Source organism: Bradyrhizobium sp. 956_D2_N1_4, assembly GCF_052076025.1.
In the GTDB taxonomy this organism is placed as follows: domain Bacteria; phylum Pseudomonadota; class Alphaproteobacteria; order Rhizobiales; family Xanthobacteraceae; genus Bradyrhizobium; species Bradyrhizobium barranii.
Genome location: NZ_CP197237.1, coordinates 6,182,427 through 6,411,215, shown reverse-complemented (window position 1 = coordinate 6,411,215; position 228,789 = coordinate 6,182,427). Strand labels below are relative to the sequence as shown.

Annotated in this window: 203 protein-coding genes, 1 tRNA gene and 9 pseudogenes (1 of these 213 cut by a window edge); 123 read left to right on the top strand and 90 right to left on the bottom strand. The window is 61.3% G+C overall.

The window, feature by feature from the left end; genetic code table 11:
* Both msrB and msrA read right to left on the bottom strand, forming a co-directional pair.
* On the bottom strand, positions 1-47 hold the beginning of the coding sequence (gene msrB / locus AB7535_RS30335) for a peptide-methionine (R)-S-oxide reductase MsrB (RefSeq protein WP_231143471.1). Its footprint begins 373 nt before the window's first position; the window shows 47 of its 420 coding nt (coding positions 1-47); the start codon lies at positions 45-47; its stop codon lies beyond the left edge, outside the window.
* A 45-nt stretch (positions 48-92) separates the two neighbouring features.
* Positions 93-797, bottom strand: coding sequence for a peptide-methionine (S)-S-oxide reductase MsrA (msrA, locus tag AB7535_RS30330; protein ID WP_071909805.1), 705 nt, complete (start codon positions 795-797; stop codon positions 93-95).
* A 244-nt stretch (positions 798-1,041) separates the two neighbouring features.
* Here msrA and AB7535_RS30325 point away from each other — a divergent pair, with 244 nt between their 5' ends.
* Entirely contained in the window at positions 1,042-2,727 is a 1,686-nt protein-coding gene (locus AB7535_RS30325; protein ID WP_231143470.1) for a caspase family protein, read from the top strand.
* A gap of 240 nt (positions 2,728-2,967) precedes the next feature.
* On the opposite strand, the gene AB7535_RS30320 is transcribed toward AB7535_RS30325, so the two are convergent.
* From AB7535_RS30320 to napE, 6 genes are all read right to left on the bottom strand, one after another.
* The gene (locus AB7535_RS30320) at positions 2,968-4,083 is read right to left on the bottom strand and encodes an ATP-dependent DNA helicase (RefSeq protein ID WP_135216357.1); all 1,116 of its coding nucleotides are present in this window, start codon (positions 4,081-4,083) and stop codon (positions 2,968-2,970) included.
* Positions 4,084-4,172: 89 nt separating this feature from the next.
* Complete coding sequence (locus tag AB7535_RS30315; protein WP_085398940.1) at positions 4,173-4,826, bottom strand: NapC/NirT family cytochrome c; 654 nt, start codon at positions 4,824-4,826, stop codon at positions 4,173-4,175.
* Entirely contained in the window at positions 4,823-5,293 is a 471-nt protein-coding gene (locus tag AB7535_RS30310) for a nitrate reductase cytochrome c-type subunit (protein WP_354113087.1), read from the bottom strand. Before AB7535_RS30310 ends, AB7535_RS30315 begins: the two co-directional genes overlap by 4 nt.
* Positions 5,290-7,803 (bottom strand): nitrate reductase catalytic subunit NapA, encoded by a 2,514-nt coding sequence (napA, locus tag AB7535_RS30305; protein WP_354113088.1) that lies wholly within the window; start codon positions 7,801-7,803, stop codon positions 5,290-5,292. Before napA ends, AB7535_RS30310 begins: the two co-directional genes overlap by 4 nt.
* A gap of 17 nt (positions 7,804-7,820) precedes the next feature.
* Positions 7,821-8,135, bottom strand: a complete 315-nt coding sequence (locus AB7535_RS30300) for a chaperone NapD (RefSeq protein WP_135216359.1) — start codon at positions 8,133-8,135, stop codon at positions 7,821-7,823.
* A gap of 26 nt (positions 8,136-8,161) precedes the next feature.
* On the bottom strand, positions 8,162-8,347 hold the full coding sequence (gene napE / locus AB7535_RS30295; protein WP_027532529.1) for a periplasmic nitrate reductase, NapE protein: 186 nt from the start codon (positions 8,345-8,347) through the stop codon (positions 8,162-8,164).
* 329 nt (positions 8,348-8,676) lie between these two features.
* Here napE and AB7535_RS30290 point away from each other — a divergent pair, with 329 nt between their 5' ends.
* From AB7535_RS30290 to AB7535_RS30275, 4 genes are all read left to right on the top strand, one after another.
* On the top strand, positions 8,677-9,540 hold the full coding sequence (locus tag AB7535_RS30290; RefSeq protein ID WP_063981184.1) for a transglutaminase family protein: 864 nt from the start codon (positions 8,677-8,679) through the stop codon (positions 9,538-9,540).
* A gap of 126 nt (positions 9,541-9,666) precedes the next feature.
* On the top strand, positions 9,667-10,905 hold the full coding sequence (locus AB7535_RS30285) for an acyltransferase family protein (protein ID WP_231143468.1): 1,239 nt from the start codon (positions 9,667-9,669) through the stop codon (positions 10,903-10,905).
* Between the two features lie 56 nt (positions 10,906-10,961).
* Complete coding sequence (locus AB7535_RS30280; protein ID WP_231143467.1) at positions 10,962-12,167, top strand: LLM class flavin-dependent oxidoreductase; 1,206 nt, start codon at positions 10,962-10,964, stop codon at positions 12,165-12,167.
* Between the two features lie 271 nt (positions 12,168-12,438).
* Complete coding sequence (locus tag AB7535_RS30275; protein WP_354113089.1) at positions 12,439-13,227, top strand: helix-turn-helix transcriptional regulator; 789 nt, start codon at positions 12,439-12,441, stop codon at positions 13,225-13,227.
* An 88-nt stretch (positions 13,228-13,315) separates the two neighbouring features.
* On the opposite strand, the gene AB7535_RS30270 is transcribed toward AB7535_RS30275, so the two are convergent.
* Together AB7535_RS30270 and AB7535_RS30265 are read right to left on the bottom strand one after the other, a co-directional pair.
* Entirely contained in the window at positions 13,316-14,476 is a 1,161-nt protein-coding gene (locus AB7535_RS30270; protein ID WP_439037442.1) for an IS30 family transposase, read from the bottom strand.
* A 91-nt stretch (positions 14,477-14,567) separates the two neighbouring features.
* Positions 14,568-14,789 (bottom strand): hypothetical protein, encoded by a 222-nt coding sequence (locus AB7535_RS30265; protein ID WP_166080608.1) that lies wholly within the window; start codon positions 14,787-14,789, stop codon positions 14,568-14,570.
* On the opposite strand from AB7535_RS30265, the gene AB7535_RS30260 reads away from it, so the two are divergent.
* From AB7535_RS30260 to AB7535_RS30205, 12 genes are all read left to right on the top strand, one after another.
* On the top strand, positions 14,788-15,528 hold the full coding sequence (locus AB7535_RS30260) for a dienelactone hydrolase family protein (protein WP_231143465.1): 741 nt from the start codon (positions 14,788-14,790) through the stop codon (positions 15,526-15,528). The two genes, AB7535_RS30265 and AB7535_RS30260, sit on opposite strands and share 2 nt — an antisense overlap.
* A 346-nt stretch (positions 15,529-15,874) precedes the next feature.
* Entirely contained in the window at positions 15,875-16,756 is an 882-nt protein-coding gene (locus AB7535_RS30255; protein ID WP_231143464.1) for a L,D-transpeptidase, read from the top strand.
* 336 nt (positions 16,757-17,092) lie between these two features.
* Positions 17,093-18,331 carry a hypothetical protein gene (locus tag AB7535_RS30250; RefSeq protein ID WP_208072945.1) on the top strand — a complete coding sequence of 413 codons (1,239 nt, stop codon included), beginning with the start codon at positions 17,093-17,095 and terminating at the stop codon, positions 18,329-18,331.
* A 220-nt stretch (positions 18,332-18,551) separates the two neighbouring features.
* Positions 18,552-19,718, top strand: coding sequence for a cytochrome P450 (locus AB7535_RS30245; RefSeq protein ID WP_231143462.1), 1,167 nt, complete (start codon positions 18,552-18,554; stop codon positions 19,716-19,718).
* An 81-nt stretch (positions 19,719-19,799) separates the two neighbouring features.
* A complete protein-coding gene (locus AB7535_RS30240) occupies positions 19,800-20,258 on the top strand; it encodes a hypothetical protein (protein WP_231143461.1) in 459 nt (152 codons plus the stop codon).
* A 375-nt stretch (positions 20,259-20,633) separates the two neighbouring features.
* On the top strand, positions 20,634-21,584 hold the full coding sequence (locus AB7535_RS30235; protein WP_231143460.1) for a sulfonate ABC transporter substrate-binding protein: 951 nt from the start codon (positions 20,634-20,636) through the stop codon (positions 21,582-21,584).
* Positions 21,585-21,622: 38 nt separating this feature from the next.
* The gene (locus tag AB7535_RS30230) at positions 21,623-22,585 is read left to right on the top strand and encodes a sulfonate ABC transporter substrate-binding protein (RefSeq protein WP_439037441.1); all 963 of its coding nucleotides are present in this window, start codon (positions 21,623-21,625) and stop codon (positions 22,583-22,585) included.
* Between the two features lie 8 nt (positions 22,586-22,593).
* Positions 22,594-23,760: an FMNH2-dependent alkanesulfonate monooxygenase gene (gene ssuD, locus AB7535_RS30225; protein WP_166080805.1), complete on the top strand. Its 1,167-nt coding sequence runs from the start codon at positions 22,594-22,596 to the stop codon at positions 23,758-23,760.
* Complete coding sequence (locus AB7535_RS30220) at positions 23,757-24,563, top strand: ABC transporter permease subunit (RefSeq protein WP_166080826.1); 807 nt, start codon at positions 23,757-23,759, stop codon at positions 24,561-24,563. Before ssuD ends, AB7535_RS30220 begins: the two co-directional genes overlap by 4 nt.
* Positions 24,564-24,570: 7 nt before the next feature.
* Positions 24,571-25,407 carry an ATP-binding cassette domain-containing protein gene (locus AB7535_RS30215; RefSeq protein WP_231143457.1) on the top strand — a complete coding sequence of 279 codons (837 nt, stop codon included), beginning with the start codon at positions 24,571-24,573 and terminating at the stop codon, positions 25,405-25,407.
* A gap of 32 nt (positions 25,408-25,439) precedes the next feature.
* Positions 25,440-26,021 (top strand): flavin reductase family protein, encoded by a 582-nt coding sequence (locus AB7535_RS30210; protein WP_231143456.1) that lies wholly within the window; start codon positions 25,440-25,442, stop codon positions 26,019-26,021.
* Between the two features lie 97 nt (positions 26,022-26,118).
* On the top strand, positions 26,119-26,274 hold the full coding sequence (locus AB7535_RS30205) for a hypothetical protein (protein WP_231143455.1): 156 nt from the start codon (positions 26,119-26,121) through the stop codon (positions 26,272-26,274).
* Between the two features lie 115 nt (positions 26,275-26,389).
* Here AB7535_RS30205 and AB7535_RS30200 read toward each other — a convergent pair whose 3' ends face one another.
* From AB7535_RS30200 to AB7535_RS30160, 9 genes are all read right to left on the bottom strand, one after another.
* Positions 26,390-27,538 (bottom strand): M20 family metallopeptidase, encoded by a 1,149-nt coding sequence (locus tag AB7535_RS30200; RefSeq protein WP_231143454.1) that lies wholly within the window; start codon positions 27,536-27,538, stop codon positions 26,390-26,392.
* Positions 27,539-27,845: 307 nt separating this feature from the next.
* Positions 27,846-29,231 (bottom strand): sigma-54-dependent transcriptional regulator FlbD, encoded by a 1,386-nt coding sequence (gene flbD / locus AB7535_RS30195; protein ID WP_028153246.1) that lies wholly within the window; start codon positions 29,229-29,231, stop codon positions 27,846-27,848.
* 51 nt (positions 29,232-29,282) lie between these two features.
* Positions 29,283-29,633, bottom strand: a complete 351-nt coding sequence (gene fliN, locus AB7535_RS30190) for a flagellar motor switch protein FliN (RefSeq protein WP_018318401.1) — start codon at positions 29,631-29,633, stop codon at positions 29,283-29,285.
* Positions 29,634-29,636: 3 nt separating this feature from the next.
* A complete protein-coding gene (locus AB7535_RS30185) occupies positions 29,637-30,260 on the bottom strand; it encodes a FliH/SctL family protein (protein WP_063981200.1) in 624 nt (207 codons plus the stop codon).
* Positions 30,260-31,351, bottom strand: coding sequence for a flagellar motor switch protein FliG (fliG, locus tag AB7535_RS30180; protein WP_028153248.1), 1,092 nt, complete (start codon positions 31,349-31,351; stop codon positions 30,260-30,262). The genes AB7535_RS30185 and fliG overlap by 1 nt, the downstream gene beginning before the upstream one ends.
* A gap of 17 nt (positions 31,352-31,368) precedes the next feature.
* Entirely contained in the window at positions 31,369-32,979 is a 1,611-nt protein-coding gene (fliF, locus tag AB7535_RS30175; RefSeq protein WP_439037440.1) for a flagellar basal-body MS-ring/collar protein FliF, read from the bottom strand.
* A 188-nt stretch (positions 32,980-33,167) separates the two neighbouring features.
* Entirely contained in the window at positions 33,168-33,443 is a 276-nt protein-coding gene (gene sciP, locus AB7535_RS30170; protein WP_002714638.1) for a CtrA inhibitor SciP, read from the bottom strand.
* 390 nt (positions 33,444-33,833) lie between these two features.
* The gene (locus AB7535_RS30165; RefSeq protein WP_085399144.1) at positions 33,834-34,541 is read right to left on the bottom strand and encodes a flagellar hook assembly protein FlgD; all 708 of its coding nucleotides are present in this window, start codon (positions 34,539-34,541) and stop codon (positions 33,834-33,836) included.
* 13 nt (positions 34,542-34,554) lie between these two features.
* Positions 34,555-36,123 (bottom strand): flagellar hook-length control protein FliK, encoded by a 1,569-nt coding sequence (locus tag AB7535_RS30160; protein ID WP_231143452.1) that lies wholly within the window; start codon positions 36,121-36,123, stop codon positions 34,555-34,557.
* A gap of 357 nt (positions 36,124-36,480) precedes the next feature.
* On the opposite strand from AB7535_RS30160, the gene mnmA reads away from it, so the two are divergent.
* The 4 genes from mnmA (at position 36,481) to AB7535_RS30140 (ending at position 39,205) form a co-directional block, all read left to right on the top strand.
* A complete protein-coding gene (gene mnmA / locus AB7535_RS30155) occupies positions 36,481-37,662 on the top strand; it encodes a tRNA 2-thiouridine(34) synthase MnmA (RefSeq protein WP_085399142.1) in 1,182 nt (393 codons plus the stop codon).
* A gap of 21 nt (positions 37,663-37,683) precedes the next feature.
* Complete coding sequence (locus tag AB7535_RS30150; RefSeq protein ID WP_063981205.1) at positions 37,684-38,322, top strand: class I SAM-dependent methyltransferase; 639 nt, start codon at positions 37,684-37,686, stop codon at positions 38,320-38,322.
* A 180-nt stretch (positions 38,323-38,502) separates the two neighbouring features.
* Positions 38,503-38,865, top strand: a complete 363-nt coding sequence (locus AB7535_RS30145; RefSeq protein ID WP_231143451.1) for a hypothetical protein — start codon at positions 38,503-38,505, stop codon at positions 38,863-38,865.
* Between the two features lie 263 nt (positions 38,866-39,128).
* Positions 39,129-39,205: transfer RNA gene (locus tag AB7535_RS30140), tRNA-Met, on the top strand.
* Between the two features lie 317 nt (positions 39,206-39,522).
* Here AB7535_RS30140 and AB7535_RS30135 read toward each other — a convergent pair.
* The 3 genes from AB7535_RS30135 to AB7535_RS30125 all read right to left on the bottom strand — a co-directional run bounded on the left by AB7535_RS30135 (position 39,523) and on the right by AB7535_RS30125 (position 41,671).
* Positions 39,523-40,101 carry a hypothetical protein gene (locus tag AB7535_RS30135; protein ID WP_231143450.1) on the bottom strand — a complete coding sequence of 193 codons (579 nt, stop codon included), beginning with the start codon at positions 40,099-40,101 and terminating at the stop codon, positions 39,523-39,525.
* A gap of 36 nt (positions 40,102-40,137) precedes the next feature.
* Entirely contained in the window at positions 40,138-40,488 is a 351-nt protein-coding gene (locus tag AB7535_RS30130) for a hypothetical protein (protein ID WP_231143449.1), read from the bottom strand.
* Positions 40,489-40,657: 169 nt separating this feature from the next.
* The gene (locus AB7535_RS30125; RefSeq protein WP_081369135.1) at positions 40,658-41,671 is read right to left on the bottom strand and encodes a helix-turn-helix transcriptional regulator; all 1,014 of its coding nucleotides are present in this window, start codon (positions 41,669-41,671) and stop codon (positions 40,658-40,660) included.
* A 1,108-nt stretch (positions 41,672-42,779) separates the two neighbouring features.
* Here AB7535_RS30125 and AB7535_RS30120 point away from each other — a divergent pair.
* Entirely contained in the window at positions 42,780-43,574 is a 795-nt protein-coding gene (locus tag AB7535_RS30120; RefSeq protein WP_014493350.1) for a class I SAM-dependent methyltransferase, read from the top strand.
* A gap of 251 nt (positions 43,575-43,825) precedes the next feature.
* A complete protein-coding gene (locus AB7535_RS30115; protein WP_231143448.1) occupies positions 43,826-44,644 on the top strand; it encodes a BA14K family protein in 819 nt (272 codons plus the stop codon).
* 770 nt (positions 44,645-45,414) lie between these two features.
* Here AB7535_RS30115 and AB7535_RS30110 read toward each other — a convergent pair.
* A complete protein-coding gene (locus AB7535_RS30110; RefSeq protein ID WP_231143447.1) occupies positions 45,415-46,392 on the bottom strand; it encodes an AraC family transcriptional regulator in 978 nt (325 codons plus the stop codon).
* An 845-nt stretch (positions 46,393-47,237) separates the two neighbouring features.
* Between AB7535_RS30110 and AB7535_RS30105 the strand changes: the two genes are divergently transcribed.
* Positions 47,238-48,461 carry an OpgC family protein gene (locus AB7535_RS30105; protein WP_231143446.1) on the top strand — a complete coding sequence of 408 codons (1,224 nt, stop codon included), beginning with the start codon at positions 47,238-47,240 and terminating at the stop codon, positions 48,459-48,461.
* Between the two features lie 695 nt (positions 48,462-49,156).
* Here the strand turns inward: AB7535_RS30105 and AB7535_RS30100 are convergent.
* Positions 49,157-49,489 (bottom strand): annotated as a pseudogene (locus AB7535_RS30100) (ATP-dependent DNA ligase); the annotation flags it as partial.
* Between the two features lie 521 nt (positions 49,490-50,010).
* Here AB7535_RS30100 and AB7535_RS30095 point away from each other — a divergent pair.
* Positions 50,011-50,340: pseudogene (locus tag AB7535_RS30095) on the top strand (transglutaminase-like domain-containing protein); the annotation flags it as partial.
* A gap of 195 nt (positions 50,341-50,535) precedes the next feature.
* On the opposite strand, the pseudogene AB7535_RS30090 reads toward AB7535_RS30095, so the two are convergent.
* The 6 genes and pseudogenes from AB7535_RS30090 to AB7535_RS30065 all read right to left on the bottom strand — a co-directional run.
* A pseudogene (locus tag AB7535_RS30090) lies at positions 50,536-50,929 on the bottom strand (transposase); the annotation flags it as partial.
* A gap of 57 nt (positions 50,930-50,986) precedes the next feature.
* The gene (locus AB7535_RS30085) at positions 50,987-53,971 is read right to left on the bottom strand and encodes a WD40/YVTN/BNR-like repeat-containing protein (RefSeq protein ID WP_354113092.1); all 2,985 of its coding nucleotides are present in this window, start codon (positions 53,969-53,971) and stop codon (positions 50,987-50,989) included.
* 1,161 nt (positions 53,972-55,132) lie between these two features.
* On the bottom strand, positions 55,133-55,591 hold the full coding sequence (locus tag AB7535_RS30080) for a hypothetical protein (RefSeq protein ID WP_354113093.1): 459 nt from the start codon (positions 55,589-55,591) through the stop codon (positions 55,133-55,135).
* A 529-nt stretch (positions 55,592-56,120) separates the two neighbouring features.
* Positions 56,121-56,660 (bottom strand): hypothetical protein, encoded by a 540-nt coding sequence (locus AB7535_RS30075; RefSeq protein ID WP_231143443.1) that lies wholly within the window; start codon positions 56,658-56,660, stop codon positions 56,121-56,123.
* Between the two features lie 514 nt (positions 56,661-57,174).
* On the bottom strand, positions 57,175-57,984 hold the full coding sequence (locus tag AB7535_RS30070) for an AraC family transcriptional regulator (RefSeq protein WP_231143442.1): 810 nt from the start codon (positions 57,982-57,984) through the stop codon (positions 57,175-57,177).
* Between the two features lie 301 nt (positions 57,985-58,285).
* Complete coding sequence (locus tag AB7535_RS30065) at positions 58,286-61,096, bottom strand: ATP-binding protein (protein WP_231143441.1); 2,811 nt, start codon at positions 61,094-61,096, stop codon at positions 58,286-58,288.
* Between the two features lie 707 nt (positions 61,097-61,803).
* On the opposite strand from AB7535_RS30065, the gene AB7535_RS30060 reads away from it, so the two are divergent.
* The 5 genes from AB7535_RS30060 to AB7535_RS30040 all read left to right on the top strand — a co-directional run bounded on the left by AB7535_RS30060 (position 61,804) and on the right by AB7535_RS30040 (position 67,138).
* A complete protein-coding gene (locus AB7535_RS30060) occupies positions 61,804-62,838 on the top strand; it encodes a DUF4331 family protein (protein ID WP_231143440.1) in 1,035 nt (344 codons plus the stop codon).
* 283 nt (positions 62,839-63,121) lie between these two features.
* Entirely contained in the window at positions 63,122-64,252 is a 1,131-nt protein-coding gene (locus AB7535_RS30055; protein WP_354113096.1) for an alpha/beta hydrolase, read from the top strand.
* A 166-nt stretch (positions 64,253-64,418) separates the two neighbouring features.
* A complete protein-coding gene (locus AB7535_RS30050) occupies positions 64,419-65,282 on the top strand; it encodes a type 1 glutamine amidotransferase domain-containing protein (protein ID WP_354113097.1) in 864 nt (287 codons plus the stop codon).
* 146 nt (positions 65,283-65,428) lie between these two features.
* Positions 65,429-66,322, top strand: coding sequence for an alpha/beta fold hydrolase (locus AB7535_RS30045; RefSeq protein ID WP_354113098.1), 894 nt, complete (start codon positions 65,429-65,431; stop codon positions 66,320-66,322).
* A gap of 159 nt (positions 66,323-66,481) precedes the next feature.
* On the top strand, positions 66,482-67,138 hold the full coding sequence (locus tag AB7535_RS30040; RefSeq protein ID WP_341850538.1) for an SDR family NAD(P)-dependent oxidoreductase: 657 nt from the start codon (positions 66,482-66,484) through the stop codon (positions 67,136-67,138).
* 611 nt (positions 67,139-67,749) lie between these two features.
* Here the strand turns inward: AB7535_RS30040 and AB7535_RS30035 are convergent.
* Entirely contained in the window at positions 67,750-69,840 is a 2,091-nt protein-coding gene (locus AB7535_RS30035) for a hypothetical protein (RefSeq protein ID WP_231143436.1), read from the bottom strand.
* A 667-nt stretch (positions 69,841-70,507) separates the two neighbouring features.
* Between AB7535_RS30035 and AB7535_RS30030 the strand changes: the two genes are divergently transcribed.
* From AB7535_RS30030 to AB7535_RS30020, 3 genes are all read left to right on the top strand, one after another.
* The gene (locus AB7535_RS30030; RefSeq protein ID WP_354113100.1) at positions 70,508-71,122 is read left to right on the top strand and encodes a tetratricopeptide repeat protein; all 615 of its coding nucleotides are present in this window, start codon (positions 70,508-70,510) and stop codon (positions 71,120-71,122) included.
* Positions 71,123-71,487: 365 nt separating this feature from the next.
* Positions 71,488-71,721: a hypothetical protein gene (locus tag AB7535_RS30025; protein WP_439037438.1), complete on the top strand. Its 234-nt coding sequence runs from the start codon at positions 71,488-71,490 to the stop codon at positions 71,719-71,721.
* A 171-nt stretch (positions 71,722-71,892) separates the two neighbouring features.
* Positions 71,893-72,534, top strand: a complete 642-nt coding sequence (locus tag AB7535_RS30020; protein WP_231143433.1) for a hypothetical protein — start codon at positions 71,893-71,895, stop codon at positions 72,532-72,534.
* A gap of 315 nt (positions 72,535-72,849) precedes the next feature.
* On the opposite strand, the gene AB7535_RS30015 is transcribed toward AB7535_RS30020, so the two are convergent.
* Both AB7535_RS30015 and AB7535_RS30010 read right to left on the bottom strand, forming a co-directional pair.
* Complete coding sequence (locus AB7535_RS30015) at positions 72,850-74,742, bottom strand: ATP-binding protein (protein WP_439037437.1); 1,893 nt, start codon at positions 74,740-74,742, stop codon at positions 72,850-72,852.
* A gap of 5 nt (positions 74,743-74,747) precedes the next feature.
* Positions 74,748-76,175, bottom strand: coding sequence for an AAA family ATPase (locus tag AB7535_RS30010; protein ID WP_439037436.1), 1,428 nt, complete (start codon positions 76,173-76,175; stop codon positions 74,748-74,750).
* 496 nt (positions 76,176-76,671) lie between these two features.
* Here AB7535_RS30010 and AB7535_RS30005 point away from each other — a divergent pair, with 496 nt between their 5' ends.
* Positions 76,672-78,237 (top strand): winged helix-turn-helix domain-containing protein, encoded by a 1,566-nt coding sequence (locus tag AB7535_RS30005; protein WP_231143431.1) that lies wholly within the window; start codon positions 76,672-76,674, stop codon positions 78,235-78,237.
* A 650-nt stretch (positions 78,238-78,887) separates the two neighbouring features.
* On the opposite strand, the gene AB7535_RS30000 is transcribed toward AB7535_RS30005, so the two are convergent.
* The 4 genes from AB7535_RS30000 to AB7535_RS29985 form a co-directional block, all read right to left on the bottom strand.
* The gene (locus tag AB7535_RS30000) at positions 78,888-79,337 is read right to left on the bottom strand and encodes a universal stress protein (RefSeq protein ID WP_231143430.1); all 450 of its coding nucleotides are present in this window, start codon (positions 79,335-79,337) and stop codon (positions 78,888-78,890) included.
* A 62-nt stretch (positions 79,338-79,399) separates the two neighbouring features.
* Complete coding sequence (locus tag AB7535_RS29995) at positions 79,400-79,663, bottom strand: hypothetical protein (protein WP_231143429.1); 264 nt, start codon at positions 79,661-79,663, stop codon at positions 79,400-79,402.
* A gap of 30 nt (positions 79,664-79,693) precedes the next feature.
* Positions 79,694-80,140 (bottom strand): hypothetical protein, encoded by a 447-nt coding sequence (locus AB7535_RS29990; protein ID WP_354080151.1) that lies wholly within the window; start codon positions 80,138-80,140, stop codon positions 79,694-79,696.
* Between the two features lie 261 nt (positions 80,141-80,401).
* On the bottom strand, positions 80,402-80,566 hold the full coding sequence (locus tag AB7535_RS29985; RefSeq protein WP_231143427.1) for a hypothetical protein: 165 nt from the start codon (positions 80,564-80,566) through the stop codon (positions 80,402-80,404).
* Positions 80,567-81,981: 1,415 nt separating this feature from the next.
* On the opposite strand from AB7535_RS29985, the gene AB7535_RS29980 reads away from it, so the two are divergent.
* Together AB7535_RS29980 and AB7535_RS29975 are read left to right on the top strand one after the other, a co-directional pair.
* Positions 81,982-82,545, top strand: a complete 564-nt coding sequence (locus tag AB7535_RS29980) for a hemerythrin domain-containing protein (RefSeq protein WP_038958702.1) — start codon at positions 81,982-81,984, stop codon at positions 82,543-82,545.
* 102 nt (positions 82,546-82,647) lie between these two features.
* Positions 82,648-82,854, top strand: coding sequence for a hypothetical protein (locus AB7535_RS29975; RefSeq protein WP_085400494.1), 207 nt, complete (start codon positions 82,648-82,650; stop codon positions 82,852-82,854).
* Between the two features lie 232 nt (positions 82,855-83,086).
* Here the strand turns inward: AB7535_RS29975 and AB7535_RS29970 are convergent, their stop codons facing one another.
* The gene (locus AB7535_RS29970; RefSeq protein WP_231143426.1) at positions 83,087-83,365 is read right to left on the bottom strand and encodes a hypothetical protein; all 279 of its coding nucleotides are present in this window, start codon (positions 83,363-83,365) and stop codon (positions 83,087-83,089) included.
* A 599-nt stretch (positions 83,366-83,964) separates the two neighbouring features.
* Here AB7535_RS29970 and AB7535_RS29965 point away from each other — a divergent pair.
* Positions 83,965-84,687 (top strand): hypothetical protein, encoded by a 723-nt coding sequence (locus AB7535_RS29965; protein WP_354113103.1) that lies wholly within the window; start codon positions 83,965-83,967, stop codon positions 84,685-84,687.
* 38 nt (positions 84,688-84,725) lie between these two features.
* Here the strand turns inward: AB7535_RS29965 and AB7535_RS29960 are convergent, their stop codons facing one another.
* A complete protein-coding gene (locus AB7535_RS29960) occupies positions 84,726-85,082 on the bottom strand; it encodes a c-type cytochrome (RefSeq protein WP_038944690.1) in 357 nt (118 codons plus the stop codon).
* Positions 85,083-85,232: 150 nt separating this feature from the next.
* A complete protein-coding gene (locus tag AB7535_RS29955) occupies positions 85,233-85,685 on the bottom strand; it encodes a pyridoxamine 5'-phosphate oxidase family protein (RefSeq protein WP_231143424.1) in 453 nt (150 codons plus the stop codon).
* A 155-nt stretch (positions 85,686-85,840) separates the two neighbouring features.
* On the opposite strand from AB7535_RS29955, the gene AB7535_RS29950 reads away from it, so the two are divergent.
* The 3 genes and pseudogenes from AB7535_RS29950 to AB7535_RS29940 all read left to right on the top strand — a co-directional run bounded on the left by AB7535_RS29950 (position 85,841) and on the right by AB7535_RS29940 (position 89,040).
* Entirely contained in the window at positions 85,841-86,119 is a 279-nt protein-coding gene (locus tag AB7535_RS29950; protein ID WP_354113104.1) for a hypothetical protein, read from the top strand.
* Positions 86,120-86,145: 26 nt separating this feature from the next.
* Positions 86,146-86,495 (top strand): annotated as a pseudogene (locus AB7535_RS29945) (c-type cytochrome).
* A gap of 256 nt (positions 86,496-86,751) precedes the next feature.
* Entirely contained in the window at positions 86,752-89,040 is a 2,289-nt protein-coding gene (locus AB7535_RS29940) for a heavy metal translocating P-type ATPase (protein WP_354113105.1), read from the top strand.
* Positions 89,041-89,058: 18 nt separating this feature from the next.
* Here AB7535_RS29940 and AB7535_RS29935 read toward each other — a convergent pair whose 3' ends face one another.
* The 5 genes and pseudogenes from AB7535_RS29935 to AB7535_RS29915 all read right to left on the bottom strand — a co-directional run bounded on the left by AB7535_RS29935 (position 89,059) and on the right by AB7535_RS29915 (position 91,773).
* On the bottom strand, positions 89,059-89,370 hold the full coding sequence (locus tag AB7535_RS29935; protein WP_231143422.1) for a DUF3240 family protein: 312 nt from the start codon (positions 89,368-89,370) through the stop codon (positions 89,059-89,061).
* Positions 89,367-89,888, bottom strand: a pseudogene (locus AB7535_RS29930) (efflux RND transporter permease subunit); the annotation flags it as partial. The pseudogene AB7535_RS29930 and the gene AB7535_RS29935, both read right to left, overlap by 4 nt.
* A 190-nt stretch (positions 89,889-90,078) precedes the next feature.
* Positions 90,079-90,390 (bottom strand): c-type cytochrome, encoded by a 312-nt coding sequence (locus AB7535_RS29925; RefSeq protein WP_166101135.1) that lies wholly within the window; start codon positions 90,388-90,390, stop codon positions 90,079-90,081.
* Positions 90,391-90,589: 199 nt separating this feature from the next.
* Positions 90,590-90,940 (bottom strand): c-type cytochrome, encoded by a 351-nt coding sequence (locus AB7535_RS29920; RefSeq protein ID WP_224580863.1) that lies wholly within the window; start codon positions 90,938-90,940, stop codon positions 90,590-90,592.
* A complete protein-coding gene (locus AB7535_RS29915) occupies positions 90,940-91,773 on the bottom strand; it encodes a universal stress protein (RefSeq protein ID WP_231143421.1) in 834 nt (277 codons plus the stop codon). The genes AB7535_RS29920 and AB7535_RS29915 overlap by 1 nt, the downstream gene beginning before the upstream one ends.
* A gap of 123 nt (positions 91,774-91,896) precedes the next feature.
* Between AB7535_RS29915 and phbB the strand changes: the two genes are divergently transcribed.
* On the top strand, positions 91,897-92,622 hold the full coding sequence (gene phbB, locus AB7535_RS29910) for an acetoacetyl-CoA reductase (RefSeq protein ID WP_231143420.1): 726 nt from the start codon (positions 91,897-91,899) through the stop codon (positions 92,620-92,622).
* A 426-nt stretch (positions 92,623-93,048) separates the two neighbouring features.
* Entirely contained in the window at positions 93,049-94,794 is a 1,746-nt protein-coding gene (locus tag AB7535_RS29905; RefSeq protein ID WP_354113107.1) for a PHA/PHB synthase family protein, read from the top strand.
* Between the two features lie 9 nt (positions 94,795-94,803).
* Here the strand turns inward: AB7535_RS29905 and AB7535_RS29900 are convergent, their stop codons facing one another.
* The 3 genes and pseudogenes from AB7535_RS29900 to AB7535_RS29890 all read right to left on the bottom strand — a co-directional run bounded on the left by AB7535_RS29900 (position 94,804) and on the right by AB7535_RS29890 (position 97,216).
* Positions 94,804-95,787, bottom strand: a complete 984-nt coding sequence (locus AB7535_RS29900; RefSeq protein WP_063982739.1) for a zinc-dependent alcohol dehydrogenase family protein — start codon at positions 95,785-95,787, stop codon at positions 94,804-94,806.
* A 190-nt stretch (positions 95,788-95,977) separates the two neighbouring features.
* Positions 95,978-96,385: pseudogene (locus tag AB7535_RS29895) on the bottom strand (helix-turn-helix domain-containing protein); the annotation flags it as partial.
* A gap of 312 nt (positions 96,386-96,697) precedes the next feature.
* Positions 96,698-97,216 carry an Hsp20/alpha crystallin family protein gene (locus AB7535_RS29890; RefSeq protein WP_231143418.1) on the bottom strand — a complete coding sequence of 173 codons (519 nt, stop codon included), beginning with the start codon at positions 97,214-97,216 and terminating at the stop codon, positions 96,698-96,700.
* A 693-nt stretch (positions 97,217-97,909) separates the two neighbouring features.
* Between AB7535_RS29890 and AB7535_RS29885 the strand changes: the two genes are divergently transcribed.
* From AB7535_RS29885 to AB7535_RS29875, 3 genes are all read left to right on the top strand, one after another.
* Positions 97,910-98,179: a DUF2312 domain-containing protein gene (locus AB7535_RS29885; protein WP_063982741.1), complete on the top strand. Its 270-nt coding sequence runs from the start codon at positions 97,910-97,912 to the stop codon at positions 98,177-98,179.
* Positions 98,180-98,209: 30 nt separating this feature from the next.
* Complete coding sequence (locus tag AB7535_RS29880; protein WP_063982742.1) at positions 98,210-98,404, top strand: hypothetical protein; 195 nt, start codon at positions 98,210-98,212, stop codon at positions 98,402-98,404.
* A 543-nt stretch (positions 98,405-98,947) separates the two neighbouring features.
* On the top strand, positions 98,948-99,775 hold the full coding sequence (locus AB7535_RS29875) for a universal stress protein (protein ID WP_063982743.1): 828 nt from the start codon (positions 98,948-98,950) through the stop codon (positions 99,773-99,775).
* Between the two features lie 1,971 nt (positions 99,776-101,746).
* Here the strand turns inward: AB7535_RS29875 and AB7535_RS29870 are convergent.
* From AB7535_RS29870 to AB7535_RS29855, 4 genes are all read right to left on the bottom strand, one after another.
* Positions 101,747-102,565 (bottom strand): enoyl-CoA hydratase/isomerase family protein, encoded by an 819-nt coding sequence (locus AB7535_RS29870; protein ID WP_094184011.1) that lies wholly within the window; start codon positions 102,563-102,565, stop codon positions 101,747-101,749.
* A gap of 28 nt (positions 102,566-102,593) precedes the next feature.
* Positions 102,594-103,571 (bottom strand): ABC transporter substrate-binding protein, encoded by a 978-nt coding sequence (locus AB7535_RS29865; RefSeq protein ID WP_439037435.1) that lies wholly within the window; start codon positions 103,569-103,571, stop codon positions 102,594-102,596.
* 99 nt (positions 103,572-103,670) lie between these two features.
* Positions 103,671-104,330, bottom strand: coding sequence for an isochorismatase family cysteine hydrolase (locus AB7535_RS29860; protein ID WP_085400520.1), 660 nt, complete (start codon positions 104,328-104,330; stop codon positions 103,671-103,673).
* A gap of 30 nt (positions 104,331-104,360) precedes the next feature.
* Positions 104,361-104,888, bottom strand: coding sequence for a hypothetical protein (locus AB7535_RS29855; protein ID WP_085400522.1), 528 nt, complete (start codon positions 104,886-104,888; stop codon positions 104,361-104,363).
* A 524-nt stretch (positions 104,889-105,412) separates the two neighbouring features.
* Between AB7535_RS29855 and AB7535_RS29850 the strand changes: the two genes are divergently transcribed.
* A complete protein-coding gene (locus tag AB7535_RS29850) occupies positions 105,413-108,253 on the top strand; it encodes an ATP-binding protein (RefSeq protein WP_231143416.1) in 2,841 nt (946 codons plus the stop codon).
* A 970-nt stretch (positions 108,254-109,223) separates the two neighbouring features.
* Here the strand turns inward: AB7535_RS29850 and AB7535_RS29845 are convergent.
* Positions 109,224-110,153 carry a LysR family transcriptional regulator gene (locus AB7535_RS29845; RefSeq protein WP_439037434.1) on the bottom strand — a complete coding sequence of 310 codons (930 nt, stop codon included), beginning with the start codon at positions 110,151-110,153 and terminating at the stop codon, positions 109,224-109,226.
* A gap of 178 nt (positions 110,154-110,331) precedes the next feature.
* Here AB7535_RS29845 and AB7535_RS29840 point away from each other — a divergent pair, with 178 nt between their 5' ends.
* The 11 genes from AB7535_RS29840 (at position 110,332) to AB7535_RS29790 (ending at position 120,128) form a co-directional block, all read left to right on the top strand.
* Positions 110,332-111,213 carry an HpcH/HpaI aldolase/citrate lyase family protein gene (locus AB7535_RS29840; protein WP_231143414.1) on the top strand — a complete coding sequence of 294 codons (882 nt, stop codon included), beginning with the start codon at positions 110,332-110,334 and terminating at the stop codon, positions 111,211-111,213.
* Positions 111,206-112,429: a CaiB/BaiF CoA transferase family protein gene (locus AB7535_RS29835; RefSeq protein ID WP_354113109.1), complete on the top strand. Its 1,224-nt coding sequence runs from the start codon at positions 111,206-111,208 to the stop codon at positions 112,427-112,429. Before AB7535_RS29840 ends, AB7535_RS29835 begins: the two co-directional genes overlap by 8 nt.
* Positions 112,426-113,367, top strand: coding sequence for an allantoinase PuuE (locus AB7535_RS29830; protein WP_231143412.1), 942 nt, complete (start codon positions 112,426-112,428; stop codon positions 113,365-113,367). The genes AB7535_RS29835 and AB7535_RS29830 overlap by 4 nt, the downstream gene beginning before the upstream one ends.
* Positions 113,364-114,083, top strand: a complete 720-nt coding sequence (locus AB7535_RS29825; RefSeq protein WP_231143411.1) for a cysteine hydrolase family protein — start codon at positions 113,364-113,366, stop codon at positions 114,081-114,083. The genes AB7535_RS29830 and AB7535_RS29825 overlap by 4 nt, the downstream gene beginning before the upstream one ends.
* Positions 114,080-115,324 carry an ABC transporter substrate-binding protein gene (locus tag AB7535_RS29820; protein ID WP_231143410.1) on the top strand — a complete coding sequence of 415 codons (1,245 nt, stop codon included), beginning with the start codon at positions 114,080-114,082 and terminating at the stop codon, positions 115,322-115,324. The genes AB7535_RS29825 and AB7535_RS29820 overlap by 4 nt, the downstream gene beginning before the upstream one ends.
* Positions 115,325-115,376: 52 nt before the next feature.
* Positions 115,377-116,264, top strand: a complete 888-nt coding sequence (locus AB7535_RS29815) for a branched-chain amino acid ABC transporter permease (protein WP_231143409.1) — start codon at positions 115,377-115,379, stop codon at positions 116,262-116,264.
* A complete protein-coding gene (locus AB7535_RS29810) occupies positions 116,261-117,142 on the top strand; it encodes a branched-chain amino acid ABC transporter permease (RefSeq protein WP_231143408.1) in 882 nt (293 codons plus the stop codon). The genes AB7535_RS29815 and AB7535_RS29810 overlap by 4 nt, the downstream gene beginning before the upstream one ends.
* The gene (locus AB7535_RS29805) at positions 117,139-117,885 is read left to right on the top strand and encodes an ABC transporter ATP-binding protein (RefSeq protein ID WP_439037433.1); all 747 of its coding nucleotides are present in this window, start codon (positions 117,139-117,141) and stop codon (positions 117,883-117,885) included. Before AB7535_RS29810 ends, AB7535_RS29805 begins: the two co-directional genes overlap by 4 nt.
* Positions 117,885-118,595, top strand: a complete 711-nt coding sequence (locus AB7535_RS29800; protein WP_085400557.1) for an ABC transporter ATP-binding protein — start codon at positions 117,885-117,887, stop codon at positions 118,593-118,595. Before AB7535_RS29805 ends, AB7535_RS29800 begins: the two co-directional genes overlap by 1 nt.
* 42 nt (positions 118,596-118,637) lie before the next feature.
* Complete coding sequence (locus tag AB7535_RS29795; RefSeq protein ID WP_071909857.1) at positions 118,638-119,396, top strand: SDR family NAD(P)-dependent oxidoreductase; 759 nt, start codon at positions 118,638-118,640, stop codon at positions 119,394-119,396.
* 168 nt (positions 119,397-119,564) lie between these two features.
* Positions 119,565-120,128, top strand: coding sequence for an HpcH/HpaI aldolase/citrate lyase family protein (locus AB7535_RS29790; protein ID WP_354113110.1), 564 nt, complete (start codon positions 119,565-119,567; stop codon positions 120,126-120,128).
* 588 nt (positions 120,129-120,716) lie between these two features.
* On the opposite strand, the gene AB7535_RS29785 is transcribed toward AB7535_RS29790, so the two are convergent.
* Positions 120,717-120,992 (bottom strand): hypothetical protein, encoded by a 276-nt coding sequence (locus AB7535_RS29785; RefSeq protein ID WP_231143404.1) that lies wholly within the window; start codon positions 120,990-120,992, stop codon positions 120,717-120,719.
* 693 nt (positions 120,993-121,685) lie between these two features.
* Between AB7535_RS29785 and AB7535_RS29780 the strand changes: the two genes are divergently transcribed.
* The 3 genes from AB7535_RS29780 (at position 121,686) to AB7535_RS29770 (ending at position 125,912) form a co-directional block, all read left to right on the top strand.
* A complete protein-coding gene (locus AB7535_RS29780; protein WP_439037432.1) occupies positions 121,686-123,473 on the top strand; it encodes a PHA/PHB synthase family protein in 1,788 nt (595 codons plus the stop codon).
* Positions 123,474-123,821: 348 nt separating this feature from the next.
* Complete coding sequence (locus tag AB7535_RS29775) at positions 123,822-124,283, top strand: hypothetical protein (RefSeq protein WP_231143403.1); 462 nt, start codon at positions 123,822-123,824, stop codon at positions 124,281-124,283.
* Between the two features lie 1,017 nt (positions 124,284-125,300).
* Positions 125,301-125,912 (top strand): TIGR00730 family Rossman fold protein, encoded by a 612-nt coding sequence (locus tag AB7535_RS29770; RefSeq protein WP_085400567.1) that lies wholly within the window; start codon positions 125,301-125,303, stop codon positions 125,910-125,912.
* A 534-nt stretch (positions 125,913-126,446) separates the two neighbouring features.
* Here AB7535_RS29770 and AB7535_RS29765 read toward each other — a convergent pair.
* Complete coding sequence (locus AB7535_RS29765; protein WP_341850537.1) at positions 126,447-126,863, bottom strand: winged helix-turn-helix transcriptional regulator; 417 nt, start codon at positions 126,861-126,863, stop codon at positions 126,447-126,449.
* A gap of 42 nt (positions 126,864-126,905) precedes the next feature.
* On the opposite strand from AB7535_RS29765, the gene AB7535_RS29760 reads away from it, so the two are divergent.
* From AB7535_RS29760 to AB7535_RS29750, 3 genes are all read left to right on the top strand, one after another.
* Positions 126,906-128,084, top strand: a complete 1,179-nt coding sequence (locus tag AB7535_RS29760) for an alkene reductase (protein WP_231143402.1) — start codon at positions 126,906-126,908, stop codon at positions 128,082-128,084.
* Between the two features lie 105 nt (positions 128,085-128,189).
* Positions 128,190-128,762 (top strand): OsmC family protein, encoded by a 573-nt coding sequence (locus AB7535_RS29755; RefSeq protein WP_085400573.1) that lies wholly within the window; start codon positions 128,190-128,192, stop codon positions 128,760-128,762.
* A 145-nt stretch (positions 128,763-128,907) separates the two neighbouring features.
* Positions 128,908-129,909 (top strand): adenylate/guanylate cyclase domain-containing protein, encoded by a 1,002-nt coding sequence (locus tag AB7535_RS29750; RefSeq protein ID WP_085400574.1) that lies wholly within the window; start codon positions 128,908-128,910, stop codon positions 129,907-129,909.
* Positions 129,910-130,122: 213 nt separating this feature from the next.
* On the opposite strand, the gene AB7535_RS29745 is transcribed toward AB7535_RS29750, so the two are convergent.
* Both AB7535_RS29745 and AB7535_RS29740 read right to left on the bottom strand, forming a co-directional pair.
* Complete coding sequence (locus AB7535_RS29745; protein ID WP_354113111.1) at positions 130,123-131,289, bottom strand: MFS transporter; 1,167 nt, start codon at positions 131,287-131,289, stop codon at positions 130,123-130,125.
* Between the two features lie 52 nt (positions 131,290-131,341).
* The gene (locus AB7535_RS29740) at positions 131,342-132,367 is read right to left on the bottom strand and encodes an RES family NAD+ phosphorylase (RefSeq protein WP_085400578.1); all 1,026 of its coding nucleotides are present in this window, start codon (positions 132,365-132,367) and stop codon (positions 131,342-131,344) included.
* 50 nt (positions 132,368-132,417) lie between these two features.
* Here AB7535_RS29740 and AB7535_RS29735 point away from each other — a divergent pair, with 50 nt between their 5' ends.
* Positions 132,418-132,879 carry a hypothetical protein gene (locus tag AB7535_RS29735; protein WP_201266161.1) on the top strand — a complete coding sequence of 154 codons (462 nt, stop codon included), beginning with the start codon at positions 132,418-132,420 and terminating at the stop codon, positions 132,877-132,879.
* Positions 132,880-133,101: 222 nt separating this feature from the next.
* On the opposite strand, the gene AB7535_RS29730 is transcribed toward AB7535_RS29735, so the two are convergent.
* A complete protein-coding gene (locus AB7535_RS29730; RefSeq protein WP_231143400.1) occupies positions 133,102-134,898 on the bottom strand; it encodes a flavin-containing monooxygenase in 1,797 nt (598 codons plus the stop codon).
* Between the two features lie 373 nt (positions 134,899-135,271).
* On the opposite strand from AB7535_RS29730, the gene AB7535_RS29725 reads away from it, so the two are divergent.
* Positions 135,272-135,649, top strand: a complete 378-nt coding sequence (locus AB7535_RS29725) for a hypothetical protein (RefSeq protein WP_231143399.1) — start codon at positions 135,272-135,274, stop codon at positions 135,647-135,649.
* A 549-nt stretch (positions 135,650-136,198) separates the two neighbouring features.
* On the opposite strand, the gene AB7535_RS29720 is transcribed toward AB7535_RS29725, so the two are convergent.
* Entirely contained in the window at positions 136,199-136,486 is a 288-nt protein-coding gene (locus tag AB7535_RS29720; protein ID WP_166106103.1) for a PilZ domain-containing protein, read from the bottom strand.
* 191 nt (positions 136,487-136,677) lie between these two features.
* Between AB7535_RS29720 and AB7535_RS29715 the strand changes: the two genes are divergently transcribed.
* Positions 136,678-136,893: a hypothetical protein gene (locus AB7535_RS29715; protein ID WP_085400585.1), complete on the top strand. Its 216-nt coding sequence runs from the start codon at positions 136,678-136,680 to the stop codon at positions 136,891-136,893.
* 701 nt (positions 136,894-137,594) lie between these two features.
* On the opposite strand, the gene AB7535_RS29710 is transcribed toward AB7535_RS29715, so the two are convergent.
* On the bottom strand, positions 137,595-138,017 hold the full coding sequence (locus tag AB7535_RS29710) for a hypothetical protein (RefSeq protein WP_231143398.1): 423 nt from the start codon (positions 138,015-138,017) through the stop codon (positions 137,595-137,597).
* A 779-nt stretch (positions 138,018-138,796) separates the two neighbouring features.
* On the opposite strand from AB7535_RS29710, the gene AB7535_RS29705 reads away from it, so the two are divergent.
* The 15 genes from AB7535_RS29705 (at position 138,797) to AB7535_RS29635 (ending at position 153,165) form a co-directional block, all read left to right on the top strand.
* Entirely contained in the window at positions 138,797-141,367 is a 2,571-nt protein-coding gene (locus tag AB7535_RS29705; RefSeq protein WP_231143397.1) for an ATP-binding protein, read from the top strand.
* A 422-nt stretch (positions 141,368-141,789) separates the two neighbouring features.
* Positions 141,790-143,136: an ABC transporter substrate-binding protein gene (locus tag AB7535_RS29700; protein ID WP_063981213.1), complete on the top strand. Its 1,347-nt coding sequence runs from the start codon at positions 141,790-141,792 to the stop codon at positions 143,134-143,136.
* 103 nt (positions 143,137-143,239) lie between these two features.
* Complete coding sequence (locus AB7535_RS29695; protein WP_014492573.1) at positions 143,240-144,199, top strand: carbohydrate ABC transporter permease; 960 nt, start codon at positions 143,240-143,242, stop codon at positions 144,197-144,199.
* A complete protein-coding gene (locus AB7535_RS29690; protein ID WP_028150087.1) occupies positions 144,196-145,149 on the top strand; it encodes a carbohydrate ABC transporter permease in 954 nt (317 codons plus the stop codon). The genes AB7535_RS29695 and AB7535_RS29690 overlap by 4 nt, the downstream gene beginning before the upstream one ends.
* Entirely contained in the window at positions 145,146-145,358 is a 213-nt protein-coding gene (locus AB7535_RS29685) for a hypothetical protein (protein WP_166102948.1), read from the top strand. Before AB7535_RS29690 ends, AB7535_RS29685 begins: the two co-directional genes overlap by 4 nt.
* A 6-nt stretch (positions 145,359-145,364) precedes the next feature.
* Positions 145,365-146,462, top strand: coding sequence for an ABC transporter ATP-binding protein (locus AB7535_RS29680; RefSeq protein WP_166102945.1), 1,098 nt, complete (start codon positions 145,365-145,367; stop codon positions 146,460-146,462).
* Positions 146,455-147,462 (top strand): ABC transporter ATP-binding protein, encoded by a 1,008-nt coding sequence (locus tag AB7535_RS29675; RefSeq protein ID WP_166102941.1) that lies wholly within the window; start codon positions 146,455-146,457, stop codon positions 147,460-147,462. The genes AB7535_RS29680 and AB7535_RS29675 overlap by 8 nt, the downstream gene beginning before the upstream one ends.
* A complete protein-coding gene (gene dhaL, locus AB7535_RS29670) occupies positions 147,459-148,073 on the top strand; it encodes a dihydroxyacetone kinase subunit DhaL (protein ID WP_063981217.1) in 615 nt (204 codons plus the stop codon). Before AB7535_RS29675 ends, dhaL begins: the two co-directional genes overlap by 4 nt.
* A complete protein-coding gene (gene dhaM, locus AB7535_RS29665; protein ID WP_028150082.1) occupies positions 148,070-148,471 on the top strand; it encodes a dihydroxyacetone kinase phosphoryl donor subunit DhaM in 402 nt (133 codons plus the stop codon). Before dhaL ends, dhaM begins: the two co-directional genes overlap by 4 nt.
* Entirely contained in the window at positions 148,464-148,778 is a 315-nt protein-coding gene (locus AB7535_RS29660; RefSeq protein ID WP_028150081.1) for an HPr family phosphocarrier protein, read from the top strand. The genes dhaM and AB7535_RS29660 overlap by 8 nt, the downstream gene beginning before the upstream one ends.
* Positions 148,779-148,783: 5 nt before the next feature.
* The gene (ptsP, locus tag AB7535_RS29655; protein ID WP_166102936.1) at positions 148,784-150,382 is read left to right on the top strand and encodes a phosphoenolpyruvate--protein phosphotransferase; all 1,599 of its coding nucleotides are present in this window, start codon (positions 148,784-148,786) and stop codon (positions 150,380-150,382) included.
* Positions 150,379-150,804 (top strand): hypothetical protein, encoded by a 426-nt coding sequence (locus AB7535_RS29650; RefSeq protein WP_166102933.1) that lies wholly within the window; start codon positions 150,379-150,381, stop codon positions 150,802-150,804. The genes ptsP and AB7535_RS29650 overlap by 4 nt, the downstream gene beginning before the upstream one ends.
* 39 nt (positions 150,805-150,843) lie before the next feature.
* Positions 150,844-151,833: a dihydroxyacetone kinase subunit DhaK gene (gene dhaK, locus AB7535_RS29645; protein ID WP_028150078.1), complete on the top strand. Its 990-nt coding sequence runs from the start codon at positions 150,844-150,846 to the stop codon at positions 151,831-151,833.
* 253 nt (positions 151,834-152,086) lie between these two features.
* Complete coding sequence (locus AB7535_RS29640) at positions 152,087-152,617, top strand: DUF1269 domain-containing protein (protein ID WP_028150077.1); 531 nt, start codon at positions 152,087-152,089, stop codon at positions 152,615-152,617.
* A 359-nt stretch (positions 152,618-152,976) separates the two neighbouring features.
* Positions 152,977-153,165, top strand: coding sequence for a hypothetical protein (locus AB7535_RS29635; RefSeq protein ID WP_223153873.1), 189 nt, complete (start codon positions 152,977-152,979; stop codon positions 153,163-153,165).
* A 514-nt stretch (positions 153,166-153,679) separates the two neighbouring features.
* On the opposite strand, the gene AB7535_RS29630 is transcribed toward AB7535_RS29635, so the two are convergent.
* On the bottom strand, positions 153,680-153,871 hold the full coding sequence (locus AB7535_RS29630; protein WP_028150075.1) for a hypothetical protein: 192 nt from the start codon (positions 153,869-153,871) through the stop codon (positions 153,680-153,682).
* Between the two features lie 824 nt (positions 153,872-154,695).
* On the opposite strand from AB7535_RS29630, the gene AB7535_RS29625 reads away from it, so the two are divergent.
* Both AB7535_RS29625 and AB7535_RS29620 read left to right on the top strand, forming a co-directional pair.
* Positions 154,696-154,947 carry a hypothetical protein gene (locus tag AB7535_RS29625; RefSeq protein WP_166344232.1) on the top strand — a complete coding sequence of 84 codons (252 nt, stop codon included), beginning with the start codon at positions 154,696-154,698 and terminating at the stop codon, positions 154,945-154,947.
* Position 154,948: 1 nt separating this feature from the next.
* Positions 154,949-155,161, top strand: coding sequence for a hypothetical protein (locus tag AB7535_RS29620; protein WP_135215646.1), 213 nt, complete (start codon positions 154,949-154,951; stop codon positions 155,159-155,161).
* A gap of 2,017 nt (positions 155,162-157,178) precedes the next feature.
* Here AB7535_RS29620 and AB7535_RS29615 read toward each other — a convergent pair.
* Entirely contained in the window at positions 157,179-158,810 is a 1,632-nt protein-coding gene (locus tag AB7535_RS29615) for a winged helix-turn-helix domain-containing tetratricopeptide repeat protein (protein WP_354113112.1), read from the bottom strand.
* A 255-nt stretch (positions 158,811-159,065) separates the two neighbouring features.
* Between AB7535_RS29615 and AB7535_RS29610 the strand changes: the two genes are divergently transcribed.
* The 3 genes from AB7535_RS29610 (at position 159,066) to AB7535_RS29600 (ending at position 161,310) form a co-directional block, all read left to right on the top strand.
* Positions 159,066-159,842, top strand: coding sequence for a hypothetical protein (locus AB7535_RS29610; RefSeq protein WP_231143395.1), 777 nt, complete (start codon positions 159,066-159,068; stop codon positions 159,840-159,842).
* A 23-nt stretch (positions 159,843-159,865) separates the two neighbouring features.
* A complete protein-coding gene (locus tag AB7535_RS29605; RefSeq protein WP_231143394.1) occupies positions 159,866-160,705 on the top strand; it encodes a DUF1194 domain-containing protein in 840 nt (279 codons plus the stop codon).
* Between the two features lie 428 nt (positions 160,706-161,133).
* Complete coding sequence (locus AB7535_RS29600; protein WP_167768162.1) at positions 161,134-161,310, top strand: hypothetical protein; 177 nt, start codon at positions 161,134-161,136, stop codon at positions 161,308-161,310.
* Positions 161,311-161,400: 90 nt separating this feature from the next.
* On the opposite strand, the gene AB7535_RS29595 is transcribed toward AB7535_RS29600, so the two are convergent.
* The 9 genes and pseudogenes from AB7535_RS29595 to AB7535_RS29555 all read right to left on the bottom strand — a co-directional run bounded on the left by AB7535_RS29595 (position 161,401) and on the right by AB7535_RS29555 (position 171,554).
* Positions 161,401-162,114: a class II aldolase/adducin family protein gene (locus AB7535_RS29595; protein ID WP_231143393.1), complete on the bottom strand. Its 714-nt coding sequence runs from the start codon at positions 162,112-162,114 to the stop codon at positions 161,401-161,403.
* Entirely contained in the window at positions 162,111-163,526 is a 1,416-nt protein-coding gene (locus AB7535_RS29590) for an FGGY-family carbohydrate kinase (RefSeq protein WP_231143392.1), read from the bottom strand. Before AB7535_RS29590 ends, AB7535_RS29595 begins: the two co-directional genes overlap by 4 nt.
* Positions 163,527-163,532: 6 nt before the next feature.
* Positions 163,533-164,540, bottom strand: coding sequence for an ABC transporter permease (locus AB7535_RS29585; protein ID WP_341850536.1), 1,008 nt, complete (start codon positions 164,538-164,540; stop codon positions 163,533-163,535).
* Positions 164,537-165,541: an ABC transporter permease gene (locus tag AB7535_RS29580; protein WP_028150069.1), complete on the bottom strand. Its 1,005-nt coding sequence runs from the start codon at positions 165,539-165,541 to the stop codon at positions 164,537-164,539. The genes AB7535_RS29585 and AB7535_RS29580 overlap by 4 nt, the downstream gene beginning before the upstream one ends.
* Positions 165,534-167,018 (bottom strand): sugar ABC transporter ATP-binding protein, encoded by a 1,485-nt coding sequence (locus AB7535_RS29575; protein WP_231143390.1) that lies wholly within the window; start codon positions 167,016-167,018, stop codon positions 165,534-165,536. The genes AB7535_RS29580 and AB7535_RS29575 overlap by 8 nt, the downstream gene beginning before the upstream one ends.
* A 112-nt stretch (positions 167,019-167,130) precedes the next feature.
* On the bottom strand, positions 167,131-168,132 hold the full coding sequence (locus AB7535_RS29570; protein ID WP_028150067.1) for an autoinducer 2 ABC transporter substrate-binding protein: 1,002 nt from the start codon (positions 168,130-168,132) through the stop codon (positions 167,131-167,133).
* Positions 168,133-168,418: 286 nt separating this feature from the next.
* Positions 168,419-169,018, bottom strand: a pseudogene (locus tag AB7535_RS29565) (transposase); the annotation flags it as partial.
* Positions 169,019-169,155: 137 nt separating this feature from the next.
* Complete coding sequence (locus AB7535_RS29560; RefSeq protein WP_063981230.1) at positions 169,156-169,578, bottom strand: SseB family protein; 423 nt, start codon at positions 169,576-169,578, stop codon at positions 169,156-169,158.
* Positions 169,579-169,676: 98 nt separating this feature from the next.
* Complete coding sequence (locus AB7535_RS29555) at positions 169,677-171,554, bottom strand: sigma-54-dependent Fis family transcriptional regulator (RefSeq protein WP_231143389.1); 1,878 nt, start codon at positions 171,552-171,554, stop codon at positions 169,677-169,679.
* A gap of 336 nt (positions 171,555-171,890) precedes the next feature.
* Here AB7535_RS29555 and AB7535_RS29550 point away from each other — a divergent pair, with 336 nt between their 5' ends.
* The 10 genes from AB7535_RS29550 to AB7535_RS29505 all read left to right on the top strand — a co-directional run bounded on the left by AB7535_RS29550 (position 171,891) and on the right by AB7535_RS29505 (position 181,807).
* A complete protein-coding gene (locus AB7535_RS29550; protein ID WP_135215639.1) occupies positions 171,891-172,934 on the top strand; it encodes an NAD(P)-dependent alcohol dehydrogenase in 1,044 nt (347 codons plus the stop codon).
* A 57-nt stretch (positions 172,935-172,991) separates the two neighbouring features.
* Positions 172,992-173,363: a hypothetical protein gene (locus AB7535_RS29545; protein ID WP_231143388.1), complete on the top strand. Its 372-nt coding sequence runs from the start codon at positions 172,992-172,994 to the stop codon at positions 173,361-173,363.
* The gene (locus tag AB7535_RS29540) at positions 173,360-173,629 is read left to right on the top strand and encodes a hypothetical protein (RefSeq protein ID WP_354102287.1); all 270 of its coding nucleotides are present in this window, start codon (positions 173,360-173,362) and stop codon (positions 173,627-173,629) included. Before AB7535_RS29545 ends, AB7535_RS29540 begins: the two co-directional genes overlap by 4 nt.
* 150 nt (positions 173,630-173,779) lie before the next feature.
* Positions 173,780-175,450 carry an aromatic/alkene/methane monooxygenase hydroxylase/oxygenase subunit alpha gene (locus AB7535_RS29535; protein ID WP_028156528.1) on the top strand — a complete coding sequence of 557 codons (1,671 nt, stop codon included), beginning with the start codon at positions 173,780-173,782 and terminating at the stop codon, positions 175,448-175,450.
* A gap of 104 nt (positions 175,451-175,554) precedes the next feature.
* The gene (locus AB7535_RS29530) at positions 175,555-176,595 is read left to right on the top strand and encodes a 2Fe-2S iron-sulfur cluster-binding protein (protein ID WP_231143387.1); all 1,041 of its coding nucleotides are present in this window, start codon (positions 175,555-175,557) and stop codon (positions 176,593-176,595) included.
* Positions 176,596-176,644: 49 nt separating this feature from the next.
* Complete coding sequence (locus AB7535_RS29525) at positions 176,645-177,748, top strand: aromatic/alkene monooxygenase hydroxylase subunit beta (protein ID WP_231143386.1); 1,104 nt, start codon at positions 176,645-176,647, stop codon at positions 177,746-177,748.
* A 46-nt stretch (positions 177,749-177,794) separates the two neighbouring features.
* Positions 177,795-178,151, top strand: a complete 357-nt coding sequence (locus AB7535_RS29520) for an MmoB/DmpM family protein (RefSeq protein ID WP_439037431.1) — start codon at positions 177,795-177,797, stop codon at positions 178,149-178,151.
* Between the two features lie 111 nt (positions 178,152-178,262).
* Positions 178,263-179,306, top strand: a complete 1,044-nt coding sequence (locus tag AB7535_RS29515; protein WP_028150058.1) for an amidohydrolase family protein — start codon at positions 178,263-178,265, stop codon at positions 179,304-179,306.
* 5 nt (positions 179,307-179,311) lie between these two features.
* Entirely contained in the window at positions 179,312-180,100 is a 789-nt protein-coding gene (locus AB7535_RS29510; protein WP_231143384.1) for a metal-sulfur cluster assembly factor, read from the top strand.
* 78 nt (positions 180,101-180,178) lie between these two features.
* Positions 180,179-181,807 (top strand): molecular chaperone GroEL, encoded by a 1,629-nt coding sequence (locus AB7535_RS29505; protein ID WP_231143383.1) that lies wholly within the window; start codon positions 180,179-180,181, stop codon positions 181,805-181,807.
* A 94-nt stretch (positions 181,808-181,901) separates the two neighbouring features.
* Here the strand turns inward: AB7535_RS29505 and AB7535_RS29500 are convergent, their stop codons facing one another.
* Positions 181,902-183,827, bottom strand: a complete 1,926-nt coding sequence (locus AB7535_RS29500; RefSeq protein ID WP_439037746.1) for a sigma-54-dependent Fis family transcriptional regulator — start codon at positions 183,825-183,827, stop codon at positions 181,902-181,904.
* A gap of 443 nt (positions 183,828-184,270) precedes the next feature.
* Here AB7535_RS29500 and AB7535_RS29495 point away from each other — a divergent pair.
* Positions 184,271-184,405, top strand: a pseudogene (locus tag AB7535_RS29495) (hypothetical protein); the annotation flags it as partial.
* 115 nt (positions 184,406-184,520) lie between these two features.
* Here AB7535_RS29495 and AB7535_RS29490 read toward each other — a convergent pair.
* The 7 genes from AB7535_RS29490 to soxC form a co-directional block, all read right to left on the bottom strand.
* Positions 184,521-185,504 carry an HlyD family secretion protein gene (locus AB7535_RS29490; RefSeq protein WP_231143381.1) on the bottom strand — a complete coding sequence of 328 codons (984 nt, stop codon included), beginning with the start codon at positions 185,502-185,504 and terminating at the stop codon, positions 184,521-184,523.
* Positions 185,491-187,821 (bottom strand): ABC transporter permease, encoded by a 2,331-nt coding sequence (locus tag AB7535_RS29485; RefSeq protein WP_231143380.1) that lies wholly within the window; start codon positions 187,819-187,821, stop codon positions 185,491-185,493. Before AB7535_RS29485 ends, AB7535_RS29490 begins: the two co-directional genes overlap by 14 nt.
* Positions 187,818-188,879, bottom strand: coding sequence for an HlyD family secretion protein (locus AB7535_RS29480; protein WP_166102850.1), 1,062 nt, complete (start codon positions 188,877-188,879; stop codon positions 187,818-187,820). Before AB7535_RS29480 ends, AB7535_RS29485 begins: the two co-directional genes overlap by 4 nt.
* A 171-nt stretch (positions 188,880-189,050) precedes the next feature.
* Complete coding sequence (locus AB7535_RS29475) at positions 189,051-189,368, bottom strand: hypothetical protein (protein ID WP_231143379.1); 318 nt, start codon at positions 189,366-189,368, stop codon at positions 189,051-189,053.
* A gap of 32 nt (positions 189,369-189,400) precedes the next feature.
* Positions 189,401-189,868, bottom strand: a complete 468-nt coding sequence (locus AB7535_RS29470; protein ID WP_231143378.1) for a DUF302 domain-containing protein — start codon at positions 189,866-189,868, stop codon at positions 189,401-189,403.
* 9 nt (positions 189,869-189,877) lie between these two features.
* Positions 189,878-190,426 carry a c-type cytochrome gene (locus tag AB7535_RS29465; RefSeq protein WP_166102840.1) on the bottom strand — a complete coding sequence of 183 codons (549 nt, stop codon included), beginning with the start codon at positions 190,424-190,426 and terminating at the stop codon, positions 189,878-189,880.
* Complete coding sequence (gene soxC / locus AB7535_RS29460; RefSeq protein WP_231143377.1) at positions 190,413-191,684, bottom strand: sulfite dehydrogenase; 1,272 nt, start codon at positions 191,682-191,684, stop codon at positions 190,413-190,415. Before soxC ends, AB7535_RS29465 begins: the two co-directional genes overlap by 14 nt.
* 221 nt (positions 191,685-191,905) lie before the next feature.
* Here soxC and AB7535_RS29455 point away from each other — a divergent pair, with 221 nt between their 5' ends.
* Positions 191,906-192,883, top strand: coding sequence for an AraC family transcriptional regulator (locus AB7535_RS29455; protein WP_231143376.1), 978 nt, complete (start codon positions 191,906-191,908; stop codon positions 192,881-192,883).
* Here the strand turns inward: AB7535_RS29455 and AB7535_RS29450 are convergent.
* The gene (locus AB7535_RS29450; RefSeq protein WP_231143375.1) at positions 192,846-194,633 is read right to left on the bottom strand and encodes a peptide ABC transporter substrate-binding protein; all 1,788 of its coding nucleotides are present in this window, start codon (positions 194,631-194,633) and stop codon (positions 192,846-192,848) included. The two genes, AB7535_RS29455 and AB7535_RS29450, sit on opposite strands and share 38 nt — an antisense overlap.
* Before the next feature lie 255 nt (positions 194,634-194,888).
* On the opposite strand from AB7535_RS29450, the gene AB7535_RS29445 reads away from it, so the two are divergent.
* Entirely contained in the window at positions 194,889-195,443 is a 555-nt protein-coding gene (locus AB7535_RS29445) for a hypothetical protein (protein WP_231143374.1), read from the top strand.
* A gap of 23 nt (positions 195,444-195,466) precedes the next feature.
* On the opposite strand, the gene AB7535_RS29440 is transcribed toward AB7535_RS29445, so the two are convergent.
* Positions 195,467-196,045, bottom strand: a complete 579-nt coding sequence (locus AB7535_RS29440) for a TetR family transcriptional regulator (RefSeq protein ID WP_231143373.1) — start codon at positions 196,043-196,045, stop codon at positions 195,467-195,469.
* 142 nt (positions 196,046-196,187) lie between these two features.
* Here AB7535_RS29440 and AB7535_RS29435 point away from each other — a divergent pair, with 142 nt between their 5' ends.
* Positions 196,188-197,633, top strand: a complete 1,446-nt coding sequence (locus AB7535_RS29435) for an MATE family efflux transporter (protein ID WP_231143372.1) — start codon at positions 196,188-196,190, stop codon at positions 197,631-197,633.
* Here the strand turns inward: AB7535_RS29435 and AB7535_RS29430 are convergent.
* The gene (locus AB7535_RS29430) at positions 197,607-197,972 is read right to left on the bottom strand and encodes a hypothetical protein (RefSeq protein WP_231143371.1); all 366 of its coding nucleotides are present in this window, start codon (positions 197,970-197,972) and stop codon (positions 197,607-197,609) included. The two genes, AB7535_RS29435 and AB7535_RS29430, sit on opposite strands and share 27 nt — an antisense overlap.
* Positions 197,973-198,043: 71 nt before the next feature.
* Between AB7535_RS29430 and AB7535_RS29425 the strand changes: the two genes are divergently transcribed.
* The 10 genes from AB7535_RS29425 to AB7535_RS29380 all read left to right on the top strand — a co-directional run bounded on the left by AB7535_RS29425 (position 198,044) and on the right by AB7535_RS29380 (position 209,556).
* A complete protein-coding gene (locus AB7535_RS29425) occupies positions 198,044-198,838 on the top strand; it encodes a MetQ/NlpA family ABC transporter substrate-binding protein (protein WP_028153283.1) in 795 nt (264 codons plus the stop codon).
* Positions 198,839-198,962: 124 nt separating this feature from the next.
* On the top strand, positions 198,963-199,997 hold the full coding sequence (locus AB7535_RS29420; RefSeq protein WP_231143370.1) for a putative FMN-dependent luciferase-like monooxygenase: 1,035 nt from the start codon (positions 198,963-198,965) through the stop codon (positions 199,995-199,997).
* A 37-nt stretch (positions 199,998-200,034) separates the two neighbouring features.
* The gene (locus tag AB7535_RS29415) at positions 200,035-200,658 is read left to right on the top strand and encodes a CMD domain protein (RefSeq protein ID WP_231143369.1); all 624 of its coding nucleotides are present in this window, start codon (positions 200,035-200,037) and stop codon (positions 200,656-200,658) included.
* Positions 200,659-200,670: 12 nt separating this feature from the next.
* A complete protein-coding gene (locus AB7535_RS29410) occupies positions 200,671-201,255 on the top strand; it encodes an alkylhydroperoxidase domain protein (protein ID WP_231143368.1) in 585 nt (194 codons plus the stop codon).
* Between the two features lie 55 nt (positions 201,256-201,310).
* A complete protein-coding gene (locus tag AB7535_RS29405; RefSeq protein WP_231143367.1) occupies positions 201,311-202,468 on the top strand; it encodes an ABC transporter substrate-binding protein in 1,158 nt (385 codons plus the stop codon).
* Positions 202,469-202,524: 56 nt separating this feature from the next.
* Positions 202,525-204,348 (top strand): ABC transporter permease, encoded by a 1,824-nt coding sequence (locus AB7535_RS29400; RefSeq protein ID WP_231143366.1) that lies wholly within the window; start codon positions 202,525-202,527, stop codon positions 204,346-204,348.
* Positions 204,348-205,196: an ABC transporter ATP-binding protein gene (locus tag AB7535_RS29395; protein ID WP_354114652.1), complete on the top strand. Its 849-nt coding sequence runs from the start codon at positions 204,348-204,350 to the stop codon at positions 205,194-205,196. Before AB7535_RS29400 ends, AB7535_RS29395 begins: the two co-directional genes overlap by 1 nt.
* A complete protein-coding gene (locus AB7535_RS29390; protein WP_166344171.1) occupies positions 205,193-205,933 on the top strand; it encodes an ABC transporter ATP-binding protein in 741 nt (246 codons plus the stop codon). The genes AB7535_RS29395 and AB7535_RS29390 overlap by 4 nt, the downstream gene beginning before the upstream one ends.
* Before the next feature lie 253 nt (positions 205,934-206,186).
* Positions 206,187-207,260, top strand: a complete 1,074-nt coding sequence (locus AB7535_RS29385; protein WP_231143364.1) for a HoxN/HupN/NixA family nickel/cobalt transporter — start codon at positions 206,187-206,189, stop codon at positions 207,258-207,260.
* Positions 207,241-209,556: a TonB-dependent receptor gene (locus AB7535_RS29380; RefSeq protein ID WP_354114651.1), complete on the top strand. Its 2,316-nt coding sequence runs from the start codon at positions 207,241-207,243 to the stop codon at positions 209,554-209,556. The genes AB7535_RS29385 and AB7535_RS29380 overlap by 20 nt, the downstream gene beginning before the upstream one ends.
* 6 nt (positions 209,557-209,562) lie before the next feature.
* Here AB7535_RS29380 and AB7535_RS29375 read toward each other — a convergent pair whose 3' ends face one another.
* The 3 genes from AB7535_RS29375 to AB7535_RS29365 form a co-directional block, all read right to left on the bottom strand.
* Complete coding sequence (locus AB7535_RS29375) at positions 209,563-211,074, bottom strand: ATP-binding protein (RefSeq protein ID WP_135215615.1); 1,512 nt, start codon at positions 211,072-211,074, stop codon at positions 209,563-209,565.
* 104 nt (positions 211,075-211,178) lie between these two features.
* Positions 211,179-211,997 (bottom strand): YkgJ family cysteine cluster protein, encoded by an 819-nt coding sequence (locus tag AB7535_RS29370; protein WP_231143363.1) that lies wholly within the window; start codon positions 211,995-211,997, stop codon positions 211,179-211,181.
* A gap of 231 nt (positions 211,998-212,228) precedes the next feature.
* The gene (locus AB7535_RS29365; RefSeq protein ID WP_063981258.1) at positions 212,229-213,293 is read right to left on the bottom strand and encodes a ketopantoate reductase family protein; all 1,065 of its coding nucleotides are present in this window, start codon (positions 213,291-213,293) and stop codon (positions 212,229-212,231) included.
* 1,048 nt (positions 213,294-214,341) lie between these two features.
* Between AB7535_RS29365 and AB7535_RS29360 the strand changes: the two genes are divergently transcribed.
* Together AB7535_RS29360 and AB7535_RS29355 are read left to right on the top strand one after the other, a co-directional pair.
* Positions 214,342-214,563 (top strand): LuxR C-terminal-related transcriptional regulator, encoded by a 222-nt coding sequence (locus AB7535_RS29360; RefSeq protein ID WP_354120503.1) that lies wholly within the window; start codon positions 214,342-214,344, stop codon positions 214,561-214,563.
* Between the two features lie 196 nt (positions 214,564-214,759).
* Positions 214,760-214,951, top strand: coding sequence for a hypothetical protein (locus AB7535_RS29355; RefSeq protein WP_439037430.1), 192 nt, complete (start codon positions 214,760-214,762; stop codon positions 214,949-214,951).
* A gap of 1,355 nt (positions 214,952-216,306) precedes the next feature.
* Here AB7535_RS29355 and AB7535_RS29350 read toward each other — a convergent pair.
* Positions 216,307-216,567: a hypothetical protein gene (locus AB7535_RS29350; protein WP_439037429.1), complete on the bottom strand. Its 261-nt coding sequence runs from the start codon at positions 216,565-216,567 to the stop codon at positions 216,307-216,309.
* Positions 216,568-216,783: 216 nt separating this feature from the next.
* On the opposite strand from AB7535_RS29350, the gene AB7535_RS29345 reads away from it, so the two are divergent.
* The 5 genes and pseudogenes from AB7535_RS29345 (at position 216,784) to AB7535_RS29325 (ending at position 220,868) form a co-directional block, all read left to right on the top strand.
* On the top strand, positions 216,784-217,566 hold the full coding sequence (locus AB7535_RS29345) for a hypothetical protein (RefSeq protein WP_439037428.1): 783 nt from the start codon (positions 216,784-216,786) through the stop codon (positions 217,564-217,566).
* A 142-nt stretch (positions 217,567-217,708) separates the two neighbouring features.
* Positions 217,709-218,293, top strand: coding sequence for a hypothetical protein (locus tag AB7535_RS29340; protein ID WP_439037427.1), 585 nt, complete (start codon positions 217,709-217,711; stop codon positions 218,291-218,293).
* A gap of 7 nt (positions 218,294-218,300) precedes the next feature.
* Positions 218,301-218,459, top strand: a pseudogene (locus AB7535_RS29335) (SOS response-associated peptidase); the annotation flags it as partial.
* Between the two features lie 211 nt (positions 218,460-218,670).
* A complete protein-coding gene (locus AB7535_RS29330; RefSeq protein ID WP_439037426.1) occupies positions 218,671-219,030 on the top strand; it encodes a hypothetical protein in 360 nt (119 codons plus the stop codon).
* Positions 219,031-219,083: 53 nt separating this feature from the next.
* Positions 219,084-220,868: a DUF4209 domain-containing protein gene (locus tag AB7535_RS29325; protein WP_439037425.1), complete on the top strand. Its 1,785-nt coding sequence runs from the start codon at positions 219,084-219,086 to the stop codon at positions 220,866-220,868.
* Positions 220,869-221,014: 146 nt separating this feature from the next.
* On the opposite strand, the gene AB7535_RS29320 is transcribed toward AB7535_RS29325, so the two are convergent.
* The 3 genes from AB7535_RS29320 to AB7535_RS29310 all read right to left on the bottom strand — a co-directional run bounded on the left by AB7535_RS29320 (position 221,015) and on the right by AB7535_RS29310 (position 222,710).
* Positions 221,015-221,239 (bottom strand): hypothetical protein, encoded by a 225-nt coding sequence (locus AB7535_RS29320; protein ID WP_439037424.1) that lies wholly within the window; start codon positions 221,237-221,239, stop codon positions 221,015-221,017.
* A 606-nt stretch (positions 221,240-221,845) separates the two neighbouring features.
* On the bottom strand, positions 221,846-222,127 hold the full coding sequence (locus AB7535_RS29315) for a helix-turn-helix transcriptional regulator (RefSeq protein ID WP_439037423.1): 282 nt from the start codon (positions 222,125-222,127) through the stop codon (positions 221,846-221,848).
* Positions 222,128-222,230: 103 nt separating this feature from the next.
* Positions 222,231-222,710, bottom strand: a complete 480-nt coding sequence (locus tag AB7535_RS29310) for a hypothetical protein (protein ID WP_439037422.1) — start codon at positions 222,708-222,710, stop codon at positions 222,231-222,233.
* Between the two features lie 74 nt (positions 222,711-222,784).
* Between AB7535_RS29310 and AB7535_RS29305 the strand changes: the two genes are divergently transcribed.
* The 5 genes from AB7535_RS29305 to AB7535_RS29285 all read left to right on the top strand — a co-directional run bounded on the left by AB7535_RS29305 (position 222,785) and on the right by AB7535_RS29285 (position 227,502).
* The gene (locus tag AB7535_RS29305; protein WP_439037421.1) at positions 222,785-223,000 is read left to right on the top strand and encodes a helix-turn-helix domain-containing protein; all 216 of its coding nucleotides are present in this window, start codon (positions 222,785-222,787) and stop codon (positions 222,998-223,000) included.
* 198 nt (positions 223,001-223,198) lie between these two features.
* Complete coding sequence (locus tag AB7535_RS29300; RefSeq protein WP_439037420.1) at positions 223,199-225,958, top strand: hypothetical protein; 2,760 nt, start codon at positions 223,199-223,201, stop codon at positions 225,956-225,958.
* Positions 225,955-226,446 (top strand): hypothetical protein, encoded by a 492-nt coding sequence (locus tag AB7535_RS29295; protein WP_439037419.1) that lies wholly within the window; start codon positions 225,955-225,957, stop codon positions 226,444-226,446. Before AB7535_RS29300 ends, AB7535_RS29295 begins: the two co-directional genes overlap by 4 nt.
* Entirely contained in the window at positions 226,439-226,948 is a 510-nt protein-coding gene (locus AB7535_RS29290) for a hypothetical protein (RefSeq protein WP_439037418.1), read from the top strand. Before AB7535_RS29295 ends, AB7535_RS29290 begins: the two co-directional genes overlap by 8 nt.
* Before the next feature lie 233 nt (positions 226,949-227,181).
* Entirely contained in the window at positions 227,182-227,502 is a 321-nt protein-coding gene (locus AB7535_RS29285; RefSeq protein WP_439037417.1) for a hypothetical protein, read from the top strand.
* A gap of 1 nt (position 227,503) precedes the next feature.
* Here the strand turns inward: AB7535_RS29285 and AB7535_RS29280 are convergent, their stop codons facing one another.
* Complete coding sequence (locus AB7535_RS29280; RefSeq protein WP_439037416.1) at positions 227,504-228,184, bottom strand: recombinase family protein; 681 nt, start codon at positions 228,182-228,184, stop codon at positions 227,504-227,506.
* A gap of 391 nt (positions 228,185-228,575) precedes the next feature.
* On the opposite strand from AB7535_RS29280, the gene AB7535_RS29275 reads away from it, so the two are divergent.
* Positions 228,576-228,749, top strand: coding sequence for a hypothetical protein (locus AB7535_RS29275; protein WP_439037415.1), 174 nt, complete (start codon positions 228,576-228,578; stop codon positions 228,747-228,749).
* The last annotated feature ends 40 nt before the right edge of the window (positions 228,750-228,789 follow it).

Below are 228,789 nucleotides of genomic sequence, written 5' to 3'. Positions count from 1 at the left end.
CTCTTGAGGACCTTGTCGTCGGTGGTTTTCGTCTTGGTGTCGGGCATGGGTCTCCCGTTTGTTTGGTGAACTTGTTTTCGGTGATCTTGCGATCAGTTGGTGGCCTTGCTGGCGCTCACCAGCGTCGGCTTTTCAATGTAGTTATCCGCGAACAGCTTTTTCAGGTTCTCGACCTTCGGAATGTCGTTGTAGGCGATGTAGGGCTGGTTCGGGTGCAGCGTCAGATAGTCCTGGTGATAGGCCTCCGCCGGGTAGAACGCTTCCAGCGCGCCGACCTTGGTCACGATCGGCTTGCTGAAGACCTTGGCGCCGTTGAGCTGGGCGATATAGGCCTCCGCCACCTTCTTCTGTTCGTCGGAGGTGGTGAAGATCGCCGAGCGATATTGCGTGCCGGAGTCGGGGCCCTGGCGGTTGAGTTGGGTCGGGTCGTGCGCCACCGAGAAGTAGATCTGGAGGATCTTGCCGTAGGAGATCTTCTTCGGGTCGAACTTGATCTCGACCGACTCGGCATGGCCGGTCCGGCCGCTCGAGACCGTCTGGTAGTCGGCCGTCGCCTTGGTGCCGCCGGCATAGCCGGAGACTGCGTTGACGACGCCGGCGGTGTGCTGGAAGACGCCCTGGACGCCCCAGAAGCAGCCGCCCGCGATGACGGCGGTCTGGATCCCGGTTGCGGGCGACGCATCCACGGTGGGCGCGGGGATCACGACGGCATCCTCCGCGGCCCTGGACGGCACGGCGAAGGCCAGCGTCAGTGCGGTGGTGGCGGCGAGCAGCGAGGCGAGGGCGGTGCGGCGCATGGCGATCCTCTTCGGAAGGTCTGACAGTGTAGGGCGGGCGGGGACGGGCGAACAGCCTGTTTGGCCGCGTTTTCGGACATCTGAGATACGGGCGCAGACGGCGATTGTTACGGGGAAACGGACACGAGTCTGTGAAAAATAGCCTCAGACGGCGCGGCTTGGCGAGGCCGGGAACTCCGGGCTAGATGAACGCGCGCGATCGCGCTCGACTCAATCATGTGGTGGCTGGAGCTGACCTGACAACATGCTGCGCGTCATTCCCCTGACCCTCGCCATCCTGATCTCAAATGCCGCGATCGCCGCGGCCGAGCCGCAAGCCGGCGATGACCTCGCCACCTGTCGCGACCGCCAGGCGGAGGCCCAGGCCCGCGCGACGGCCTGCGACAATCTGTTGAAGGCCGATAAGCTCGGCGGCAAGGACAAGTCGCTCGCGCTCGTCGTGCGTGGCAATGCGCTGATCAACAAGCGCGACTATGACCGCGCCATCGAGGCGCTGTCGTCCGCCCTCGATCTCGATCCGGACAATGTCGGCGCCATCAACCTGCGCGGGCTCTCCCATGAGCGCAAGGGCGAGGACGATCTCGCCATGGCCGACTATAATCTCGCCATCCAGAAGCGCGCGAATTTCGGCTATGCCTACAACAATCGCGGCACCATTCATCTGCGCCGGGGCGCGCTGCAAAGCGCGCTCGACGACTTCAACCTGTCGATCAAATACACGCCCGCGTTCCTGCTCGGCTGGACCAATCGTGCCCGCATGCGCACGCTGAACAAGGATTTCGACGGCGCGATTGCCGACTTCGCGGCAGCCGAGAAGATCGACCCGGCCGCGCCGCAGATCGCCGGCAATCGCTGCATCACCTACGGCATGATGGGCAAGTACGACCAGGCTTTCGCCGACTGCGACGGCCTGATCCAGAAGCAGCCCAGAAATACCTTCGCGATCAACAATCGCGCCGAGGTCAACGTGATGAAGGGCGACCTCGACGCCGCGCTGAAGGACTACAACACGGTCATCCAGCTCAATCCGAACAGTGTGCGCGCCCATTCCGGCCGCGGCCAGATCTACGAGCGCAGGAAAGATCTCGCCCAGGCCCGCGCCGACTACCGCGCGGCGGCCTATTCGCTGACGAGGTTCGACGAGCCCGATGTCGCGCGCGCTCGCGCCATCGCGCAGGAGCGCCTGGCCGCACTGACGCCGCAGGCGCCGGCCGGGTCCACCGGGCGCCGCGTGGCGCTCGTGATCGGCAACGGCGCCTACAAGAACGTCCACGCCTTGCCCAATCCGCCGCGCGACGCGAAAATGATTGCAAACGTGCTGCGCGATGTCGGCTTCCAGACCGTGATCTCCGTCAACGACCTCTCCCGCGACAAGTTCTTCGAGGCGCTGCAGACGTTTGCCAGCGAAGCGGAGAATGCGGATTGGGCAGTGGTCTATTACGCCGGCCACGGTTTCGAGATCGGCGGCGTCAACTATCTCGTCCCTGTGGACGCCAAGCTTGCCGCCGACAGGGACGCCGAGACCCAGGCGGTCGCGCTGGAGCAGGTGATCGCAGCGGTGGGCGCTGCGAGAAAAGTGCGTCTGGTGATGCTGGATGCCTGCCGCGACAATCCCTTTGCGCCGGCCATGCAGCGCACGCTGTCGCTCAAGCTGGTGGACAAGGGCTTCTCCAACATCGAGCCCGGCGCCGGCTTCATGGTGGTCTACGCCGCCAAGCACGGCGAGACCGCGCTGGACGGCGATGGCGGCGCCGACAGCCCCTTCGCCACCGCGCTCGCCCGCGAGATCAAGGTGCCGAAGGTCGAGATCCGGAAACTGTTCGACATCGTCCGCGACGACGTCTGGTCCGCCACCAAGCACGAGCAGCAGCCGTTTTCATACGGCTCGCCGCCGGGACGCGAGGATTTTTATTTCGTGGCGGGGAAGTGAGGGGTTGCAGAGACCGTAGCCCGGATGGAGCGCAGCGAAATCCGGGAATCGCGAGCGCGGACCCGACCCCCGGGATTACGCTTCGCTCCATCCGGGCTACAACAGTGCCGTAGGGTGGGCAAAGCGACTTGTCCGCCGTAGCTCGAAGAGCGAAGGCGGAAGCGTGCCCACCATTTTTATTGAATGTGTGGAGAGATGGTGGGCACGGCGCGTTGCGCCTTTCCCCACCCTACGGCAGCGTCAAACGACGATACTCAACCGCTTCGCCGCACGCGTAATCCCCGTGTACAGCCACCGCGCCCGGCTATCCTGGAACGCAAAGCTCTCGTCGAACAGCACGACGTCGTCCCATTGCGAGCCCTGCGATTTGTGCACGGTCAGCACATAGCCGTAGTCGAACTCGTCATACGGCTTGCGCTGCTCCCAGGCGATCGCCTCGACGCCACCCTCGAAGCAATCGGCGCGCACCGAGACTTTTGTCACCTTGTGACCGAAGTCTTCATCCGGCGACAGTCGCATGCTGAGGATGCGCGACTTCGAGCGCGAGGTGTTGCGCGACTTCACGCGCCACAGGCCGCCGTTGAACAGGCCCTTCTTGCGGTTGTTGCGCAGGCACACCAGCTTGTCGCCGGCGACCGGGAAGACATCCTCGATGTTCTGGCGCTGGCGCACCCGCATGTTGTAGGCGCGGCGGGTGTTGTTGCGGCCGACCAGCACCTGGTCGGCGCCCATGACGCGGTCGGGGTCGAGCTCCTTGCGCGACACCACCTCGCTCTCGCCGTAACGGCCAATGTCGAGCTCGCGGCCCTCGCGCACATCCATCGACATCCGCACGATCGGATCGTCCTGGGCCTGGCGATGCACCTCGGTCAGCATCGCGTCGGGCTCGGTGTTGGTGAAGAAGCCGCCACCCTGGATCGGCGGCAGCTGCGCGGGATCGCCGAGCACCAGCAGCGGGCAATCGAACGACATCAGGTCACGGCCCAATTCGGCGTCGACCATCGAGCATTCGTCGATCACGATCAGCTTGGCCTTGGAGGCCGGCGCGTCGTCCCACAGCTCGAAGCTCGGCTGCTCCTCGCCGGATTCGCGGGCGCGGTAGATCAGCGAGTGGATGGTGGAGGCCTCGTCGCAACCCTTGTTGCGCATGACCAGCGCCGCCTTGCCGGTGAAGGCGGCGAACTTTACCTCGCCGTCGACGCCTTCGGCGATGTGCCGCGCCAGCGTGGTCTTGCCGGTGCCGGCAAAGCCAAACAGGCGGAACACCGGCGGCGTGCCGTTGCGGCCGGGTTTTGCCTTGAGCCAGTCGCCAACGGCTTTGAGCGCGGCATCCTGATGCGGGGTGAAAGTGGCCATGTCTGTCTTGAGGAAGGGCAGAATCGAGGCGATTCGCCATCCCTCGAAACTAACCATTCGGCCCAAGGGTTCAAGCGGCCCAGCCGCCCCTATTGCCAGCCGGGAACGCCGCGCATGTCGGGCAGGTGGTGGGCGATGCCCTTGTGGCAGTCGATGCAGGTCTTTTCCTTGGTGAACAGGAAGCGCTGGTGCGCCACCGAGGCCCGCGGCGACTGTTTGGTGATGTCCATGGAATCGGCGCTGTGGCAGTTGCGGCATTCCAGGGAATCGTTGGCCTTGAAACGCGCCCATTCATGCGCGGCCAGCTCGAGCCGGTGGTCGAGGAATTTCTCGCGGGTGTCGATGGTGCCAAAAATTTTGCCCCAGACCTCCTTGGAGGCCTGCATCTTGCGCGCGATCTTGTCGGTCCAGTTGTGCGGCACGTGGCAGTCCGGGCAGGTCGCGCGCACGCCGGAGCGGTTGGTGAAGTGGATGGTCGACTTCAGCTCGGCGAAGACGTTTTCGCGCATCTCGTGACAGCCGGTGCAGAACTTCTCGGTGTTGGTCAGTTCCAGCGCGGTGTTGAAGCCGCCCCAGAAGATCACGCCGGCCGCAAAGCCCGCGAGCACCAGCACGCCGAGCCCGAACACCGAGCTCGGCCGGATCAGCACCTGCCAGAGTTCGCGCGCGAAGTCCCAGCAGCGCAGCATAAAGCTACGCTTGGCTTCCACCTTTCCCTTGGGCTCGTCGGCAGCCGTCGTCATCGGCGGCCACCGGGGCTGGCGCGCGACAGCAGCGTGTCGATGTCGATGAAATCGTTGCTCACCGGCGGCGTCGCGGTGTTCTGCGGCACGTGGCATTCCGTGCAGAAGAAGCGCCGCGGCGAGATCGAGGCCAGGAACTGGCCGTCGCGGTCCATGAAATGCGTGATCGAAACCATCGGCGCCTGCGATTCCGCGATGCGTGCCCGCGCATGGCAGGACAGGCATTTGTTGCCGTTGAGGTCGATCTGGTAGCCGTCGATGGTGTGCGGGATCACCGGCGGCTGCTCCGGGTAGTTGCGCACCTCTCTCTCGGACGTATTGCGGTTCGGCAGCATCGGCGGCGCCGCGCCCTCGTCATTGAGCGGGGCCGGTCCGCGCAGGCCTGACGTCACCGTCTGTGCGGTGAGAGGGCTCGCGCCCGCGGCGATCGCGACCGCGAGCAGGGCTATGCCAAATCGTTTCATCATGACAGGTTCACCCGCTCGATGCGCACGGCGCATTTCTTGTAATCGGTCTGCAGCGAGATCGGATCGGTGGCGTCCAGCGTCACCTTGTTGATCATCTTGGATTCGTCGAACCACGGCACGAACACGAGGCCACGCGGCGGCCGGTCGCGTCCGCGGGTCTCGACGCGGGCGCGGATGAAGCCGCGACGGGATTCCACCTTCACCTCGTCGCCGCGCCGGAGTTTTGCTTCCGACGCATCGTCGGGATGCATGAAGCAGACGGCCTCGGGGAACGCCTTGTAGAGCTCGGGCACGCGGCGCGTCATGGTGCCGGAATGCCAGTGCTCCAGCACGCGGCCGGTCGAGAGCCAGAACGGATATTCGCTGTCGGGTGATTCCGCCGGCGGCTCGTAGGGCAGGGCGAAGATGCGCGCTCTGCCGTCGGGATAGCCGTAGAACTGCACGTCGGTGCCCTGCTTGACGTAGGGATCGCTGCCCTCGCGGAAACGCCATTTGGTTTCCTGGCCGTTGACGACGGGCCAGCGCAGCCCGCGCTCGCGGTGATAGGCCTCGAACGGCGCGAGGTCGTGACCGTGGCCGCGGCCGAACGAGGCGTACTCTTCAAAGAGCCCCTTCTGCACGTAGAAGCCGAACGCCTTGGATTCCGTGTTGGCGTAGCCTTCCTCGATCTCCGAGGTCGGAAACTTGTCGACCTGGCCATTCTTGTAGAGCACGTCGAACAGCGTCTTGCCGCGAACGTCCGGCTTCTTGGCGATCAGCTCCTCCGGCCAGACTTCCTCGATCTTGAAGCGCTTGGAGAACTCCATGAGCTGCCAGAGATCGGACTTGGCCTCGCCGGGCGCGTTGACGAGCTGGTGCCAGAACTGCGTGCGCCGCTCGGCATTGCCGTAGGCGCCTTCCTTCTCCACCCACATCGCGGTCGGCAGGATCAGATCGGCGGCCAGCGCCGTCACCGACGGATAGGCGTCCGAGACCACGATGAAATTGTCGGGGTTGCGGAAGCCCGGATAGGTCTCCTCGTTGGCGTTGGGACCGGCCTGGAGGTTGTTGTTGACCTGCACCCAATAGGCGTTGATCAGGCCGTCCTTCAGCATCCGGCTTTGCAGCACGGCGTGGGCGCCGTTCTTGTCGGGAATGGTGCCTTCCGGCAGCAGCCACAGATGCTCGGCCTTGTCGCGATGCTCCTTGTTGGTGACGACCATGTCGGCCGGCAGGCGGTGCGAGAAGGTGCCGACCTCGCGCGCGGTGCCGCAGGCCGAGGGCTGGCCGGTCAGCGAGAACGGGCTGTTGCCGGGCGAGGAGATCTTTCCGGTCAAGAGATGGATGTTGTAGACGAGGTTGTTGCACCAGACGCCGCGGGTGTGCTGATTGAAGCCCATGGTCCAGAACGAGACCACTTTTGTCTTCGGATCGGCATAGAGTTCGGCGAGCGCTTCGAGCCGGTTCATCGGCACGCCGGACATCTCGGCCGCCTTCTCCAGCGTGTAGTCCGAGACGAATTTTACGAATTCGTCATAGCTCATGTCGGTGGAGTCGTTGGCCTTGGCCGCACCGGTTGCTTTTTTCTGGAGCGGATGCTCGGGCCGCAATCCATAGCCAATGTCGGTCTGCCCGCGCCGGAAGATCGTATGCGCAGCGACGAAATCCTTGTTGACCCGGCCTGTCTTGATGATGTGGTTGGCGATGGCGTTGAGGATGTAGAGATCGGTCTGCGGCTTGAACACCATGCCGATGTCGGCGAGGTCGAACGAGCGGTGCTCGAAGGTGGACAGCACGGCGACGCGGACATGCGGCGCGGACAGCCGGCGGTCGGCGAGGCGCGTCCACAAAATGGGGTGCATCTCCGCCATGTTGGAGCCCCACAGCACGAAGGCGTCGGTGGCCTCGATGTCGTCATAGCAGCCGGCCGGCTCGTCGATGCCGAAGGTGCGCATCATGCCGGCGACGGCGGAGGCCATGCAGTGGCGCGCATTGGGGTCGATGTTGTTGGTGCGGAAGCCGGCCTTGTAGAGCTTCGAGGCGGCGTAACCTTCCCAGATCGTCCACTGGCCGGAGCCGAACATGGCGAGACCGTTGGGCCCGCGCTTCTTCAGCGTTTCCTTCCACTTCACCTCCATGATGTCGAAGGCTTCGGTCCAGCTGATTGGCGTGAACTCGCCGTTCTTGTCGTACTTGCCGCCGGTCTTGCGCAGCATCGGCTGCGTCAGCCGGTCGTGGCCGTACATGATCTTGGAGAGGAAGTAGCCCTTGACGCAGTTGAGGCCGCGATTGACCTCGGCCTTGATGTCGCCGTGGGTGGCGACGACGCGGTTGTCCTTGGTTGCGACCATCACGGAGCAGCCGGTGCCGCAGAAGCGGCAGGCGGCCTTGTCCCATTTCAATTCGCTGTTGTCGCGCTCGGCGACGAGATTGGCGGCGAGAGCAGGTACCGGCATGCCCGCTGCGACGGCCGCGATCGCGGCGGCCTCGAGCTTCAGCATCTGGCGGCGGTCGAGCTTTGGCGATGTCATGATGGCTCTCCCGGCCGTTAGGCGGTTTCGATGGCGTGGAAGACGAGCGCCGCGGAATAGACGTTCGGCAGCGACTGGATGGTGTTGAGCAGGGTGCCGAGGCTGCCGGCATCCGGCGCTTCGGTCACGACGACGAGCTTGCCGCGCGCGTCGCGGCCGTGGATCTCGCAGCCGGGCATCGCGGCGATCTCGGCTTCCAGTTCATCCAGGCGCTCGGGGCGGGCCTGCACGATGATGCTGGCGATCTCGCAGCCTGGCGGCGCGACGACGCGGTCGGCGGTGAGCACCCGGCCGGTGATCAATGCGCGGCGGTTGAGTGTGGATTGAGCCATGATGCCTGTCTTTCGCTGTTCGGGGGTCAATGCGGGGAGGGCGGTGGGCCGGGAGGGCCGGCGAACATCTGGTAGATCCAGACGCCGAGCCCGTATGAGCCGACCGTTCCGACCGCGAGGACGGGCATCACGACCGCGGTCAGGAACAGGAAAGCGAAAATCTCCATGCGCTTACGGCGCACGCGCGAAGTCGTGTCGTCAGGGGCCGACATATTCGGTCTCTCTGAAATGGTGCTGGAATCGGGACGGCATCCGGGCCGTTGCCTTGCTGCACTTTAGATGCAGCAGGGCCGCTGCCGCGTTGATCTGGATCAACCCGTCGACTTGACCGGATGTCGCGGCGCGGCCAACGGACCGAGCCGCGGCGCTCCGTGCGCGCGAGAGAAGCAAGCGGCAACGATCGTTACCCAAAAGCGAAGATGCTTTGCGGCTCGGGGGTCAGGCCGCATACATCTTCTCTTGCCTCGGAAATGCCCGCGACCTACTACCAGTGGTAGCGGGCGCCGCAACATCCATCGCTGCTACGTGGCGGGAGCTACATATGAGGCGAATCCGAATCATTCATAAGACCGAATATTTTTACAATCAGCCGGTCACCTTCGGCACTCATCGAGCCATGATGCGGCCTCGCGAGGGACATGACGTCCACATCGTGAGAGGGTCGATCGATATCGAGCCGAACGCCGAAGTTCGCTGGTTGCGCGACAATTACGACAATGCCATCGCAGTCGTGACCTTTTTGGAATTATCCGACACGCTCAGGATCGCAAGCGAGGTCGACGTCGACCTTTACCACGACGACCCCATTGAATGGCGGATTGCGCCATTCGCCAGTTCATTTCCCTTCCAATATCCCCCGGAGGAGCAGCTTGAGCTGACGGTGTATCGTCTCCCGAGCTATCTCTACGACGCCACCGCCCTGCTCGAATGGTTGCGCGATCTCTACAAACCCGGTCAGTTGATCGGCACGCTGGACCTTCTGAACAATTTGAATACTCACATCTACCGATCGTTCAAATACGTTTCCCGCGAGGCTCTCGGGGTTCAATCACCCAACGAAACGCTGCGGCTCGGCAGCGGGACCTGTCGCGACTATGCGGTGTTCATGATGGAAGCTGCCCGCTACTGGGGATTTGGTGCGCGCTTTGTCACCGGCTACATCCAGATGGCCGAGGGACAACACGGCGCCACGCACGCCTGGACCGAGATCTATATCCCCGGAGCCGGGTGGCGCGGCTATGATCCCACCAACAACAAGATCGTCGGCAGTGAACACATACCCGTCGCCGTGACGCGCGAACAGGAAAGGGCCTCTCCGCTTTCCGGGACGTGGGATGGTCCGGCGGATGCATTCAGCCGGATGAACGTCTCGGTGCAAGTCATATCAATACCAGCATCGCCATGATCGTAGTCCACGGTCGATCACGGCAAGCGCGGGTTGGCGGCCAGTCGGTGTGTCCTTGATCCCTCGCCCGTCTTGATCGGGCAGATTGCCGGAAACAAGCCTTTCACCAGCAAGCCGAGTCCGTCCATGTCCCGATCGACCGCCATCGCCCCCGCATCGGAACGGTTGCACGCGCTCGACGCGGTCAGGGGTTTTGCCCTGCTGCTCGGCATCGTCCTGCACGCAACCCTGTCGTTCGTGCCGGCCCCGACCAGGATCTGGATCATACAGGATACGCATCAAAGCCTGGCCCTGGGCCTGCTGTTCTTCGTCATCCACGTCTTCCGGATGACGACCTTCTTCCTGATGGCGGGTTTCTTCGCTCGCATGAGCTTTCATCGCCGGGGAATCTGGGGCTTCGTCACGGACAGGTTGCAGAGGATCGGACTGCCGCTAGTGGTCGGCTGGCCGATCGTGTTTACGCCGATGGCCCTGGTGGTCATATGGGCCGCGGGCTTTCCGAACGGCGGCCCGATCCCCGGCGCACCTCGCTGGCCGCCGGTGCTGCCGAATTTCCCGCTGACCCATCTCTGGTTTCTCTATGTGCTGCTGGAGCTATATGTCGCCATGCTCCTGCTGCGCGGCGCAATTGTCTGGCTCGATGTATCAGGCACGCTGCGAACGGTTGTCGACCGCCTCTTTGCGCAGATTATGCGAAATCCGCTGGCGCCCCTGGTTCTGGCGATCCCGATCGGCATCGCTTTCTGCCTCGATCAAAGATGGATCAATGTGATGGGCGTGAGGACGCCGGATCAATCGCTCGTCACGAACCTCCAGGCGTGGGTCGGCTTCGGCACTGCCTTCGGCTTCGGCTGGTTGCTGCATCGGCAGACCGATCTACTGCGGATTTTGGAGCGACGCTGGCTGTGGAATCTCTTGCCGGCGCTCGGCCTCATTCTGATCAGTTTCGTGCTTGTCGGGGTGATGATGTCCGTGCCGGGTGCGCCGAAACTGCCGGTTAGTTTCGCCACGCTCAGGCTTGTCTCCGCCATCCTGTATGCACCGGCGATATGGATCTCGACCTTCGCGGTCCTCGGCCTCGCACTTCGCTTCATGTCCGGCTTCAGCCCGACCCGGCGCTACCTCGCCGATGCGTCTTACTGGCTCTATCTGATCCACATGCCGATCGTGATGGCGTTACAGGTCGTGCTGTCGCAGCTCGACTGGCCCGGGCCGATCAAGTTCGCCATCATTCTCGTCGTCGCGATTCTCCCGATGTTGGCGAGCTATCATCTGCTGGTGCGCTTCACCTTCATCGGCGCGGTGCTGAATGGCCGCCGCGCCGAAAAGCGCGTTCTCCCGCGCGGCGGAATTGCGACCGCGTAGACAGCGCCTCCCCGCTCATTAAGATGAGCGCAACAAGAATAAGCGGGAGAGGCGTCATGAAGTTCGGCATCTTCTATGAGCTGCAGCTGCCACGGCCCTGGGTGGCCGGCGACGAGCTGAAGCTCTACCAGAACGCGCTCTCGCAGATGGAACTTGCCGATAGGCTCGGTTACGACCACGCCTGGGTCGTCGAGCATCACTTCCTCGAAGAGTACTCGCACTCACCCTCGCCGGAATCGTTCCTCGCCGCCGCCAGCCAGCGCACGAAAAACATCCGGCTCGGCCACGGCATCCTCCAGCTCACCACCAATCATCCGGCGCGCGTCGCCGAGCGCGTCGCGGTGCTCGACCTGCTCTCCAACGGCCGCTGCGAATTCGGCATGGGGGAGAGCGCTTCCATCACCGAGCTCACGCCATTCGGCCGCGACATGGAGACCAAGAAGGAGGTCTTTGAGGAAGCCGTCCAGGCGATCTTCCCGATGTTCAAGGACGCAGGGTCCGAGCATCACGGCAAGTATTTCGACATTCCCTTGCGCAATGTCGTGCCGAAGCCGGTGCAGAAGCCGCATCCGCCTTTGTGGATGGCGTGCTCGCAACTGCCGACCATTGAACGTGCCGGCCGTCACGGCTTTGGCGCGCTGGGCTTCCAGTTCGTCAGCGCGGATGCCGCGCATGCCTGGGTGCACGCCTATTACAACGCGATGACCAAGCGATTGCACAAATTGGCCGACTACGAGATCAACCCGAACATGGCGCTGGTGTCGTTCTTCATGTGCGCCAAGACCGACGAGGAGGCGCGTGCGCGCGCCGACGGCGCCACCTTCTTCCAGTTCGCGCTGCGCTTCTACGGCACCTCGCAGAACCGCCAGCGTCCCGCGCCCTACACCGTGAACATGTGGGACGAGTACAACAAGTGGAAGCGCGACAATCCCGAGGCGCAGGAGGCGGCGCTGCGCGGCGGCCTGATCGGCTCGCCCGAGACGATCCGCAGGAAGCTGAAGCGCTTCCAGTCGTCGCATATCGACCAGGTCATCCTGCTCAACCAGGCCGGCAAGAACAGCCACGAGCACATCTGCGAATCGCTCGAGCTGTTCGGCCGCGAGGTGATGCCGGAGTTCCAGAACGATCCGGCCCAGGCGGCGTGGAAGCAGGGCGTCATGCGTGGTGAGATCAAGCTGGAGGAGATCGACACCGAGGCGTTTACGGATCGCTACGGCAAGCTCGCGATCAACGTCGCGCCGGCCAAGGCCGCGGCGGGGTAGGGGCGCTGCATCCGGCATGGGCCCCGGCTCAGCAGCGCCATAGCGCGTCGAAGACGCGCGTAAACGCGCTTATGTCACGCTGCGCTGCGTCCGGGGCACGAGACCATCCTCTGCATCGACCAGCAACACTCTCGTGTCCCGGACGCGCTGCAGCGCGTAGCGTTGCTGCGCAGAGCCGGGACCCAGAAGCGGCAAAAGCCGCGGTCTCCGACTTCCTGCCAAATCCTCTTGCTGATATCTTCCGCCAAAAGAACTTTTGCGGAGGAAACCAATGCGGCCCCACGGCATGGCCTCAACTCCAGCGGCGAACGACATCGCGCCGGCGGTGCTCGCCATCGGCCGGCCTGATTTCCCGAATGTCCTGATCGACACGTTGCGCCGGCAGGCCGGCGTCGGCCATTGCATGGTGTTTGCCCTGACGCGCACCGGCGCGGCGAGCTGTCTGCTCGACGCCGGCAACATCCCGATCGGCAGCGATCTCGGCGCGGCCTATGCCGGTCAGTTCCACAAATCCGATCCCAATCGTGATGCGCTGTTCGAAGGCGAGGGCACCGCGCCGATCATGCTGCCGTCGTTCGCGCCGCGCATGTATGGCGCGCGCTACCGGAAAATCTTCTTCAATGACTCTGATATCGTCGACAAATATGCGACAGCGATCTGGGTCGGCGACACCTGCTTCTATGTCAATTTCTACCGCATCACGGCGCAGGGCCGCTTTGGCGACGCCGAACGTGCGCGGCTTCAGACCATTGCGCCTGCGATCGGCGCCAGCGTTGCGCGTCATTTCCAGCAGGCGGCCACCGCGACGCTCGACCAGAATCTCGCCGCGTTGTTCGCAACGCGCGCGCCCCTCTCCGCGCTGACGCCGCGCGAACAGGACGTCTGCCGCCGCATCTTGCTCGGCTTCAGCTCCGAGGCGATCTCGCAAGCGCTCGGCATCAGCCTGCATTCGACCCTGACCTACCGCAAGCGCGCCTATGAGCGGCTCGGCATCTCCTCGCAGAACGAATTATTTTCGATCGTGCTGGGCTTGCTCTCGGGGCCGGGCCACCTGAACTAAAGGGGACTCTAGATCCGCGATATCTGCTTCCGAGAGCAAAGCCGACACGCAGCCGGCCCTCCGGGATCGTCGCCTTTTGACGGCGAGTTCAACCGACCGCTGCAACACATTCTGCGAACTTCTCAGCCGGCGTCTGATAGAGCAAGGTCTTTCTCGGCCTTTCATTGAGCTGCCTTGCGATGGCACTGAGCTTGGCCTGGCTGTGCAAGGACAGATCGGTGCCGCGCGGAAGATATTGGCGCAGTAATCTGTTGGTGTTTTCGCTTGACCCGCGCTGCCAGGGAGATCGAGGATCACAAAAGTAGACCTCGACTTCGGTGGCCAATGTCAGCCGTTGATGGTCTGCGAGCTCCTTGCCTCTGTCCCAGGTCAGCGACCGGTAAAGTTCGCTGGGCAATCGCTGCGATTGCTTGATCAGTGCCGAGACAACGCTTTCGGTATCCTTGTTCGCAACCTTGACCAGCATCACGTAGCGCGAATGGCGCTCGACAAGCGTTGCGACATAACTATTCCCCGAACCGCCGATCAGATCGCCCTCCCAATGGCCGGGCACCGCACGATCTTCAACTGACGGCGGCCGCTCGCTGATGGAGACGGCATTCTTGATCTGGCCGAGCCCGTTTCGTTTCATGCTGGCGTGCCTCGATCGGCGGACCGTGCGCCTCGCCCTCAGGTGCTCAAGAAGCTCCTTTTTCAGCACGCCGCGCGCCTGAATGAACAGGCTGCGATAGATCGTCTCGTGTGACACCTGCTTTTGAGGTTCCCCCGGATAGGTGCGCTTGAGCCAGCCGGCAATTTGCTCCGGTGACCATTGCCGCTGAAGCAAGGTCGATACTGTCCGCCTCAAGAACGGACGGCAAGCCAGCTTGCAAAGCTTGGGGCGCCGCGCCCGATCCCACGCGGCCTGATCGGACCCCGCAGCCCGATAGCGCTCTGGCCCGCCATTGCGCTGGACTTCACGGCTGATGGTTGATGGAGATCGTCCCAAGTGGCGCGCGATCGACCGCAACGAGCAGCGCATGCTGAGCCATCGAGAGATCTCCTCTCGTTCGGCCAGGCTGAGCGCCTGTTTGGCACGGTGCCTATCTAGAGGACGAATTCCGCCGGTCGGCGAGATCACTGAGAAGACCGACGAGGACTTCCGGTCAAATCGGCGTCCGATCGAGCTCATCGGCTCGCCGGCCTGCCAGCGATCCCAGATTTCGGATCGCTGGGCTGCCGAGTAATAAATGCGACTTCGCCGTTTCATGTCCACACTCCATCTGTGCTAAAAGATTAGAGTGTCGCGCTGACCAATTGAGCCCACCACCCAAGGCCGACATCCGCGGCGCGAATCCTCTTCAAGGATACTTACGCTTTCCCAAGTCGGATATGGTGTTGACCAGAATCAAGGGGGCAAAGGTGCAATTTCCAATGAGGCAAATCATACTCTCAATAGTCGCTGTTTTGTCGTTCTCATCTGCGCGTGCTGAGATGGTCAAGATACCTTGGCATACTTCAGCGCAGTCCTTGCCTTGGATTCCCGGCAACGAATACATCGACGGCAGGTCGAAAAACTTCATGGACGGCACCGTCGAGGAAAAGGGTAAGGTAAAGGCCGAGGGCGAACTGTCGGCGGACATTATGCGGCCGCAGGGCGCCAAGGGACCAATCCCCTTCGTGATCATGCTGCACGGCTGCGACGGGTTCGGCCGGGTCGAGAGGAAATGGGGGCGTGACTACGGCGGCAGATTGGTCGGAGCAGGCTATGGTGTTCTCCTGCTCGACAGCTTCGGCAGCCGGGGATTGGGACCCGACGGCGTCTGTTCGGATCCCAGCCAGTTGACTTGGGCGCGGCGCCGGGCTGACGATGCGTATGCGGCGCTGGACTGGCTCATCGGACAGAAGATCGCCGATCCCAAGCGGGTCTACGTCCTTGGCCGCAGCAACGGTGCGACCACGACCTTGATCATCATGAACCGGGCGATCGGCGACCTGCACGAGCACATGTTCGCGGGCGGCTTCGCGATGCAGCCGTCCTGTTATTTGATGAAGAACGTCGAGTTCTACGCCCCGGTCCATCTCTTCCTAGCAGAGAAGGACGAGGCGACCAGCCCCATCCTCTGCGGCCAGATGGCCGAGAGCAAGCGGTCGATTCCTGTGAAGACGGTGCTGTGGAAGGGGGCGAACCACAGCTTCGAAGATCACGAGCCAATCCACGTTTTCCATGGCTACCGTGTCGGATACAATGCCGCGGCTGCGGAAGGCACCATCAAGGCAATCATTAGTGCGTTGAACGAGGCCAAGAAAGCGGAAAACTGACCGCGCGGAGTCGCACAGCCTGTAGGTATGCGACGACGGCCGAATGGCGGCGGATAGATGCGGGAAGTCCGCCTGAACGACTTCCGCTCGTGGCCCGAAGCCGTCGTCAATGAAGGCGCGGAGCGCGTTCGCTCCGCCCGGCGATTCAGACCCCGACTCGTTCCGCGATGAGAAGCGCGTCGTCCGCATCGCAACCTCAATATCAAGCGGTACGCCCAATTTTCACGTCGCCGAACAAGAGTTGGGCGTTAACCATCGCCAACGGTTCCAGTCTGAGCGACATCGCTTCGAAGTTTCTTAAATCTTGCCGGGTACCTCTTCCAGGCATGGTGACCTGGGGAAAGACATGAGCAAGCGGGCCAAACGTAAGAAGGCAGAGGCCCTCGCAATACCCATGGCCGCGAGAGTCGCGATTGGCGCCGTGGCCGTCGCCGTGGTGGGGTATAGCTTGCTGTCTAGCCCGGCGGACGTGCAACCGATACGAAAACCGTCCGCACAACAGGCCCAGGCGTCGTCAACTCCGGTTTACGTGTCGACTCCAGTTCGTGCATCAGCGCCAGCTCCGGCTGCGATTCCGGTCCCGGTTGCGATTCCGGCCCCGGCGCCTCTGGTCGAACCACCCAAAGCCGACGCTGGCGTTCCCGGAGCACTTGTCCGGCAGGTGGTTGACTACGCCAGCCGTCAGGCGCCGGGCACCGTGATCATCGATACCGGAAACACATTCCTCTATTTCGTTCTGAACGACAGGCAAGCGATGCGCTACGGCATCGGTGTTGGCCGCGAAGGTTTCACATGGTCCGGTGAACAGACTGTGGCCCGCAAGGCAGAATGGCCGGATTGGCATCCGCCTGTGGAGATGGTCTCGCGTCAGCCTTATCTGCCGCGGTTCATGGCGGGCGGTCCGGGCAATCCGCTCGGCGCCCGGGCGATGTATCTCGGCGAGACCGAATATCGCATTCACGGCACCAACAATCCCGATACGATCGGGAAGAAGGTTTCGTCCGGCTGTATCCGGCTGACCAATGACGACGTCGCGGACCTTTACGAGCGGGTGAAGATCGGAGCGAAAGTGATCGTGCTTCCGGCAACCGCAGCCCGCAGGCCCTCCCAGGGAGCGCCGGCCGACGCCGCTTTCCGGCTGCCGGACCCGGCATCGCCGTCGAAGCGGCCCCTGGCGGCTAACGCGCAGATGTTGTCATCCGGACCGAAGATCGCCGAAGCTCGGTAAGTCAGTCCTCTGTCCCCGGTCTGCAACTGAGGACAAGGAGGCAATTCAAGTCGTCGCGTTTAAGTCAGTTGCGGGCACTTAACGAACGTTCGCTCATGCGCTTGCCGATGTCCGCCGTCGGGGAATCGCGAATCGACTAAAGCGAGCGGTTTATCGCTTCGATGACTTGGGATAGCATCGTATCATCCCCGCCCTATCGAGGGGTGACGGGTAAGGCCGGCATTTGAATTGGTAGACTTAGGTTTCAAATCCTCGCTTACGGCCCTCGGAATGTGAGGCATTTCGCAGACAGATCTACGCGCGCATTGTCAACTCCTGAGAGGAGCGAGTCCCGACATGAGACGTCGCGAGTTTGTCACGCAACTAGCCGGTGCGGTGGCGGCTTTGCCAATCGCGGCGCTTGTCCTTGCCCTTGCGAATTCCAAAAGCCTTGCACAGGCAGCCAAGAACGAGCCGAGTACTGAGGCCCTTCGGCTTGAACTCGACAAGGAAAAATGGCGCGACGAACGTGAGATGCGGGTGCGCGAGCTTGCTCTAAAGGAGCGGGAGCTTTCGCTTCGGGAAGGCGAGCAAGTCAGCTCTAAATGGTTCAATCCTCTCTTTGTCGCGATTTGCGCCGCCGCTCTGGCTGCATTGGGAAACCTCTTGGTCACCTTTTTCAACGGGAGGACCCAGCTAAAGCTTGAGACAAGCAAGGCGGAGTCCACGCGCATTCTTGAAATGATCAAGACCGGCGACACGGAAGCCGCGGCCAAGAACTTGGAATTCTTGCTCGGAGCAGGCTTGGTCGTTGAGAAGGACCAGGCAATCTCTCTTCGAGAATATCTTGATCGTCGGCAGCCGGGCAAAGGTCCGTCGCTACCATCGCCGGGACGATTTGCCTTTGAGTCTACAACTGATCTGACGGCCGACATTCAAACCGAGCTACAGGGAAAACTCGAGGCATACATTGCTTACCTCGACAAGATTGGTTCGCCGCCCGACTTGGTTCAGGCGAAGATCAAGATTGGTGCGGTGCCCGGGCACTATGCCCAGTACCAAAACAACACGCTCGAAATTGACTCCAGGATCGCCCGCGATGTTTTTGTGGCCTTGCGAGAATATAGCCATCACGCTCTAACGTCCAAAACCAACAATCCATGGACGGGAAACTTCGCCGGGATCGAGTCGGGTCTTGCCGACTACTTTCCAGCAAGCTTCTTGAACAACCCACGGGTAGGCGAAATTTCCGCTGAGATCATCCGCCCGGGTCAGCCATATCTCCGTTGCCTCGACAACAGGCTGAAGTTCAAGACGACAAAGGCTTTGAAAGATGATCCCTGGACTACCGGCGAGATTTGGGGCGGTGCATTCTGGGAAATGCGCAATCGACTAACTGGGGATGTGATCGATCCGATTCTTATGAAGGCATGGTGGTCTTTGTTGGACCACCCGTCCAAGACCAGCGCGCCAAAGGCGTTTGCAGCCGAGGTGCTTGCCGCCGCAAAGCTGAATCAGCACGACAAGACGATCCAAACGATTCTGCGAAATCGTGGATTTTCGCTTGATAAGGCCGCGTCCGTCCCTGGCCCTTAGACGCGATCGGTAGATGCTTTGCGTGGGCTTCGCGGATGGCGGCTCGATCCCCGGCCGTGAGAAGCTGTAGGCGCAGGCCATACAGACCGTCCTTACGGCGGCCCGATTCTTTCCCGATGCTTGGCTGAATCTTTGCCGGCTTGTCCCAATCGCTGGGGACAGACAGACGCCTCCGAAAACGGTAACTTGAGGGATCGAGGAAATTACAAGGGAGCAACGCTTGAGCACCGCGCCGCGCATCGACATCGACCCTGCTTCGTTCTGGGCCGATCCCTATCCGATGCTCGCGAAGATGCGGAAGGAAGCGCCGATCGCCTTCGTGCCGCAACTCGGCTCGACGCTGCTGGCGAGCCGGGACGACATCTCGATCTCCGAGAAGCAGATCGACGTGTTCTCCTCGCACCAGCCGGCCGGCCTGATGAACCGGCTGATGGGCCACAACATGATGCGCAAGGACGGCGAGGCGCATCAGGTCGAGCGTCGCGCGATGTTTCCGACGGTGTCGCCGAGGACAGTGAAGGCGCACTGGACCGCGCTGTTCCAGGCCCATGCCGACCGCATCATCGGTGCGATCGAGCCGGGGCGGATCGATTTCATGCGCGACTTCGCGCTGCCGTTTTCCGGCGAATGCCTGAAGTCGATCACCGGCCTCACCAATATCGGCTTCCAGGACATGGATTCGTGGTCGCAAGGCATGATCGAGGGTATCGCCAACTACACCGGCGATCCCGCGGTCGAGGCGCGCTGTCACGCAGCGACGTCAGGCATCGATGCTGCGATCGACGATATCCTGCCGGTGATCACGAAGAATCCGGATCAGAGCATCCTCGGCGTGCTCCTTGCCTCGGGCATGCCGATGGAGAGCGTGCGCGCAAATGTAAAACTCGCGATCTCAGGCGGCCAGAACGAGCCGCGCAAGGCGATCGCCGGCACGGTGTGGGCGCTGCTGAGCCATCCCGAGCAACTCGATCTCGTGCGCAAGGGCGAGGTGACCTGGCTCGAAGCCTTCGAGGAATACGCCCGCTGGATCTCGCCGATCGGCATGTCGCCGCGGCGCATCGCAAAACCGTGGAGCATCCGCGACGTCTCGTTCGAGCTGGATGAGCGCGTGTTCCTGATGTTCGGCTCCGCCAATCGCGACGAGAAGCATTTTGAGCGCGCCGACCAGTTCGACGTGCGGCGTGACACCACCAAGAGCGTCGCTTTCGGCGCCGGCCCGCATTTCTGCGCCGGCGCCTGGGCCTCGCGAGCGATGATCGCGGACGTCGCGCTGCCGACGGTGTTCGCGAGGGCGAGCCGTCTCGAACTTGCCGACGATGAGCCAGTGCGGATCGGAGGCTGGGCGTTCCGCGGCCTGCTGAACCTGCCGGTGAGGTGGGTGCACTGACCAGACGACGGTCGCCGTGACGGCGAACTTGTGTCGTCGGACGATTGAACCGCATCGTTCTCCGGCGACACACATGACGTCATGTTCATTGGCGTCATGTCCATCCAGTTCTGGCCCAAGCCGTGGCTTGAATCGTCTCTGGCTGCCGCGTCGGCACTGATCGCGTTGCTGGTCGTCGTACCGGCGCGCGCCGCCGGACCGTCCTCCATTTCCGGCTGCTGGACGCAGACCTCGCTTGTGCCTTACGCCCAAACGCCGCCCGGCAAGGAGTGGGGTTCGCGGACCTGGTGCTTCAGGCCAGATGGGACGATGACCAGTGTCCACATCGCATGCGGCCGCGGCGGTTGCGACGGTTGGGATCGGGACGGACGTTATCGCTGGCGACGGCCGATCGTGTGGATCTCCGACGTCGATACGTCAGACGACGGCAAGCATCAGACAAAGGTGTGGCGTCGATGTCGCGTCAGTTTCCGCGCCAGGGATCGCATGGTGCTCGAGAATTGCTATTTCTCGTCCGATCCCTGGGTGCGCGAGCACTGACCGCGCCTTGTCGGAGGCCCCGATCCACACACTGCCATGATGCCATCATGCTCCTGTTTTGCCCGACGTGTCAAACGAACTTCGGATAATACGTAAGTCAATGATCGGACTATTGTCGGGTACTGTGCATGGGGTTGTTTTCGACATTTTATGTTCCGGCCCTGGGAGCGTCGACGAGATTCCCGTGGTTCTCACATTCGCGTGCGGAAAAATCCCTCTGCATGAGCGCGGCCGCTTGAAAGATTAATCATGCGCTTCGCCACACGCGCAGTGCTCGCATCGCTATTTTCCTTGGCGTCTCGACACCTCCACTGACCCGCACCATCATTCCTGCAATGCAAGGGAATGACGGCCGCAGGCGGCCGGGAGTGTGGAATGCAGCGTCGTGATTTTCTCAAGCTCTCCGTTGGAACTGCGGCCGCCGCTGCATTTGCCTCCCGCGCGAACGCGCAGGGCGCGGTGAAGGAAATTCGTATCGGCTACCAGAAGACAGGCGTGCTGGTTATCACGCGCCAGCAGGCTTCCTTGGAAAAGCATTTCAATCCGCAAGGCATCGACGTGAAATGGGTCGAGTTCTCCTCGGGCCCGCCGATGATGGAGGCGATGAACGTCGGTAGTGTGGACTTCGGTTCGGTCGGCGATTCCCCGCCAGTGTTCGCCCAGGCCGCGGGTGCCGCGATCGTCTATGCCGCCGGCCAGCCCATCACCAACGGCCAGGGCATCCTGGTGCCGAAGGATTCACCGATCCGATCGATCGCCGATCTGAAGGGCAAGCGTATCGGTTTCACCAAGGGGTCCAGCGCCCACAATGTCGTGGTGCAGACGCTGGAGAAGGCCGGTCTCACCTATGCCGACATCACGCCGGTCTATCTGACGCCGCCGGACGCGGGCCCTGCGTTTGCCAATGGCAGCATCGAGGCCTGGGCGATCTGGGATCCTTATTTTGCGATCGGCGAGACCAAGCAGAACGGCCGCATCCTGATCAATGCACGCGAAGTCACCAAGACCAACTCCTTTTACATCGCCAACCGCGAGTTCGCGAAGACCCACGGCTCCATCCTGCAGCAGATCGTCGACGTCACGACCGCGACCGGCAAATGGGCCGAACAGCACCGCGGTGAGGTCGCCAAATGGCTCGCCGCCGTCACCGGCGTCCCGCTCGACATCCAGGCCGTCGCGGCCGAGCGCGCGAACTTCGTGGTCGGCCCCGTCACCGACGACATCGTCGTGACCCAACAGGGCGTCGCCGACCGCTTCTACAAGCTCGGCCTGATCCCGAAGCCGGTCGTCATTCGCGACATCGTCTGGCGCAGCGCGGCGACCTGATCGTGCCGACCAATCTCCCCATATCAAAAGGTCTGAACATGAGGCGCATCGTTCAACGTCTGATGGCGGCCATCGTGCTGTCGATCGGCATCGTCGCCGCCGCGGTCGGCACGTCCTATGGCCAAGACAGCCAAGCCAAGGTCGTCCGCATCGGTTACCAGAAATACGGCAAGCTGGTGCTGCTCAAGAGCAAGGGCACGCTGGAGCCGAAGCTCGCCGCCGACGGGTACAAGGTGGTGTGGACCGAATTCCCGTCCGGCCCGCCGCTGCTCGAAGCGCTCAATGTCGGCGCGATCGATTTCGGCAACACCGGTGAAGCCCCGCCGATCTTCGCGCAGGCCGCCGGCGCGCCGATCCAGTACGTCGCCTACGAGCCGCCGGCGCCGAAGGGCGAGGCGATCCTGGTGCCGAAGGACAGCCCGCTGAAATCGGTCGCCGATCTCAAGGGCAAGAAGGTCGCGCTCAACAAGGGCTCCAACGTCCACTATCTCCTGGTCAAGGCGCTGGAGAAGGCGGGTGTCAGATATTCCGAGATCGAGCCGGTGTTCCTCGCGCCGGCCGATGCGCGCGCTGCCTTCGAGCGCGGCGCGGTCGATGCCTGGGTGATCTGGGATCCGTTCCAGGCCGCGGCCGAAGCCGCCACCGGTGCGCGCACGCTCGCCGACGGCACCGGCATCGTCGCCAACTACCAGTTCTATTTCGCCTCGAAGAAATTCCTCGAAGCCAACCCGAAGATCGTCGATGCCGTGCTGGCCGAGCTGAGCTCGGTCGACGATTGGGCCAAGGGCGACATCCACGCGGTTGCCGAGCAGCTGGCGCCGGCGATCGGCCTGTCGGTCCCCGTGGTCGAGGTGGCGCTGAAGCGGCAGGCCTACGGCATCAAGCCGATCACCGATGCCGTCATCGCCGATCAGCAGCAGGTTGCGGATGCGTTCTTCGCGCTCAACCTGATCCCCAAATCCATCAAGATTTCCGACGTGGCCCGGAAACCAGGATCGTGAGCAAGCACATGAGTAAGCAGTCCAACGCCAACATCCTCTGGTTCCTGCCGACCCACGGCGACGGCCGCTATCTCGGCACCGGCATCGGCGGCCGTGAGGTCAATTTCAACTATCTGCGCCAGATCGCGCAGGCCGCCGACCAGCTCGGTTATTACGGCGTGCTGTTGCCGACCGGGCGATCTTGCGAGGATTCCTGGATCGTCGCCTCCTCGGTTGCGCCGTTCACCGAGCGGCTGCGCTACCTCGTGGCTGTCCGCCCCGGCCTGCAATCGCCGAGCGTGGCGGCGCGCATGACGGCGACGCTCGACCGCGTCACCAATGGCCGGCTTCTCGTCAACGTCGTCACCGGCGGCGATCCCGTCGAGAACAAGGGCGACGGCATTTTCCTCGGCCATGACGAGCGCTACGAGGTCACCCGCGAGTTCCTCAGCGTCTATAGCGACCTGCTCGCCGGCAGGACCGTCAATGTCGAGGGCAAGCACATCCATGTCGAGGGTGGCAAGCTGCTGTTTCCGCCGGTGCAGTCGCCGCGGCCGCCGCTCTATTTCGGCGGTTCGTCCGATGCCGGCATCGACGTCGCCGTCGACGCGGTCGACAAATATCTCACCTGGGGTGAGCCGCCGGCTCTGGTTGCCGAGAAGATCGCGAAGGTGAGGGAGGTCGCAGCTGCGCGCGGCCGCAAGCTCTCCTTCGGCATTCGTCTTCATGTGATCGTCCGCGAGACCAATGACGAGGCCTGGCGCGCCGCGAACGAGCTGATCAGGCATGTCAGCGACGACACCATCGCGCTGGCGCAGAAGAACTTTGCCCGCATGGACTCCGTCGGTCAGCAGCGCATGGCGCAGCTCCATGGCGGCAAGCGCGACAAGCTCGAGATCGCCCCGAACCTGTGGGCCGGTGTCGGTCTCGTGCGCGGTGGCGCCGGCACGGCGCTGGTCGGCGACGCCCAGACGGTAGCGGCGCGCATCAGGGAGTATCAGGACATCGGCATCGATACCTTCATCATGTCGGGTTACCCGCATCTGGAGGAGGCGTATCGCTTCGCCGAGCTGGTGTTCCCGCTGCTCTCGCTGGAGCAGCCGAGCAACGTGACCAAGCTGCACTTCAACGGCGGTCCTTTTGGCGAAACGGTCGGCAGCGATTTCCGTCCGCAGCAGCGGGTGTCCGAGTCATGAGCCTGATCGACAGCGTTTCACTCCCGCGCAGCTTTCGCCTGCCGCGAGTCGACGGCCTGATCCAGTGGATCGTGCCGCTCGCCATCGTCGCGATCTGGCAAGTCGCCTGCGTCACCGGCTTCGTGCCGACCCGCGTGCTGCCCGCTCCGAGCGACGTCGCGCTGGCCGGATGGAAGCTGCTGCTCTCCGGCGAGCTCCTGCGCAACATCTGGGTGTCGTTCTGGCGTGCCTCGATCGGCTTCCTGATCGGTGGCGGCATCGGTTTCGCCTTCGGTCTCGCCAACGGCCTGTCGCAGCTCTCGGCCAAGCTCACCGACACCACGTTGCAGATGGTGCGCAACGTGCCGCATCTGGCGCTGATCCCGCTGGTCATTCTGTGGTTCGGCATCGACGAGAGCGCAAAACTGTTCCTGGTGGCGCTCGGCGTGTTCTTCCCGATCTACCTCAACACGCTGCACGGCATCCGCACCGTGGATCCGCAGCTGATCGAGATGGGCCGCATCTACGGCATGACCGACAGTGAGCTGTTCCGCCGCGTGATCTTCCCCGGCGCGTTGCCCTCGATCTTCGTCGGCATCCGCTTTGCGCTCGGCATCATGTGGCTCACCCTGATCGTCGCCGAGACCATCGCGGCCTCCTCGGGCCTCGGTTACATGGCGATGCAGGCGCGCGAGTTCATGCTGATCGACGTCGTCGTGCTCTCGATCCTGATTTACGCTCTGCTCGGCAAGCTCGCTGACAGCGCCTCCCGTGTGCTGGAGCGCCTGACGCTCTCCTGGCACCCCGCCTTCCAGAAATGCTGAGAGTGACATGCAGACAGCTCTTCGTACGGCCCTTCCCGAAACCGAGCTCGCCAGCCGCGCCAATTTCGTGCCGCAGGCACGCGTCGTGCGCGAGGAGCGCCCGGCGCAGACGACAGGCCTGCCGCTCAGCATCCGCGGCTTGCGCAAATCCTACGGCGACAACGAGGTGCTTCGCGGCATCGACCTGCACATTCCCGCCGGCCAGTTCGTCGCCATCGTCGGCAAGAGCGGTTGCGGCAAGAGCACGCTCTTGCGGCTGATCGCCGGCCTGGAAAAGATCGACGCCGGCAGCATCAGCTTCGGCCAGGATGTCCAGCCCGAGGACATCCGCGTGATGTTCCAGGAGCCACGGCTGCTGCCCTGGGCACGGGTGCTCTCCAATGTCGAGGTCGGTCTCGGCCGTAATCGCTCATCCGGTGATGCGCATGCGCGCGCCGAGAAGGCGTTGACCGAGGTTGGGCTGACCGACAAGCGTGATCAGTGGCCGTCGGTGCTGTCGGGCGGCCAGAAGCAGCGCGTTGCGCTCGCCCGTGCGCTGGTCTCCCATCCGCGTGTGCTCGCCTTCGACGAGCCGCTCGGCGCGCTGGACGCGCTGACCCGCATCTCGATGCAGCGGCTGCTGGAGCGGGTCTGGCGCGACCAGGGCTTTACCGCGATCCTGGTGACCCACGACGTCGCCGAGGCCGTCGCGCTGGCCGACCGGGTGCTGGTGATCGACGAGGGCCGGATTGCCCACGATGTTACGGTTAACGCCGCCCGGCCGCGCGAACGCGGCTCCGCCGAGCTCGCAAGCCTCGAAGGCTCGATCCTGAGCCATCTTTTGTCGGCGGACGATCGTACCTAAATACAGGGGAACCCCGCTTCGGGGACCATGCCATGAATGTAGTGCCTCGCGATCTCATGACTGAAACTGCCGTCTCGTCCGCCGATTTCCGCGGCGCCATGCGCCACCTCACCGGCGGCGTCAGCGTCATCACCGCCGGGCGGGGCAAGGACATTACCGGCATGACGGTGACCTCGGTGACCTCGCTGTCGGTCGATCCGCCGACGCTGCTGGTCAGCATCAACCGCGATGCCTCGTCCTTCCCGCTGATCCGCCGCTACGGCGCCTTCGGCGTCAACATCCTCGCGGCCGACCAGCTCGACGTCGCCGAGCGTTTTGCCGGCAAGGGCGGGCTGAAGGGGGCCGATCGCTTTGCGGGTAGCCAGTGGGTGACGGCGGTCTCGGGCGTCCCGCTGCTGGTTGGTGCATTGTCCGCGGTCGATTGCGAGGTCGAGGAGATCGTCGAGCGGCATTCGCACGGCATCGTCATCGGCCGCGTCAGCAGCGTCAGGAATTCGACCCGCAATGCTGCATTGGCCTATTGGCACGGCCAGTATGTGGCGGTCGACCAGGACGAAGACGCGGCGAGGCTCGCCGAGGTCAGCGTACCCGCCCGCGGCCTGCGCGGCGTTTGATCGCCGCGCTTGGGCGGCCCGCAGGCTGGCCTTTTCCCCGTCGTCGCTCTAGAAGCGCTTTGGGCCGTCTCGTCCGGGACGGCAATGGAGCTGAACGATGAAGCGCGTCGCGACCTGGGCCTTCTACGCCATCGGCGCGCTCGCGATCGGCTACCTCGCGCTCTATGCCTATGCGACGTTCAGCGGCCAGCCGATCGTGCCGGGCGACCCCATCCACATCTTCCGCAAGCCGGACGCGCCGAGTTATTCGTAGGACTTGGTAGGTCTCGTAGGGTGGGCAAAGCGAAGCGTGCCCACCACTGCTATCGAACGAGACGAATGGTGGGCACGGCGCAAACGCGCCTTTGCCCACCCTACGGCACCTGCGTTCACCCCCGCAAAATCGCCAGCGCCAGCGCCTGGGCGCGCGGCACGATGCTGTCGAGTTCGAGATATTCCTCCGGCGTGTGCGCGAGCCCGCCGACCGGCCCGAGGCCGCAGATGGTCGGTGTGCCGACTGCCGCGGTGAAGCCGGAATCGGCGCAGCCGCCGGAAAACTCGCCCTGGAGCGTGGTAAGGCCGACCTGCTTCGCGGCCGCTTGATAGCCTTCGAACAGCGTCTTCGACTCCGCGCTCTGCACCACGGGCACGAACTCGCCCTTCACCGTGAGCGTCGCGCTGGTACCCGGAACGTAGGACGTCGCGATGATGGTCTCGATCGCCGCCATGATCCTCGCACGATCCGCCGGATCGACGTAGCGCAGGTCGATCTGGCCCTCGGCTGAGGGCGCCGTGGTGTTCACGGACTGCCCGCCCGAGACGAGACCGACATTCAGCGTGATGCCCTTGTCGAGATCGGTCAGCGCGTGGATCTGGACGATCTTGTGCGCGAGCTCGCCGATCGCACTGATGCCCGCGGCGAAATTGGCGCCGGAATGCGCGGCTTTGCCGGTGATGGCAAAGTGCATGAAGATGCCGCCCTTGCGGCCGGTGACGATGTTGCCGGTCGGCCGTCCCGGCTCGGAATTGAACACGGCGCGTGAGGCGCGTCCCTCGCGCTCGATCACCGGGCGCGAAGAGGGCGAGCCGATCTCCTCGTCCGAGGTGATCAGCACCTTGATCGGATGCGGGCTGCCGCCGAACTTGTGGAAGGCGGTCGCCACGAAGATGTTCATCACGACGCCGGACTTCATGTCGGCAACGCCGGGTCCATAGGCGCGCTTGCCCTCAATCGTGAACGGACGCCGTCCGGCCTCGCCCTTGCCGAACACGGTGTCGCGATGGCCCATCAACAGCACCGGCTTCTCGTTGCTGCCGGGTTTGGCGACATCGGCATGGATCGCATCGCCGAAGGTGGCGTTGCTCTCGCGCCGGAACGGAATGCCGTGCTCGGCAAAATGCCGCTCGAACCGCGCACCGACCGCATCGACGCCTTCCTTATCATAGGATCCGGAATCGATGTTCACGACATCGCGCAGCAGATCGATCATCGCCTGCCGCTGCGACGCCAGCCAGTCCGTGATTTGAGCTTCCGACATGTGGTTCCTCGCGTTGTTCCCACGCGGGGTTATAGGGCGTTGCACGGCCGCGACCTAGTCGCCGGATGCGGTGCGGCCATGTTCACCGGTGTCGTCCCCGCGAACGCGGGGACCCATACCGCGGAATCTATCGATGTGGTCGGTAGGAGTACCGAACGACGGGTCTTCGCCAAACTCCTCTCTGGGGTTATGGGTCCCGGCGTTCGCCGGGACGACACTGAGAGTGTGGCGACTACGCGCCTCACCAACAAAAACAAAATGCCCGGGAGTTGGCCCGGGCATTTGCAGTCACAACCAGCGTGGAGACCTACGCCCCCACCATCGGCATCCGCGGATATTCGCCCGGCGTTCCCGCCGGTGTGATCGGAATTCCGCCGTCGGAATATTCGTTGAGCTTGTTGCGCAGCGTGCGGATCGAGATGCCCAGGATATTCGCGGCATGGGTCCGGTTGCCGAGGCAGTGCTTCAGCGTCTCCAGGATCAGGTCGCGTTCGACGTCGGCGACGGTGCGCCCCACCAGCGCCCGCGTCACCTGCTCGGCGGCCATGGTTGCATGCGCCACGGCCGGGGCGGTCTTGGCGAGGTCGAGGCGGTCGCCGTCGGGTGTGAGGATCGCGTCGGGGCCGATCTCGTCGCCCTGCGCCATCAGCACCGAGCGGTGCATGGTGTTTTCGAGCTCGCGGACGTTGCCCTGCCAGCGGTTGGTGGAGAGCACGCGGCGCGCGTCCGCGGAGATCGGGCGCACCGGCACGCCGTTGGCTTCGGCATATTTCTTCACGAAGTGCTGGGCGAGCTCGAGGATGTCAAGGGGACGCTCGCGCAGCGGCGGGATCTTCAGATTGACGACGTTGAGGCGAAACAGCAGATCCTCGCGGAACGTGCCCTCGCGCACGGCTTCCGCCAGGTTGCGATTCGAGGTCGCGATGATGCGGATGTCCACCGGTACCGGCTTGGTGCCGCCGACGCGGTCGATCACGCGCTCCTGGATGGCGCGCAGCAGCTTCGATTGCAGGCGGACGTCCATCTCCGAGATTTCGTCGAGCAGCAGCGTGCCGCCGGTCGCTTCCTCGAACTTGCCGATGCGGCGCGCGATCGCGCCGGTGAAGGCGCCCTTCTCGTGGCCGAACAGTTCGGATTCCAGCAGATGCTCGGGGATCGCGGCGCAGTTGATCGAGATGAACGGCCGCTTGGCGCGGGCCGAGCGGGTGTGGACGTAGCGGGCCAGCACTTCCTTGCCGGTGCCGGATTCGCCGGTGACCATCACCGAGGCGTCGGAGCCCGCGATCTGCTGGGCGAGCTTGATCACCTTGGCCATCGCCTCGTCGCGATAGACCAGCTCGCGGGAATCGTTGGCGACGGCGGCCAGCACCGCGGCGATCAGCTCCGGATCCGGCGGCAGCGGGATGTATTCCTTGGCGCCGGCGTGGATCGCCGCGACCGCGGCGCGGGCGTCGTTGGTGATGCCGCAGGCGACGATCGGCGCGTGGATGTGCTCGGCCTCGAGCCGCATCACGAGGTCGCGGATGTCGAGGGCGACGTCGACCAGCAGGAGGTCGGCGCCCTTGCCGCCGCGCAGCACGCGCATCGCCTGCTCGTGATCCTCGGCATGGGTCACGGTGGCGCCGTTCTCCATCGCGATCTTGGTGGCGGTGGTGAGCTGGCCCTTCAATGTGCCAACGATGAGAAGCCGCATGTCAGTCTCCTGTCCGTCTGGTCGCGCTGCCGCGCGTCATTCCTTGCGCTACTAGCTGCGTTCGGTCTTGATGATTTCGGTCATGGTCACGCCGAGCTTGTCCTCGACCAGGACGACTTCGCCGCGGGCGACCAGCTTGTTGTTGACGTAGATGTCGATGGCCTCGCCGACGCGGCGGTCGAGCTCGAGCACGGTGCCGGGCCCGAGCTTCAACAGCTCGCTGACGTCCATCTTGGAGCGGCCGAGCACGGCCGAGACCTGCACCGGCACGTCGAACACGGCTTCGAGGTCGGCGGCGGCGCGCGCAGCATATTCGTCCTCGTTGTAGCCGACGTCCGTACCGGTCGGCGGCATCGGGCCGTTGAGATCGGGCAGCGGGACCTGTCCGTCGGTGTCGCTCATGGCTTAGCTCCCCCTGCGGGACGCGATATAGCGTCCGACCATTTCGTCGATCTTGGCCACGATGGCGCCGCGCTCCAGCACGACGCCGCCGTCGGCCCATTCGATCCGGCAGTCGCCGGTGGCGATATCGGGCTCGGCCAGGATCACCAGCCGGCCCTCGAAGCCGCTCTGCTTGGCGAGCCGCTCCATCTTCTCGCGCGCGCTGTCGTAGAGTGCGTCGTTGATGCGCACGACGAGATGCGGCGTCGCGACCAGGTGCGAGAAGCAGTCCTTGACCAGCGCCATGATCTCGCCGAGCGGTTCGGCGGCGACCAGATCGGCGCACAGCTTGCGCGCCACCGCCACCGCCACGTCGACCGCCTCGGTCTCCATCTTGGTCTCGATGTTACCGATGCCGGCGGCGACGCCGCGGACACCGATGTTGATCTCTTCCATGGCGAGCGCGACGCGGCGGTCGCTCTCGGCCTTGGCTTCGCGCTGGCCGGCGGCAAAGCCGTCCTGATAGGCGCGCGCCTCGGCTTCCGCGATCTTCTGGGCGATCTCGGCGGCGGTTGCAGCCTTCTCCCGCGGCGACCGCTCGGGCGCCGCGAAGTCGGTGTCAAACAGGAATTTTGCGGGGGCGCCCATCAGTACACCAGCTCGTCGTCGGCGCGGTTCTTGGTCAGCATGATCTCACCCTTGGCGGCGAGGTCTTTTGCGAGGTTGACCAGCAGCGCCTGGGCCTCGTCGACGTCGCGCAGGCGGACCGGGCCCATCGCCGCCATGTCGTCCTGGAGCATCTTGGCCGCGCGCGAGGACATGTTGCCGAAGAAGAAGTTGCGGACGTCCTCGTTGGCGCTCTTGAGCGCGACGCCGAGCTTGTCCTTGTCGACATTGCGCATCAGGGTCTGGGCCGAGCCGGAATCCAGCTTCACGAGGTCGTCGAAGGTGAACATCAGCGCCTTGATGCGCTCTGCCGATTCGCGGTTGTCCTCCTCCAGCGAGGTGATGAAGCGGGTTTCGGTCTGGCGGTCGAAATTGTTGAAGATTTCCGCCATCACCTCGTGGGCGTCGCGGCGGCGGGTCTGTGACAGGTTGGACATGAATTCGGTGCGCAGCGTCTTTTCCACGCTCTCGATCACCTCCTTCTGCACCGCTTCCATCTTCAGCATGCGGTTGACGACGTCGAGCGCGAGCTCCTCGGGGAAGATGCCGAGCACGCGCGCGGCGTGTTCCGGCTTCAGCTTCGACAGCACGACTGCGATGGTCTGCGGATATTCGTTCTTGAGGTAGTTGGCGAGGACCTCTTCCTGCACGTTGGAAAGCTTTTCCCACATGTTGCGGCCGGCGGGGCCGCGGATCTCGTCCATGATGCCGTTGACACGCTCCGGCGGCAGGTATTGCTGCAGCAGCCGCTCGGTGGCGTCGAAATTGCCCATCAGCGCGCCGGAAGCCGACATGCGCGAGACGAACTCGAGCAGCATGTCCTCGACCGTGTCGACCTCGACGGTGCCGAGCGTCGACATTTCCAGCGAGAGCTGGCGCACCTCGTCGTCGTCGAGCATCGACCAGATCTTGCCGCCATATTGCTCGCCCAACGCCAGCATCAGGATCGCGGCGCGCTTGGGTCCCGTCACCGCTTCGGTCTTGCCGCCCGCGCGGCTGCCCTGGCGGGCACCGAGCGTCGAGATCACGCTGGTGATGTCGTTGGAGTTGGCGTTTTGCAGGTTGCCGGCCATGTCAGTTCACTTCTCGATTATTTCGCGGGTTCGGTCAGCCATTGGCGGATGATGGCGACGGTTTCGTTGGGGTTGCGCTCGGCGAGCTCGCCGACGCGATGAACGGACTGGGCATGGACCTGGCCCTGAATGGTGGCGACGTCGATCGCGCTCGCGGCGCCGCCCGGCAGCAGCGCCTGCCCGGCAGGCGCGGCCTCCTCCGAAGCGGCGGGGCCGGCGAGGGCGCCGGAGATCGCGGCGGCGACCTCCTCGGAGGCGAGGATGCGCTTGACCAGCGGCCGGATCACCAGGAACAGCACGACCAGGCCGAGCAGCATCATCACGCCGAGCTCGACGAAGTACATGACGTCGTCCTTGGTGAACTGGAGCATGCCGAGGAAACCGGAGGGCTCGGCGATCGGGGCGGTTGAGGGGGCGTCGGCAAAGCGCAGGTTGACGACCTCGACCTGGTCGCCGCGCTTCTGGTCGAAGCCGATCGCCGAGCGCACCAGGGTGGCGATGCGGTCGAGCTGTTCCTTGGTGCGGTCCGTGTAGGCGAGCTCGCCCTTGTCGTTCTTGGAATAGATGCCGTCGACCAGCACCGCGACCGAGATGCGGTTGACCCGGCCGGCCTCGGTCACCTCGGTCTTGGTGGTGCGGGAGATCTCGTAATTGTTGGTCTCTTCGGTCTTCTTGCTCTGGTCCTTCGCCGTCGGACCGCTGTTCTGCTGGTTGCCGGGCAGCTCGTTGTTGACGGTGACCTGGCCGTTGTTGTCGGCGGTGAGGCTGCTCTCTTCCCGGGTCTGGCTCGAGCGCAGCACGCGGCCCTCGGGATCGAACTTGTCCGAGGTCTGGGTGATCTTGTTGAAGTCGAAATCGGCGGAGAGCTGGACGCGAGCGCGGCCGGAGCCGACCACGGAGGAGACGATGTCCTCGACCTGCTTGCGGATCCGCTTCTCGAAGGCGGTGCGGCGCTCGTCGCCGACCGCCTGCTCCGGATCGGTCGCGGCGCCGTCGGCGAGCAAAGAGCCGGCCTCGTCGACGATCGAGACGCGCTGCGGCTTCAGCCCGTTGACGGCGGAGGCGACGAGGTGACGGATGGCACGGATCTGCTGGGCCTCGAGCGAGCCGCGGACCCGCACGACGATCGAGGCCGACGGCTCCGGCGCCTCGCGCGAGAACAGCGGGCGCTCGGGCAGCACGAGGTGGACGCGAGCGGCCTGGATGCGGTCGATGGCGCGTATGGTACGGGCGAGCTCGCCTTCGAGCGCGCGGAGATGGTTGATGTTCTGGACGAAAGAGGTGGTGCCGAGCGCATCCGACTTGTCGAACACTTCGTAGCCGACGCCGCCGCCCTTGGGCAGGCCGCCCTCGGCGAGCTTCATCCGCAGGCGCGTGACCTTGTCCTTGGGCACCATGATGATGCTGCCTTCATTGCGCGGCTCGAACTGGATGCCCTGTCGCTCCAAATCCTTGATAATGCCGGAAGAATCCTCGACCGAGAGGTCGGTGAACAGCGTCGTCATCTGCGGCGTGGTCACGCGCATGATGACGAACGCGAAAAAGCCGATGAGCGCGGCGGTGACCGCGATCATCGCCCCGAACCGGGCGGCGCCGATACCCTTCAAAAAGTCCGCAAGACCTTGCAAGCAACCGCCCCGAAGCTTCGACCCGCAACCGAGCGGTCGACTGGGCAATTATTGCCTAGGTGATGGTTTCGATATGGTTAACGAAGGTTAAGAGCTGGGACAAAAGTCGCGCCAAAAGGAAACATGAAAAAAATCGGCCTCGCGGTGCGAGGCCGATTTTCGTCAAAAGCTGCAGATTTCCGGATCGCTTACTGGCGATATTGCTGGATGCGGGTGGTGCGAAGACCCGCCAGACCGTGCTGGTCGATGGAAAACTGCCAGGAGAGGAATTCGTCGACCGTCAGGGTATAACGGCTGCAGGCCTCCTCGAGGGAGAGAAGTCCGCCACGCACAGCGGCGACGACTTCGGCCTTGCGGCGGATGACCCAGCGTTTGGTGCCGGGTGCGGGCAGATCTGCGATCGTCAGCGGACTGCCGTCCGGCCCGATGACGTATTTTACCCTCGGGCGATGGGGTTCTGTCATGGCGTACTCACAAACTCTCAACCACTGAACTCACGCCGTAACCCTACGCGTGCGGGCTTAAAAATCCGCTAAGCCTAAGGCTTCAATACAATTCTCGTTGAAAATGGCTGGAACACAGCCGGCCCGGAGGGCTGGACACCATGATCCGAGCCGGCCGAGCGGGGTCTTCGTAAATACTTTACTAACGAATGGAGCCGGCGAAGCCCCAACTGTCGTCCCGGGGCGCGCGTAGCGCGAGCCCGGGACCCATAACCCCAGCGAGTAGTTTGACGACGACTCGGGGTTACGGTCTCACGCGAAAACGACGTTCTGCGGTGATGGATCCCCACGCCCGTGCGCAATTGCGCACTAGGCGGGGATCACATCTCGTGTGTGGCGAGGCGCGCACTTTTAGTTGCTGCTGGTGGCGATGATGCTCTTCACCTGGCTCAGGGTGTAGCTGGCACCGTCGATGGTGAGCAGCGGCGGCGACTGGGTCAGGTCGACGGACGACACCACGCCCTGCACCTGCGCGGCGATGCCGACGTTGTTGTTCGCGACATCCTTACCCGTCGCCGTGATCGTGTACTTGCCGTCCGGCCATTGCGTGCCGTCATTGCCCATTCCGCTCCAGGTGAAGGGAATGTCGGTGCCGGCGGCGGCGGTATATTTGCCGGTGAACACGGTCTGGCCGGTGGAATTGGCAACCGTGATGTCGACGGTCGAGTCGGTCGGCACGTTGAGATGCCAGGTCGCCGACGAGTTCGTCATGGTCGCGGTCGAGCCGTCGACCAGCGCGGTCTTGCCGACGAAGCCCAGCGCCTGAGTCGCCTGCGTGGTCTGTTGCAGGGTGACGAGCTGGGACAGTGAATCGTTGGTCTTGAGCTGCTGCTCGACGCCGGCGAACTGCACGAGCTGCTGGGTGAACTGGTTGGTGTCGAGCGGATCGAGCGGGTTCTGGTTCTGCAGCTGCGTCGTCAGCAGCGTCAGGAAGGTCTGGAAGTTGCCGGCGAGCGTCGCGCCCGTGTTCGAGCTCAGCGAGTTCGACGAGGACGACTTCGGGACGTCGGTGGTCCCGGAGACGGGCGTCGGGGCGGTGGCGGCATTCGTGGTGGTCATGTTCGAATACTCCTCACACTCTGATGTCGACGCCGCTGCTCGATCCGAGCATGCGGCCGTAGCCGCGCCCGACGGGCGCCGCAGCAACGGTGTCGTCTTCGCTGATGATCAGCCGGCGGGCATTGCCGCCATTGTCGTTGTTCTGGCCGGAATTCTGGCCCGATGAATTCTGGTCGCGCAGGCTGAAGGACAGCCCGTTGCTGCCGGTCTTGAGGCCGGCATCGTCGAGCGCGCGCTGCAATTGCGGCGCGTCCTGCCGCAGCATCTGCAGCGTCTCCGGCTTCTCGACGGTGAGATGCGAGGTGACCTGGCCGTTGCGGTCGACATTGATGCGGACGTCGATGCGGCCGAGGTCGATCGGATCGAGGCTGATGTCGAAACGCGTCTTGCCGGCGCGCGCGGCCGCGGCGATCTCGACCGGCACGCCGCTGATCGGCACGGGCGTGGAATTCGCCGCGGTCGCGGTGAGCGTCGCGGTCGATGCGGTCGCGGCCGACGTCGTATTGGTCAGCGGCGCCTGGATGGCGGAGGCGGCCTGCGCGCCGGTATCGGTCGTGGGCACTGCGGCCTGCGTGTCGGCATGCGCGTGCGTGGTTGCCGTCGCCGGCGTTGCGTCGGAGCGGTCGGAGGCGCCGGTCTTCGGGTCGGTCGGGTTCGCCTCGGCCTGCGGCTTGGCGGCTTGCGCATGCGCGGTCGTCGCCGCGGTTTGCGTGGCGTTCGCCTTGCCCGCGTCCTGGCCGATATTGGAGACGTCGCTCTCGCGTTGCGCGGTCGCGACGGCCTTGAACGAAGGCTTCGGCGTGCCCTGGTCCACGGCGGCGACCAGGCCGCCATTGGTCTTGGCATCGGTCGCGGTGCCGTCGGTCGTGCCGGTGGCGGCATCGCCCAGTGTTGTCGTCGTGTCGGCATCGACCTTGGCACCCGCGGTCTTGGCGCCCTTGTCGCTCGCCGTGGCGGTGTCGGTCTTGCCGCCTGCGATCTGCGCCGCGGTCGAGGCGCCGGCGGCGATGCCGGCGGCCGCAATGGTCAGCGGCGAGGCGGCGGCATCGCTGGCCTGGCTCGCGGCCGCGTTCGGATCGACCGGCACCACGGGCGGGGCAACCACGATGGCGTTCGGATCGGGCATAGCGACCTGCGCCGCGTCGGGCTGCACGGCGGCATCGGCGGTGGCGGCAACGGTGCCGTCGGTCTTGTCGCCCTTGGTGCCGTCGGCTTTATCCGACGATTTGGCGTCGGAGGTCTCGGACTTGTCCTTGGTCTTGGTTGGCTTGGCCGGATCGGCCGTCGCGTCGTTCGTGGTGGGGGCCGATGTGTCGGTGTCGTCGTTCGCCTTGCTCTGCGAGGGCTGGTCGGTCGCGGCGGTATCGCGCGGGCTCTTGTCTGGGGCGGACGACGACTCGGTCCGGCGCGGCGCGGTGTCCTGCGGCGGCGCGTTGTTGCTGATCGCCTGGGTGTTGCTGTCGACCAGCGAGCCGAAGGAGTCGTTGCTGGACGTGTCCTTGGAGCTCTGCGACCGGGCAGGCTTTTGCTGCGCGCTCTGGACTTGCACGCTGGCTGCTACGTCTGACGCCCGACCGACCACGGAAAACCTCTTGGAAACATCTTCGGCATAGAGGTAGCAAGGAGCGGGCCAGCTTCCTGAAGATCTATTTTATCTAGCAAAATCAATTAATTGGGTGATTTTCGCCGCCGCCGCGAGGAACGCAAGAGCCCCGCCATTTCTGCCTCCCCGGCAAGAATTGCCCTAAGCGGCCGCCCGCGTGATTGCTTCACCGGAATGCGGCCTATATTAAAGAGCTGCTCTCAGCCGCTTTCGACCGGGCAGTCGTGCCCCCGGGGGAACCAAAGTTCCCGGGGAGCGTCGATGTCCCGCCGGAAGCCGAAGAATGTCCAAGTCATCGCGGATCGCGAACGCCGCCGTCACAACGCTTTAAGGCCCATGCTGAACAGTCTGGATCTCGAAGGCCGTCCTGAGGACACCAGGGTCGTCGTTGCCATGTCGGGCGGCGTCGATTCCTCGACGACGGCTGCGCTGCTCAAGGCCGAAGGCTATGACGTCGTCGGCATCACGCTGCAGCTCTACGATCATGGCGCGGCGACCCACCGCAAGGGCGCCTGCTGCGCCGGCCAGGACATCCACGACGCCCGCGACGTCGCCGCCAAGCTCGGCATTCCCCATTACGTGCTCGACTACGAGGATCGCTTTCGCGAGTCCGTCATCGACAATTTCGCCGACTCTTACGCGCTCGGCGAGACGCCGGTGCCGTGCATCGAGTGCAACCGCTCGGTCAAGTTCCGCGATCTGCTGAAGACCGCGCGCGAACTCGGCGCGCAGGCGCTGGCCACCGGCCATTACGTCGCCTCGCGCCGCCGCGACGACGGCTCGCGCGCGCTGGTCTGCGCCGCCGACAGCGACCGCGACCAGAGCTACTTCCTGTTCGCGACCACGCAGGAGCAGCTCGACTTCCTGCGCTTCCCGCTCGGCGACATGACCAAGCCCGAGACGCGCGAGCTCGCGCGCCGCTTCGGTCTCGCGGTCGCCGACAAGCACGACAGCCAGGACATCTGCTTCGTGCCGACCGGCCGCTACACCGACATCATCACTCGCCTGCGTCCGAACGCGATGGACCCCGGTGACATCGTCGATCTCGAGGGACGCGTGCTCGGCCGGCACAACGGCATCGCCAATTTCACCGTCGGCCAGCGCCGCGGCCTCGGCATCGCCGCTCACGCGCCGCTGTTCGTGGTGCGGCTGGATGCCCCGGGCCGCCGCGTCGTCGTCGGCCCGCGCGATGCGCTGAAGATGCACCGCATCGTGCTGCGCGACGTCAACTGGATCGGCGACGGCGACATCGACCGCGCCATCGGCGCTGGCCTCGAGATGTTCGTGCGCGTCCGCTCGACCCGCAGCCCGCAGCCGGCCTGGCTGCGCGGCGGCAACGGCCATTACGAAGTCGAGCTCGTCGCCGGCGAGGAGGGCGTCTCGCCCGGCCAGGCCTGCGTGTTCTACGACGCGCCCTCGGGGCAGGCGCGCGTGCTCGGTGGCGGCTTCATCCAGAGCGCCGCCGCGAAAGTCGCAACGAGCACTGCGAGGCCGCTGGTGGAAGCGGTACGCGGCTAGAAAATTTCCGGGGCAGGGGGCATGGCAGCAGACATCTCGCGGGCCGGGGTCGAGAAGGCCTATGGCCGCTGGGCGCCGGTCTACGATCTCGTGTTCGGCAAGGTCTTTGACGCCGGACGGCAGTCGACCATCGCGGAGGCCGACCGCATCGGCGGCCGCATCCTCGACGTCGGCGTCGGCACAGGGCTTTCGCTCTCCGATTATTCGCGCACGACAAAAATCTGCGGCGTCGACATCTCCGAGCCGATGCTGCGCAAGGCGCAGGCGCGCGTGCGCGCGCTGCGGCTTAGCAATGTCGAGGTGCTCTCGGTGATGGACGCCAAGAATCTCGCCTTCCCAGAAAACTTCTTCGACGCGGTGGTGGCGCAATATGTCATCACCGCCGTGCCCGATCCCGAAGGCACGCTCGACGAGTTCGTGCGCGTGCTCAAGCCCGGCGGCGAGCTGATCCTAGTCAACCACATCGGCGCCGAGAGTGGCCCGCGCAAGCTGTTCGAGCTCGCCTTCGCCCCCATCGCCCGCCGCCTCGGCTGGCGCCCGGAATTCCCGTGGGACCGCCTCGTCAACTGGGCCGCCAGGCACCGCGGCGTCACGCTCGCCGAGCGCCGTCCGATGCCGCCGATGGGGCACTTTTCGCTGATCCGCTACGTCAAATCGTAACGCGTTTTGCCGCGATCGCGCCGTTGGCGGGCACTGTTGCCGAATCGAGACCTCATCCTGAGGAGCCCGCGCTAGCGGGCGTCTCGAAGGATGCGCCGCGACGAAACCCGCGGCGTTCCAGCGCTTCAATTCGCCGTGCGTCGGCCGGAACCTCCGCATGGCCGGAGACGTTTCCCTCCCATGCGCACGACATCAAACATCATCTTGGCCAGCCTCCTGATCGCCGCCTCAGGCAGCGCGATCGCGCAGGCCCCGCCGCGACTTGCAACGCCGCCGCAAGCGACCGCGCCGCCATCGGCCCAGCACGCCGCCAATTGCATGCCGCAGGACCGCCCGAACCGCGCCACCGCGCCCGACGGCACCACCACCGGCCAGTCCCGGGAACCGCTCGGCGACAAACTGGCCAAGTCCGACGGCGTGCTCTGCCCGCCCTCGGGCGTCGACCCCGACATGCACGCCCCGGCCCCCTCTACGGACGGTGCCATGCCGGTCCTCCCACCCCCCGGCAGCCCCGGCGGCGACCCGACGGTGCGGCCGAAATAGGCTGATTCTTCCCTCTCCAATCTCGTCATGCCCGGGCTCGTCCCGGGCATCCACGTTCTTGGGCCGGCGGGCGTGGTGGCCAGGACAAACCCAACTATGACGGATTCAGCGATAAATGGGCCAGTATTCACAAGCCGGCTTGCCCCGCCGTAGCCTCGGCGAAGGCGGGAAAAGGCGGTCCACTTTGCTTGACAGCCCGCCGCCCCCTTCCTTATATGCCGCGCGTTCGCGAGATCGGCCTTATTCGGCCCTCGCGACCCTGTGGCGGGGTAGCTCAGCTGGTTAGAGCACGGGAATCATAATCCTGGGGTCGGGGGTTCGAGTCCCTCTCCCGCTACCACGATTCCATCGTAGTATCCGGCAGTTAGGCTGCGCGAGAAAACTCGCGAACGGTCTCGTAGCAAATCGGTAGCACGCATCCCCGACCCGACGGCAATCGAATCCTTGCTGAAAAGTGGTGTCTGCAACTACGACGGGCTGGACGGGCTCTCTTTCGTTCGCCTAGCGCATGAAGGATTCGCCTAATCTTTGTCGTGAGATCGAGCAGGGAACAGAAGCGCCGTGCGATGCTTTGTGGTTGTCCGGCTGCCGATTCCCAGGTTCGAGCCGTGGTGCGCCCACCAAGCTTTTCAATAGCTTAGGGGTTTGTCACGGTCGTCATTCCGACAGACGGGTCATGGCTATTCCGACAAACCGGCTGTCTTTGTACTTTTCTTCACGCCGTTTCTTCGTGCCGGAAATTAGCTGTTTCCGTGTGCGCTTTGCATAGGTCGGCAACTGCCGCGATGAGCGATGGCGGCCCGCGGCCCTGAGCTCAGCGTCCGTCAGATCGCTGTCGGCGCCCTCGGTGAACCCGCCGTGGCGGAATGATGTAAAGGACAGTTCTTCCCGAAGATCGGCAGCGTGAACGATCTTTTTCACGACCCCGCGCAGGTAGCGAAGATCCTGCTTGGCTGTGATCCATGGCAGCGGGGTAGGTGACCTCCGGTGCGAATGGTCGCGTCGAAAGACCAGGCCGGACACGGTCGTCTGCTTGATTTCATTCAGCTCGGCCATCAGCTCCGGGAACAAGGTCGAGCCGGTCTCATCGAAAAGCGGCCACCAGGCTTCCTCGTCATTCTTTGGATGGACGATGCGCACGCTGTTCGGACGCTGTTTCGGTCGATAGTGGCTGATCTCGAGAGCACCAAAGACGTGCTCTTCTCTCCGGAGCCACTTGCGCCTGCCGTCTGCCACGTCGTGCTGATGCGGAGCGCGATAAAAGAGCCTGTGTCAATCGGTCAGGTTGAGCGTCTTATCGGCGCAGACGTTGATGCCGGAGGCATCCGTCGACTGGCCGTCGTCGAACCTCCCGCGCAGATCGAAGCGGCAATCGCTGGCCTGTGGCAGTTTAGCCGACGCTTGCTTGCCGGATTTCAGCGGGCCGAGTACTTCCTTCCAGTCTGGCGACCCGGACTTGGCCGCCTCCAGCTGGACTAGATCCGCTTTGCGCGAGTTCGTCACGGTGACCGTGACCGTGACCGCGCCCGCCTGTTTCGCCTTGGGCTTCGGCGCGGCCTGCGCAGCGGTAAGGCCGAACAGAGTTGCTCCCACGAGCGCTGCAGCAAGTGTCCGAGTGTTCATCGGATTGTCTCCGTTTGGCCCCCAGCAGCGACGGTCTCATTCTTCAACGCGATGCGGTCCCGGTTATGGCCAGTTCGCGTATTCCATAGATCAAGGTGAAGGAACTCTTTCAGCCCTGTAGCCCGGTGCGCGCTGCCTGCCGTCCCGCGAGGTCGAACTGTCCGCGTTTTCAGCGGCCTTCGCCCGCGCATTGTGAGGAGGCGCAGGATGACTTCTGCCGCACCATCGATGCGGCGCGCACGCCTGATGGCGTCTCGCCGAAGTGTCGGCGGAACGAGCGATTGAAATGAGAAACATCACCAAAGCCGACTGCAAACGCGATATCGATGATGGCCAAATGCAGATGGTGCGGGTCAGTCAACATCGCGAAGGCACGCTCAAGCCGACACGCTGCAAGGTGCTCGGTGAACGACTTTCCGGTCTCTTCGAGCAACTTTTGCACGTATCGCCGCGACATACCGAGCGCTCCAGCAACATTGTTCAGATCGACATTGGGATCGCCGAAGCGTTGCGCGACCTCCGCCAGGATCGCCTGCAGCTTGGCGGCCTTCACACCACGCTCCGTAACGAGGTTTGCAGCTTCGACGGTCGGCCCGAGCGTCGCGGCCACAAGATCGAGGAGATGTGTGCCGACGGTGGAGGCGAGTTTTGATGACGGAGGTTCTTTGAAGGATGCGAGCGATTGCAGGTAGAGGTGGAGCAGGCGAAGCGCCGGTCCAGGACGCACCGGCCGACCTGATAGATCTTCCGGCTGTGCAACCAGCGACCTAAGGGCGGCAGCCGGCACGGTCACGAATTTGACGCTGGCGCCACGCGACCCAAATACTCGCAGCAGCCTTCCCCGGTCAACCAAACAAGCGGCGCCGGCATCATAGACATGTTCTTGGCCAGCATTTGCAAATTGGACCGGGCCAGCTTCGACGATGTTAAGTCCGAATTGGTCACGGCTATCCTTGAGGTGGCGTTTGTGACGGATAAACTCCACCGGCGTGGTGACAATGCTACAAACGCCAACCGGGCCGAGCGGCAAGTAGGTGACATTGATACGCGGGCGGCCGCCGCTGTGATCTATCACGTCCAAGGCGAGGTTCAGCCGCGTAAACTCTTCACGGAACGTGGAGAACCTTGTTCGCTCCGGCAGCATCTCAGTCGACCATCGCACAAGGGGAGATGACGTTGGCATGCCGGCCTCCCGTTTCAGTGCCCAACCACGCAAGAACGACTGAGCGCCCGAACGAAATCTGTAAATTCCTCGAATGACGCCAAGACTGAGACAATATCGGACCGCAGCTTCGCTGCAGGTGTGAGGTGGATTACAAATGGAGGTAGGGACCTCAAGAAAATGATGAGGAATTTCCCGTCAGGCTTTCGATGCCGACACGGTTCGCATCGAGGTTGCTATGATGCGCGAAATGCCGCAAGGGCACGAAGAATTTGCGTGAGCAACGTTCAGGATGCGCATGTGTGATCCACAGCCGATACGACTGGCGTCACTCCTCAAAAGGTGAAGAAAACGTCGTGCCTAAAGGCCGCCAACCGAGACGGCTTGCTTCTTTAGCAAGCCCACATCATCCGCGAGCTGCGGGCGGCCGGAAAAGCCAGTCTACGTTCCATTGCAGAGGAGCGGAACGAAGCCGGCAACTCGGTTGCGCGCGCGGAAGGCTCAGTTTGCTCGGTTCAGCGGTTGCGAGTGTCTTGACCATCGCAAGATCGAATGGGGTTGGGATAGAAGCAGCGATGCGGGCCCGAATGGGATCGCCCAAAAATGTCACTGCAATCGTGATCATCACTACAGATACTAGGACTACGAGCACATCAGTCATGATGCGCCTCGAAAAGTGCTTCGTCATGATTTGAACCCCTCACAACCAATGACGCGCGCGTGCGCAGCTATAATCAATTTCGCATGTAGCAGCGATCCAGACCCAATTTAGCGGATGCGTCAAAACTGATGTCCTCGCAGGACGCGATAGCTTCCACGTCGTGCATCGCACGGACACGACAGGATGGTCGAGGGTCCTATGGAGGGCGACGAAAAGCGCGGGGACCGTGCGGCCGAACCTATCGAGATTATCTGGCGCGAGAAAATCCGTGGTTGCAGTTGCAGAGGACATGCATCTGTTTCGGACGCGCGCTCATCATCGCGCTAGGCGGTCTACCTTGAACTGAGACATTGTGCCGCAACCGATTTGTAAACTGTGGTTGAGGTTCGTCTTGCGTGCCAATGTTCTCATCACGCCGGGCTCAAGCGACTGAGCTGATTATTCCATCGAGATCGAGGAGTAAATTTCATGGCGCAAATTCTTGCTCATAACCTCAAACCCGCCGCGACTTGGGGTTCCGGCGGCGCGTCCTACGATACCGTGAGCCAAAGTATAGCAGACGCCATTGATCACGTCGTGAATCGAATCTGGCCGCAACCGGGAGAGCGCATCCTTGACGTTGCGACAGGCACGGGCTGGACTGCGCGGCGGTTATCTAATCGAGGCGCAAAGGTGACTGGTATCGATATTGGTGAAGGCGTTATCGAGGCGGCGAAACTGATTGCACCGGAGATCGACTTCAAGGTCGGCGATGCCGAAGCGCTGGAATTTCCGGATCAAAGCTTTGACTGTGTGACTTCGACGTTCGGTGTCATGTTTGTCTCGCGCCCCGAGGCTGCAGCTGCCGAGTTGGCACGTGTCACGCGCAAGGGCGGGCGACTGGGGTTGGTCACTTGGCTGCCTGGCAGCGCGGTTGAAGAAATATTCCAGACAATGCGGCCATACATGCCGCCACCGCCTGACAATCCTCCTCCTTCGCCATTCGCGTGGGGCCGGGAAGGCCGCGTTCGGGAATTGCTTGGCGATACATTCGATCTGGCCTTTGAACCTGGCACCACGGTACTCCGCATGCCGAGCGGCCAAACGGTATGGGACATATTTGTGACTGGCTATGGTCCAACAAAAACGTTGGCTGCGTCGCTCGACCCTGAAAGGCGCACGGCACTTCAGCGAGACTTCATCGCGATGCATGAGAAGCACCGCTCGCCGGTCGGGTTAGCCATGCCGCGCGACTATCTCTGTACGATTGGAACTCGAAAATAACGCACCCGGCACTGCGTGCCCATCAGCCATCCTGGGAAACGCATCCGCAGTGGACCAAGCGTCCCATCATCGACCTCGACGCGAGCGCGTCAACGCGGGGGCCTCCGTTGTGTCCGGCACGTTGTCCACCGCAATCGGTAGCGGCTTGCCTCTCCCGCTCGGGGCGGCGCATCGCCGCGCAACCGGAGCTATCACGGAGGAGTAACACCAAACTTGAGGCGCACAACGGGTGGGGTTAGGCTTCCGGCGAAGTGAAGAAGCAATGGCCTGATAACCCGGCGGTGGTTTACATGCGCCATACGATTAAGACCGCACCAAACGTCGTCATCCTCGAGGCGTCACACGCGCGGCGGGGATTTGCAATTTCCTGGATCGCCCGAACCCTCGTCGCGGCGGCACTCATCGGGTTCTGTCTCAACGCCGACGTCGTCGCCTATGTGGCACGATACGCCACTCAGCAGGATTTATCTAAGCTCATCACGATCGTCCCGCCGGTCATGGCGCAACAGACGCCATTCTCGAAGGGCGACGAGGCGGCGCAGCTCAAGCAGGCGGTCGACAGCGCGACAGCGGAACTGCGGCAGTCTCTGCAGCAAGAGCACGCCAGGGCTGAGGCGCTCGAAAAAGAACTTGTGAAGGCATGGCGGTACGTCGGGAAACTGCTGTCGATGCCCAACGGCGAGGCGCACCGGTTCAGCCAAGCGGTCGACAGCGCGACGGCGGTACTGTGGCAGTCTCTGCAGCAGGAGCACGACAGGGCCGAAGCGCTTGCAACCGAACTGGCGGACGCGCGGCGCTCCATGGAACAGAAACCTGCCGTTGTGGAAGAGAGGCCCGGTGTCTCCTTGCCTGCCTGGGCAAACAGCTACGCCGCCTTCGTGAACCCCGCCCAGACCGCAGGTCAACCGGACGTGGCCACGGAGAACAGCAAATCGGCAATTAAACCAGGCGAATCAGCTCGCGTTGAACACAAACCGCGCGGGGGCTACGGCTGCCAGCACTTTCAGACCTACGATCCGGCTTCCGGGACTTACATCGGCTATGACGGACGGCGGCGTTCCTGCCCATAAGTGCGGGGCGGTGTTTCGGCAACAAGTCTAGCTGACCTGCCGCTATGGCAGCGAGATGCAGCCGCCCTCACTCGTCTGCTGCGGCTTCCCGACGACGTCACCGAACGTGTCGTCTTGTCGATCCATGCGAAGGCCTGATCCTGACCACCGATGAAGAACGCGATGTCTGGATGCGCGCGCCGTGGGATGAGGCCAAGGCGTTGCAGCGGCCATTGCCGGACAACACGCTTAAGATCGTGATGCGGGGTGAGGATAAGGAAAATCGCGCTGCCGCATAAGCCCCAGCATTCGCTAAGAAAAAAGGCGAATTAACCTTTCCTTAACCATAACCGTTCAGCCTCCTCTCGGGGCAGCTCGATGGAGTAACGGGCTATGTCCGACCGAGCAGCAAAGCCTGATGGGAATTTGCTTTCTGCGTTCGCGTTGATGATTGGTGGCACATTAGGTATCAGCCTGCCGATAACGCTGGTGATCATTTGGATTTGTGCCTAGCGGCCTTGCGATATTGCGCCGCCGCCTTGTTGTCGCTCGTGGCGTGTACGAGCGCAGCTTTCACTGTTGACCTAATCGGCCAAGCCAGCATCATCGACGGCGACACTCTTGAAATCCACGGAGCGCGCATCCGGCTCTGGGGCATTGACGCGCCCGAGAGCAGCCAGCTTTGCCGGGGCGAGGACAGCCTGCAGTATCGTGCGGCGCAAAAGCTGCGAACGAATTGGCGGCCTTCATTGGTGACCGTCACGCGCACGCGCCAATCTGGGGCAGATGGATCAGCTGGGATCCCTTCGGGCGCAACGAACGCCACGCGGCGAATCGCCGAAGCGAGCTCGGAACAAGCGATTGAAATGCGAAACATCCGAGAAGCCGACCTCTAGGGCGATATCGGAAATTAGCCGCGCGCTGGCGCTGGGCTCGGTCAGCAGTTTGAGCGCTCGTTGGAGGCGTAACTCATTCACGTGCCCGGTGAACGATGATCCTGATGATGCCATCAGGCGCTGCAGATAGCGAGGTGAGATGCCTTGGCAACGAGCTACCATCTCGACGCTGAGCCCTGGTTCTTGAAAGTGTGTCTCGATGTAATCGAGGGCGGCGCCGTGGCGCGCAGTCACGACAGCGCTCGCACTGCTCTCGCCCAAGGGAGCGCACTCGCCGATTGCGAGCGCCAGGAGATCGTGGATGTGAGCCACGACCGCATCTCGCAGCTTCGGGGTGGCCAGAACACTCTCAGTAAATGCCGACTTGAGATAAGCCATGAGAAGTCGGAGCGCTTCACTTCGGTGAGAAATCGGCCGCATGGCGCGGCTTTCGACGTTCGTCACGCGCTGTGCAAGCGCGTCGCGCGGTACGGCAAGGCCGAATAGCAATCCGTCGACATAGGTGACGGTGACCGGCTCGGAATGCAGAATTGCGATGGCGTCGCTGGCGTGAAGCTCGATTTCTTGACAGCGCTGCGATAGTTGACTTTTGCCGGGAGAACAGAGGATGACTCCGATCGAGTCATCACCATCAGCGATGCTCGCCTGCAAGCGCTTGAAACGCATAGGGGAGCCTTTGAGCGCGAGCCTGCGCAAACCTCGGATCGCTTGCAGCGTTGCGTAGGCCTGAAACGGTGTGTTCGATAGCGGCTCAATATCAGCGTGGACTATGCCTCGCCCAAAGTCCTCGCGCCATAGCGGGATTCGCATCCGCTCCGGAAACTCCCGCGTCGAGAATCGATGTGATACGAATTCGGCTGCGTCCATAGACATGGGGACCTCCAGCCTTGTTGGACATCGGGATCAAATGCGACAAACTCACCGGTATCTGCATTTTGCAGTTCGCGCACCGAACTTGTTTGATCTGTGCGCAAGAGTCCAAGAAGCTACGCCATTGGCCTGCTAGTCTCGCTCAGCTAAGTTCAATGCTGATGTGAACTCGTTCACTTAGCGGCCGGAAATTAGGTTTATAGTGATTGCGAAGGCCGTGGCGTCAAAAAATCTCCTTTATGAGGAGGCGGTCGTGATGGCTCTATTTCTGATTGCCGTTATCGGATCTAGTTTAGATATCCTTGGCGGGGTGAACCCGTAAGCTCCGCTTCTATGATTCTCGCGATTGATCGAACTCAACGATCCGCGGACAGACTGTCCTGCAGCACTAGACGTTCTCTGATACCGATTTTGTGTCGCGCCTCGTCGGCCACATCGTCGTCATCCGAGTTCGTCGGACACAAACTACTCCGGCGCCGTTGATATTTACCGCCGGTTGAAATGGTCGAAATCTATCGTCAATGGTGATGATCAAGCGAGGGTTCGATCATGTCCACCCTAGTCGAGATGTTTTACCGTGAGTATTGCCGTGCCCGCCTCGCCGAAATGCGGAAGCAGCTTCTGATACCGGTTGCCAGCGACGACATATTGCAAACGTTTTGGGAGGACGGCGAAGCTTCCGGCCCAGGCAATCAAAGCGCCGGTTGGCGAACGAAAGAGCCTCCAACCATCAGGTAGCTCAGGCTCGTAACCGCATCGTTTGGTCGGATACCCCGCTCGGCACCCCCAGCCCGGAGCAGCGGAGCCTCTCATCGACCGATGTGCGAGCACGCCGGCAGGTCAAACAGATGCACGATCGAACTCACACCTCGAAGCGATTGATCGGCGAAACTCCGCCGGAGTTCAGGGGGGCTGGCCGCGACCTGCGCATCGATGTCTGTCGAGGGATCGCGCTATGGTGGATCTTTCTTGATCATGTTCCCAACAACATCGGAAGCTGGCTGACACCGCGCAACTACGGCTTCTGCGATGCCGCCGAAATATTCATGTTCATTTCGGGCGTGACCTGCGCGCTGGCCTACGGCAGGGCACGTCAGCGCGAGGGCTGGAGCGGCATGATTGGTCGTTCGCTGCGGCGGGGATGGGACATCTATGCCGCGTTTCTGCTGCTCACGCTCGCTTGCACCGTCCTCGTCTACCTCGCGGGCAGCGATCGGCTTGCCGACGAGAGCAATACGCGGATTCTGCTCGATCATCCGGGCGCGACGCTTGCGCATGCCGCAATCCTGCAATATCGCCCTGTCAACACCGACGTCTTGCCGACTTTCGTCATCTTTCACGTGTTGTTCGCGCCGCTGTTGTGGCTGCTGCTGCGTGCACCAAACGTTACGCTTGGTGTTTCGCTGTTGCTTTATGCGCTCGTGCACATCTTCGGCTGGAGCGTTCCAGCCTGGCCCAGCGGCGCCTGGTTCTTCAACCCGTTGGCTTGGCAGCTTTTGATCGTGCTGGGCGCCTGGTGCGTCATCGGAGGGGAGAGGGTCTGGCCCTGGGTGACGTCGCGCACGACGCTTACTCTTGCTGTTGTCTATCTGGCTTTTGGCCTGGTCCTGACGCTGAGTTGCAGCGGCAAACCGCTGGTCCCGCAAAATTTGACGAACCTGCTCTTCCCGCTAGATAAATCGAATCTCAGTCCGTTCCGGCTGCTGCATTTCTTGGCTATTGCAACTGTGGTGCTATGGTTCATTCCTCGGGATTGGCGAGGGCTAGCGACACCAGTCATGCGCTGCGCTAGGTGCTGTGGCGAGAATTCGCTGCCAATCTACTGTCTCGGCGTCCTCCTGGCGCTGGCCAGCCACCTGACGCTGCTTGACATTTCGGACCGGCCTGCGATGCAGATCGTGCTCAGTCTTGCTGGAATCCTGGCGATGATCGTCGTCGCGATGCTGCTGAACCGGATCAGCGTCAGACGCGGTCATTACCCCGGGTGGACGCAATCGACCGAGAAGATCGGGTCCGTATTCTCTAGCTGGCAGGTTGCGGATGGAGCGCGCAGGGAAGCTCTTGGCCCTTAGCTGACGTAACCGCCCGGCTACCATGACCGCCTGAAGGCGATCCGCGCACTCTACGCAGCGTGGACGCACGAGGAGGCGACCGTCTGGCAGATGTAGAGATCTACTGGATCACCCGATAGGCGCGCGCGGTCCTCTTCCTGAACGGCGCCGGCTTGCCGTGGTTCAGCGCCCGCAGCATTCCGACGCGTGCCTATTTCCTCCCTGATGGCATTCATCTGACGGCCGCGGGATATGCGCTGGTCGAGGCGGTTCGTAAGCGGCTTGAGATCGCCTAGCTGGCGCTTCCCATAGGTACTGTCCGTATTTAGGCGTCAGCATTCCAAGCTGAAACGTGGAGTGTCCTACTTCGCGCCCACAATGCACTCAGTCGACACGATGATCGCCGCAGACCGCTGAGTCAGATACGGCTTCGGGATGTTCAATTGTTTAGCCGCAACATCGCATTGTTCTTGCGTGTCGAACTTGAAGGTTGTGACCGTAGAGTGAACTCCGTTGGTCGGGGGGACTCCCACCAAAGCCGTGATGAAAACCAAGGTCCACATGCGGGGCTCCTCCTATAAAATAAATTGGCGGCCTATTTCACGTCATTCAATCAATTAGGACATCGGGTGGTTAAATACGGACAGCACGCGAAAACCTGGTGACTGCCCAATCCGACATTCGTATCAAAACTCCCTAGACTTAGCCGGGTGGGTTCAATTCTTCACGTTGATCCATTCCTTCGTGCGGCCCGCGATGTAGCGGCGATCGCGACGTTTCGAGACCAATCCCTCAAGGCCCATGCCACAGGCTGCCTTGAATAGGTCCGGCCCAATTCGCCCGCCCTCAAACGGTGCGACAAAGATGCCATCCGGACGGCCACGTAACAAGCGGGTTAGGTTGGTCTTGCGCATCGTCAACGGCAGCTGGCGCAGATCCTCGCCGCCGAGCGCCAGAATGTCGAATGCATAGAGCTGAACCTCGTCGTCGTGCCGGCGGGAGTGCAGGGCGTTGAAGTCTGAGACGCCGTCCACGCCAAGCACCACGGCCCAGACCGGCTTCCGGCCGTGGAGTTCCCGGTATCTGGCACAATCGACCGGAGCCCTGCCTGTAAGCTCACCCTTGGGCGGGCCGCAGCGGAACTGCCAGAAGGGCGCCCTGATCAGCAGATCTAACCCTTTTTGAACGGCAGAACTTTGCCGGACTTTACTGGCGATGAAGGAGGTTCTGGCTCAGGCGCTTCGGGGTCGAGGCCGTAGAGGTCTTCCGCGGTGACTTCAATTTTCCTCCATCGCTTGCCGCTTTCGTTGTAGGCGAGAGCCGAGCCTGTCCCCAAACTTTCGGATCGGCTGCTCTGATGCTCCAATCAGACGGTTGTCAGGGAAGCAGATGACCTCGCCGTGAGTGGCCTTCAACACGCCCTTCGGTTCGAGAATAGGCCCTGCAAACTGAATGTGTCGGATATCGTAATAAGGACCGGTTCGGTGGCTCGTTTCATCGATACCGAACATGTAGTCGAAACGCCAACGTTCGATCTGAACGACGTGCTTGACCTTCTCAACGCGCGGGCATGAACATCCCAGCCCGCTATTGTGCAGGCTATCTCGGCGATATTGGCGTCCCGCGAAATCCAGCGCCGATGGATTTTAGCGCTTGGTTTGAAGCGTACATTGGCGGGAAGTGGTATACGTTCGACGCGAGGCACAACCATCCCCGCATCGGCCGCATCGTCATCGCTCGCGGAAGAGATGCTGCTGACGTCGCTATCTCAACTGCGTTTGGCCCGACGAAGGTGGTACGCTTCAACGTAATGACTGAAGAAGTGTTGGTCGACGATGCGGTTTCGCTTCTGCCGAATGGCGATGCATCGCAGCAGATTGCCAAACGGCAATGTGCTTGAGCAATTCGAGGCCACGCCTGAGTTTGGGAACGACAAGCTAGGTAAAGCCGATCCTTTCCCGTCGCTTCACTTGAGGTTTTCTGAAACCACTTGAGTGGTGTTCACCCTGGGTGGCAACCGGGGAGCTTTATGTAGGCGCTGATTTGGTCACGCAGAGGCTGGCCTCAGGCCTGCATCGCCTCCAGCAATCCGCCTCGCTGCAACAAACAGATCAAGCTTGCGGCGCAGCGCTACGAACTCGCGGCAGACCTCACGAATGGCGTTGCCATTGTCCTTGCAGAAATCTGCGATGGTCTTGAAGTCCGGCGCCAACTGCCCAGTCAACCAGATCATCTCGATATTACGCTGGCATTCTCGCTCCAGGCGTCGGCTCGACGGCACGCGATTGAGGCAGCCGTAGATGCAGAGCTTGAGCATAACACCGGGGCGATAGCTAGGTCGGCCGGTGTCGAGCGGCTGGACACCGAAAAACCCGAGCTTGTCGAGATCGATACCGTCAACAAACACGTCGACCGCTCGCACCGGGGTTATCCTCGGTCACATAGTCGTCGAGCGATGCCGGAAACAGTGTGCTCTGGCCGCGATCCAATCCTTCAACAAAGCGCTCGTCGGGCGAGTTGGATGTGTTTCAAAGGAGGAACTATTGTCACTCAGCATCCCGATGACGGACGACGAAACTCGCTCCGTCGATCGTTCGCTTCGTATTGGCGTCACGTACGATCAGCGTGTGAGGCCCAAGTTCTCGGGGGGCTTTGATAATAGTCTTCAGAAAACCGCTGCGGTCGCCCTCGGTCTTTCCTATAGCACTTCCATCCAAAACGATTTCCAGCACTGCGCCGCTGGGCATTCGTTCGCCTGTCAGCGTCAGCGGATCTTCCGGTTCGACGTTGTCCATTCCCTTGCCCGTCGCCGAAAGCGAAATGTACGGCTTCGATAAGGTCGGAGAGCGATTTTGCTGCAGAACAAAGCGCGCGTCAGCGGTTCTCACGTCCTGTCGCGTCGCGGATTTATCAGAGAGCGGAATTCTCCCGCTCGTGTAAAGCGCTCCAAATAGCCCACCGCGTTCGTCCAGCGCAAGTCCGGTCAGCAACCTGCCGGAGGGCAGTGCAAAGGTCTTGTTAGTTTCTATCCCGATGATTCCGATACGCTGGTTCGTGTACCGTATGGCGAGTTTTACAGGAGCGCCGACAAACGCAAGCGAGGTTTGCGGCGTAACTGACAATTCACGAAGCGCTCCGGCTTCTACGCGGGCGCCCATGATCTCTCCTTCGAACACAACAATACCGCGTTTGAATCGATCGGGTGAGGGATCACCTTTAAAGATATATTTAATGCGGCAGGATTGGATGACGCAAAGCGGGCGTACGCTCGTAACGACCTGACTGCCGGTCAGCTTCCAAAGGCCACGGCCCAGGGTTGAGACAAAGGCATCCGTCGGGGACATCCAGTCGATGGAGGTGATGGCCGTAGCGCGCTCCGAATTCGGTACCTTGATCCAAGTAGCGCCCCTGTCCCTGGAGACAAAGAGGCCGTTCTGTTGAGTGCCAATGGCAACGCTGTTGGGATCATCGCCGGAGAATGAAACGTGCGAGGCGAACGGGAAGTGCCCAACGTCGAACGGGAAGGCTGGGAAAATCCCGACGTTGAACGGGCTGGCCCCCGCGCCAGACCGGAATCGACCCGCATCGGTTACAAGAGACGTGAGCCCCGGAATTTCGCTCCAGTTGTCGCCGCCATCGTGCGATTCCATTATCTTTCCATTGATGACATCGGGCGCAATCAGATGCTGGCTGTCTTTAGGGTCAACTCCAAAAACATGATGCCAGTCCCAATCGGGGGGAGAGATGCCAATGCCTCCAAACCCATTCATTGCCGGGAAATACACGCTTGCCATCGTGCTTGGGGGGGACATCGTCAACCTCACGAGATGTACGATCTCGAAATTTCGGGTTGCGTCGAATCCGGTCCTGATCGCTTGGTACTGCACCGGCAGTTGACGGTGCGCAACGCGAATCGCGCTGAGCTTCGGAATGTCCCGGCGGTCTGCCGGTACGACGGCATATTGGGTCCAACTCGAGCCCAGATCGTGAGTCGCAGCAAACCCCTTTAAGAATTTGCCTGGTGTGTCGTCGACCCCCTGGTTATGGAACGACTTGAAAATAGAGGTCGGATGTCCAACGACCGGGCCGGGAGGATCGGGCCATTGATGCAGTCCGGAAAACGCCGCTCCATATGTTTGGGAAAACACCCTTCCGCCTACTTTATTTGTGCAAGGACCACACGCAGTCACGGTGACCACGCTGTCGGCCGGCGACCGGAAGTGCTTTTGCATCTCGATGTTGAGGCCCTCGGGACCAGCATTAGGGGGCGGCCAAGTCAAGCCTCCATCCCCGGAGGCCCAAATGCCGTTGTCCTGGACCGCTATGTAGAGATCGTACTTTGCCAGGTTATCGATCCATTGACCTTTCACTTCAGTAATTTGCAACGCGTTGTAGCCGTTCGGGCCCGAGCCTGTGAGCGTCCAGTTGACGCCACCGTCCAATGTGCGATGCACGCCTCCATCGGTAGCCAGTAGAAGCGGCGCGCCCGTGTCCGGCCCCTGCGTGCGAAATGCCATATCGCGCGTATCCCAGTGATCGGCGGTCGACTGGATCACCGGGCCGCTATAGTCGAAACGAGATGTTCCCGGAATCTGCGGAGCTACAAGCTTCGCAACGGTGCAGCGGTTCCCCAACCACAAAGTCAGGCCTGTGGGCGTCGCCAAAGGTTTGACGAATCCAATTCCGCCGCAAAAGTCTTGCGGGCCACGTGAAAACGTCGGGACGATCTTCGACCAGCTCACTCCGCCATCCTCACTGACGAAAAAGTCTGGATCGCCATAGGCGTAGAAGGTATTGGCGTCGAGGGGCGAGGCGGCAAGCGCGTGCAAGTCGAAGACAGGGACCGGAAAACTGACAGGGACCGGAAAATTTGTGGCGGCCCAAGTTGCGCCACCATCGTCCGAGCGAACGACCTTGGTGGAGAATCTTGAATCATTTGAGCCAGCAATCACAAGATTACCGGATTGGGCCGACACAGAGATTGCCGCAAAGTTGATGGGGCCCCTGACAATCCAGCTTGCGCCTTGGTCGCTGCTCTTGGCCACACCGTAGCTCGTCGCAACAAAAATATCGCCAGTGTCCGGTGCAATGGAAATTTCCCTTGCATCAAAGCGGAGATCCCTAGGACCGCCGAGAGAGGGGCTGGGGATGTGCGACCAAGTAACGCCGCCATCGGAACTTCGCCAGATGCCGCCTCCTTCGTTCCCTACGCTGAACCGATCCGTCGCTGTTGCCAGAAGAATGTCTGATGTCACATACGCGACGGCCGATGTGTAATAGGCGCCAAGCGTATCCACATGGCTCCAATGCGTTCCGCCGTCCGTAGTCTTGAAGAGGCCACCCGATTCCGAAGCCACAAACATAATGCGGTTGTCGGAGGGGTTGACCGCGATCGTGTCGGCTCGTCCACCGTAGGGTACGTTGGGCTGAAATTCATCGAGTGTCCAATCGATTGGTGATGGCTGAGACTGCGCGGGAAGCGCGAATCCTACAACTGCAACGAAAAGTGCCGAGTACATCTGGCATTTCATTTTTCCCTCCATTTGCCCGAAGGATTAAGGACGATAACGCCCCCGCAACAGCCCGATAAATCCGGGCGCAGGGGGCACTTTCCCTGGAGAGGAACATTCGCTCCACCCCAGCGTGCAAGATGGAAGTGAAAGCAACCCTCAACCAATATAAATGGACGTGAACTATCTCACACAACCGCAAATTTTAGCGCAGTAGCAATGACCACTGTCGCTCCCACTGCAAGGCGGGCTCGCCGACATCGAGATCTCGAAGTTCTGGAGCGGATACCTAATTACCATCGGGAGATTTCGGTTCGCCCTACCGCTCTGCGCCCGCCGCGATCGCGCCCCGCGAGAATCGCGGCGCACTGTGCGATTACCTCGCGAAACAAAACTTCAAACCACGTTCCCGCCGCTATGCGAAGCTGTGCTGACGTTAAAGTCAGCAAGGGGTCAAAGCGGGCCGCTTTTGTCGCAAAGCGGTCGTTGAGCCATCGAGCGCCGCTACACGGCGTTGGACACCTTCTCATGACGGTGGTGCTCGAGAGGCTCCTTGAAGACAGGCTTTGCTAAAAACGAAATGCGTTTTGCTTGAATCGCTTTTTGGATTCGATCGCGGTATCTCTGATTCACGCTGCCGACCTGATGATGAGCGATGAGATATTCCGTTTGCGTTGCTGAGTACGAGTGATAGGACAGCTTCGCTGATCAACCGTGGGCCATTTTCTGCGGTGACACGGCGAAGCGCTACAGCACTCGCCGCTGGTCATATCTGCTCGCCATTTCTGACTTCCATATGTGCACTGGGACACCAATTATGAGTGTCGCTCGTTCACTGGCCGACTTCTTCCGTAACATCTGATCTGCGAATCTCTGTTCTTGGTCGCGCAGCAACTCGGATGCTCTCCAAACGAAGCTCAATGCTTTCGCGTGAGAAGCCAAATCCATCAGCGATCGAATCCACCAAAGCTCTGGACCCGCTTGCGCCGCCGGCGGCGGAAGACCGCCCGTGCGTGCGCAAGGGGCGCCGAACTCCTTCGGGGGTCGCAATGACCGTCCTTCTGCCAGGCGGCTTTTAGCCCTGACCCGGGCCACGTCCCAGGCGCCGCGGCAGAATGTACTCGACGTCAATGCTAATGCCGTCCCCGCTCAGGGGGGTCGCCGTGTAGACCGCTGAGACGGCTAAGTCGAAGAAGCTTCCGATGGTGAGGTAGCCGATCGTGAGCCCTGACTCTCGGCTTGGGGGGCGCCGAGCAGCAATTCCGCGATACGGCAGCAATCGTCCATCGTCGCCCCCAGCGGTGGAAGCGTGATGAGCTCGCCAGTGTTCTGAGAAACCTTGGCTGGATCGGCGAATTTGGGCTCGCGCCCGATAACGGCGCCCGCGTTGATCAAAGGTACGAAGAATTTCGCGACCTGCGCCGGCAGACCGGTGATATTTTGAATGTTGACCTCGGTCGCGTACACGCCCGGCCGGGCGCCTGCGGTACAGCAGCAGTTCGTCTCGGTCTGCTTGCCGCACACGACCTTCACGCTGTGCACGAGGAACTCGGCTTGCGGTGGCACGGAAGCGGTAGCAAGCAAGTCGCGGAACGGATGCGGGAGCCGGTCATTCCCTGAGCCTGTTGGATTCTTGGCCATTTCGATCTCCACGATGGTTTGCGGAAGACGACCTCCACGTGCACCTTACGCCAGACTCGACCCAATCTTTTGAGAGATGGCTCACACACGTGGAAGAAGCCGCGACAGGCCCGCAGCTCCTCGCGAGCAGTGCAACGGATCGTCAGGCGACGATCACTCGATTGTCCTTTGAAGGGCGACAAGAGACGCTAAGACAAGCAACAGGACTCCGGCGAAGGTGATGCCAAGGAAAACATTGTGCATGACGCCGCATCTCCCATTCACCGCTCTCCCAGCCACCTCGTTGACGACGGGGACCGGATCACCAAATGGCCCCTCAGCCGTCGGTCATTCGTTGCGCTTCAGTTCGACGACGAACCCCTCCGGCAGATCGTCAGGATCGGTGCGCTCGCAGGCTGGACAAGGCAGCCTCGTGCTGGTGCAGTATCTCCTTCGAAGAGAACTCGCTCCCCAGGTGTCTCACCAGTCGTGTTCGCCATTTTCCAGGTGCGATCGCGGTCAGCCACAACGATGAAGTTGGGGAATAGCATCATCGCCGTGTCTCGAGCTGGGACTTCGAAGCAGTGGTAGTCAAGGGTTCGAGGCTTGCCATCAGTTTTGCCTGCGCTTGCCCCAACCCTTCCTTCAAGCTGTCCAACAAAGACAATTCAGCGACTGCAGGTGGAGTCGTGGCTTTGTCGTTCCTCGAGGGTTCGATATTCGTCTTTGACGCTGCATGATGAACAGCAACATTCTTCGAATGTTCTCGGTTTGCGAGATTCGGCTTTATCGGTCCGTTACCAACTGGCGTCGAAGTAGCCGTCCTGGGAGGAGGGACGACAGCTGCAACAGGTGCTTGTGGCCACCGTTCAGCAAACTCCAGTACGCTCGGCGGCGAGAGAATCGTCGGCAAACTCGTGTCGATAATGACCCGCTCGAGCAACCGTTCGGCCGAGGCTATCCTTATGGCTGGCCTGTCGGTCGAGCCACCGGTAGGTTGCGCCACTTGCTGCGGCAAACACCACCCCAATCCGATCAGCAATAGGACAAGGGCGCTGCCGACAAACCCGAAATATTTGATCAACGGCATGGGTCGCCTCCCATTCGAGACGACCTTGAAACCGGAATTCTTAGTAGATCGCTAAAGATAGATTAAAAGCGGAAACATGGTTATCAGCGATGTTGCGATGCAGAGAAGCGAGGCCATTTGACCGAGGATAGAGCCGAGCCTTTAGCCCGTTGAGAGGATTAGCTCTCTCGCAGAGGTCGACGCCACCTCCGCTCACTTGCAAATTAATGGCTTCGATATCGTACAAATGCGAACGTTGCGCTGCTTGCGTGTGCGGCTCCTTGAGCGAGCCTAGTCACCCGCAGGCCGACGTCTTCCATAACATTGGATATCCCGCCCGTTCGGTATCAGCAGTCGAGCGTACTGCCTCGTGGTCATGCAATAGCCCAGGCCGCGTGGCCTCGAAGTTGGATCAAGCGTTTAGGCGGACCGTCTCGACAACATCTCCTTTCGGCGTGTGGGTCCGGCCCCTTGATCAAACAAGTTATGAAGGCAAGTCTGATTCGAATACACTTCCCGGAGCAGGTAGTCGATCTCATGATCGCACGAAATGAACGCGGCGCCATCGAAGTGGCGTTAGACCGGAGAGACGTTTGAAGACCACCGTAAAGTGCGCCTGAGAACTGAATCCAACCGTCAAGGCCAGCTCAACAATAGGCATATCTGTTGTCGCCAACATGGTCTGCGCCCTCGCGATGCGGCGGCGTAGCAGATATTCATGGGGGCGAATGCCAGTGGCTGCGCGAAACTGCGCAGCGAAATGCATGGAGCTTAGGCCGGCGGAGCCAGCGAGATCCGCGAGCGCCACCGGTGTGTCGAGGTGCGTCTCAATGAATTCGACTACGCGTTTCAACCGCCATTTGGAAAGTGCGATGGTCCTTCGAGTTCTTGAAGGTGAGGCCTCGCCGTAAAGGCCGAGAAGGTGCGTAATAATCGCTAGGCTCAAAAAATCAGCAAACAGACGGCCGTTCGGAAGATCGTCAATCGATGTTAGTGTCGTTCCGAGTTTCTGCAGTAGTACGTCCCGAGCATGCAGAGGATCTCGGAGAGCAACTCCATCCCGCGGCCATTTGCCGTGAGACCACTCGAAGCACTCCATTAGAAGCATGTTCGGAATGTGAAGGTGGAGGGTATCATAAGGTTGGGAGTAGACGGCACGCGCCGGGAGTCCTGGCGGCGTAATCTGGATCATGCCGGGAACTATCTCTTGGCGCGGGAACAGTTTTGGTCCGAGCTGTAGCGAGAGCTGTGAAGGCTGAAGAGCAATTGCAAGGATGTGATACTCGCCGGAAACTTCAAATGAATGTTCATTTCGACTCGTCCCTTGCCAACGTGAGATGACCAATCTCGGGTTTCGTAGATTCATGTCCTCCAAAATGTCGGGCAGCCGCCACCTCGTCTCCTGGTGTATGATGGCGAGACTGGGCCGGAGCCTCTCTAGCGAAATCAGGATCCGGGATTGCCTCTGCGTGGTGTTCCACGTAGCCGGCGACACAGCCCGTTCGTTGCTGGATAATCGAAGGGTCTTGTCGTTTGTCAAAGCTGCTATCCAAGTGCTCTGGTTGATCTTGAAGTGATAGCAGGAGTTCGGGTGGTGTCGCCTCAGTCGAATGACTGACCAGATGACTGGCCTCGCTCCGCTCCGATCAGGCGGTGGATCGAGGAGAGCGGTTCAACGCCGCTTGTAGACCTGACCGCGTCGTGACGCCGAGTTTCGGAAAGATCCGGTACAGGTGAGAGCCGACGGTCCGATGAGATAAATAGAGCCGTGTGCCGATTTCCTTGTTCGAAAGTCCTCCGGCCGCGAGTTCCGCAATTTGCAGTTCCTGGGGCGTCAGCTCGTCGAGCATGAGGTTTTCCCGGGGGCGACTGGTTTCGCCTGCGGCGCGCAACTCCCGTCTTGCCCGATCGCTCCAGGGCGACGCTCCCAGCGCATCGAGGATGTCGCGCGCTGTTCGCAGAGGTGCTCGCGCCTCCATGACGCGCCGCTGACGCCGCAACCATTCGCCATAGGCAAGCAACAATCGCCCGCGCGAAAACGGCCAGTTCTGCCCGATGGCGCCGAGGCCCTCCTGAAAGAACGTCTCCGCGCGGGCCGGTGAGGCAAGCAGGGCCTTGCCATGGGCGAGCATCATCCGGACCCACGGCACGGCTATGGGCGCCGCACGTCGCTCAACCACATCGATGACGGCGGCGGCCGCGGCTTCTTGGCCGCATGACACGGCAGCCTCGACGTAGTCAACGAGCCAGTAAAACTGCAAGCTAGTGTTGAACGCGGGATCCGCGGGCATGTGCACGCGCTGTAGGTGTTCGAAAGCCTCAGCGGGCCGGCCGGCCCCGAGCGCGGCGATACCGCGTACATTCTGCAACATTGCCAGCCAAAAACTGGCGCCCGGCAACCGCACTAGCCGCTCCGCGTTTTTCGCGAGAGCCTCCGCGGCATCGAGATTGCCCCGCATCGCAGCGAGTCGCGCTTGCACTATCGTCGCCGCCACGACCCAGGCCGTTCGACCCGTTTCCTCCCCCAACCGTATCGACTCCGCAGAACTTTTTAATGCGCCCATCCAGTCGCCCGTCTCGGTCTCTGCGAAGCTTCGCGCGAAAAGCACCCGTGCCAGCGCTCCGAGCCGTCCCTGCTCACGCAACGCAGTACTCGCCTCGGTCAGCCAACTGACGCCGAAGTCGAACGCGCCGATCGTATTGGCCGCAAGACCCAGAGTCCACGCCGCCACCGGGTTCGCAACACCTGCAGGGGCGTACGCCGAAAGCTGCTGATACACATGATGCCCGTGCTTTAGCGGTTCGGCATAGCCGGCGATAGCAATCATGCGCGGATCGGTCGGTGGAGATCCCAGTTCATTCGCGGCCGCGAGGATACTCGTGCGCACTGTATCGTTCGCATTGCCCCACCAGCAGCGCTCACTAGCACGCCACAGCAGATTGAGCGCCAAGCCGTTGGCGCCGTCCGTCCGCGCATCCTCGGCAAAGCGGACCAGCGCGAGAGTCCGCCCAGGGTCGTTGACCAGCAGAGGCTGGCCAATCTCTCGGAGCCAGGCAAACCGCGCCCGCAGGCGCGGCTGCGTCTGATCCAGGTCCGCCTCGTGTATCAAGCGCTCCACCGTTTCCGGCTGCCCGAGGTCGGCGGCAAACCCGGCCGCGCGCAGCAGCCGTTCGGTTCTTGCCACGCGTGTGCTGCTCAGTCGCGCCGCATTCTCCAGCGCGAGTATTGCCATCGCCAAGGCGCCGCGACGTTGCGATCGCGCGGCAGCTTCGTCGAGCTGCTCCGCCAGAGTATTGTCGGGTCCGACGGTCGACGCCATCCGATGCCAAATTGCACGATCTGATTGGTCCTTGATGACGCGGGCCAGTGCGGCATGGACATCGTGGCGCATCTTTGGGTCCGCTGACTGATGCACCGCTGAACGAATGAGAGGGTGACGAAATCGCGCTTCAATGTTGTCGATCTCAATCAGCATCGCTGATACCGCCGGCGCGAGGGCGTCAAGCCCGACGCTGTCGTTAAGCAGCACTTCGCCCGCGTCAAATACCTCGCGCAGCGATCTGCTGTCGTTCTCTGCGATCACGAGCAGCAGAGTGCGGGTGGCTATCGGAAGACCCGAGACCCTGCTCAGGAAGGCGCGCTCCAGGCGGTCGGTAAGCGGCAGCCACGTCGTCTCGCCGATCATCGACCTGCGCTCGCCGCGCGGTAACTCAACGAGCGCGAGCGGATTGCCTGCCGCCTCGTCCAGAAAACGACGACGCAGATCTAGCGAGAGATCGGGCGCTTGGGCGTCGAGCAGGCGTTCGGCCGCGGTCATGCTGAGCCTTGACAGTCGATGACGCGACTCGTCCGAATATGGAAAAGATCGGTTCGAGCCTTCCCGAATCGCCATTAGAAGAACGATTGGATCAGAGCTCAGTCGGCGGGAGATGAACGCGAGTACGTCATGGCTGGGCTGGTCGAGCCACTGGACGTCGTCCGCGAGCAGCAGGATGGGTTTGCGCGCAGCACTCGCGGTCAGAAGATTGAGCGTCGCCAGACCGATGAGGAATAAATCTGGCGTGGTCATAACATCGCTCAGGCCGAATGCGGCCTGCAAAGCCGAGCGCTGGCGCGCCGGCAGCGATCTCGTCTGCTTCAGCATCGGTCCAACAGCCTGGTGAAGCGCCGCAAAGGGCAAATGGGCCTCGGACGTTACCCCGCAGAGGCGGAGTACGCGCATTCCATGCGACTGAGCGCGGTCCTGCGCAACTTCAAGCAATGCAGATTTTCCGATACCTGGTTCGCCGCTGACGGCCATTGCGGCTCCGCCGTCACGGACCCGCTCGATCAGCGCGTCAATAAGTGCAATATCGTCCTCGCGCCCATAGAGAACGGGTGACGCGGTACGCCCCCGATTTCCGTCAGCTTGTTGCCGTCGCTTCGACCGCGGCGCCTTTATCGGGCGTCCTGTCATCGGCGTTCCCCTGGACTTAGAAATTGTGAAGCAGCACCACCAGGCGCAGATCTGCACCCTGCTAGCGCATCCCGCCATGCGAGGTCGCCAGTTTTCCGCCAGGGGCTTCTGTGGCGGGATGGGAACCTGGTAGTTTCGCAACCCGGTTGCGCCGGCGCAACGGTGAGGTTCGCCGCCTCGTCCACCCAGACTGCGTCGACGGTTGGGATACCGACGTCTGCGGGTAACAGGGCTACTGTGAAGTGAGCTGTGTCCATTGCCGATCGAAGCATCGGACCGGCGTCCCGTTTGGCGCACCAAGATGAGTGGATGGCGCTTGCCGAGCGAGGTGAGGATCTGCTGCCAGGTGACGAGCAAAGCGGCGACGCGTATCGTGCTCGATGAGCCGAATGTCCTAGAGACTTCCCGCAGCATCGTATCGCCATTGGGATCTCCACCCCCTCAGGCGGCCGGCCGAGCGCATCGCCGGTAAGTCGCCTTCGATCGTCTAGGCTGGTTCTTCAGCACCAAAATTGGCATGCAGGAGAATATCCGGGACGACCGGATCTTCTACTCAAATGGAACGTTCCTGGCGAGATCGTGCGAATTTCATAATCCGGCACTTTGATTTGAAATCCTCCAGACGAAGACCGGTAGAGATTCAAGCCGACACAATACCGGCCAAGGCGGTCCGCGCTGAAGCGCACGCTACGATGAAGGAGGAGATCATGTCCCACCACCTTGATTCGCCGCTTGCGCGACAGGACATCCGGCTCGACATTACTGATCTGTACCTATTTCGGGGCGAGATCGGCACTGTCTTCGTGATTAACGTCTGCCACTCGATCGCCGGCCCGGTACCGGAACCGGGCTATCATCCGGAGGGCATGTACGAGTTTAAGGTCGACAGCGACGGCGATGCTGTCGAGGATATGACCTATCGCATAACATTCGACGCGCGCGACGAGCGCGGCAATCAAGCGTATGTCCTTCGCTGCCTCAGGGGGGCAAACGCCGCCGATCCTGATGCGGCTGGTACGGTCGTCGCGCGCGGAACGACGGGCGAGATGGTCACGACCTCAGAGGGGTTGCGCATCTGGGCCGGCCATGCCGGCGATCCCTTCTGGATTGAACCCGAGGTGCTTCACGCCGTGGGACATGCGTTTCAGGACGGCACCCCGGTCAATCTTGCCGGATGGGATCCGAGCCAAGCCAGGAATCTTTTCGCCGGCCATACCGTTTATTCCATCGTGCTGGAGGTGCCAGACACTGTGCTGCTCGTCGACGCGCCCGGCCGCCGCCGCATCGGCGTCTGGGCCGTGGCCACGCTTGCCACCGACGCGGGCGGATGGCGTCCGATCAATCGGGTGGGCCTGCCAATGATCCACCCGCTCTTCACCCAATACAACGAGTTGCTTGGCAACCGGCTCAATGCCGGTTGTCCGGCCGACGACTTTGCGACCTATGGCAAAATTGTTGCTAAAGCGATCGCCGCTACGGTGACCGCCACCGGCACTGCCGAGAGCCCGAACGCCTATGCCGAAATGGTTGTCCAACGCCTTTTCCCGAACATTCTTCCGTATGTTATCGGAACGTCAGCAGTGTTCGGATTCGCTGATTGGAATGGGCGGTCGCTCATAGACAACGCGCCCGACGTCATGTTTTCGATCGCTGCGAATACGCCCATCCGGCTCGGTATCGGCAAAGAATCGGTCACATCCAAACCGTCGTCAACCTTCCCATATGTTCCAAAGGTTAGTTGACTTCCCCCCACGCGATCATTGGTCTCGAACCGTCCGTCATCGGATCAGTCATTTGACAGAAGCGAGCCCGCCGCTTTCTGAGCTACTTCCAGCGCGTCCGCCCCACAGAGAAAGCGACCATAAAGAATTTAGTGGCCCGCAGCTCTCAGCCCACGAGCAACGTCCAGCGCGCAACCGGAGATGTAATTGGCCCTGATAAATCGAAATGCGATCGCTAAAAAAATCGCGCGCGTATTCGAAATATCACCTCCGGACGGACAGCTAAGGTTCTCGCGCAAGACCAATGATGGTCGCTAAGAAAGGGTTTTCGATGGCTCGACTCAAGTATCTGCTGCTTGGGACATGTATGCTGCCTGTCCTGGCGATGACGACCGCGTTCGCCCAGGATGAGGGCAACGCAAAAGCTCCCTTCAAGCCCAAGGCGTGCTCGGAGCATTTGACACCGGCAACATCAGATATCGCTGACGACCTTGAACTAGAGCCGGCCGTCCGAAAATTCCTCGTCAAGCTTAACAAGAATTCCTCTCCATTCTGGGAGCTGCCGCAGCCCAAGCCGCAGGACATTCTGACGGCGTTACAGAACGAGACCAAGGTCGATATGTCTGGCGTTAACACCACGGAACAGTTGCTCACGGTCGATGGCCGTGACGTCAAGCTGTTCCTTATGAAACCCGACCACTTGGAAGGACATCCCGGCGTCATCCTGTTTCTGCACGGCGGCGTCTGGATCGTCGGGGACTTCGAGAACCATAAACGTCTCCTGCGCGATATCGTCGTCGAGTCCGGACAGCCGGCAGTTTTCCTGCAATATACCACCCTGCCGGAGGCCAGGTACCCCGTTCAAATGAATCAGGCTTACGCCGCTCTTGAATGGACGGCCAAACATGCCGAAGAACTCGGTGCTGATCCAAGCCGCATTGCGGTCGCTGGCAATTCGGTCGGTGGCGATATGACCGCGGCGCTCACGCTCATGGCCAAGGATCGGAAGGGACCAAAGATCAGTTATCAGGCGCTACTGTGGCCGGCCACGGACGCCGGAGTCGATACCTGTTCCTATGAGAGGTTTGCCAACAATCGCTTTTTGACCCGCGCCTTCATGAAGTATGGCTGGGATCTCTATGCTCCCACCAAGGCCGAACGGGACAATCCCTATGTTTCACCATTGCGCGCTAGTCTAGACCAACTCAACGGACTTCCGCCGGCCCTGGTGGTTACGGACGAGAACGATGTTCTGCGTGACGAAGGCGAGGCCTACGCGCATCGTCTTCAGGACGCCGGTGTGCCCACGGTCTCTGCGCGCTACGACGGAACAATCCACGACTTTGGGCTGCTGAATGCGCTTGCCGACCTCCCGACTACTAAAGCGATGATACTGCAGGTCGCAAACGGCATCCGCGATCACATCGGGCATTGAGATAATGCAGGGAAGCGAGGCGGATGGCTCCGCTTCGCGCTCCTGATCCACGTCGTCGGGAGATGGCGTAGCGCCGCGTGGTCGATGTCGCGCCGTGCCTTGTAACGCGAGCACTCGATCTCAAGCCACGGGTGGCCAACAGCTTCTCATCGAAAGGACTCTCGTAGTGAGCTCCATTCTACTCCCGATCCCCAGCCGCGATTTCGATCCCACGGAAGTCGCGGTGAGCTGGAAAATACTGACCCAGCACGGCCATCGGGTCGTTTTCGTGACGCCCGACGGCAGGCCGGGCTCCTGCGACCCGATCATGCTCTCTGGTATCGGACTAGACCCCTGGAGCGGCATCCCGGTGCTCCGCAATATCCGTATCCTGGGCCTCCTGCTGAGCGCCAATGCTGATGCCCGGAATGCGTATACCGAGATGTTGCGCGATCCGGCCTTCGACGGCCCGATACGCTGGGACCGGGTTGCGTCCAAGGACTTCGACGCTCTGCTGCTCGGCGGTGGACACCGGGCGCGCGGCATGCGCGAATATCTCGAAAGTGCTGTTCTTCAGCGGATCATCGCCGAGTTCTTCGCCGATGAAAAGCCGGTGGCGGCGATCTGTCATGGCGTGCTGCTGGCCGCACGCAGCAAGCGGGTCGATGGCCGGTCCGTGCTGTATGGAAGAAAGACCACGGCGCTGCCTTGGGCACTGGAACGCAAGGGCAGTGCTCTCGCTCATGTCGGACGTTTCTGGGACCCCGACTATTATCGCACGTACACTGAGGCGGCGGGGCAACCCAAAGGATACATGTCCGTGCAGCAGGAGGTTACCCGCGCACTCGCGAGTTCTGCGGATTTCATCGACGTTCCCGAGAGTGATCCCGACTTCAAGCGAAAGACAAGCGGCACATCGCGCGACACGTTGACGAACGATCGCCCTGCCTGGGTGGTGCGGGATGAAAATTATGTCTCGGCACGCTGGCCCGGCGACACCCATAGCTTTGCCCGCACATTCGCCGAGGTACTCCAGGCGAGGACAGCGTGACCGATCACGATGCGCGGACCGCGGACCTGCCGACCGGCAGCAATTACCCGTTCAAGCAGCGCATTCCCCCGCCGCGGTACTTGGCGAACGATCACAATGATGCACTGCGGTCGACTCGACTTCAGACTTAGCGAACGAGAACGATCATGGTTAGTCAAAATGAGTTCGACTATACGCTCCGCTGGTGGCCTGATCAGAAGCCGGAGTTTCTGTCGTTAACCCCCACCGGTCCAAAGGTCCGCTATTTGCGGGCCGGCCAGGGCCCGGCGTTGGTGCTGCTGCATTCGATCCGTACACAGCTCGACTTATTTCAACGGGTGATCCCAAAACTCACCGATTACTTTACCGTATACGCGTTCGACTATCCGGGATTTGGCTGGTCGGAAATCGTTCCGAGCGCCGATTATCGAGAACCGGCGATGCGAGAGCATATCGTCAATTTCATCGAACGGCTCGACCTGCGCGACGTCACTCTGGCTGGCGAGTCGTTGGGCGCCACACTGGCATTGACGACGGCAGCGGTGCTTGGTGATCGCGTGAAACAGGTCGTCGCCTTCAATGCCTACGACTATTTGCCGGGCGTGGAGCGGGCGAACCTCCTCGCGTCGGTCATTATTAAAAACGTTCGCGCGCCCCTCATCGGGCCGATTTTCGCCGCTATGGAGAGCCGGGCCAGTCTGGCTGGTATCCTGAAAGGCGGCTTTCGTGACCCGCGCAGCCTGCCGCCGGACTTCATCGACGAGTTAGTGAAGGGTGGCAGACGGCCGGGCTATTCCACCGTTGCACGTGGCGTTTATAAAGGCCTTCCGAGCTACGTCGCGGCGAGATCGTATTACGGTCGAATCGACGTCCCGGTGACGCTTGTCTATGGCGATCATGATTGGTCACGCCCGGCCGAGCGCGAAGCGAACCGGGCTTGGATCAAGCGTGCGAAGATGATTGTCCTAAAGGACACCGGACATATTGCTTCGCTGGAGTGTCCGGAAGAATTCGTCCGAATTCTCATTGAGACCCTATCAACAACCCGCTCCGCCGCTTGAGGTGTAGTTGGCAATGCGCGCTCAGCGAAGTGCGACGCAACCTTTTGGTGAGCAGGCGTTTCGATTCGCCGGCCGCGTTGAAACGTTGCACCTCGAGCGCTTCCTTGCGTCGACCGAAGATGAACACGTGGGGTTGTCCCATTATCGAGGAGGTAGATCATGAAGACGTTTCTTAGCATTGGCACTGGTCCGAGTATGGGCTTGGCGACAGCCGAGCGGTTTGCCAGCGAAGGATTCCGGGTCATCTTGAGCGCTCGGAACGAGACCAAGACAAAGGAGCTTGCGGGGCAACTCGAGGCGAAGGGTCATAAGGTCGGCGTGCGCACGGTCGATGCGGCTGAACCGTCGAGCGTCGCAGCGCTCGTATCGCAGGTTGAAAGCGAGTTCACCGGAATAGATGTTCTGCACTTCAATGCGGCCTCGCTGCGAAAGGCCACGTTGGCAGATCAGCCGCGCGATACGTTCAACTATGATCTCGCCGTCAATGTCGGTGGCGCGATGGTCGCTGCGCAAGCTGCGGCGCCTAACATGATCGCACGCGGCTCAGGTTCCATCTTGTTCACAGGCGGTGGCTTCGCCCTTCAGCCGCACCCGGATTATCTCTCTCTGAGCATCGGGAAGGCCGGTATTCGCGCGCTGGCGCAAGGCATCTTCAAGCCGCTCCAGGAAAACGGCGTCCATGTCGCGACCGTTACCGTCGCAGGCCTCGTCATGAACAGCAAAGACGCCAATGCCGTTGCCGAAGAGTTCTGGCAACTGCACAGCCAGCCTCCCGGTTCGTGGCAGGTGGAGACGGTATATACGCCCGCCGGCTGAGAACCAGGAAACGGTTGATCGCGGCCCCCCCAGCGCGCCGCAAAAGCGATCGGCATTGCAGTGTCTCCAGAGTTGCTGGTGCGCGCCGACGAGGTGATCGAGTAGCAGGCCGATTGCCGCGCGTATAAATCCGCTTCTGGCTGATTCCGTTGAAAGAGGCGGCAGTAATCCGATGTATTGGCGCGAGCGCCGATGCGGCCAACGGCTTTACCGGCTTCTATGCCGGCTCTAGGCTAGGCATCGGGATCAGCTTGGCCATCATCCCTCGCGTCGCAACAGCCGGAGCGCAATGAAGTCGGAGGCGAGATTAGTAGCACGAGCTTCTGGGAGTGTAAGTCGAGTGCTGACCGCAACCAAGCAGGTAACCGATAGCGCCATTGATATGTCAGATCGATGGTATGGCGCTTGGGCAAGCGAGAGGGACGGCGGCGCAAAATAGAGCTCGCCGGCGAGCATTTTTTGACGCTCCGTTTTCATCGCTCGCTCCTGTGGAATCCCGCGTCGCGGGGTAAGAACGTCGGCGTGAAACGTTTGATCCCCGTGCCGCGCCTTTGCATTCACAGCCGGTGACGAACTGCTCGCGCGCTTCGCTGGCGGGCGCTGCTGCCCGCTCAGGCAGGAGACGCCGTTCCGTCCGTCGCCGTGGGCCCGGCACGCTCGTCATCCGAACACGGTTGCTTCGGCACCGGCAACAGCCAGTCTACGACTGAGGACGTTTGAGCAGCAAAAGCCCAAATTGGAATGAGCATGCCCGATGCCAACAGCCAGGCGCCGGGATCGGAAAGCAGCGAGGTCGCTTCGGCCTCCAGGCCAAGAGCGAGCGAAACAGCCAGCCAGCCGAGCAGCCAGAGGATGATCATCTGGCCGCTGAACGGGTCGGCTCGCTCGCCAACATCCTCCGCCGACTTTCGAGCCAGCACGGCCTCCTGATCCGCATGCACCCAGGCGCTCCAGCGCCAACGCAGGAGGCCGGCCGTGATCCATGCCCCCAGGACGACCGAACCTGCGAGCGTGATGAACTGCTCGACCCCGGAACCCCAGTCCCAGAACCATGAGGGAAGGCTGAAGGGTACGGGCAGTCGCGTGCCGTATCGTCTCCAGAGGACGAAAAAGATGACTGCCCAGGGCACCAGGTTGAGCCGTAGTGTCCACCGCAGAATGCGGACCCGTCGCGCGGCGCACTGATCGCGCCAGGTTTCCTGCGTTGAAGGCGCGAGCTTGTCCTGCCATCGGCTCCCGGCCGTCTCGGCGCACACGCGCGCCACCCGGAGCACAAATCCGTCCAGGTTTTCCCAGTAGGTCGTATGGTCGGACAGGGCCGCGCCGCGATTCCAGACCTGCACCGATGTCAAATTGGCGTTTGCCTTTTCGATCCTGGTCGGTCCGTTCGGCACCGGATCCTTCGACGCGTAGATATCGAGCCACCGGGACAATCCCCTGGGGTAACGCACCGGACTCGTCACCGCAGCCTGTGTGATGGGCGACAGGATCGTTCGCATCGCATAGACCAAGCTCGCCAGGAGAACACCGAGGAGGCCGACCTGAGCAACCGGCAGGTTCATGACGGCCTGGTACGCTTTCCTGAAATAGATGCTGACGAATGTCAGAAGCACGGTGACGAGGATCATGGCCGTCCATTTGGCGGTCTTCTTGACCCCGTCCCGCACGCCGTCGAGCAGCCTCAGGATATAACCGAGCGCCAGGCCCAGGACGCCAGCCCCCGCCATGACCAAAGAGGCCTGGACCAACTGTCCGATGCTGATGGCGTGCGAGTGAGAGCCCGCGAAGAGCATAACGAGCAATGCGATCACGCCCAGTGTCGTCATGGCAGCCACGGACGCCGCGTTGATACCTGAGTCTTTCTCTAGGCCTCCGGCCGCGAGGACCTTCAGACTGACGAGCTGGTTGACCCCCGACCCGAACGTCACCAGCGCATCGGGGAGCGGGGAGCTCTTGGACGGCCCCATGCTTTCGGCCGTTTCGTCACGGTCGACGATGCCGCCGAGCGCATCGAGGGTGACGGCCGCGCCCTGCGAGTGCGCAACGATCACGGTGCGTTCGCAGCGGTCCTTCAGTCGCGCGAGACCGTCCAGAATCGGGGCGCGTATGAGCGCGGCGCGCAGCGGGCTCTCGACGAAGGCAAGGCTGTCTCCGATCGTGCCCAGGAGCAGGGTTTGGGCTGACAGCATCAGGGACCGCAGTTGCGGAACCAGGCCTAGGATCAGCGTCAAGGCCGGCAGGACCATCAGGATCGGCATCAATGCCATGGCAATGAGCAGTCGTAGAACGGCGTCTGCGAACGCCAATGAAAATGCAATCCTGGACGCCTTCGGATTGCTCTGCCAGAATCGTTGCGCAATGTGCAGCGCGATGGCCCACGGCACCGCGCGAAGACTCCATGACACGAGCTCCGAATAAGTCGGCAAAGGAAAGCTCTCCGCCCACCAGCCTTCGGCGATGAGCCATTTTTCGCCGTCAACCCTGTCCTTGCAGCGAAACTCGACGACCGCCTCGGCGGGCTTGTCGCCGGACCGGTCGCCGCGATCCGCCCGGGTCACGAACGACGTGGTGCGGCCTGGATCTTCCGCCGTTGCCCGCCTGATGACCTTGAGCAGCGCGTCGCCCCAGCGAACCAGCGTATCGCGCGCCGGCTGGGTGCCGATCCCGTGGACGAAGAGAATGCCGAGCTGGAATTCCTTCATGGCTGCCGGGCACTAATAGAGGATGCTCGCTGTATCGAGCAGGATACCTGTCAGTTGAGGCAAGGCAAGCGATTCCGCAATCGAGAGTTAGGCGTCGAGTCATTTCTCAAGAGCACCCGGTGACATTTAACTCAGGTCACCGCCGCACCCGGCACTTCTGATTTTCAGAAATAGCGGTTGACCCGTCGGGCAAATCGCAAACCGATGAGTGTGCAATCCTTTCGGACATGATGAAAAATTCCGTCAAAACGTTCATAGAGTTCGGGTTTCATCCGATTGAGTTCAATTGCATCGAACTCGCCAGAAGACCTGATTGGTCGGGCTTGTTGATCGACGGAACCACCAGGCAAGTGGAAGATGCTCGCGCACTTTGGCCATCTCGCATCGAGACAACGCCCGAGACGCGCTCCTTGATACGTCTGAGCGATAACGGAAACGGGACTGAATCTAGCTACGTCCGCTTGTCGAGCGATAGGAGGCCACGGTCTCTTGGGCGGACACCGTCAGCTTTTAACCCGCTGCGGACATTGACCGGCTCATAAGACAACATTGCTGTCGCACCAAATCTCGTTTTTCTAAATACCATTCCAGAAATGTTTGAGATAAGCCGGAGTTAACATGTTCGGCTGGAGTGGGAGCTCGAAGGCGTAGCTTGCAGGAGGCTTATATGGCCAACTTGATGATCAGGATTGCGATGCTGGCAACGTGTTCGATTGCGCTGATCAATGCGTTCTCGGTCACTTCGGCTGTTGCGGCCCCGGGCACTGAGCCAGGTGGCAGTGATGCAGACTATAGCGGGATGGGGCAACGCTCCGCTTATCCGCCTTCGTCATACCCGAAGCGGTCGGGCGCCAAGGCCACTCACGCGCCCAAGGCCAAAAAGGCCAAGCAGTCCCTGTTCGACGCCCCCGCCTTTGCTCATGGGTATCGCGCAGCTTATTCGGCGATCTACGACCGCACTGACTATGCCTCTGCGATTGAGCAATTGAAAACGCTCGGCCACGACGACAATCCAAACGTCGCCAACCTCATCGGCTACTCCTACCGCAAGCTCGGTGACTACGAGCAGTCGCAGGTCTGGTACGAGCGCGCGCTCAAGGCCGATCCGAACCACGTGCTGACGTGGCAGTATTATGGACTGTGGCAGCTCGAGCGGGGCAACCGCGAGCAAGCGCTCTATCATCTCGGCCGGATTGCATCCATTTGCGGGACTGGCTGCGAGGAGTACCGGTCGTTGGCCGCCGCGCTAGAGAAGCCGCCCGGCACTAGCCTGGTTTATTAGGACAGCAGCGGTCAGAGCTCGGCGCTAACGCGACAGGTGAGGCCATGTCTGTTCATGGCCCAGGGCCGACATGCAGCAACCTCCCGCATCTGAGAGCCAAGCAGACGCGAGACTTCCAAGGGTTCCTTCACCTTGATCCAGGGATACATCCGAATAGGCAATAGCCGAACATCGTTTCGCGCTGAAGAGTAAGGCCGCTGCCGCTGGGCGCTAACCGGAGATGTCCGATGGTGCGGCAGGTTGGCGCTTTGCGCTTATGAAGAGAACTCTCCGCGTCCGGGCGGTCGCTATTGGCGCGCTGGAAGAGCTACCGTTTATCTGCCCGGTTCAATTGGAAATCCGAATTTTTGATATGGGTGATAGCTATGTCGAGTGCGATTGAGTTGATTGTAGACGGCTACGCGAGACTTCAAGACCGCGAATCGCTCGGGGATCTGAGGATGCACCGCCGTCGCCTGGCGGTCGACCTGGAAGCCAGGACGGGCTTCGACTGCCGGTCATCGATCGATCAACTCGAGCAGGATATCACAGCCATTGAGGCGGGGCTGGAGGCGCTTTCGGGGATAGGTAGAATGAGCGGCGTCGGGCGGAGCAGGTGACCGTCGAGGGGCTCCGGGCAGCCCCGCTTGTAGATCGCCCTTCGTCCCCAAAACTTGCCCCAGTTACCTTGTTTGCGGCCGCGCTCCTTCAAGCGACCGAGTGCTATTGATCGGGGGGGGATCCCCGTGACACACTGCGTGCTTTCTGATTGTTGCTTTGCAGAGGTGGAAATGACGTTGCCGCTGGTTGGAGTAGTTGTTGCGTTCGCGCTTGTTGTTAGCCCTGCATTGGCAGCCCCACCATCTTCCTGCGCCAGCAAGTTCGTTGGTACCTGGCAGCACGGTACGAGCAACATCGGTACTCTCAAGCCTGACGGCCAGGCGCTCTGTACCGGCAATCCTTTCTGCGTCCAAGGCACCTGGACATGCAGTGGGAACAGTCTGACTTATACAAACAGTGCTGGCACCTATATCTATACGCTACAGTCAGACGGCGTAATGACGTATGGGTCGATAGTTGTTGCTCGGATCGGAGGCAAAGGCGGCGCTGCTGTAGCGGCGCCAAGCAAGCCGACTGCGACGACCGCCCCGGTTAAGCTGACCAACAAGGGCACGCCGATGCAAACCGAGTATCAGCCGCGCGGATCGCAACCACTTCGAGCAGGCAAGAAGATTGCCGCTGACCCCGCACCCCCCGGCTTGGATTTAGGCCAACAAGGCGCCTGGGATACAAATGAGGCAGCGAGGGATTACGCGAAAAAGCTGCCGAAGTGGAATCCCGCTAAGTATCCGCTCAAAATGTATACCGATCGCAATCGCGAGAATATGGAGAAAGCTGCGCGCGAGCAGCAAGGTACCGAAGAAGAAAAGTAGTAGCAGCGATCGGAACATACTTCTCCACGCCGCTTGGACAGCGGCCGATTCAAGTGCGAGTGACTAGGGCGTGTACTCATAACGGCCTAGACGTCAGCTTCTGAGGCCAAGCGGAAATCTTATTGTCAGTCAGAGCATTACCGCTGGTGACCCGAAGCGGTCATTCTGACGGCATGAAGCGCATGCGGGCAATGGGATCCGATGCCTACGCTCTGCGCGCCGCCGACGACACCTGAATGAGATCGTAGACCAGAGGCGTCCAGCCTTGGAATGTGGGCAAGTAGCAGCTCTCCCGCGACGCGCAAGGCGGGACTGTCATGCCAGCTGGTTGAGCAGCGCCCTGGCGTCCCTCAGGACTGGCGTGTCGAAGCCTTCGGTGAACGAGCCATACGACGGCGCGAGGACGTCGTGAGCTTCCATGCACTTGCCTTGGTTGCGCCACAGGCGGGCGAGGCTGGTCGCAGCGCGCAGCCCAAACGTCTTCGCACTCTGGCGCTTGGCCACCGCGAGCGCTCGATGATAATTCTGCTCCGCAGCTGCTTGGTTGCCTCGCGCGTTCACCATGTCGCCTCGCAGTCGATACAGCTCGGCTTCACTGGATCGTTCCTCGGTCGTCTCGATCAGCTGCGCAGCCTCGACGAGGCAGTTCCGCCCCTCCTGCAGATTCCCGACCTTGGCGTGAGCCTCGGCGAGAAAACAAAGCGCGCGCGGCGTGTGCACGACAGCTCCGGCACCACGAAGCACCGAGAGCCCTTTCGCGAGCAACGGGATGCCGTCCTGCGCTTGTCCAAGTGCTGTCAACGAGCGACCACGCTGGAGAAGTCCGAGACCCAACCAGAGCGGAAAGCCATGCTCGTTCGAGAGGGACAGCAGTTCCTCCGCATGCCGCAATGCGTCAAGCGGCAAGCCAGCGGCCGCCTCCACTGCACACACCTTGCTCAACACAAAGGCCACGGTGAAGGGATGGTCGAGCGAACGGGCCTCCATTAACGCCTCGTCGACGCGCGCGCGTCCCTGATCGATGTGGCCCAGAAGCGCCAATGTCACCGCCAAGTGAGCCTGGCTCGCCGCGTGCGGATCGGCCACCGCTATGGCGGCACAAGTCGCGCGAGCGGCGGGATCTCTCAAGCCGTCACACAGCTCAAGAAGGCCGCGTGCTGTCACAAACTCCCCGCGATAGTAACAACTGGCGCCGTGGATATAGCGACCCAGCAGCAGAGTGGCTCGATCGTTTCTTGTGTCGCCCAATTTCTCCATCTGCTCGGCAAGGGATACCGCCAGCTTGTGCTCGGCCCGAACCGAATGGAAGCCCCATTGGAAATAGAGCAGCGGAGCGAGACGATCCGGTCGATCGAACCGCTCCGCGAGTGCTCGCGCCCTGTCGAGGGTATCGGCCACCGCCGGCGCCGAATACCCCCTAGCCGCCATCAGAGCCCGCCCGAGAGCAATCTGCAGGTCGAGTTCGTGCTGCACGGGCCGCGACTCCTCGGGCATGTTCGCCAGCAGTTCGAGACCCCTCTGCAACTGCGCTACCGCTTCCGTCATCGCCGACCGCGCGACCGCCTGCTGGCCGGCCTTGAGTCGATAGCCGACCGCCTTGTCGTTGAAGGCGGCCTCGGCACAATGGTAGGCCATGAGTTGCGGCTGAGCGGCCGCGATTTCAGGGAACTGGCTCTCTAGCGTCGTCGCAACGCGGGCATGGATATGCTGACGTCGACCGCGCAGCATGGTGCTATAGGCTGCGTCCTGCACCAGCGCGTGCTTGAAGGTGTACTCTGCATCAGGCGGGATCCCCCGCTGGAAAACCAGTTCGGCGCGAACGAGCTGCGTCAAGGCCCCGTCTACCTGCTGCTGCGGCATCGCTGCGACCGCGCTGATCAGTTCATGCGAGAACGACCGCCCGAGAGCGGCGCCGATCTGCGCCAGCTCCCGGACTGGCGCCAAGCGATCGAGACGAGCCAGGAGCGAGGCGTGGAGCGAGGTAGGGATGGCAAGTCGAGGCACGGGCTCCCTCGCATCGAAGCGGTCACCAGCGTCGGCCAGAATGCCACTGTCGATCACCGCCTTGGTCAATTCCTCGATGAACAGCGGTACGCCATCGGTCCGATCGATGATCTGTTCGGCGATCTCTTGGGGCAGCGCCTTGCCGCCGGTCACCTGCATGATCATCTCGGCGCGCTGTGGACGCGACAGACGACTGAGGCTCATCGATGTCACGTGCGAGCGCCCGGTCCAGGGCGGGCCAACTCGGGCCGGAAAGTGATGATCAGCAAGACCCGGAGGGTGGCCACCCGGTCGACGACGAGGTCCAATAAGTCGAGCGAGGTGGGGTCGATCCAATGCACATCCTCGAACACCATCAGCACGGGCCGGCGAGTTGCCAGTCCCTCGAGCTGGGCTAGGAGGACCTGGAGCGTCTTCTCCTTGCGCTTCTGCGGCGTGAGGCTGAGAGGTGGATAGCTATCGCCTGTTGGCACGGACAGCAGGTCCGCGATCAGAGGAACGGCCTCGCTAAGGTCCGCGTTTGCCTCCGTGAGCAACGCCTCGAGCTTGTCCAAACGTTGCTGGTCCGTATCGTCACGCCGGAATCCTGCTGCGCGCTCGAGCTGTGATATGGTCGGGAAAAGTGCACTGTCCTGGTGATGTGGCGAGCAGAAACGGCGCAAGCGAATATGTGGATCATCGCTCAGCCGCTCCACCGCGGTCTCGGCAAGGCGCGATTTGCCGATGCCGGGCTCACCCGATATCAGCACGACCGAGCCATCACCACGTTTTGCCTGCTGCCAGCGGCGCATGATCAGCTCGATCTCCTCATCACGACCGAGTAGTGGGGTTCTGGCTACGCGCAAGGCCTCGAAGCGGCTATCGACCGCGCTCGCACCGATGACTCGCCAGACCGGCACCGGATCGCGGAAGCCTTTGATGGACACGCTCCCGAGAGCGAAATATTCGAAGAGGCCGCCGATGAGGCGGCGGGTGCTGCCGTCGATCACCACTGTATCCGGCTCGGCCAGCGCCTGAAGCCGCGAGGCCAGATTGGCGGTTTCACCGACCACCTCGCACTGCTGCGATGGGCCGTCCCCGATGAGATCACCGACGATCACCAAACCAGTGGCAATCCCAATTCGTGCTCGCAATCTTACCCCTTGACCGGCATCGAGGCCCGTCACGGCCGCGACCAATGCCAGTCCGGCGCCTACAGCGCGCTCGGCATCGTCTTCATCCGCCCGCGGATAGCCGAAATATGCGAGCACGCCGTCGCCCATATATCTTGCAACGAATCCGCCAAATTTCTCGATCTGCTGGGCACAGCAGCGGTGGTACGCACCAATGATTTCCCGCAAATCCTCCGGGTCGAGCCTTGTCGAGAGCGCCGTCGAGCCAACTAGATCAGCGAACATCACCGTGAGTTGACGTCTCTCGGCCGAGGTCCAGGGAGTACGCACGGGTCTTCGTCCGGTCTCAGAGATCTCCGCAATCGCGCGCAACATCTTTTTGCGATGGCCGAGCGAGACACCAAGTTTTTCGAGGTCATTGTCAGTCAGTTCGCGCAGAACGCTTGGATCAATGTCGTTCTCGGCAAAGCGCTGCGCGTATTGCCCTAGGCCAAGTGTATCGAGCCACTCCGCAATCTGCTGCATTGGCTCCACCGACTGTCTGATTGACGGCCAGCCAAATTTTGGACTACGGCAGAAAAGTCTATCCCGATCGTTTCAGTATAGCATACTTCTAGCTTGCGGGGTTCGGCCGCGGCTTACCTTCGATTGTTGCCAAATGGTGCAACAGTACTGGTGCCAACTACCAAGCCGCGCATGGCATGATGAGAACAACTCGACAAATAACTGCAACGATATCCGCTATCGCTGGGCAGGGACACATGTCTCCTAGTGGCCCATCAGCGAAGTGGCGACACCCCTCACTGAGGTCAGCTTAGTGGGGCGTAGCGGACGAGATTTGCTCACGCTGAGTTCTTCGCCTTTTAACCCATACCGGAAGTCGGGCTCCACTGCATCAGATGAGATACCACGGCTCAAAACCCGCCCAACCATTGGCTTACATTTTTTATACCAGCGGCTTATTCTTTGGGTGTGCGAAGATGCCTTTCTGCGATGGGAGGCTACGTGAGGGGCTGGCAACTTGCGCTATCGCTTCGAGGAGTTCGCATTTGACACCGACCGGCGCGAACTGCATCGCGGGGCAGAGGTCGTTTCCATTACACCACAGGTGTTCGATCTACTCGAATACCTAATCCGAAACAGGGAGCGCGTCGTCAGCAAGGACGATCTCATCTATGCCGTTTGGAATGGGCGCAGCGTTTCGGATGCAGCACTGTCTACCCGGCTGAATGCCGCTCGTAGCGCAGTCGGCGACACGGGCGAGAAGCAGCGCTTAATCAAAACATTGCCGAGGAAAGGCTTCCGCTTCGTCGGTGCGGTGCGTGAAGAGGATGGACCTTCTAGCGCCGCCGTCGCCTCGGAAAGTCATGTGGAGTTGTCAAAGCCCGCACTGGCGCTGCCCGACAAGCCCTCGATTGCGGTATTGCCGTTCCAGAACATGAGCGGCGACCCCGAGCAGGAGTATTTCGCGGACGGGATGGTTGAGGAAATCATCACGGCGCTCTCGCGGTTCAAGTGGTTGTTCGTGATCGCTCGCAATTCGAGCTTTACGTTCGAAGGTAAGGCCGTCGATGTAAAGCGGGTCGGACGCGAGCTTGGGGTGCGCTACGTCCTTGAGGGGTCAGTGCGCAAGGCAGCGGGGAAGGTTCGCATCGCAGGCCAGTTGATTGATGCGGTGACGGGCGCGCACATTTGGGCGGACAGGTTCGAGCGTGACCTGACGGATGTTTTTGCACTTCAGGACGAAGTGACGGTCGCCGTTGTCTCAGCTATTCAGCCAAAGTTGCTTCAAACGGAAATTGAGATAGCGACGCGGCGGCGACCGGAGAACCTCACCGCATATGATTGTTATCTCCGAGCCCTGCAACAGTATTACCTTCCGACCCGCGAAGGGGTGGCTGAGGCGATAAGGCTGGCTCATCGCGCGCTGGAGTTGGACCCTGGGTTTGGCCTCGCCGCCGCTCTGGAAGGTGCCGGCCACGGGCACAACGTCCTTCTCGGCTATGCCATCGATCCTCAACGCGACCGCAACGAAGCAGTTCGGCTTCTTCGCTTGGCATTGAGCCTCGACGATAACGATCCAGAAACGTTAGCATGGGCTTGCCTAATCTCGGCGTACCACGTCGGCGACTGTGAAAGCGCGATCGAAATGGCTGACCGGGCGGTCGCGCTCAACTCCAATTCATATTGGGCATGGAACTGCAGAGGCAATGTCTATAGAATTGCGGGGCTGCCGGAGGAAGCGATCCGGAGCTTTGAACACGCCCTTCGCGTGAGCCCGGTAGACCCGCGCCTACACCGAGCGCTTTCTGGGATGGGCGTCGCCTTTATCGAGCTTTGTCGCTTTGACGAAGCAATCGCCGCAGGGAAGAAAGCCCAACGTCAGAGCCCCTCCTATTCGCCAGCTTACCGCTGTCTCGCATCCGCCTTCGCCCATCTCGGACGCGACGTTGAGGCCCGTGAGGCGGCGGCGCGTCTGCTTGAGATCGATCCTGCATTTACAATATCTTCGTGGATCGCTCGGGGCGGACAATCAAACGCGAAGCTGATGACTGAGGGCCTTCGGAAAGCGGGGTTGCCCGAATGAACCCGGTGTGCCGCCTCGTTCCCTGTGGCGGACACGCGGCCCTGTGAACCTCGGCGGCAGCTTGTGGCCCTTAGCGGACTTGATTGACGCTATGGCGGACTTCCGCTTTGCCGGAGATGGCCGACATTATCGCCAAAGTAGAGACTGCTTCCGTCAGTCCCTCTCCGTCGGCCGGGGAGGCGAGGATCGTGGGTGCACTGTCGCATCCACTGTTCAGCAGGCGAGCTGCCGGACACCCTTACGACTGTGCACGAACGAAAAGTGGACGTTTCTGGTGCGGTTTCTGGTGCGGCCGTCGCGGTGCGGGCAACGAAGATCAAGCAAGATACTGATATTCTTGGTGGGCCCGGCAGAAGTCCCACCCTTCAACAAAATCAATCATTTAATTTTGTCTCGGCGCCACAACGGACCGCAGATGGGCCAAAGGTTTTTAACGGATTGTCTAGCCAATCCCGGCGATTGTTTATCGGCAACAGGCCGTCGCGCCCGTAGCTCAATGGAGGTTGGCGTACCTATCAACCTACAAAGGTGTGACGTAAAGGTGGGGTCGCCCGTGCGCTGGCGCTGCCCGCTCGGTGTCCTGTAGCCCGGCGCTCCCGGCGCGCTGTGCAGGCTTCTTGCGACCTCGACGCTGACCGGCCTCACTGAACTCAACGCACGATTAGGGTGGGCACTTTGCTGTACGCGAGGACTTCATTGGCTTGGCTGCCGAGTACCAAGCGCCCTAAACCGCGACGCCCATGTGAGGCCATCACGATGAGATCGCAACCCTGCTTCTCAGCCGTTGCGATGATCCCCTCGGCGGGAGCGCTTTCTGGTACGTGAACGAGTTCGAAGTTGACGCCAACCGCCTTTGCTTGCTCGTCGGCTTCGTTCAGGATTCTTTGGGCCCACGCCGCTGCCGAGCCTTGGTAGCTTTCAATCGGATTGGCCTTGGTGAGCCTCGCTTCGTGCGCGATCTCCAAGGCCGACCACATAGGGGTCACGGTCACAACAACTACGGGGACTTTGAGTTCTTTCGCCAATTTGAGGCCATGCGCCACAGCGCGGTTCGCCAACTCCGATCCGTCCGTCGCAATCAGGATTTTCTTGTAGATCATTGGGGTCCTCCCGTTGTTTCCTTATTGAGTTCAACCTAACGACGAACCAATCCCGGGGCCCTTTATTTCGGGACGCACTCCACGTTGAAGGCAATAATGATCTGCGCTGGGTCGGCCTTACCAAGGCTCTTCAAGTCTTCCAAACCACTTCTCAGCTTGGTTCCTGCCTCCTTCAAGCTGCCCTCGAGTTTTGATTTGGCCGCGTTGCAGCGCTCTTCATTTGAGAATTCCTGGAACACCACGGTTGGGAGCAGCCTCCATTCCGCTCTGTCGTTTGTAGCGGCTGGACTAACTGAGTAGGAGAAGACGTACATCAGGACCCACATCGGTAACCTCGCTAACACCGCTGTGCAGCATCATTTCGTCGCAATGGTTATCAAGGCCACGTTGGCGGAAACCTCTACACCGAGCTTGGCGCCCCGAAGCTCAAGCACCACGCCCTTGTCATTGCGTAATTTCACGGCAGAGACGCCTGCCGCAACGGCAGCACCACCGCCAATGTCAGTGTAGGTCCCGGCGAGATCAGCCGGACTATTGAGGTTGAGAGCCGTGCCACGCAGGACACTCGTCGAGGCAGCAAGGGTCGCGCCGACGCTTCCACCTGCAACGATGAAGGCATAGCGCTTGCCATGGAATGTGAGGACGCCTTCACCGCTTCCAACTGCAGCGACTAGACCTGCCTTGCCGAAGACTACTCGAAGCGTACCGGTATCTGCTTGCGAAGGTGAGGCGGTGGCGCTCCAAAGAAACAGCATGAGCACAGCGCAGAGGATCGAAGACCGACGACATTTGATCATAAACATCAGCTTTCCCCCTAAAACCATTGTTAGAAATTGCACCGTGTTCCCCGCCTGATTAGCAAGTCATGATCTAGATCAAGCGGCGCTGGCGATGGTTACCTCCCGACACCCCTCACCCTCATCAGGGTCCTGTGGAGGGCGCCCCAAGCGCGGGGACCGCGCGACTGCGCCCCTTGAGGATATTTGCAATCGCGCAATCTAGGCTAATTTATATGCCGATCGGTACACAAAGGGCTGCATGAGCGCCTTGGCGGTCGGCCCGCCTCACTCCGGCAAATCCTTGCAGAGCTTGATCACGATCATGACTGTCGAGCCGACTGCAACCACCACCGCGCAGACAAACGGCAACTCTTGGAGCAGGCCGACAGGGGCCGCTCGAACACGGAGCGATCTTTTCAATTGCGCGAAGCGCAAGCCTGCCACACCCATCGGACATCTCCGTTTGGCCCCCAGCAGCAGCGGTCTGATACTCAGCGCGAAATGAGGCCCGGCTATTGCCGCTTCGAGTGTTCCCTGTACCAAGGTGAACAAACCGTTGCGAAGCCGTGGGCGGTTCACTTTTGAACTTAGGTGACCCACACTCGCGCATTTCGCGCATGCGACCCGAACGATGTCGAGCAGACAGAATTGTTATACGGTGAACTCGCTATGACCATCCGCCCTGATCCAGACGCCGTCGCCGCGATGCAATACTTGATGTGGGCGCTTGAGTTCATAGAGAAAACCGCTGATCGCGACGCCGCGCACCACGTCCGACTTGCCTTGGAAGCGCTGCGCAAGCGCCTTCCTAGGTCAACTGATACTGGAGAGTACGCGCCCTAGCCGATGTGCCGGATCACGTCCGTCTTCGCTGCTTGATCGCCCACAACCGGTGGGCTTCGTCCTCGTAGGGATCGTCAACTGTCGGTGGCGCGATCAGCTTCGCCCGTCGCCCTCAGGACGAGGGCAATGTCGGCATCCCCAATCAAGCGAGCCGGATGGAACGGAGGGGCGAGCGGTGGATTTTTTAGCCGCCGCCGAAGCCAGGCTCGCAGTTCAAGCCTGTCGAGCCGCGGCGCGGCTGCCAGGAACGCCTCGAAAAAACGCTGGCGCCGCGCTGCGTCTAGCCGCGCCCAGCCTTGCATCGTCGCCTCGGTCAGATCAGTGCACCGCATCTCGCGTGAACCTCCAAAGCGAAATTCAGCATACGAAACCCGAAAAACGGAAACTGCAAATATACCGAAGTGGTGCGGTCGCGCGGTCCCGGCACCTGCCCCTGGCCCCCGAGGGACCCGAGAAACCGATGGGCAAAAAGAAAGGCCGCCTGCGTTGCCACAAGCGGCCCAAGTCTAGGGAGGAAACGCCCCAAGGAGGGCAGCGATAGCGAGAGCGTTACCGCATAACTTAGCTAAGACGATCGCGATCGGCGGCTCAATTGAACGTAGGGAAGCGTCGAGCACCTAAAGGGGGCACGGACCTATACGAAGGTTTATGGCAAGCCGACCATTTCCGCACTAGGCGTAGGCCGTCACTGCCTGTGCATTACGTCGAGCATCGAGTACGGCGTCGCCCTCGACCTCGATGCGTGGTGGTGACCGTCATTGGATATGCGCGGAGACGAAAGGTCTTTCCCTTCGCTCAAGCCGAAGCTCCCCTTCGCGCGAGCTCACGGTGTAGACGTCGAGACCTCGTGTGCCGTCAGGCGCATTCGGTCTTGCCGCGGTCCGCGGCTACCTCGACCCTCGAGAAAGCAGTATGTCGTCCCAGACGACGCGACGGCCGGTCGTCCGTGTTTGATCTAGCGCAAGAAACTGGGATCGCTTTCAAGATAGCTTCCATCATTCAATGGTCCATTGGAGGTCGCAATGATCATTGAGCGTCTATCCCGGGAACACCGCAACATTGAGATGCTGCTCGCCGTGCTTGAGCGCGAGCTTGAGATTTTCGATCGCGGGGGCCACCCCGACTATGAGGTCATTCGCGCGATCATCAGCTACTTCGAGCTCTATCCGGAGCTGTATCATCATCCCCAAGAAGAATTGGTCTTTGCCAAGCTAAAGCTTCGAGATCCAGCTGCGGCGGCAAGGGTTGGCGATCTAACGCTTGAGCACCAAAAAGGGACCCAGCGTTTGCGCCGCGTCGCTCAGGCGATCGACAGTGTTCTGGCGGATCGGGAGATTCTTCGGCAAAATGTGGACAACATCGTGCGCGATTTCGTAGAGAGCGAGCGGCGTCACATCATGATCGAAGACCGCGATTTCTTCCCCGCCGCCCTTAGGGTTCTAAAGCCTTCAGATTGGACTGAGATCGCTTCGGCCTCAACGAATCATGAGGATCCGCTGTTTAGCGAGGCTGCTGAAGAAACCTTCGACGCGCTACGAGCGCGCATCTTGCGGATGGAGCAAGAGTCCGAAGCTGAACGGCACTAGAAGTGCAGTCAAGGGCCGCATGATTTCTGATCAAAATGCTTCAAGGCAAACGCCAAAAGGAATTGACGCCCAGTGGGGTTGGCTAGTTGATGGAGCGTCCAAATGGCAGATTGTGTGATTGTTCGAGCCTACGGAAGGCAATTAGATCAATTGCGTGCAGAAGCGTTCCGCATTGCACGAGGACGACAAATCGACTGGTGGATAGACCGTGGCGACAAAGGGACGCATTTTTGCTTCGAGAGTGCTGAAGCAAAACAAGCGTTCACCTCAATGTGCGACAACTTCGCCGTCCCGTACGTCGAAGCCTAATCATTTAATCTAATCGTGGCTGTCGCTCTTGTTCGTTCTCGCCTGTACCGCACTGGCGATCCGGCTGGTTGCGGCCACGGTTTGCGCGGAACCCTCCGACTCGATCCCACTTTGTTGTTCGCTGGGATGGGCGGCGCGGGCGAGCAGATGGAATTGCGAAGCGCGAACAGGTCTGTTGGATCGTCCGGCACCGTGGTGAGTGAAGACCGCGAGTCAAGTCCGGGCCGTGTCTTCAGGTGCCGGGATCTCTCCGATCGCACTCCGGGCATCGGCCATCTGTGGCGGCGCCGAGTTGACGGCCGAATTCTTCCCTGAGGACGTCCGATGCCCAGAACTCGCCATCGCTCTTGATGATTCTTTTCGCCCGCTCAAAGGCATGGCTCTCGGCGGCATCGTCGCCGACGCGGATGATAACCCGATCGTGGAAAGGACAGACAATCGTGGCACGGGTGGTTTCGAGCGCGTAGCGCACAACCGCGGTCAGATCGTCGGCATTAATTTTGCTGGACATCGTGGCTCTCCTGTCGACGTCGCGGAGCGAAATGCAAATCAACCCCGGGCTTCTGAAGAGGAGGTCGGCATGCTTACAAACCCCAATTCCTCGGGTCCGCATTGATCCAGCTCAACAACGGATGTCGCATGCTCCAATCGCCGTAAGGGGGCTCTATGATCATCCGCAATTTCGCCGAGGCGCAACTCAAAGGTCGCCTCCACGTCAGCTGCCGGAAGAACGAGCAAATCGTTGATCTAGATCATTTCGCCATACTGCCAAGATCGCATGCTGCGCATCGGACACGAGGGAGGTTCTATATGGCACCGGTCTCAACACCGCATGATGAAGAATGCCCTCGCCGTGGTTCCAGGTTAGTACACCTCGAGTGGCACGAACGCGTCAATGCTCAGGAGGCGCAAGAGCTCTGGCGCTGCTGGATCTGCAAGAGCGAATTTGTCACCCCCGTCGCTTCTGATGGAACAGAGTCGTCAGTCGCTGGGATCACCGAACCATTCTTTACGAACCTGCTCGTCTGATCAGTTCCGCTTGAGCGGATCGACAAGGAAATCGTTCGATGTCCTTGGTTAATGCATCGCCTCATCATCTCGAGCGCTGGCATGAAGTTTCGGACGCTGATGGTCGCCGCGATTGTTGCCATGCTCCCGCAATTTAATGCGGGAGCACAGGTGAACTTGTCGGCTGGCAGCACGTCGTCCCAACTGTCCGACCTTATGATCGCGATACAATTCCAACACATCAAATTATGGTTGGCCGGAAAGCTAGGCAACTGGGACTTGGCGAATTATGAGCTTCGACAAATCCAGGCAAGCTTGCGGAAGGCAACGCCGCCTCCCTCCGAAGGCCTGCGCTCGTCCCAAACTACCGAACAGCTGCAAGCTCTGGATCGCGCGATTCAACAGAAGGATGGTGCAGCTTTCGCCAAGGCTTACTCGGATCTCACGAACGGATGCAATGCCTGCCACCGCGCCAGCGGATACAGTTCGATCACCATCCAGGTGCCGGTTACCTCGCCGTTCAGCGATCAGCTGTTCGCGGATCAGATCGCGCAGGGTCGCGCGCTCGCTCGCGGGACCTGCGGCCTCTGTCACATTGTCTCGGATGCTTCAAGGGAAACACCAGCCTTTCGCGTCCCCGCGCCAAGCTTCAGCGAAATTGCCAGCCGGCCATCTTTTTCAGCCAACTATCTCCGAGAGCTATTGACGTCAAACCACCGTCGCGTAGGCCCGAACCAGGCAATGCTTAAGCCAAAGCTCGTCGAATACCAGATCGATGCGATCGTTGCGTTCTTCGAGACCGTGCAAGCCGACCAGGCTCGCTAAGATCTGAGCTTAGGGTCATGGTCGCGCCGATCAACGTTCTAGTCTTGAGTCTTTAGGCTAAGGATGTAATTCGCGAGAGCGTCGGCCTGATCGGGCGCGATGACGAGGTTCGGCATGTTCTGGTGGCTGGTCTTCAGGAACACTTTCAGCGAAAGTGCCGTCGTTCCATACCTGTTTGCGATTGACGCGAAGCCCGGTGCCTGATCCGACATTCCCGGCATGTGCGGTTCGATTGCATGACACGGCTTGCACCATGCTTCCGCGAGGCGACGTCCTTCAAACGCGCTGTCTGCAGCAAGTTTAGATCCGTCCGCCTTGTGCACGCGGACGAGAAACAACGCTAATAGCGCGATCAGGATCACGAGGCTGATGTTGACTCGCATGCTGCGGAACATGTTCCGTCTCAACTCGCGGTTGGGGCACTCACAGCAACCGCGCGAGCGCCAGCGGGCATCTCATCGCCAAAACCGCCTGCCGATCAGCTGTTCTCGCGAAAGAAAGCAGAATGACCGAGCGCACCCGCCCTTAGCGCAGGATGCGGCTCTTTAGCACGCGATCAGGTCGGTATGTCCAAATCCCTTTGAGTAGTCGAGCAGGGAGACAATCGTGGGTGTCAGGCGGAAGACGCAGACCTCCGAAGTGTTCGGCATGGGGAGATCAAGGCTCTTCTGGTTCGGATACCGCGAGATCAGGAGGCGCAAGGCTTTTTCGAATTCGGCGGGATTCGTTACGAGCTTCGCGCGTGCCGCCATCGATAGGCCCACGATGTCCATCACTTGCGTGGGATCGTCATCCACCGTTAGCGAGACCCGATCGTCCTTCGCCAGGTTAGCTGCCTTCTGGCTGTCCGCTCCGCAAAGGAAATAGATGACGAGCCCATCATTGGCGTAGCCGACAGTGGTCACCTGGGGCCAGCCGTCAGATCGTAGGGTAGCGATCCTCGTCGTCCGGTGCTGATCCAGAAGCCGAAGGATTTTCCGCCTGACCGTTTCGTCCATTGGTCGCCTCCGATTTAGACAAGTTTAGCCTCGAACTAGCGTGTACGTTTTGAGGCAGGTCAAGTATCGAGGAAGCCGACCGCCAAGCGTAGGCGCAGTGGGCCTGCCATACGCCTGAGCGCAATTGCGCCAATCGCTCTCGGAGGGAGCGCTGTTTGGCAGTTATGCTTGTCGCTATAGCGGGCCCCATCGCCAACCGACCTCATGCTTTGAGCTGCATCAAGCTGGCTTTGAACGGCGGTGACATCGTGTGGACTGGGAGGGCTGCTTCGATGCGCCGATTTGCCTTGAAAGCCCTATTCACGGCTCTCGCTTTCAGAAGAGCCGAGAAGGAGCGAGTCGATTGGGATCGAAATATCTTGATCTTCTCGACGGTGGTGACCGTCGGGCTGGTTGCGCTCTATGTCTACGGCAAGGCTACCTCGCGTTGGTGAACTGTTTCGCGGGAACGACTGCGATGATGCGATGCTTGCTGATACTTTCGACAATAGGTCTCGGGTCGAGCACCTGCGCCCATGCGCGCGATGAGGAGCAGCAACATGGCAAAGAGCTGCTGCAACAATTGTGCGCCCGCTGTCACTCAGTTGGTAGGACCGGCGCGAGTCCCAACAGGCAAGCGCCGCCCTTTCGCAGCTTCAGCGAAACCAAACTCTATGACAGCGACTTCCTGCAACGACTACAGGATGGCTATAGCGCATTCATCCCTCCATGCCGACATTCCGCTTCAACAGGGACGATGCAGAGGCTGTCCTAAACTACATGAAGTCAATTCAGGAACCAACTAAGCCGAAACAATCTCCGCCGCGATGAGGTCTGAGCATCTCCAGGAGACCAAAATATTCGTTCAAGGACAATAGACAGCATCTTTGGGTGAAACCGGAGACCCAGTGGTCGTCCTCTTGAGAGCATCTGCCAGACCCCTCGGAAAGATTTTGACCTAGCTCATCGGCGCCTTGCGAATGGCTGCGTTCGTTGGAGGCGAGTGCTCGAGACTTGTCATTGATTCTGGTCAAACAACGGAGCTTGTTTCGGAAGAGAATGATGCAGGTAGTTTTGGAATGAGACCATGTCGTTTGAGCGGGTTCTACGATGGACTCTGGTTGCAATCGCAATCGCGGGATTAACCGCGGGTATCCTTGCGCGAGCTGCCGGCCGTCCTGATCTGGCCGATTTCGCATGGGCAATCGGCACGGCACCCGTGATAGGTGGACTGGCGGTCTCGATCGTCAGGGACTTGCTGGGCGGCCGGCTGGGAGTGGACGCGATTGCGCTCCTGTCGATGAGCACGGCATTGGCGCTCGGCCAGCCGCTTGCCGGCGCCGTGGTGGCGCTGATGTATTCCGGTGGCAACGTGCTGGAGGATATCGCGATCGCGCGGGCTGAGCACGACCTGCGGTCACTGGTCGATCGTGCGCCGCGCCGGGCACATCGCAAGACTGGCGAGCGGATCGAAGAGGTTCCGATCGAGGCGGTCTTGGTCAGCGAAGAACTCCTGGTACGGGCCGGCGAGATCGTGCCAGTCGACGGCATCGTCCGTTCGGCCATGGCGACCATCGACGAGTCCGCGGTTACGGGCGAGCCGATCCCGGTCGAGAAGACACGCGGCAGCGCCGTTCTTTCCGGTTCGCTGAATGCGGGTGAGACCTTCGAGTTGACCGTTACCGCACCGGCTGGCGAGAGTACCTACGCTGGTATTGTGCGCATGGTGACGGCGGCGCAAACGGCGAAGGCCCCCTTTGTGCGGTTGGCCGATCGCTATGCGCTGATCTTTCTTCCCGTGACGCTCGTCATCGCCTTTCTGGCGTGGCGGATCTCCGGTGATTTGACCCGCAGCCTCGCTGTGCTGGTGGCGGCAACGCCTTGCCCCCTGATTCTGGCCGCACCTGTCGCCTTCATCGCCGGCGTGGCGCAAGCGGCCCGTCGCGGCATCTTGGTCAAGGGCGGAGGGGCACTGGAGGCGCTGGCTCGCGCGCGCACCGTGCTCTTCGACAAAACCGGCACCCTCACGGTTGGAGGTGCGCGGCTGCTTTCAGTTGAAGTCGCTCCGGGGGAAAATCCGGACGAGGTCCTCACGCTTGGGGCATCGCTTGAGCAGGCCTCGCATCACGTCCTCGCCAAGACCGTCGTCTCTGCGGCCATCGATCGCGGTCTCGAGCTCAAAGCGCCCGAACAGGTCAAAGAAACCATGGGCACCGGTTTGTCCGGCCTGATCGACGGCCGCCAGGTAACTGCGGGCTCGCGAGAGCTGCTTCGCTCACATGGCGAGCTGTCGCCGTGGGAGCTGCGGGCAATCCGCCGCGCATCGTGGCGCTCGGCGCTGATCGTCTTTGTTGCCGTGGACGGCCGTCCAATCGGTGCGCTGCTGCTGGCCGACGAGCTACGGGCTGATACGCCGCGAGCGATCCGGCTGCTGCGCGATGCTGGCATCGTGCGAATGGTGATGGTCACAGGCGATCGTGCCGCAGCGGCGCAGGCAATCGGAGCAGCGCTCGACCTCGATGCCGTGCTGGCCGACCGCGTTCCTTCGGACAAGGTCGAGGCGGTGCGCACTGAACAGCGGCTGCATCCGACCATCATGGTCGGTGATGGCATCAATGACGCCCCGGCACTGGCCGTGGCCGATATCGGGGTCGCGCTCGGCGCACGCGGCGCGAGCGCCTCGTCCGAGGCTGCGGATGTGGTCATCCTTACCGATCGGCTTGATCGCGTCGGCGAAGCGATCATAATTGCGCAGCGGGCACGGCGTATCGCTCTCCAAAGCGTCATTATTGGCATGGGATTGTCGATAGCTGCCATGGTGGCCGCTACCGTTGGCTGGCTGGATCCCGTGCCGGCGGCGATCGTGCAGGAGGTGATCGATGTTGCCGTCATCCTGAACGCGCTGCGGGCGCTCACTCCAGCCCATGGGAGCGCCGGTCGCCGGATATCCGCAGAGCAGGGCCTGGCACTGCATCACGACCATCAGGCGCTGTTCGGGGATCTCGACCGACTGCGCAAGATCGTCGATGCGATCGACGATGTGCCGCCAGACGCCGCTGCGGCCTTGATCGAAGAGGCTGATCGCCTCGTTCAGGGCAGCGTAGTGAAGCACGAACGCGAGGACGAGGGCAGCGTCTATCCGAAGATTGCGGAGGTGCTGCGCGAACGCCACGGCCTCTCTGCCATGAGCCGCGCGCATCGTGAGATCCTGCACCTTGCGCGGCTGCTCGCACGGATCGCGGCCGACCTGCCGTCAGAAAAGATCGACCGCTATCTTATTCGAGATGCCCAGCGTGTGATCGAGGCGATCGAAACGCTGGTGCGCATGCATACGGCCCAAGAGGACGATATTTACGAAGCCGTGGCGGCGGACTGAGCAGCTTGGCGATGTCGGTTAGTCGATCGTGCCGAATTCCGCCACGGGCGGAATCCAATAGACGAGGTTGGTGCCGGTGAACGAAGCCCGAACCCGGTCGAGCAGGCGCGCGGCATCGTTCCGTGGTAGGACAATCCATACGATGACCTGATTGGCGTGCCCTTTGACGCGCTCGGCCATGCTTTGGAGCCGCACGGCGGTGCCGTGTCCGGCAGCATCGGAGGCCGTGAAACCCCTCACCAGATCGGTCTGTTCGCTGAGATAGTCGAAGAGCTCGTCGCGAAGCTGGCGCGGCAGGATCAGCGTGAGGCAGACGGACACGCTCGTCATTTGGCCCCCTTCGCAGCGTCGCCGTAGCGGCGATACAGGATCGGCAGCAGAATCAGCGTCAGCATTGTCGACGAGACCAGGCCCCCGATCACGACGATGGCCAGCGGTCGCTGCACTTCAGATCCCGGACCGGAGGCGAACAACAGCGGGATCAATCCGAGCGCCGTGATGCTGGCCGTCATTAGAACGGGCCGCAGTCTTCGCATGGCGCCTTCGACGACGATGCGACCCTCGCTCAGGCCGTGAGCGCGTAGCTGGTTGAAATAGGAAACCAGCACGACGCCGTTCAGTACGGCTATGCCGAGCAGCGCGATGAACCCGACCGACGCCGGAACGGACAGATATTCCCCGCTTGAGACCAGCGCGAACACGCCGCCGATCAGCGCGAAGGGGATGTTGACCAGCACCAGCAGGGCATGGCGCACCGAGCCAAATGTGGTGAACAGCAGCACGAAGATCAGGCCGATGACGACCGGCACCACGACAGAGAGCCGCGCGGCGGCGCGCTGCTGGAAACAGGTCCGGCCGCAGCGCCGTAGACCGGCGGGAAATCACAACGACGTTCTCCCGGCCGGTGTCGTCGAAGAACGGCACCTGAGCGCGCTCGCGCCGCTCGGCACGCTTTCGACTCTATCCGTGCATCGGAAGTTCCGCATTGACCCATCTCAACCCCGGCTTCGAACCTTGGCGGCGGCGGTGGGCCGTGCCCTACTTGAGTGTGCGGACGTAGTCCGCGAGATCCGCGATTTCCGTCCGGTTCAGCGATAGCGTCGGCATGTTCGGATGCGGTGCGAGTAGAAGGAAAGCGAGCTTGTTTTGGTCGAAATCGGGCATCTTCGCGAAGGTGGAGAACGGCGGCGCCTGGTCGGAGGCTTTCTTCTGGCCGCTTTCGACGAGATGGCACGCGGCGCACCAACGCTTTGCGATGTCCTTGCCGTGATCCGCGTCCGCCGCTGCGGCCGGTGTCACGATCGCAAGCGCGCAAATCGTGGCGGACGACAATCTGAATGCTTTCGACATGCGAGGGTCCCCAAGGATCGAGCGTTATTGTCGGCGGACAATCTGACCGGTGACGTCTTCCACGTGAAGCAGCAGAAAGATAAGTGGTCCCCCGTCGTCGTGGACCGGCGTGTTGATCGATCGCTCGCCGCGCGTTACGGCAAGGCAGCCCGGGGCGATGTCCGACCAAGGCTTCTCTCGATCGCGCACGTCTGTTAGCTCATTGCTCCAACGTCTTCAGGAACGCCATGAAATCGCCGACCTGGTCGGAATCGAATTGAAATTCCGGCATCGCCGGATGCCCAGTGACGATGCCCTCGGCCAAGGCCTCCTGCAGCATCTCGATCGGATATCGCTCGTGTAACGTCCTGAACGGTGGAGCAATCTTGAGGGGGCTTGGGCTGACCTTGTCGGTCGAGTGGCACTTCGCACAATACAGCAGCGCAAGACGTCGGCCTTGCTCGACGCTCGAAGCTGCGGTTGGGTTAGGGGAGAAAAACAAACCCGCAACGAGTATGGCGCCTGCCACGGCACGTCCAGTTCCGAGATGCGTCCTCACGTAGTGCTCCATCAGTGCGACATCATGACCGGAACTGTCATACTGCGGAACATTTCCTGCGTGACCCCGCCGAATACCGTTTCCTGAAGTCGAGAGTGGCCGTAACCGCCCATGATCAGCAGGTCGAGGCTTTCATCCGCAGCGATCGACAGGATGCTCGCTTGCAGATCGCTACGGTCGGCCTGAAGCGAAACGGCCTTCGCCGGCAAGCCCTTCCGCGCGAGATGTGTCAGGAGGCGTTCGGGCGATGCATCAGGCGGTACCTCGGATGCATTGAGGGTGATGGTCGTCAGAGCGGCTGCGTCGATGATAAATGGCATCGCGTCCCGCAAGGCGCGGGCGGCAAGGCGGCTGCCGTCCCAGCAGATGCCGACGCGTGCCGCCTTGAACGCACCCCGGAAAGTATAGGGAATGAACAGCAAGGGCCCACCCGCCTGCACGAGCAGTTCCTTCGGAAGCCGGTCGTCAAACGTGTCGCCCTCGGGGTCGCCTTGTGACACGATCGTCAGATCATAGAGGCGCGCCGCTGCACCAGCTTTCGCAACCGCGTCGGCGAGAGTTCCGTTCAGTGCGTACCTTCCATAGTTGATCCGGGCGTTCTTCGCCTCGACCTCGAAGACGCGCAGCGCTGCCTCGGCTCGCTCCAGCGCACGTTCATACTCGAATTGCAGGGACGATGCGATGGCTGCGCCGCCTTCCGCAAGAAACGGCACGTTCGTCGAAGCATATCCTGTTGCAATTGCATCCAGATGTGCCGAAGCACTCATTGCAAGAGAAACAGAAGCGTCGATGGCAGGCCGCGGTGAGCGCTCCGTAGGAATATGCACCAGTAAGTCCTTGAACATGCGTGCCTCCCGTTCCGATCGGGCTGAAGAGCAGCACAGGTCGACATCGAGAGCCTTGACGCACGTCAAAGCGGTAGCCGGCGCCCCGGGTATCGTTTTGACCATAGGGCGGGAGTTCTAGATATGGCGCGGGTGGCATTGGTAACTGGCGGTACCAGAGGCATTGGCGCCGCCATATCTCAAGCGCTTCAGGCCGAGGGTTGCCTCGTAGCGGCGACCTACGCCGGAAATGCCGAGGCCGCCAAAGCCTTCGCGAGCCGAACAGGCATCTCAGCCCATCAATGGGATATCGGTGATTTCGACGCTTGCGCTACCGGAGTGAAGGCCGTTGAGGCGTCAGTCGGGCCAATCGACATTCTTGTCAACAATGCCGGCATCGTTCGTGACGCCACGTTTCATAAGATGACCCAGCCGCAATGGGATGCCGTGATCCGCACCAATCTCGACGGTGTGTTCAACATGTGTCGACAGGTGATCGACGGCATGCGCGCAAGACGGTATGGCCGAATCATCAATGTCTCGTCGATCAACGGACAGAAAGGCCAGTTCGGCCAGACAAACTACTCCGCGGCCAAAGCCGGCGAGCTTGGATTCACCAAGGCGCTGGCGCTGGAAACGGCGCGTCTCGGAATCACGGTAAACGCCGTCTGCCCCGGCTATATCCATACCGAGATGCTGGATGCCGTGCCGCAGGATATTCTGGAGAAGAGCATCCTGCCGCAGATTCCGGTCGGCCGTCTCGGCCGACCGGAAGAGATTGCGCGCGCTGTCCTGTTTTTGGCAGCAGAAGAGGCGGGATTCATCACCGGGTCGACGCTGTCGATCAATGGCGGCCAGTACATGATTTGAGCGTGGACAGGTCACTGACCGTCAACGCTTCCAACTCACCCGAGCCGTTCACCTCCGGGTCTAACGGACTTGAAACCGCCAGGCCCTCGGCAATCTCCGCCGAGACAAAATAAGCGACCGCGATAGCAATTATCGTCGCCAACATTGCCGCCGACGGTGCGATGAAGCCGAACAGGCCACCCCCAAAGCCTTAGTCCCGCTAGGCTGCTCGATCATCGAAGGGCTCGCCGGCCTGTTGATCACTTGGCCAGGAAGGTAAGAGGCAGCTCGATCTCGGGGTTGATGCAGCTCAATTCGGTCTCGGACAACGTGGTTAGGTTGCGGGGGCCAAAGGAGTTCACCATGTCGCCTCCAGCATCCGTCAGCCGCATTCCCATAGCTTCGAATTGTGACCAGGTCCCCGTCGAGCCTCCGGTTACTGAGGCAATGGTGCCAGCGCAGCCGTCCGGGTCCGATGCAGCCGTCGATGCCATCGACCGATCCTTCCACGCGGCGCTGGCGCGCTTTACGGGCGGCATCTCGCCGGCAGCGCTGGCCCTGGCTTTTGCCGACTGGCAACTGCACCTCCTGGCCTCACCCGGTAAGCAGGCCAGTCTTGCCGGCCGGGCGATCCAGAATGCGTCTGATCTTGTCGATGCTATGGTGCCGAGGCATGCGATATTCCAGCCTTGGTCAGTGATCAGGCCGCCGGAGAACGACCGTCGTTTCACGGGCTCAGATTGGGAGCTGCCGTCCTTCAATCTCCTGGCCCAGGCTTTCCTGCTGACCCAACAATGGTGGCATTCGACGACGATCGGTATTCACGGACTGGCCCATTCGAACGCGGCAATCGCCGACTTCGCGCTTCGCCAATGCCTGGATACGGTGGCTCCGACGAACTTCGCCATTAGCAATCCCGAGGTTCTGCGCAAGATCATGGAGACCGGCGGAGGCAATTTCGTCTACGGCCTGCACAATTTTGCCGAGGATTGGCAGGCTCTGCTCGCCGGTGCAAGGCTGAGGAGCGATCAGACTTACGTCGCGGGTAAGGATGTTGCGATCACACCCGGCAAAGTCGTCTATCGCAACGAGCTGATCGAGCTAATCCAATATTCTCCGACGACGCCGACCGTGCGGCCCGAACCCGTTCTGATCGTGCCTGCCTGGATCATGAAGTACTACATTCTCGATCTGTCGCCGCGCAATTCTCTCGTCCGCTATCTGGTCGAAAGCGGTTTCACCGTCTTCATGATCTCATGGAAGAACCCAACGCCTGAGTATCGAAATTTCAGCCTCGAAGACTACCGCGAGTTCGGCGTGGATGCTGCCATCGCCGCCATCAACTCGCTTCGGCCTGGACAGGCCATTCACGCCGCGGGGTATTGCCTCGGCGGCACGCTGTTGTCGATTGCGGCAGCCAGACTGGCTCGCGAGCGACCCGACTGCCTGCGAACAGCGACACTGCTCGCGGCGCAGACCGATTTCACGGAAGCTGGCGAGCTCACCTTGTTCATCAATGAAAGCCAGGTATCGTTCCTCGAGGATATGATGTGGCGGCAGGGGCTGCTCGGAACGGCACAGATGGCCGGGGCCTTTCAGATGTTGCGGACCAACGACCTGCTCTGGTCGCGCGTCGTGCGGGATTATCTGGTCGGAGAGCGCGCCGCACCGAGCGAGCTGATGTCGTGGAATGCCGACGCCACGCGCATGCCTTATCAAATGCATTCCGACTATCTGCGGCGGCTGTTCCTCAACAATGATCTCGCCGAGGGGCGCTACCAGGTCAACGGCAGGCCGGTCGCTCTCTCGGATCTCCATATGCCGATGTTTGTCGTCGGTATGTTGCGCGACCATGTCGCGCCCTGGAAATCGACCTACAAGATCAATTTCCTTGCCGATGCAGACATCACCTACGTCCTGACGAGTGGCGGCCACAATGCCGGCATCGTCGCGCCACCAAGCGAGGAAGGGCATAGCTACCAGGTGCTCGCCAGGAAGGCCCATGATCCCTATCTCGGCCCGGACGAATGGATCAAGCGCGCGCCGTCTCACGAGGGATCATGGTGGACCGAGTGGACGCGATTTCTCGCCGCGCATTCCGGTCAGCCCGTTCCGGCCTCCTTGCCGGCGGGCGCGGCAGAAAAAAGCGCGCCTTTGGATGACGCGCCGGGCTCTTACGTGCTTGAGCAGTAGACGCGGCGGTCAGGGGCGCAAAACGGCTGCGCCAACGAGCTTGCCTTCCCTCAGACAGGCGAGCGCTTCATTGGCCTGCGAGAGCGGAAATACCGTCGTGTAGGTCTGAATGTTGGTCCTCGCCGCGGCGGCGAGAAAATCGATGCCGTCCTTTCGGGTCAGGTTAGCAACTGATACGATCTGCCGTTCACCCCAGAGAATATGGTAGGGGAACGTCGGAACGTCGGACATGTGAATGCCGGCGCACACAACGCGCCCGCCCTTGCGCACCGAGCGCAAGGCAAGTGGCACTAATGCCCCGACCGGTGCGTAGATGATGGCGGCATCGAGCTCGGTCGGCGGAATGTCCTCCGAGGCGCCGGCCCAGTCTGTGCCGAGGGAAAGCGCAAGTCGCTGTGCGTCCTGGTCGTCGCCACGGGTGAAGGCGTAGACGGTCCGCCCCTGTGCACGCGCCACCTGCGCCACGATATGGCCGGCAGCGCCGAAGCCATAGATGCCGAGCGTCTTGCCATCGCCTGCCATTGCCAAGGATCGCCAGCCGATTAGTCCGGCGCAGAGCAGAGGCGAAAGGGCTGCGTCATCGCCGCGCTCGCCAAGCGGAAAGCAAAATCTGGCATCGGCAACGAGATGACTAGCAAAGCCGCCGTCGCGGGTGTAGCCGGTGAATTTGGGACGATCGCAGAGATTTTCCTTGTCCGCGCGGCAATAGAAACATTGGCCGCAGGTGTGGCCGAGCCAGGGAACACCTACACGCATGCCCAGCTTCAGCTCGTCTACGCCCGCGCCTATCGCATCGATTCGGCCGACGACTTCATGCCCCGGGATGATTGGATAGGGAATTCCGGGAAGCTCGCCATCCACTACGTGCAGGTCGGTCCTGCATACGCCGCAGGCACTGACCTTGACGCGGACCTCGCGGGGGGCGGGGATCGGGTCGGGTCGTTGCTGGAACGTCAACGGCGCGCCGCGGGCGGAGAGAACCATCGCGTACATGTCGCATTTCCGTTACGGCTTGTAATGCATCGTGCAGTCGTACCTGGCGGATTTAGTGCCAGTGTGCGCCGTCCGCTAAGGGGGCGCAACAGGCGGCTTCCGCAGGCTCTAGACGCGATCGCAACCGGTGGCGTGAGAAGCGGCAACAGGCCGCTCAGCGGATAATAGACCGCGCCCGTAACTTGAGCGATCAGGCATCGATAGTGTGCAAGCGCTGGCGGTTGCGCAGCACGATCTGGCAGGCACGGGAAAAGCCGAGAATGCTCTGGACGTGAAGCTGCGACAGCGCACGCGACACGGTCTCGAGCGTGAGGCCGAGATAGTCGCCGATGTCGCGGCGGCACATCGGCAGGGCCATCATGCCGGCGACGGCGAGGCGCCGATCCATCTCCAGCAGGGAGATGGCGACGCGCTCCATCGCAGTCTTGCGCCCGAGCAGCAGCATGTGATTATCAGCATGGCGCAGCTCGGAGGCGGTCATCGTCCAGAGCTTGCGAGCAACCTGGATGCCGGTGCCGGCGGCCTTCTCGATGCTCGCGCACTTCACCAGGCGCACCGTGGTGTCGATGATGGCCTCGACGGCAAGCCGATCCGTTGCGCTGAAGGCTTTGAGGCGTCAACTCTGCACTCCGTCGCGGGAGGCTTGGTCGAAAGACTTACGCGCTGGCTCGGTGTGGGCCAGGACGTCCGTGAAATACGCAATCTCGACCACCCCTGCTCGGGCTCGTCAATCGAGTGAACTGGCTTTTCATCGGAGCTCTCGTCGTATCGTAGAAGCGCAGCAGGCGGCTCTTTCAGACCGACAGCGCAGCCCGCCGCGGATCTCATCACGGCATCGGAAGAACGGGAATGACAAACCCCGGAGACCGCATGGTCCGGCTCTCCGGTTTGTTACGAAGACTGTACAGGACTAGGCAGCCTTGCCGGGCGCCGTGGCCTTATCCGATACTGGGTTCGCGCTCGGTGGAGCTCCTGTCTTGATATCGATGGTCTTGGTGGTCTTCACGGCCTTGGCGGGCTTGTTGATAGCGAGATGCAGCACGCCCTTGTCGAAATGAGCTTCGACGGCTCCGTCTTCCGGCTCGAAAGGCAGAGACATCGATCGATAGAAGGAGCCGTAGCTGCGCTCCTCGACATGCCAGTTCTTTTCGACTTTCGTGCTCTCCGCCTTTTTCTCGCCGGAGATGACTAGCTGGTTGCCGTCCAGGCTGACCTTGATATCTTTCTCGTCCACGCCGGGAAGTTCGGCGGTCACTTCGAAGGCATCCTTCGTTTCAGCCACATTGATTGCCGGCTCGCCTGCCCCAATACTGGGAGAGGACGAACCCTGATTGAAAGCGCGAAGCGCGTCTTCCACTTCGCGTCGCATGGCCCTGAACGGGTCGAACGCAGGTTCCTGGCTGGTGGTCCACAATCTCGGAAGGCTCATCTGCTCTCTCCCACAGGTTGAAGAAATATCGGAAATTGTGCTCCGCCCGCTCGCGCCGGCCTTGATGTAGCGCAAAAATGGCTGAGTTATTTGGAGGCGGAAAGGCCGGTCATGATGAGGAAGCCCGCAAGCAAAGGGTGCGCGTCGGCGAGGTTGACCTAATGAGGCGGGAGCGTACCCAGTGAGCTTGCATCGCTTCACAAGCTCGATGTCTTGGTCTTTGCAGCTACAGCGAGCATGCTGATGGCGACGGACAGGAGCTCTTCGAGACCGCAGTACGGTTGAACTTCGAACGTATGGTCTCCAAGCGTTGATACAACGTACCGATCGGAGCGGACTGAAGCCCGGTGGAAGGTGAAGACGGTCCAGCGAGGGATATTTCCCGTGGTCGGCTTCGTCAAAGATCCCTGAGATATCGCGCGGGTCGGTCGCAAACGGGACCGTCTATCTTGAAAACGAGGCGATGAGGCAGAGGTCTTGCGAATTGTTGGCAACGGCCTGACCTAGATCCGGTCCGAGGCTCGGTAGATCACCGAACCGGGCGGAGTTCGCAGGCTACCGCGAGGAGGGGCACGCGATAGGGTTCCCGAGCTGATCAATACCCTGACTAGCTGCTTTCGAACCGACCCAGGTTAAGAGATTGGTTATCTCTTTGCTCTCATTTTCACGGCCTCATTCAGGCAAGGAGGCACCATGTCAGACATCACCATTCCCGGCGGAAAAATTCGTTCCTTCGTCGAGCGGATCGAGAACCTGGACACCGAGCTGCAGGAGTTGAACGAGCAGAAGAAGGAAGTCTTTTCGGAAGCCAAAGGCGAGGGCTTCGACGTCAAGATCCTCAAGGAGATCATCAAGCTGCGCAAGCAGGACCAGGACGAGCGCGACGAGCGCGAGTCACTGCTCGATCTCTACATGCGCGCCATGGACACCGCCCCGGCAGACAAAGCCGCGAAGGCGGCGTGAGACCCTGCAAGAATTCAGGGACCGCATCGCATGGAATTCTTCCGTGCGATGCGCGCAAACCTGTGCCGTCCAATCATGGGATTGGAGCGAGAGTTCAAGTTTTTCAATCGGTTCAAGGGCGGCGTGTGCATGACGTGTGCACCGGGAGAAACAACTTCGGCGCCGATCGTCTGGAAGGTGTTGCCAAGCTTTCTGCGATTCATCGGGCCGCGCCTGCTGGTCTGATGCGTTCAACGACGCATCGATGACTGCGATGATGTTCGTGCAGTTGCGTGACCTGACCGAGCGCAGCATACGCATCGCGCGCCAACGCACCAGCCCGGTTTTCAATCCCACCGGAGCATGAGGAGGCCCCGCAAGGCGATCGCAGTGGAGCGGGGCGGCATGTCCGGTCATGGCGCCAATTCCGGACTCATGCGCGGCAACAAACAATCCCTTTGGAAAGCTAGGACGGCAGTCCCGGCGGCCGCGCCTTCAGTATTCGATCCCGGGTTACAGCAGATCGCATCGGAATGCTTGTATGGAGTGAGAGGCATGAAATTCGGGCTGCAGACTCTCGATAGATACTGGTAGCTCCAGTGCGGTCAGCGCCTCGCGCTACCCAGTGAAGTTCTGCTTTTGTGTAGGCGGGCGCTCAAAAATCGCACCGATTGCTGGCATAGACTTCGCCGCAGGCGACCATATACACGAAGTCGGGCAAGGGTTGACCTGCGTCAAATAGGCGACATTGGGATCAGCTAGAATACGGCTATTCTCGGAGAAGCGCTAATGGCTATCAAGGATATGCTTTTGCCGCTCATTGGGAACCCAAGCCCAAGATTAATTGCAGCGATCGCGAAATGCGTTAATGTGGCGGCGAGTTTCGACGCCGAGATCACTGCGCTGGTTGTCGAAGAGGATGTCTCTGTTCGGCCGCAAGTCATGATCTCGGCCGATTTCCCCGATGAGGTCAGAAGCACTACGGATGCGCAAGGCTTATTGAAAGCGTTCGATACCGCCGTCGCCGAGGTCGGGGTACGCAACGTACAGAGGGTTGCGCATTTGAGAGCGGGGGATGCCCCGAAACACCTTGCGCTATGCGCACGCCCGAAGGATTTGTCGATTGTTCCGGTCAAGCCGGACGATGACCAAGCGGAAAGGGTCATCGAGGGATTGATTTTTCAATCAGGTCGACCGATTTTGTTGTGCCCGGAAGAACTCGCCGCCGAGCTGCCTGTCAACTTCGACCGGATTATCGTTGCCTGGGACCATAGCGCGCCGGCTGCAAGAGTCGTTGGCGATGCCCTGTCGATGCTGCGCCGTGCTCGCGATGTGCAGATCATCACAGCGACCGATGGCAACACCCTGGCGGAGCAGCAGTCGGGTGCGGCAGTGGTCCGCCATCTGGCCGAACATGGCATTAGCGCAAGCTTCGAAACGGTGCGGATTGATGGCAGTTCCGTCGGAAAGATACTCGAGGCGGAGGTCAAAGTTAGAGGCGCGGATCTCTTGGTCATGGGGGCCTACGGTCATTATCGGTTGAGCGAATGGGTCTGGGGCGGCGCGACCAAGACTATCATCGGGCGGCCACCTTGCTGGGTGATCATGTCGCATTGAAACGCTCGTCTCGGGCCGAGCAAGGGCGAAGCTCGATGTGGGACACGGCTGTGAATGGGCAGCCCGGACCATCCGGGACCGCGACTTCGGGTCTCAAGCGTCGTGTTCTGCAATAACGGCTGTCCGTCAACTTCTGCGACGCCTCGTTCGCAACCGAGATTGCGTGGCGCTGCAATTTGTCGCGAAGGGCCACAAGCGGACTCATGCGGCGCAGCAGGATCGATAGGGGACGCGCGTTTCATCGCGCGCGCCCCGCACAGAACCGTACTGGCGCGGATGCAGGATCGCGAGATCAGCGGGCCGGCAGCATCAAATGCTCGTATTGCGTGCCAGGCCACATCACATAGGGCCTCGTTGGGTCGGCCTTCGCGTCGCGTGGATAACCTCCGGCCGTTTCCGGCGCCGTGAACGACGGAAGAGGATACCCGGAAAACGAGGCCCGTCTCTCGGATGGATCGTCCACGCAGCAAGGAACGAACCTGACGGACGGGACAACCTCGGACGGTTACGGTATCAAGGTCGACGAGTGATATCTGAAGCTCAAGCCGGATCCTCTCGGGCGAAAGCACGACGAGCGCGAACCAGGATGGTTCGGCAATCGTTTCAAATGGGCTGAAGGCCTACGTAAAGTCCAGCCGGAGGCGATTTTGCATTCCAGCGTCCTCAAACCGTTCGCGGCGGAAGCTGGCGTGCGGCACTACTATGAGATCGCGCCATACCCGCCCAGGAACCTCAGCGCCCACCTCAAGCTGATGGCCCACTACACCGCGCCGCCGCCATCCGGAGGAGCCGCATTAGCGGCGGCATGGTCCTCGCTCATTCGACGGCAGAGGAACTCGTTCTTATCTGCAATGGACTCATCTTCCGCTGCAATACGCACAGGCGGAGGGTTAGCATTGATCCTTCAGGGGCGGGTTCTACCGTTGGATTGATCGGGCAGTGCGCTGAGTGGGAAGGCCAGTGCCAAAATCGAATCCGGCCAGTGCCAAATTCCAGCGTGGAGCACAACGCTCCTGCTCGGCTTCGAGTTCTTCGAGTGCCCGGTTCGCATAAGGTCAAGCACGCGAAGGTCCACCGCGGAAATGCGCATAGAATGCGCCGTAAGGATTTGAAAAGACTTCCAGAAAATGGATCGCATTGTGTTTTACCTGCATGATGCTAGTAAAATGCCGTCATTAAGTGCCCGCGTGCAGCGGGGCCGGGTTCCCACAGCTGCGTAGAACCCACCGCAATTTCGTCGAGCCTTCTCGTCTATCAGCGATCCTCATTTTTGCTAGTGCAGCAAAAAGCCCACCGAGTCGGTGGGCTTTCGCTCTTCTGCAGCGGCTCACTCCGAATGGACATTCGAAACTGAGCGCAATGGACACAATGGTATGCGGGGTGGACAACTTTCGCCGACCCCACACGTCGACCCCACACAAAGGAGGACCCAGTTGTGGAGCCGCACGTGTTGCACTTTGTGCAGAGGCCGTTTCGCAACAGCAAGAAACCGGCGGCCAACAGTGACCGAGCTGATGCTCGAACCGTTGCGCTGAAAGGTACTTGAGCGGAGGAAATGCACCTTTGTCGAAGTGCCTTCTGGTAAATCATTGAAATTACGCAAAATGTGAACGCCCTCCGAGCGCACCATAAACCCAAGGTAGCGATATGCCGTCGTAATGGGCTTCACACTTGGTAGGGTAGCCCGCTCGGAAAGTTCTTTGCTACCAATGCCCTCGAGACGCATTCCGCTGATGTATCGGGCCCTGGTCGCGAGAAAAGTACTGGAGGCGCTAAGCGATATGTTCGCTTATCGAGCGACAGGCGACCGCCGTCTCTAGTCGGGCACCGTCAGACCCAGTGCGGAACTATATCACCAGCCCGTTGAACGATAGTATCTCTTCGTGCGGTGCATTCACTGCTCGCCGACGCAGGCGCAACAATCTCGGTATGTGGAGCGTTCGGGGCTTGGCCATGCTCTGGCTGTGTCCCTCAGGATGATTCCGCCACCGCGTGTCCAAGTCGAAGCTCGGTATCGGATCGAGTTTGAAGTCCGCGCTTGATCAGCGATGCCCCGCGTACCCGTGTACTCGGGTGGGCCGCAGATTCGAAGAAGGCCGCCAGCGCATGCTGAAACACGGCGTCGGGCGGGAGCGTGACTTCGTTCATGAGAGCCTTGGCACCAGCGAGAGCGTGCTTTTCGAATGAGGCCAGCCGACGCGCAAAACCATCGACGAACGCCTCAATCTCCTCGTCGGGTAAAGCGCGGTTGACGTAGCCGTATTGCTCGGCGCGGTCCGCAGAAAAATCGTCCGCCCCGAGAATGACTTCCAGGCCGCGGCCTCGCCCCATTAGCCCGGCGAGCCGGGCCATCGGATTGCCGCCGGGTACAGCGCCCATGCCGACTTCAAATTGCCCGAGAATCGCGCGCTCCCGACTGGCGAAGCGCATGTCACACGCGAGCACGAACTCACTTCCGGCTCCGCGTGCGCGTCCGCGGATTTCAGCGATGGAGGCGACTGGTGCCCGCGACAATCGCACGAGCACGTCGATCCACGGATGCATCCCCGTCGGTCCCGGCGGCATCGCGGCAACCTTCGCCTTGTCCGCAAGCACATCCCAATGGGCCAGGAAGAAATCCGGGTCGGCGCTTCGGAACACGACGACCTTGACGTCGGCGTCGATTTCCAGTGCGGACAGGAGATCCTGAAGCTCGCCGATCGTGTCCGGATCGATCAGGTTTATGGGCGGATTGGCGAACGTTGCGGTCCACAGGCCTGAGGACGGCTTTTCGATCATGATCTGGGCCATTGAAAACTCCATCTGGTTCGAGGAAAAATTACGAGATTGCCTCGTCTGCGCAGGCGAGCAGGCTTGGCGGAACGTCGATCCCCGCTGCCGCGGCGGTTCTGAGATTGATGACCAATTCGAACGTTGCAGGTCGGACGACGGGAAGCTCGGACGGGGATATTCCGTTGAGAATGAAACCCGCGTAGAGGCCGATTTGCCGGTATCCCTCGGGTGGACAGATCCCGTAACTCATCAAGCCGCCCTCGGCGGCGTAGTCCCGAAATTGACAAATCGCCGGGATATTCTGTTGCGCTTCGTGTGCAACAATGGACCGCCGACGCGTATCAAAGAAGGGGGCCGCGCAAACCAGCAGTGCGTCCACGCCGGCAATCCTCAGCCGCTCGAATGCTTCTGTCAGCTCGAGGTCGCTGCTGGCACAGGCAATCACGACGGAACAGCCGAGCCCCCGTGCCGCCAGCTCGATCTCGCGCGTCTGCGTTTGCGATTCTTGGAAATCGTCATCCACGAGAACGCCGATAACTTTCGCGCGGGGCGCCATCTCGTGCAGCAGCCCGAGGCGCTTTGCCTCCAGTTCCGTGGCGAGAAGGCTGATCCCGGTCATATTTCCGCCCGGCCGGTTCAGGCTGTTGACGAGGCCAGTCCTCACCGGATCGCCGCCCACAGAAAAAACAATCGGGATGCTGTCAGATGCAGCCTTCGCCGCTAGCGCGGATGGCTCGCCTCCGGCTGCAATCAGTACCGACGGACTCCTGTCGACGATGTCAGCGGCAAGCGCTGGAAGCCTTTCATAGTCGCCACCAGCCCAGCGATATTCGATGCTGACGTCATGACCAGCAATATAGCCAGCCTCCGCCAGCCCTTGGCGAAACGCGGTCAAGATGCGCGTCGAATCGCCGCGCGATCGACTGCTCAGGAAGCCGATGAGAGGCCTGCTCCGCTTTTCTCTCCGAAACGACGGCCACACCGCTGCCCCGACGAAGCCCTTCATAAAATCGCGGCGCTTCATGATCGAACCTCTCTGTTTAGTTTAGCTGCGAAATGGCGGTAAATCTTCAGGGGCGCTGATGATGAGAGACCAGCGCCCGACGGGCGCCGGTCGGGTCCGTCAATCGGCCAGTTCGGCGGCCGATGCTACAAAGGTGCTGGCTGAGATGCTCGCCACGACCTCCGTGGTCGTCACGATCGCGCTGGCATAGTTCGGCATATTGATCGTAAGCGCGGCATGCATCATCTCGTCTGAGTAGTCGGCGATGGCGTCCTTGACGACCGTGACGTCATATCCAAGCTCAGCAGCAAAGCGGACGGTCGCCTCGATGCAGGTGTGGGCGATGAGTCCGATGACGATGAGCCGCTGGATGCCGTGGCGCTTCAGCTGGAGATCGAGATCGGTGTTGGCGAAGCCGCTCGAGCACCAATGTTCGCTGGCGACAATCTCGCCCGGCTCCGGGACGAATTCGGCACGGAATTCGCCGCGCCAGGTGCCGAACTCGAAGCTCTTGGCCTGCCACGCCCTCCGCTGCACGGGCGCGACATACTTCCAGGATTCATAGTCGCCGGCGCGGTAACGGTGATGCATCGCGTAGAACACCCGGAGCTCTGCGGCACGCGCGGCATGCAGCACCTGCTGCATGTGTGGAACGCAATTGTTCGCCTCGGCCACGGCCTTGATCCGTGGCCAGATCTTGCCGCCCTCCGAGATGAAGTCGTTGTAGGGATCGACAACCAGGAGGGCGGTGTCGTTCTTGTCGTATGAAAGCTGCGTCATGTGACTCTCCCTTGCGACGGTGCCGCTGTGTCAGTTGTTCCGAAGCGCGGCGCGCTCGATGCTGGCCGCGAACTCCGGCGTTTCGCTCTGATTGTGCGCGATCGAGGCGGGCTGGCGTTGGGCGCGGAACAGGTCAAACGGGATGCCCTGCTTGCCGATGAACGCCATGAATTCGTCGGTGGCGTACGAGCGGACGCGGTTGGTGAATTCGCACTTGCCGGGCTCGATCTCCTTGACGCTCAGCTCCCAGGTCACGTGAATGGTCGTTCGCCCGGTCGGCGTGAACACGTCGGAGGTGGAATCGAGGACCAGATGGTCCTTTTCGCCGAGGGTCTCGACGTAATGCTGCACCATCAGGCTGCCGCCGATGGTCTCGACGTTGATCGACATCCGCTTGCCGTCCGGAGCCGTCGTGAAGCCCGCGGCGATGTGCGCCGGCGAGCAGCCCTGGTAGTCGCGCTCGGACAGATTGAAGCACCATGTTGGAATGTCGATCTGGTCGATCGGTGCGTTGATGATGGCGGTGAAGCTCGAATCGACGATCTGGTTGCTGGTCATGTCTCAGTCTCCTCGTTGCGTTGTGCGCAGTTGACGTGTGCCAGACTTCACGGCCCTGTATATTTGCGTGACGCTGTCACAGATCGATCGGCCGCTCGTCCTGCACATACTTTGGTGCGGTCGATCGAGATTTGCTCGTTATCGATTGTTATGGATCGTTAGCCCTCGCGGAGCCGCGGGAGACCGCCGAAAAGTGAGCCGGTCACGGCTTCACCCGCGGCCGGAGGGCCACGTGTTAGGGCGCTGCGAGATTTTGTTATGAGGGAAGGTCTTGATCGAATGTGCAGCCGGGCTTTACCACCCTAACGGCGCTGATCCGGTTGTTGGTCAATTCACAAGTCGTTGGCTTTCAAGACAAAAGTGACGCGAGTTGGTCGACACGGGAGCGGACCGTCGTGCCGGTTATGGCGCCGCAGCACTACTTTTTATCCCCGGGATCGGATATCACGATCCAAAAGACGTCGGTCGTCGTCGCATTTTCGTAATCGCACGATCGCCGCCCACAACAAGAGCAGCATCCATCAATGCCGACAGCGCAGACCACGGAGATCATTTCGTTCGGTCCTTTCCGCCTCAATCTGACCGAGCGCGTGTTGACCAGAAACAGTGAGCAAGTCGAACTCGGGGGACGGGCCTACGATCTCCTGGTGGCGCTGCTCTCGCGCCCCAACGAGCTGATCAGCAAAGCCGAGCTGCTGCGCCAGGTATGGCCGGGTCTGGTGGTCGAAGAGGGCGCTTTGCGCTTTCACATCACCAACCTGCGCAAGGCGCTCGGCGAAGGCAGCGAAGGCAACCGCTACATCGTGACATCGTCCGGGCGCGGCTATACTTTTGTCGCGCAGGTAGCCCGCTTATCCGATCAAGCGCCGCGCGCGAGCGATATGTCTTCCTTTCAGCAGGCCAATCTGCCGGTACGTCTACCGATGATCGATCGGGAGGTCGAGATCGAGGAGCTGCCGGCGCGGCTGATGGCGACGCGCTTCGTGACCATCGTCGGTGCTGGCGGCGTCGGCAAGACGACGCTTGCGATCGCGGCTGGGCACCGTCTGATGAAGAGTTTTGATGGTGCGCTGCTCTTTGTCGATCTCAGCATGGTCAGCGATCCAACTTTGGTGGGGACGGTCGTGGCATCGCTGCTCGGCCTGTCGGTGCAATCCAGCGACGCGACGCCCAGCATCGTCGCTTACCTGCGAGACAAGCGGATCTTGCTGATCCTCGACACTTGCGAACACCTGGTCGATCCTGTCGCCGCGTTCGCATCGTCTGTGTTTTTGTCCGCACCCAACGTCCACATTCTGGCGACGAGCCGCGAAGCGTTGCAGACGGACGGAGAGAACGTCTTCCGGTTGGACACGCTGGCCTGTCCGCCCGACGGCACGGAACTGACGGCCGAAATCGTCCGGACATTTCCGGCGATCCAGCTCTTCGTCGAGCGAGCCCGTGCGAGCGGCGCGCAGCTGGATTTCGGTGACGATGAGGCGCCGGTTGTCGCCAGCATGTGCCGCAGGCTGGACGGTGTGGCGCTGGCCATCGAGCTCGCGGCCCGCCGCGTCGAAAGTTACGGGGTGCATGGAACTGCCGAGTTGCTCGACCAGCGGCTGGCGCTGTCCTGGCTTGGGCCGCGGAGCGCTCCGCCCCGGCAAAGAACGCTGCATGCAACGCTGGACTGGAGCTTCGGCCTTCTCTCCGATCTGGAGCGGATCGTTCTCCGCCGGCTGGCCGTCTTCGTCGGACACTTCACGCTCGACGCGGTCACCGCGGTGTGCGGGCGCGACGTCAACCAGAGGGATATCCTCGGCGCGATCGACAGCCTCATCGCAAAGTCGATGATCGCGACCCGGCCGGTCGGAACCGTGATGAGCTATCGGCTGCTCGATACCACGCGCGCTTATGCCCGTGACATTCAGATCGCCGACGATGAAGGCCGCGACCTTGCTGTCCGGCATGCAACCTATTCCCGGAATTGGCTGGAGCAGCGTGGCCGCGACTGGGCCTCCTTATCCACTGGAGTGGAACGGACCTCGCATTTTGGCAACATGAACAACGTACGCGCCGCGCTCGACTGGTGTTTCGGCGAGGACGGAGATGCCAAGCTCGGCATTCAGCTCGCCGCGGCAGCCGTCGATGTCTTCCTGGCAATGTCGTTGCTGGCGGAGTGTCACCGTTGGTCCCAGCGCGCCTTGATCGCGCTCGACGCTGGTGCTGTCGGAAGCTCTGATGAGATGCGTCTCCAGGCGGGCCTGGGTGTCTCTTCGTCGCAGATGTACGGCGAAAGCGACGCCGTCAATGACGCACTGAACAGGAGCCTCGCCATTGCGGAGGCCAGGGGCGATACGGCCTACGAGGCTGGATTGCTCAACATGCAATACATCTTCCACGGTCGCAGCGCGCATTTCAGGATATTGCTCGATTACGCCCGGCGTTGCCACGCCCTTGCCGAAAGATCCGGAGACCTCGCCATCAGAGCACTCGCTCACTCCGAACTCGGCATGGCGCTGCAATTTTCGGGCGATCTCGCCGGCTCGCGCCGCGAGCTCGAATCTCTGATAGGAATCCTGTCGCACGCCCAACAAGGCTCGGTTCTGTTGGGCTACGATCCTCATTATCGGTCGATAATGGCGCTGGCCCGGACACTCTGGCTGCACGGTTATCCGGATCAGGCAGCGGACCGCGCAAGGGAGGCTGTCAAGGCCTCGGAAGCCACGGGACATTCCGCAGCGCTGGCTCTGGTGCTTGCCGGTGCTGGCACGGTTTTTCTCTGGCGCGGCGACCTCGATGCCGCCCAGCACTACGTGGATCGCTCCTATTCGCTTGCCGAAGCAAATGCTATGGGCCCCCTGATGGCGATCGGACGATGCCGCAAGGCCGAGTTGACGATCCGCCGAGGGGATTTGCAACGAGGCGTCGATGATCTGCGGACGTGTCTGAAGCCCATCCACGCCGCGCGTCATGAGCTGCTCACGACCGAATTCAATATGGAGCTCGCGCTTGGCCTGCTTTCACTTGGGCGGGCTGGTGAGGGCATCACGCTCGTCAACGCGACAATCGAGCGGGTCAATGCGAGTGGTGAGTTCTTTCAAATGCCGGAGCTAATGCGCTTGAAAGGCAGACTGCTTGGCGCCATTCCGACATCGCGCCACGAAGACGTCCAAGCCTGCCTTCAGCAATCGCTCGATCTGGCCCGTGAACAGCACGCCGGTTCCTGGGAATTGAGGACTGCCACCGATCTGGCTGCGCTGATGGCTAGTACGGGAGATCGGATAGGGGCGAGAGCGTTACTCCAGCGATCATACGGCCGCTTCACGGAAGGCTTTGAAACGGCCGACCTGAAAGTCGCGGCAGATTTACTCAGCACCTGGGTCTGATGTCTGAAGTTGGCCCTTAGCGGACTTGATTGACGCTGTGGCTGACTTCCGCTTTACCGGAGATGGCCGACATTGTCGCCAATAGCAGAGACTGCTTCCGTCAGTCCCTCTCCGTCGGCCGGGGAGGCGAGGATCGTGGATGCACTGTCGCATCCAACTGTTCGGCAGGCGAGCTTGCCGGACACCCTCACGACTGTGCACGAACGAAAAGTGGACGTATCTGGTGCGGTTTCTGGTGCGGTCGTCGCGGCGCGGGAAACGAAGACCAAGCAAGGCACTGATATTCTTGGTGGGCCCGGCAGGACTCGAACCTGCAACCAGACCGTTATGAGCGGCAGGTCAGCTTCGTGATTCTCCCGCGTTTTGTTAGAGTCCAATTGCTTTCGATACGTTTGGTTGACGTCGTTTCCGGTGCGAAACTGGTGCGGTGCCTCTGGACGTCGATTGCTAGACGTCTCTGTGTATTGAGACCTCGCTCACCGATCGACGCGCGGATCCCTGCTTCGTCGTGATCGACCCGGACTCGCAAACCCGATGACCGGCAACTATTAGCGCAGATCCGTCGAAGAGTTCCTGGCCATCACTTTGCGTGACCGACCACGCTCCTATCTCGCTCGGGTGTGGACCGGGTGGGCACGGTGGAGTCTTCCAACGTGTTCAAGCCACCCTCGCGAGCGTACTCGCCAGCCCCGGAATAAGGGAAGGATCGTCGGTCAAAAGCGACCTTGAAGCCGAAAGAGGTCTAGACGATCCCTGTCGGGTTTCAAAGGAGTGACGGGTCGCAAGAAAACGGCAGGAGATGGTATCGTAACCATGGGGCAGTGCAAATTCGAGCTTTCATCCAGACTAGCTCAGCGAAGCTGGGCCGGAGAACAAAGCGATGTTTCGAAGGCGAAAGGGCAGATCGCACGCGCATGTTGGCGTAGATTGCGACGGGCTGTCGAATGCGCATTTGCAACGCGAGAAGCCCTCAAGCCAACCTAGCTCCAAGCCACTGACCGCCAGTCACCAATTCCCGGGCAGCCTCTTCCACTACTGCCACCACGGTGGCCGCTGCTGGAGATAAGGCTGCTCCCACCGCCTGGCACAACACAATGGTACGATGGCAGCCCCCCTCCGCGAAGGGCATCGCCCGAATACGGCCCTGGTCGGCATCCATGCGAATGCAGCCGCCTGGCAGCAGCGAGACGCCAAGCCCGGCTTGTACGCATTGCGTGATCAGGGCGATGGCGTCGACTTCGTGTTTGACGTTGAGCGGCAGGGAGCGGGCGCGAAAATGTCCTTCTGCCGTATGGCGAAGGCCATTGCCGACCGACGGAAGGATAAACTCGTGCACCGAAGCATCCAGGAAGGAGATATGGGTCTGACGGGCACTCAGGTCGGCTGAGGTCGGTCCGACAAAAAGAAGCTCCTCTTTCAGAAGTTGCTGGCAGTGCAGGCCCGATGCTGAGCGCGGTTCTGCCATTACGGCGAAATCCAACTTTCCCGCTCGGATATCGTTAACCAGCAAATGGGTGTGCTCTTGCTTCAGCTCCAGGCGAACATCGGGATAACGCGCCGTAGTGAGCTGCAACAGTGGCAACGCGAGCACCGTCATCAAGCTGTGCGGTAGTCCGACGGTCACTACACCCGACGGTCGTTCGATCGATTTGCGTACATCGTGCCGAGCCCGGTCGAGTTGTTTAAAGACAATCTGACAGTGCTCGTAGAGCCTGGCCCCTGCTTCCGTCATAGCAACACCCTTGGCCGAGCGTTGCAAAAGCACTGCATCTAGTTCTTGTTCGAGCGACTGGATGCTCTTGGTCAAGGCAGGCTGGGCTACGTGAAGACTCGCAGCCGCTTTGCTGATGCTTTTGGCCTCGACGACGTCGACAAAATATCGAAGCTTGCGAAGATCCATGGCTGCACGTTTTAGTTGTTTATGGCCATTCCTTGCAGGAATGCCCCTCCAACAACATTATATTTGCCGAACAAGCAATCTAAGGATGGAATGAAGCGGCTTTCCGGAAAAGCCAACGCGAAAACGGGGGCTCGCTGGACGGCGAGGTATAACCCGCTCTCATAGGTAGGTCGTGGCGATGTCTGCTACCCGTTCCCCGTCGATGCGAAGCAAACTCTTCGTACCGGGTTCCCGTCCCGAGTTGTTCGACAAAGCGTGGCAATCGGCCGCCGATGCAATCTCGTTTGATCTCGAAGATGCCGTGGCGGAAGACCGCAAGATCGAAGCGCGCGACTACGTCGCGAGGGCGCTTGAACGTCGCACAACGTCGGGAAAGGTTGTGATTGTCCGCATCAATCCCTGGGGCGAGCCTTTCTTTGCCGACGATCTTGAGGCGGTCGTGCGACCCGGCCTCGACATCGTCAATCTTCCGAAGGTCGAAAGTGCCGAAACGATCCTGGAGACGGCGCGCCTCCTCGATCGGCTCGAGCGCGAAAACGGTATCGGCCGCCGCGTTGGCATTCTCGCCAATATCGAAACCGCCCGAGGCCTTCGTGTGGCGGCCGAGATCTCGTTGTCCCATGAGCGGGTCATCGGCTTGCAGCTCGGCTTCGGCGATCTGTTCGAACCACTTGGAGTCGAGCGTAGTCCGCTTGCGCTGGCACCGGTGCGGCTGGCTGTCCGGCTTGCCGCTGCCGAAGCCGGTATCGACGCCTTTGACGGAGCATTCGTCGGCGTGGCGGATGGCGAAGCGTTCCGGATGGATGCTGAAGCTGGCCGCGCGTTAGGTCTTGCGGGAAAGAGCTGCATCCATCCTAGTCAGATCGACATCGTCAACGCGGTATTCTTTCCACGCGCTGCGGAAATCGAAAATGCGCGGCGCATCGTCGCCAAAGCCGAAGAGATGCTCGCGCGCGGGGTCGGGGCGTTCATGGTCGATGGCGTCATGGCCGATGGACCATTTATCGACCGGGCCCACGCAGTGCTGAGAATCGTCGAAGGGGCGGCCCACCATGCCTGAAACGATGAAAACCGAACGCGCCATGCCTGCAGCCGCAGGCCCTCTGAAGGGTTTGCGCGTCATTGATTGCGCGACGCTGTTCGCGGGGCCGATCATCTCGACGCTCATGGGCGATTTCGGGGCCGACGTCATCAAGATCGAGCACCCGAGCGGCGATCCGTTACGGAACATGGGCGCCAAAAAAGAAGGGCACGGCCTCTGGTGGAAGACCACTGGGCGCAACAAGCGTTGCATCGCGCTCGATTTGAAGACCGCCGCGGACGCCGAGATCTTCAAGGCGATGATCGTCGACGCGGATATTCTCGTGGAGAATTTCCGAACCGGAACGCTGGAAGGTTGGGGGCTTGGCTGGGACGTGCTCTCAAAGATCAATCCCCGGCTTGTGATGGTGCGGGTGACCGGCTTCGGCCAGACCGGGCCGTATAGCCGACGCGCTGGCTTTGGCACGCTGGCGGAGGCGATGTCCGGCTTCGCCCATATAACCGGCCAGCCCGATGGGCCGCCGACGTTACCGCCATTTGGGCTCGCCGACGGCATTGCGGCCTATTACGGCTGCTTTGCGGCGATGTTCGCGATTTACGAACGTGACATCGGCGGCAGCGGCAAGGGCCAGTACATCGATCTTGCGATTTACGAACCGATCTTCGCCTTGCTGGGACCGCAGCCGATTATCTTCGACCAGCTCGGTGTGATCCAGAACCGCACTGGAAATCGTTCGGTCAACAATGCGCCGCGCAATGCCTATCGTACGCGTGAGGGGCGCTGGGTGGCGCTTTCGGCGGCGACACCCAGTATCGTCAAGCGTGTGCTCGACCTGACGGGGGGCCCGGGTACGGCGGATGATCCGCGCTTCCAGACCAACCTCGACCGCATCAAGCATGTCGAGGAGATAGATCGGATCGTCGGTGGCTGGATCGCCAAACATGATCTGCCCCAAGTCCTCGAGACCTTTGAGCGTGTCGAGGCCGCGATTGCGCCAATCTATGATGTTGAGCAAATCTTCGGCGATCAGCAATATATTGCGCGAAACTCGGTGGTCTCGGTACCGGACGAGGATCTCGGCCCGGTGCGGATGCAGAACGTCTTCCCGGTGATGTCGCGCACGCCCGGCGCTATCCGTCGCACCGGCGCACGGATCGACCAGGATCGCGACGAGATCATTGATGAGTTGCGGGCCGCAGGCCGGCTCCCTGCACAGGGAGGGGACAGAGCATGACAGGCGTCTGGCGGCCAAGTTCCGAACATCCGCGTGATTTCGTAGGTTACGGCCGAAAACGCCCCGATCCGCGCTGGCCTGGCAACGCCCGGATCGCCGTGAATTTTGCGATCAACTATGAAGAAGGGTCGGAATACAGCGTTCCCGACGGCAGCGGTCGTACCGAGCTTGGCCTTGCCGAGGCCCCGGGCGGGCGGGTGCCGGCCGGACAGCGCGACCTCGCATTCGAGACCATGTACGAATATGGCAGCCGGGTCGGAATCTGGCGGCTGTTCGATCTATTCCAGGAACGGCAGTTGCCCGCAACGGTGTTTGGCTGTGCTGTCGCGCTGGAACGCAATCCGCAGGTAGCGGAGGCCATCGCTGCTTCGAATTTCGATGTCTGTTGTCATGGCTGGCGCTGGGAAGAGCATTTCCGCCTGAGCGAAGAGGAAGAGCGAGAGCGCATCGCGCGCGCGGTTGCTTCTATCGAGCGCACGACCGGCAAGCGGCCGCTCGGCTGGTATTGCCGTTTCGGGCCGAGCGAGAATACGCGCCGCCTTATCGTCGAGGAGGGCGGCTTCCGCTACGATTCGGACGCCTACAATGACGAGCTGCCTTATTGGGTCGAGGTCGAGCGCAAGAACCATCTTGTCGTGCCCTACACGATGGATGCCAATGACGGAAAGTTCGCGGCTCCCTCCGGCTTTTCGGCGCCCGACGATTTTGAGGGCTATCTGAAGTCGACTTTCGACCAGCTTTACAGGGAAGGCGCCGAGAAGCCCGGGCTGATGTCAATCGGCCTTCATCCGCGCATCACGGGACGGCCGGCAAGGGCGCGGGCTCTGGCGAACGTCCTCGACCACATCCTCAAGCATGACCGCGTTTGGGTCTGCAGGCGCCTTGATGTCGCCGAGCATTGGCACGCCCACCACGCACCCTCCGAGGATGACCGATGAACAACACAACCGGCACGCAGATCTGGGATAGCTATTTGGGTGAGGCCGACCGCGCCGTATTGGCGAGAGGGCGGTTTGCACAGCGGATGGGTTTCGGCGTGAGGCCCGCAATCGTAGTCATCGATGCGCAACGCTACATGGTCGGCGAGCGCGGCATTCGCGACGAGCGCTATCCCTCGTCCTGCGGTGAAATAGGATGGGCGGCGGTCGATCGGATCGCGACCATCCTGGATGCCGGACGAGCGGCGGGCGTTCCGGTGTTCCTGACCCGCTTTGCCCTCGACGCCAGCGGCAATGATATTGGTGTCTATGGTCGCAAGCGCGCCTTCATGAAGGAGCGCGATGACTGGTGCATCGACGGAACGATGGGCGCTGAATTGCTACCCGAGGTCGGACCCAAGCCAGGAGATATCGTCTTCGTGAAGAAGAAGCCGAGTGGTTTCCACGGGACGCCACTGCTCGGTTATCTGGTCGAACGCAATATCGACACCGTGATCGTGCTCGGCGGTGCAACCAGCAATTGCGTGCGCGCTACCGTCTTCGACGCCGCTTCCTACAATTACCGCGCGATCGTTCCGGCCGACGCGGTGTTCGACCGGTTGCCGATCTCGCACGCGATTAGCCTCTTCGACATGGATCGGCAATTCGCCGACGTGACGGATGCGGCCACCGTCATCGCCAGACTGCAGAAATACAGCAAGGGGGATAGACAATGAAACGTCTCGTATTGGCGGCTCTCGTGTTCGCCGCATCGACCTTCTCCGCGGACGCGCAAGAAACATGGCGCATCGGGGCACTCTACCCGCTGACAGGCGGCCTGGCGCTGCTCGGTAATGAGAACCTTAATGGCGCGCGTATTGCCGTTGACATGATCAACGAGAAAGGCGGCATCGCCGGCAAGAAAGTAGAACTCGTCCAGGGCGACGCCTCGACCCCGGACAAGGCTCAGTCGGAGGCCGAGCGCCTGTCCTCACTTGAGAATTTGCAGATCATCACCGGTACGTATTCGAGCGGGCTGTCTTACGCAGCAAGCCAGGTGGTGGAGCGCCGCGGCGGGATATATTGGGAGACCGGCGGCATCGCCGACGGTTTGACCAAGCGCGGTTTCAGCGGCTATTTCCGCCTCGTGTTCACGGCGAGCTCGAACGGTCAGCTTGCCGCCAGTCTCGCCGCGAGCGCCATTGCACCACGCCTTGGCAAGAAGCCTGCCGATCTCAACATGCTCATCGTTCACGAGGATTCGGATTACGGTACCTCAGTCGCGACCGCGGCCGAGACCAAGGCCAAGGAACTCGGCTTCAAGGTCGCGGGGCGTCTGCCGTACAAGGCCGCGACCACCGATCTCGCCCCGCTCGTGCTGCGCATGAAGGCGAGCAACGCTGACATCGTCATCGCCTCGTCCTATGCCAATGACGCGCTGCTAATCCAACGCCAGATGAAGCAACTCGGCATCAATGTCGGGGCTTTCATCGGTACCGGTGGCATTTACGGTCTGGCGAGCTTCGGTGAAGGATTGGGGAGCGCCGTCAATGGAATCTTCGACACTGAGGGGTCGGCGGGGATCAATCCGGCGTCGCTCTCAGATGAGGCGCGAACGCTGCTCGCCGAGTTTCAGAAACGCTTCCAGGCCAGTCAGGGCAAGGCGCCATCCTATGTCGGCACCCAGGGCTTTGTCGGTACCTACATTTTGCTCGACAAGGTGCTGCGTACGGCGGGCGTGACGGATCCCGCCAAGCTGAAGGAGGCCGCGTTGGCGCTCGACATTCCCGCCGGCGGCACCTCGCTCGGCTGGGGCGTCAAGTTCGTCCGGCCGGGTAGCGAGATGCAGGGGCAGAACGAGCGTTCCTTCCCGGTCGCGCAGCAATGGCAGGATGGAAAGCTCGTCGTGGTGGCGCCGGATAACCTCAAGACCGGCGATCCGGTGCTGGTGCCGCTCCGGACCTGGGACAAGCGCTGATCTGGCCGCGGTGGCTGGCAATGCCAGTCATCGTCCATAGCCTGGATACGAGATGCTGGACATCCTTCCTCAATTGCTTGTCTCGGGCCTGCTCATCGGCGGTGTCTACGGATTGCTATCGATCGGCCTGACATTGATCTTTGGTGTCCTGCGAATCGTCAATTTCGCGCAAGGCGAGTTCATCATGCTCGCCATGTTCGGCGCCTTCTGGCTTAACACGCTTTGGGGGATCGACCCCTATGCATCTATCCTTATCGTCACACCGGTTCTGTTCGGGTTTGGCTTGCTCGCCGAACGCGCGGTGATCAAGCCGATCCTGCACGCGCCACATGCGATGCAGATATTCGCGACCTTTGGCCTATCGGTAGTGCTTCAGAACGTTGCCCTTACCTTCTGGGGCCCTGACTACCGTTCGGTTCAGACGACCTATTCGTCGCAATCCCTAATCGTCGGGAATGTTGCCATCTCCGTGAGCTCACTTTACGCCTTCATCGTCGCCTTTCTGATGGCGGGAGCGTTGATCGCGTTTTTGCAATTCTCGCGCGACGGCAAGGCACTGCGCGCCATGGTGCAAAACCGGTATGCTGCTTCGCTGATGGGGGTGAACACGGACCGGCTGAACCGGCTGGCGTTCGGCGCCGGCGTTGCCTGTGCGGCGGTGGCAGGCTGCATCCTGACGCCGATGTTCTATACGTTTCCGACCGCAGGGGTCGACCTGATCATCACTGCCTTTGTCGTTGTCGTTCTCGGCGGGCTCGGCAGCGTCGCCGGCGCTATGGTTGGAGGGCTGATCATTGGCGTCACCCAGACGCTGACAGGCTTCTACGTCTCGGTCGAACTCAAGGATGTCATCGCGCTTGTGCTGTTCATTCTGATTCTGTTGATCCGTCCTCAGGGACTATTCGGCCGCGCTGGCATGGAAGAGGTCGGCACCAAATGAGCGCGTTCTTCAATGACTACTACCTCAACATCGCCGTGATGACCTGTCTCTGGGCGGCCCTGTCCGGCGCCTGGAATTTGATGGCGGGTTATGGCGGACTGGTTTCGCTCGGACAGTCGGCGTTTTTCGGTATCGGCGCCTACATCACTGCGATTGCCTTCACCAGATACGGTGTTTCGCCCTGGCTGGGCCTGATCGCTGGTATCTTTATTACGACCGGGCTTGCCGTCGCGATCAGCTGGCCTTGCTTTCGGCTGCGGGGAGCATTCTTCTCGCTCGCAACGCTGGTCTTCCCGATCGCGATGGAAATCGTCGCCAATAACTGGAGCGATCTCACGCGCGGTCCAAGCGGCATCGCGATCCCGTTCCAACCGGGTATCTCTACATTCATCTTCAGCTCGCGGTGGGCTTATCTCGTCGCGGCCTTCGCGCTGATGATGACAGTCTACGCGATCACCCGCTGGATGCATCGCGGCAGGCTCGGCCTCTATCTGATCGCTGTTCGTGACGACGAGGCAACGGCGGCCAGCATGGGTATCGAGACGGTCAAGGTAAAGTTAATCGTCACCATGATCAGTGCTGCACTCACAGCCGTTGGCGGCTTCTTCTATGCCCAGTACATCCTGTTCCTCGATCCGCCGAGCGTGTTCTCGATCAACATTTCAGTGCAGATCGCGCTTTTGAGCATCATTGGTGGGCTTGGCACACCGCTTGGCCCGATCGTGGGTTCGCTGGTGATGACTCCGCTCGATGGGGTGTTGAGCCAGTTCTTTGGCGGCGGGCCCCGGCTATTGATCTATGGCGCCGTGCTTCTCGGGACTGTTCTGTTGGCGCCCAGGGGTATCGTCGGCACACTCAAGGCATGGTGCCCCACATGATGGACACGGCCAGCCGATCTATTGGTAAGGAACTGTTGCGCGCGAGCGGGCTTGTACGCCGCTTTGGCGGACTCGTCGCCGTGAACGAGGTGTCGCTGAATGTGACCGACCGCGAGATCGTTGGGCTCATCGGTCCAAATGGCGCTGGCAAGACATCGCTGTTCAATATCCTGAGCGGTCAACTTGGGCCCGATTCCGGCAACGTCAGTTTCGCCGGCCAGGACATTACCGGTGCTTCTGCAAGTGTCTGCGCTCGCGCGGGCATTGGCCGTACGTTCCAGATCGTCAAGCCCCTCGTCAGCCTGACGGTGCATGAGAATGTCACCGTCGGCGCGCTGCTGAACTATCCGCTGGCGACGGCACGCGAAAAGGCCGCGGAGATCATCGGCCGCGTCGGCATGCGTTCGTTGCTCGACCGGCAGGCGGACAGTCTGACCTTGGAGTCCCGCAAGCGGCTAGAACTCGCGCGCGCTCTCTCGATCGAACCAAGGATGTTACTGCTTGATGAGATACTCGCCGGGCTCAATGCTTCGGAAATCAACGAGAGCATTCATTTGATCCGCAGCTTTGCGCATCAGGACGGCCTCGCCGTCATCATGATCGAGCACAATCTGCATGCCGTAATGTCGCTTGCCGACAAGGTCGTAGTGCTCGACTACGGACGCAAAATCGCCGAGGGCAAGCCGGAGGTAGTGGTGCGAGACCCCGCTGTAGTGGCGGCTTATCTCGGAAGCGACGACTGATGGCGCTCGATGTAACCGATCTCAGTGCCGGCTATGGCGACGTTACCGTATTACGCGGCGTCACATGTTCGGTATCAACCAACAGCGTTGCTGCATTGCTCGGCGCCAATGGTGCGGGGAAGACCACCACGCTGAACGCGATCTCCGGCCTGCAAGCGAATGTCTCCAGCGGTACGGTCCGGCTCGAAGGCATCGATATTACGCGTATGCCGGCCCATGAGCGCGTCGAGGCGGGCATCGCGCATGTTCCGCAGGGTCGCCAACTCTTCGCCTTCATGAGCGTGCGCGAGAATCTTGAACTCGGAAGCTACGCACCGCGGGCGAGGGGACACGAGAAGGACGCGCTTGACCGGGTCCTTTCCATTTTTCCCCGGTTAAAGGAGCGGCTTGGCCAGCAGGCTGGGTCGCTGTCTGGCGGTGAGCAGCAGATGTGCGCAATCGCGCGCGGCCTGATGTCGAGGCCTCGCTACCTGCTGCTCGACGAGCCCTCGCTCGGCCTGGCTCCCATTGTGGTCAAGCAGGTTATGGCCGTCATCGGCCAGATTGTGGCACAAGGCATCGGCATTCTACTCGTCGAGCAGAATGTCGCCCTGGCCCTCAAGCAGGCGCAGTACGCTTACGTGCTGGAGCACGCCAGGATCGCGATCGAGGGCCCTGCCGCCGCTCTCCAAAACGATGATCGGGTCAGAAAGGCCTATCTCGGACTTTGAGCTCGCTGGCGAGTATCAAGTCACGGCAAAAAAGGGAAAACCATGGATCTTAAGCTCGCCGGCAAGGTCGCGCTCGTCACCGGTGCCAGCGTCGGCCTCGGCCGCGCGATCGCGCAGATGCTTGCTGAAGAGGGATGTCGTCTCGCAATCGTGGCCCGGCGAGAAGACCGCCTAAGAAATGTGGCGGACGAGATTGCGGCTTCTGGACGCGAGCGGCCGTTGATGATCGTCGCAGATGTCACACAGCACGACGCAGCCGCGCGTATCAGAGATGAGGTGCTTGCCGCTTTCGGCCGCCTCGACATCCTCGTCAACAATGCTGGCGGTTCGCGGCCATTCGACGGCCTAGGCACGCGTCAGCAATGGGATGAGGCTATGGCGCTTAATTTTCATGCCGGTCGGGAACTCGCCCATGCCTTCGTGCCCATGATGCAGGCTCAGAAATTCGGTCGGATCATTAATCTGACCGGAGGCGATGAGCCGTTGGCGTTGAATGGTGGCATTCCGCCCAATGGAGCCACCCATATCTGGGCAAAGTCGCTTTCCCGTGTTGTCGGCAAGGATGGGATCACGGTCAATTCGATCCCGCCCGGCCGGCTACACTCCGAGCAGATCGATCAGAAATTATTGCCGACCGAGGAATCTCAGCGCAAATGGGTCGCGGAGAATTGTCCTGCTGGCTATATCGGCGAGCCGGAAGATCTCGCAGTGCTTGTCGCCTTTCTTGCTTCGCCACTTGCCCGTTACATCACGGGCCAGGTAATCCACGTTGACGGAGGCGCGCGACGCTTCTCGCACTAGGTCAGGTTCGTGAATATTTGTCAGATCGAAGGCATGAACTCATTGCCACCGCCGTGACCGGCGTCGTCAAGAATATGTAGCCTAGTGGTCGTCCATCGCTTGTGCAGTTGCCAGGCCGTGGACAATGGTCCGCTGATGTCGAAACGACCGTGGATCAGGGCGCCGGGAATGCCGTTCAGCGACAGGGCGGCGCAGATGCATGCCCTGGATGCGGCGATCACCCATTGGGAACGAGAGCTTAAAATAGCAACGAACAGCACCGATATCCTGCCGGTCTGCGAAACGGCCCGCGGCGTGCTCGAGGTGTGTTCGATCGCCGCGAGCAGCCCCCGAATCCGGTGCGCCTTGCTGGGAGCGGAAGACCTCTCCAATGATCTGTGCGCCGAACGAGGCATTGACGCGGTCGAGCTGGACTACGCACGCCGGCGGTTCATCCTGGAAGCTCGCGCGGCCGGCATTGAACCGATCGATGCCCCTTATACGTTCAGCGACGTTGAAGGTGCGGTCCGCGGGGCTGCGTTCTCACGTCGTCTCGGCTACCGCAGCAAATCCCTAGTGCGCCCCGCGCACGCGGTTGCGCTGAACGCGGTCTTTACTCCAAGCGCGGACGAGCTGGCGCGTGTGTCTGCAATTGTCGAGGGCTTCGATGCCGCGCGGAAGCGCGGCATCGACCGCGCCCAGATCGACGGGCTCTGGATTGAAGTGCCAACATATCGCAACGGCGCCGACTGATCGAGCGAGCAGAACGATTGGGATAAGGAGCCGGATGGGTCTCGCGCAGCCGACCAAGGCCATAGCGGAACCATCGTCTTGCAACTCGAACGGTGCTCGCCCGTTGCAGCCCGTCAGCAAAAGGCCGCAGCGGCTTGCGACGCTGCGGCCCCGCCGGGTCAAAAAAATACGTGAAATATGGTCCAGCCCCGGCGTCGACAAAGCTACGCCCGAGGTTTTTGCGCCGCAAATAGAATCGGTGCGTCGCTTACCGAACGAGATTAGCTGTTACCGCTGGACAACTAAAACCTCAGGAACCTTGACCTAGAGGTCGGTCGAGGCTTGCGGGTTAATTTAGGTCAACTATCTGGTGCGACAGGCTGCCGCGCCGACAAAGTCCTCCCTTATCGATTTCTCCAGTATGCTTGGCTTGCGCTCGGCGGGGCGTGCTTCACGAGGGATGGAGCGGCCCCGGCGCTTGCCAGCCCCTGCCGGGGTCGCTTCCCTAGTGAGAGTCCACGCTCATCCGAGCTGTGACACCGGCCGCAAGCGGCGCAACGGTATGTGCGCCAAGCCAAGAGAGCGACCTTCCGAGTGCGCAAAGCGACTTCAGTTGCGCAGCCGAACGCGGGACCGCTTGACGATGGACGATACGACCCGATCGTAGGTTTCTAGTGCTGCCTCGGTCGCCAACTTGACCATTTCGCGATAGGCGATTTCGTTCATTTGAGTGAAACTGTCCCGGATCGCTTCAGCCAACTCTTCATCGGTGACCGATGATCGATTTTGATCTGCTTTTTCCGTCAGGCGGCTATACAAATTGAGACGGTAGACCTCGGCCGAAATGTGCCAGGCCCAATCTTCGGGATTTAGCTGTTCTGTCATCACCGCAATGCAGGATCCGGAGGGTGGTAAGTCGTTGCAGCGGGGATCAGATAGCTGATGAAGATCGGTCTAAACACCAACCCATGGTTGGACCCATATGCTGCTCTGGTTGCACCGCTGTTGTTTGGGGCTTCGTAGACGATGTCCGCTATTGGTAACCTATTCCACACGCAAGCATCATCGCTTTAGTTGTTCCCTGGACTCCGCTGTGTGTCACCCTGGCGACCCAGCGTTCGGCGATCTGCTCAACCGATCCTCTCCGGTGTCGGCGAAGCGGCAGCGTATCCCTCCGATCGCCATACGCCTTCGCATGGGCCAGGTGCGATCGAGACCAATTATCGGCACGGTCCATTTGGGGCGGCCTCAGTGCTGACGAGGCAAAGGCGCGTCATAGACGTTGGACAACCTCTTACATTGGAACCGCAATCACAACCGCCCCAGCGGCGATCGGATATTTTGGCGGCCCTCGCGCCTAGACGCCCGGGTGACCTTTTGCAGAGCACAATATACTCGAATTTGTGCGGATCGCCGGACGAATCCAGGCATCTACATGTGATGCTCAACGTTGATCGCAGCACAAGGAAACTTGGCTTACGACCTCACGTTAATCCAGCCACCCGTGGGATCGACCGCCTCTTCGCTGGCCTTCGATCCCAGCGGTGCTACTCTTTCGAAAAACGGAGGGAGGAAGACATGGGAGATCGATCGACGCAACCTACGTGGGATCCTCTTGTTCTCGCCGGCCAACTGCACTCGGTCGCGAAGCAGAGCCAGTTGTTGATGCAGCGGTTCGCCACATCCCAAGCCGACGCCACGAAGGTCGGCATGGGAGACACCTCGACGCTCGGGTTTGATTTCGTCGATCTCATGACAAGAATGATGTCGGACCCGACGCCGGTGGCGAAGGCCCAGATCGACCTCTTCAACGAAAGCATGGCGGTTTGGAAATCGGCGGCAGAAAGCATGTGGCTGACGCGGCCTTGCGAGTCCGACAAACCCAAGGACAAACGTTTCAAGCATCCCGACTGGACCGAGAACGCAGTCTTTAACTACGTGAAGGAAAGCTATCTGGTCGCCGCCAAGGCAATCCTTTCGACCGTCCGAGACGTCAAGGGTATGGACGACGCCACTGCTCGAAAGGTCGACTTCTACACGCGTCAGTTCGTCGACGCTATTTCTCCTTCGAACTTCGTCGCCACCAATCCGGAGGTGCTCAAAGCCACGCTGGAGACCGGAGGACAAAACCTGCTCCGCGGGCTGGACAACCTGCTTTCCGATCTCGGTCGTGGCGAGGGTCGCCTCTCCATCACGATGACCGACATGAAGGCTTTCCGGCTCGGCGAGAATATCGCAACGACTCCCGGGAAGATCGTTTTCCAGAACAACCTGATGCAGCTTATCCAGTACGCTCCTTCGACAAGCGACGTACGCAAGCGGCCTCTCCTCATTATCCCGCCGTGGATCAACAAGTTCTACGTCCTCGATCTTCAGCCGAAGAATTCGCTTATCAAGTGGGCGGTCGACCAAGGCCATACCGTCTTCGTCATCTCCTGGGTCAATCCAGACGAGAAGCTCGCTGAGAAGGGCTTCGAAGACTACATGCTCGAGGGGCCAGTCGCAGCCCTGGATGCAATAAAAAGGGCGACCGGCGAAGAGCAGGTCAATGCCATCGGATACTGTCTTGGGGGCACTCTGCTCGCCTCAACGGCCGCCTACCTGGCCGCGAACGAAGACGACAGGATCGCAAGCGCAACCTACTTCGTGACGCTGGTGGATTTCGCGGAAGTCGGTGATATGGCCGTCTTCATAGATCAGGAGCAGCTCGCAACGCTCGAAAGGCGCATGCGCGAGCGCGGATATCTCGACGCTCAGGATATGGCGACATCATTCAATATGTTGCGGGCCAACGACCTGATCTGGTCCTTCGTCGTGAACAACTACTTGCTCGGCAAGGAGCTGCTCCCGTTCGACCTACTGTTTTGGAACTCAGACTCCACACGGATGCCCGCTGCCATGCATTCATTCTACCTCCGGGCAATGTATCTGGAAAATCGTCTATCCAAGCCCGGCGGCATCACGCTCGCTGGCACCCCGATCGGCCTGTCGCGGATCAAGATCCCGTCGTTCATCCTGTCCACGCGCGAGGACCATATCGCCCCATGGACGTCGACCTATGCGGCGACGCGTCTGTATTCCGGTCCCGTCAAATTCGTTCTGTCCGCCTCCGGACACATGGCGGGAGTCATAAGCGCACCGGGCAGCAAGTATGGCCATTGGACGAACGATAACTTGCCGCCTACCCCCGATCAGTGGTTCGCAGATGCAACCAGTCATCGGGACTCCTGGTGGCCCGTTTGGGACGAGTGGGTGAGCCGCCTGGATCATCAGCGCGTTCCCGCGCGCGAACCGGGCGGCGGCAACTTGCCGGTAATCGAGGACGCTCCTGGCTCCTACGTACGCGTGAGAGCGGTAGCATCCTAGCTGATCCGCACACGCGCAACCGCTCCGACGAAAATCGGTCGGCGGCGACGGCGACAATTAGACTTCTTCACCGGCTCGGATATGTCTCAGTCGCAACGGCAGTGCTTACGAAGGCCCCTGTGCTGTTCTTGGCACTGGCTCGGATCAACCACCTCGGCGGTGGCGGGAGGCATGTGGATCTTTCCGTGATGCGAGCCCCCCGGGCAACTGTCTAGCTGCGCCGGGCAGTCATCGCGGAACGAAATCGGGGCCAAGTCCCTTTCTGTTAACCGCGCCAGCCCCAGAGCCATAATCTCGGCTGATTCCGGCCCGACCTTGCCAGGGCTGAAGGGTGGGGACCCGTCGAAAGTGATCAGATTGTTTGCCTTGGGAGTGGCTGGCCTGGTGGCGCTGGGTGCTGTTGCGGCGCTTGGTCGAAGCGCTGCTCCAGTCGCCTCCGCTACAGTCGCGCCCGAGATTGTGTGCTACCCGGTTGTATCCGGTACCAAGGGTGACCGACTGCTCGCGGCCCAAAAGGAAGATGTGGCGCTTGCCGTTTCTGCCGCGGCCACGATAGATCCGAAACCGACACCCGAGGTCGTCGTAGCGACGCCTGCTCCTCAAGCGAAGGCCAAGCCGAAAGAGCCAGCCTTCATTCCGCGTCATTGGCACGATAACGCCGCTTCCGGCTACCAAATCCGCAAGCGCAGCACTGCCGAGTCAAAAGACGCTCAATCCAGAGCGATCGAGAGGCCAAAACAGAGCTGCAGCCAGGACGGGCTAAGTCCGCTGCTTCGAAAGCTCAATCTGCAACCGAACTGCGAGCTCTGATCTCCGCAACGGCCGGAGACAGCCTGCGCGGCCGATTGTCGAAGTTCCAGACGCGCGCGTTCGGATCGGACAATGCAGAAGCGGAGCGTACCCTTTCGGGCATCAGCATGGGCGGCGGCTATTCGAACGATACGCGAGCAGCGAGAGCGCCACGATCAACCTCTTGCCAAGGCTGCGGAGCCAGAAGAGCTTAGGCCTGCAATCGAGCAGAGCGGCGATCGCGACCGAAAAGGCCGAGACCTCTAGGAGGTCTCGGCTAAGTAAGGGAGGAAACGACCATTCGCCCGGTATATGACCAAGCCCGTAGTCCGCGACGGAACTCTAAAATCTAGATGTGCCGTGATCGCGCGACGTGCCGCTTTCGCGTGTCAATGATATTTGACGAGCTCGAGCTCGTGAGATTTGCAGCCGTGTTGCACCTGACATGCGTTCTGCAACTCGGGCATAGGCATCACCGTGCAACGATCAGCCGTGCGGTCGTGGCGATGCGAGCAACGAAGACGAAGTAAGTCACTGATAATCTTGGTGGGTCCGGCAGGACTCGAACCTGCAACAAGACCGTTATGAGCGGTGAGCCAACCTGACCTCGCATAGGGCAGGGCTGTTCTACAGCAACTGTGCCAAAGGGCACTTTTGGGCGCGAATGCACCTAAACTCGTTGTCCTCCGCTGTAGCCCGTTGAAATCACAGCAAACGCGAACGCCCTCCGAGCGCACCATAAACCCAAAGCGGAGATACGTCGTCGCTATGGGCTTCATACTAGGCGAGCATCCGCCTCGGGAATTCTGCCAGGAGATCGCGCGAAGTTATTTGCTATCACGACGCTCGAGACGGACTCCCTTTATACGTCTGAGCGATAGAGGAGATGGGACTGAAGGCTAAGCTACATGCCCGCTTATCGCGCGATAGGAGACCGCCATCCCTTGGTCGGCCATCGTCAGCTCTTGGACCCAAAGCGGACTCTGGCGAGCAAGAACGAGCTTGACGCAAGGCCCGTCCATCGGGTCTATCCCCATCATGAGCAAGTTCAACGCAGTCTGCGTTTATTGCGGTTCCTCGCCCGGTCACGATGTTGCCTACGTTGAGGCAGGCGAACGATTGGGACGCGCTCTTGCTACATCGGGATTAACGCTGATCTACGGCGGCGGTACCCATGGTGTGATGGGCGCGGTAGCTCGCGGCACACTGAATAACGGCGGTAAGGTCGGCGCGATCATTCCGAGATTTCTTACAAACTGGGAAACGACGACTGATGCGCTCAAGATGTTCGAAGACTTGACGATCACAGACACCATGCACGAGCGCAAGCAGAGAATGTTCGAGCGTTCTGATGCCTTCGTGGCACTTCCGGGTGGTATCGGCACCGTCGAAGAAATCGTGGAAATCATGACTTGGGCCCAGCTTGGGCAACACCGTAAGCCGATAGTTTTGGTGAACATCAAAGGCTTTTGGGCGCCTATGATGGCGATGCTGGACCACATACGCAGCGCAGGTTTCCTTCATAGAGACCACCTGCTTCAACCCATTATCGTTGATCGTGCCGACGACGTAATTCCTGCGATTGTCGCCGCCGCTGCTAATGATCGCGCGTCCGAACACGGTGTTTCGTCGATCATCGACAAGATGTAGATTTCTGCGTCCTCAGGCATAATGAGGCCGGGTGCCGTTGGCTTCTGATGTTGGCCCATCAGCGAAGTCGCGACACGTCTCGCTGTGGTCAGCTTGGTGGGGCGCCCCGGACGAGATTTGCCTACGTTGAGTTCTTCGCTTTTTGACCCAGAGCGGACCTCGCCCTGTTCTGGTAGGAGCATAGCTCGCACGAGCAACCGGGTTGCACTGGGCCATGCCGATCCGGGCGGCTTCACGCATGCGTTTCAGGGCTGGGCGGGCGTAGCGCCGAGCGAATGGCGGGCCAACTGATTGGCATCGGCCCAACCTGGTTATCGACGTGACCGGCACGTCAAGCTAATCGGCGTCGCTCGCCTCGCGGCACAATGCACGGCCCGCAACAGCGGCCAAAACAGGATTCCGAAGAACCAGCAATAATGAAGAGGCCGCCTTAGTTGGCGGGCTCTTTATTTCAGTCAAGCGCTGCCGCGCGGGGCTTCGTCTCACGTATTAAGGAATGCGCCTGAACTCTCGGACAGCGATACCCATCAAGCGTCAGGCCGTACGATCTCGAACGACAGCATCGCATGGCACAAGCCGATCGACCTCATCGAGCTCCTTGGCATGATGGGCGCCCCATGAGCGAAGGGAATCCAGCACCGGCCGCAGGCTTTCGCCGAGTGGGGTGAGCAGGTATTCGATCCCTTGGCGATGCCCGGCGCTGGACTGCCGGCTCACCATTCCATGTACTTCGAGCGCCCGCAGTTGCTCTAACAACACCTTCTGCGAGATGCCGACAATGCGCATCTCGAGCTCGCAGGTGCGTTGCGGACCATCCAGCAGCACATCGAGGATCACCGCCTTCCAGCGTCCCGAAAAGACGCCTAGCGCGCGCTCCACCGGTAAGCCCGGTAGTCTCTTGATGATCTTCATCCGCCACTGACCAAAGGGTGTGTAGATGGAAATGACCACCGAAGAATAACCTTCGGCAGAAACCTGCTCGAAGGATGATCTATGACCGACTTGTTCGAATCTCAACTGCTCGGCGGCACTGTTCCGCTGAGGAACCGCATCGTCATGCCGCCCATGACCCGCACGCGAACGTCCGAGGGCGACCTCCCGACCGACGGTGACCTCCCGAATGCGCTGATGGCGACCTATTACGGCCAGCGGGCCAGTGCCGGCCTGATCATTACCGAGGCCGCCGATGTGGATCAGTCTGGCCATGGTTACGCGAGGACACCCGGCATCCACTCGGAAGCTCAAATGCAGGGCTGGCGTCTGGTGACCGATGAGGTTCACCGTCATTGCGGCACGATCTTCCTGCAGTTGTGGCACGTCGGCAGGATGGCGCATTCCTCGATTCTGCCGAACGGTCAGGCTCCGGTGGGCGCAACCGAGCAGCGGGCCGACGGCTCTTCGGTGTTTGCTCACCGGTCGGACGGCCGATTGGGTTATATGCCTACGGAAACACCGAGGCCTCTCAGCACGGAGGAGGTGTTGGCCATGGTGGGCACCTTCGCCAAAGCCGCCGCCAATGCGCGGAAGGTCGGATTCGATGGTGTCGAACTGCATGCGGCCAACGGCTATCTGTTCGAGCAGTTCATGAGCTCGGTGCTCAATACGCGCACCGACCGCTACGGCGGGCGCAGAATGGAAGATCGTACGCGCCTCCTGTTGGAAGTCGTCGATGCGGTGGTGGCTGAATTCGGTCCGGGGCGCGTTGGCGTTCGCCTGTCTCCGTTCGGTAAGTACGGCTCCATGCCGACTGACCCTCTTGTCGAGGAAACGTTTCTGTACCTTGCCGAGCAACTGGGGCGCCGCGGCGTGGCATACATCCATCTGCTCTACGAGCTGATGCCCGACGCAAACATGGAGATGGCGGAGTTCAAGCCTCGGTACCTCGACCACGCTCTGCTTGCCAAGGCTAGGGCGGCATTTCGTGGCACCTTCATCTGGTGCGGTGGCTTCAATGACCGCGAGCGCGCCCAGGCTTCGCTCGACACCGGATTAGTCGACCTGATCGCCTTCGGCAGGCCGTATATCGCAAACCCGGACCTGGTCGAGCGCCTCAAACACGGCTGGCAGTTGGCCGTAGCGGACCGATCGACTTATTACACCCGACGCGGCGAGGTGGGGTACACGGACTTCCCTGCATATCGATCGGTAGCGCTGCACGCGGTAGCAGACTGACCGGGACGGCGGGTCGAGCAGCAGGTCAGCGCATCCACAGGCGCTCGCGACGCTGCAAAAGTCCAAATGCGAAGTCTAACCTAATCCCAAGCAAAGGAGTCCCATGTGAGTGCACCAACGAAGCCTGCCGACCCCACCATCGTCAACGGCATCAATCTCGACGATCTCTTTGCGCTGATCGACGACGTCAAGCGCGAACCGGCCAAAGGCAAGACGAACTGGCATGTCATCACGACCTGGCAGGGCCAGACGCGGAGCCGCGCAGAAGTTGAGAGTTATGAGGTCGGCGGAGAGCAGGTGTCACGCCGGTTCTCGATCGACATCGACGAGCCCCGCGAACTCGGCGGATCGAACAATTTCGCCAATCCGCAGGAGCATCTGATCGCGGCGCTCAACGCCTGCATGACCGTCGGATACGTGGCGCAGTGCGCGGTGCGTGGAATCACCCTCGAAAGCTTGTCGATCGAGACCGATGGCGACATCGATCTTCGTGGCTTCCTCGGGATCGATCCTGCCGTGCCGCCCGGCTACGAGACCCTCAGCTATACCGTCCGGATCAAAGGCCGTGGTACAGAAGAGCAATTCGCTGAGGTTCATGAGGCGGTGATGGCGACCTCGCCCAATTTCTACAATTTATCCCGGGCTGTGGCTCTCGAACCTGTCTTGATCGTCGAGTGATTGCACGATGGCGCACATCCCGGACGAAGTCCGTCAACATTGACGCCCCGACCTAGGCAACGTTGATGTACGGCATTGAGCCTCATGAACGATTTGATCGGGGGAGTTTTCAACTCACTCGGAAACGAGCTAGTAGGCTGCACAGATGTTCTATTCGGCGCGCCCACACTCCCTCGGTCCAGCCATTGTGCTGGCAGCTTGCATCTTCCTCATGGACACGCTGTCGTCTCTTCAATTTGCTGTGGCCTCTCTGTACGTAGCTGTCATTTTGATCAGCGCATACGATCTTCAATGCCGTGGCATCATTTTGACCGGGATTTGGTGCGCGGCGTTGACCGCGCTTAGCTATGTGCTTACACACGGATTCACGGTAGCTGGCACAGCGCCGTTGAGATCTTTAATAAGCTACGTATCGATCACGATCACGGTAGTCTTGGTGATCAGGAATCGTTCGGCAAACGAGCGCCTTGCGGAAGTCAAACGAGAGCGCACAAACCTAGCGCGTTTCTTCTCCCCAAAAATTGTTGAACAGCTTGTTCAGATCGACGTGCCCCTTTCTGTCGCGCGGCGCCAGAAAGCAGCGGTGCTATTCGCCGACATCGTGGGATTTGCAGCACATGCATCTGGCAAGGCGCCTGACGAAGTCATTAAGCTGCTGCGCGATTTGCTAGGCTTGCTCAGCGAGGCCGTCTTTATATGCGAGGGCTCGATAGATAAGTTCCTCGGGGACGGTCTCATGGCCGTGTTCGGCCCGCCGATTGCCAGCAAGCAAGATGCAACAAACGCGGCGCTCTGTGCATTGCAGATCCATGAGCGTCTTGGCCGTTGGAATGAACAACATGCTGAAAACCCCGATATGGCCATTCGCGTTGCCGTCGGTATCCATTGCGGCGAGGTTGTACAGGGCGATGTTGGCACCGACAATCGGCTTGAATTCACGGTGGTCGGCGACGCTGTGAACATCGCGAGCCGTGTCGAAGCTTACTGCCGGGTTCTTGATGCGACGGTGCTCGTCACTGGCGATTTTATACGATGTCTTCTTGCGGAGGGTAGCTTCGACCTCGCCAAAGCTTTCACGAGTGAAGGCAAGCATCGGCTTCGAGGCTACAAAGAGCCCATTCAACTCTACAGTTTAAAAGCAGGGTGAGCCTTCGTACGTCCGAGCATGGATTGGACGGATCCGAGATCAATCAAATCCGGTGTGTGATAGTGGGGTGGATGGTTGCTTGAGGACAAGGGCGCCTGTTTGAATACGATCAAGCGCGGCGTTTTCGGACAGCCAGGGTCAGAGGTCGACCGTTTCGAGCGCAGCGTGTCTACTAAAGGCCAGAAGACGCCGCTCCAGCCGATATCCAACGTCTCAACCTCGGGGTGGGGAGGCGCGGCCGCTAGCCAGCACCGACAGCAGTGCGGCCACGCCGAACGCCGCCGCCACCCAGCCGAGCCAATCCACTCCGCCATGGGCGATGACCAGCGCGCCAATGGCCGCGCCTGTAGCGCTGCCTAGATAAATGGCCGACGAGTTCAGCGACAGACTGACCGCGGCCAGAGCTGGGCTTAGCGCGACCAGCCGCGCCTGCTGTGCCGTCATCAGGCCCCAGCTGGCCAAGCCCCAGAGCGGAATGGCTGGTAAGATAACGAGCATGGCTCGCGCAGGCTCGAGCGCCGCGCCCAGCGAGAGGACAGGATAAGCAGTAAGGCCACCGCCCACGATCACTGCATTGTCCGCACCCCAGTGGTCCGCCGCGGTGCCACCGAGCCGGGTACCGGCCGCGCTGGCGACTCCGAAGCCGAATAACACCAGAGCCAGGCCCTGAGGTCTGATCCCGGCGACATCTGCGAGGAAGACGCCCAGATACGTATAAAGCGTGAAGGTTGCAGAGACCGTCAGCACGCTGGTCGCCAGGATCGCCATCATGTCGGGGCGCTTGGCTAGTGCCCAACGCCCTCCGAGACCCGCAGTGGAAACGGGCGGCTGACTCGGCATTCCCACGAGGGTCCCGAGCAGCGAGAGTGTCGCCAGCCCTGCGACGCTGAGAAAGGTCGCGCGCCAGCCGAAGCTTTCTCCGACCAGCACTCCGAGCGGCACGCCGGCGATGATTGCCAAGGTCAGCCCGTTGGTGACCATTGACAAAGCCCGACCCCGCCGCTCCGGTCCACCCAGTGCGGCTGCATATCCGCCGGCGGCCGGCATGAAGCTGGCGGCAGACAGGGCCAGCAGCAACCGAGCTATCAGCAGTTCGGCGTAGCTCGGTGCCAATGCGGCGAGCAGATTCGCAATGCTGAACCCTGCTATGGCGATGGCGAGCAAGCGCCGCCGTTCCAGTCCGGCGGTCAGCATGGCTATCGTGGGGGCGCCTATGGCGTAAGCGAGGGAGAAGGCGGTGACCAGGTGGCCGGTGGCGGGCAGGGTGACATCCAGGTCTCGCGCCAAGCGTGGCAACAGTCCGGCAATCATGAAGCCTTCGGTTCCGATCGCGAAAGCGCCGAGTGTCAACCAGAGCAGTGAGTTTAGCGATCCAGGCACACCGAGCCCTCGTACATTGGAACACGTGTGTTCTACGATTGCCTCGATCCGCCTAAATATCGATGCTACCGTGCTTTTCCTGACGCCGTCGTTTCACCGCGAATTTGTCCGTGGCGAATTCCGCGCTCCTTACGCGATGCACCCGCACGCTTTCGGGCATGATGCGTAGACTATAGTCGCGCCAATTAGCATCGCGAGGGGCAGCCGGCGCAGCTTTCGCGGTTGTAACGGCGGGGCATGTCGGCTCTTGCTCGTTGTTATCAACGTCCCCCTGAGTTGACGGAACTTTCTCAAGCACCTCGTAGTCGTCCACCCAGCCATCCTCTGCCCAACGGCCCGTGCTCGCGCTGATCTCTGCCCCCTCTGGCACGTTCATGGGCTCAACACGGGCCGCCCCGTAAAAAAGGACGATATTAAAAGCGTCTCCGACCGCCTGTACTGATGGAAAGATGATGCCATCAATAGGCGCCGAGGCCTCTGTCGCAAGAAAATGGGCCATGGCTTCCGTTGCGAGATACTCAGACCCATCGTCATCGGGTATTGCCGGCCGCGTGAGACGTGACCTTAGCAACTTCAGAAAAACGGCGCCCTCCATCCTCCCAGCCAGCCCGCAATCAGCAAGGCCTTCAGTGATGCGGACGTCACCGAGGGCGGTCACGTCGAGCAGTCGAAGCGTTCTGATGATCTCGAATTGAGCCACCGCGATCCGACTACCAACAGGTGGCCGCACCTCGGCTACAGCCACTTTCTGATTGTTTGCACCGTAGAAAGCCAAGATACCGCGCGCATTCATGCGACCGGCCGCCGCTGAGGGCACTGGCGGTGAGCCGAGGTGGATGTCTGGCCTGGTGAGGGCTGCTTTTAGCTTGTCGTCAGATTGAAAGACCCGGGCGCGATAAAGGGTAGGGAAATCCGTTCGAGGACCAGCATCCAAGATGAGCGGGTGGCCTTCGCGCGCTTCCAGTTCGCCTATGCAATCGAAGAACGATGCGAGATTTTCCGCTGCTTTCGGGCTGAATAAGCGCGCCTCAGCTTTGAGTAAATTCGCCAGGCTGCGCCATCCCGTACCTAGAGTCATTCGTGTTCTCCTGAGAAGTACCGCGCCTTGGCCGAGCAAAGACGGCTGACGTGATCACGCCCACCGCTTTAGAACCGTCGTGCCACGGGTCGAAGTTGCATCTGCCGTTGGTCATGACGGATAGATGCGCGATGCGCGCTCTTAAAACAGTACCAAGATCGTTGATTCTGGCTGTACCACCGCGCGATGGCACGGCGCTCGCGAGTGGGGCAGATTGCTGGGCCGAAGCGGCAATATGCGTCTTTTATTCGCTCGCGTTCGGCGCCGAGGGCGGTCGATCGCGGACCGAGAATGGATGGATCGCCGTGCCCTTTTGCGATCGCATCCACCAGTCGTTCGATTTCTCGATTCAACTGTCTAAGCTGTTGTTCGAGACGCTGCCTTTTTCCATTCGATGTGATTGCGAGGCGCTTTCGCTCTTCGAGATAAGTACGCACGTACTCCGCAATAACTTTCGGCGCGCTCAATTCAGCCCGCAAACCACTGAGAACTGCGCTCTCAACCGTGTCTAAATAGAAGGTCCAATTCCACTGGCGAGGGGAATTCTCTCAGAACCGGTGACCTCCCTGTCACCAGCTTCGATGACACCCGGAGAGTGCGAAGGCACTTGGCCTAACCATTCCCGAGCCCTTTCTGCTGCGCGCTGACAAGGCGGCCATTGCGCCGGCGAGTGCGGAGACCCGGAAATGGCATGGGGCTCGCAATCCGCGAGCCCCGCTGTGCACTCGGCAATTTCAGGCCTTGTGATGGACAGTCTGCAGGCCGTAGACCGGCGTCGGGATGCTCTCGTAGCGCGCCTTCAACTGCAGGGAAAGGAATTGCGAGTAATGTCGCGACTGATGCAGATTGCCGCCGTGGAACCATAGGCCTTCCTGCTGCGTCGGCTTCCACATGTTGCGCTGCTCACCTTCCCATGGGCCGGGGTCCTTTGTCGTATTCGAGCCGAGGCCCCAGACCTTGCCGACTTTGTCGGCCATTTCCGGACTCACGAGATCGGCGACAAAGCCGTTCATCGAGCTGTAGCCGGTGGCATAGACGATCACGTCCGCCGGCAATTCCTTGCCGTTGTCGAGCCTGACGCCGTTGGGCGTGATTTCCTCGACCTGTCCAGCGAACAGTTTGATTTTGCCGTCAATGATAAGCTGTGAGGCGCCGACGTCGATGTAATAGCCCGAGCCGCGGCGCAGATATTTCATGAATAGCCCGGAATCGTCGTCACCGAAGTCGAGCCTGAAGCCGGCCTTCTCCAGCCCGGCATAGAAAGCGGCGTCGTCCTGACGGATCTTGTCGTAGACCGGCTTTTGAAACTGATTCAATATCCGGTAGGGCAGTGAAGCGAAGATCAGATCGGCCTTTGCCGTCGTCATTCCGCCGCGGACGGCGCGTTCGGAATAAAGATCGCCGATACTCTCCATCAGCGAATCCGAGCGCACAATGTGGGTCGTCGAGCGCTGCACCATCGTTACGTCGATGCCGGCCTCGTACAGCGCAGCGCAGATGTCATGGGCCGAATTGTTCGAGCCGATCACCACCACCTTCTTGCCTTTGTAGCCGCCTGAGCCGGGATGGCGTGAGGAATGGTGTTGCTCGCCCTTGAACGTTTCGATGCCTTTGATTTTCGGCATGTTCGGCTTGGCCGACATGCCGGTCGCGAACACAAGCTGCCTGGGCCGCAGAGTAATCTCCTTGCCATCGCGTTCGACGATGACGGTCCATTCCTTCTTGGTGTCGTCCCAACTGGCGCGTTTGGCCGTGGTGTTCGTCCAGTAGTTCAGCTCCATGACCTTGGTGTACATTTCCAGCCAATCGCCGATTTTGTCCTTGGGCGAGAACACAGGCCAGTTCTTGGGGAAATCGATGTAGGGCAAGTGATCGTACCAGACGGGGTCGTGCAGGCAGAGCGACTTGTAGCGGTTGCGCCAGGAATCGCCGGCGCGTGCGTTCTTTTCGACGATGATCGTCGGCACACCGAGTTGGCGCAGCCGGGCCCCGAGCGCAATGCCTCCCTGCCCGCCGCCGATGACAAGCACGTAGGGCTGGCTCTTGAAGCCAAGTTGCTCTACTTCCTCGTCACGCAGTTCCTTCCAGGTCTTGGCGCCGGGATTGACGCCATGCCTGGCGCCGAGCGGTCGGCTGAAGCCAGCCTTTTCCTCATGGGCCTTCAGTTCGGCCATGGTCGTCAAGAGCGTCCAGATCTGACCGTTCTGCAGGCGGATGAGTCCATATCCGCGCGCGACCTCGGTCTCGAACGTGATCCAAGATTCGGTCACGCCGCCGGCCTCGGTTGGCGTTTCACCCTCGGCGATTTTCCAGCTGCGCGGCTTCACATGCGCGAGGCAATGCGCGAGCATGTCGCGGACCTGATCGCGGCCTTCCATGGTCTTGATGTTCCAGGTGAAGGTAACGAGGTCGCGCCAGTAGCATTCCGGAGCGAACATCCCTACGGCGGCGTCGAGATCGCCCGCCGCAAGCGCGGCTTCAAACTTGTCGAGGAAAACCTGGACGCGCGCGCTAAGCGTGGTGTCGAGCATCACTTCCTCCCGGATGTCGTTTGCAATTGTTCCGCGCAGGCTCGCACGACCTTACTCCAACCATCGCGGGAATCCAGACTCGCGCGGCAGGGTTCCCGGTCGGCTTCAGCGCCTCTCAGCGCTCGCCTGCAACAACGCCGCTTCGCCCACCGACGATGGGGTAGACTAAGAGCTCTATTTGCTGCGGTGCATGCGTCCGGAATTTGGCCCGCAGGCTCCTGTAACGGAGGGGCAGAGCATGTCCACTACCCCGGACAGCTCACGATCGCCATGATTCGGCGGACTGCAACCCGATGCCAGTCCCCCACTGAAATCAACGAAACTACTGCTCACCGATTCGCGCTAAGCTGCGGTATGATCCGGGAGATCAACGATGCGATTGTCTAGCCTTGCCACTTTGGCGCTTGTCGCGGGAGCTTCCAGCCCAACTTATGTTTCTATCGTCCTGGCGGCTTCGGAATGTTCCAGATCAATGGAATTGGCGGATTGGGGCGAGAACTCGACCGGCGACATCAGCGTCGCGTCTGGGGACAGTTGCATCTTCCCGATCACGTTGCGCGGCGCGGCGAGTAGCTCGGAAATCTCGCAAAAGCCAGCACACGGCAAACTGAAGAAGCTCAACGTTGCGACTTACGAGTACAGGACGAAGGCGAGATACAAAGGAAGTGACACCTTTGCCATCAAAGCAACCGGCGAGGGGCCGAAGGCTTCTGGCACGTCGGTCATCACAGTGCACGCGACGATCAAGTAGGTGGGTCGAGCATTGGCGTGACGCCGAGTTGATGCGCGTCGCGTGAGGGCGGGGAGCAATAAGCGTGCCCCAACCCGTCCGAGACGCTCCCAGAACAGCACCCGGTGGCGGATCGTGATCAGGGCCTGGTTGAGAACGTAAGCCAACAGCATCGGCGGAAGTGATTTGAAGGCAGGATCCGGAGTGGCCTCAATGCGATTGCGGTCTCGCGCGGGGATGCTCCATCCGCAACTCCGCGAGCTGCTTAAGCGGGTTGGGCCCAGACGCAAACTTGGTTTTGTCGGTATTGCAGCTAAGCTGCTCTCCGCTATGCCCAGAAAGACCCAGCCTCGGAGAGTTGGTTTTCGTTTAGCCAGAGGAGTGCCTGACGAAGACTCAATGGGACCAGTCGCTCCCTACCAAGAGGCGGTGGGGCTCCATCTGTTAGATAGAGCATAAAGCCGTCTTTGCTTCGGAAAAGTGCTTCTTTCGCCTCACAACATTCAAGGGACTCTACGTCAAGAGTAGGCAAGCTGCGCTGGACGATCAGCTCCATGTTTTGCATGGCGCTCACGACGCAGACTTCCTCTTATCGTGGATGAAATGCACGCCAGCGGCTGGTCCATCCAACCAGACCGACTGACAGCGACGAAATGCGAGGCCCGTTGACGATAGAACTAGGAAGAACTTTCGCGAGGTTAGGACGTCAGTCGAGCCCTCAACCTCTAGCTTTGCCCCCGTTACTGAAATGTCTTTGAGAACGCAGACTCGGCTCCAAGTGCCATCCACAGCCATCAAGTTGACGGCGTGCTGATGGGCAAATTGAACACGGTCCGATTTTCTTCGACCAAAGGCCATGCGCGGCAAAAAAATAGAAGTATGAAATATCTGACGTAGAGCGTGTGCCCCAATGATTAACAAGAGTTAGCAATTCGCGCTTTGCAGCTCGACTAATCGCTAGCGAAAATTGGCGAACTTCAGTGAGACAGTGCGTGCCGCCAAAAACGGTCGGAGCCATCGCATCCTCTGGCGGAGCCAGGAGGCGAACGATGCGATCAGTCATTGCCATTGTTGTAACGGTGGGGGCGTCCTCGCCTGTGTTCGCCCTGACGCAGGGGGAGATTGAGGCCAAGCTACCTGCCGCGGGCTATTCGCAGATTCAGGAGGTCCCGAGCGGCAAGATCAAGACCTACCGAGCAATCAAGGAGGGTACGGAGCGGTCGCTCATCGTCGACAGCACCGGCCACATCAAGGAGCTTCGGTAGCGCTCTCGCTGGGTGGCCAGTGTTCGGTCAGGGACGCTGCCGAATACTCGCGCCAGGCGGCCCGCCTACCATTTGTATCGGTTCACCTGCCGCACGGTCCAGCGGCGGGTGTGGCCTAGCGAGGCCTACCGTTCCGGGAACTGCGTCGTTGCTGGCCGTACGAGTATCGAGGCGCTCTGACGTGATTGCCGATCCAATGGCGATGGCCAGAGCGATAGCAGATAGGAGTAAAGCTGCTCGATTCGGGTCCATCATTAGACCTCCGCGAAACGGCTCCATAGTGCCGGGATAACGCCGATCTGGTGATTTGGTTCTTAGGTTCGCCCACAAAGGTGTCCGAACAACACTCGCGCAATTACGTGTTGGTCGGATAGCGAGGCACAACGATAACGATTGATCAAAAGTCGGAAGCGGTTTTGTGGGTCGACCGCGCAACAGTGTTGCACCGATTTGGAGTTCAGCGATGAGAGACGTACCGCATCCAACAATCACGACCCGTCGCTCGCTGCGTCTTTCGACCGCTGCCCTCGTCGTTACGACGGCTGACGCGCCCGCAGACGGTCATCTTCGGAGAGCGGGGAATATTCGAGGGAGTACATCGCCGTTACGAGGCCATCGCGCGCCTTCTCGCCCCACTGACCAACCGTAGGGCTGAGGAGGTCGATCCGTCTTAGACCGAACCGATCTAAGATTCCGCCGACTTAAGCCGATCGTTTGCGATGGTTCTTGCGGTGTTTGCCTTGGGGGCGCCCGTGCGATCGCTCCAGTACTTTCGGCGGAGAAGCCGCCGCTGGCGGAGCTATTGGCGAGGCTTGCTCGACCTCTACCGGCTCGGCTGGGTCGGGGGGCCGTGTGGCCGGCGTTGCACCCAAGGCAGCCTCCTCGAGTTTGGCAAGGAAGTCGCGTCCTTGGTTCGTGATAGTCCAAGCGCCGCGTTCGCGAGAGATGAGTCCTTGGCTGAACGCATCAAGATCCGGCGCAAGTTCAGCGAGACGCTTCATACGCAACGTCCATTCAGGGCCGCTCGTATAGAAAACCGCGAGATGCAGCTTGATAAGCTCAAGGTTTCCCCGGCCGTCTGGCTGCCCTGCCAAAATCTTCAAAATGGAAAGCTGAAAACTCACGCGCGCCACTCGAACGCAACGACTCAATCCTTGCAATCTATCGGTTCTGGCCAACGGCTCATAGATCGGCCGTCAAGCTTCTCGCGGAGATGCTTGCTCGGTAAGCCTAACCGCCAAGGTTAATCGTGCCTGGAGGGTCAAAGGCAGACTTCGACAAGATAAAGGCGCTTGTAACGGAACCGATCCAGGCGGCTCCTTCCGTTACCGAAACACATCCGCCGATTCGTTAAACCATAACTCCATCACCGCCAGCTTTTCCAGGATGGTTGGGCCATGAAATACCGGCGCTTGCCGGTATCGCTGGTGCGGTCCAGATCGGATCTGTGATCGCCTGGCATTTCATGAGCGATCATGAGCAAGGCGATGCTTTAAGCAAAGTAGGTTTGGTCTTACCGACGCAATACTCCGACGCCGCGGCGCGATCGCGCCCGACGCATTCGAACCGTCGTTCCACAGGTCGAAGTTACATCCGAGTTGCCGTTGGTCTTGGCAGATAGATGCGCGGTGCCCGCTCAAAAAAAAGTACCAAGATTGTCGATTTTGGCTGTACCACCGCGCGATGTCATGGCGCTCGCGAGTAGGGCGGGATTGCAGGGGCGAACATGCAACATGTGTCATTTGAATGCGGGTGCGGATGAAGCTCGCGCCGCCGCGCATGTTCAACAAGCGGTCACTCGTGGTTCTCACGATCGTGATTGGAATGACGAACGCCTATAAGCGTATCCCCATTGGGATTGAAATGCACAGCAAGCTCCGGGACGATTTGAATACGGCAGAGAATGACCATCTTGTCGCGCCTGTTGGCGCTTGTCGCAGTCGCGTTATTGCCCGCTATCTCGATTCAGGCGTACAACGAAGTTAACCTTCGACGCGCGCGCCAGGTGGACGTACAGAATCAGGCGCTCGGTCTCGCTAAGCTCGCCGCCGAACAGCAGCAACAGATCGTTCAGGGCATTCGGCAGGTCCTGATTGCGCTGTCCGAACTCCCTGCGATAAAGGCGAAAGATAGCAAGGGGTGCAATGCGGCTATGGCAGGGATGAGGTCCCGGTTTCCGGCTTTCCTCACTTTCGTCGCTACCGATCTGAGTGGCCAGCCCTTCTGCGATACAAACACAGATCGCAAGCCGGTGAATGTCTCCGGGCGTCCCTACTTTGCGGATGCGTTGAAGACGGGCGCGTTTACGGTGGGACAATTCTCGATCGGTCTGTCCGTCGATCGGAAACTCATTCAGTTTGCGCTGCCTTTCTACGGAGATGATGGTCAGCCAGGGGGCGTCATCATTGCGCCTCTCGGCCTGGACTGGTTAGCGGACTACATCGCGCGCGCGGGTGTTCCGGCGGGAGACGCGCTGGCCATCACCGATCGCAACGGCACCTACCTTGCCCGCTATCCGGACAATGACCGATTTGTCGGTAAGAAATTGGTTCGCGCTGGTGATGAGAGACAGTATGGCGACGGTCTCGCAGCCGACCTGGTTGATGTCGACGGCGTCGAGAGGATCGTGGGTTTCTCGGCTCTCGGGCCCGATTCTGGGGGACTTCGCGTCAGCTTCGGCCTCGACAAGGCGAACGCCTTTGCCGAGATCCAGAGCCGGACCCGACACGACATCTTCCTCATCGCCCTCAGCGCCATGATGGTGCTGGGCCTGACGCTACTCGGCGCCCGGCAATTCATCCATCGGCCGCTCGGGCTATTAGTTGACGCCGCGAACCGATGGCGCCTCGGCGACTATGCTCGCCGCGTGAACATCCGCGGCAGTTCTGAAATCGCAGGCGTAGCCGGCGCCTTCAACACCATGGCCGATGCGCTGGATCGCCGCGAGCAGGAATTGTCCGATGCAAAAGAGAAGGCCGAGGACGCCGCGGCCCGGCTTACGATGCTCTTCGAAAGCACGACCGACAGCGTTGTGATCGTCGACCACGATTGGCGGATCAGCTTCTTCAACCAGAGGGCCTGGTCTCAGATCGCTCAGGGGCGTGATCTGATTGGAATGCACCTGCAGGCATCGCTTCTGGATGCCCGCGATACGGGAATCGTCGAGCAGCTTCGGGAAGTCATGTCGGACCGCCGTCCGGTTTCGTTCGAAGCGCACTGTCCTCGTCGTGCCGCATGGTATGCGATCAACGCGTTTCCTTCTGGCGAAGGGATCGCGATCTTCTTTCGAGACGTCACCGAGCAAAAGCATGCCGTGGAGGCGCGCCAGCGCATCGAGGAGCAGCTTCATCAGAGCCAGAAGATGGAGTCCGTCGGACAGCTCACGGGCGGTATTGCCCATGACTTCAACAACCTGCTTGCCGTCGTTTCGGGAAACCTTGATCTCATCGAGCGCGCGGCAAATGACGGCAAGATCCGGCGCTTCGCCGCGACTGCGCGGCGTGCCGCCGACCGGGGGGCGAAGCTCACCGCACAGCTCCTCGCTTTCTCTCGACGGCAAAAGCTCAACCCTAAACTGATCAATGCCAACGAGCTGATCTCCAACTTCCAGGGGCTCGTCCGTCAGGCGGTCGGCGCAGAATGCGAGGTCAGGCTGAAGATCGACGAGCGATTGTGGCTCTGTCAGGTGGATCCATCCCTGCTGGAGACTGCCCTTCTCAATCTAGCGCTGAACGGCCGCGATGCGATGCCGGGCGGCGGAGTGCTCGAGATCGAGGCGCGGAACGTCGTTCTGGATGGGGAAGCCGTCGCTGGATGTCCGGCCGGATCATATGTGAGGCTGTCCGTCTCGGATACGGGGCAGGGGATGTCTCCCGAGGTGCGAGACCGGATTTTCGAGCCCTTCTTCACTACCAAGGAAGTTGGCAAGGGCACTGGCCTCGGTCTCAGCATGGTGTATGGCTTTGTCCGGCAATCCGGTGGCTATATTTCAGTCGAAAGTGCCCCTAACGCCGGCACCACGATCTCACTGTACCTGCCGAGAGCCAATCAGGAGGCTCGCGACGAGGTGGAAACTGAACAGACCCGGGCTATGCCGGGAGGCTCCGAGCGAATTCTTTTGGTCGAGGACAATGAAGATCTGTTGGAAGTCGTGTCTGCAATGCTGACGAGCTTTGGCTATCGGATTCGCCTTGCTCACAACGGTACCGAAGCCATCCGAATTCTCGACAGCGATCAGGGGTTCGATCTTCTGTTCAGCGATGTCGTCATGCCGAATGGTCCCAATGGCGTCGAGCTTGCTCGCGAAGCAAAGCGGCGGAACAGCAGGATCAAGATATTACTTACGTCGGGCTACGTGGGAGACGTGCTCGCGCGTCACGGGGCGACAGACGAGTTCCCGATTATTCACAAGCCCTTTGGCGTGGCCGAACTCGCTCAACGTCTGCATTCTCTTCTTCAGAAAGAAGATAGTTAGGCAGGCACGAAGCCAGACGGCATCGCCGTCCATAGCGACAATGCGTATTCGTCTCTAGAGCCAGCCATCTCGCGGTTCTTGCAGATCAGGTCGAGGCAGCCGTGCGCGAACGCAAAGTCCCTGATGTAACTTAAGGTGGCGCAGATCGCATAGCCAGTACCGGTTGAGCGCATGGTCGCTGCCTCAATTTCGCGAGGGGCACCATGACCGAGCGACTTAAGAGCGTGCTTGCAATGTTTAGTATATAGTGTTTCACTAAACAAATCGAGCTTGGCTGAATCCCTAAGAATCCAGGCAGGCGCGAGGAAACGTCCGTTTAGTCGTTCAGCCCGTGAAGGACTGTATCGCTCTGCTCGAAGCATTCGAGCGGGTTGGAGAGTCGCGCCATGTCGATGGCCGGCCCCACTGGGAGGGAAAGCGTTATGAAACAGACAGTAAAGGCGCTCCTTACTACGTTCGGAGTTCTCGCATCCGCGCTCGGTGTCGGAGTGGGGACTACTCCTGCGCATGCGCAGGCCAAGACCATCACGCTGTGCTGGGCCGCGTGGGATCCTGCCAACGCCCTGGTCGAACTGTCGAAGGATTTCACCGCCAAGACCGGCGTCGGCATGAAGTTCGAGTTCGTGCCGTGGACCAACTATGCCGACCGCTTCCTGAACGAGCTCAATTCGCACGGCTCGCTGTGCGATCTCATCATCGGGGATTCGCAATGGATCGGGGGCGCCGCCGAGAACGGTCAGTACGTCAAGCTCAACGATTTCTTCACAAAGGAAGGAATCAGCATGGACGACTACATGCCGGCGACAGTGGTCGGCTATTCCGAGTGGCCGAAGAACAGCCCGAACTATTGGGCGCTGCCCGCCATGGGTGACGCGGTGGGCTGGACCTATCGCAAAGACTGGTTTGCGCGGCCTGAGATCCAGGCGGATTTCAAGGCCAAGTACGGCCGCGATCTCGCCGTGCCGAAGACGCTCGATGAACTGCGCGACATCGCAAAATTCTTCCAGGGCCGCGAGATCGACGGCAAGAAGGTCTATGGCGCTTCGATCTATACCGAGCGGGGCTCGGAAGGCATCACCATGGGCGTGTCGAACTACCTCTATGATTACGGCTTCCAGTATCAGGATCCGAAGAAGCCGTATTCAATGGACGGGTTCGTCAACTCGCCCGGCGCCGTGAAGGGGCTCGAGGCCTACAAGGAGCTCTACAAGTGCTGTACGCCGCCCGGCGCATCCAACTCCTACATGTCCGAAGGGCTTGATGCGTTCAAGTCGGGGCAAGTCGCGCTGCAGATGAACTTCTTCGCCTTCTTCCCGGGCCTCTACAAAGATCCGAACGTCGGTGGGGACAAGATCGGCTTCTTCAGCAATCCCGCCGGCCCCGCGACCCGGGCGACGCAGCTCGGCGGGCAGGGCATCTCGGTCGTTTCTTATTCCAAGAACCAGGCCGAGGCGCTGCAATATATCAAATGGTTCTCCGGTGGAGATGTGCAGAAGAAGTGGTGGGCGCTGGGCGGCTATTCCTGCGCCAAGTCAGTGTTGAACGATCCGGGCTTCCCGAACAGCGCGCCGTTTGCCGGCGAGTTTTTGAAGTCGATGGGAATGGTCGTCGACTTCTGGGCCGAGCCTTCCTATGCCCAACTCCTGCAAGCCGAACAGAAGCGCGTGCATGACTACGTGGTGGCGGACAAGGGCACCGCGCAGGAAGCGCTCGATGGCCTGGTCAAGGACTGGAAGGCGATCTTCAAGGAAGAAGGCAAGAAGTTCTAGGGCAAACGCCTGGAGCGCACGCCGAGCGCGCTCCAGGCTCTCTTCGGTAGAACCCGCAGGCGTCGCATAGTCGACAATCGCGACGCCAGGATTGACCAGGGCCATGAACGATTTGAGCACTTCGTCGCAGATCACCTACCGGGCCGTCCCGATCCGACCAGGCGTGATACGTCGTATCCGCGGCCTTTCGGACCAGGCGCTCGCATGGCTCTTCATCACGCCGACGATCGTGCTGCTGCTGGCGATCAATATCTTCCCGCTGGTATGGACGATCTACCTGTCATTTACCAACTACCGCGCCAATCGGCCGAACGCGCCGACGCTATGGCTGGGGACCGATTGGTACCAGTCGATCCTGACCGATCCGGATATCTGGGCGGCAATGCAGGTCACGGCGCATTTCGTGGTTTGGACCGTGCTGATCGAGACTGTGCTCGGATTCGGCCTTGCGTTCCTGATCGACAAGAAATTCCGTGGCCATGGCCTGTGGACCACGATCATTCTGTTGCCGATGATGCTCTCACCAGCGGTTGTCGGCAATTTCTGGACCTTCCTCTATCAGCCGCAGATCGGGCTGTTCAACTACGTGGTCGCCTTCTTCACGGGGCGCGGCGCTTCGTCGTTCCAGATGCTGGGAGACGTGACCCTCAGCCCGTGGGCCATCGTCATCGTCGACGCCTGGATGTGGACGCCTTACGTGATGCTGATTTGCCTGGCGGGGCTGCGGTCGATCCCGGATTACATTTATGAGGCAGCGGAGGTCGACCGCGCGTCGAATTGGCGGCAGTTCTGGTCGATCACGCTGCCGATGGCTCTGCCGTTCATCATGCTCGCGGTGCTCTTTCGCGGGATCGAGAATTTCAAGATGTTCGACATGGTCAACCTCCTGACCGGAGGAGGGCCGGGCTCGACCACGGAAGTCGCTTCGATCACACTGAAGCGCGCGGCCTTTGAGAGTTGGCGAACCGGCTATTCCTCGGCCTTCGCGATCATTCTGTTCGTGACAGTGTTTGGCCTTGCCAACATCTACGTCAAGGCGCTGAACCGGGTGAAAAGCAGATGAGCGCCTCAAATGCAGCCCACTCAGTTGTCGAACCGTCGACTGGCACTCGCCGCTTTGCCGGCCTGCTCGTCATACTCTATGCCATCATAACGATGGTTCCGCTGATATGGATCGTGCTCACCTCGTTCAAGTCGCCTGACGATGCGATCTCCTATCCGCCGAAGGTCCTCTTCAAGCCCTCCCTTGAAGGCTATTGCAATGTCTTCACAACACGCTCGCGTCAGACTCAGGAGTTTATCCAGACGCTGGGGCCGCCGCAGGGGCTTTGTGACAACATCGCGCGCAGCCGCAACATGGTTGTCGCCGGGCCGTCGAACTACGTGCCGCGCTTCATCAACTCGCTGATCATCGCCTTTGGCTCGACGGTGCTTGCCGTCGCGCTCGGTACGCTCTCGGCTTATGGTTTTTCGCGCTTCCGCGTGCCTCTCAAGGACGACCTCCTGTTCTTCATTCTGTCGACCAGAATGATGCCGCCAATCGCGGTCGCGATCCCGATCTACCTGATGTACCGGACCGTCGGGCTATCGGATACCCGTCTCGGGATGATCCTGCTCTACACGTCGGTGAACGTCTCGCTCGCCGTCTGGCTACTCAAGGGCTTCATCGACGAAATCCCGCGTGAATACGAAGAAGCGGCAATGATCGATGGCTATACGCGCTTTCAGGCGTTCGTGAAGGTGGTTCTACCGCAGGCGACGACGGGGATCGCGGCGACGGCGATTTTCTGCCTTATTTTTGCGTGGAACGAATACGCCTTTGCTGTGCTTCTGACCTCTGGCAACGCTCAGACCGCGCCCCCATTCATTCCGATCATCATTGGCGAAGGCGGCCAGGATTGGCCGGCCGTAGCCGCCGGCACGACGATCTTTCTTGTGCCGATCGTCGTGTTCACGGTGCTGCTTCGCAAGCATCTTCTGCGCGGGATTACCTTTGGGGCCGTTCGCAAATGAACCTTGATGTGAACACGTCAACGCCGAACGTTAGCCTGACGAGCAGAATGTTGCGGCGCGGTCCGCTGGAGGCCATCGCGACGGCGATCATTGCCGCAGGCGTGGTCATGCTGATGCAGCCGTTTTTTCTAACGCTTTATTCCTGGTCTTTCGCGGTCACTCTCTTTGGGACGGTGATGTTCATGATCGTCTCGAAGGTCCGGGAGTAGCGCTCGATGGCACAGATCAGGGTCGAAGCGCTCAACAAATCCTTTGGAGAGTTTCACGCAGTCAAGGGCGCGAGCTTTACGGTGGATGACGGACAGTTCCTTTGTCTGCTTGGGCCGTCCGGCTGCGGCAAAACGACAACGCTACGGATGATTGCAGGACTGGAATTGCCGACATCCGGCACGATCAGGCTCGACGGTGAGGACGTGACGATGAACCGTGCCTCCGCGCGAGATATCGCCTTCGTCTTCCAGCTGTTTGCGCTCTATCCGCACATGAATGTCCGGCGCAATATCGGCTTTCCGCTTAAATGCGAGGGCATCGGAGCCGCGGAGTGCGACCGGCGCGTGGTGGAGGCCGCTCGGATCCTGCGTATCTCCCACCTCGTTGATCGGTCGGTTTCGACCCTCACCGGCGGCGACCGTCAGCGCGTCGCGCTTGGGCGGGCGATCGTCCGCAAGCCGAAGTGCTTCCTGATGGACGAGCCGCTCGGAGCGCTCGATACCGAGATGCGCGAGGCGATGATCCAGGAATTGCGCGCGCTGCATGACCGGCTTGGCGCGACCACCGTTTACGTCACGCATGATCAACTGGAGGCCATGGCAATGGCGGACCTGATTGCGGTGATGAACAACGGCGTGGTCGAGCAGATTGCGAGTCCGCGCGACATTTATGACCGGCCTGTTTCGCTCTTCGTCGCGGACTTCATCGGTTCTCCAGCGATGAATTTCCTGCCGTTTCGCGGCAGCCTGCAAGCCGGGGCGCAGGCGATCCGGCTCGGGGATCGCGACGTTGCGATACCCACCGCACGCGAGGCTCTGGTGGAGAGCGACCTTGTCCTGGGCGTCAGACCCGAGCATGTGCGTTTTTCCGATAGCGGCATGGTGCGGGGCGAGATCTATGGGTCGGAATATCTCGGCACGACGCAGATCGTGACGGTGACGACGCCTTACGGCGCTCTCAAGGCCCGCTCGCCCGCCAGCATGCCCTTTCGGATTGGGATGAATGTCGGGCTCGATTTTCGGCCCGATACGTTGTCGCTCTTCGACCAGGGGTCGGGACGGGCAATACGCACCGCATTGCACGAGGGAGGCAAGCATGGCTGAAGTCGAGATCGGGGCGGTCTCCAAGGCGTTTGGCAAGACGCAAGCCGTCGTCGATCTGTCCCTCACCATTGGAGATGGCGAATTCGTTGCGTTGCTGGGGCCGACCGGCGCCGGCAAGACAACCACGCTGCGTCTCGTTGCCGGATTAGAGGCGCCCGACAGCGGCTCGGTCCGCATCGACGGACGCGATGTGACCAGTGATGCGCCGGCGGATCGTGACGTCGCCTTCGTATTCCAGCAATATTCGTTGTACCCGCATCTGACCGTGTTCGAGAACATGGCCTTTGCGCTACGCGCGCCGACTCGGCGCCTGTCGGATGCCGAAATTCGCGCAAAGGTCGAACAGGTTGCGCGTCTTCTCCATATCGAGGCCAAGCTACACAGCAAGGCGACCCAGCTATCGGGCGGGCAGATGCAGCGCGTTGCAATTGGCCGCGCTCTGGTGCGCTCGCCCTCGATCTACCTGATGGACGAGCCGCTTTCTTCGCTCGATGCCAAGCTGCGCGGTGAAATGCGCCTGGAGCTTAAGCGGATCCAGATCGATCTCGGCGCGACGATCCTCTACGTCACCCACGATCAAACCGAGGCTATGACCATGGCATCGCGCATCGGCGTGATGGAGGCCGGGCGGCTGATGCAGATCGGCACGCCGCGCGAGATTTACGAGAACCCGGTCAACGCCTATGTCGCTGCCCGGCTCGGCCAGCCGATGATCAACCTGCTGCCGGCAACTCTATTTGCCGGCGTTCCGCCCGGCGTTAAGACGATTGGCGCTCGTACCGAGCACCTGGCGATCGCACGCAGCGGCGGGGACGTGTCGGCCACCGTCACGCGGGTCGAACATCTCGGCGACCAGAGCCATGTCCATCTCGATCTCGGCGGCCAACCTGTCGTGACGTTGGCGGACCCTGAGGCGAGGTTAGACGTTGGCGACGTCGTGTCGCTACGCCTTAACAGGCCGCTGTTCTTCGATGCGGCCGGCGGGAGGGTCGCGGCATGAGTCTCGATCGAACCTCTAGGGAGAATCTGGTGCGGGCGCTTGCGGAATCGGTGATCCAGCACGCCGACGAACTGACCAGCCTCGACCAGGCGATCGGTGACGGCGATCATGGGCTGAACATGAAACGCGGCTTCGAGGCCGTGCTCGCGACGTTGCCCGGCCTTGCGGACAAGTCTCTGCCAGAAATGCTGAAGTCGATCGGAATGACGCTGGTCATGAAGGTCGGCGGGGCTTCTGGGCCGCTGGTTGGCACCTTCTTCATGGAGTTGGGCAAGGCGCTTCCAGAGCAGCCAACACGCGCGGAGTTTGTCGCGGCTACGGATATGGCAATCAATGCCGTAAAGGCGCGCGGACGCTCGGAGGCAGGACAGAAAACCTTGCTGGATGTCCTGGTGCCCGTGCAAGCGGTATTGGCTGCAGGCGGCGACGCGCGGGCGATTGCGTTAGAAGCGGTGCAGGCGGCAGATCGCACGACGCCGATGCTCGCTATTCGCGGCAGGGCTTCTTTTCTCGGCGAACGCTCCATTGGTCACATGGACCCCGGTTCGCGCTCAACGTCCCTGTTGATCGGGGCTGCAGTCAAAGTATTGGAATTCGAGGCAAGGTCATGAACAATCCAAATGGCGGCAATGTCGGAATCGTTATCGTTTCACATTCGCCCAAGATAGCGGAAGGCGCGGCAGATATGGTGCGCCAGATGGTGGGCAATGCGGTGCCGCTCGCCTGGACCGGCGGCGATGTCGATGGAGGGCTCGGCACGAATGTTGCTGGAATCCTGGAGGCGATCGAGGCGGCGTGGTCCGCAGCAGGTGTGGCTGTGCTCGTTGATCTCGGTGGAGCGGAGACAAATTCCGAGATGGCGGTGGAAATGTTGGCTGAAGATCGAAGGGCGCGCGTCGTCGTCTGCAATGCTCCGGTGGTCGAAGGAGCGGTGATTGCAGCGACGGAATCCTCGGGTGGCTCATCGCTCGCAGCCGTCAAGCGTAGCGCGGAGGAATTCTATGCATGATGCCCACGCCAGCCGGGCAGGTGAGACGTCGGTGCCGCTGACCGCCTCGGCGGTTCTCGTCAACAAGGTCGGACTTCATGCGCGGCCGTCGGTCAAGCTCACGCAGTGTGCGAAGAGGTTTGCCGCAAAGATCGAACTCGCCCTCTCTGGAGACGGGCCTTGGACGGATGCCAAGAGTCCGGTGAAGGTGATGCGTGTGAAGGCCCCACAAGGGGCGACGCTGCATTTCCGGGTCGCCGGACCGGACGGAGAGGTGGCGCTTGCTGCCATGCTTGCACTTGTGCATGACGGTTTTGGTGAGGCTTAACGGCAGTGGCAGAGATCCAGCTTATCGGCCGTGCCGCATCGCCTGGCCTCGCGTTCGGGCCGGTCGCCGTGCTGACTGCGGCCGTGGCCGGGCGAATGGCGAGCGAGGATCCGGAGCAGGAGGCTGCAGCGCTGCGGGCGGCGATTGGGGGGGCGAGGGCGCAACTCGCCGAGCAGATCAAGACGATTCAGAGTGAGGCGGCAGACATTCTGGAGTTCCAGGCCGCCATGTTGGAAGACGATGCACTAACAGATACGGCATATGAACTTATCGCGATCGGGATCGCTGCCGACCATGCCTGGCGCCGGGCGCTCGACCTAGAGATCGCCGGCTATCGCGCGGCTGAAGATGAATATTTCCGTGCCCGGGCCGTTGATATCGTTGACATCCGCGATCGCGTGCTTGCGCATCTGGGCGGTGTGGACGTTGTCGCCGGAATCGCGGGCGGTTCGATTGTTGCGGCTGAAGATATCACGCCTTCGACCTTTCTTGCGACTGACTGGTCGCAAGGCGGCGCGATCGCGCTGGCCAGTGGCTCACCTTCCTCGCATGTCGCGATGTTGGCGCGTGCGCGCGGGGCGCCGATGGTCGTTGGATTAGGTCCGTTGTCGTGGCATGGACAGCCACCAGTCTTGGCGCTGGTAGACGGCGACGCCGGAAGGGTCATCTTCGATCCGGAGCCGGAGACCATCCGTCTCTTTGAGCTGCGTATGGCGGCTGCGAAGGCCGAACTGGCTGTCGTCGAGGCGACCAGCCTTGCGCCTGCCTTCGTCGCCAATGGTCGGCGGATAGCGGTTCTGCTCAATGTCGCCGGGCCTGAAGACCTTGCAAACCTTGATTCCGCAATTTGCGACGGCATCGGCCTTGTACGCACGGAATTCCTGTTCGAGGCGGCCCACGGTCTGCCGGACGAGGAAACGCAATACAGGGTCTATCGAGACATTCTCGTCTGGGCCCAAGATAAGCCGGTGACGATCCGGACCTTGGATGCAGGCGGAGACAAGCAGGTTCCCGGTTTGACGGTCGAAGGTGAGAGCAATCCGTTTCTCGGCCTCCGCGGTATCCGCCTCTCGCTCGCGCGGCCGGAGGTGTTTCGCATGCAGCTCCGCGCGCTCTGCCGTGCGGCTGTCCATGGCACGCTGAAAGTGATGTTGCCCATGGTTGCGGTCCCGTCGGAATTGGACCGCGCGAACGAAATACTTGACGCGGAGTTCACTGCCCTCCAAGCGAAAGGAGTTGCCTGTGCTCGCCCGCCGCTCGGCATTATGGTCGAGGTTCCAGCGGCGGCGCTCTGTGCAGCGGATTTTGGCGCTGCATTCTATTCCATCGGTTCGAACGATCTCACCCAGTACACCATGGCGGCGGCGCGCGACATCGGCGCAGTCGCTGACCTCAATGATACCAGCAATCCGGCTGTGCTGGCACTGATAGCCGCGACCGTCGAGGCCGGGCTAAAGCGTGGCGTCGAGGTTTCGCTCTGTGGCGACGCCGCGGCCAACACTCACCTCACGGCGGCGCTGCTCGCGACCGGATTGACAACTCTCTCTGTGTCGCCGATTGCCGTCGCACGGCTCAAGGCCGCAATCGCAAAGGTGAGTTCATGAAGGACGATGTCGGCAAGGACACGCCCGGTGACAAGAATGTCGCAGAATACAAAATAATCCTGCGAAAGGTACTCGACAATCGGCCCTCGGGGACGCGCCTGAAGCTTGCGGCGGCGCTGGGCAAGAATCGTTCATTCGTGAGTCAAATCACGAATCCGGCTTATCTGGTGCCGATCCCGGCGAAGCATGTCGCGGTCATCTTCGACGTCTGCCATCTGTCCAGCGCCGAGCGTGCGGCATTTCTCGATGCGTATGGCCGCGCGCACCCCGGAAGACTGCGCGCACCCCACCGCGAAGCGCGCACGCGTGTCATTGCGGTGACCGTTCCTGAACTTGGTGACGACAAGAAGAATCGTGCGCTCGAGCAGCTCATCGTGGATTTAGCCGCGCAGCTCGCGCGCTTTGCGGAAAGCGTCGGTTAGCCATTGAATCGAACTTTAGACCGGACTGGGAGAACGCTCATGAAAAAGCTGATCAACAGCGCCGATACTGTACTCGAAGAAAGTCTTGACGGCCTCGCCGCAGCGCACGCCGATATCCTGCTTCTCGGCGCCGAGCGCAAATTTGTGCGCCGTCGCACGTTGAAACCAGGCAAGGTCGCGCTGATTTCGGGAGGCGGCTCGGGACATGAGCCGCTGCATGCGGGCTTTGTCGGCCTGGGCATGCTCGACGCGGCTTGTCCTGGCCAGGTCTTCACCTCGCCGACGCCAGATCAGATGATCGAGGCTGCGGAGGCCGTCGACACCGGCGCAGGTGTGCTGTTCATCGTCAAAAACTACGAAGGCGATGTGATGAATTTCACCATGGCAGCCGAGATGGCCGGCCGAGAAGTCGCAAGCGTGGTGACGAACGACGACGTGGCGGTCGAAAAGTCGACCTACACGACCGGTCGTCGCGGTGTCGCTGGAACGTTGATCGTGGAAAAAATGGTCGGCGCCGCTGCCGAGACCGGAATGCCGCTTGCCGCGCTCAAGGCGCTCGGCGATGAAGTCAACCGGCGTACGCGCTCGATGGGGGTAGCTCTATTGCCATGCACTGTGCCGGCCGCCGGACGGCCAAATTTCACGTTGGCCGACGATGAAATGGAAATGGGCGTCGGCATTCATGGCGAGCCTGGCCGGCGCAGGGTACCGTTGGCTTCCGCCGATGCGATCGCCGCCGAGGTGCTCGACGCGATCCTGAAGGATCTTGCGCCGAGCAAGGGCAGTGAAGTGCTGCTTCTCATTAACGGATTTGGTGCGACGCCTCTGATCGAACTCTATCTGATGGTCAATGCCGCAAAGCGGACTCTGGATCGCGCGGGGATCACGGTGACGCGCTTCCTGACCGGTTCCTACGTCACATCTCTCGACATGGCCGGTGTCTCGATCACCGTATCGGTGCTCGATCGCAAAGCCACGACATTATGGGATGCCCCGGTGCAGACCGCAGCTCTGCGTTGGGGCGTCTGATTTCCGCGCGCGGCTCATGTTTTGCTGATATCGCAAATCTGCGTCGTGTGGGGAGAGGCGTTAGCGGTCTCCTGACTCGCACCCTGACGCCTCATCTTGTCGGTTCTCGCGAGCCGGTCCGCCCGTGCCGGGTGCGCCTCCCGTTGTGCCCGGAGCGCCGTCATCCGCTATCCGTAGCGGCTTGCCTGTCCCGCGCGACCGGGCGCATCCTCTCTCTCATGGGCAGCAATCGTTCGAGTAGAGGAGCACAACGATGAGTGACCTTGTCGTAATTGCATTTCCAACCGAGGCGAAGGCGGAGGAAGTTCGTCAAAAATTGCTGGCCATGCAGAAGGAGTATTTGATCGAACTCGGCGATGCCGTGATCGCGGTGAAAGACAGCAACGGAAACATCAAACTAAATCAACTGATCAATACCACGGCTGCTGGTGCGGCTACTGGCGCCTTCTGGGGCACGCTGATTGGCCTGATCTTTTTGATGCCGCTTGCTGGTGCTGCCCTTGGCGTCGCGTCCGGCACACTCAGCGGATATTTAACGGATGTCGGCATCAACGACAAATGGATGAAAGAGACCGCTGCCGCCGTTCAACCCGGAACCGCAGCGCTCTTCGTACTGGTGCGCAAAGTCACGGCAGACAAGGTTCTTGAGAGGCTAAAAGGCGAAGGCGGCACGGTGCTAAAGACTTCTCTCGACCACACTAAGGAAGCCGCCTTGCAAGCGGCGCTGGCGGAGGTCAAAGCGGCGGTACCGGCGGCTTCGCCTCCTGATTTGCCGGGCGCTTGAAACGATGGCGACCGCCTGCCGACGACCGCTCAAGGCATTACCGCAGCCCTCTCTGGCCCAGTGACGCCGCGCCGGGTGCGGTCATTGGTGCAGTTCCGGGTCCTTTGTGAGGGCCAGAGGCAAGTGCCGGGACCGCGCGACCGCGCCGTATGAATATATTTGCAATTCATCATACCGCGTTAAATTTAGTGCGATCCGTTCACGTGCCTGAGCCCGAGGCACAGCGTTGACCTAGATCAAACCATTGATGGCGGTGACGTTCTTCTGAACGGAGAGGGCCGCCGGGTGAGTGTCCGGCTGGGCTTGTTCTTTAATTCCCAGGATTTTGATCTATTTCGCCAAATGCGTGAGGGATGCAGATGTCGGACAATCCCATCGACGTGATCGAAGCCGCCATTCGCTCCGCCTTCACCAGTTACCCAAAGGAAGACGACCCGGATTGGAGAAGTCCGCACTGGATCAAGTCTGAAGAGTGCACGCACTTGGCACAGGGCATACTGCTGGAATTGCACGCAAACGGATTTGAAATCGTGAAGAGGCAGACCTGATAGATCGGCGGCGGGCCCGCGCAATTGGTCATTTGAGGTGACCAGATCTCGCGACGTGACACAGGCTCGACCCAGGCGGCCAAGGCGCGCCGCTCGACCGGCACCTTGCGGGCGTTACCATTCTTGCCCGTGCGCTTCCCAACTGCGGCAGATGTCGCAGTTGATTTCTTTCGCTCGAACCTTCGTTGCGGCATCGCCTCTGCGCCAGTGCCGCCGGCCGCACCGCCTCGACCGCCTCGATCACGCCAGAGGCGCGTGGGAAAGGGAGGGAGAGCTTAAATGGAGCGGGCTGATGGCAAGAGCGGTCAGACGCGAACCAACGATGCCCCTATTTGCTTTCCGGGGTCCCTCGGAGACCAGGGCCAAACGGGGGTGATCGATTGTCGCACTTGCGCCACATCGCGCGCCGCCTTTGTGTACGGGACCGCATAAAATTAAACCAGGAATGCGCGATGGCAAAAATCCTCGTTGGCGTTGTTGCGATGCACCGAACAACGTACGCTCGGCGAGCGGCTCAGGCTGTATGTCGAAGAGAACTTCCATAATGCTTGAAGAAGTTATCGAGCTTCACTGGTTCGCCGGTATCTCGCCAGAACAGTCTTTTACCGAGGCTGGCCGCCACTGCGAGGCGGTGGTGGCCGCCGATTAAAGTATGGTCATCGGATGCTGTTGCGATGATCTCGCCGTCTTCGTCCACGATTTTCATGTGCTGCCTCCAATCCAGCGTGCGGCCAGGCCGCCGCGATGGTGCGCAATCTATCTAACCTTATGCGGGCTCTGGGCGTTCCAACCCATGAAGATCACGGCTTCCGTATTCGACATGCGCCACATCGCCGCCCTTTGTGTACCAACTGGCAAGGCCCGATTGCGGAGGGCGCGCGCCAGCACTCGACGGTCCCGGACCTGGAAGCCGCCCGGCGATGACAAATGGGCAAATTGTTTGTTGTGGATCAATTCCAAGGTGCCCAGACAGTCGTACGCTGCGCCGAAAACGAGGGAGGTTCCACATGGCATCAATCTTCTCGACGCCCCATCCAGAAAAATGCCCTCAATGTGGTTCTGGGTTGGTCCATCTAGAGTGGCGCGAGCGCGTCAATGCCCAAGAAATCCATGACCTTTGGCGCTGCTTTAACTGCAAAAGCGAGTTTGTCACCGCCGCCACTCCTGATGAGAGAGAACCCTCGGTCGTCGAGATAACCAAGCCCTTCTTTACGAGCCTAATAGTCTAATCGACTGGCGTGGCTCGCGCTTTACTTGACGCCTTGACCGCCGACGCGCGCCGTTCGGCGGAGATCGTGCGGCGTGAAGCGCTTGAGACCCAATAAATCACAGAGCCGGGGCGTCTTGCTCTTGTCCTTGTTCCGGCACCAAACGCCACTCTTTGCGACGATTGGGCAAATAGGTCCTTGCCGTTACCTACTGTGAGCTTCGTCAGGCAGGATGCGAACGAGCAAGCGCATCCGGTCCTCCACTGGCCCAGGAAACAGGCTAAGGTCGCAGCCCCCATCAAGGGTCAAAAGGACAAGCTCGATGACCGCAATCAAGTTCTTGGCGACTGGATTGATCGCGATCACCGTCCTTACAACGACCGCCGTGGCTCGCGAGAAATTCGCAGCCGGGCCAACGCGCATCACGGTGTACGGCAAGCCCTGTCATATATTCAATACCGGCCCCGGCGGCTGCTGGATTGTCTGGGAGGGCATTCCAATATGGTTCGGTCCGTCGGTCCGGGGCGTGCCCGGCCGCATTTGCGACAATGGCGACAATCCGAGGATATGTTGAGATGCGGACGATAGGAGGTGCGCAGCGGTATCCGAGGCAATCGCTGCGCGGTTCGGCCCTCGGCGGCGTCGGTCAGCGCGGTGGCGGCGAGAAGTACGCGCGGGTGCTTGTGCTCGCGTTTCGGCACCGTCTCGCTGAAGTGCCGGATCGCATCGCGCAACGTGATGAGCTCGGTGCCGCTGGGCAGCACGATCTGAGCGTCAAAGCGGCGTAAGCAACCATCGGATTCAGCCATGCTGACGCCAGTCCGACGGTATCCGTTCGCCGCAATCAAAGCGCGCGTATTTCTCGCGAGTCCACGCCTCATGAACGCGCGAGGCCCGGAAATTGGCCTCTGTGCTTTTGGGCAGGATATTCGCTCCATGCCACCTCGAACGCCGCGCGGGAGCCGCCTCGAACGACGGCGCCGAGCCTTTGCAGTGCTCGCCGGGCTTCGAGCCGGGATAGAAGCCGCACTGCCATTGCCAAACCTCGGACGAGTCTGGGGTTTCCGACGGCTTTCGTGATGTCGTCAAAGTGGATGTGCCAGCAATCGCTGCGGTGCGGATCGCGCCGGCGGGTGAGGACGGGCATAGGCGCATTTGAGCGGGGCCGGCAAGGTGCGGCGACCCAGATTGGCCGCGCCCGCTACTGGTCGAGCGGCCCCTTCCAATCTGTAAAGTCGTATACGGCCCACCATCGATGCAGTGTCTGCCCGCACGCTTTGCAATCGAACCGCCCGCTTGCCACGACCGGCCGCCTTATTTGGATAGCGCTGTGAAGCGTCCCGCAAAACAAGCAACTAAAAAAGACGCGCATTGGTCATCGATCCCCGGTCGAAGTGCACCCCGTGCGTTGGGCCAACTGGGTCGCCACAGTAAAAAGGGCAGTTTGTATCTTGGCAGTTCAGGCCGAATATTTGTGAGTTCGCGCCAACGAGGGTCCTCGGTCGCGATGCGGCGCGGTGGGCCCAGGGTGCAGTGAGTGCACATAATTCACAAAGGACAAAAGGCCCGGCTGGGCCGGGCCCCATTGCACGCCACTCGCGTCGGTGACTTGTGAGTTCAGAGGCCAAAGGACCAACCGATTGCGAGACGCTGGCTCACTGGCGAATCAGTACCGTAATTTGTCGACACAATTGAGGCCAACGACGGTCGTCCCCGAGCATCTCAAGCTCGGCACTATGCGGCAGTCACGGCCATGGCAGCGATCCTCACGGCCTATCCCTTCGGCGGCTGCAATTCCCCAGCAAACCACCTAGCGACCTCGGGCGACGTGATCGGATCGGCTTCCTCGCAATGCAAGCATGTCGGCCGGAGTGGGCCCTTGCCATCCGGTCGCGCTATCAGGACCAGCGGCTTGCCGCAACGCGCACAATTTAAGGTTTTGGATATCCCGTCCATCGCCTCATTATGGCGCGTGGAACCGGAGAGTCCAGATATTGATGGCGATCTCCGCGACTGACACGCACACAAATTCGCGAATGCCTCATCAGGCTACCGCATCGTCCAGCCACAGTTCGAGCAGCGCGCGATCTGCGTCGCATCCCCTCGGCCGCCAAGAGCACCTGGGCGCGCGCAGGCGCGGCATGCACCTGCGGCAGGCCGGTGCCGGCGAGCGGCGGCACGGTTTTCGGCAACGAATACTTTCCTGACCTCTCGGCGAGCAGGAAGTCGATCCGTGTCCGAACCGCAAACGAGGAAATTGAACTTTGTCTGATACTACAATTTAGCGAGTTTACCTTTAGCTAGAGTGTACGCGAATGGCGGAGCCTAAGCCGACCTCGCCGAAAGAAAGCTGCCACAAAATGAAGACTGCTTCGGACTCATACTCCTGCAGGAGGTGATTTTGGCAACTACACTTGGGGATGTCCTCTACAGGTTTTTCTGGGCGGTAGCGCAAGCATGGATGACGCTTATTGCGGCTGGCTTCGCCTGGGATCGAATCAACATCTATCTAGCAATGGTTGGCCTGGGCCTAGCGGCGGCGTCTTGGCTGATCGGGTACGCGCTTCGATACGTTCTCACGGGCGGAGATGATGTCATGTCGAAATTGAAGAGAGACAGTTGAATAAAGGCCACTTCGGTTGGTAGCTTCTGGACGTCGCCTGTTGGCGGCCCTTAGAACGAGCTGACACCGGCCTCAAACGGCAAAGCGACGCGGATCACTCCATCCGGAACGGCCTCGAAGCCGCTTCTGCGCCGAAAAAGGCCGACTTGGAATGATCACATCAGGTTCACGCGCCTGAAGCTTTACTGGGCCATTGCCGAGGTGTTGCTCTTGCGAAGTCTGTCGAGGTCCTCATCAACCGCCAGAGCCATCGGCGTATTCCGCGGCGTCATCCGGTACGTCTGCAAAGAGGGTGCGGCCGCGACCAAAGCTGGCCACGCCGCCTCCGCGTCGGCGGCATGGCCGGTACGAATAAGCGACGATAGCCAGACCGCCTTGCAGACACCTATCGCAGGTGTTCGATCCATACATTCGCGGGCGAAACGCAGCGCATCCTCGTAATCCTGCACGGAATAGCGCAGCCTTGCCCCGTAGAGCGCGTAGTGTGCTGGGCGTACCGGGTTCCAGGAGATCGCCTTCTCGAAGGCTTCAATCGCTGCCTGGGTTCGGCCGGCATAATGCAATGCACCGGCAAGGACGACCCAGTTGTCCGGATCGCCAGGGCCGAGCTCGATCGCCCGCTCGGCCGCGCTCACCGCTGACTCAGGGTCCTGACCTGCGTCGGTTACTAAGGACAGCACTCGCCACGAACTGGCACGCAGCGGGTCCAGCGCAATCGCGCGCCTGACGTCAGCGATCGCCTGCGGCAAGTCCTGACGACCGAGCCCAGGATCGTGATGGCCAAAAATCAGCATCTTCTTCACCAGTCCGAGTCCCGTCCACGCGGGCGCGTAGTTCGGATCAAGGCGGACCGCCAGTTCGAGTTCCTGCCGCGCTTGGCGGAGGCTCTCGGAACTTGGTGCCATGGTCAGCGCAAGCGTGCGCAGCACGCGCGCATGCACATCAAGCGAGGCCGGCGCGCGGCTCCGTAACGCCGCCCGGTCCGACTCGCGCACGGTTGCACCAAGCGAGGCGCTGATCCGAGAGATCAACGTTTCAGTAACGTCGGGCAGGTCCTGCGCAGTGGGCTCGAACCGGCCGCTCCAGACGATGCGGTTGTTGCCGGAATCGATCAATTGCACGTGGAGCTGCAGCCGGTCGCCGCGTCTCTCCGCGCTGCCATCCACAAGGTAGCGAGCGCGGGTCATCGCAGCGATCCGCGCCGGCGACAGGTTCTTGCCGCTAAGTTCGGCTGTGGCGAGGGTTGAGACGATGTGCAGGTCGGGGTTGCGCGCAAGTTCGGAGGCAATCATGTAGGCTAATCCGTTGCCGTCCGGACTGCCTTCCTGAGAGGTGTTAAGTACGCGCAGGGGTAGAACTGCAACATCGGCCACCATCCTGTTGTGTACCTTGGGGGGCCCGGAGCCGGCGCCGGGCAGTAGAAGTTGCCAGACCGCCACGATCGCGACTGCCACCATCGCAAGGGCGGCGCCCAGGCGATAGAATCTTCGCACATCTCGCGGCGCCGTGTCGGCCGCGTCAACGATCAGAAGGTAACCACGTCGTGGCATCGTTCGCACGACTTGCTGCCGGCTGTCACCGAGCGCGCGCCGGATCTCGACCACGCATTGCACGAGCGAGTCGTCGGTGACCGAAACGCCCGGCCACACTCGCGCACCGAGATCGAGTTTTGTAACCAGCTCTCCGGGACGGCGCCCCAATTCAAGCAACACTGCCAGAGCCTGAGGCCGCAGCTCAACGGCCTGGCCGTGCCGGTCAAATAACTGCGCCTGATCCAAATTGAGCGTGTATCCGTTCAGCCGCAGGCAGGTCATGCGCACACCTCCCGCCATTGATCTTAGCGGACCGGGAAGTGCGTCTCAAGGCAGCGGCAGAGCCCGATTTCGTCCTTTATCGTGCCTTTTCGTACGGTTTTCCCGCAGATCTGCACTACGTTGACAACCGGAGAGCCGCTGCCCTGAGCCCGCGGTAACCGAATAACGCGACACCGAGAAAGCTGCACCGCGCTCACAGGGCGCAGAGTGTGTCCAGTGCCAGACGGTGGTCTCTTTCTTCTCGCGAGATTGCAAATGCGGAAGAGATTTTCGATAGCCATCACAGCGGGAAGGGCGCATTGCGGCGGAGTCGGCCGTCATTCGCGCGCGCGCCGGGGCAGCCGTTACTTCATTGTGTCGATACTGTGCGCGGCCTGCATCGTTCAGTTCGCAACCAATCCAGCGCGGGCTCAATGCACGGCTCGCGATGTCTTGCAAAACCAGCTGAAGCTCAAGACGCGCCCCGCCGAAGTGTCCCAGCAACTCATTCAGTCCGGCCGCGATGTGGCGACATGGAAGACCATTACCATTGGTACCTTCGCTGATCCGCTTGGACTGCGCAATAAGCTGGACGGCATGGGCTGCGGTATCGGGGGGCAGGCCGCTGAAATACTTGCTCGACCGACATTCATCCTTGGCTCTCGCAAGACAGACGTGGAGCTTGTCCTCGTATCGCCAGCCCAGCTTGGATTCACGTCCGATACTGTGACCTTGGCTGATGTTTACGCGCGTGCTCGACAGCTCGGCTTCGAACTCGCGGCAGCCGAAGTCGGCCCGCAATTGCGCATCCAATATCTTGACCAGCCTATCGGTGAATTTCTCATCATCGGAATGGAGCCAATCAAGACGTGGAGTGGCGAGCCGATTGTTCTGAATGTAGCAAATGGCGGCGCCGGATTGATCCTCATCGGCCAGGACGGCAGAGCCGCCTCCGAAATACACGTGACATCTCGGTTCGTCTTCGCGCGCTCGCATCAATCCGCACCCGGCACTGGACCGATCGATCAGGCAGCGGCGTTTCTGCCACCATGATGAGGAACCAGCGCGGGGCTACCATGCTTCATCGTGTCTCCATCGCAGCGGCATTGATCGCTGGAGTGATCGCCGGAGGTGAAGTCGCCAACACGGCCGCCCTCAATTCGGGGTACCGAGTGGTTGCCGGCAGCGAGCATCCATCGGTCGATGTCGAACTCGTTCTTGCTGTCGATGTCTCCTATTCAATGGATCCTGGCGAGCTTTTGCTTCAGCGCGAGGGTTACGCGGAGGCCATCGTTTCCAACGAATTTCTCCAGGCGCTCAAGGCCGGGCCGAACCGAAGGTTGGCCCTGGTCTATGTCGAATGGTCTGGACCGAACGATCAGAAAATCATCGTGCCGTGGAGATTGATCGACAGCCGCGAATCTGCAGCTGCGGTGGCGGCGGAAATCGCGAAAGCGCCGGTTCGCACGGGCTCACGCACCTCGATCTCCGGCGCGATAAATTTCGCCTTGCCGCTGTTCGATGTGGATCCGTATCGTGGACTGCGGCGTGTGATCGACGTTTCCGGCGATGGCGTGAACAACGACGGAAGCCCAGTTACCATCGCACGTGATGCGGCGCTGGCAAGGGGCATTACCATCAACGGACTGCCGATCATGCTCGAAGGAAGGCTTCCGTCGCAAATGGACATCGACGACCTCGATCTCTATTACGAGGATTGTGTGATTGGCGGGTCAGGCTCGTTTATGGTGACGATCAGAAGCCGTGACGGGTTCAAGGAGGCGATCCGAATAAAGCTCGTGCTCGAGGTTGCCGGCGGCGTGCCCAGGGACCGGATCGTTTCGGTGACCGAAAGGGAGCCGCGAGTATCCTGCCTCATTGGTGAGGCAATATGGGCGAAGCGAAGCCGGTGGTGAGCGCTTCGGTACCTTTTGGAAGGCGCACAGTTCGATCCGCGTTGAACGAGCGTAGTACGTCTGCTCACGGCCCTCAGCCGACACAATTGGCGTTATGGCTGACTTCCGCTTTACCGGAGATGTCCGACTTCATCATCAAATGCGGAAACCGCTTCCGTCGACCGGAAAGGCAAGGATCGTGGATGCTGTCGCCTCCCACTCATCAGCAGGCGAGCTTGCCTGACACCCTCGCGGGCTGTGCACGAACGAAAAGAGCACGTATCCGGTGTGGTCGTCGCGCTGGGGGTAGCGAAGCTCGCTCCGTGCTGTTGTATCGGCGCGGCAGCTTCGGGCCTGGTGACCCGGAACGGACCTCGTCAAGCGAACGCGGCCGTTGCAGACGATCTGCACAGCGCGTACCGTCGCCGATGCCGATACAAGGAGCCCCAATGACTGATCGAGACAAGATTCTGATTGCCCTTGGCGAAAAGCCTCTGAAGGTTTTCGAAATCATGAAGCGCGTGAACATAAAGCATGAGGACGATTGCCAATCGCTCTTGTTGAAGATGCGTGACGACGGCGCCGTGAAGTTCGATATTCACAAGGGATATTGGCACGCTGTCTGACAATTTTCGATTGATCACCAGCGGCTGGTAGAGTTGCTTGCAAGTTTCCTTAGCGAAGAGAAGACTAGCCGCGTTCAACGACACTCTGAGTCAATGTGGCGCCAGTTTCGACTGAGGCATGGCGCGTGGAACATCACCGACGTCGTCAAGATCGGGCGCCTGGCCGTAGCCCATGCGTTTCATCTGTTCGTGGACCTGTGCCATTTCGGTCTCGCTGAGGCGCGGAGGTTCGCCGATCGCCAGCGCGTGGACATACATCTTCGCCAGGGTCTCCACCTCCACGGCAAGCCAAAGCGCCTTTTCAAATGTCTGCGCCGTTACGATCAAGCCATGATGGCCGAGCAAGCAGGCATTTCGTCCTTCGAGCGCATCGACGGCATAATCCGACAGCGCTTGTGTGCCGAAGCAGGCATAAGGCGAACAACGGATATCGTTGCCACCGGCTACTGCGACCATGTAGTGGAAGCAGGGAATGCCACGCTCGTGCACGGCGAGAATGGTGCTGAAGGTGGAATGCGTATGAAGCACGACGTTTATGTCGGCCCGCGCTCGCAGAATATCGCGATGAAAACGCCATTCTGAAGAAGGGCGATGGTTGCCCTGGTAATTCGCGGCAAAATCCATCGCGACGACGTCTTCTGGCCGCATGCGCTCGTAGGGCAAGCTTGTCGGTGTGATTAGCATGCCGTTTGGAATCCGGTGCGAAAGATTGCCGGAAGTCCCTTGGTTGAGACCGTTTCGGTTCATCTCCTTGCAGGTATCGACGATGCCCTGGCGGAGATCGGCATGATTGCGGTCTGTCATGATGGGTGCTCCGAAAAAGAAATCCAGGATTGATAGGCGGCGGAAAGGGTGCGTTTGCACTCATCCTCGCCGAGCGGCGTGACAGCTTCAAGCACCACGCTCGAAACCGGAATCGTACGCGAAAATCTCCGCCACAGCAGCGCCGCGCCGAGCGCCGTTCCATCCCGAGATTGGCTCACCGAGACGCTCTGCGATGGCCGCAACGCGGCCAGAGCGCGCGCGAAGGGCAGGTTGGCGGCGAAGCCACCGTCGATGACGATGTGTTTCGAGCTGCCAAGCGCATCTAGACAGCGGTTTGCGCTGAATGCGGCGTAGAGGACTGCCAACCCCTGCCATTCGGCTGGCGTCTCGGGCCGCGGTCCGATAATGCGTCCGCGGTGAGCTGCACCGGGGAACAGTCCATCATCCCCAACGAAGGAGGGGAGTGCCAGGGTTCCAAGGGCCAGTAGACTCGGCAATGCGGTGAGGACGGCTGCATCAGAAGCGTCGTGGTCTCTGCTGATCAAGTCGTATTCGCGGCCTGTCGCGATCAGCGTAGAGGGTACGTTCTCACCGTCGACATCGATATTGAGCACCATGCCGCGTGTGGCGTCGAGCTCGTCTAGCGCGAGGCCGCGCTGAAAGCCGATCATCCAGGTGCCTGTTGATAGGATCGAGGTATCGGCCATGCCGGCGGCCTTGTAGCGGAACAGGTTGGCGTTGGAATCATGCACGCCGCAGAGGATTTCGGTCGAGCGCGCCAGGCCGGTACGCTTGGCTACGGCCTCCGAAACCCTCCCTAGCACCGCACCGGCGGATGCCCGCTCCGGCAGAAGACGGTCCCAGCCGCGCTTGCGCATCAGGGAGGAAGGCTGATGGTGGAAAAGGTCCCAGATATGGCTCTGAGCCGCGAGCTGTGAAATTTCACTTGCAGCACACCCGCCGAGCCGCAAGGCGAAATACTGCGCAGTCGTAAGATAGGTTTTCGCGCGGGCGAATTCGGCGGGATATGCGCTTTCCTGCCAGAGCAATTGCTTGCCGAGCCGCATCGCGCCGCTGATACCGCAAAACACTTCATCATAGGCAGGCGCAATCCGGGCGTAGGCCTGGTCGATCTCAGGCGGCGAGACCGCATCATAGTCCATCATCGGCAGCACTGGCTCGTCACCTTCGACAAGAACGGCGCCACACCCATGCGCGGTCGCGATCACCGCGCCGATGGTGTGGCGTTGCGTCACCACGGCCAAAGTGTCGAGGAACCACTCTTCCAGCCCGGCAAGATCATAGGCGAGGTATGGTCCTGCCGTGGTCGGCACATTCGGGATCGAAAGTGTTTCGAGCGGCCAGCCGTCCTCACTCGCGACCAGCAGTTTCAGATTCGTCTTGCCAATGTCGAGAACCGCGATCCGGGGAGAGGCTTCCGATCTTGTCATCGTTGTCTACCGGGGCGCTTTGCCGCCCAGATGAGGAACCGCAGCAACGGCAATCAGGATGCCACCCCAGATCGCCAGAGTGAGGAACTGGCTGAGATTGAGAAGGTTGAACGCCGAGGAGATCACCTGAAGGATTATCAGCGCAAGCAGCAATCCGCCGACTTTGCCAAAGCCGCCAAATGGATCGACGCCACCGAGCACTGCTGCAAGAATGGTGACGAGCAGATAGCTCTCGCCATATGCCGCGTTGGCTGAATTGAAACGTGCCAGCATGACGACCGCTGCGACACTGGCGAGCAGGCTCGAGAGGACATATAGCTTGAGCAGGACGGCGCGGGTATCGACGCCGGAGTAGCGGGTTGCCTTCTCGTTCGAGCCGATCATGTAAACCCTTGCCCCGAAGGGCGTTGCGTTTAGCATGAGCGCGACCGGCAACGCACAGAGCGCCAGCACGATCAGGGCAAAAGGCACCCCGAGAACCGTTCCATTGCCGATGAAAACAATGGGCTCCGGAAATCCGGAGATGACATTGCCGCGCGTCAGGCCGATCGCGAGTCCCTTGCAGAGTGTCATGGTGCCGAGGGTTGCGAGGATCGGCGAAACGCCGAGATAGGCGATGACAAATCCGTTGACAAGGCCGACCAGTGCCGCGACGGCAAACCCTGCCGCAATCGCCAGCACCTGTACGCCGGCCCAGGCAATGCCCTGAGTGCCCGGAATGTAGTGCGTCAGCAGGAAGGCAATGGTCAGTCCGGAGAGATTAGCGGTGGCGATGATGGAAAGGTTGAGGCCGCCAGATAGCAAGGCCAGCATCATCGCAAGCGAAAGGATGCCGAGCTCCGGCATCTGGAAGGCCATCGATTGCAGCGTGTTGACGGAGAAAAACCGGTCGCCGATGGTAATGGCGAACACCAACCAGAGCGCGACCAACAACAGCATCAGGGTTGCGATCGTCCCGCTGCCGGCAAAACGGATCAGGCGTCCGCGAAGGGCGAGGGTGGACTCATTTCTCATGGCCGCGCGCTCCGGGTCCGCCGTTCTCGCTGCGACCAGGCTGTTGCCGAGACCGAGATCAGAATGACCAACCCGACAAAAAATGGCGACCAGTAGGACGAAACGCCCAGCAAAATGATTCCATTCTGCAGGATGGCGAGCAGTGCCAACCCCAGAAACGTGCCGAGAACGGTGCCGACGCCGCCCATCAGGCTGGCGCCGCCGAGCACGACGGCCGCAACCACATCGAGCTCCTTGCCCACCAGCACCGTCGGAGCGACGGACTGTGCAAGCTGCGCCTGGACCAGTGAGGCGATGCCGGCCATGACCCCCATGTAGCAATAGACCAGCATGTTGAGGCCGAAGACATGGAAGCCGAGTCGCTGCGCGGCATCGGTATTGCCCCCCATGGCGTAGATTTGACGACCGATATTGCTACGATTGAGCAGGAGCCAGGTGAAGAGAAATGAGAACCCGAGCGCGAGGATCTGCAGGTTGACGCCGTAGGACGTATCCTTGCCCCAATCGAACTCGAACCAGAATATCCCGGTCGCGAACCAGTCGGGTAACGAATAGATATATTTACCGCCCGTGAAGAAAATCAGCAGCCCATAGAAAATGTTCAACGTTGCGACGGACACGATGATTGATGGTATCCGAAGCTTCTGGATGAAGATCGCGTTGAGGGCGCCGAGCGCACCGCCAATGCCGATCGCGATCGCAAAAACGCAGATCCAGTTCGCGCCGTATGCGTTCGCCACCGTAAGCGTGACATATTGCGCCACCGATGCCGTCGCCGTGAAGGAGATGTCGATTCCGCCGGCGATCAGCACCACGAGCAGCCCGAGGGCGAGGATGCCTACGAATGCGTAGGAGGTCAGCAGGTCGAACAGATTCTGCATGGTCAGGAACTGGCCGTTCGCCGCGCCCAGGCTGGCGCAGAGCACGAGGATCACGATCAACAGCCAGAACTCATGGCTGCGCCGAAACCTGCCAAATGAAGCAAACCGCGATTCAGGCATTGACTGCCTGCCGAAGCGCATCTTCGGAGGTGTCTGCGGCCATCACGTCAGTAGTCAAACGCCCTTCGCGCATCACCAGCACGCGATGGCTGTGATAAAGCACCTCGGGGATTTCGTCTGATATCATCAGCACTGCGACGCCCTCGCGGGCCAGCCGCCGGATGATCTCATAAATCCCATCCTTAGCGCGGATGTCGACACCGACCGTTGGGCTATCAAGGATAAGCACTCGTGGGTTGGTCGCCATCCATTTGGCGAGCACGATCCGCTGCTGATTGCCGCCGGAGAGCGTCTTGACCGGGTTGTTGGGATCAGAGACCTTGATTCCGAGTTCGGCGACCCATCGCGCAACATGGCTTTGCCGCGCGCGTGCGCCAATCAGGCCGAACGCGCCGGCGAGACGTTCCAACACAGTCAGCGTGACGTTCGACGTGATCGACTGGTCAAGGATGAGGCCAAGCGTAAGCCTGTCCTCAGATACGTAGGCGATGCCTCGACGGATCGCGTCTGCATTCGTGTTCAACGCGATGCGGTGGCCGTCAAGCGCCATGGTGCCTCGATCGGGTGGGTTCATGCCGAACAGCGACAGTGCGAGCTCGGTTCGGCCCGATCCAAGCAATCCGGTAAGGCCCACGACTTCTCCGGCGCGCAATTGCAAGCTCACATCGTCGTAGTCACCATCGCGGCCAAGGCCCTGGACTTCGAGAACAACCGCACCCACGGCAAGGTCGGGCACCTGTTTCTGATACTCGAAAGCCTTCCCGGTCATCAGGTGACTGAGTTTGCTGCCGTCGATGGTCGCTGCGGCAAAGGTGCCTACCTTGGCGCCGTCCCGCAACACCGTCACGCGTTCGGCAATCTCAAGCACCTCGTCGAGGCGATGGCTCACGAATACGACGCAGATACCGCTTCTTTTCAGGTCGCTGACGAGCTTAATCAAGGTGTTGACCTCGTGGCGGGTCAGCGACGCCGTCGGCTCATCCATGATGAGAAGTTTGGCATCCGCCGCCAGGGCCCGGCAGATCGCGACCAGCTGGCGTCCGGCAATGCTGAGTTCGGAGACTTTTGTTTCTGGATCGACCTCAACGCCGACCTTCGCCATTGTGGCCATGGCGATGGCCCGCATAGAGGACCAGTTCACCGTGTGGACGCCGCCAAGATGGTGCGCCATGGCGATGTTCTCGACGACGGTGAGGTTGGAGAATAGCGATAGATCCTGATAGATGACCTGAATGCCGCAATGGGTGGAGTAGACCGGGCTTAGTTTTGGGTACTCCTTGCCGGAAATGACGATCCGGCCTCCTGGTTCCGGCGCCTCGACGCCGGAAATGATCTTGATCAGCGTCGACTTGCCGGATCCGTTTTCGCCGACAAGGCAATGCACCTCTCCGACCTCCAGCGTCAGATCGACGTCGCGAAGCGCATGCACGCCGCCGAAACGCTTTGATATGCCGGACATCTCCAGGAAAGTCGTCAAGGCTTCGTCCTGTAATGGGACCGCTTGTCAAGCGATCGCCTCGACGCGGATCGCATTCCCGGCCGGAAAGCCGGGAATGCAGCGCGACGAGGCGGCTGGGACTGGTGTAGTTCTAGAGTCCTCCGGCGATCAGTCCGTCGATGGTTTCTTTGTTGATCCGCATGATCTTGTCGACCTTGATCTGCTTGCCGGCCACATCGACCGCAGCCTTGCCGAGGCCGGGAACATCGACGCCATCCGTGATTGGCTTGCCATCAAGCACGAGCTTGGCAACTGCAACCATGGCGTAACCTGCATCGGTGGGATTCCACAGGAAACCTTCGCGGATGGTATCATCCGCGATGAGCGATTTCGCCTGGCTCGGCAGCACCGTGCCGACCACGGCGATCTTCTTGCCAAGGCGTTGCTGACGCACCGCATTGCCGGCCCCGATCGGCCCATTCGAGCCGAAGCCGAGAATGCCGCGCAGGTTCGGATAGGCCTTGATCACGTCAAGCGTCGTGCGCTGGCTGGTATCGATCTCGTCGGCGCCGGGGAAGCGGTCGGCGACGAGCTTCATTTTCGGGAAATTCTTCTGCTGATAGGCAATCGCGGCGTCGGCCCATTTGTTGTGAAGCGGCGTCGTCAACGTCCCGACATAAACCACGTAATCGCCTTCGCCGCCCATGTCCTTGGCGAGACGCTCCATCTGCACTTCACCGAAGCGAACGGAATCGATCAATTCGACATTCCAGTCACGGCCTTCTTGTTCGGGGCCCTCATGGGTGATGACTTTGATGCCGGCCGCCTGGGCGCGCTTGAGCACCGGCTCGCACACTTTGACGTCCAGCGGCACCAAGCCGATCACGTTGACCTTTTTGGCGATCAGGTCATCGAGCAGCTTTACCTGTTGTGCCGGATCGACGTTCGCCGGTCCAACCATGGTGGCATTGATGCTGAAGTCCTTGGCGCCCTTCTGGATTCCCTTTTCAAGAGCGTTGAACCACGGAATGCCGGCGATCTTCACGACCGTGACCATTTCCTTTTGAGCCTGCGCAAAAGCAAACCCCGGAAAACCGGTACCGGCGATCGCCGCCGCACCACCAAGCATTTTGATTGTCTGGCGTCTGTCCATTGTTCCCTCCCAGGAAGCTATTTTTAGCCTCTGCTCCTTTACCCGGCACTCGCCTGGCGGAGCAGTTGGCCTTATTCTTGATTGGCGGCGAAAATTTCGCCTCCAGCCTCAGGACTTGCCTGGGGATTAGAGACCAACGCTACGAGAGGTGTCAAGCAAGCGACATGTCAGCCAGCCCCGCCTGTGGCGATGTCCGGGCATGGCCGATTTTGTCGCAAAAGTCGGCTGTAACCGACGGATGTCTTTCGGCCATTCGGTAAGGCCGACCGGCTTTGATCCGCCGACCCTAACGCGCGAGGCGCCTCAGATTTTGAGCGATTGCAGCAAGAACAAACTCGTCCTGGCGCCCCGTGGGCCACGAAGCCGAAGCCGACCAAGCCTCAGGATGCGCTTCAAATGCGCAAACCGCATCTCGATCTTCTTGCGCTGACGTCGCGACGTCTCGAATCCCTCGGTGCCAGCGAACGACCGGGCGACGTCCCGGGCGTGCTCATGTATGTTGCGCGGGATCTTGCGCGATGGTTCTTTTGGACAGCACTGCGGTTTAAGCGGGCATGCGTCGCAGTCGAGCTTGCTCGCACGCTACAAAAGCGTTTTGCCCCCGTGCACGGTGCCGCTCGTCCCGAGCCGCTTTCCGGCCGGGGCAGTGGTAGACGTCGCTGGTCGGATCGTATCGAAAGTCGCTGCGCGAGAAGGTACCGTCATCTCGCTTCGACTTGTCGAACACGGGGATATGTGGTGCGATGCCCTTCGCCTCGACCAGCCAGTTCAGCATCGGAGCAGCCCCGTAAGCGGTATCCCCGGCAAGCAGCTCCGGCTTGAGACCAAAGCGCTCCTCTGTTCATTCGATCATTGTCCTCGCCGCTCCGACCTCGGCCTGGCGAATTCCCATCCGTCCGGCTCGCCACGAGCCTTTGCGGGCACACTTCAGGAAATCAGGCAGATGGTCTAGTGAACTGATGTCGCTGCGCCGTTTTCGAAATAATTCCGCTTGGCCGACAGCATCTGGCAGGAAGTCTGCGCCTATCGCGCGGACTTAATCGGCATGTCAAAGATCTCGCCACTCATGAGGAGAGCGATCTCGGCGGCGGGAAGCGGCTTCTGACATTCGGACAACGGATTGAGCCAGAAATTAGAGTCAGGCAACATTTCGAACAGATTGCGCGCAGCGGCGCCAAGGCACACCTCAGGCTGCTTTATATAGTCGTAGATGCGTTTCTTTGAGGTGAAGGTGGGGTGCCATCTCATGTTCTGGAAGTCGACCGTTGCAACGTTGATCTCCTCTTGAAATTTGAGCGAGCGACGGCGTCCAGGTTTCATCGGCGCTTCCGGCGTCAGAATGTAGATCTCCGTCTCGAGCAACGCGCGATAGAATGCGGGAACGACGCTGGTGTCTCTTGCGGCAGCCTGCATCAGGGCTTCGAGACTGTTTTCCGGTTCAAACATGGCGACACTCCCAATTGAACCCGACGAGGGGCTGGACTTCAGCGCCTCCAGTTAGAGCCGGATCGCGCGGTCGCCGCAGAGCCTTCGCCACGATTGTGCTAATCCTTGTTGCCGCGCAGGGCACGATAGATCGTATTTCGCGACACGCCCAGGCGGCGCGCGGTCTTGCTGATGTTGTTGCCCGTTTCCGCATACGCGGTCAGCACATGCGAGCGCTGAATCTCATGCAGATTGGCCTTGAGCCCACCACCCACCGCCTTGCCGGTCAAACGCTCGCCGCCTGAATGTGCAAGTACGGACTCGACCGATGTCTCGTCGATCAGATCTCCCGGCTCGGCCAGCGACAATCGGGAAAGCACGTTGCGCAGTTCGCGGATGTTTCCATCCCAATCGAGTTCGGCCAAACGATCGATCGCCCCTGCGGTCAAATCCATCAAGGGATCGATCTTGTGGATCAAATAGCGCGCGATCTCGGCGAAATCGGAACGCTCGCGCAAAGGCGGTAACGTCACCTCCAGCGTGTTGAGGCGAAACAGCAAATCGGATCGGAACCGGCCCTTCGCAATCGAGTCGTCGAGATTGGCATTGGTGGCAGACACCAGGAGAACGTCGACCTGACGTTTGGTGCCACCGACCGGCCGGACAGTCCAATCGTCCAGAAAGCGCAGCAGCACGGCCTGCAACGTCACCGGCATGTCGCCGATCTCGTCGAGGAAGAGCGTTCCGCCGTCCGCTTCCTTGAACAGTCCCGCCGCGCCGCCCTTTTTTGCTCCCGTGAAAGCGCCTTCGGCATAGCCGAACAGCTCCGCCTCGATCAGACTGTCAGGGAGCGCTGCGCAATTCACCGGGACGAAAGCGCCGGCCCGTCCACTGGCGGTATGAGCATGGCGGGCGAGTTGCTCCTTGCCGGTGCCGGTTTCGCCACGGATCAGGATCGGCATCTTGCGGACCGCCGCGACTCCCACCCGTTGGACAATGGAAGCGATCGCCGAATCGGCGGAGACGAACTGGGTGGGGACGTCCTTGGGCGTCGACGGCCGAGGCCGCGAGATGGCTTGCATCATCGAGAACTGGCGCGCGTTCTCGATTGTTGCGACGAACTGGCTACCGACCTCGTCCTCGAGGCGCTGGCGTTCCTTGCGCCGGCCTTCATCGACAAAGGCGTTGAATTTCGTACGAAAGACGTCGGCGAAGCGACGACCCGGCAAGGCTGGCAGGCCATGCAGCAGGACGCTTGCGGCCCTGTTGGCTGCAAGGATCCTGCCCTCGTTGTCGACGGCCAGCAGGCCCGCGCTCAACGTATGCAGATATTCGCCGCGGCTATGGAAAGCGATCAGGATGTTTCCGCGGTGATGTTCGCGGAACAGACCGTTCTCGATCTGGGTTGCCGCCATCGCGACGAGCGCCTGGGTATGCGCCTGCCTCGACATGCAATCCGATGACGCATCCAGTATTCCGGCCAGTTCGCCATCGGGCGCGAAGATTGGCGCCGCGATGCAAGTAAGATTGTGGTAGCGCGAGAAAAAGTGCTCACCCCCGTGAACGACGATGGCCCGCTTGAGATACGCGGCGGTGCCGAGGCCGTTGGTGCCGCAAATGGCTTCAGTCCAGATAGTGCCGGGCCGAATGCTCGCTGCGTTCGAGGCATCACTGAAGCTCGAGTCCGAGATGATGTCGAGCAGCAGGCCGTTGGCATTTGCAAAGGCGATCATGAAATTGGAGCCGGCAATCTGCTGATGCAGCGTGTGCATCTCCGCGAGCGCCAGGCCGCGAATCAGTGAGCAGCGCTGCTGCTCCTGGCGCAAAACGGCGGTGCTCACGAACTCGGGCGAAGGAGGGCGCAATGTATCGAGACCAAGCGAAATGCAGCGCATCCAGCTGTCGTAGATATCGGCCGATAGCAGCTCTGCCGGCGGCGCGCCGCGCTGATCGAGCGTCATCCAAGCATTGTCCATGCGTCGGCTGGCGGTCAGCATCATAGCTCCTCCGGGAGTCGCTGCTTGGCGATTTCCTCTTGGTCGTAGCCCGGTTCGGGTCGTTCTCGCGTGTGGCGCGGTTCTCACGATCATAGATCAAACAATCAAAAATCCAAATTTCTGCTCACCCGCTGTTGCTGCCGTCGAACTGTTCCGTCTCGGAACAGTCGCGCGCAAAGTCTGCTCCGAGGCGGATCGGCGCGAGCACTCCCGAGATCGCAAGAACAATAGAAAGATCAGGCCGTTGTGCGCTTGGCACAGCCCTTGCTCAACTGTTCAGCGGGATGGCGATCGCATCAGATCGACAGAATAATAATTTTGCCGGGGAGGCGTTTAATGAAAGCGGCGGTGCTTCATGAGTTCGACGAGAAGCTGACGGCGAAGGAGTTCGTCAAGTTCGATGACGTAACTGACCCGAAGATCTCGCGCCCGATGGACGTGATCGTGCGCATCGGTGGTGCCGGCGTCTGTCGCACCGATCTGCACATCGTTGAGGGCATCTGGCGCAGCAAGGTCGACGTCAAGCTTCCATACATCATGGGCCACGAGAACGCCGGCTGGGTCGAAGCGATCGGCCCGGGTGTCGAAGGGATCAAGGTTGGCGACAGCGTAATTTGTCATCCGCTGGTGACCAGCGGGCATTGTCTCGCGTGCCGGCGCGGCGACGACATGCATGCGCTGGACAGCTCGTTTCCCGGCATCAATGCCAATGGCGGCTATGCGCAGTATCTGCTGACGGGGCAGCGCTCCCTGATCAAGCTGCCGAAGTCGCTGGCACCGAAGGATGTTGCTCCCTACACCGATGCCGGGCTGACGGCTTATCGCGCCGCGAAGAAGGCATCCCGTCATCTGCTACCCGGCGAACATGTCGTGGTGATCGGCGCCGGTGGGCTGGGCCATATCGGCGTCCAGGTTCTCGCAGCGCTCTGCGCGGCAGAAATCATCGTGGTCGATCGGGCCGAACAGTCTCTCGAACTCGCCAAGAAGTGCGGTGCACATCATGTCGTGAAGGCAGACGGCAACGAAGTCGAGGCGGTGCTGGCGCTGACCGACGGGCGCGGCGCGGAGGCCGTGATCGATTTTGTTGGCGAGGGTGACGCTATCGCCAAGGGCCTGTCGATGACAGCGAACGCCGGCTACTACTACATCGTCGGGTATGGTGGGAAGATCGATATCCCGACCATCGACATGATCACATCGGAAAAGACCATCGTCGGCAACCTGGTCGGCACATACGCCGAGCTGGTGGAGCTGATGGCGCTCGCGGATCGCGGCCTCGTCGAACTCCACACCAAGGAATACAGGCTGAGCCAGGCCAATGACGCGCTTCACGATCTGCATCATGGACGCATTCATGGCCGCGCGGTCCTGATCCCTTAGGGCATGTGCTGCGACATGCAAAGCCTCGGTCCAGATCATCGAACGAGAGTGGTGCGAGTGACAAAGGACAGCCGATGCCGGCCACCGATCACCGCCGAGGAAGCCGCTGAATTGCAGCGCGCCCGCGATCGGATGATTGCCCGGGACAGGCTGATCGACGAGATGGTCGATAACAACGAGATGCAAATCAAGAATGAGTACGCGCGCGGCGGAGCCGAAATCGAACTCGCGTGCGCGGTGCGTAGCGCGGCGCGCGCCGACGCCGGAAGCAACGCGCATGCTGAACTGGAGCGAGCGGTCGTGCGCCTGGAGATGCTCCGGGAGGAGCATCGACGCCTGGTGGCCGAGCGTGAATGGCTCGACACGTCCCTGCTGGAGATCGACAACGGTCCTTCGTCCGGCGACCACCAACGTTCGGGGCACGCATGATGAGCAGGAACAACGCAACCATGATTGCATCAAAGCAACAGGCACAAATGCCGTCTCCGCAACCGGACATGAGCGAGGAAGCCGGGTCGAAAGACGCCTTCTTCATTCAGCTGGCCGAGATCGCGGAGGCCATGATCGCCGCGCACGGCAGGGATTTCGCTACTGGTGCGCTGGTCCTCTCGGCGAAATTCGTTGCCGAAGGAAAACCTCTCATCAAACGAGCCAACGGAGGTGACGAGACCGTCAGCGCCGAGAAACCGGGCTGACGTGAAACGACGAGTCAGCAGATCAATCAATCCATTTAACGGACTTAAAGTGTGTTTTGCGGCGGAGAATTTCAACAAGGCGATCCAGGGGTTTGACCCGGAACCGAAGCGAGAATGCCGAAGATAACGCAACGTTCAAAGGAGCTGGAAATGTCTGCAAGTCTGACACTGAACAAGATCACCGCGCAGAAGGGGATCAGCATCGCTGAAGCGGCCAACCGCGTCGCGGACCTTGGTTGGACGCCAAGCTACGTGCAGGAGGCGATGACTTTCCCAACCGACTACAAGATCTCGAAGACACCGCGCGATCCGATGAAGCAGGTCCTGCGGTCATATTTCCCGATGCAGGAAGAGAAAGACAACCGCGTCTATGGCGCGCTGGATGCGGCGTTGCGCGGCGACATGTTCCGCAATGTCGAGCCGCGATGGGTCGAATGGATGAAGCTGTTCCTGGCGATCATCCCGTTCCCGGAGATCTCGGCGGCGCGTTCGATGGCGATGGTCGGGCGGTTGGCGCCCGGCGAGGAATTGCGCACCGGCTTCACCATGCAGATGGTCGACGAGTTCCGGCACTCGACGATCCAGATGAACCTCAAGAAGTGGTACATGGAGAATTACATCGATCCAGCCGGGTTCGATATCACGGAAGCCGCGTTCGGCAAATGCTATGCGACCACGATCGGCCGCCAGTTCGCCGAGGGCTTCCTGACCGGTGACGCGATCACCGCGGCCAACGTCTATCTGACGGTCGTCGCGGAAACCGCCTTCACCAATACCCTGTTCGTGGCGATGCCGTCGGAAGCGGCGCGCAACGGCGACTATGCATTGCCAACCGTGTTCCTGTCGGTCCAGTCGGACGAATCCCGTCATATCGGCAACGGTCACTCGATGCTGATGGCGATGATCAACGATCCGTCGAACCACCAGCTGCTGGAGCGCGATCTGAAATACGCCTTCTGGCAGAATCACGCGATTGTCGATGCCGCGATCGGGACGTTCATCGAGTACGGCACGACCAACCGCGACAAGAACAAGGAGTCCTACGCCGAGCTCTGGCATCGCTGGATCTACGAAGACTATTACCGGACCTACATGCTGCCGCTCGAGAAGTACGGCATCAAGATCCATCACGATGACGTCGCCGCCGCCTGGGATCGGATCGTCAAGAAGAACTACGTCCACAAGACCGCGCAGTTCTTCACGGTCGGATGGTCGGTAAACTTCTGGCGTATCGAGGCCCAGACCGAGCGGGACTTCGAGTGGTTCGAGCACAAATATCCGGGCTGGTATGCCGAATTCGGCGACTTCTGGAAATGGCACGCCAAGCTCAGCGTGCCCGGCGAGACCAACATCCTCTTCAACAGCGAGGTGGGCTATTCATACCCGCATCGTTGCTGGAGCTGCATGGTCCCTTGCCTGATCCGCGAGGACTTCGTCTGCGACGAGGTCGACGGCAAGATCTACACTTACTGCTCCGAAGGTTGCCGTTGGACCCACAAGGTGGCGTTCGCCGCGGAATACGAGGGCCGCGCGACGCCGGCAATGGGCCGCTTCAGCGGTCGCCGTGAATGGGAGGACTGCTATCACGGCTGGGACGTCGCCGACGCGATCAAGGATCTCGGTTTTGTCCGGCCCGACGGCAAGACCATGATCGCGCAACCCCATCTGCGCTTCGACTCCAAGGACATGTGGACGCTCGATCACGTGCGCGGACACACGCTTGGCAGCCCGTTGCGTGGCTTCAGAGCGCTTTCGCCGATCGAGCGCGAGGTGGCGACGGCCGAATACCGTAAGGGCTTCAAGATCAATCCCTGCCACTAAAGAGATGATGAGGGGAGGGGCCGCTTTCGGCGGCCCCTCTTGCCGGGACCGGCAACGGTTTGCCGATCGTTCTGTACAACTGCTGCGACGATAGGGCCGCGATAATGACGGACGTGCGGGTTCACAAGGTTCGTTTCGAGCCAGTGGGTATCGAGATGGAAGTGGAAGAGGGTGAGACCGTCCTCGATGCCGCGTTTCGTCAGGGCATCTCGCTGATGCATGGCTGCAAGGAAGGTCAGTGCGGCAGCTGCAAATCAAAGCTGGTTGAGGGGGACATTGAGCTTCTGAAATACTCGACCTTCGCTCTGCCGGATTACGAGAGCGAGACCGGCCACATCCTGCTGTGCCGGACGCATGTCTACAGCGACATCGGCGTTGAATTACTCAACTATGACGAAGACCTGCTTAGCCGTTCGATCGCGGTGAAGGCATTTTCCGGCCGCGTGGCAGCGATTAGCGCGCTGACGTCAGACATCAGATTGCTGGAGATCGAGATCGAGAGGCCGATGAAGTTCTGGGCAGGCCAGTACGTCGATCTGACGCTTCAGGATGGCACCATCACCCGCGCCTTTTCGATGGCGAACCCGCCCGGAGAAGGCATCAATCTCCGCTTCATCATCAAGAAATATCCGAACGGGGCGTTTTCGTCCCAGCTCGATGGGAAATTGGCCGTCGGCGACGCCGTGATCGCCAAGGGGCCGTATGGCACCTGCTTCCGGCGCGAAGAACGTCCGGGGCCGATGCTGCTGATCGGCGGCGGCTCGGGCATGTCGCCGCTGTGGTCGATCCTGGCCGATCACATCGGGAGCGGCGAGCAGAGACCGGTCCGGTTTTTCTACGGAGCGCGTACCCGCGCCGACTTGTTCTACCTCGATGAGCTCGCGGCCATCGCGGCGCGGCTGAACGATTTCAAATTCGTGCCGGCACTGTCGCATGCGGAGACGGGTGACGGCTGGGACGGCGAGACCGGACTGATCCACGAGGTCGTGCTGCGCCATCTGCGCGAGGAGAAGCTGAGCGGCGCCATCGACGCCTACGCGTGCGGGCCGACGCCGATGATCGACGCCGTATTGCCCGTGCTGCAAATGAACGGCGTCGAGCCGGACCACATCTATTTCGACAAGTTTACGCCGGCGGTGCGATGACGGCGTTCAAGGTTCGTCGCAGAACAGAATGGCAGAAAGGGAGTAAACAATGAGCGCGCAAACGAGCAGAGCAGCAGCGACCAAGCCTGCGGCAATCGTCAAATCCGGAGCCGCGGGGGCAGCGGTTTTCCCGGGCTCCGACAGCCGCAAGTACAACTACTTCGAACCGAAGGGGCGCAAGGCGACCCATTACGAAGACATGACGGTCGATGTTCAACCCGATCCGGAGCGCTATCTGCTGCAGGACTGGATCATCTCGTTCCCTGACGGAACGCCGACCTATTCCAAGGACTGGACGGCGGCAAAGAGCTCGAACTGGCACAAATTTCGCGCTGTCGACCAGGAGTGGGAGCGTACCCATTACCAGCGCCAGTCGACGATCTGCGGCATGGTGCAGAACACCATCGAGAATGGCCGGAAATCGGGCGCGCCGACCCGCTTCGATCCCGCCTGGGTGAAGATATTGCAGAACCATCTCGGAGCCTACAAGCATGCCGAGTTCGGTCTCGGCACCTCGACGATGCAGGCGCAGCGTTATGGCTACACGCAGATGGTCAACAATGCGATCTTGACCAACTCGTCCTACAAGCTTCGCTTCGCGCAGGACATCACTCTTTATCTGAGCGAAATCGGCCTCGACCTTCCAGGCTTCGACATTGCCGCCGGCAAGAAGCACTGGCTGGAAGATCCGATCTGGCAAGGCGTGCGCAAGTCAGTTGAATCAGTGATGGGTTCAAACGACTATCTCGAGCAATATTTTGCGACCAATGCGGTGTTCGAGCCGTTGGTCGGCGAACTCTTCCGCTCAGGCTTCCTGATGCAGGCGGCGTCTGCGCAGAACGACTTCATCACTCCGGCTGTCGTCTCCGCTGCGGAGGCCGACTATGAGCGCAATCTCGCCAACACCGTCGAGCTGTTCCACATCCTCGGCACTGATCCGACCTTCGGGGCGCAGAACCTTGCGTTGTTCAACAAATGGTTGGCCAATCATGCCGATCTCGCGCTCGATGCCGCCAATCATTTGCAGCCCATCTGGTCGCAGCCTCGGGTCAAGGTCGCGGCTTTCGCCGATGCCATGGCACACGCGAAGAATCGTATCAGGGGTATCGCCTCCGAGCTTGGCCTGACGGTTCCGGCCGGACTGGCGTCGTAATCGGCATCGCTTCACGCCCTCACACTCAATCCTTCTGGAGACCGACATGCTGCACGAGAATGACAACATCTTCAAATCGATGAAAGACATCACGTTCGAGGACACGGTGTCGCATCAATGCGGAGTGACAATGAACGATAGCGTCGAGGCGCGCGCTATCGCCGAAGTCATGAGCCGTCATGAACACATCAAGGTGACCCACATGCCGGCGATGATCCGTATCGATGGCGACGGCAAGATGGAATTCAAGATGGATGAGATTTCCGAAGAGTTGGGCCGCGTCATGACCCCGCATCTCTTCGAGATTTCAACCTCGACGCATTACGGCCGAATGGTCATGACGGATGATAACACCGTCATGCTGTTCGGCGACATGAACGAGATGATGAAATACATCGTTTAACGATCGCGAACGAACCAGCCTGGCCGGCACCAGAGCCGGCCGGGCTCATTTCGACGACATCAATCGCGCCTCACAACAATACGCAATATCCAGCGGAGCGGGAGTAACGCCATGTACAGGACGGCCAAGGGTGAAGAGATTTTTGTCATCGATGGGCATACGCATTTCTGGGATGGTAGTCCGGCCAACCAGAAGAACATCCACGGCAAGCAGTTCATCGACTGCTTCTACGCCTATCACGCGAATCTGAGCCCGCCGTCGGAGAAATGGGAGAAAGAGAAGTTCGAGAAGTACGACGCCAAGACGATGTTCGACGACCTGTTCGTCACCGGTTACGACGACATGGCGATCCTGCAGCCGACCTATCTCACCGACTTCTACAAGAACGGCTTCAATACCACCGAACGAAACTCGGCGATGAAGAAGAGCCATCCGGACCGCTTCATCCTGAACGGCGCCTTTGATCCGCGTGACGGTACCAAGGGCATCGAAGACCTTCATGCGCTCGCCGAGAAGCACAAGCTGAAGGGTGTCAAGCTTTACACCGCCGAATGGCGTGGCGAGTCGAAGGGCTACAAGCTCACCGATAAGGCGTCCTACCAGTATCTCGAGGCGGCGCAGAAGCTCGGGATCAAGAACATCCACGTCCACAAGGGGCCAACGATCATCCCGCTGAACCGGGATGCGTTCGATGTCGCCGATATCGATGACGTCGCCACCTCGTTCCAGGATTTGAACTTCATCGTCGAGCATTGTGGCTTGCCGCGCCTTGACGATTTCTGCTGGATCGCGACCCAGGAAACCAACGTCTATGCCGGCCTCGCGGTGGCGTTGCCCTTCATCCATTCGCGGCCGGGGTATTTCGCCCACGTCATTTCCGAACTGCTATTCTGGGTCGGACCGGACAAGATCCTTTACGGCAGCGATTATGGTATCTGGACGCCGAAATGGCTGATCGACAAGTTCATGGCATTTGAAATTCCGGCCGACGTCACCAAGGAGACCGGTTCGGTGCTGTCGATGGAAACGAAAATCAAGATCCTCGGTCTCAATGCCGCGCGTATCTACGGCATCGATGTCGAAGCGCAGAAGAAGAAGATCCGGGCGGGCGGCGGTTATGCCCACTTGCCCGAAGCCGTTCACGCGCCGAGGTGATGGCCATGAAGCGTGGCGTTGAGGGGAGGGAGCGGCCGAGAAGCCGCTCGTCAGATGACAGGCAGGCGCAGATATGGGCCTGCCTGCGGGACGTGATGGACCCGGAACTCGACGAGTCCGTCATCGACCTGAATTTCGTGACCAGGGCCGATGTCGACGCGAAGGATCGGGTCCACATCGAGTTCCGCTTGCCGACCTATTGGTGCGCTGCCAACTTTTCGTTCCTGATGGCGGACGACATGCGCCGGTCCATCAGCGCGTTGGACTGGGTCAAGGGCGTCAGCGTGGTCTTGGGTGAGCACATGTATGCCGACAAGATTAATGCTGGCCTCGCGCAGGGGCGCTCGTTCCAGGAAACGTTCGGCGCCGAGGCCGATGGCAGCCTCGATGATCTGCGTCAGACATTCCTCGTCAAGGCGTTCCAGCGCCGGCAGGTTGCGCTACTCAGTCACCTCATCGCGCTGGGGCAATCGCCGACAGAGATCGTGAGCCTGACGTTGACGGAGCTCGGTTGCCTGCCGCTCGACGATGCAGGTGAGACGCTGATTCAGCGCTATCTCGAGCGACGTGCTGTCGTAGGTCCGGCAAGTGGTGGTGAACCCGCCTTTGTCGATGCGAACGGAGCGCGGCTGAAAGCCGACGGCCTTGCCGCATACCTGTCGAATCTACGTCGCGTGGGCATCAATGCTGAATTCAACGGCGCACTGTGCCGCGGCCTGCTTGCCGCGCGGTTCGACCTCGATACACCGTTCGTACCGAAATCGAGGACGATGCCGGCGTCGCCGGGCACGTAACAGGTGCCGTGATGCGGGTGCGCAGCATCGATAACAAGTCCAGACCAGACCACCTCAAGGCAAAGTCGGGGATATAGAATGCCGAAGATCATGTTGCACGATGAAGCTGCGCGGGCCGCGCTGGGCCGGGGCGTCGCCAAGCTCGCCAAGGCGGTACGCGGAACGCTGGGTCCGAGGGGCATGAACGCGATCATGGACCGACCGATCGGCACACCGATCGTATCGCGCGATGGCGTCAGCATTGCCAGCGAAATCGAACTTGAATGCCCGTTTGAGAATATGGGCGCGCAGGTGTTGCGTGAGGTTTCAGCGCGAACCAATGAGGTAGCCGGGGACGGCACCACCACGGCCACCGTGCTGGCCGATGTTCTTGTGCAGGAAGGCCTGAAATGTTTAGCGGCCGGCGCCAATCCGGTCGAGCTGGTTCAAGGGCTGGAGCTGGCGGTTAGTGAGACCATCACGGCGCTACGACGGTCGGCGAGACCGCTGCAGGGGTCTGCTGGCCTGCGGGCTGTTGCGAGCATTGCCGCCAACGACACAGCGCTTGGCGACATGGTCGGCGAAGCCTTCGAGCGCGCCGGCAATCACGGAATCGTCGCGGTGGAATTTGGCAACACGGTCGAGACGACGCTGGAAATCGTTGAAGGCATGGCCTTCGATCGCGGCTATCTTTCACATCATATGGTCACCGATGTCGAGAAAATGCAGGTGGTTCTCGACAGTCCGTTCATCGTCATGACCGATCTCAAGATCCAGACCGGGGAGCAACTGGCTGGTGTGATCTCGCTCATCGAAAAGAGCGGGCGACCTTTGCTGATCATCGCCGAGGAAGTGGCGCCATCGGTCATCATGCAATTGCTGGCGCGTCGGGAGAAATCCAATTTCAAGGTTGCCGCGATTCACCCGCCGGAGTTCGGCCATTGGCGCAAGGCGATGCTCGAGGATATCGCGATCGCGACCGGAGGGCGCGTTATCTCGGCCGATCTAGGCGGAAGGCTCGAGAAGGTGGAGCTGCACGACCTCGGGTCCGCGCGCCAAGTGCGCATTTCCGCCTCGAAGACCCTGATCACGGCGGGAGGTGGCGATCAGAAGGCCATCGCGGCGCGACGCGAGCAGGTGTTGCGCCAATACGATGTCGCTCCCGAAAATATTGAGCGGGACAAGTTCCAGGAGCGCATCGCAAAACTGTCCGGCGGCACAGCGATGATTCTTGCCGGCGGCGCGACGCCGGTCGAGCAAAAGCGCCGGACCCAGTTGATCGAGGATGCGATCAACGCGACCCGCGCCGCGATCGAAGAAGGCATTGTGCCGGGCGGGGGAGTGGCTTTGCTCAGGATCGCTGCAAGGCTCGACGAATTGATCAGTCGTCTGGACGGAGGCGCCAGGCAGGGCGCCGAGCTGCTGCAACGCGCGCTCAGCCGGCCGCTTTTCTACATTGCCGCCAATGCCGGCCTGAACGGAGAGGCGGAAGTTGCGAAAATTGCCAAGGCCACGAATGGCCACGGGCTCGACGTGCGCAATGGTTCGGCGGTCGATCTTGTCGAAGCTGGCATCATCGACCCGGTCAAGGTTTGCTACAGCGCGGTTCGCAATGCGGCATCGGTGGCCGGACTGATCCTGACGACTCAGACCTTGATCGCCAAGAAGCCGGATGACTACGATCCGACCGCCGGCCCGGCCCGAGGTGGTGGTGCCGAGCTGCTTTGAACGGAACAATCATCGGTTCGAAGCGACCGGCGCTCCGTCCATAGTAGGGCATGCTGCGATACTCGCAGCATCGGCGCTTCGAGACACTATGGCATCACTCGGGCTTCTTCTGCCCCAGTGCGCGATAGATGGTGTTTCTCGAGACGCCGAGGCGTCGCGCGGTTTCGCTGACGTTTCCGGCGGTCTCGGCATACACCACAAGGATTCGCGCGCGGTGGATGTCGTGGAGCGATCCGGACTCCGCTCCGGGGTGTTGAACGATGCTCTCCGCGCTGGCTTCGCTGATAGAGCCGTCCGCAGCGGCAAGGGTGAATCGCGCCAGGACGTTGCGGAGCTCGCGGACGTTGCCAGGCCAGGGACGTGCGGCGAGATGTGCAATGTCCGTCCGCGTGATTTCGCAATTCGGGTCGATCGCATTGAGCAGATGGCGAACGATGGCGTCAAAGTCGTTGCGATCCCGGAGCGGTGGTAGGTTGACCTCGAGCGTATTGAGACGATAGAGCAGGTCGGATCGGAACCGGGCTTCGGCGATGGCCTTGTCCAATCTGGCGTTGGTCGCGGAGATGAGAAAGACATCGACCTTCGATCTGACGCCGCCGACGGGGCGCACGGTCCAGTCGTCAAGCAGGCGCAGAAGCACCGCCTGCAGCGCGACGGGCATGTCGCCGATCTCGTCAAGGAACAGCGTGCCGCCGTCGGCCTCCTTGACCAGTCCAATCGCGCCGCCGCGCCGCGCCCCGGTGAATGCCCCGGCGGCATAGCCAAACAGCTCGCTCTCGATCAGGCTTTCCGGCAGGGCGGCGCAATTCACTGGAACGAACGCGCCGGTCCGCCCACTCGCCATATGGGCGTGGCGGGCAAGCTGTTCCTTGCCGGTTCCGGTCTCGCCTCGGATGAGGATGGGCATCTTGCGTGCTGCCGCGGTCTCGACTTGACGGACGATCGCTCGGACCGCGGGGTCGTCCGCAACGAAGCCGGCGGCCATGCTCTGAAGAGACCGTGGTTCCGGCTTTGAATCCTTTCGGGCAGATGATGAGCTCGCGGTCTCGCGACCGTCAGATTCGGATCTCGATTTCTGCACGTCGCGATGCGTGATCAACTGGCGTCGTCGCGCATGCAGCACCACGATGGCGCCGATGCCGGAGCGTTCGTTCTCGACGAAGTTGAAGCTCGCGTTGGGAAGCAGCTCTTTCAACCTGCTCGGCCACTCATCGAAGGGAACCGTCTTCAAAAAGCGGGTTGGCGCGTCGTTGTGAATGCCGTGGCGATCATGCTGGAGTGCGTTCAGAGCACGCTCGGTGGCGTGGAGGATCATGCCACGACGATCGAGCACGATGCATTCATCGTTCGCCCATTGCGATCTCCTGCCGAGAAAGCGGCACAGCAACTCCTCATGTTCCTGTCGGACTGATTGGGCCAGAACGCTTTCCACGTGATGGCCGACCGCGACGGCCAAAGCCAGGCTCTGCGGATTGAAGGTGCTTGCAGGACCCGAGATGTCGACCACGCCAAGCAGTTCGCCATCGGTCGGGTCATGAACCGGGACGGCAGCGCAAGTCCACCGCTGCACCTCCGAGCAGAAATGCTCTGTACCGTGAATTTGGACAGGTTTCGATTCCGCTATCGCGGCGCCAATCGCGTTGGTGCCGATGTCGGCCTCGCTCCAGCGTCCTCCGTGTTCGAGATGGACTGCGCGGCCGGCGTCGATGACCCTGTCGTCGCCCTGCGTATCGATGATCAGCCCACTCGGATCGGTGAGGATCATGATTGAGTTTGCATCGCGCAGAAATGTTTTTGAGTTCTCGAGAGCGCAGCGGGCGGCATGACGGAGCGACGCGTATTTGGAGCGATGACGAAACAACTCGGCGTCCGCGACGAGCGGCGCTCGCGCACGGTCGACGGTGACGTGATGGTTCCTGGATCGCTGCCACGACGCCGCGACCGATGATCTCAAGTCGGATGACAACGCTCCGCGCTCGACGAACTTCTCCCACGCCGCCAGCACTTCTCGTTGGTCCATCCCGGCTCCTCCGACGTGAAAGGTGCTGGACCGCTCATGACGGACCCTGCGATCATTCACCTGAATGCGGGGGAGTGCCTGGCGCAACTGCCGGTTCGCTCACGTAAAGTCCGACGGTAAGACCCTTCCAGGCCGCCGTGACGGCCGTCTGAATCGGATTCCATATCCGTCGCACCCGCCGTGAAGACGACCGCGCCTTCCGATCAAGCAACCCCTTCAGCGTTCCACGTCCCGAACGTCCCGGGCCTTTCTCTCAAGCCCGTTGACCAGATCAGCCTATACATTTTGAATGGTTCTAGCAAAGGTAGCGATCGAAGTTCCGCTGGGCCGCGGCTCGATCTATTCGAAAATCCGGGCTAGGCGCGCAGTAGTGCGGCGCAGCATCAGGGAATTGGGCGGCGCGGGCTAGTATCTTCGGCCATCCCGCAGCTATGGACATCGGGGTGATTCACTTCCTGAAGAACGTGATGATGGCGGGCGGACTGCTCCAGATCGCGGCTTTCGGTGCGGGCGCTCTCAGCATCGACAACCGCGGGAAGAATACGGCGCCCTACACCGAAGCCGCCGTCACCAGCTAGGTTGAATTCGAATTCCGCAAGGCTGTGAAAAACCCCAGTGGTCTCAATGACTGCTGGGGCTTCATTTTGCAGACGGTCGGAACAGCTTGGTTCCGCGAGCTCAAATCACCGGGGTTTAGGGGCCGATCCAGACGGTCATGCCCGGCTCAAGGCCTGCTAACTCTCCCTTGTCTCCCTTGGGGTCGAGGCGCAGGCGAAGCGTGTTGCGGTCATGATCGCCAATCACCCGCTCGGCCTGCCAGGTGGCAAACACGCCGAGCGGTCGAAGTTCAGTGATGACCGCCTTCGTCGCGACATCAGCGCCGTTCCGCATCACATTCGCTGTTTCTCCCATCGAGAGACGATCGAGATGATCCTCGCGCACGTTGAACGAGAGCCATTGCCTGCCCGCCGCCTCGACCATCAGGATCGGTTGGCCCGCGCGAACATTTTCGCCGACCTCGGCGGCGATGACGCTGACCACGCCGTCGGCCGGCGCGCGCAACACCATCTTGTCGAGGCGGCGCTCGAGCACGGTGACCGCGGAGGTCGCAGCCTGCACCTGCGCGTCGGCGATCGCGCGCTCTTCCCGGGTCGGTCCCGCCACGGCCGCATCGTAATTGGCCTGGGCCTCCGCCACGCCGGCACGCGCGCTTGCAACGTCATTCTCGGCCTGGTCGAGCGACTGTTGGGATTCGAAGCTCTGGCGCGCCAGCGTGCTGGTCCGGGTGAGCTGGGCCTGCACGTAGTCGAGGCGGGCGCCGGCCTTGGCGATGGCGGCTTTCAGCGAATCGACCTGTTCGCGGCGCACGCCGGCATAGACATTGTTGCGGCTTGCGACGGCGGACGCGAGCGCGGCACGCGCCTGGTCCGCCTGCGCCGTCAACTCCACCGCCGAGAGCCGCGCCACGACGTCGCCGGCCTTCACAGAGGCACCCTTCTCAACCGCGATCGAGACCAGCTGGCCGTTGACCTCCGGCTCGACCCTGATCTCGGTCGCGCGCACGACGCCGACGATGGCTGCCGGCGGTGCCGCGTGGCGCATGACATAGAGCAGCGCGCCCGCCGCGACCAGCGCAAGCGGAATCGCGACGAAGGCGGCAGGTCTAAGGTTGGGCATGTCCCTGTCTCCTCCTGACGGCAAATGCCGAGATCACCGCGAGCGCGAAGTAACCGAGCGCCAGGCACCACAATGCGAGCCAGTCATGCGCAACCTCCCAGATGCCGGCGCCGAGCTGGTTGACGCGCACGAGGCCGTCGATCGCGGAGTCGGCCGGGAACAACCGGCCGAACGCAAGGGCCACGTCCGGAATTGCTTCGCGCGGCCACGCGAAGCCGGCCATGAAGAACTGCGGCAGGCTCGTCGCCAGCAGCAGTATGGTTGCGTTCTCCGGTCGCGTGAACCAGGCCCCGATAGCCTGACCCATGAAGCTCGTTGCCAGCAGAAAGACACTCGCGAGCGCGAGGATCTGCGGAAGATGGCCGAGTGTGGAAAAGCCGTAGATGCGGGGCAGCACGATGACGTAGAGCGCGAGCGCAGGAAGGTAGATGGTCAGATGCGCGATGCCGCGGCCGAGCACGCCGGCAAAGGCCGCGCCGCCGCTCGCCAGCGCGGTGCCGGTCAGCATAGCCGCGCCGATCAGCAGGGTCTGCTGCAGGATCAGGATGAACGCCGCCGGAACCACGTAGCTCGCATAGCCGCCCACCGGGTTGAAGATCGGCTGCAGCAACACGTCGGCCGGGCTCGACGTCGCGAGCTTCGCCTTGACGAGGCTGCCATCCGAGCGCGCGCCGCGCGAAACCAGCTCGGACGTCAAGGTTCCGATGGCGGTGGCGACCCCGCTGGCGCTCGATCGGAAGATGAACAGATAGGTTGCGTCCGCATAGACGGGTATGTGGGCGGTGATGCCCTTGAGCACGTCGCGTTCCGTGTCGGGCGGAATCTCGACGGCGGCAAAGGCCTGCCCGCGATCGATCGCGCTGCGCGCCTCAGCCAGCGTTCGGGCGCGAACCGTCACGCTCAATGCGCCGCTCGCATCCAGCGTCTCGACGATCTGCCGGCTGAGATCGCTGAGATCGTTATCGACGACCGCAATCGGAAGCTTGCGAAGGATCTGGTTCAGATAGGGCTGCGGATAGTAGATGCCGTAGACCAGGGGAGCGAGAAACAGCAGAGCGAAGGCGCCCCGCGTTCCCAGCACGCGCCGCCACTCCGCCACGAAGGCGCCGCCGACGCCGCGCGGTGTGGAGATGACCTCGTGTGGCTCGGCAGGCCGCGCTGTTGCGAACCAGCCCTTGCGGGTGACGTTCGCCATGCGCATCCACGCCAGGCCGGCAAAGACCAGCGCCAGGCCGGCAAGTGCAGCGAAGGGAATAGCGGAATCCGCGACCGGCAATCCCCGCGCGGCTTGTCCCAGCAGGACGGCCATGTACCAGCGAAGCGGCAGGATCGCGCTCCATGTCTGCGCAAAGGCATTCATGCCGATGGTGGGAAAGCCGACGCCGGCATAGCCGAATGCGGGCGAGGCAATGAGGCCCGCAAGCCCGAGTCCGGTGGCGAGATCGCCGACCAGAAGCTGGAGCAGGGCGCCGAGCGACAGATAGGCGATGATCAGCAGCGAGGCTGCAGCGATCATCAACGGCAAGTCGCCCTTGAAGGGAATCTCCAGCACGCCCTCCAGAAACAGCGGCTCGGCCAGCATGATCAAAATGAAGAGGCAGAACAGCGGCGCGAGCTTGCCGGCCAGCGCGACAAGCGGATCGCCACCGGCGCTTTCGAGCCAGGCCCGCGCGTCGCGGCGGCGGAATTCGGAGCCGACGGAATAGCCGGCGGCAAGGGTAATCACCACATGGATGATGGTCGGCAGCAGCGCGCGCAGCAGGAACTGCGCGTAGTTCTTCTGCGGATTGACGAGCGCCATGGTCTCCGCCTTGAGCGCTCCCAGGGACGCTGGCGCAGGTGCCGCGCGACTGGCGGGAGCGGCCACGGCTGCCGCGGCGGAAAGTGAATCGCTCAGACCTGAGGATGCGATCCCGGAGGGAGTCAAAAACTGCTGGTTGTAAAATCCGACGATCTGCGGGCGGCGCGCGGCCTTCAGGTCGCGCTCGAAATCCGGCGGGATGTAGACGGCCGAGATCGACTTGCCGGAGCGTATGTCCTGCACGGCCGTCGACAGCGTCCCGGAGCGGTCTGTGATTTTCAGGCTCGGAGACGCCGCGACGTATTCCACCAGGGCCCGCGAGGCGTCCGACTTGTCCTCGTCGACAATCGTCACGCCGAGGCCGCGGATGACCGGATGGCTGAAGACCGTGGTGAGAACCACGAACGCAAACAGCGGCACGCCGAAGATCAGCAGCAGCGCCACACGATCGTGAAACAGCCAGCGGCACTCGCGCCGCGCGACCAGCAGAAATCCGGGCTTGGGCGCGGGCCTCATGGCCGCGACCGCCAGTCGAGATAGGCGCTCATTCCAGGTCGCAGCTCGGGCACGGGCTGAACGGGATAGGCACGGATCGAAAACGTTCGCAGGTCGAAATCGCCCGAAGCACGCGTGGCTCGCCAGCTTGCATATTCGCCCTTGGTCGCGATGAGCTTGACCTCGACCGTGACGGGGCGGTCGCCGAGGGCGGGGATGCGGACATCGAAGCGATCGCCGACCTTCAGGCCTTTGACGAGATCCTCGCGAAGATCGAAATGCACCCAGAGGTCCGCCAGATTGATCAAGGTGACGAGCGGGACGCCCGGCGAGACGTATTCGCCGGGTTCCACATTACGCTGATAGATCTGCGAGGCTACGGGCGCATAAACCACGAGCTGGTCGATGATCGACTGGACACTTTGGATATCGGCACTGGCCTTTTCGACATTGGTATTCGCAATGGCCCGCTCCTCCTTGGTGTAGCCATTGACCGCCTGCTCATAGGCCGATTTGGCCTGATCGACCGCGCGTTCGCTTTCATGCAGCGCATCGGTTGCTTGGTCGAGGCGCGCTTGCGGCGCGTTGCCTTGCTCGGTCAATGTGTGCGTGCGGTCAAAGGTCTTTTGCGCCAGCACCAGCGCCGCCTGGGCGCGCTCCATTTCCGCCTTCCGTGCGGCAATGACTTCCACCCGCGTTCCGACCAGAACGTTGGCGAGCTGGGCGTCCGCGACAGCCTTGGCCGCCTTCATCTGCTCGTGCTTGGCCAGCGTTTCCGGATTGTCGATTTGGACCAGCACCGCGCCCGCAGCAACGTTCTGGCCGCGTTCGACGGGAATCTTGCCGACCCGTCCGTCCACGCGCGCCGCGATATCGAGCCGCGTTGCATCGACCTCGCCTTGAACGAGCAATGGTTCGGGTCGTAAGAGATAGAAGGCGGAAAGCGCGACGACGGCAGCCGCAACGACACCGACGATGATGGAAGGAGTACGTGTTGGGTTGCGCGTGGTTTTCGCCTGTTCGTTAGCCGGCTCGTCGGGTGTGTTTTGAATGTCCTTGTCAGAGCTCGGCGCGTCCATGCCTGACTCCCTTTCTCGTGACCGGATGGCCCACTCTATTCGGTTGCCAGGCCCAGTCGCAATCGCGAAGCGGTGCGGTACTTTCAATACTCCGCGACGTGCCGGCGGCCATCTTATTCGGATTGCTCGTCGGGCAAAATACCCGTCACCCCGTCAACCCCTTGTTGCGGCTTAGCGCGGGCCGCTCTGTCCATCGTCCGGATCGTTCTCCGGCTCCCGGATCAGCACCACCGGCTCGTCATAGCCTTTGCGGCTGCTGTAAAACACCAGCGCCATCAGGCCGACGCCGACGACCAGCGAGAACACCACGCCGAGCACCAGCGCGACATAGCCGGACGCCGGCACGCTGGCATCCGTGCTGGTCCAGCCGAGATAGCCGAGAACGCTCGCGGCGACGAGCATGGCGCACAACACCGCGATGACCAGCCATCGGGCGAGCTTGCTGTCTTGCGCCTTGGGCGGCGCCGGTTGCCCGCTGGTCACGTTCATGAACCTCTCCTCACGCGGCCGTCGCGTCGCGCTTACGGCGCGGTGGCCTTGGTCGCGATCGCATGCAGCGCGGCGGTCATGGCGGTGACGGCAGCCTTGGCCGGCTCGCCGACGCCGTGACGGCCGGCGAGATAGGCCGGATCGTTGTACGACAGCCAGGTCGCGCCTTGCTCGTCCTGCCAGACCAGCGCCTTCAGCGGCAGGTCGATGCCGATGGTCTGCGCCTGCTGCATCAACGGCGTGCCGCCCTTGGCGTTGCCGAAGATGAGCAGATCAGTCGGCCGCAGATTCATGCCGACGGCGGCAGCGCCTGCGGCGTGATCGACATGGGCAAACACGGTGAGGCCCTTGGCCTTCACCTCCGTCTCGAGCCGCGTCATCGTGTCCTGCGGGCCAAAACTGCTCTTGATGGTGATGAGTCCGTCTGTAGCCATTGCCTGCGTCTCCCAGAAACATGTCACGATCAGCGCGAAGATCCCGACCAGTGAGATGAGCCTCATGATGTCAGCTCACTTCTTGCGGAATAATCGCGCCGGGTCGAATTCCGGCTCCGGAATGAAGCCATCGCGATTTGGCATCTTGATTTTCGGCAAGGAGTCCTTGTCGACTTTGCCGTCGGCAGGAACGATGCCGTTGAGGCTCAGGATATAGGCCGTGACGGCATAGGTCTCTTCGGTGCTGAGCGAGCCCGGCGTCGGATACGGCATCGCGCGATGAATGTAGTCGAACAGGGTCGTCGCATAGGGCCAGAAGCTGCCGACGGTCTTGACCGGCATGTTGGAGGCGAGCGTGCCCTGTCCGCCGGCGAGGCGATCCTTGATGCCGCCCTGGCCGTTGTCGCCATGACAGGCCGCGCAATTGTCGGCAAAAATCTGCTTGCCCTGCACCGCCGTGCCGCTGCCGTCGGGCAGGCCCTTTCCGTCGGGGCCGACGTCGATGTCCCACAGCTTGATTTCCTGCGGCGTTGCCGGACGGCCGAAATCGAACGCCAGCGCGGGGGCGGCGAGCAGGCCGGCGGTGAGGATGCCGGCGAGAAGCAGCTTATCATGCGAGGACATTGCGGACCCTCCCGGCTTCGTCGATGCTCCAGGTCTGCTGGGCGTTGTAGTGAAACAGCGCGTTGGTCCCCATCGCGGCGATGAAGGACTGTCGGTCCGGCTGAACGTTGCCCTGGTCGTCGGTCGAGCGGCTCACGATTTTTGTCGGCTTGCCGTCCCAGACCCAATCCATCTGGAATCGCACCTGCGCCTTGGACAGCACCGGCTGGCTCAATTGCGCGGGTTTCCACGTCTTGGCGCCGTCAGTGGAGATCTCGACCTTGGCGATCTTGCCATGACCGCTCCAGGCAAGACCCGAGATGCGGTTATAGCCCGGCTGGATCTGCATCATGCCCGATGGTTGCGTGATGACGGAGTTGGTTTCCATCCGCAGCTGAAACTGCCGCGCCTTGCCGTTGGCCAGCAGCTGGGTGTAGCGCGCCGTCTCCCAGCGCGTCATCCAGGGCTCGCTGCCGAACTTGAGGCGGCGCAGCCATTTGATGTTGAGGTTGCCTTCGAAGCCCGGCATCACCAGCCGCATCGGAAAGCCGTGCGCGGGCCGCAGCGGCTCGCCGTTCTGGCCGTAGGCGACGAAAGCCTCGTTCACGATCTCGTCGGTGAGGGGAATGCTGCGATCGACACCCGCGCCGTCGCCGCCCTCCGCCAGCATCCAGTTCGAGCCCTTGTCCTTGGCGACGAGGTCGATCAGGAATTTGAGCGGAACGCCGGTCCATTCATTGGTGCTGACGAGGCCATGCGTGTTCTGCACCGTCACGTCAGGATCGGCCTTTTTCCAATTCTCCCAGCCGTTGCCGGTGCACTCGATGAACACCACGCGCGTCACCGATGGCATCCGCTTCAGATCCTCGACGCTGAACACCAGCGGCTTCTGGACCATGCCGTGGATGAGCAGCCGGTGTTGCGCGGGATCGATATCGGGCACGCCGGAATGGCTGCGCTCGTAATGCAGGTCGGTCGGCGTGATGTTGCCGACGAGCTTCTGGTGCGGCGTCTTGGAATTGATGGCGTCGCCGGGATCGACGTTGCGCTTGCCCGGTGTCGCCTCGGGGATGCGATCGAGTTTTGCAAACCGGGAGCGTTCGCTGTGCGCGCTGAGATCGGCGCCGGGCCCGCGATCGGGGACGTCGGCGAGCGTCTCGGCGCCCGCCGCCTCGGACGCCACCGCGCCAAGGATGCCCGCCGACAGGCCTCCCACGAAGCCGCGGCGCGACACATTCGCAGGCCGTGGCAACAGCTCGACTGGCGTCTTGGACGTCATATGATCTCCCCTTGATAACCCTGTTTTTTGGAAATCCCTGCCGCCTTCATGCCGTGACATTACCGAACGCCGTGAGGATTGCTCGTTAGGATATGTTAAAAGCCATGAGTACTGGTCCACTCATGCGCGGGACGGCCCGCTCGTACGGTAGATGCGCTTGGTTGTTCCATGGAATGGCCGGGCGGCTCGGAGACATGTCCGGGCGGATCAAGGGGAGAGGGATGTCGGAGGCGGACGCGGCGGAATTGTTGAAGGCGATGGTGCCGCTGTTCAGGATCCGTCCAATATTCGAGGATTCCTGCAAATTTGGCGGCAGCTGGGAGTCGCTACACGCGCCGAACGGCAAGGGATGGGCGCAGTTCCACTTGGTCACACGCGGCGCTTGCGTGGTCGAGCGGCCGGGCCTGGGCCCGCAGCGGCTGGAAGCCGGCGACATCCTTCTCCTGCCGCATGGCGACAGTCACGCGGTTCGCAGCCGGACGGGCGGCGCCGTCGGGCGTGTTACGACCGAGGTCCGAAATGGCGTCCGCCAGCGTGCAACGGTCGAGGCCGAGGTCGATACCGAACTGCTGTGCGGCCGTTTCCTGTTCGAGACGTCGGATGAAAATCCGCTGATCGCCGCGCTTCCCGACGAGATCATCCTGCGCACGGCGGAGGAGCCGCTGCTGGAACGGTTTCGGCGCCTGCTGATCGACATCCGCGAAGAGCTCGACGCAGGGCGGGTTGGATCGGAGGTGGTCGCGGCCGACCTCGCGAGAGCGTTGTTCGTGATGATGCTCCGCGATCATCTTTCGGACGATGCCTCCGGGAACGGGACGGTGTCGCTGTTGCGCGACCGCGTGACGGCCCGGGTGGTGTCGGCGATCCTCAACGATCTCGCCCGGGACTGGACGCTCGACGACATGGCGGCGGTGGCGATCGCCTCGCGTGCGACGCTGGTGCGGGCTTTTCAAAAGCGCGCGGGGGTCGCGCCCATGACGTTCCTGTCCGATTTGCGATTGACGGTCGCGCGCAAGCGGCTGGCCGGCACCTCCGATCCGATCGCAAAGATCGCCGGCGAGGTCGGCTATGCGTCCGAGGGCGCGCTGAGCAAAGCCATCATGCGCAGATACGGCATGCGACCCGGCGCCTTGAGGGAGCCGGGTCCTCGCGCGCCGGTCGTCAGACCCGATACCAGCTCCCCAGATTCCAGGTCGTGACGTCCCAGCCCGAGATGTCGGCCATGAGGCTATTGACGCCGGCGCCGACGATGTTGCGGGAGAGCAGCGGCACCAGAATATTGGCTTCGCAGAAGATCTCGTTGACCTTGATCAGGAGCGCGGCGCGCTTGACCGGATCGAGCTCCTGCTGCGCGGTCTTGTAGGCCTTGTCGGCCTCGGGATCGGACCAGCGCGAGATGTTTCGGCCGAGCCACTTGTTCTCCTTGTTGGCGATCTCCCAGGAGACGCACTGGTTCAAGAACCGCTCCGGATCGGGCTGCGGCTGCGTCGTGTTGTACATCTCCATGTCGCAATAGAGTTTCGAGTAGGTGTCGGGATTGCCGACATCAGACGAGAAGAACACCGATGCGGTCACCGACTTCAGCTCGATGTCGATACCGGCCTTCTGGCAGGCCTGCTTGATGATGGCCTGCGTCTTCTGGCGCGGGGCGTTGATCGAGGTCTGGAAGACGTATTTGAGCTTCTTGCCGTCCTTCTCGCGGATGCCGTCCGCGCCCCGCTTCCAGCCGGCCTCGTCGAGGATTTTGTTCGCCTTGTCGACGTCGAAGGCGTAGGTCAGCTTGCCCGACTTGAACTGCTGGGGCTGGTTGACGAAGCTTGCCGTGGCGATGCCGCCGCGGCCGTAGATGAATTTCTGGATCGCCTCGCGATCGATCAGGAGATTGAACGCCTGGCGGACGACCGGATCGGACAGCGTCGGGTGCTTGGTCTTAACGCTGGAACGCTCGCCGTCGACCTCGGTCCAGGGGTCCGTCGTGTTGAGGATGATGAACTCGACGTTGCCGGACGGCGTGATGTCGACCCTGCCTTTGCCGCTGGCCTCCATGCGCTTGAGGACCTCCTCCTCCACCAGCAGGTTCCAGGCATAGTCGTATTCGCCGGTCTGGAGCACGGTGCGCGCCGCTGAGACCGCGTCGCCACCGCCCTTGACCTCGAGCGTGTCGAAATGCGGCTGGTTATTGACGTGATAGTCGGGGTTGCGTTCGGCCCGGATCAGGTCGCCCGGCTTGAATTCGACGAATTTGTACGGGCCGGTGCCGACCGGCTTCAGATTGCCCGGCGCCTCGCGCGATTTCGCGCCGGCATAGTCGCCGAAATGGTGCTTCGGCAGGATCTGGCCGACCGAGCCGACGAAGGGGTCGGCCCAGAACGGGGTCGGGGCCTTGAACAGCACCTTGACGGTGTGGTCGTCGATCTTCTCGACGGTGATGTCCTTGTAGGATCCCGTGCTGTAGGCGGCGGTCGCGAGGTCCGCCGCATAGGCCCAGGTGAAGACGACGTCGTCGGCGGTGAAGGGCTTGCCGTCATGCCACTTCACGCCCTGCTTCAGCTTCCAGATAACGCTCATGCCGTCGGCCGCGAGGCTGCCGTTCGCCTTGGTCGGAATCTCGGCGGCGAGGCAGGGGATGAGGTTGCCGTCCTTGTCCCAACCGGCCAGCGGCTCGAAGAAGATGCGCGAGGCGATCTGATCCTTGGTGCCGATGGCGAAATGCGGATTGAGCAGGGTGGGGGCCTGCCACAGCAGGATCTTGAGCGGGCCGCCGCCGCCGGCCTTGGTCGGCTTGTATGGCAGCGTGGCATCCGCCATCGCGACGTCGTTCCAGAGCAGGATCTGGCTCGCGACCGGCGCGGCGATCCCGGCCGCAGCCATGGTCCGGATGAACGAGCGCCGCGTCAGCGTGCCTTGCTTCACCTCCGCGATGGATTTGCGAATCTCGTCTTCATTCATCGAATGACCCCCACCTCGAAGAAAAATCGTCGCCGCCACCCCATCATGTTGCATCGCGCGCGGGGCGGCAATGCCGGCGAGGCCCTGCGACGAAATGGCGAACGTGGAGATGGGCAGCTTCTGCCGGGACATTGTTGCCGGCGTGAAGGCTATGCCGGCCGGATTTCGTGATAAGCCCTTGATGGCAATGAGGCTCTCATCTGGCATGCGCATTGCACGCAAAGCGTGCGTTCGCAATGACAGTGGAGTGCGGGTATGAGCGTCAGCAGCATGAGCAGCATCGGTGGAAGCGCGGCGGGGTCGCCTTCATCCACCAGCCAGTCGAAATCAGCGGGTTCACAAGACGGCGCCTCGATGTTCTCGTCTCTGCTGGAGAGCGGCACGCCCTACGACGAGGTCAAGGTGAGCCTGCCGAACGGTATGTCGATCGGCATCGTCCATTTCGGTGGCGGCGGCTTCGACAGCAGCGCGCTCAAGTCCATCGAGGATTTCGTGCAGAAGCTCGCGAGCCAGCAGATATCAGGTGATCCGGCGTCCGGCGCCGACCAGGCGCAGAACGGCGACACGCCCGACGCCGTCGGGATCGACAAGGTTCATGTCGATCTTCCGAACGGAATCTCGTTCGAGGTGCTGCATTCCTCCGGCGGCCACGCCACGGACAGCGACGCCGTCCTGAAGGAGCTCACCGAGGCCGCCGAAGAACTCGCCGAATCGCTGTCGCACTATTCACCGGCATCGGCCGCAGCTTCCGCCTATGCCTCGCAAGCAAATTCGTCCGGCCGCAGCAGCCAGCTCGACGCGAGGAGCTGAGCAACACGCAGGCCGCCCTGGGGCTAGCGCCCCTTCGCAAGCGCCAGCGCGGCATCCACCGCGTTCTCGAGAATCTCCTCCGACAATTGCCTGTCGCTCACCGCGCGCGATAATTGCAGCGCGCCGACCATGGTGGCGTAGGCCGCGATGGCGCGGCGGCGCCGCTCCGCCGGCGTGCCCTCAGGCATTTGCGCTGCCATCAGCGCGAGGATGTTGGACATCTTGCCGGTGAACGCCTCGCGCGTCGCCTTCGGATGCCGCGCGATCTCGGAGACGAGGGCCGCGGTCGGGCAACCGGTCGCCGCCCGATCGCGATGCTTGGGCGAGAGATAGTCGCGGATCACGGTCTCGAGCGCGACGCCGTTTTCGAGATTGTCCCTGTGCCGCTGCTCGCGCCGCTCCAGCGCGTCGAGCAGCACCGCGCGCACCAGATCCTCCTTGGAGGCGAAGTGCGTGTAGAAGGCGCCGTTGGTCAGGCCCGCTTCCGCCATGATGCCGGCGAGGCCCACCGCGGCGATGCCGCTCTCGCGGAACTGCGATGATGCGACATCGAGAATGTGCCGCCGCGTCGTGTCCCTGTGTCCCTTGTCGTAGCGCGCCAATTCCGCCTCCTGCGAACCCGCCGCCCCCTATGCCACAAAAACGTGAGGTCTGCTCTATTGCATTATGATCATACTAATACATTATGATCATAATGCAATGGGCGGCCGACCGGGCGGTCCGAGGGAACCACAGGATCGAACCATGTCCGTCGAAGATGCCGCCGCGCCGGCCTTGTCCGCCGCGCCATTCGTGGCCCACACCGCGGCGCCGCTTCGCCAGACGGCTCCGCCCGCACCAAGCGCGGCTGAGCAAAGACGCGCCGCGCTCCTGACCGCGCCGATCTTGCCCACGCTGCTCAAGCTCGCGCTGCCGACCGTGACCGTCCTGGTGGCGCAGACCGCGGTCAACATCGCGGAGGCCTATTATGTCGGCTATCTCGGCACCGATGCGCTCGCCGGCGCCGCGCTGGTGTTCCCGATCTTCATGCTGATGACCATGATGTCGAACGGCGGGTTCGGCTCCGGCGTTGCGTCCTCGGTGGCGCGCGCGGTTGGAGCCGGCCGCCGCGCCGATGCCGAGGCGGCGCTGTTTCATGCCGTGGTGCTCGCGATCATTGCCGGCGGCGTGTTCACGCTCGGCGTCGTCCTCGGTGGTCCGCATCTCTATCGTGCCCTCGGCGGCACCGACGGTGCGCTTAGCGCTGCCACCACCTATTCCAACTATCTGTTCGCCGGCGCCATTCCGGTGTGGATCGTCAACCTCCAGGCTGCCGCGCTGCGCGGCGCCGGCAACGTCAAAGTGCCGGCCCTGGTGACGCTGGTCGGCGCCATCGTGACCATTCCGGTCTCGCCGGCACTGATCTTCGGGTTCGGGCCGATCCCGCGGCTCGGCATCGGCGGCGCCGGCATAGCCTTCGGCCTCTATTACGGCGCGGCGATGCTGTTCCTGCTGCGCTACATGTCGACGGGCGCGACTGGCCTGAAGCTGCACATCGTGCCGTTGCGCGCAAAAATCTTCGGCGACATGCTGAAGGTCGGCATCCCCACCGCGTTCAACGCGGTGCTGACCAACCTCACCGTTATTCTCGTTACCGGCGCGGTCGGGCTGTTCGGCACCTCCGCGCTCGCCGGCTACGGCATTGCCTCGCGGCTGGACTACATCATGATCCCGCTGCTGTTCGGCATCAGCACGGCGACGCTGACCATGGTCGGCGTCAACATGGGCGCGGGCCAGACCGCGCGGGCACGAAAGATCGGCTGGATCAGCGGTGTGGTCGGCATGATCATGACCGGCACGATCGGCTTGCTGGTCGCGATCTTCCCGACAGCCTGGCTGCACCTCTTCAGCCATGACGCGGACGTCGTCAGCGAGGGCATGACCTATTTGCGCATCGTCGCGCCCGCCTATGCCGCGCTCGGCTTCGGTTTTGTCAGTTCGTTCGCGGTGCAAGGCACCGGCCGAGCGATGGGGCCGCTCGCTTCGTCCTTTGCGCGCATCCTGATCGCGGCCGGCGGCGGCTGGATCGCGGTGGCGAGTTTTGGCGCGGGCATGGCGGGTCTCGCCACCATGGTCACGGCCTCGCTCGTCGCCTATGCCGCGATCTGCGTCCTGATCATGCTGTCACCGTGGACGTGGCGCTCCGAGTAAACAGGCATCACTGGATGCCGGCAGCGCCGACAGCAGCAGCAGATTGCTCAGCAACTTGAGCGACGACGCGCTGATCAGCTTCATCGTCAGGGCGACGCCGGAATTGAACGGAACGCCCTGGAGCAGGGCATAGAGGCTCCTAGGCGCTTCCGGCTGGCGAACTTCGGGGCGGCGAGGGCGGTCATGGCTGAACTCCTTGCTGGCCTTGCCGCCAATCTCGCATCCGGGGTGACACTTTGCCGTGATGCCCATCACGCTTGCGCAACGCGCCCCATGACCTGCGAATTCGTTTCCTATTTTGCGCCAAATGGAGAACGAGAGTCCGTCACCGGTAGTCATTATGGATTTTCATTTCATTGATTTCGCCTCACGGAGAAGCGAATACGGTTTCACTGATTGCCGCCCGCGTGATGGAGACCAAGATGTCGTTTCGCCTCCCCCTGATCCTCGCAACCGCGCTTGCCGCCTGGTCGGCCGCAGCAACCGCCGAGACCATCAAGATCGGTGTGACGCCGGGCCCGCATGCGCAGATCTTTGAGGCGGTGAAGCCGATCGCCGCCAAGCAGGGCCTCGACATCCAGCTGATCGAGTTCTCCGACTACGTCGTGCCGAATGCCGCGCTCGATGCCGGTGAGATCCAGGCCAATTCGTTCCAGAACCAACCTTATCTCGACAACCAGAAGGCCGACCGCGGCTACAAGATCGAATCCGTCGGGCTGACCGTGAACTTCCCGATCGGCGTCTATTCGAAGAAGCACAAGGCCTTCGCCGATATCCCTGAGGGCGGCAAGGTCTCGATCCCGAACGATCCGACCAATGGCGGCCGCGTGCTGCTGCTGCTGCGCGACAAGGGCGTGATCAAGCTGAAGGACGGCACGGGCTTCAAGCCGACGGTGCTCGACGTCACCGAGAATCCCAAGAAGCTGAAATTCATCGAGGTCGATGCGGCGCAGGCGCCGCGCGCGCTCGACGATGTCGATGCCGCTGCGATCAACACCAATTATGCAACCCAGGCGGGCCTCGATCCCGTCAAGGATCCGATCCTGCGCGAGGACCCGAAGGGACCCTACGTCAACCTGATCGCGGTACGTGCCGCCGACAAGGACAAGCCCTGGGTCAAGATCCTCGTCGACAGCTACCACACGCCCGAGGTCAAGGAGTTCGTCCTGACCAAGTTCAAGGGTGCGGTGCTGCCGAGCTGGTAGGCAATCTGCCTAGCCAAGGTCCAGCGCAGGGGGCGATCCGGCGGGCAGCCTTGCGCAATGCCCGCTTGTCTGGAACTGCGGCAACCGACATCATCGGGGCCCATCCTCGCCCGACAGGGGTCGTATGAAACGCTTTGCAAACCTGAAACGACTGGGGTTCTTCACGCGGCTCCTCGATGAAGCCCCGCCAGGGGAGCGCTACCGCTTCGCCGCCGAGCAGATCGTGCGCGCTGAGAAAGCGGGCCTCGATTCCGCGTGGATCGCGCAGCATCATTTTCACGAGCGCGAGGGCGGCCTGCCGTCGCCCTTCACCTTCCTCGGTTACGTCGCGGCGCAAACCTCGCGCATCCGTCTCGGCACCGGCATCGTCACGCTGCCGCTGGAGAACGCGGTGCGGGTGGCGGAAGATGCCGCCGTGCTCGATCTGCTCTGCAACGGCCGCTTCGAGCTCGGCGTCGGCACCGGCGGCAATCCGTCGGCCTTTGCCGCCTTCGGCCTCGACAGCGCCCAACGCAACGAGATCTTTGCCCGCAATCTGGACGTGGTCCGCACCGCCCTGATCGGCAAGCCGCTCACCGGCGGCGATACGCTGTATCCGCAGCGGCCCCAATTGGACAAGCGGATCTGGCAGGCGACGTTCTCGGTCGCCGGTGGTGCGCGCGCGGGCAAGGCCGGCGATGGCCTGCTGCTGTCGCGCACCCAGCCCCGGACCAAGGAGGCGCCGAAGGCCACGCTCGCCGAGATCCAGAATCCGGTCATCGATGCCTACCTCGAAGCGCTTCCGCCGGGATGCGAGCCCCGGATCATGGCCTCACGCAGCGTCTTCGTCGCCGACGACCGGACTGAAGCGATGCGCCTTGCCGATATCGGGCTGCGGCGCGCGCTGCCGCAGTTCCTCAAGGGCGGTCATGCCAGGCCTGGCGAGACGCTGGAGGAGATGATCATCGCATTCGACACCCATGTCGGTGCGGCCGACGACGTCATCGCCTCGCTCCGCGCCGATGCCACGCTGGAGCGGGTGACCGACCTCGTCTTCCAGGCGCATTCGGTGGACGCGCCGCATCCTCATATCCTGCGCTCGATCGAGCTTGTCGCCGAGAAAGTCGCGCCGGCACTGGGCTGGGCCCGGACGGCGGCTGACGTGGCTCTGGCGGGCTGATCGGAGCGAACATGATCGCGTTGCACGAGGCTGAATGATGGCTACGAAAGATATCATCGACACGCTTGCCGGGATCGAACCGGGCACGGCTCTGGATGGCATTCGCGGACGCCGCCTGCAGGCGCGCGAGAATGCGCAGAAGAGCTATCTCTCGCTGTTCGAGCCGATCGACGCCGGCGATTTTTCGCTTGTGGAGCGTGCCGCAGTCGCGCTCTTCGTGATCGGCCTTCACCGCGAGCCCAATGTGGCCGCCTTCTATCGGGCGAAGCTCGCGGCGACCGCCGATGGTGCGCGCCTGGCCAAGGCGATCGAGGTCGAAATCGGGCGCGGCGAGACGTCAGGCCCTTACGGTGCGTATCCGGCCGGACCGCTGTCAGTCGAAAACACGGCCGGCCTGATCTATCGCGTGAGTGCGGAGGGCAAGTCCGTTCTTGGCGCCAGGCTCGCCGCGGCGCTGGAGCATGCGCATCTGCTGGTGTTTCGCCCGCGCGATGCGGCGTCCGCCGACATGAAGGCGCTGCTGGCCGCCGGCTGGTCCGACACCGGCATCGTCACCTTCTCTCAGCTCGTCGCGTTCCTGTCGTTCCAGGTGCGCGTCGTCACGGGCCTCCGCGTGCTCGGCGCCTCGCTGGGCATCGCAAGCGCTGCGGCCGGCGCGTAAGGAGACTGCATCATGAGCGCTGCAAACAACGTCAATCCGCCCGTCGTCTTCACCCAGGACGAGCTCGGCTGGGTGTCGTGGATCGAGCCGCTGCCCGAGGCAGAATTGACCGAGCGGCATTTCGCGGGCCTGGTCGATCGCTCCCGTGCCAAGTCCGATTACTTCCGCCTTCTCGTGCGTGATCCCGAGGTGCTGGAAGCCCGAACCAAGACCGACAAGGACATCTTCTACAACGTCGCCGATGGCCTGCCGCGCGCCGAGCGCGAGCTCGCGGCGGCCGCGACCTCGCGCTACAACGGCTGCATCTACTGCGCTTCGGTGCATGCGCGTTTCGCCAGCACCTATTCCAAGCGCCGCGACGACGTGCAGCGCCTGCTCGACGAAGGCGTCAAGGCCGACCTTGGCGAGCGCTGGAATGCGGTGATCAAGGCCTCGGTCGCGCTGGCCGCGACGCCGATTGCCTTCGGGCCTGAGAATATCGCGGAGCTGCGCCGCGCCGGCCTCGACGATGCCGAGATCGTCGACGTCATCAACGGCGCCTCGTTCTTCAACTGGGCGAACCGGCTGATGCTGTCACTCGGTGAGCCCTCGAAATAGGCAATCTCACCGGCACAAGAATTGCTGTTTGTTTCAACACTGGATGGAGCCGTGCATGAGCAACATCGATCGTCGTACCCTGGTCAAGGGCTCGCTCGCCACCATGATGGCGGGAGCAGCCTTCTCGCGCGGCGCCTTCGCGCAATCGTCTGAACCGATCCTGCTCGGTGTCAGCGGTCCCCTGACCGGGCCGAACGCGCAATATGGCACGCAGTGGAAGCAGGGCTTCGACCTCGCGCTGGACGAGATCCAGGCGGCCGGCGGCATCAACGGCCGCAAGCTCACTTACAATTTCGAGGACAGCCAGAGCGATCCGCGCCAGTCGGTGGCGATCGCGCAGAAGTTCGTCTCCGATCCCCGCATCGTCCTTGAGCTCGGCGACTTCTCCAGCCCGGCCTCGATGGCGGCCTCGCCGATCTATCAGCGCGCGGGCCTGGTGCAGTTCGGCTTCACCAACTCGCATCCTGACTTCACCAAGGGCGGCGACTTCATGTGGAGCACCTCGGTCAGCCAGGCCGACGAGCAGCCGCTGCTGGCGTCCTATGCGGTGAAGCGCCTCGGCCTCAAGAAGCTCGCGGTGCTGCACCTCAACACGGATTGGGGCCGCACCAGCCGCGATTATTTCGTCAATGCTGCAAAGGAATATGGCGCAGAGATCGCGGTCACCGAGGGCTATATCGCGGAGGAGCGCGACTTCCGCTCCACGCTGGTGCGTGTGCGTGATGCCAATCCGGACGGGTTGATCCTGATCTCCTACTACTCCGACGGTGCACTGATCGCGCGTCAGGCGCGACAGGTCGGGCTGAAGCAGGTGATCTGTGCGGCAAGCTCGGTCTACTCGCCGAAATTCCTGGAGCTGGGCGGCGATGCCGTCGAAGAGGTCCATGTCGGCACGCGCTACTTCCCGGAAGACCCGCGGCCCGAGGTGCAGAAATTCATCGCCGGCTTCAAGAAGAAGTACAACGGTCTGGAGCCAGACGCCTTCAACGCCTACGCCTATGATGCGATGAATATGGCGGCTGCCGTGGTGAAGATCGGCGGCACCGACCGCAAGGCGGTCCGTGACGCCTTCACCAAGGTCAAGGACGTGCCGAGCGTCATCTTCGGCGCCGCGACGTTCGACGTCGCGACCCGCCGCGTCAAGGGCGCCATGAACGCCGAGCTCGTCGTGCGCAAGGGCCAGTTCGCGCTCTGGGACGGCAAGCCGACCTGACTTGATGGCCGGAGCGGGGGCTCCGGCCGCTTTCCTCTCTACGCGGTGATATCAGCGTGTCTTCCTGGCTCGACTACACGATCAACGGGCTGATCGTCGGCAATGTTTACGCGCTCGTTGCGGTCGGGCTTGCGCTGATCTTCGGCGTCAGCCGGCTGATCAACTTTGCCCAGGGCTCGATCTATCTCGTCGGCGCCTATATCGGCTGGGTCGCGGTGGTGCAGCTGCATACGCCGCTGCCGCTCACCATCATCGTGGTCGCGGTGGCGGCCGCGATCGTCGGACTGATCATCGAACGGTTCGGCCTGCGTCCGCTCCAGAATTCGGTACGCATCGCACCGCTGCTCGCGACCATCGGCATCAGCTTCGTGCTCGATCAGCTGGTGATGCTGACCTTCTCGCCCAATCCGCGCGCGCTGCCGAGCCAGCTGCCTGACGTGCGCTTCCAGGTCGGTGGCGGCACGATCGGACCGCTTGATCTGCTGATCGCCGGCGTCGGTCTCACCAGCGCGCTGCTGCTGTTCGTGTTCCTGCGCTACAGCAAGCTCGGCTGGGCGGTGCGCGCCACCGCGCAGGACCGCGATGCCGCGATGCAGATGGGCGTCGACGTCAACCGCGTCAATCAGGCCGTGTTCGGCATCGCCGCCGCGCTCGGTGGCGTCTCCGGCCTGCTGGTCGGTATGTACTACAACCAGATCGACACCGCGATGAGCCTGCAGGCAACGCTCAAGGGCGTCGTTGCGGAAGTGGTCGGGGGTGCCGGCAACGTGCCGGGCGCCGTGATCGGCAGCTTGTTGCTCGGGCTGGTCGAGAGCTACGGCGTCGCCGTGTTCGGCACCAGCTACCGCAATCTGTTCGCGTTCCTGCTGCTGGTCATCGTGCTCGTGCTTCGCCCGAACGGCCTGTTCGCCAGCGCGCGACAGGCGCCACCCGAGCCGCTCACCGGCACTTTCATCGCGCCGAGCCGCCCGGTGCGGATTCCGCGTTGGGCGCTGCTGGTCGCCGCCGGCGTGTTCGCGATCCTGCCGTTCTTCCCGGTGTCCTTCTACGTGCTCCAGACCCTGATCAACGCCTGGCTGCTCGGCATGCTCGCGCTCAGCCTGACGCTGGTTGCGGGCACGGTGGGACAGGTCTCGCTCGGACATGCCGCGCTGCTCGCGATCGGCGCCTACACCTCCGCGCTGCTGTCGCTGACCCTCAACGTCCCCGTCGGCCTCTCCATCATCGCCGGTGGCCTGATGAGTGCCGCGCTCGGCACGGCATTGATCTCGCCGTCGTTCCGCCTGCGCGGGCATTACGTGTCGATCGCGACGCTCGCCATCGGCGAGATCGTGTCGCTGGTGATTTTGAACTGGGAGAGCGTCACGCGCGGCCCGATCGGCATCTCCGGCATTCCGCCGCTGTCGCTGTTTGGCTACGATCTGGTCAGCCCGACCTCGATCTACTGGTTCAGCTTCATCGTGATGGTCGTGCTGGCGCTGCTGCAGGGGCGGCTGCTCGGCTCTCATCTCGGCCGCAGTTTTCGCGCTATCAGAGACGACGACATCGCCGCGCGCGCCTATGGCCTCAGCCTGAACCGCTACAAGTCGCTGGCCTTCATCTTCGGCGGCTTTGCCGCCGGCGTCAGCGGCGGCATCGCCGCCCATCTCTATTCCTACATCAACCACGAGACCTTCAACACGCAGCAATCCATCCTGGCGCTGACGGTCGTGATCCTGGGCGGTCTCGGCAACGTGGTCGGCGCCATCGTCGGAGCGGTCGCGCTGGTCGGCTTGCCGGAGGTGTTCCGGATCGCGGCGGAGTATCGCATCCTGATCTACGGCATCGTGCTGCTGCTGCTCGTGCGGTTCAGGCCGCAGGGCCTGTTGGGAACGATATGATGGCAGAGCAGCACACACCCATGCTGTCCCTGCGCGGGCTGACGCGTCGCTTTGGCGGCCTGACCGCAGTGGATGCCATCGACCTCGATCTCGCCAGGGGTGAGCTCATCAGCATCATCGGCCCGAACGGTGCCGGCAAGACGACGCTGTTCAATCTCGTGACCGGGCTCGATCGGCCCGATGCCGGCAATGTCAGCTTTGAAGGTCAGGACATCACGGGTCTGTCGCCGGAGCGGCTCGCTGCCGGAGGTATCGCGCGCACGTTCCAGCTCGGCCGCGTGTTCGGCAATCTCAGCGTCATGGACAATGTCCTGATCGGCGCGCACACGCGGCTGCGCGCGGTGAAGCCCGCGGTGCCTGTGATCGGCCCGCTGCTGGAGTTGGGGCTGGCGCTGTTGCGTCCGGCCAGCGTCAGGGACGAAGAGGAACGGCTGCGCGAGGAGGTGAAGACCATTCTCGCTCGCTTCGGCGAGCGGCTGCTGCCGCGGATCGACCAGCCGGCCTACAGCCTGTCCTATGCCAACCGCCGCCGCGTCGAGATCGCGCGCGCGCTTGCGCTGAAGCCGCGCCTGTTGCTGCTCGACGAGCCGACCGCCGGCATGAACCCGACCGAAACCACGGAGATGCAGGGCCTCGTCGCCGAACTGAAGGCCGAGGGGCTGACCATCCTCCTGATCGAGCATAAGCTGGAGATGGTGATGCGCCTCTCCGACCGCGTCATCGTCATGGACGAGGGCAAGAAGATTGCGGAAGGGCCGGGCGAAGTGGTGCGTGGCGATCCCAAGGTGATCGAGGCCTATCTCGGCCATGGCCTGTCGGAGACGCCGGAGCGGGAGAGCGTGGTATGACGACTGGCGCATCCGAGCCGCTGCTGGCGCTCTCGAACGTCAACACCTTCTACGGCCAGGCGCAGGTGCATTTCGACCTGTCGATCACGGTCGGCCGCGGCCATATCGTCTGCCTGCTCGGCGGCAATGCCAGCGGCAAGTCGACCACGATGAAGATCATCTTGGGTCTGGTGAAACCGCGCTCGGGTGACGTGACCTTCGACGGCGCCTCGCTGCTCGGGCTGACCACGCCGCAGATCGTCCGCCGTGGTATCGCCTCTGTGCCTGAGGCGCGGCGGTTGTTTGCGGACATGAGCGTGCGCGAGAACATCCTGATGGGGGCCTTCGTGCGCAACGACCGCGAGGCGATCGCGCAGGATCTCGACAAGATGCTGACGCTGTTTCCGAAACTTGGGCAGCGGCTGTCGCAGCGTGCCGGTTCGCTCTCCGGCGGCGAGCAGCAGATGGTCGCAATGGCGCGCGCGCTGATGAGCCGTCCTCGGATGATCGTGATGGACGAGCCGACCATGGGCCTGTCGCCGCTCTATGTCGACCGCGTGCTGGAGTTGATCCGCACCATCAACCAGGAAGGCGTGTCGGTCTTCATGGTCGAGCAGAACGCCAGCCTCGCGCTCGAGATCGCGCACGAGGCCTATGTGCTCCAGACCGGCAAGATCGTGCTCTCAGGCCCGGCGCGAGCGCTCAAGGACGACCCCCGCATCCGCGATGCCTATCTTGGTGGCTCCGAGGCCGCGTAGCTTGACCTCGGCCTGATGGTTCGCCCGGCGATGCAGAGCATCGTCCGGACGCCCGCTGCGCGGACTCCTCACCATGAGGGTCTGCTCGCAACGTGGCGGCGAATCCAGGCCTCACCCCGAGGAGCCCGCGCAGCGGGCGTCTCGAAGGATGGTTACAAGCATTCCTGCAAAGCGGCCCCCTGGAATTGCATTGGTTAGTGTGATCATTCTATGAAAAGATCATACCGTTGCCGCGAAGGGGCGTGCGAACGGAATGATTGTCGTGACGAAATGGTCCCTACGGGCGGTGGAGCCCGCCACCGTGTTGCTGTTCGGCGGGCTCATCGCCGCCAACGTCGCCGCATGGGCCTGGGCCTTCGCGGCGTTCGGTGACCGGCCGACGGTGATGGCGACCGCGCTGCTGGCCTGGGTGTTTGGCCTCCGCCATGCCGTCGACGCCGACCACATCGCCGCCATCGACAATGTCGTGCGCAAGCTGATGCATGCGGGCGGTACGCCGCGCAGCGTCGGCCTCTATTTCGCCCTCGGCCATTCCACCGTGGTCGTAGTCGCGACCATGCTGCTGGCACTCGGTGTGGTGAGCCTCGGCGGCGACAGCCTGCTCAGGGATATCGGCGGCGTCATCGGCACATCGGTGTCGGCGCTGTTCCTGCTGGTGATCGCGGCCATCAATCTCGCCATCTTCGTCGGCCTGTGGCGGACGTTTCGCATCGCGCGCGCGCAGGGCGTCCACGACGCCGCGCAGCTCGATGCGCTGCTGGCGAACCGTGGATTCCTGGCGCGCCTGCTCGGCCCGATGTTCCGCCTGGTGACAAAGCCCTGGCACATGCTCCCGCTCGGGTTCCTGTTCGGGCTCGGCTTCGACACCGCGACCGAGATCGGCCTGCTCAGCATTTCCGCGACCGAAGCCGCGCGCGGTGCTGCACTCGCCGATGTCATGGTCTTTCCCGCGCTATTCGCGTCGGGCATGGCGCTGGTCGACACCGCCGACTCGGCGCTGATGGTCAGCGCCTATCGCTGGGCCTTCGTCGATCCCCTGCGAAAGCTCTGGTACAACCTCACCATCACCGGTGCCTCCGTCGCGGTGGCGCTGTTGATCGGTGGCATCGAGGCGCTCGGCCTGATCGCCGACCGGCTTGGTCTAACCGGTGGCGTGTGGACGCTGGTCGACGGCCTCAACGAGTCGCTCGCCAATGTCGGCTTCGCCGTGATCGCGCTGTTTGCGATCGCCTGGCTCGTTTCGGTCGTGCTCTATCGCCGCATGTTTGCGGGCGCCGCGTCCCGCGCGAATGTACTTCGGGGCGCTGATGCGACCGAGGCGGCCTGAGTCTGGCCGTCGTCGCGGAGCGTTGACGGCATTTTCGGCCATCATGCTTCTCGCGGATGACGGCAGCGCGTTCGCGCAGAGCAGTGACGCCTCGCGCGAACTGCCGCCGATCGAGGTCTCCGGCGGCGAGACGAAGCCTCACAAGAGGCCGCCTGCATCGCGGCGAGCCAGCAAGCCGGTCCCGGCCAATCGCGGTCACGTGGCTCAGCCGACGCAGGCTCCGGTCTCGGACGCCCGCAGCGTCGCCTCCGGCGCAAAGGGCCCGCCGGGCATGGCGAGCGCGATCACCGTTTCCGGCGATGAGGTCAACGCACGCCCGTTCATGCGGCCGGGTGAGGCGCTCGAAGTCGTGCCGGGGTTGATCGTGACCCAGCATTCCGGTGAAGGCAAAGCCAACCAGTATTTTCTGCGCGGCTACAATCTCGACCACGGCACCGATCTCGCCATCTATGTCGATGACGTCCCCGTCAACATGCGCACCCACGCGCATGGCCAGGGCTATGCCGATCTCAACTGGCTGATCCCGGAAACCATCAGCGCGATGGATGTGCGCAAGGGGCCGTACTTCGCCGACGAGGGCGATTTCGCCTCGGTCGGCAGCGTCCATATCGGCCTGATCGACCGCACCGATAAAGGGCTCGCGCAGGTGACCGCCGGTAGCTATGGCTATCGCCGCCTGCTCGGCATGGACTCCGCGAAAGTCGGCGACGGTTCGCTGCTCGTCGCGGGCGAGCTCGGCACCTACAACGGCCCCTGGGACAATCCGGACAATGTGCGCAAGCTCAACGGTCTCGTCCGCTACAGCCAGGGCACCGCGACCGATGGCGTCTCCGTCACCGGCATGGCCTACGCGAACAAATGGAATTCGACCGACCAGGTGCCGCAGCGTGCGATCACCGCCGGTTTTATCGACCGCTTCGGCTCGGAAGATCCGAGCGACGGCGGCAACACCAACCGCTTTGCGCTCTCAGGCCGCATCGCGCAGAGCGACGATGTGGGGTCGTGGAAGGCCAACGCCTATGTCGTGAAGAGCCAGCTCGACCTCTTCAACAACTTCACCTATTTCCTCAGCGATCCCGTGCTCGGCGACCAGTTCCACCAGCACGACGACCGCCTGATGGCGGGCGCCAACATCTCGCGCACGCTGAACGGATCGTTCGCCGGCCTGCCGATGCAGACCACGATCGGCCTGCAATCGCGCTATGATTCGATCGATCTGGCGCTGAGCAACACGTTCCAGCGCGGCTTCCTCTCCAGCATTCGCAGCGACAAGGTCGGCGAGGGCAGCGTCGGTGTCTTCGCCGAGAACACCGTGCGCTGGACCGATTGGCTCAGGACCACGGTCGGCCTGCGCGGCGATTACTATGCGGCCGACGTCAACTCGCTGTTCAATGCCAACAATTCCGGCCGCACTGACGCCGCGCTCGGCAGCCCGAAATTCCGCATGGTGCTCGGCCCGTTCAACCAGACCGAGTTCTTCCTCGGCGCCGGCACCGGCATGCACTCGAACGACGCGCGCGGCGCGACCACGACGGAAGATCCGAGCGATCCCACCACGCGACTTACGCCGTCGCCGCTGCTGGTACGTACGAAGGGCGCGGAGGTTGGCGTCCGCAGCAAGATCGTTCCCGGCCTCGACACCTCGTTCAGCCTCTTCATCCTCGACCAGGATTCCGAGATCCTGTTCTCCGGCGATGCCGGCGATACCTCGGCGACCCGCGCCAGCCGCCGCTACGGCTTCGAGTGGACCAATCATTACCGCCCGCGCTCGTGGATCGACATCGATGCCGATCTCGCCATGACGCATGCGCGCTTCCGTGGCACCGACAGCGAGCAGGCGGAGGTCTACGCCTCGCTCGCGGGCTATCCCGAGGCGCAGATCGGCAACGCGCCCGGCAATTACATTCCGAACGCGCCGGCGATGGTGGCCTCGGCCGGCATCACGCTCGGCGAGAAGACCGGCTGGTTCGAGACTTTGCGCTGGCGCTATCTGGCGTCGAGCCCGCTGACGGAAGACAATGCGTTCCGCTCGTCCGCGACCAGCATCTTCAACGGCCGCCTCGGCTACCGCATCGACAACGGCTGGCGCATCCAGCTCGACGTGCTCAATCTCTTCAACACGCAGGCGAACCAGATCACTTATGCCTATGGCTCGCTGCTCAAGACCGACACGCTGTACAATCTCTGCACCGGCGGCGTCGCGCCGACGGCGGTCTGCCAGAATGGCGTGATGGATTACGTGCTGCACCCGGTCGAGCCGCTGACTTTTCGCCTGACTGTCGCCGGGACGTTCTAGGCGATCTCAAGCCGAGGCCGCGCTCGGAACCGGCTCCGCCGGCAGATCGTCGCCGTTGGGATCGCCCGGCGCGGTGGCCCAGGCCAGCTCCACCAGCGTCACGATCCGGCGGCCGCCACCGTCGAGCTGGCAGACGATCAGGCCCTGCTCCTCCATGTAGCCGAGCAGGCGCTGGGCGCGGCGCAGCGAATGCGAGCCGTAAGCGCGTGCGATCGCGGCATCGCCGGGGCAGGGCCAGCCTTCTTTCGCCGCGCGTGCGATCATCATGAACACGCCCTGCATGTCGTCGGGCAGGATCGAGGCGCGCAGCGACACGTCCTGCCAGACGTCGTCCTCGGCATGCTCGGCGCCGAGCCCGGCGCGTGCGCGTGTCAGCATGCGGCGGAATTCGTTCAGATCAGGCACCGCGGAGCCGAGGCCCTCGATGCGGCAGCGAACCACGAACTCCTGATAGAGCACGCCGACGGCGCGGAAGCCGGCATCGGGCTCGGCAAGCACGGCGCGAAGCGTACGATCGACGCGCTCGCGCCGCTCGGCGAGCTCCTCGGCGCTGATCGGCACCTCGGCCACCTCAGGCCGGATCTCCGGCGCGGCCGCCTTCGCGGCGCGGAGCTGCTCGAGCAGATCGGGCGCGGGCCGGCGCTGCGGGCGGCTGGCATCGGGCGGCGGCGCGGCCAAGATCACGGCGCGCATATCCTCGAGCGCGGCTTCCGGCATCGGCATCAGCCGCGGCGTGGAATTGCGCGCGTGGGTGTCGGTCGGGCCGATATGCAAACGCAGGGGGCGTCGCGACAACGCCGGGCCGAGCGCCATGAACTGTCCGCGCTCGAGATCGCGAAAGGATTCGGCCTGCCGCCGCTCCATGCCGAGCAGGTCGGCGGCGCGCGCCATGTCGATGTCGAGGAAGGTCCGGCCCATCAGGAAATTGGAGGCTTCCGCCGCGACGTTCTTGGCGAGTTTTGCCAGGCGCTGGGTCGCGATGATGCCGGCGAGGCCGCGTTTGCGGCCGCGGCACATCAGATTGGTCATCGCGCCGAGAGAGAGCTTGCGCGCCTCGTCCGAGACCTCGCCGGCGACCGCCGGCGCGAACAGCTGCGCCTCGTCGACCACCACCAGCATCGGGTACCAATGATCGCGGTCGACGTCGAACAGGCCGCCGAGGAACGCCGCGGCACGCCGCATCTGGTTCTCGGCGTCCAGCCCTTCGAGATTGAGCACGGTGGAGACGCGATGCAGCCGCGCGCGCTCGCCCGCGACCTGAAGGCCGCGCTCGGTGTGATCCTCGGCCTCGATCACCAGATGGCCGAATTGCTCGGCCAGCGTGACGAAGTCGCCTTCGGGGTCGATGATGGCCTGCTGCACCCAGGGCGCGCTCTGTTCGAGCAGCCGCCGCAACAGATGCGACTTGCCGGAGCCCGAATTGCCCTGCACCAGGAGCCGGGTCGCCAGCAGTTCCTCGAGGTCCATGGCGGCCGCGGCGCCTGCCGTGGTCTGCCCCATCTCGATCGCAACTGTCATGCCCCGACTCAAGTCCCCATCATTCGCGGACTGGGGCTTATCAACCCGGCCGGGGCGCGTCGAGCGGCACCGTGCGAATCATGCCGTGTTGCCCACGGCGGAGTTCAGGCGTGATTCGATTGCCGTAAGAGTGCGGGCCGATAGGGCGCCTGCGGATCGTCGTCCTCATTCTCGGGGATCGCACAGGAGCCGAATTCCTGCCGGATACGCTCGATCTCGGCGATGCGCTCGTGCAGCCGCTGCAGATGCTCGGGCGACGTCGCGCGCCAGAACCGGAAGGTATCGGCGGTCAGCGGCAGGAACGCCGTTCCGAACAGCGTCGGCTCGGGAACGATGGTACGTCCGAGCAGCAGGAACCGGTTGTCGCCGGAGACCACGAGGGTCGCGTAGCCGCGGTTTCCGATCCGCCTGATCCCGTTCAGCGACCATTCGGTGAGCTTGCTGAAATAAGGCTCCTCGCGCCAGCGATCGGGACAGTCGTCATCGACGGTGACGTTGACCGCGTCCTGGCTGAAATGCACGATGATGCCGGACGTCGCCGGAAACCAGGTGTCATCGAGATGGCCTTGCAGCCAGGCGCAGACGAAGGACCGGCACATTTGCGGACGGCGGTCGTAGATGGTGCACCCGGTTCCCGTCTGCCAGTGTCTGCACAGCTGGTTCACCGGCTTGTCGACGGCGGCCACTTCAAGGATATCGCAGCAGGCGTTGCACGATCCGCACTGCCGGGTCAGCGGCGCCGTTTTCGGCAGGCCGGTCGCGCGAAAACCCTGGCCGTCGCGGACCAGGAGCTTTTGCTTCTCCAGCGTGCTCAGCGCGCGCTCGACCTTGAGGCGGGACAATCCGGTCGCGTCAACGATCCCCTTCATCGTCGTCGCGCCGGCCTCCACCGCGCGAGCGACCTGCAACGCCGTCTGATCCATCGTCTTCTACTTGTTCTTCAGCCCTTCGATCCGGCCATCGCGCTGCCCCGGAACCTGCGGAAATCGGCGCCCGCGTGACGGCTAGCAGTCGCATGTATGCGGGATTTACGCAAACGGACTGCTGAGCAGGATCGCCCGTATTGGGCCAAATTGTAAGCCCATGCTGAGGGGCGATCCGATCTGCATCGACAATTCGATCAGTGCAGGCCGGCGCGACCTACCGGCACGCTGCTACTGCGCGCCAGATCCGCCCTGCACGATCTTCTCGTTCAGCTTCAGGTCCACGGTCTCGACCGTGCGGTCGATCTCGGCATTGGGGGTGCCGAGCTGATGCGAGATCAGCTTCACCAGCAGGTCGACGCGCTCGATGAAGGGCGCGCCGCTCGCGACCGCGCGCGCGGCCGATGACGGCTTGAGCAGGCTTTCGGCGGCCTTGGCGTATTTCGCGAACGGCACCTGGTCCTGCGGATCGGCGCCGAGACGGCGGGCGATCGCGTCGACATGATCGTAGATCGTCTGCGAGCGCTTGAGATCGCCGTGCACGGCGTCGCGGATCGACTGCGGCTCGTGCGGCGTGATGCAGCGATAGTTGCCGGTCAGCAGCATCGACCATTTCGCCAGCGGCACGAACAGCGAAGAGAACACTTTCAGCTTCACCGGCACGTCGTGACCGTCGAGCGTCACCGCGTCGATGTCGGCTTCGAGCTCGCGCAGCACCTTGTTGTGCTTCTCGTCGGCGAAGGCCGATGCCTTGAAATTCGTCGGCAGGCCGACATGAAGCACGTTGGCGGCTTCTTCCGGCGGACGGAAGGCCTGCGGGTCGGGCGAGCACAGCGTCACCAGGCCGGGCTCGAAGCGCTCCCACACCTGCGCATTGGTGTAGGCCTCCTCGAGATCCATGTCGGCGAGCGACGGGATCCGCTTCAGGTAGGGCAGCGGCGGCATGTTCATGATCGACAGGCACGGCAGCTTCGCCGCGGCGATCTTGACCATGAGAACGCGGACCGTGTGGTTGGTGTATTGCGGCTCCTGCATTGCCAGGCCGACCATGTCGTAGCGCGAGAGGTCGACATTGCCCGGCGTCACCGCGTCGAGCTTGCCGGGCAGGTCGCGCGAGAAGATCGCCCGGTGCACCGCCTCGTCGCGCAGCTTGATGCGCACCTCGGTACCGTCACGGTTGATCAGCTCGGCGGTCTTGGCGCGGCAGACCAGGGACACGTTATGGCCCGCCATCAGCAGCTTCGTGCCCAGCAGGGAACCGTAGGAAGCCCCGAGAATCAGGATGTTACGCGCCATATTCCGTCCCTTTGAAAATGTGTGTGATTTTTGAGCCCCGGCCGTCATCCGCGGGCGAGTTGCCGGCATGTAAAGCGAAGTCCGCGGGGATGGCAACTGGGATAATGCATACAAGGCGGAAGGCGGACTGCCGGGCGGGCGCGGGTGATCGGTCGCCCGGATGGAGCGCAGCCCGATCCGGGACCGCTCGTCCGGCGCCCACGCCTTTCCCGGATTGCGCGGAGCCTGTCATCGGGCGGCGCTTCGCGTCGACCCGTTGGCTCCATCCGGGCGACGGGGCTCTCGTTGCCCGACGGGCAAAACACCCGAGAGGGCGTCAAGCCGCGCGGGCGAAAATATTCCACTTTACCGAAATTCGGAATTGGCGTATGTGTCGCCCATCTCGGCTCACCAAGAGGGGCGATCTTGTGTCGTCACTGTCGCGAGCCGGGTTGCGGTGGACGCGGCAGCGTCGGGCGCGGGAGGTCGAGGGCAGGGCGGATTGCTCTTCGTGAGCCCCAAGGCTTCGTGCCGGATGAGCGGCGCTGTCAGGTTCGTCTCGTCTGCAAGTTTCCGGCTCCGTCGACGGGGCTGGAAAAACTGCGGCGAAATGGCGGGCCGTGCGTACGGCAAAACCGTGTGGTCCTTGCTGCAAGCGCTATTTTAGGTCACGCGAAAATGGCTGAACTGCAAAACATTTCAAAAGGTTACGTGCCTGTGCAGACGCCTGAAACGGCCTGCGGCGAACCCGCCGGGCCCCAATAGGCCCTAGTTTCACAGGGATACGCTGGCGCGGCTTTCCGGTGTCCCAAGGGCGCTGCTGCAACGGCTGGACGGCTTTCCTACGGCCCCTTGGCGACGATTGTTCGAGATCAATTTCGCCCGTCACGCCGCTTAGTATGCTGGCCCTCAATGGGCGGTCACGCCTACCGTCATTGGGCAGAGGCATTGGGAGTTACCGGCGGCCCACTCAGCCAGATGATCCCGCGCGCGACCACATGACACTCCACCGTCCGCTCGCACGATTGTAAGATGATGAATTGTTGACCCTGCTTCAGCCGATCCTGCCATGCGCGAACAGCCGCTAAATCGACGCGAGAAGCAGCTTCTAAGGCGCATTGCTGCTGGGAAAACGGATCGTGAGATAGCTGGGCGGCTCGGAGACCGTGCCGAACGGATTTCACAACAACGAGCCCGATTGCTTCTAAAGCTAGGGATCAACTCACCGGCCGAAATCGCTGACGCTGCCAGGCGGTTGGCGTACCTATCGACCTACAAAGGTGTGACGTAAGGGTGGGGTAGTCGAGCTGATGCGCGCGCGAGGGCGCGACCGTCGAACGATGGCGGATGTGAGCGCATCCGTCCAATGACATAGATCAAGACGAGGACGGGCAGAGAAGGATTGGAACGCCGGGACCGGCACGAGGTTTAGATGGATTGCGCACCATCGCGGCGGCGCTGACCGCGCGCTGGATTGGAGGCAGCAAATGATCATCGTGGACGAAGACGGCGAGATCATCGCCACAGCATCCGATGACCATACTCTAATCGGCGGCCACCACCGCCTCGCGGTGGCGGCAAGCCTTGGCAAAAAACTGTTCTGGCGAAATACCGGCGAACCAGTGAAGCTTGATAACTTCTTCAAGCATTATGGAAGTTCTCTTCGACATTCAGCCTAAGCCGCTCGCCGAGCGTATCGTTGTTTGGATCAGCAGTAGACAAACGCTGCCGAGCCTATGTTTGTTCGGTGCCATTACCGGAAGTGACCCGGTCATCAGTGCTGTCGTTAAAGGGGGCCTTGGCAGGACGACGGGCGATAATGTCTCGCTCACTTACCCTGCTGCCTGACCGCCCACAACCGGTAGGCTTCGTCCGCTGGCGCGACCGTCGCAGGACGGCGGATGTGAGTGCAACCGTCCAATGACATATATCAAGACTGGGACGGGCAGAGCGAGTAAACTATTAGATCTTGGGGCAGTCCAGCAAGGGAGGTAGTCATGATCTCTCGGCGGAAGCTTCTTTCTTCTTTGGGCTTGGCGACTGCAATAGCCGCGTTCCCGACCATGCTGATGGTCCCTGACGCGGAGGCGCAGACCGCTGGCATGGAAAGGCGTCAAGATCGACGTGAGGGGCGACGCGAGCGCCGCGAGGATCGTCGTGGCGCGCGCCAAGTGCGCCGCGAGGGTCGCCGTGAGGCGCGCCAGGTGCGGCGCGGAGTTACGACGGAGCCAGGAGTTACGACGGGGACAGCTAAGTAGCTCGGCTGGAGCGTAGTGGGTCGATAGGTCCTCACCTCCGCTCACGGTGCAGCGCTTGCAGTAGCTCCGGCCTATGCGGCGCTGCCTCGAAACCGAATGTGAAGTCCGCTTTTAGGAGGCGGGGCAGACGAATTGTGCTCCAAGCGAGTTCTTCGGATTTTGACCCGGAGCGGTGATCGCCGTGTCAGATTTCGCCGTATCGCACAACACCGATGCCGTTCCACGACGGTAAAGGCCTCGGTCCCATTGCGGGGGCGCATTTGAAGTTGGTGCCTATTGATCCAGATCAACGGCGAGACGCAAGGCGGCATGTCACGTTGTGTTTGATCATCGCCCGACAGGGAGAGAACAACATGCCAAGAAATGCCAAGCTTCTTGGATTGATCGTGACTGCTGCGCTCTTCACGGCAGCTCCGTTGTCGCTCCATTACTCACCGGCGAAAGTGCTATCCGTATCCCTTGACCGTGCTGAAGCGCGAGTTGGGCGACCACTAACGCCGATGAGCGTAGCAGGCGTTAATCGCAGGGTGCATCGGCGAGCTTACTATGGTGCAGCGGCGGGAGCTGCGGCGGCGGGAGCTGCGGCTTACGGAGCGTATGGCTACCGCAGGGCTTGTGGATACGCTCCCTATCCGCCCTGCTATTGAACCTCTCGGCATGTCCGCATCTGCGCCGCTACCGGGGGACAAGCGGACATCAAGCACTCCGACCAACTAGATCAGCCCATTGCCGCGCTGCTTGATCGCCCACAGCCGGTAGGCTTCGTCCTCGAGGGATCAGCGCCGGTCGGCGGCGGGATCAGCTTCGCCCGTCGCCCTCAAGATGAGGGCAAGGTCGGCATCCCCAAGCAAGTGAGCCGGATCGATCGGGGCGGCTAGCGGTGGGCTCTTGAGCCGCCGCCGAAGCCAAGCTCGTAGGGCGAGCTGATCGAGCCGCAGGGCCGCCGCCAGGAACTGCTCGAAAAACTCCTGGCGCTGCGCGGCGTCGAGCCGCGCCCAGCCTTCCATCGTCGCCTGGACCAGAGGAACGCGCCGCATGTTGCGTGAACCTTTCAAAGCGGAATTTCAACATAGGAAAGCCGAAAAACGAAAAACGAAAATATGCCGAGGTGGTGGCATGCCGCGTACCCCGCGTTTGGCCCGGCCCCAGGGGACCCCGGACGACCGTCCGGAGGCTCGCTGGCGGATGTGGGTGGCCACTGTAACACCCAGCCGTTGTGTGCAATCTTAGGCTGGGCATAAGGGGGCGGGCCGGTGACTGTAATCAAGAGCAAGGTGGAGCGGAGCTATTGGAAGAATGTAGCTCTCTCGGCCATTCCTGACCTGCTGATAGCCTGGGCCGCGATGCGGCTCATGGACGGCGGCGCGGAGATATTCTTCGTAACGCTGATTGCGCTGCAAGCCGTGTATCTCGCGCTTTGGATTAAGCGGAGTGCGTGGAGCTGGCTGTTGTTCTGGCTGACCAATCGCGCGTTCATGAGCAGCCACGTCGAGGATGTGCTGGTTCGTGACAAGTTCCCAACGCCGCCTGACTTCATTTCCGGGCCGGATGACTACTACTCTGAGATTGTCGAGAACAAGAGCGAAGCATGCGAGATGCGCATAAAGGCGGCGCACGAATTAGGCGCTCTCGCTGGCATCTCGGTCGCGGGCCAGCATCAGCTTGCAATCCAAATGCGTATGGCGATCGAGGACGCGCTCCAACGGTACGCCAAACGGCCTCCAGCCGTGCCGAAGGGCGAGAAGCAAAAGCCAGACGAGGTAACGCTATCACTTCTGAAGGAGGAGCTGGATACGCTCGCGTGGCTCGCGGACTATGGCTTCCGCCTCCTTACCGCACCGTCCGACACGTATCGCAGAAGCATCGACCAGCTGTCATACCGACAAGCAGCTGCGTACGCTTCGCTGATCGACAAGTTCGAACGCAAGTCAGTACCCGATCTTCTTTTAGAGGATGAGGATGACAAAGAGCGCCGCTTCACAAGCCAAGAGAACCGGCACCATACGCTGTGGAGCTGCTACCCAAACGAAAGATGAACGTGCAACTGATCAGGATAATCGCGACGGCGCATAGCATGCCGGTGCTCGTACAAGCGAGGCCATCTGGTTGCGCTGCGGGCGACGAAGATTTCGGCGAACGATCCGCCGTCAAATGTGGTGGCCGGGAGAACGCTGAGGCATGATCATCCCCATTGGCCGCTGTGACGTGATGGAAATAGCTCAACGCTCAAAATCCTCTCTCGATGCCTATCGTTCGTTAGAGTATGCAAAACTCGGTGGTGTTAACGACGTTATCTACAAGGAGGCAGACAAGCGACTTCGGCAACTTCGCTGGATCATCGCGGAGGTCCGCCCGTTGTGCACGTCCAATGTCGATTTGATGAGTGTCGCCACCAGGCCCAAGGAGCAGCAGGCTCGTTATGGACTAGAACAAATTGAACGGGCGGACAGGATCGAACTTCTCACCGAAACATTTTACTGGATAGGCCACCGAGCAGCTGCGGTCATTCGGCAAATGCCGGGTTTGCAGTCATTCAAAGCTGTGGGCGTTCGTGACGTGCGCAACTGGATGCTTGAGCACGTAGACAACCCTAAGAATGGCATCCCATGGGCCGGGTTCGGCTGGGGCGGACCAAATGGCCCGATGTTAGCGACAAATCCCTATGGACAGGACAAGGGCTTGTTCGTCAACGCGGAAGAGTTCTTTGGCGAGGTTCACCGAGTTGCCAGTCGGTGCATTGATGATCCCGGGCTCATATGTTGATAGTGCTCCCAAGGCCATGCCGGTGATCCTGACCACCGATGAAGAGCGCGACGTTTGGATGCGGGCGCCCTGGGACGAGGCGAAGGCGTTGCAGCGGCCATTGCCGGATGACGCGCTTAGGATCGTGATGCGCGGTGCCGACAAGGAAGACAAGACAGCAGCATGAAAACGTATGGGGGGCGTAAATGGCTTTCACGTGGCCGAAGGGACTTAGCCAAGAAGACGAGATGCTGCTCGCGACTGGAGCGCTAGTCACTAGCGCCGCGTCCCTCGAATTCTTCTTCTATGTTGTCCTCCAATGCCTCACGGAGAGAGAGGGGCAACGTCATTGCGAGGCCATTTGGCTTTCTCATCGAAGTACTCGTTCTAGGATCGACATGGTCTTGGCAGCGGCCCGGCTCAATCATCTGGAGCCAAGCTTGCTTGCGGAAATCGAAGAGTGCGCGGGGCACATGAAAGGCATCAGCAAGCTCCGCAATTACTATGGTCATGCGCGGTTTGTACGGCGGGAAGGCTCCGCAATGTATGAGGGTTTCGTTCTAGCTTCGGAAGGCGAAATAAAGGCAGGAGCCGATCCTGTGAGAACGACCCTTAAGATCATCAATCCTGAAACCTTCAAAGAATTGAAGGACGCCGTAGACAGGGCAGAACGCCTGTATGAGCGGATGCTTGGGACCGCGCATCGATTGCGCGCGCACACCAAGGCTCTACACGTAGAACTTTCGACCCTGGAATAGGGCCGCCCGGAATGCCTAAACAAGCGGGCACTGTCACGTTGGCGAGAGGATAGATGTCCGAACTAATTGTGCCTGCCTCGATGGAAGAAATTATCCAGCGTTACGACGCCCAGGAGGAGCCGTTCGACATATTCGCCATCGGCGGCGAGCTTAACGCAGCGCGCATGGCGTTGATCGATCCTTCGGGGGCCGACGATGTCGGGGCATGGGCGGAGGTGCTCGCGTTCGCGCTGTCAACCGGCACGCACGAAAATCCCTGGAACAGTTACTTCGGGCCGATTGGATCAGGTACCAACGCTGACGGGAGGACTTTCTACTTTCCCGACATCGCGGGAACAGCCCCGCCCACCATCGACCATTGGGCTGCTCGGGCAAGATCGCTTAAGCATCCCTTCCTGAGGGCACGTTATGCCGATCTTGCTTGGGAGATGAGCGGTCTCATCGGAAAGCGTAAGCGCGATGCGGGCGACGCCCGGATCGCCATCGATGCCTACCTTGATGCGATCCCTCGAATGGCGGAGGACCACGATCATGTACAGTTTGCAATCCGGGCGCTCGACCTAGCGGTCTTAATCAGGGATAAGGATCGCACCGATCAAGCGCGGGCTGAATTGATGGGCGTGCATCGATCGTTGATGTCAAACAAAGGTGGTTTGTGGTGGTACACGGTCGACCGGCTGCTCGAAGACAAGAGGGCAGGCGTCACGGATGTAGAGCGCGCCGAGCTAGTCTCTAACTTGGAGGGCATCGTTACTACAGGCTCCAACACCGGTGATCCTGCGCAGTTCAACCCGCACGAAGCCCAAGATGCCGCCGAACGCCTGATCCGATATTACGATCGTCTCGGCGAATTCGGCGACATCAAGCGCCTCCAAAAGGCGGTCGGCGCGTCCTTCGAGCATTTTGCAGGCAACGCCGATCCCATGCTTGCTGCGGTCCTGTTGCAAACAGCCGCCGACGAGTACCGCAAGGCTGGACTAAGGGAGGAGCGTGACCGCACCCGCATATTGATGCAACAGAAGATTGGTGCAGCGGGCGAGAACCTTCAGTCGTTCGAGCGAAAAATCGAAATACCTCGTGACGATATGGAGAAGTTTCTCGACCTGATTGTAGTCGACGACCTAGCCACGACCTTTGTGCACATTGCACGAGAGTTCTTGCTGAGCCGCGCCGACCTTGAGCTGCAAGTACGACAGGCGCTTAAGGAGGCGCCTCTGATGGCCCATATCCCGGCAACAATCATGGCCGACAACCACGTTGCGGCCAAGATCGGCTCGGCGGAGGACGACCCGTTCGGCCGCGTAATGCATCAGACCAACTTTGCATTCCAGTTTACCAGGTTGTGGCTCGCGCAAGCCTTTCGACGTTTGTTCGAGAAGCACGAGGTTCTGCCAGAGCATTTCGCTGGTTGGGTCAACCGGCACGCCTTGTTCGATGACATGAGCCTGCTCTTGGAAGGTCTCCGAGCATGGGAGCGGGAGGATCATGTGAAGGCCGCGCATGTGCTCGTTCCGCAGGTGGAGCACGCGCTGCGCAAGATGGCGGACGATCTTGGCGTGCCGGTCACGAAGGCTCACCCCGTTGTTTCCGAAGCGAGCGTGGTAATCGGAATGGGTGAAATTCTGCACAACAAAAAAATCGCCGAAGTTCTCGGTCCCGACGTTACGCTACATCTTCAGGCGCTATATACTGATCCGCGCGGAATGAACCTGCGCAACCAGATCGCTCATGGCTTGATGGACGCAGGCCAGTTCTACTGGCACCTTGGCAATTTGATTGTCCACTCGCTGCTCATTTTGGGCTTGTGGAAAGAGTTTGGCGCAAAACCCAAGAATTGAGACACTCGGCGCGGTCGGCTGCGGTCGAGCAGCAAGAGCCCGGTTCTACCATTTCGTGGAAAGAGGTGGCGCGGAAGGCGGGATACCGACCGTTCCGCGCCCGTGCAGCCGAGAGGCACGCAAGCCGCTCCGGTGCACGATCCGGTTCATCGCCGCACGGCGTCGTAGGCGTGCATCCAGCTCGATGGTTCGCTGTATCCGTTGGTCACTGCGACCAGCCGCAGGCCAGGCAGTGCGAGCGGCGAGATGTCGGCGCGGTGCTCAATCGGCAGACCTTGTGCCTGCGCTTGCCACGTTAGAGCGGCTTCCTGCCGTTCGATGTTGAGCAGATCGCCCGTCACCTCTGCTTCGGCCTGCTGCCCGTGCTTCATGCGACAAGGCCGCCTTGTCGTCGGCTTCACCGGCAATCTCGCGGTCCAGCGCGGCGATCAGTGCGTCTTTCTGCAGTCATGCGATCAATGCGACCGCGTCAGGCACTTCGGCGAACGCCAGCGCGCGCTGCGCCGCATGAACCTCCGAGTGAGGCGTCGGGTCTGGAAGTCCACCGGCCCGTTCAGTTCGACAAGACGCGCCACCGATGGCGCACCTTGTATCGACAAGCGCCTCAACCTGGCGCGCGCACCTGGTGCTTGGCACGACAGAAATGGCCTGCCCTGGATCCGACGCTGATCGGCGCGCAACTCACGAGCGCGACGGCGCAAGCGTTCGAAGGCGTCGGTCAAGCTCTCGCCGCCGTTCAGCTGCGGCTCATCGCAATGGTGATCGCCCGGCACCGTGCCGTGCGCCATCCCTCTACCACGCCTCGTCAGCCTGCAAGGTGTGCCTTGCCTCGCGCCATGCCTGCGACCGAAGCTCGCTGTGTTGACTGAATCGCCACGTGTGTGTGGCGCAATGGCAGTTAGGATCGAGACCTTCGGGTCACGCCGTGCAGACGGTGCGACCGCGGATATTTGCCAACGCGCATTCTCGTCCGCGCTTCAGCCGGATGCACGATGCCGCCCCTTGCCCCGAGCCCGATGCGGATCGAATTCATCAGCCGTGTTCTGCCAAGCGACGATCTGGTCTTCAAACCAGACGCGCCGGTTCGGGCTGATATAGGTGGACTTCGGAAACTTGCCCGACTTCTCCATGCGGTAGAGCGTGGTGCGGCTCACCGGGATGATCTCCAGCACCTGGGTCTCGTTGAGCATGCGGCGAGCAGTGGACTTCGGCGTCGCGTCAACGCTCGTCTCGGTGAGTGCTGGCTTGGCTGCGGTCATTACGAACTTCCCTTAAAGCTCGGTCTGCGGAATTTCCGGCAGATCTTTCGTCATTCGCCCGCGCGCGTCGTGTTGTGTGGTTTCACGCCGTAAGCGAAGCGATTCATTCTCTGTCGCTCTGCATCAGCTCGCGGAAGCGGCTGATGTCGAACTTGTCGGATCGGAAACCAAGTGGCCGGACTCTCCGGCGGTAGTTTCGAGCGATAGCGCGGCCGATAACCTCCGGCGGATCTTCGGGCCCTGCCTGCTGCTCAGGTGTTCCCAAAGTTACCAGTGGTCTCGCAGCCAGATCGGCGGGATTGATCGGATAGCTCATCACCTGGTCGGCGATCGCCGCCATGAACGCAGATCGCGCCCTTTCGTCACCCCACCACGTCGTGCCGAAGTCGCGCATGATCTCGTGCGCGAGAAACAGGATCGCGTAGATCAGGTCGAGCGTGTGACCGTCACCTTGGATGTCGAAGGAGATCTCAAGACGCTGGCGGATCTCCTCCGCAATCGACCTCAGATTGTGGGCGCTCGATTCATCGAGCTTTGCGCGAAGATCATCTCCGAGAGTGACCTTGAATTGTTGCTGCTTCAACGGAGTAGCCCTTGATATGATTTAATGTAGGCCTATAGTATTTGACATTAAGGGTCAACAGGACCAGATTAGCTATGACGAGTTCGGAAAGCACGACGACCCAGCGCGTTCTCGATCAGCGCTGGGACGGTCGCTCGACGTTCACCGTCGAAGAAGCTGGATGCAAAATCCTGGGGCTCTCGAAGTGCAGTGCCTATGCAGCCGCCAACTCCGGCGAGTTGCCTGCAATTCGGGTGGGGCGGCGCTGGATCGTCCCGCGTCACGCGCTGGAACGGATGCTGAGCGGCTAAATCAAGGGGCAGGGGATGTTTCTCGGGCGCTAGATGGAGAGCGCAGGTGAATGCTATTGGGCAAATTGCTGTTGCGTCTGGAGCAGCTAAGAGAGCACCTCGAGGTCTCTTCTGTCGTGGTACGCTCGCGTTTCGCCGCAGCGGCACATTGATGACAATTGCAGGCGACCCATCACGCCGCCGCGGAGGTGACTCGCCGTGGCGGTGAGCGTCTGCGAGCATGGGTTTCCCCCGTTCTGCTGCAAGCGCTGCGGCGGAAATGATAGCGGCCGCACGGTGGAATTCTCGAGTCTTACGGGCGCGGAGAACTCTGACAGCCGCGAGCGGGTCTACAACACGGTTGCTGCTCCGGAGGTATTTGATCTGTCAGTCGACGGTTTCGTCGAGAAAATCGCTGAAAAGCAGACGCGGACAGTTTTGCCTTCGGAGCATATGGAAGCAGGCAAAGGCGGTGAAGGCGGCGACCTTCACATTACGAATGCCGAGTTTGTCGCAGCAGTTTTCACGGACCTCCCCGAGGGTGGCTCTGCTGTTGTATGCTCAAAGCCCGGAAATCCGAATCTGGGCGGGTGGGTTGCTCAACGTGCAGATCGTGTGCGCGCGATCGGTGCCGACCATAACAATTACCTCGGCTGTTCCAGTTTCTATTCAGGGGATGACGGCTCGTTCAAGGCGCGCAAGACCTGGTTTGCCGCCTGCCATTTCCTGATGCTCGATGACCTTGGCACCAAGGTACCCTTGGATCGTCTGGGTGACTTCAAGCTGTCATGGCGGATCGAGACCAGTCCCGGAAATTATCAGGGCGGCATCATTCTCGACGCACCGATCACTGAGGGGGCCGCTGCCGTTCGCTTACTCAATGCGCTGATCAGCGCGGGTTTGTGCGACGCGGGAGCCACGGGCCCATTGACCCGCTGGGCGCGGTTGCCAGTGGCGATCAACGGCAAGCCGAAATACGCCGACAAGGCCGGCGTTCCGTTCCGGTGTCGGCTGGTCGAGTGGCGGCCCGACAGGCGCTATTCGCAACAGGCGATTTTGGATGGGCTCGAGCTGGAACTGGCGCCAGCCGGGCGGCCGAAGAAGCCCGCGCCGCCGTCTGAGCCGCCCGCCAATATTCCGCAGACTCACGGCGGCGATGCCGACGACGTTTTGACCCCGAGGGCCGAGGAGAACCCGGTCGTTACGGCGCTGAAGGGGCGGGGGCTTTACAAGACACCGCTGGGTTCCGGTAAACACGATGTCACGTGTCCGTGGGTGCGCGAGCACACCGACAAGCTGGACGCAGGCACAGCTTATTTTGAACCCGACGACACCTACCCAATTGGCGGCTTTTGTTGTCAGCACTCGCATCGTACGAAATACCATATTCGGGAGTTGCTCGACTTTCTCGCCGTGCCCGTCGCCGAAGCCAGGCATAAGCCGGTTATTCGCGTAGTGGCCGGTGACATGCACCGCGTCGTGGATGCGGCGGAAAAGGAGTTGGCTAACCGTGGGCGGCATTATCAGGCTGGTGGCCTGATTGTTTCAGTCGCGACCGACCCAGCCAGCGGTGATCCGTCCATTGTGCTGACCAGCGCACCGGCCCTGACGCGCGAACTCTCAGTCGCCGCGACGTGGGAGAAGTACGATGCGCGATCAAAAGACTGGGTTCGCTGCGATCCGCCGGCGCGACACGTCGGTATTCTGTTCGATGCGCAGCAGTTTTGCGCGTTGCCTCCCCTAGTGGGCGTGGCGCGGCAGCCGTATTTCCGTGAGGCCGACGGTGAACTCATCAGGCAGCCTGGTTATGACAAGATCGCGCGCCGTTTCGGCGTATTTGACACGCGGCATTTCGTAATCCCTGAGCCGACGGCTGACGCGGCTCGCGCGGCGCTGGCCGTGTTGGAAGAGTTGCTCTCCGAATTTCACTTTGTGGCTGCCCACGATAAGGCTGCCGCCCTGTCAGCCATCTTCACCGCCGTGGTGCGCCCGACGTTGCCGCATGCGCCCGCGTTTCACGTCCGGGCACCGGTATTTGGAAGCGGCAAGACCTACCTCTGCGAACTTATCGGCGCCTTCTCCGGGCCGGGCGGCAACGCTAAGGTGAGTTATCCGACGACTTCGGAGGAAGCTACCAAGGTCATGCTGTCCTTGTTGTTAACCAGCCCCGCATGCGTCGAGTTCGATGACATGGACACCGACTGGCTGCCGCATGGCGTCATCAAGAGGATGCTCACGGCCGAGACGATTACGGACCGGATCCTGGGCGTGAGCAAGACGGCGACAGTGAGCACGCGCACGGTGGTCCTGGGATCCGGAAATAATGTCGGCCCAAAGCAGGATCTGCTGCGGCGTGTGCTGACGATTCATCTGGACCCGCGCTGTGCAACGCCGGCGACGATGACATATAAAGGCGCTCCGGTTGCTAACGTGCGCCAGCGCCGCGGAGTTTATGTCTCCGCTGTCCTGACGATCATCGAAGCATGGCGAAGGGCAGGCTCGCCTCGCGTTCGGGCGGACAACATTGTCACTTACGGTGGCGCTTGGTCGGATTATTGCAGGTATCCGCTGATGTGGCTCGGATACCCCGACCCGGCGACAACACTGCTTGAACAGGTCCGGCACGATCCGGATGGTGGCGCCCTCGGCGGTCTGATCCATGAATGGCATGTTCTGTTCGGTGACACTCCCACGACTGTGCGCAGGGCGGTTGAGGCGGCTAAAAGTTACCCCAATCTGCTCGACGCAATGCGCGAATTTCCGGTGGAGGAACGCGGCGAGATCAACCGCTCAAAGCTGGGCTGGCTGCTGAAAAAGAATGAAAATCGCATCGTCGGTGGATTAAAGTTCGTGCGCGCAGAAGCGGACGGGCGCATCGCATGGCGTGTGGTGCCGGTCAAGTCACCGCCTTTACCGCCTTTACCCCCTTTCGCGCCGTCGGCTGAGAAATCTGTCGCGGGCTGGCGGACACGGTTATGAGCGCGGTCGAGGCTCTCAAGACGGCCCGCGCCGCTGGTGTAGAACTCGCCGTCGATGGCGACGACCTTGTGCTGAGTGCAGCCGCGGCACCGACGGACACGGTGCTCAGCGAGCTGTCCCGGTACAAGGCTGAGATCGTGGCGTTGCTGCGACCAGGCCGTGACAACTGGTCGGGCACGGACTGGTGGGCCTTCTTCGATGAGCGGGCAGGCATTGCTGAGTTCGACGGTGGACAGCAACGAGCAGCTGCCGAAGTGCGCGCCTTTGAATGCTGCGTGGTTGAATGGCTGAACCGCAACCCGGTTAGTTCACCGCCTGGGCGGTGTCTCCACTGCGGCGGCAGTGAAGGCACCCTTGACGAGCTGGTGCCGTTCGGAACCGAGCCTGCCGGCCATGTCTGGTTACATTCGAGATGCTGGGCAGGATGGCATGTCGACCGAAAGGTTATGGCAGCTTTTATCCTGCCGCAGCTCCTGAAACATGGATGACATGAATATCACCAATGATGACATTCGGGAGTTGCTGGCAGTTTTCGTTGCGGCCGTCGAGCTGGATCAGATCCGAGTCGACGCCTTGCCGGAGAAAGCCTTTCACTACCACTACTCGGACAACATGTGGCGGATCTGGCGCCGCTGCCACCTTGAGTACCTCCGCTTGCTGCTCTCGACGGTAGATGCGATCCAGCCGGCCACCTTGGAAAAGCTGGGGCGGATTGCCATCCATTACGAGCCCAAAATCGTCCGCGAGCGGTTACGCGACTTGCTCGGCTCCGCGGCGTCCGGCGATGTTCCTCGCGAGGATGTCGCCACGGCTGTTCTCTTTTTCGAGTGGTTGATCGAGGACATTTCGGGCCATCCCGAAGGAAAATCAACTGGGCTGGATGCCAGGGCTTTGATGATGCAGTGGCTGCCGATCACCGATCCTCTGCAAATCGCTGATGATCCCGAATGCGGCTATAAGCAATATCTCACAGCGTATGCCACATCGTAGTGCTGGCAGGTGTAGACAGACTGCCTGACGCAAACCGCGATACGTAACCACCGTAACCAAGGGCGATGTTCTTTGCCGCTTCATTCAGCGACGACGGTTACGTAACCACCAACGCGAGATCCAAACGGTTTGATAGCCGTCCAGCTGATCGGGGGGGAACGACTAGTTCCGAAGCAAATGTTGAAATATGATTCAGCGCATAGCAGCAGAGATACTTGGTCGAGGAGGCTAGGATGGGAAGGCCGATCGGCAGCGTGAACAAGGAGAAGCCGTTTAACGACGCGCTACGGATCGCGCTTCGTAGCCGTCCGCTCGCGCTGCGCCGGATCGCGGACCAATTGCTCGACAAGGCAGAGCAGGGCAACTTGGCCTACATTCACGAGCTCATCGACCGCCTGGATGGCAAGGCCGTGCAGGTCGTTGATCGGCAGGAGATTCCGATCCATGAGCTCAGCGATGCCGAATTGTATCGCATCGCGGCGGGGGACGGCCTCAGCCCGGACACGATGCTTCTGATGCCCCCGGCAAAGGTCAGGTCGGATGAGCCGGGCTGAGTCAGCTTGGATTACCAGCCGACAATTGTAGACGGCTGAGCAGCCTGATCACCTGAGTAGCCTGCCACTTGCCACCGCGTGGCGTCGTTACGCCTCGATCATTCAGGATCACCGAGATCCGCTTGGCGGGCAGGTGGCGTAGCGGTCCGAGCACGGGCCGGAAATGCTCGGCGTGCAGGTCCGCTTCGGCCTTGCGAGCTTCTCCGATTGCAGGATTGCCCAGCATCTGACCGCGAGCCTTGGCTGCCGCAAGGGCTTCCCTGGTGCGCTGGGCGATACGTTCGCGCTCCTTCTCGGCGACCGCCGCGTGGATGTGGAGCATGAAGGGGTCCACGTCGGGCCCGAGTTCGGTGACTATGAAGGGGATACGCTGCACCATCAGGCCGCTGATGAAGTGAACGTCGCGGCTTAGCCGGTCCAGCTTGGCGATGATGATCGGGGCCGCGCGAGCCTTGCCGCCTTTGCCGAGCTTGCGGGCAAACTTCATGGCTGCCGCGAGCTCCGGCCGGCGTTCTAAGGCGTCAGCGCCCTTGCCGGTCTCCACCTCGCGGTACTCAGCTGCGATGCTGTAGCCGTGCTCTGCGCAGAACGCCTTGATCGTAGCTTGCTGCGCCTCCAGGCCAAGACCGCTGCGGCCTTGCTTGGGTTTTGAAACGCGGATGTAAGAAACGGCGGGTCGCATAGAAGATTTATCCTCTCAGATTTTACACGTGATCGACCGTCTACCTGTAAACGCAGAGAATCTACCGAATGAAATCGCAATTCGGAATCCACTTTCTTTGAAAATTGCAGTTCATCGCGCACGGGTATGAGCCAAAGCATCGCGCTCGCAGTAGCCGCGTGAGTCGTTGCGCTCCAAGCAGCAAGGCAAGGGTCTCTTCTGGCCGAGGGGGGAGGGAGGGAAAAATTTGCCGTAAAGCATGCTTAAGCGAGTGCAGCATCTCGATCATCGTTTGCAGCCGCGATGTAGCCGTTTTGCGTTGATAATTGTGGCGCTCAGCACGATCGATGGAGATCGACCAATGTCCTATAGGGCAAAGGCGATAATTGGGACGTCTGTACCCGACCGCTGGATGGCAGAGATCACCTATCTGGATGGCAAACAGCAGACTATTGCGTTCGAGGAACTGGAGGACCTCGACGAGATCGTGGAGAGGGGGCCCGACTGGAATACGATCGACAAGATCGTCATCACCCTCAATCGTCCGGGACCGCCTTGCAAACTCTATAAGGAGCTCTTCGGATAGTAGTGCGCGTCGCTGAGTGCGCGACGAACCAGACGTTGAT

What these genes read in the sequence shown, in the direction of transcription:
- AB7535_RS29695 (WP_014492573.1), top strand. Translation starts at nt 143,240, where the DNA reads ATGAACGATTTGAGCACTTCGTCGCAGATCACCTACCGGGCCGTCCCG.
- AB7535_RS29455 (WP_231143376.1), top strand. Translation starts at nt 191,906, where the DNA reads ATGTCGGAGGCGGACGCGGCGGAATTGTTGAAGGCGATGGTGCCGCTG.
- AB7535_RS30240 (WP_231143461.1), top strand. Translation starts at nt 19,800, where the DNA reads ATGTTCATTGGCGTCATGTCCATCCAGTTCTGGCCCAAGCCGTGGCTT.
- AB7535_RS29760 (WP_231143402.1), top strand. Translation starts at nt 126,906, where the DNA reads ATGACCGACTTGTTCGAATCTCAACTGCTCGGCGGCACTGTTCCGCTG.
- AB7535_RS30010 (WP_439037436.1), bottom strand. Translation starts at nt 76,175, where the DNA reads ATGCAGCAGATTGCGGAGTGGCTCGATACACTTGGCCTAGGGCAATAC.
- AB7535_RS29830 (WP_231143412.1), top strand. Translation starts at nt 112,426, where the DNA reads ATGACAGGCGTCTGGCGGCCAAGTTCCGAACATCCGCGTGATTTCGTA.
- AB7535_RS30075 (WP_231143443.1), bottom strand. Translation starts at nt 56,660, where the DNA reads ATGCCGTTGATCAAATATTTCGGGTTTGTCGGCAGCGCCCTTGTCCTA.
- AB7535_RS30035 (WP_231143436.1), bottom strand. Translation starts at nt 69,840, where the DNA reads ATGAAGGAATTCCAGCTCGGCATTCTCTTCGTCCACGGGATCGGCACC.
- AB7535_RS29555 (WP_231143389.1), bottom strand. Translation starts at nt 171,554, where the DNA reads ATGCTGACCGCCAGCCGACGCATGGACAATGCTTGGATGACGCTCGAT.
- dhaM (WP_028150082.1), top strand. Translation starts at nt 148,070, where the DNA reads ATGAACAATCCAAATGGCGGCAATGTCGGAATCGTTATCGTTTCACAT.
- AB7535_RS30060 (WP_231143440.1), top strand. Translation starts at nt 61,804, where the DNA reads ATGTCCCACCACCTTGATTCGCCGCTTGCGCGACAGGACATCCGGCTC.
- AB7535_RS30025 (WP_439037438.1), top strand. Translation starts at nt 71,488, where the DNA reads ATGTCGAGTGCGATTGAGTTGATTGTAGACGGCTACGCGAGACTTCAA.
- AB7535_RS29515 (WP_028150058.1), top strand. Translation starts at nt 178,263, where the DNA reads ATGTACAGGACGGCCAAGGGTGAAGAGATTTTTGTCATCGATGGGCAT.
- AB7535_RS30165 (WP_085399144.1), bottom strand. Translation starts at nt 34,541, where the DNA reads ATGACCACCACGAATGCCGCCACCGCCCCGACGCCCGTCTCCGGGACC.
- AB7535_RS30055 (WP_354113096.1), top strand. Translation starts at nt 63,122, where the DNA reads ATGATGGTCGCTAAGAAAGGGTTTTCGATGGCTCGACTCAAGTATCTG.
- AB7535_RS29465 (WP_166102840.1), bottom strand. Translation starts at nt 190,426, where the DNA reads ATGTCCTCGCATGATAAGCTGCTTCTCGCCGGCATCCTCACCGCCGGC.
- napE (WP_027532529.1), bottom strand. Translation starts at nt 8,347, where the DNA reads ATGTCGGCCCCTGACGACACGACTTCGCGCGTGCGCCGTAAGCGCATG.
- AB7535_RS29420 (WP_231143370.1), top strand. Translation starts at nt 198,963, where the DNA reads ATGAAACGCTTTGCAAACCTGAAACGACTGGGGTTCTTCACGCGGCTC.
- AB7535_RS30260 (WP_231143465.1), top strand. Translation starts at nt 14,788, where the DNA reads ATGGACGGCACCGTCGAGGAAAAGGGTAAGGTAAAGGCCGAGGGCGAA.
- sciP (WP_002714638.1), bottom strand. Translation starts at nt 33,443, where the DNA reads ATGACAGAACCCCATCGCCCGAGGGTAAAATACGTCATCGGGCCGGAC.
- AB7535_RS29415 (WP_231143369.1), top strand. Translation starts at nt 200,035, where the DNA reads ATGGCTACGAAAGATATCATCGACACGCTTGCCGGGATCGAACCGGGC.
- AB7535_RS29905 (WP_354113107.1), top strand. Translation starts at nt 93,049, where the DNA reads ATGGTGCCAGCGCAGCCGTCCGGGTCCGATGCAGCCGTCGATGCCATC.
- AB7535_RS29790 (WP_354113110.1), top strand. Translation starts at nt 119,565, where the DNA reads ATGCCGTTCAGCGACAGGGCGGCGCAGATGCATGCCCTGGATGCGGCG.
- AB7535_RS29975 (WP_085400494.1), top strand. Translation starts at nt 82,648, where the DNA reads ATGGCAGATTGTGTGATTGTTCGAGCCTACGGAAGGCAATTAGATCAA.
- AB7535_RS29820 (WP_231143410.1), top strand. Translation starts at nt 114,080, where the DNA reads ATGAAACGTCTCGTATTGGCGGCTCTCGTGTTCGCCGCATCGACCTTC.
- AB7535_RS29550 (WP_135215639.1), top strand. Translation starts at nt 171,891, where the DNA reads ATGAAAGCGGCGGTGCTTCATGAGTTCGACGAGAAGCTGACGGCGAAG.
- AB7535_RS29475 (WP_231143379.1), bottom strand. Translation starts at nt 189,368, where the DNA reads ATGAACGTGACCAGCGGGCAACCGGCGCCGCCCAAGGCGCAAGACAGC.
- AB7535_RS29825 (WP_231143411.1), top strand. Translation starts at nt 113,364, where the DNA reads ATGAACAACACAACCGGCACGCAGATCTGGGATAGCTATTTGGGTGAG.
- AB7535_RS30320 (WP_135216357.1), bottom strand. Translation starts at nt 4,083, where the DNA reads ATGGCCACTTTCACCCCGCATCAGGATGCCGCGCTCAAAGCCGTTGGC.
- AB7535_RS29990 (WP_354080151.1), bottom strand. Translation starts at nt 80,140, where the DNA reads ATGTTTATGATCAAATGTCGTCGGTCTTCGATCCTCTGCGCTGTGCTC.
- AB7535_RS29935 (WP_231143422.1), bottom strand. Translation starts at nt 89,370, where the DNA reads ATGACGAGCGTGTCCGTCTGCCTCACGCTGATCCTGCCGCGCCAGCTT.
- AB7535_RS29315 (WP_439037423.1), bottom strand. Translation starts at nt 222,127, where the DNA reads ATGACCGCAGCCAAGCCAGCACTCACCGAGACGAGCGTTGACGCGACG.
- AB7535_RS29675 (WP_166102941.1), top strand. Translation starts at nt 146,455, where the DNA reads ATGGCTGAAGTCGAGATCGGGGCGGTCTCCAAGGCGTTTGGCAAGACG.
- AB7535_RS29365 (WP_063981258.1), bottom strand. Translation starts at nt 213,293, where the DNA reads ATGGCGCGTAACATCCTGATTCTCGGGGCTTCCTACGGTTCCCTGCTG.
- AB7535_RS29985 (WP_231143427.1), bottom strand. Translation starts at nt 80,566, where the DNA reads ATGGGTGTGGCAGGCTTGCGCTTCGCGCAATTGAAAAGATCGCTCCGT.
- AB7535_RS30300 (WP_135216359.1), bottom strand. Translation starts at nt 8,135, where the DNA reads ATGGCTCAATCCACACTCAACCGCCGCGCATTGATCACCGGCCGGGTG.
- AB7535_RS29705 (WP_231143397.1), top strand. Translation starts at nt 138,797, where the DNA reads ATGACCATCTTGTCGCGCCTGTTGGCGCTTGTCGCAGTCGCGTTATTG.
- AB7535_RS29425 (WP_028153283.1), top strand. Translation starts at nt 198,044, where the DNA reads ATGGAGACCAAGATGTCGTTTCGCCTCCCCCTGATCCTCGCAACCGCG.
- AB7535_RS29650 (WP_166102933.1), top strand. Translation starts at nt 150,379, where the DNA reads ATGAAGGACGATGTCGGCAAGGACACGCCCGGTGACAAGAATGTCGCA.
- AB7535_RS29800 (WP_085400557.1), top strand. Translation starts at nt 117,885, where the DNA reads ATGGCGCTCGATGTAACCGATCTCAGTGCCGGCTATGGCGACGTTACC.
- AB7535_RS29480 (WP_166102850.1), bottom strand. Translation starts at nt 188,879, where the DNA reads ATGGACGCGCCGAGCTCTGACAAGGACATTCAAAACACACCCGACGAG.
- AB7535_RS30145 (WP_231143451.1), top strand. Translation starts at nt 38,503, where the DNA reads ATGCGCACGACATCAAACATCATCTTGGCCAGCCTCCTGATCGCCGCC.
- AB7535_RS29690 (WP_028150087.1), top strand. Translation starts at nt 144,196, where the DNA reads ATGAGCGCCTCAAATGCAGCCCACTCAGTTGTCGAACCGTCGACTGGC.
- AB7535_RS29470 (WP_231143378.1), bottom strand. Translation starts at nt 189,868, where the DNA reads ATGAGGCTCATCTCACTGGTCGGGATCTTCGCGCTGATCGTGACATGT.
- AB7535_RS29720 (WP_166106103.1), bottom strand. Translation starts at nt 136,486, where the DNA reads ATGGCCTTTGGTCGAAGAAAATCGGACCGTGTTCAATTTGCCCATCAG.
- AB7535_RS29535 (WP_028156528.1), top strand. Translation starts at nt 173,780, where the DNA reads ATGTCTGCAAGTCTGACACTGAACAAGATCACCGCGCAGAAGGGGATC.
- msrA (WP_071909805.1), bottom strand. Translation starts at nt 797, where the DNA reads ATGCGCCGCACCGCCCTCGCCTCGCTGCTCGCCGCCACCACCGCACTG.
- AB7535_RS29850 (WP_231143416.1), top strand. Translation starts at nt 105,413, where the DNA reads ATGCCGACAGCGCAGACCACGGAGATCATTTCGTTCGGTCCTTTCCGC.
- AB7535_RS29525 (WP_231143386.1), top strand. Translation starts at nt 176,645, where the DNA reads ATGAGCGCGCAAACGAGCAGAGCAGCAGCGACCAAGCCTGCGGCAATC.
- AB7535_RS30310 (WP_354113087.1), bottom strand. Translation starts at nt 5,293, where the DNA reads ATGATGAAACGATTTGGCATAGCCCTGCTCGCGGTCGCGATCGCCGCG.
- napA (WP_354113088.1), bottom strand. Translation starts at nt 7,803, where the DNA reads ATGACATCGCCAAAGCTCGACCGCCGCCAGATGCTGAAGCTCGAGGCC.
- AB7535_RS30250 (WP_208072945.1), top strand. Translation starts at nt 17,093, where the DNA reads ATGAGACGTCGCGAGTTTGTCACGCAACTAGCCGGTGCGGTGGCGGCT.
- AB7535_RS29730 (WP_231143400.1), bottom strand. Translation starts at nt 134,898, where the DNA reads ATGCTCGACACCACGCTTAGCGCGCGCGTCCAGGTTTTCCTCGACAAG.
- AB7535_RS29395 (WP_354114652.1), top strand. Translation starts at nt 204,348, where the DNA reads ATGGCAGAGCAGCACACACCCATGCTGTCCCTGCGCGGGCTGACGCGT.
- AB7535_RS29520 (WP_439037431.1), top strand. Translation starts at nt 177,795, where the DNA reads ATGCTGCACGAGAATGACAACATCTTCAAATCGATGAAAGACATCACG.
- AB7535_RS29280 (WP_439037416.1), bottom strand. Translation starts at nt 228,184, where the DNA reads ATGCGACCCGCCGTTTCTTACATCCGCGTTTCAAAACCCAAGCAAGGC.
- AB7535_RS29685 (WP_166102948.1), top strand. Translation starts at nt 145,146, where the DNA reads ATGAACCTTGATGTGAACACGTCAACGCCGAACGTTAGCCTGACGAGC.
- AB7535_RS30080 (WP_354113093.1), bottom strand. Translation starts at nt 55,591, where the DNA reads ATGGCCAAGAATCCAACAGGCTCAGGGAATGACCGGCTCCCGCATCCG.
- AB7535_RS30000 (WP_231143430.1), bottom strand. Translation starts at nt 79,337, where the DNA reads ATGATCTACAAGAAAATCCTGATTGCGACGGACGGATCGGAGTTGGCG.
- AB7535_RS29350 (WP_439037429.1), bottom strand. Translation starts at nt 216,567, where the DNA reads ATGCGGCGCGTTCCTCTGGTCCAGGCGACGATGGAAGGCTGGGCGCGG.
- AB7535_RS29740 (WP_085400578.1), bottom strand. Translation starts at nt 132,367, where the DNA reads ATGACTCTAGGTACGGGATGGCGCAGCCTGGCGAATTTACTCAAAGCT.
- AB7535_RS30045 (WP_354113098.1), top strand. Translation starts at nt 65,429, where the DNA reads ATGGTTAGTCAAAATGAGTTCGACTATACGCTCCGCTGGTGGCCTGAT.
- AB7535_RS29625 (WP_166344232.1), top strand. Translation starts at nt 154,696, where the DNA reads ATGACCGCAATCAAGTTCTTGGCGACTGGATTGATCGCGATCACCGTC.
- AB7535_RS29780 (WP_439037432.1), top strand. Translation starts at nt 121,686, where the DNA reads ATGGGAGATCGATCGACGCAACCTACGTGGGATCCTCTTGTTCTCGCC.
- AB7535_RS30110 (WP_231143447.1), bottom strand. Translation starts at nt 46,392, where the DNA reads ATGTCTATGGACGCAGCCGAATTCGTATCACATCGATTCTCGACGCGG.
- AB7535_RS30040 (WP_341850538.1), top strand. Translation starts at nt 66,482, where the DNA reads ATGAAGACGTTTCTTAGCATTGGCACTGGTCCGAGTATGGGCTTGGCG.
- AB7535_RS30325 (WP_231143470.1), top strand. Translation starts at nt 1,042, where the DNA reads ATGCTGCGCGTCATTCCCCTGACCCTCGCCATCCTGATCTCAAATGCC.
- AB7535_RS29700 (WP_063981213.1), top strand. Translation starts at nt 141,790, where the DNA reads ATGAAACAGACAGTAAAGGCGCTCCTTACTACGTTCGGAGTTCTCGCA.
- AB7535_RS30020 (WP_231143433.1), top strand. Translation starts at nt 71,893, where the DNA reads ATGACGTTGCCGCTGGTTGGAGTAGTTGTTGCGTTCGCGCTTGTTGTT.
- AB7535_RS29325 (WP_439037425.1), top strand. Translation starts at nt 219,084, where the DNA reads ATGTCCGAACTAATTGTGCCTGCCTCGATGGAAGAAATTATCCAGCGT.
- AB7535_RS30290 (WP_063981184.1), top strand. Translation starts at nt 8,677, where the DNA reads ATGAGGCGAATCCGAATCATTCATAAGACCGAATATTTTTACAATCAG.
- AB7535_RS29955 (WP_231143424.1), bottom strand. Translation starts at nt 85,685, where the DNA reads ATGGACGAAACGGTCAGGCGGAAAATCCTTCGGCTTCTGGATCAGCAC.
- dhaL (WP_063981217.1), top strand. Translation starts at nt 147,459, where the DNA reads ATGAGTCTCGATCGAACCTCTAGGGAGAATCTGGTGCGGGCGCTTGCG.
- AB7535_RS29620 (WP_135215646.1), top strand. Translation starts at nt 154,949, where the DNA reads ATGCGGACGATAGGAGGTGCGCAGCGGTATCCGAGGCAATCGCTGCGC.
- flbD (WP_028153246.1), bottom strand. Translation starts at nt 29,231, where the DNA reads ATGCGGCTTCTCATCGTTGGCACATTGAAGGGCCAGCTCACCACCGCC.
- AB7535_RS29615 (WP_354113112.1), bottom strand. Translation starts at nt 158,810, where the DNA reads ATGACCTGCCTGCGGCTGAACGGATACACGCTCAATTTGGATCAGGCG.
- AB7535_RS30130 (WP_231143449.1), bottom strand. Translation starts at nt 40,488, where the DNA reads ATGAACACTCGGACACTTGCTGCAGCGCTCGTGGGAGCAACTCTGTTC.
- AB7535_RS29450 (WP_231143375.1), bottom strand. Translation starts at nt 194,633, where the DNA reads ATGAATGAAGACGAGATTCGCAAATCCATCGCGGAGGTGAAGCAAGGC.
- AB7535_RS30210 (WP_231143456.1), top strand. Translation starts at nt 25,440, where the DNA reads ATGAATGTAGTGCCTCGCGATCTCATGACTGAAACTGCCGTCTCGTCC.
- AB7535_RS30185 (WP_063981200.1), bottom strand. Translation starts at nt 30,260, where the DNA reads ATGGGCGCCCCCGCAAAATTCCTGTTTGACACCGACTTCGCGGCGCCC.
- AB7535_RS29900 (WP_063982739.1), bottom strand. Translation starts at nt 95,787, where the DNA reads ATGTACGCGATGGTTCTCTCCGCCCGCGGCGCGCCGTTGACGTTCCAG.
- AB7535_RS30030 (WP_354113100.1), top strand. Translation starts at nt 70,508, where the DNA reads ATGGCCAACTTGATGATCAGGATTGCGATGCTGGCAACGTGTTCGATT.
- AB7535_RS29530 (WP_231143387.1), top strand. Translation starts at nt 175,555, where the DNA reads ATGACGGACGTGCGGGTTCACAAGGTTCGTTTCGAGCCAGTGGGTATC.
- AB7535_RS29385 (WP_231143364.1), top strand. Translation starts at nt 206,187, where the DNA reads ATGATTGTCGTGACGAAATGGTCCCTACGGGCGGTGGAGCCCGCCACC.
- AB7535_RS29390 (WP_166344171.1), top strand. Translation starts at nt 205,193, where the DNA reads ATGACGACTGGCGCATCCGAGCCGCTGCTGGCGCTCTCGAACGTCAAC.
- AB7535_RS30230 (WP_439037441.1), top strand. Translation starts at nt 21,623, where the DNA reads ATGAGGCGCATCGTTCAACGTCTGATGGCGGCCATCGTGCTGTCGATC.
- fliN (WP_018318401.1), bottom strand. Translation starts at nt 29,633, where the DNA reads ATGAGCGACACCGACGGACAGGTCCCGCTGCCCGATCTCAACGGCCCG.
- AB7535_RS29660 (WP_028150081.1), top strand. Translation starts at nt 148,464, where the DNA reads ATGCATGATGCCCACGCCAGCCGGGCAGGTGAGACGTCGGTGCCGCTG.
- AB7535_RS29505 (WP_231143383.1), top strand. Translation starts at nt 180,179, where the DNA reads ATGCCGAAGATCATGTTGCACGATGAAGCTGCGCGGGCCGCGCTGGGC.
- AB7535_RS29285 (WP_439037417.1), top strand. Translation starts at nt 227,182, where the DNA reads ATGGGAAGGCCGATCGGCAGCGTGAACAAGGAGAAGCCGTTTAACGAC.
- AB7535_RS30265 (WP_166080608.1), bottom strand. Translation starts at nt 14,789, where the DNA reads ATGAAGTTTTTCGACCTGCCGTCGATGTATTCGTTGCCGGGAATCCAA.
- fliG (WP_028153248.1), bottom strand. Translation starts at nt 31,351, where the DNA reads ATGGCCGGCAACCTGCAAAACGCCAACTCCAACGACATCACCAGCGTG.
- AB7535_RS29635 (WP_223153873.1), top strand. Translation starts at nt 152,977, where the DNA reads ATGTCGGACAATCCCATCGACGTGATCGAAGCCGCCATTCGCTCCGCC.
- AB7535_RS30315 (WP_085398940.1), bottom strand. Translation starts at nt 4,826, where the DNA reads ATGACGACGGCTGCCGACGAGCCCAAGGGAAAGGTGGAAGCCAAGCGT.
- AB7535_RS30205 (WP_231143455.1), top strand. Translation starts at nt 26,119, where the DNA reads ATGAAGCGCGTCGCGACCTGGGCCTTCTACGCCATCGGCGCGCTCGCG.
- phbB (WP_231143420.1), top strand. Translation starts at nt 91,897, where the DNA reads ATGGCGCGGGTGGCATTGGTAACTGGCGGTACCAGAGGCATTGGCGCC.
- AB7535_RS29940 (WP_354113105.1), top strand. Translation starts at nt 86,752, where the DNA reads ATGTCGTTTGAGCGGGTTCTACGATGGACTCTGGTTGCAATCGCAATC.
- dhaK (WP_028150078.1), top strand. Translation starts at nt 150,844, where the DNA reads ATGAAAAAGCTGATCAACAGCGCCGATACTGTACTCGAAGAAAGTCTT.
- ssuD (WP_166080805.1), top strand. Translation starts at nt 22,594, where the DNA reads ATGAGTAAGCAGTCCAACGCCAACATCCTCTGGTTCCTGCCGACCCAC.
- AB7535_RS29295 (WP_439037419.1), top strand. Translation starts at nt 225,955, where the DNA reads ATGAGCGCGGTCGAGGCTCTCAAGACGGCCCGCGCCGCTGGTGTAGAA.
- AB7535_RS29340 (WP_439037427.1), top strand. Translation starts at nt 217,709, where the DNA reads ATGATCATCCCCATTGGCCGCTGTGACGTGATGGAAATAGCTCAACGC.
- AB7535_RS29680 (WP_166102945.1), top strand. Translation starts at nt 145,365, where the DNA reads ATGGCACAGATCAGGGTCGAAGCGCTCAACAAATCCTTTGGAGAGTTT.
- AB7535_RS29500 (WP_439037746.1), bottom strand. Translation starts at nt 183,827, where the DNA reads ATGGACCAACGAGAAGTGCTGGCGGCGTGGGAGAAGTTCGTCGAGCGC.
- AB7535_RS29805 (WP_439037433.1), top strand. Translation starts at nt 117,139, where the DNA reads ATGATGGACACGGCCAGCCGATCTATTGGTAAGGAACTGTTGCGCGCG.
- AB7535_RS29320 (WP_439037424.1), bottom strand. Translation starts at nt 221,239, where the DNA reads ATGAAGCACGGGCAGCAGGCCGAAGCAGAGGTGACGGGCGATCTGCTC.
- AB7535_RS30215 (WP_231143457.1), top strand. Translation starts at nt 24,571, where the DNA reads ATGCAGACAGCTCTTCGTACGGCCCTTCCCGAAACCGAGCTCGCCAGC.
- AB7535_RS29430 (WP_231143371.1), bottom strand. Translation starts at nt 197,972, where the DNA reads ATGACTACCGGTGACGGACTCTCGTTCTCCATTTGGCGCAAAATAGGA.
- AB7535_RS29885 (WP_063982741.1), top strand. Translation starts at nt 97,910, where the DNA reads ATGTCAGACATCACCATTCCCGGCGGAAAAATTCGTTCCTTCGTCGAG.
- mnmA (WP_085399142.1), top strand. Translation starts at nt 36,481, where the DNA reads ATGCTGAACAGTCTGGATCTCGAAGGCCGTCCTGAGGACACCAGGGTC.
- AB7535_RS29970 (WP_231143426.1), bottom strand. Translation starts at nt 83,365, where the DNA reads ATGTCCAGCAAAATTAATGCCGACGATCTGACCGCGGTTGTGCGCTAC.
- AB7535_RS30120 (WP_014493350.1), top strand. Translation starts at nt 42,780, where the DNA reads ATGGCGCAAATTCTTGCTCATAACCTCAAACCCGCCGCGACTTGGGGT.
- AB7535_RS29375 (WP_135215615.1), bottom strand. Translation starts at nt 211,074, where the DNA reads ATGACAGTTGCGATCGAGATGGGGCAGACCACGGCAGGCGCCGCGGCC.
- AB7535_RS30220 (WP_166080826.1), top strand. Translation starts at nt 23,757, where the DNA reads ATGAGCCTGATCGACAGCGTTTCACTCCCGCGCAGCTTTCGCCTGCCG.
- AB7535_RS29485 (WP_231143380.1), bottom strand. Translation starts at nt 187,821, where the DNA reads ATGAGGCCCGCGCCCAAGCCCGGATTTCTGCTGGTCGCGCGGCGCGAG.
- AB7535_RS29810 (WP_231143408.1), top strand. Translation starts at nt 116,261, where the DNA reads ATGAGCGCGTTCTTCAATGACTACTACCTCAACATCGCCGTGATGACC.
- AB7535_RS29605 (WP_231143394.1), top strand. Translation starts at nt 159,866, where the DNA reads ATGCTTCATCGTGTCTCCATCGCAGCGGCATTGATCGCTGGAGTGATC.
- AB7535_RS29305 (WP_439037421.1), top strand. Translation starts at nt 222,785, where the DNA reads ATGACGAGTTCGGAAAGCACGACGACCCAGCGCGTTCTCGATCAGCGC.
- AB7535_RS29360 (WP_354120503.1), top strand. Translation starts at nt 214,342, where the DNA reads ATGCGCGAACAGCCGCTAAATCGACGCGAGAAGCAGCTTCTAAGGCGC.
- AB7535_RS29840 (WP_231143414.1), top strand. Translation starts at nt 110,332, where the DNA reads ATGTCTGCTACCCGTTCCCCGTCGATGCGAAGCAAACTCTTCGTACCG.
- AB7535_RS29960 (WP_038944690.1), bottom strand. Translation starts at nt 85,082, where the DNA reads ATGTTCCGCAGCATGCGAGTCAACATCAGCCTCGTGATCCTGATCGCG.
- AB7535_RS29915 (WP_231143421.1), bottom strand. Translation starts at nt 91,773, where the DNA reads ATGTTCAAGGACTTACTGGTGCATATTCCTACGGAGCGCTCACCGCGG.
- AB7535_RS29995 (WP_231143429.1), bottom strand. Translation starts at nt 79,663, where the DNA reads ATGTGGGTCCTGATGTACGTCTTCTCCTACTCAGTTAGTCCAGCCGCT.
- AB7535_RS29920 (WP_224580863.1), bottom strand. Translation starts at nt 90,940, where the DNA reads ATGGAGCACTACGTGAGGACGCATCTCGGAACTGGACGTGCCGTGGCA.
- AB7535_RS30270 (WP_439037442.1), bottom strand. Translation starts at nt 14,476, where the DNA reads ATGAAACGGCGAAGTCGCATTTATTACTCGGCAGCCCAGCGATCCGAA.
- AB7535_RS29610 (WP_231143395.1), top strand. Translation starts at nt 159,066, where the DNA reads ATGCGGAAGAGATTTTCGATAGCCATCACAGCGGGAAGGGCGCATTGC.
- AB7535_RS29845 (WP_439037434.1), bottom strand. Translation starts at nt 110,153, where the DNA reads ATGGATCTTCGCAAGCTTCGATATTTTGTCGACGTCGTCGAGGCCAAA.
- AB7535_RS29795 (WP_071909857.1), top strand. Translation starts at nt 118,638, where the DNA reads ATGGATCTTAAGCTCGCCGGCAAGGTCGCGCTCGTCACCGGTGCCAGC.
- AB7535_RS29370 (WP_231143363.1), bottom strand. Translation starts at nt 211,997, where the DNA reads ATGGATCAGACGGCGTTGCAGGTCGCTCGCGCGGTGGAGGCCGGCGCG.
- AB7535_RS30015 (WP_439037437.1), bottom strand. Translation starts at nt 74,742, where the DNA reads ATGAGCCTCAGTCGTCTGTCGCGTCCACAGCGCGCCGAGATGATCATG.
- AB7535_RS29585 (WP_341850536.1), bottom strand. Translation starts at nt 164,540, where the DNA reads ATGAGAAATGAGTCCACCCTCGCCCTTCGCGGACGCCTGATCCGTTTT.
- AB7535_RS29410 (WP_231143368.1), top strand. Translation starts at nt 200,671, where the DNA reads ATGAGCGCTGCAAACAACGTCAATCCGCCCGTCGTCTTCACCCAGGAC.
- AB7535_RS29380 (WP_354114651.1), top strand. Translation starts at nt 207,241, where the DNA reads ATGCGACCGAGGCGGCCTGAGTCTGGCCGTCGTCGCGGAGCGTTGACG.
- AB7535_RS30280 (WP_231143467.1), top strand. Translation starts at nt 10,962, where the DNA reads ATGAAGTTCGGCATCTTCTATGAGCTGCAGCTGCCACGGCCCTGGGTG.
- AB7535_RS30065 (WP_231143441.1), bottom strand. Translation starts at nt 61,096, where the DNA reads ATGACAGGACGCCCGATAAAGGCGCCGCGGTCGAAGCGACGGCAACAA.
- AB7535_RS29600 (WP_167768162.1), top strand. Translation starts at nt 161,134, where the DNA reads ATGACTGATCGAGACAAGATTCTGATTGCCCTTGGCGAAAAGCCTCTG.
- AB7535_RS29570 (WP_028150067.1), bottom strand. Translation starts at nt 168,132, where the DNA reads ATGGACAGACGCCAGACAATCAAAATGCTTGGTGGTGCGGCGGCGATC.
- AB7535_RS29770 (WP_085400567.1), top strand. Translation starts at nt 125,301, where the DNA reads ATGAGCAAGTTCAACGCAGTCTGCGTTTATTGCGGTTCCTCGCCCGGT.
- AB7535_RS30200 (WP_231143454.1), bottom strand. Translation starts at nt 27,538, where the DNA reads ATGTCGGAAGCTCAAATCACGGACTGGCTGGCGTCGCAGCGGCAGGCG.
- AB7535_RS29880 (WP_063982742.1), top strand. Translation starts at nt 98,210, where the DNA reads ATGGAATTCTTCCGTGCGATGCGCGCAAACCTGTGCCGTCCAATCATG.
- AB7535_RS29860 (WP_085400520.1), bottom strand. Translation starts at nt 104,330, where the DNA reads ATGACGCAGCTTTCATACGACAAGAACGACACCGCCCTCCTGGTTGTC.
- AB7535_RS29590 (WP_231143392.1), bottom strand. Translation starts at nt 163,526, where the DNA reads ATGACAAGATCGGAAGCCTCTCCCCGGATCGCGGTTCTCGACATTGGC.
- AB7535_RS30285 (WP_231143468.1), top strand. Translation starts at nt 9,667, where the DNA reads ATGTCCCGATCGACCGCCATCGCCCCCGCATCGGAACGGTTGCACGCG.
- AB7535_RS29510 (WP_231143384.1), top strand. Translation starts at nt 179,312, where the DNA reads ATGAAGCGTGGCGTTGAGGGGAGGGAGCGGCCGAGAAGCCGCTCGTCA.
- AB7535_RS29865 (WP_439037435.1), bottom strand. Translation starts at nt 103,571, where the DNA reads ATGAAGCGCCGCGATTTTATGAAGGGCTTCGTCGGGGCAGCGGTGTGG.
- AB7535_RS29855 (WP_085400522.1), bottom strand. Translation starts at nt 104,888, where the DNA reads ATGACCAGCAACCAGATCGTCGATTCGAGCTTCACCGCCATCATCAAC.
- AB7535_RS29815 (WP_231143409.1), top strand. Translation starts at nt 115,377, where the DNA reads ATGCTGGACATCCTTCCTCAATTGCTTGTCTCGGGCCTGCTCATCGGC.
- AB7535_RS30150 (WP_063981205.1), top strand. Translation starts at nt 37,684, where the DNA reads ATGGCAGCAGACATCTCGCGGGCCGGGGTCGAGAAGGCCTATGGCCGC.
- AB7535_RS30255 (WP_231143464.1), top strand. Translation starts at nt 15,875, where the DNA reads ATGAGCAAGCGGGCCAAACGTAAGAAGGCAGAGGCCCTCGCAATACCC.
- AB7535_RS29785 (WP_231143404.1), bottom strand. Translation starts at nt 120,992, where the DNA reads ATGACAGAACAGCTAAATCCCGAAGATTGGGCCTGGCACATTTCGGCC.
- AB7535_RS29330 (WP_439037426.1), top strand. Translation starts at nt 218,671, where the DNA reads ATGGTCTTGGCAGCGGCCCGGCTCAATCATCTGGAGCCAAGCTTGCTT.
- AB7535_RS29875 (WP_063982743.1), top strand. Translation starts at nt 98,948, where the DNA reads ATGGCTATCAAGGATATGCTTTTGCCGCTCATTGGGAACCCAAGCCCA.
- AB7535_RS29890 (WP_231143418.1), bottom strand. Translation starts at nt 97,216, where the DNA reads ATGAGCCTTCCGAGATTGTGGACCACCAGCCAGGAACCTGCGTTCGAC.
- AB7535_RS29435 (WP_231143372.1), top strand. Translation starts at nt 196,188, where the DNA reads ATGTCCGTCGAAGATGCCGCCGCGCCGGCCTTGTCCGCCGCGCCATTC.
- AB7535_RS29630 (WP_028150075.1), bottom strand. Translation starts at nt 153,871, where the DNA reads ATGAAAATCGTGGACGAAGACGGCGAGATCATCGCAACAGCATCCGAT.
- AB7535_RS29965 (WP_354113103.1), top strand. Translation starts at nt 83,965, where the DNA reads ATGAAGTTTCGGACGCTGATGGTCGCCGCGATTGTTGCCATGCTCCCG.
- AB7535_RS29275 (WP_439037415.1), top strand. Translation starts at nt 228,576, where the DNA reads ATGGCAGAGATCACCTATCTGGATGGCAAACAGCAGACTATTGCGTTC.
- AB7535_RS29750 (WP_085400574.1), top strand. Translation starts at nt 128,908, where the DNA reads ATGTTCTATTCGGCGCGCCCACACTCCCTCGGTCCAGCCATTGTGCTG.
- AB7535_RS30125 (WP_081369135.1), bottom strand. Translation starts at nt 41,671, where the DNA reads ATGCCAACGTCATCTCCCCTTGTGCGATGGTCGACTGAGATGCTGCCG.
- AB7535_RS29640 (WP_028150077.1), top strand. Translation starts at nt 152,087, where the DNA reads ATGAGTGACCTTGTCGTAATTGCATTTCCAACCGAGGCGAAGGCGGAG.
- AB7535_RS29925 (WP_166101135.1), bottom strand. Translation starts at nt 90,390, where the DNA reads ATGTCGAAAGCATTCAGATTGTCGTCCGCCACGATTTGCGCGCTTGCG.
- soxC (WP_231143377.1), bottom strand. Translation starts at nt 191,684, where the DNA reads ATGACGTCCAAGACGCCAGTCGAGCTGTTGCCACGGCCTGCGAATGTG.
- AB7535_RS29725 (WP_231143399.1), top strand. Translation starts at nt 135,272, where the DNA reads ATGCGATTGTCTAGCCTTGCCACTTTGGCGCTTGTCGCGGGAGCTTCC.
- AB7535_RS29580 (WP_028150069.1), bottom strand. Translation starts at nt 165,541, where the DNA reads ATGCCTGAATCGCGGTTTGCTTCATTTGGCAGGTTTCGGCGCAGCCAT.
- AB7535_RS29355 (WP_439037430.1), top strand. Translation starts at nt 214,760, where the DNA reads ATGATCATCGTGGACGAAGACGGCGAGATCATCGCCACAGCATCCGAT.
- AB7535_RS29445 (WP_231143374.1), top strand. Translation starts at nt 194,889, where the DNA reads ATGAGCGTCAGCAGCATGAGCAGCATCGGTGGAAGCGCGGCGGGGTCG.
- AB7535_RS29715 (WP_085400585.1), top strand. Translation starts at nt 136,678, where the DNA reads ATGCGATCAGTCATTGCCATTGTTGTAACGGTGGGGGCGTCCTCGCCT.
- AB7535_RS29835 (WP_354113109.1), top strand. Translation starts at nt 111,206, where the DNA reads ATGCCTGAAACGATGAAAACCGAACGCGCCATGCCTGCAGCCGCAGGC.
- AB7535_RS29405 (WP_231143367.1), top strand. Translation starts at nt 201,311, where the DNA reads ATGAGCAACATCGATCGTCGTACCCTGGTCAAGGGCTCGCTCGCCACC.
- AB7535_RS30085 (WP_354113092.1), bottom strand. Translation starts at nt 53,971, where the DNA reads ATGAAATGCCAGATGTACTCGGCACTTTTCGTTGCAGTTGTAGGATTC.
- AB7535_RS29980 (WP_038958702.1), top strand. Translation starts at nt 81,982, where the DNA reads ATGATCATTGAGCGTCTATCCCGGGAACACCGCAACATTGAGATGCTG.
- AB7535_RS29560 (WP_063981230.1), bottom strand. Translation starts at nt 169,578, where the DNA reads ATGTTTGAACCGGAAAACAGTCTCGAAGCCCTGATGCAGGCTGCCGCA.
- AB7535_RS29290 (WP_439037418.1), top strand. Translation starts at nt 226,439, where the DNA reads ATGGATGACATGAATATCACCAATGATGACATTCGGGAGTTGCTGGCA.
- AB7535_RS30275 (WP_354113089.1), top strand. Translation starts at nt 12,439, where the DNA reads ATGCGGCCCCACGGCATGGCCTCAACTCCAGCGGCGAACGACATCGCG.
- AB7535_RS29540 (WP_354102287.1), top strand. Translation starts at nt 173,360, where the DNA reads ATGATGAGCAGGAACAACGCAACCATGATTGCATCAAAGCAACAGGCA.
- AB7535_RS29595 (WP_231143393.1), bottom strand. Translation starts at nt 162,114, where the DNA reads ATGACAGACCGCAATCATGCCGATCTCCGCCAGGGCATCGTCGATACC.
- AB7535_RS30105 (WP_231143446.1), top strand. Translation starts at nt 47,238, where the DNA reads ATGCACGATCGAACTCACACCTCGAAGCGATTGATCGGCGAAACTCCG.
- AB7535_RS30235 (WP_231143460.1), top strand. Translation starts at nt 20,634, where the DNA reads ATGCAGCGTCGTGATTTTCTCAAGCTCTCCGTTGGAACTGCGGCCGCC.
- AB7535_RS29870 (WP_094184011.1), bottom strand. Translation starts at nt 102,565, where the DNA reads ATGGCCCAGATCATGATCGAAAAGCCGTCCTCAGGCCTGTGGACCGCA.
- AB7535_RS29490 (WP_231143381.1), bottom strand. Translation starts at nt 185,504, where the DNA reads ATGCCCAACCTTAGACCTGCCGCCTTCGTCGCGATTCCGCTTGCGCTG.